Below are 230686 nucleotides of genomic sequence, written 5' to 3'. Positions count from 1 at the left end.
GCAGGACGCTTTCTGCCCCCTCGGCAGTTATGACCCGCTCGATACCCTGTTCAGCGGCGTATTGAGCCTGCAGCTGGGTTCTGCCTTTGATGAAGCCTCTCAGCTCATCTGCCAGCCCGATGCGCTTTATCACAACGATGTGGTGATTTTTCCGTCTGCCGATGCGGCAAGCTGGCCGCTGCGCCAGCGCCAGCGCTATCGGCTCAAACAGGGTGTGCGTTATGGAGACGAAACAGATGACGCTTGATGATGGCGCGGGTAAACCGCTGGCCAAATATGCGGCGTGGCGACGCGTCGGCGACTTTATTTTTCTCTCCGGCATTATTCCGGTGAACCCGCAAACCGCCACCATCGTGCGCGGTTACAGCGATATCCCTGACGCGGCGCAACGGCTGCTGGGACGCAGCGGTGAATTCTCTACCGATTTCAAAGAGGGCCCGATTCTGGCACAGAGCTGGTATGTGCTGGAGAGCATCCGCACCACCGTTGAACGCGCCGGTGGGCAGATGAGCGATGTGTTCAAACTGGTGCAGTATTTCCGCAATCTGGACCATTTCCCGCACTACAGCCGGGTGCGCAGGCAGTTCTTCCCGGATGAACCGCCGGTGTCAACGGTGGTGCAGGTCAGTGAAATGTTGCCCAGCCCGGACGTATTAATCGAAGTTGAAGCCACGGCGTGGTTGCCACAATAACGCGAGGAAACAGTATGTTGCATGGTTATATCCCGGCAAACCGCTTTTTGCCGTATCTGAGCTGGACCGACATTGCCACGCTGGATAATAAAGCCAACACGGTAATCGTTTTGCCGACCGGGGCGATTGAACAGCACGGCCCTCATCTGCCGTGCGCCGTGGACAGCGTGATTTCATCGGGCGTGGTCGGGCATGCGCTGGCACGTTTGCCCGCTGACATCCCCGCGTACGCCATTCCGCCGATCACCTACGGTAAATCCGATGAGCACCTGCATTTTCCCGGCACGTTAACGCTGACCGGCGAAACCTTATTACATACCATTCTGGAGATTGGTGAATCGCTGTATCGCGCCGGTTTTCGCAAGTTTCTCATGGTGAATGGCCATGGCGGCCAGCCGCAGCCGCTGCAAATGGCCGCACGCGAACTGCGTCTGCGCCACGGTGACATGATCATCATCATGCAAGACACCTTCAAAGTGCCTAACTGCGCCGAAAGCTTTATGGACGATAAAGAGCGCCAAATGGCGATGCACGCCGGTCACGCGGAAACCGCGCTGATGCTGGCGCTCGCCCCCGATACCGTGCAGATGAGCCAGGCCGTGGCGAATTATCCGCCTGAATTTCCCTGCCCGACGCTCTCCACCAGTAAACCGATGGCGGCATGGGCTTCCTATGATTTCGGCCCCAGCGGCGTGATTGGCGATCCACGGCCTTCCACGCCCGAACAAGGCGCGGCGATTCTGGATTCGCTGGCGGAAAGTTGGGCACAGGTCATCACCGAAGTGCATCAAATGAGCTGGGTGACGCGCGCTGAACCGGCATGGGGCACCGGTCACTGGCAGGGCAAAGTGTTAGACCACAACGACGCAGCATCACTCTTACCACCGCGCTAAACGGGGATCGACGATGAATAAAAAATTGAACATGATTGCGGCACTGTCGCTGGCGCTGTCGGCCCAGAGCATGGCGGCGGAGAAATTCACCTTCATGACCAACTGGTATGCGCAAGCCGAGCATGGCGGTTTTTATCAGGCACTGGCGCAGAATCTGTATAAAGATGCCGGGCTCGACGTCAGCCTGAAAATGGGTGGCCCACAGGTTCACACCATGCAGCTGATGGCGGCAGGCCAGGCGGACTGCATCATCAGCGACAACATGCAGGCACTGGAATCCTGGCAGCAAGGCGTGGAAGCCATGCCCGTTGCCACCACGTTCCAGCACTCGGCGATTGCTTTTCTCACCCATCCTGATGTGAAAGATAAAGCCGATCTGCAAGGCAAAACCTTCCTGCTGGCGGCGGAAGCTTACACCTCCTACTGGCCGTGGGCCCAAAGTGCGCTCGGCCTGAAAAATGCGCGCGTGCGCCCTTACACGTTCAGCATCCAGCCATTCCTGGCAGATAAGACGCTGGTGCAGCAGGGTTATATCACCTCGGAACCTTTTGCGGTGCAGAAAGCCCATGCGCAAGCCAATGTCTACCCGATCAGCGAATGGGGCTATCCGCCTTACGGCAACAGTATTGTGTGCATGAAATCGACCATTGAAAAACGTCCGCAAGCGGTGGCCGCGTTCGTCAAAGCCTCAATGCAGGGCTGGAAAAACTATCTGCAGGATCCGCGCGCTGGCAATGCGCTGATCCGCAAAGAGAATCCGCAGATGAGCGAGGAGCAGATCGCCTTCGGCATTGCCCAGATGAAGAAATACCAGATGCTGACGGGCGGTGATGCGCAAACGGCGGGTATCGGTATCATTACCGAGCCACGGCTCAAACAGACATGGCAACTGCTGGTGGACAACAAGCTGATCGATCCGGCCAAAGTGCCGTTTGCAGGTAGCTACACGCTGCAGTTCATCAAAGACGTTAAGGTCATGCCATGAACACCGCCAGCAACATAACGCCGATCAATCCGGATAGCCAGCCGCGGCCTGTAGCGCCGCCGGCGATTGAGGTGCTTTCTGCGGAGAAAATCTATCCCAACGGGACGCGGGCGCTGCTGCCGGTCGAACTGACGGTGCGTCAGGGCGAATTTGTCTCACTGCTCGGTCCCTCCGGCTGTGGCAAAAGTACGCTGCTGAAAATGATTGCCGGCTTAATTGAACCCAGCGATGGCAAACTGATGTTGTTCCGCCGCGATCGCCGGGAGAATCAACGTGACCTGCCGCTTTCCTTTGTGTTTCAGGAAGCGACACTGATGCCGTGGAGCAGCGTGCACAAGAATGTCCGCCTGCCGCTGGATCTGGCGGGCGTTCCGCGCGCCGAAGCCGATACCCGCGTGCGCGAGATTCTGGAACTGGTTGGCCTGGGCCAGTTTGGTCACGTATTACCGCGCGAGCTTTCCGGTGGCATGCAGATGCGGGTGTCGATTGCTCGCGGTTTAGTGACGCGTCCCAGGGTGCTGTTGATGGATGAACCGTTCGGCGCCCTGGACGAAATCACCCGCAACAAACTGGACAGCGACCTGCTGGAGCTGTGGCAGGAACAGAAGCTGACGGTCGTGTTTGTTACCCACTCCATTCAGGAAGCCGTATTCCTGTCGCAGCGGGTGATCATGATGGCCGCACGACCGGGCCGCGTGGTGGATGATATCCGCATTGACACCAGCCAGCCGCGTGATGATGCGTTTCGTGTCAGCCAGCCGTTTACCCATTATGCGCAGTTGCTGCAGCGCGGCCTGCTGGCAGCCAGTCAGGAGAGCCAGTCATGAAACCGCTCGCAGCAAACCGTAGATTTCAACAGTGGCTGTTTCCAGCGGTGGTGGCCGTCGCCATGCTGCTGTTGTGGCAGTTTCTGGTTACCGCGTTTAAGGTCCCGGCGTTTCTGGTGCCTTCGCCGGTGGTGGTGGCACAAAGCCTGGCGCAAAACTTTCCTGCCTTGTTTATGTCGCTGCTTTACACCCTGAAAATCACGCTGATCTCGTTTGCGCTGGCAACGGTGATCGGTTCCCTGATTGCCTTTTTGCTGGTGCAAAATCGGTTTATCGAGACGGCGTTATTTCCTTACATCGTCTTTCTGCAAGTCACGCCGATCGTGGCCATTGCACCGCTGATCATTATCTGGGTGAAAGACACCACCGCATCGCTGGTGGTGTGCGCCACCCTGATGGCGGTGTTCCCGATCATCTCCAGCACCACCCAGGGTTTACGCAGCGTGTCGCCGGGTCTGCTGAGCTACTTCAGGCTGAACCATGCCTCGCGGCTGCAAATTTTACTCCGCCTGCGCATTCCATCTGCATTGCCCTACTTCTTTGGCGCGCTGCGTATTTCCAGCGGTTTGTCACTGATTGGTGCCGTGGTGGCGGAGTTTGTGGCGGGCACCGGCGGCACGGATACCGGGCTGGCCTACCAGATTTTACAGGCTGGCTATCAACTCAATATCCCGCTGATGTTTGCCGCATTGTTACTGATTTCTCTGGCCGGCTTTCTGCTGTTTGCCCTGATGTCGTGGCTGACGCGCCGCGTATTAGCCGCCTGGCACGAGAGTGAGTTAAGCCCGAATTAATGCCAAACGGGCGGAAAACCTCCGCCCTGCGCCCCCTACGAACAGGAGCATTACATGTCTGAACCCGATCGCCAGTCTGCCCTGGCGGCGCTGGTCGCGGCGTTGCCGGAACTGGAGTGGATTAAAGAAGCGCCGAAAGTGAAACGTCTGTCACGCGACTTTCACTGGTTCAGCCCGGTGCTGAAATCCCAGCTGGAAGAGAAATTTGCCGAGCTGGCCGTGCGTCCTCGCGATGAAAACGAGCTGCTGGCGGTGGTGGCCGCCTGTGCAAAAGCCCGTGTGCCACTGAACCTTCGCGGTGGCGGTACCGGCAACTATGGCCAGCTGATTCCGCTCAATGGCGGTGTGATAGTCGACATGACACGCCTGAACAGCGTCACCGCGCTGGGCACCGGTACGGTGCGCGCGCAGGCGGGTATTCGATTAGGCGATCTCGAAGCCCACACGCGCCCGCACGGCTGGGAGTTACGTTGCATGCCCTCAACCCGGAAACTTGCCACACTTGGCGGGCTGTTTGGCGGCGGTTTTGGCGGGGTGGGATCGATTAACTACGGTCCACTGGCCGCGCCAGGCAACGTGCTGTCGATTCGGATGATGACCATGGAAGAGACGCCGCGCATCATCACTTTACAGGCACCGGATGCGCTGCTATTGCATCATGCCTATGGCAGCAATGGCATCGTGCTGGAGATCGAACTTGCGCTGGCGCCCTGCCATGACTGGATCGAACGTCTGGATACCTTTGCCGATTTTCCCTCCGCGATGGCTTATGCCGATGCGCTGGCGCGGTCGCCGGGCATCGTTAAACGCCAGATTGCCGTGTTTGCCGCACCGGTACTGGATTATTTCAGCGATTTAGCGGATGCGCAGGTTAAGGGGCAACACGGTGTCATTTCGGTAACAGGAAGCGAGAGTGATGGTCTGCTGCCCGCCCTTGTGGCGCAACACCATGGCCATAATGCATTGCACTTTGCCGAAGGTGAAAATAGCGGCCACTCCCTGATTGAATATTGCTGGAACCACACGACCTTGCAGGCATTGAAGATCGACAAGACCCTGACCTATCTGCAAACCGCGTATTCCCCGGATAATTATTATCAACAGGCACTGGCGATGGAAGCCGAATTATCGGATGAGGTGATGTCACATATTGAATTTCTGCGCGACATGAACGGTGCGCTCACCTGTAGCGGCCTGCCATTAATCCGTTACAGCAGCCCGGAACGGCTCAACGCCATTATGGATATTTATCGTAGCCATAATGTGAAAATAAATAATCCGCATGTCATTCATATTGAGGATGGCAAACAAGGTATGGTGCGGCCTGATGTGGTTGCCCTAAAATCCGCCTGCGATCCTTACAACTTATTAAACCCCGGCAAGCTACGTGGCTGGGAAGTACGTGAAACCTTGCCGGCGGTACATATTCCCGGCGTTAATTGATCATCACTTTTTATTTACGGCATAACTCACCGCCGGGTGATCCTCTCACCCGGCTGGCATCGTTACGCTTTCCTCATCGGGTGTGTTTATTCAGGGATCATGCAATGAGAGCACTAAAACGTGTCGGTTTACTTGCGCTGTTTTTCCCCTTCGCGCCAGCAACACTGGCTGCGACACAAAGTAATATCAGCGACTGTCATTACGATGCCAGCGGTGTAGACAGCTTCAGCGATATATTCACCTGCGGTACCGTTAGCGGCAGTTTACGTACGCTCTACTACTCCACGCACAATGCCTATTTTTCCAAAGGCTTTAATCAGGACACCACCAGTTACGGCGGCAGTGTGAAATATGAAACGGCTCCCGCGTATGGTTTTCGTGCTGGCGTGAGCGCCATCTTTTTGCGGGGGATTGATCACCCGGATGAAGCGCATACCATCAGCGACATTGGTGATAATCAGACCAATATCGGGGAAGCTTATTTAAGCTGGCAACAGGATGATTTTAAAATTACTGCCGGCGATCAACGCATTAACATTCCCTTCGTCGGTGACTATGACTGGCGTATTACACCGATACTCTTCAGGGGCGTTGATGCCAATTATGGCGACAGCACCCAGTATTTACATGCGACCAAAGTCTGGCGCTACAAGCCCTGGGGCGACGATCAGTTCCTGGATACCACGGCCTATTCGGATATCGATGAGCGCACTAACGGCATGTGGGCGATTGGTGGCGGACAGGGCACGCAGTGGGGTAACAAAAAACTTACCGGACAAGTGTGGTATCAGGAATATGCTGATTATTCCCGCGTTGTCTATGGCGAAAGTCATGTGCAGTGGCAGGATACATTGTTGCAGCCGGATGTGGCTCTGCAGTTTATTCGCGGTACCAGCTTAGGGAAAGCGCTGGCCGGAGAGGTCAATAGCACCTCTTACGGTGCTCAGCTCGCGCTGAGTTTCACTCCTGCACTGAACTGGAAATTGGGCTACGACCATATTGCTGCCAGCCCCAATAGCTGGGGTAACGGTTCACTGGTGGTGCCTTATGCCCACAACAGTTCATCGGGTCCCTATTTCGCCCAGCCGTTTTTCACCAGTACCCAGGATCTTGGCAGTGGCAATGCATATATGACCAACCTGAACTACGTGCTTAATGAGCATCTTTCTCTGGGTACACAATATTCGTTTATGGATTTAAAACCCTCGGCACAGTCTGCCAGCATTAATCAGTCGGAATATCTGGTGTATTTCACCTGGGCGTTCAGCGGTGTATTAAAAGGATTAAGCGTGACCGATTTTGCCGGCGTGCAGACATCGCCTCTGTACGATTCACATTTCTGGCAGAATCGTTTGAGTTTGCAATACGACTTTTAATCATTCATTCCATCAGAATTAACTGTCTTTACCTGCTGCCCAGGATGGATGAATTGCTGATTAACCCATAGGCCCCTTTAACAGGGGCCTGTTGAGTTTTTGTACAATATTCACCGCCAGCGCCTGATGCGAAGCATTTGTCTGCAGGAGAGCGTACTGGCGCAGACGTTTTTCTCAGTGCCGCCTGTCAATGCGCTGCACCAGCCGATCGCCGAGCCACTGGATACCGCACACCAGCACGATCAGTACGGCGATCACCGCCACCATCACCGCAGTGTCAAAACGCTGATAACCGTAGCGAATCGCCAGATCGCCCAGGCCGCCCGCCCCGATGGCACCCGCCATTGCCGAGGCGCCAATCAGCGCCACCAGCGTGACGACAAAACCGGAAAGAATGCCCGGCAGCGCTTCAGGAATCAGCACCTCCCAGACAATACGTAATTTGCTGGCGCCCATGGCACGCACCGCATCAATCAGCCCGCGATCGACATCGCGCAGTGAAACTTCCGCTACCCGGGCAAAATACGGCGTAGCGGTGATCGATAACGGCACAATTGCGGCCCAGGTGCCCAGGGAGGTGCCGACCAGCAGACGGGTAAAGGGAATCAGCGCCACCAGCAGAATAATGAACGGCAGCGAGCGAAAGCCATTGATCACCACACCCAGCAGGCGGTTGATGCTCCGGTTTTCAGCAATGCCGCCGGGGCTGGTGGTCACCAGAATCAGTCCCAGCGGTAATCCGGCCAGCAGCGAAAACAGGCCGGCCACCGCCGTCATCAGCAGCGTTTCACCCAACGCGTTGAGCAGTAAATCAATCATCACTGGCGACATAACCGACCAACTCCACCTGTGCCTGCTGCGCACGCAGCCAGCTGAGAACCTGATACTCATCGGCAGCGTTGGCGGCCGGGAGCGCAATAAAGAAACGCACTACCGCGTAGTGCTGAATGTGGTCGATGCCCCCCTGCAGCAGGCGAAACTTACCCGGCAGAGCGCTGGCAAACTGCGTCAGTAAATCCCCCTGCGCCGCCACGCCAGCAAAGTGAACGCTATAGATCGCCTCACCTTCACGCTGTTCGCTAAGCCGCGCTGCGAGATTCTCCGGCAGCTGCGGCAGCAGCCCGCGCAGCAGCGTGCGCGTCAGCGCAGATTGCGGATGGGCGAACACCTGCCACACCGGGCCCTGCTCGACAATCTCCCCGGCGTCGATGACGGCCACGCGATGCGCCACGGATTTGATCACCTCCATCTCATGCGTGATCAGCAGAATGGTGATACCAAGCTGCTGATTGAGCGATTTCAGCAGCGCGAGAATCGAGCGGGTGGTTTCCGGATCGAGCGCCGACGTGGCTTCGTCACACAGCAGCAGCGCCGGGCTGGCGGCCAGCGCGCGGGCAATGCCGACGCGCTGTTTTTGTCCGCCGGAGAGCGCCGCCGGATAGTGTCCGGCCTTGTCGCTCAACCCCACCAGCGCCAGCAGTTCCGCTACGCGCTGGTTGCGCTGTGCCTTTTCCATACCAGCTATTTTCAGCGGCAGCGCCACATTCTGCGCCACGGTTTTTGCCGACAGCAGATTGAAGTGCTGAAACACCATGCCAACGCGACTGCGCACCGCCTGCAGCTGCTGTTCCGACAGACCGGTAATACCCCGCCCTTCAATCTCGATTACGCCTTCGTCGGGCTGCTCCAGCCCGTTGAGACAGCGAATCAGCGTCGATTTTCCGGCGCCGCTGCGCCCAATCAGGCCAAGGATTTCGCCTTTTTGCACTGTCAGTGAGACATTGCGCAGCGCCTGTGTCTGGCCGAAACGGCGCGACACGCCCTGCAAACGCACCACGTTGCTGTGCTGCGCCACGCGATCGCGTACCTGAGCCTCTTCGATCACGCCGCGCGCCACGGCGGTCAGGGGCACGGTGGCCTCGGAAAATAGCGTCATGGATGGGTTCCTTACCAGGCGGTTTCGCCCGTGCCTTTGTAGACCTTGTCAAACACCGTTTTGACGGCATCGTTCTGGTACGATGCCACCAGGGTTTTCACCCACGGGGCGCTGGCGTTCTCTTTTTTCACCGCGATAAAGTTGTTGTATGGATTGTCTTTCACCGGCTCCTGCGCGATACGATCCGCCGCAGTCAGACCGCTTTTCAGCGCCCAGTCGGTATTGACCACTGCCGCATCGAGATCCGGTACCGAGCGACCAATGATGCCGGAATCCAGCTCTTTGATTTTCAGGTGATGGGGATTGTCAGTGATGTCGGCCGTGGTCGCGGCAATGCCGACGCCCGGTTTGAGTTTGATCAGCCCCTGTTGCTGCAGCAGCACCAGACCGCGCGCCTCGTTCGACGGATCGTTAGGCACGCCGATTACCGCTCCGTCTTTCAGAGCGGCGGCACTTTTCACTTTCTTCGAATAGAGACCGATCGGCCAGACGGCGGTATCGCCGACGCGCACGATATCGTAATGATTGACCTTGATTTGATTATTCAGGAACGGCTGATGCTGGAAGGCATTGGCATCCACTTCACCATTCTGTAACGCTTCGTTGGGCTGATTATAATCATTGAAAATCACGGTCTTCACCGTCAGCCCTTTCGCGGCGGCCTGCTTGATCACTTCACGCCAGACGTCTTCGTCCTCGCCGCTCATGATACCGACCTTCACCGCGGTTTTATCCGCTGCCTGCGCCACTGAAAACGGCGCGACCACGCTGCCGGCAACCAGTAACGCGCCGACAGTTAACAACAATTTATTTTTGGCTGATACAAAGCGTGTGTGCATAAATTATTTCCTGAGTGTTATTATTACGCGAGTCAAAATAAGCTGCCGTGATCGACAGATACGCGCAGTATACGCAGTTGCTTATTCCAGCATTATGATTTATCCAGGAATGCTATTCCTGAAATGAATAAAGCCATGCCGCCGCTCATCGCGCCAAAAGGCCCCGGGCGGCTGTGCTACCATGCCTGTTTGATTGACCGTTATTGAGCGCTATGTCGGATACCACACCCAAACGTAAAAATGACCCGGAAGGGTTGAAAAAACGCATCCTCGCGGGTGCGCTGCAAACCTTCGCCGAATACGGTATGCAGGGCGCGCGAATGGAGCAGATTGCTGAACTGGCACAGACCACCAAGCGCATGGTGGTGTATCACTTCATCAACAAAGAGAAGCTGTATATTGAGGTGCTGGAGCAGGTGTATCAGGCGATCCGCCAGCATGAAACCGGCCTGAATCTTACTACGCTGGAGCCGGAAGAGGCGATGATCAAACTGGTGGAAGCCAGTTTTGACTATCACGTCACGCATCCCGATTTTATGCGCCTGGTGTGTACAGAAAACCTGCTGCGCGGGCGTTACATCATGCAGTCTGAGCGCATCAAAGCGATGAACAAAAGTACCCTCGATTTGCTGGATGACATCCTGTCCCGCGGCCAGCGTCAGGGCATCTTTATCGACGGCCTGGATACCGTGGACGTACACCGCCTGCTCAGCAGTATTTGTGTGCATCACGTCTCCAACCGCTACACCTTCCACACGCTGTTTACCCCCCACGACAGTGAAGAGGACAGTATTCGCCGCAACCGTCAGCTGGCGGTGACGGCCACGCTGCGCTATATACGCAAAGCCCCGTAATCTGCGGGTTCGCTGTGATGGTCTACGCTTGATCAAATAAACGGGACCGTGACAGACCTCAGATTAAGGAACGCTGTAGTGAAGAAAGATGCTCTCCTCTATCCGTTACGCAACACGCAACATACCGATGACACGCCTGCGCTCTGGAACTGGGCGCAGAATTCGGTAGTTGGCCAGCGCCAGCAATTGCATCAGCCGCGTAGTGAAGCCGAGCTGCAACAGCTGTTGCGCGACTCGCACGGCAAAGTGCGCGTGCTCGGCAGCCGCCTGTCGCCCGGTCGCATGCTGTGCGTACAGCCGCAGGACGTACTGCTGGATCTCAGTGCGCTGCACGGCATCCTCGCTCAGGATGAAGAGAGCGTCACGTTTGCCGCGGGCACGCCGCTGCAGCAGGTGTATGACAGCCTGACAAAGATGGATCGCATGCTGGCCTCCTCGCCCGGCGTGATTGCGGTGCAGACGCTGGCAGGCGCGCTGGCAACCGGCACCCACGGTCAGGGCCTGGCACAGAGTTCGCTGGCGGACGAAGCGCTGCATATCCGCATGGTGCTGGCCGATGGCAGCGTGCGCGAGTTTCAGCGCGGTGACGCTGATTTCCCGGCGGCGATGGTGTCACTTGGCGCGCTCGGCATCGTCACCGCCATTACGTTGCGCACTCAGCCATTTCGCCTGTTTACCTGCCATAAATTCGCGGCGTCTGCCGATTCACTGGAGCAGGATTTGCTGACGTGGAATGAGCAGCACGAACTCAGCAAAGCCTGGTGGTTTGTCGATGACAACCTGATGCATGTCTGGAACGCCGATGTCGCCAGTGCGGAAAACAGCCAGGCGTGGCACGACCATCAGCGCGAAGTGATTGAGCACGGCGATCAGGCCGACAGCAGCCTGAACGACACCATTGATCAGACGCTGGAACACATGCATCGCGACACGCAGATTCACGGCAAAGGCGGCAAACAGTTCCGTACCGTCACCCGCTTCCGTGATTTCACTGACATCAGCGGCGATATCTACCAGCTGTTTTGTCGTGGCATCGCCGTACCGCAGATCAACGTTGAGATTGGCGTGCCGCTGGCCAAAACGCCGGAAATTATCAGCAAGATCAAAGCCTGGTACGCACAGAATCGTCCGCACATGCACTATCCCATTATCCTGCGCTGCACCGGCGCTTCACAGGCGTGGATGAGCCCGGCGCATCAGCAGCCGACCTGCTTTTTTGGTTTCGTGGTGTATTACGCGGATGACGGCTCGCTGTCGCAGGACGGACTGCATTTCCTCACCGAAGTGGAAAAACTGCTGGCGGCAGAAGGTGGACGTCCGCACTGGGGTAAATATTACGATCCGCAGCGCTATCAGTGGCGCGCCATCTATCCGCAGTGGGATGCGTTTCGTGCAGTGCGTGAACAGCTGGATCCGACGCACCGCTTTAGCAATGACTATGTCACGGCTTTGTTTGATTGAGTTTGATGGGGAGAATCTATGTACGCCTGGGTAACGCTGTTAACGCAGCCGGAATATTATGTCGGGGTGAAAGCGCTGCATCGCTCACTCAAACGCAGCGAAACGCGCTGGCCGCTGATTGTGATGGTCACCGATGCCATCGACCTGAACATGCGCGAAGCATTACAGGCGCTGGGCTGCGTGATCCATCCGGTCCAGCCGCTGATGCCGGACGCCGCGCTGGAGCAGCATTATGCCTCGGCACAGTTTGGTGAAGTGTGGAGCAAGCTGCGCGCCTGGGAGCTGACCGGCTGCAAGCGCGTGGTGTTTCTTGATGCCGATATGCTGGTGCTGCGCAACATGGATGAGCTGTTTACGCTTGACCTCGGCAAGCATGCGCTGGCGGCCTGTCACGCCTGCCGCTGCAACCCGAATCAAATCGCCAGCTATCCAGACAGCTGGCAGCCGGAGCATTGTCACTACACCTGGCAGGCGCGCGGTGAAACGCCGCCCGCCGATCTTGATAACTATCTCAACGGCGGCTTTCTGGTGCTGCAGCCGGATCAGGCGGTATTCGACTGGCTGCAGCAGAAAGTAGCTGAGATTGACGACCTGCGCCGTTATCCGTTCTCCGAACAGGATTTGCTCAATGAAGTGTTTGCCGGACGCTGGCTGCCGCTGCCATACATCTACAACGCGCTGAAAACCCTGCCGTTCCAGCATGCCGGCTTATGGCATGACGATGAGGTGAAAAATCTGCACTACATTCTCGCCAAACCGTGGAAGCGCGACCTGAACCAGCCAGAGGCGCAGCGCGACCGTTATTACGCGCTGGATAAGCTGTGGTGGGAGCTGGGCGCAGATTAATGGCTGTTAACGGCGCGATTTATCGGGCAATAGTTGGTCGCCATGAATGGCGACCCTACAGAATCTAAAACGGGTTAAAGCCTTTGCTGAATTTCCCAGGGTGCGCATTTATGCGCACCTGGTCGCGGCGCGATTTATCGCGCAATGGGTTGGTCGCCATAAATGGCGACCCTACAGGGTCGAATGCGGGTTACAAGGTCTGGGTGCGTTCGTGAAGGACGCATTGTCGCCATCAATGGCAACCCTGCAGAATCTGATACACGTCAAAAGACCTTGCCGCATTTCCCAGGGTGCGCATTTATGCGCACCTGGTAGCGGCGCGATTTATCGCGCAATAATTGTGCGCTTCCCTGCGCACTGTGGCTTAACGCCAGCCGAGCTCTGGCGCGACGTGGGTCAGAATGCTGTCGATCACGTGCGCACAATAATCCACGCCAAGCTGATTAGGGATGGTCAGCAACAGGGTATCGGCTTCCGCAATCGCTTCATCCTGTGCCAGCTGTTTAATCAGCTGCTCCGGCTCTGCGGCATAGCTACGCCCAAAGATGGCGCGGGTTTTCTCATCGAGGAACCCGACGGAATCCTGCTCCTGTCCGCCGCGACCGAAGTAAGCGCGATCGGTGTCGTTCATCAGGGCAAAAATACTGCGGCTGACCGACACGCGCGGTGCACGCTGATGCCCTGCCGCCTGCCAGGCTTCTTTATAGGCGCGAATCTGCTTCGCCTGCTGCACATGGAACGGTTCGCCGGTCTCGTCATCCTTCAGCGTCGAACTCTGCAAATTCATCCCCAGCTGGGCTGCCCAGATCGATGTGGCGTTCGAGCCAGAGCCCCACCAGATACGCTCGCGCAGGCCTTCGGAATATGGCTCCAGGCGCAGCAGCCCCGGTGGATTCGGGAACATCGGCTGCGGATTGGGTTTGGCAAACCCTTCGCCACGCAGCACTTCCAGCAGCTCTTCGGTGTGACGACGTCCCATATCCGCATCGGTTTCCCCTTCGCGCGGATTAAAGCCAAAGTAGCGGTAGCCTTCAATCACCTGCTCCGGCGAGCCACGGCTCAGGCCGAGCTGCAAACGGCCGTTGGCGATCAGGTCCGCTGCCCCGGCGTCTTCCGCCATATACAGCGGATTTTCGTAACGCATGTCGATCACACCGGTACCAATCTCGATGCGGCTGGTTTTGGCACCGACCGCCGCCAGCAGCGGAAACGGTGAACTCAGCTGGCGGGCAAAGTGGTGTACGCGGAAATAGGCACCGTCGGCACCCAGTTCTTCGGCGGCGACAGCCAGGTCAATCGACTGCAGCAGCACATCCTGCGCCGAACGGGTGGCCGAGTGTGGTGACGGGGTCCAGTGACCGAAAGATAAAAAGCCAATTTTTTTCATGCTAAATGCTCCTCGCGGGCCAGAACGGCGCCGGCGTCATCAATCAGAATTCGATGAGGTAAGGTTACGCCTGTGCGAAGAGGACTGATAGCCAATAGTTTTCGCGCGCTTCTTCAACTTTTTTGCATAACAAAGCAATTTTCCGTCTTTGTGTTTATCACGCGTATCGCGCATCGTGAGCGCATCTTTTCCCGTCTCGCTGACTGAACACATGAACATGGTCAAAGGAACCTCCGCCTACCTCAGTGCGCAACAGCGCGAAGTGGTGCACCAGCTGACGCGCAGCTGGCTCTGGCGCAGCGAATTGCCGACCTGGCTGTTAATCATTACCGTTTATAGCGGCTGGTTCGCCAGCGTGCTGTACTGGCAAACGCTGGGCCTGCCCCTCGCCACGCTGCTGCTGATCCTGTTCACCACCTGGTATTTGTCGCTGCAGCATGAGTTGATTCATGGCCATCCGACGCGCCTGCCGCGCCTTAATCAGCTGTTTGGCACGCTGCCGCTGGCGGTGTGGTATCCGTATGGTCTGTACCGGGATTCGCACCTGGCACATCACCGCAACCACACCCTGACCGATCCACATGATGATCCGGAAACCTATTATCTGTCGCCGGCGCACTGGGCACGGCTCAAACCCTGGCAACAGCGCATCATCCATCTGCGTAATACCTTTCCGGGACGTCTGCTGCTGGGACCGCTGCTGGATATCCTCGCCACGCTGGGCGCGCTGACGCAAAGCGTGGTGCAGCGCGACGTGCCGGCGATGATGATGTGGCTGGTGCACCTGCTACTGCTGGCCGGACTGTTTTACTGGCTCAGCCTGCACGGCTTTTCCCCGCTGTGGCTGGTGCTGGCGGTGAGCTATCCGGCGCTGATGCTGACCAAGGTGCGTTCATTTTACGAACATCGTGCCGATGAGGCGCCACTGGCGCGCTCGGTGAATAACGAAGCGGCCTGGCCATGGCGCCTGCTGTTCCTGAATCTCAACTATCATTCTGTACATCACGATCTGCCCGGTTTACCCTGGTACGGTCTGCGCAAAGTCTATTTGCTCTACCGCGACGGTTACTATCAGCGTAATCAGGGTTTTCGCGTTGCCGGTTACGGCGAATGGATGAAGCGCTTCTGGCGTCAGCCGATCGACGTTAACGCCCACCCGGGACACCACAAGGACGCACAGAATGCACATCATCTCTTTACCGATGTACGACATCGACCACCCGAGCACGCTGGCCATGACCTCAGTGCTGACGCGGCTGCTGGCGAAGCGCGGCGTGCAGGCTGAGGTGCAGTGGCACGACGACCTGCTGCCACACTGGCGTGATGACAATCTGCTGCTGAGTCAGACCTGTGGCTATCCGCTGGTCGCGCTATTGCCTGACGTGCAACTGGTCGGCACGTTTCAGTCCAATGCGCCTGGCTGCCATGATCTGCGCTATCGCAGCTGGCTGGTGGCACGGCAGGAAGATGAGAACCTGAGCCTCGCCGATTTCCGCGGCCGCCGCGCAGTGTGCAACAGCAATGACTCACACTCCGGATACAATTCGCTGCGCTATGTGGTCGCGCCGCTGGCCCAGAACGGCAAATTCTTCGCCACTACCCGGTTCAGCGGCAGCCACCGCCAGTCGCTGGCCGCGCTGCGCGCCGGACAGGCCGACCTCGCCGCGATTGATTGCATCACCTGGGCGCTGCTGCGCAAATACCGGCCGCAGGAGCTGCAGGGCTTAGCCATTATCGGTGAAACCCCGCTGTGTGCCGCGCTGCCGCTGATAACCTCGGCGAAAACCGACAGTCTGCTACTGGAAAAGCTGCGCAGCACGCTGTTTGAGCTGGCCAATGTGGAGGATTACAAGGATGTGATGAAGGCCAACCTGCTGGCGGGCTTTTCTGTGCCGCAGCGCGACTGGTTTGACGAGGTTAAACGCTGGGAAGATGACGCCGCCGCGCTGGGCGTGACGGCGCTGTAAATTAAGCACTAACCGGCGACATCCCTGCCGCCAGCAAGCTTACTGTGCACGAGCCGCGATAATCGCCTCCGCGACGTTACGCGGTGCTTCGGCGTAGTGGGCAAACTCCATGCTGTACGTGGCGCGGCCCTGCGACATCGAGCGTAGCGTGGTAGCGTAGCCAAACATCTCGGCCAGCGGCACTTCAGCACGGATAATGCGCGCGCCGAAACGCTCGTCCATGCCCTGCAGCGTGCCGCGCCGGGATGACAAATCGCCCATCACGCCGCCGGCATACTCTTCCGGCGTCTCCACTTCCACCTGCATCACCGGCTCAAGTATCACCGGATTAGCCTGTTTCGCTGCCGCTTTGAAGCCAAAGATCGCCGCCATGCGGAACGCCATCTCCGACGAGTCAACGTCGTGATAAGAGCCAAACGTCAGCCTGGCTTTGATGTCGACCACCGGATAACCGGCCAGCACGCCGCTGTTGAGCGCTTCGCGAATGCCCTTCTCCACCGAAGGAATGAATTCGCGTGGCACCACGCCGCCTTTGGTCGCGTCTTCAAAGGCGAAACCGCTTCCGGCCGCCTGCGGCTCGAGCGTCAGCACCACGTGACCATACTGGCCCTTACCGCCTGACTGACGCACGAATTTCCCTTCCACCTCGCGCACCGTTTTGCGGATGGTTTCGCGGTAGGTTACCTGCGGCCGGCCAATATTGGCTTCCACGCCGAACTCGCGTTTCAGACGGTCGACGATGATCTCCAGATGCAGTTCGCCCATGCCGGAGATGATGGTCTGACCGGACTCCTCATCGGTGTGCAGCCGGAACGACGGATCCTCTGCCGCCAGCCGCTGCAGCGCCAGCCCCATTTTTTCCTGATCGCCTTTGGTCTTTGGCTCAATCGACAGCGAAATCACCGGATCGGGAAATTCCATGCGCTCCAGCGTGATTACCGCATTAGGATCGCACAGCGTTTCGCCGGTGGTGACCTCTTTCAGCCCGACGCAGGCGGCAATATCGCCGGCGCGGATCTCATCAATTTCGATGCGATCGTTAGCCTGCATCTGCACGATGCGGCCGATGCGCTCTTTACGCCCTTTCACCGCGTTCCATACGCTGTCACCCTTGCGCAGCACGCCAGAATAGACGCGCACAAAGGTCAGCTGACCGACGTAAGGATCGCTCATCAGCTTGAACGCCAGCGCCGAGAAAGGTTCCTCATCGTCAGCATGGCGTTCGTCGTGTTCGCCGCGCTCGTTGATGCCGGCGACCGGTGGCACGTCGAGCGGGGAAGGCATCAGTTCGATGACCGCATCGAGCATGCGCTGCACCCCTTTGTTTTTAAACGCGCTGCCGCACAGCATCGGCTGGATTTCGCCCGCCAGCGTGCGCTGCCGCAGCCCGGCAATCACCTCGTCTTCACTGAGATCGCCCTGCTCCAGATAGCGATCCATCAGCGCTTCGCTGGCTTCTGCCGCTGCTGCCACCATGTTTTCCCGCCACTCCGCCGCCTGCGCCTGCAGCACGTCTGGAATCGGCGCATAGCTAAAGCTCATGCCCTGGCTGGCGTCGTCCCAGTAGATGGCGCGCATTTTGTTGAGATCGATGACCCCGCTGAACTGCTCTTCAGCGCCGATGGGAATGACAATCGGCACCGGATGCGCCTGCAGGCGATCTTTCATCATCTGCACCACGCGGAAAAAGTCCGCGCCCTGGCGGTCCATCTTGTTGACGAACGCAATGCGCGGCACGTGGTATTTATTCGCCTGCCGCCACACGGTTTCTGACTGCGGCTGAACGCCACCGACCGCGTCGTACACCATCACGGCACCATCCAGCACGCGCATTGAGCGCTCCACTTCAATGGTGAAGTCAACGTGTCCGGGAGTATCAATGATGTTGATACGGTGCGGCGTGAAGCTGCCGTCCATGCCCGGCCAGTAGCAGCTGACCGCCGCCGAGGTGATGGTAATGCCGCGCTCCTGCTCCTGCGCCATCCAGTCGGTGGTTGCCGCGCCATCGTGCACTTCACCCAGCTTGTGGCTCATTCCGGTGTAAAACAGGATGCGCTCAGTGGTGGTGGTTTTACCGGCATCGATGTGCGCGGAGATGCCGATGTTGCGATAACGTTCGATGGGGAGGGGTCGGGGCATGATGCGTCCTTAGTCTGTTGACGAAAAAAACCGGCAGGCACCATTGCCCGCCGCTGTGCCCCAGCATAAACCCATTGTACGAAAGAATACGAACAGTTTGAGCTTTTTTTGCTCATCGCTGAGATTGTCACGGTTTTCCGCATTTGCGGTGTGGCGCAGTGACGCGCAGCGCTTTAAGGTAAGGCTTTCATGCCTAACGGGAAAACAGTCCATGCGTATTCTGATTGTGGGAGCCGGTGCCACCGGCGGGTACTTTGGCGCGCGCCTGGCGCAGGCCGGCCGTGATGTGACCTTTCTGGTGCGCGAGCGCCGCCAGCAGCAGCTGCAACAGACTGGACTGGTGCTGCAAACGCCGGAGGGCAGCACGGTGCTGCAACCGCAGCTGGCGCTGGCCTCGACGCTGACCGGTGATTACGATCTGATTATCCTGACGGTGAAAAGCTTTGCGCTGGAACAGGCGATGGAAGATATCGCCCCGGCGGTTGGGCCGCAGACGCTGATCATGCCGATCCTCAATGGTATGCGTCACATTGATACGCTGCGCGCACGTTTCGGTGACAAGGTGATTGGCGGGCTGTGTAAGATTCACGCCACGCTGGGCGAGCACAGCGAAGTGATGCAGCTGTCGCCGCTGCACGTGCTTTACTACGGCGCGCTGGACGGCAACAACGATGCCCGTCTGGCGCGCGTGGATGCCGCGCTGCGTGATGCGCAGTTTGATAGCGTGTTCGCCGATAACATTATCAGTGAGCTGTGGGAAAAGTGGCTGCTGCTGAGCACGCTGGGTGCCGTGTGCTGTGTGGCGCGCGGCAATACGCAGCACATCCTGCGTTCAGCCGGTGGTGAAGCGCTGCTACAGGGCATTTTCGCCGAGGTGCTGGCGGTGATCACCGCCGATGGCTACCAACAGCGTCCGGCCGTGACGGCGAAGATTTATGAGACGCTGAACAATCCTGATGCGGCGATGACCTCATCCATGTACCGCGATTTAACCCAGGGCTATGATATCGAAGCCGATCAGATCATTGGCGATTTGCTGGTGCGCGGCGCGCGCCATGCGGTGGCGACGCCGCTGCTGAACGCGGTGTATGTGAATTTGCAGGTGTATTTGCAGACGCGGTGATCGGTCCGGTGCGTGGCGTGCCTGGTGCGCATGAATGCGCACCCTACGATACTGTAGGGTCGCCATTCATGGCGACCGATATCACGCCGGAACCACCGGATTCACCCTAATCCCGGGAACGGGTTCAACCCAACCGCGACTGTACGCCGGGCAGCTGCATCAGGCGCTGCCAGGCTGCTTCGACCGCGTCGGGTACATCAACGTGTCCGAAGAACCCCTTGCCGTTCGGGCCGTAGCCGCTGGCGTCGTCACGCAGGCGCTGCACCTCGCCCATCAGCAGCGACAGAAAACGCTCCACTGACCACAACCCCTGCGGCGGCGCGCCAACGATGCGCAGCATGCCCGCATCCATCATCACCTGCGGCACAAATACCGGCCAGCTGATGAACTCCGGCGCGTTTTCGCGATCGCGCCACTGCCAGCGGAAGGTCTCCCAGCTGCGACGCTGCATCAACGGATCCTGCACCAGCAGTACGCGCTGCGGCTGCCACTGCTGCTCATCCAGCAGGCGCTGGCTCAGGGCGGCATTTTCGCCACAGTTGCGTGAGGCGGTTTCCAGCAGCAGCTGATCGTCAGGCAGCTCCGCGAACACGCGCGCCATCTCGCCCAGCAGCTGCGCTTCGCCCTTGCCGGCGGTGTCGATCTGGCGATAGAGCGGATGGCTGGCAATCATCGCGGCCAGTAGCGCGGTTGAGTGACCGATGCCGCCGCTGATCAGCAAGGGCAGCTGATATTTCTTCGCCAGCGCAATTACCGCTTCGACGTTTGGCAGCACCGCATGTCCGGCAAGTATGGCTAAATCGACCTCCAGCGTACCGTCCTTTGGCAGCTGATCGAGCGCCAGCCAGGCGGCAATGGTGTTGATATCCTGAATTTGATGGTCATTGAGCTGCATCACTTTCTCCTTGCGTTATCACTGGCAGTGTAACGCCTTAATACCGCGACGGCAGGGAAAAATTTGCTACACTCGCCGCATTCTCATCAGGAGGGATCAATGACAGCGCGTTCCGTAACGCTTGACGATGTCGCCCGGCTGGCTGGCGTCTCCTATCAAACGGTTTCCCGGGTGCTGAACCATTCGGCGCAGGTGTCACCCCGTACCCGCGCGCGGGTGGAAGCCGCGATGCAGCAGCTCAGCTACGTGCCAAACCGGGTCGCGCAGCAGCTGGCCGGCAAGGCCACGCGCACGCTCGGGCTGGCGACCAGCGATCTGGCGCTGATGGCGCCGGCGCAGATTGCTTCGGCGATTCAGCAGCGCGCGGCGGCGCAGGGCTATCATCTGGTGATCGCCATGGCCAATGCCACCAGCCACGCGCAGGACACGGTGCATGAATTGCTGGCGCAGCGCGTCGATGCTCTGCTGATCAACCTGCCGCTGGATGCCGCGCAGGCGGCGCAGATTCAGCAGCAGTGCGGCAGCAAACCGACGCTGTTTCTGGATGTGGAGCGCAGCGCGGCCGTGGCACAGTGTCAGTACCGGAGCACCAGCGGTGCGCAGCAGGCGGTGGATCATCTGGTGGCGCTCGGCCACCGGCAGATTGGCGTGCTGAACGGGCCTGCCAGCTCCGCGTCAGCGCGGGCGCGATTTAGCGCCTGGCAACAGGCGCTGGCGCGTCATCGGCTGGTGCCGCACTGCGTACTGAGCGGCGACTGGAGCGCAGCGTCCGGCTACCAGGCGCTGCTGACACTGCTGCCCGACCAGCTGCCGCAGGCGCTGCTGGTGGCTAACGATCAAATGGCGCTGGGGGCGATGCGCGCGCTACATCAGCATGGCGTACGAATTCCGGCGGAGATGTCGATCATCGGTTACGACGATACGGCGGAGAGCGCGTGGTATCAGCCACCGCTGACCACGGTGCGCCAGGATTTACAGCAGTTAGGCACGGTGAGCGTCGATCGTCTGCTGGCGCAGCTGGAGGGAGAGATGCCGGACAGTCAGCCGCTGGAGACCGAACTGGTCCTGCGCGCCACCACGGCGGCACCGTTGCAGCAGCAGGTGGATGTGGCGGAGATTGCGCAGCAGTTACAGCAGCTGGCGCGGGCATTAAAAAGGTCGCCATAAATGGCGACCCTGGAGCAAAACGCGGCTATCAGGCCCGTGAAGCTTACTGCCCTTTTGGTTCGCCCATCGCTTTGAGCTTTTTCGACAGCTCGCGACGCTCTTTCGACAGATCGGCGTTTTTGATGATGTACTCATCTACGCGATCTTCATAATCCACGCGCATGCTGGCGATGATTTCCTGAATCGCTTCCACGCTCATACCAGGTTTGATGTACTCGCTCAGGTTGTCCAGCAGCAACACACGTTTCTGGTTATCACGGATTTTCTTTTCGTTGTCCGTAATTTCGCGCTGCAGTTTGTTTTTACGACGAAACATACGCACAAACTCCAGTACGTCCTGAAATGATTGCTTGGCATTTTCCATGTTGGCACCTTTCTTGTGGCCTGCCGCGGCAGGCAAAATAGTCATAAACCGGGAAGACATTTAGCTTAGCGGCTTATAAGCCGGGTTCGCAATTTTCACCGCTAAATTCGGACTGGCACTTATCTTAGCGCAAAGAAAGGGCAATTCGCACTAAGTCATTGCCTGAGAAAACTATTTGCGCAGCGCCAGACGCACCAGGTCTGTCATGCGCTCCAGCTGACGCGCCTGCTCCAGACTCAGCCAGACGTAACCGTAAATCGCGGTGGTTTCCAGCCGCGCGCTGCCGTTGGCAATCAGCGCTTCCAGCTCCTGGGTGATGGCTTCCAGCTCGTGGCTGTTGGCAATCACCTGTTCGGTCTCGCCTTTCACCATCAGCGCTGACAGCGCGTTCAGGGTGTTCTCGGTCATCTGCTGCGTGCGGCGCAGCGTCGGCGCGTTCAGCAAAATCAGATGGCTCTCACGCGACGCCCACCAGGCTTCAATCTGCATCTGCATGGTGTTAACCATATTACGGTTGATGGTCTGAATGGCTTCAAACACCGATTTAGGGATGCGCGTCTCTTTGCTCGCCGGCTCCAGCAGCGCGCGCATTTTGATCACGCTGGTGAGCAGCTTCTGGAAGCGCGGATTGAGGCGCGGCTTCTCCACCAGATTGGCAGAAAAGCCGGCGTGATGAATCTTCGCCATATTGATAAAGGCGTCCGACAGCTGGATGCGCCAGTGGGTATAGGCGCGCTGCGCCCAGATGGCGCTGAACAGCAGGGCCATCAGCGAGCCGAGAATCACATCGCCGCCGCGCCACAGCGCCACGGTGAAATCGCCGGCCGGCGCGCCGACCACCACGCCGAGCGTAATGCCGATCAGCAGTGCCATATACGGGTGTTTGCCCAGCGTCAGATAGCCGCAGACGATCATCACGATAAAGCACCACACCAGCATCAGCGGCAGTGACAGCAGCTCCAGCTTCAGCGCGATCAGCCCTGATATCAGCCCGGCAAAGGTACCGCTGATACGCTGCACCACGCGCGGCAAAACGTTGCCCCAGGTGGAGATCGGTCCCATCACCACTACCAGCGTAATCAGCGGCCAGGTGCCTTCCGGAATATCGGTCAGACGGACAAATAGGAAGCACAGCACAAAGGCGATAGCGATGCGTACGCCGTGCACGGCGCGGTAGTGGCGGTAAAACCAGAACTCAATCGGAGAGATGGGCTTGTCAGCGCGTAACATGGTGGTCCGGGTGCGATAAAAATTTGCGCGCTATGTTACCCTGGCACAGCACGAACATTGAGGGGCTGGCGCAACTTTTTGCGCAATAATACAACTGCGCTACATCTTGTTTTCTCAGTGCACACAAGGATGTAACGCAGCGGTTGCTTATTGCCCGACGGCTTACAGTTTCTGTTTCACGTAATCGCTGATGCGCGTGATGATGCCTGCTTCATCGACCGACTGCAGCGCGTACAGCGGATAGCTGGCCAGCTGCTTGTCTTTATCCAGCACCTGAATTTCGCCCACCTGCTCGCCGGCTTTGAGTGGCGCTTCGAGGTCTTTACGATTGATCACATACTTCGCCATCACGTTCGACACTTCGCTGCGCGGCAGTGACAGGTAAATATCTTCGGTGGTACCGACGTCCACTTTGTGCGGGTTGCCGTACCAGACGTTTTCGCTGCCGATCTTTTTCCCGGCGTGGAACAGCTGCACGGTGTCGAAGTTGTTCTGTCCCCACACCAGCAGTTTACGCGCCTGCTCTTCACGTCCCTTCGAACTTTTCCCGCCCATGATCACCGCAATCAGACGATGGCGACCAACGATGTTTGACGCGACGATGTTGAACCCGGCGCTCTCGGTGTGGCCGGTTTTCATGCCGTCGACGTGCAGATTCTGATCCCACAGCAGGCCGTTACGGTTGTTCTGGGTAATGCCGTTGAAGCTGAGGGTTTTCTCGCTGTACATGGCGTAGAAATCCTGCTCACCGTTGATGATGGCGCGCGACAGCACCGCCAGATCGCGCGCGGTGGTGTGCTGCCCCGGCGCATCAAGACCGTGCACGGTTTCGAAGTGGGTGTGCGTCAGACCGAGCTTCTGCACGTAGCTGTTCATCATGTTGACGAAGCTCTCCTGGCTGCCGGCCACATAATCGGCCAGCGCCACGCAGGCGTCGTTGCCGGAATCGATGATCACGCCGCGCATCAGGTCGCGCACGGTGACTTTATCGCCCGGCTTAAGAAACATCAGCGACGAGCCTTTAAACACCGGATTGCCGGCGGCCCACGCGTCTTTACCCACCGTGACCACATCGTCGCGGGTGATTTTCTTCTGATCGACCGCGCGGTCGACGACATAACCGGTCATCAGTTTGGTCAGGCTGGCCGGGTTGCGCTCCGCGTCCGGGTTGCCTGCGGTGAGGATCTGCCCGGTGGTGGCGTCCATCAGCACCCAGGACGCGGCATCAATGGCCGGCGGCGTCAGGGGAAACGGCATGCTGTCATCCGCGTGCGCCAGCGATGCCCAAACAATCATTCCAGATACAGTTACCAACAGACGCCTTTTCAACACTTCTTCCTCAACATCAAATAAATGAATTTACCGCCGCACGTTTTACGGCAAATAGCGCTTTGATATCTGAATAAATTGAAAAAAAGTATGAACCGCGGACAAATGCTGCGCGCCCGCTCGCAGCGATGGCGATCGAGGTTGTGCTGTACCGGGCTGACGACTATTCTGTGCGTTGATTTTCCATAGCCAGGATAACGCCGTGCCCGCCTCTGAGTTCACTTTTCTGTTCCACGATTATGAAACCTTCGGCAAAAGCCCGTCGCTGGATCGTCCGGCGCAATTTGCAGGCCTGCGTACCGACAAAGCCTTTAACGCCGTAGGCGAACCGCAGGTGTTTTACTGCCAGCTCGCGGACGATTACCTGCCGCAGCCGGAAGCGGTAATGATCACCGGTATCACGCCGCAGGTGGCCAACGCGCGCGGCGTGCCGGAAGTGGAGTTTGCTCAGCGCATTCACGCGCTGTTCAGCGAACCGCAGACCTGTGTGATCGGTTACAACAACGTGCGCTTCGATGACGAAGTGACGCGCAATATCTTCTACCGCAACTTTATCGACCCGTATGGCTGGAGCTGGCAGAACGGCAATTCGCGCTGGGATCTGCTCGACGTGATGCGCGCCTGCTATGCGCTGCGCCCGGAAGGCATCGTCTGGCCGGAGAACGACGACGGTTTCCCGAGCTTTAAGCTGGAGCATCTCACCCAGGCTAACGGCGTGGCACACGAACAGGCGCACGATGCGATGTCCGATGTGTACGCCACGCTGGCGATGGCAAAGCTGGTGCAGGAGAAGCAGCCGAAGCTATTTGAGTTTCTGTTTACCCATCGCAACAAGCAGAAACTGATGACGCTGATTGATATTCCGCAGATGAAGCCGCTGGTGCACGTTTCCGGCATGTTCGGCGCGGCGCGCGGCAATACCAGCTGGATTGTGCCGCTGGCGTGGCATCCGGATAACAAAAACGCGCTGATCGTGGCCGATCTGGCCGGCGACATGACGCCGCTGCTGACGCTGTCGCCGGATGAGTTGCGCGAGCGGCTGTATACGCGACACAGCGATCTGGGCGATTTGCCGGCGGTGCCGATCAAGCTGGTGCACATCAATAAGTGCCCGGTGCTGGCCCCGGCCAATACATTGCGCCCGGAAGATGCCGAACGACTGGGTATCGATCGTCAGCACTGTCTGGCGAATCTGGCCCTGCTGCGCCAGCATGCCGAAGTGCGGGAAAATGTGGTGACGCTGTTTGCCGAAGCGGAGCCGTTCACGCCGTCGGAGGATGTCGATGCGCAGCTGTATGACGGCTTCTTCAGCGACGCCGATCGCGCCGGTATGAACATCCTGCGCCAGACGCCGCCGCAGAACCTGCCGGCGCTCGATTTGACCTTTGAGGATAAACGTATCGCGAAGCTGCTGTTCCGCTATCGCGCCCGCAACTTCCCCGGCACGCTGGATGATAAAGAGCAGCAGCGCTGGCTGCAGCATCGCCGCGAGCAGCTTAATGCGGAGCGGGTACAGGCGTTTTTGCTGGAGCTGGAGTCGCTGGCCAGTTTGCATGAGGGCGATGCAGAGAAGATGGCGCAGCTGAAAGCGCTGTATTTGTATGCGCAGGAGCTGGTGTCGTAGCAGGGTTTCGTGCGGGCTGATGCCCTCACCCCGGCCCTCTCCCACGGGGAGAGGGGGAAGTATAGTGGGTTCTGGTGCCCTCACCCCGGTACTCTCCAACGGGGAGAGGGGGAAGTATAGTGCGTTCTGGAGCCCTCACCCCGGTACTCTACTACGGGAGAGGGAGAGGTATAGTGCGTTTTGGTGTAACTCCAGGGCTGATACCTGACACACGCTCGGGCGGTTCCCTCTCCCGCGGGCGGGAGAGGGTTAGGGTGAGGGAAAGCCTTACACCTCTTCGCTAAACTGCGGTACCGGATTGCGGAACGTGCGGGTCACAAACGCCAGGTAAACAATACCAATCGCCGCCCACACCAGGCCGAGCACCATCGAGGTCTCTTCCAGGTTGATCCACAGCGCGCCCACCGTCAGCGCACCCATGATGGGCAGCACCAGATAGTTGAGGTGATCTTTCAGCGTCTTGTTACGCTTCTCACGAATCCAGAACTGGGCAATCACCGACAGGTTCACAAAGGTGAACGCCACCAGCGCACCGAAGTTAATCAGCGCCGTTGCGGTGACCAGGTCGAAGTTGATCGCCAGCAGCGCTACCGCACCAACCAGCAGCACGTTCAGCGACGGCGTGCGGAATTTCGGATGCACGAAGCCAAAGAAACGCTGCGGGAATACGCCGTCACGGCCCATCACGTACATCAGACGCGAAACGCCGGCGTGTGCCGCCATGCCGCTGGCCAGCACCGTCACCACCGAGAAAATCAGAATGCCGATCTGCAGCGCTTTACCCGCCACGAACAGCATGATTTCCGGCTGTGAAGAGTCCGGATTCTGGAAACGCGAGATATCCGGGAAGTACAGCTGCAGGAAGTACGAGACGCCAATAAAGATCACCCCACCAATCAGCGCGGTCAGGAAAATCGCGCGTGGAATGGTGCGCTCGGCATCTTTGGTCTCTTCCGACAGCGAGCTGATACCGTCAAAGCCAAGGAACGAGAAGCACAGAATGGTCGCACCGGTAATCATCGGCACCACCTGCGCATTTTCAGACCAGAACGGCTTCGTACTGGTCAGCGTACCGGCGCCAATACCGTGTGCCACACCATACACCACCATACCGGTGATCACAGCCATCACCACTACCTGCAGCACCACAATGACGCTGTTGAAGTTGGCCACGGTTTTGATCCCACGCAGGTTGGAGATGGTCATAAACGCCACCAGCAGCACCACGAAAATCCACGACGGAATGCCCGGCACCAGCGACTCAAAGTAGCTTTTCGCCAGCAGGATGTTGATCATCGGCATGAACAGATAGTCCAGCAGTGATGACCAGCCCACCATAAAGCCGACGTGCGGACTGATAGCCTTCTGAGCATAGGTGTAAGCGGAGCCCGCAGATGGGAAGCGGCGTACCAGCTTGCCGTAGCTCACGGCAGTAAACAGTATCGCGATCAGCGCGAAAGCATAAGCGGTGGCGACGTGACCGTCGGTGAGGCCTGACACGATGCCGAAGGTATCAAACAGGGTCATTGGCTGCATATACGCCAGGCCCATCATGACGACCGGGATCAGAGTCAGAGATTTTTTCAGATGTGCACGCTGTGGTGCGGCAGAGGTATTAAGCGACATTGTTCAGGCCCCCTACAGCAACAACTGAGTTCAGTTGTACCACAGGGATACTGCGCAATGTGCTGCAGTGAGAAGTGATATTAGTGTTTGCGATTGTCGCCGCGCCATAATCATCACGGAAGCGAGAACCAGCCTGCGCTGGTGCAATTGTAAACAGTCCCATCTTTGTTCCTCAAATCTCACGCACAAGCGTGTTTCAGTGTCTATCTATCCGGATGCGTGTCCGGCCTCGTTCATGTAGTGAAAGCACCATGCAAAAAAATAACCGACGTAATAAGCGTCGGTTATGTTTTGTCTTTTGCAGGGCGCGTATTTTGCCCCAACTTAGGCCATCGACACAAGATGTTGGATCAATTCTTCTGTCGGTCAGGCGTTCTTTAACATCCAGTCAATTTCCGTGGCGGTGATCAGCCGTTCAAACTCGCGCAGTTCATACTGTTTGCAGCTGTGCCACACGCCGCTGAAACGCTCGCCAAGCAGCTTTTGCAGCGGATAGCTGTTTTCAAACTCATACAGCGCATCGCTCTGGCGAATCGGCAGTTCCAGTCCTTCCGCCTCGTGGCCATTGCCCTTCACCGGATGCGGTAAGGGTAGCTGATTATCCAGACCGTGCAAGATACCGGCAATAATTGCTGACACCACCAGATACGGATTGGCATCGGCGCCCGCCACACGGTACTCGACGCGATGGTTTTCTACATCGCCGCAGGGAATGCGCAGCGCCACCGTGCGGTTATTGTGTCCCCATGACGCCTGCAGCGGCACAAACGCCTCCGGCAGGAAGCGGCGAAACGCATTGACGTTAGGCGCCAGCAGCGCCATTGATGCCGGCATCAGATCGATCATGCCAGCCAGCGCGCGCTTCAGCAGCGGCGAATCGCTGCCATCATCCAGCGCAAAGGCGTTGTGGTCGGCGGCATCCAGCATACTGATGTGTACGTGCATGCCGCTGCCCGCATACTCCTCATACGGCTTGGCCATAAACGTGGCGGTCATGCCGTGGTTTTCTGCCACCTGACGCACCAGCCGCTTCAGCAGAATGGCGTCGTCGCAGGCTTTGAGGATATCGCGCGTATGGTGCAGGTTGATTTCGAACTGGCCCGGCGAGGCTTCCGCCAGCGCGCCGTCGGCGGGGATATTCTGCAGTTTCGCCAGCGCGTCAATATCGCGCAGTACGTCGGCGAAATGGTCGAGATTATCCAGCGAATACACCTGACTCTGCATGTTGCGCTCTTCGCTGCCTGGCGCGCATGGCGGCTGAATATAGCCTTCGGCATCGCGCTTTTTGTCCACCAGATAGAACTCCAGCTCTACCGCTACCACCGGAAACAGACCGCGATTGCGCAGCTGTTGCCACAGCCGGTTCAGCACGTTTCGGGGTTCAACGTCAAAGGGAGTGCCATCTTGGTCGCACATGGTCAGCAGCAGCTGGGCGATGCGTTGCGGGTCAGAGGCGGAAGGAATTAAGGTCCCGGGGACCGGTATGCAGAGGTTATCAGGTTCGCCGAGCGCCTGTCCGAGGCCGGCTTCCTCGACGGTGTTGCCGAGAATGTCCATGGCGAAAACCGAGGCCGGAAAGTAACACCCTTTTTCCAGCTTGGCTAACGCGGAGACGGGAATGCGTTTACCGCGAAATACCCCGTTGAGATCGTTTAACAGAATATCGACATACTGCGTTTCCGGATGGCGTTCCAGCCAGGTTTTCACCTCCAGCTGGAACGCGCTGGTTCGTTTTTCTTCACTGTGTCGCGTGAAGTCTTCTACTTCCACGAGGTTCGTCATCTTCCCACCCGCCCTATACCGTTTAAGATGGTTTGCACATGCTCAAAATAACAGCCACACCTCTAACATAGCTCTAACGCAAATGGTGTGCAAATGTAACAATTCTGTTTGAAGAACAACCAGACGGTTGCTAGATTGACAATATATTGCACACTTTTTCTACTTAGCGCGCAAAACCGGCGAAAATATTGAACAGCAGCGTGGAGACGTAATGGGCATTATTTTTGACAAGCCTTTGATTGGCGTAGTGATGTGCCAGAACCCCATCGGCAACCACGTTGGGCAGACCGTGCATAACAAATACCTCGACGCCGTGGTGCTCGCTGGTGGCGTGCCGCTGCCTTTACCGCATCAGCTGATGCACACGCCGCAGCTATTAGAAAACAGTATGACGCTGCTGGATGGCATTTTGCTCACCGGCAGTCCAAGCAATATTGAACCCTGGCATTATGGTGAAGAGGGCCATGAGGCGCATGCCGATCCGTCGCGTGACCGCTTGTCCTTTGCGCTTATCACCCACGCCAGCGGGAAAAAGATGCCAATGCTGGGCATCTGCCGCGGTTTGCAGGAGCTGGTGGTTGCCAACGGCGGCGCGCTGCATCGCCAGCTGCATCAGACGCATCTGTTTCAGGAGCACCGCGAAGATGACAGTCAGCCGCTGGAGCAGCAGTACGCGCCGGCGCATCTGGTGCAGCCCGAACCCGACGGCCTGCTGAGCCAGCTGCTGGGCAGTGCTGCTGCGTTCGCGGTCAATTCGCTGCACGGCCAGGGCATCCGCGAGCCTGGCCCGCAGTTACGCATTGAAGCGCGCGCGCCGGATGGCCTGATCGAAGCCGTCAGCCTGCGCCAGCATCCGTTTGCGCTGGCGGTGCAATGGCATCCGGAGTGGCAATCCGATCGCGATCCGGTCTCGCGCCGTTTATTCGAGGCCTTTATCCACGCCGCAGCACGTTATCACAAGGAAAAGCAGCCATGAATGATGCCACTCTGGCGCCCGGACGACGCTTATCGCAAATCCGGCAGGAGTTGGGATTGTCTCAGCGTCGCGTCGCTGAGTTGTCAGGTTTAACACACAGCGCTATCAGCACCATTGAGCAGGATAAAGTCAGCCCGGCAGTCAGCACGTTACAAAAGCTACTCAAAGTGTATGGACTGTCGCTGTCGGAGTTTTTCTCGGAGCCGAAAGTGAATGCCACGCCGCGCATCATCGTGCGCCCGGATGATTGCGTTGAGATCGGCAGCCTCGGTGTTTCTTTACAGCTGATTGATAACGGTGCGGCGAAGCGCGCGCTGGCGATGCTGCTGGAACGCTACGAGCCGGGGGCCAGCACCGGTGAAAAGCTGCGCCATCCGGGGGAAGAGACCGGCACGGTGCTGGAGGGGGAAATCACCCTGGTGGTGAACGGTCAGAGTTATCACCTTAACCGCGGCGAAAGCTACGTGATTGATACCGGTTTGCCGCACAGTTTTACCAATACGTCAGATCAGCCGTGTCGCATTGTCAGCGCGCATACGCCCGCCAATTTCTGAGTTCACGCGCTACAGGAGGTTATGATGCACCACGTGCAAAGTTATTACGCCGCGACCGCCAACGCGCACGCGCCGTGGCCGCAGCTGCAGGAGAGCATTCAGTGTGACGTCTGCATCATCGGCGGCGGGTTTACCGGGCTCTCTTCCGCGCTGTTTCTCACCGAAGCCGGTTACGATGTGGTGGTGCTGGAAGCGGCCCGCGTCGGCTTTGGCGCCAGCGGCCGCAACGGCGGCCAGGTGGTGAATTCCTACAGTCGCGATGTCGATGTGATTGAGCAGCGCTACGGCAAACAGACTGCGCAGATGCTGGGCAGCATGATGTTCGAAGGGGCGGAGATTATCCGCGACCGCATCGATCGTTACGCCATCGCCTGCGACTATCGTCCCGGCGGCATTTTCGCAGCCCTCAATCAGCGCCAGATGGGGCATCTGCGCAGCCAGCAGGCCAGCTGGGCGCGTTACGGCAACAGCGATCTGGAGCTGCTGGACGAGCGCGGCATCCGCCGTGAGGTGGCCACCGACCGTTACGTCGGCGGTCTGCTGGACCGGCGCGGCGGTCATCTGCATCCGCTCAATCTGGCGTTAGGTGAAGCCGAGGCAATTCGCCGGCACGGCGGCCGTATTTATGAGCAGTCGGCGGCGCTGGCAGTGACCTACGGCGCACCCAACCGGGTCAAAACCGCGCAGGGTGAAGTCAGCGCCACCTTTGTGATTTTTGCCGGCAACGCCTATCTGCCGTCACAGCTGGAACCGCGACTGGGGCGCAAAAGCATGCCGTGCGGCTCGCAGATCGTCACCACCGAGCCGCTGAGCCGCGATCAGGCGCTGGGGCTGATGCCCAATAACCACTGTGTGGAAGATTGTAACTATCTGCTGGATTACTTCCGCCTGACTGCCGACAACCGCCTGCTGTACGGCGGCGGCGTGGTGTATGGGGCGCGCGAACCGGAAGACATCGAGGCGTTGATCCGGCCCAAGCTGCTGCGCACCTTTCCGCAGCTGCGCGACGTGAAGATCAGCCATCGCTGGAGCGGTAACTTCCTGCTCACCCTGTCGCGCATGCCGCAGTTTGGTCAGCTGGAGAAGAATGTGTTCTTTATGCAGGGCGATAGCGGACATGGCGTGACCTGCACGCACCTCTCCGGCAAGCTGATTGCCGAAGTGCTGCGCGGCCATGCAGAGCGGTTTGATGCATTTGCGAAGCTGCCGCACCTGCCGTTTCCCGGCGGAAGACGCTTTAAGGTACCACTGACGGCGATGGGCGCGGCCTGGTACGCGTTAAGGGATCGGCTGGGGGTTTAGGTGGGTGCGGTTTGCTGCCCTCACCCCGGCCCTCTCCCACGGGGAGAGGGAGAATAACGGTGCGTTTATTTAAGCCGGGAGCAGTACCAGGAATGCGCGCTCGGGCGGTTCCCTCTCCCGCGGGCGGGAGAGGGTTAGGGTGAGGGAAACCCCGCACCGCCCCTACTCCAGCGGCATCTTCATCGGGTCATCGTAGCTGTACTCAAACCCCAGCTCGTGACAAATCTTCGAACCGTCAATCACCTTGCCGCTGGCGCGCACCGGCTCGGCAATAAACGTCGGTGGCACCAGGCCTAACTGCTTTGACACGCTCGGATAGAAGCTGTCGCGTGATGGATGTTTCGGGGCGCAGAGGTTGTAAACGTGCCCGCCTTTTGGCGTTTGCAGCAGCAGCACAATCGCGTCGACCACATCATCAAGATGCACCAGGTTCACCGCGTGCGCGCCGTTTTCCAGGTTGGTTTTACCGGCGAGGAAACGCCCCGGATGGCGGTTCGGGCCGACCAGGCCGGCGAGACGCACAATATCCACGCTGGTGCCCGGCAGGTCATGCAGCCAGTTTTCCAGCTCCACCAGCGTTTTGCCCGCTACCGTCTCGGGCTGCAGCGCGCTGCTCTCTTTTCTCACGCCGTCGCCGCTGCCGTATACCGAGGTAGAGCTGGTAAAGATGATGCGCGGCACTTTATTCGCCAGCGCGGTGTCGACCACGTTCTGCACCGCCTGCATGTAATCTTCGCCACCCTGCACGGTGCGGCTGGCGGGCAGCGTCACCACCAGCGCATCCACCGCCATCAGCGCGGCCAAATCGTCTGCTTCACACTCCAGCTCCGGTGACAGCACCAGCTGAAACGCATCAATACCACAGCGGCGCGCCGCATCGACGCCGTCCGGTGAGGTTTTGCTGCCGGTTACCTGCCAGCCGCGCGCTGACAGCGCCATCGCCAGCGGCATTCCCAGCCATCCCAGACCTACAATCGCCACCTTTTTCATATCGACTCCTGCTCTCCCGCGCTAAGACACCCCATCTTAGTGCCAGCGCGCCAGCCAGACCAGCGCAAACTGTTGCCGAAGGTTGCGAAAACTGACGTTAAAAAAGGGTTGCCAAGCGCCGCCATCTTCGTTAGGTTAATCAGCACGCAAATGAATACTCATTCAGCAACGGAATTTTTTATGACACGCGTTCAGTTCAACCACCATCATCACCATCACCCTGACTAGTCTTTCAGGCGATGTGTGCTGGAAGACGTTTAGGATCTTCCAGTGGTGCGAGCGCAAAGAGAGCCCCCGGAAGATCATCTTCCGGGGGTTTTTTTATGTGCGAACGCAACCCAAAACGCTTCAGACAGGATTGAATAAGAGGACAGGAACCATGTTAGATAACACCCGTTTACGCATAGCTATGCAGAAATCCGGCCGTTTAAGTGATGAATCACGCGAACTGCTGGCACGCTGCGGTATTAAAATTAACCTTCAGCAGCAGCGTCTGATTGCGTTTGCGGAGAACATGCCGATCGACATCCTGCGCGTGCGCGATGACGATATCCCTGGCCTGGTGATGGATGGCGTGGTCGACCTCGGTATCGTTGGCGAAAACGTGCTGGAAGAGGAGCTGCTGACGCGCCGCGCGCAGGGTGAAGACCCGCGCTACTTTACGCTGCGCCGCCTCGATTTCGGCGGTTGCCGCCTGTCACTGGCAATGCCAGTCGATGCCGAGTACACCGGTCCGCAATGCCTGAATAATGCCCGTATCGCCACCTCTTACCCGCACCTGCTAAAGAAATACCTTGATAAACAAGACATCGCGTTTAAATCCTGCCTGCTGAACGGCTCCGTTGAAGTGGCACCGCGCGCCGGTCTGGCCGATGCCATTTGCGACCTGGTGTCCACCGGCGCCACGCTGGAAGCCAACGGCCTGCGTGAAGTTGAGGTGATTTACCGCTCTAAAGCGGTGCTGATTCAGCGGGATGGCGAACTGCCAGCGGCGAAACAGCAGCTGGTGGACACGCTGATGACGCGTATTCAGGGCGTGATTAAAGCGCGTGAATCCAAATACATCATGCTGCACGCGCCTAGCGAGCGGCTGGAAGAAGTTATCGCCCTGCTGCCGGGTGCCGAGCGCCCTACCGTGCTGCCGCTGGCCGGTGAAGTGAGCCGCGTGGCGATGCACATGGTGAGCAGCGAAACGCTGTTCTGGGAAACCATGGAAAAACTGAAGGCGCTGGGCGCCAGTTCGATCCTCGTGCTGCCAATTGAAAAAATGCTGGAGTAACCGATGAGCGCAATCATGCAACCTATCGACTGGCAGGCGTGCAGTGCCGAACAGCAGCAGGCGCTGCTGCAGCGTCCGGCAATCTCGGCATCGGCCAGCATCAGCGCCACCGTGCAGGACGTGCTGGTGCAGGTAAAACAGCAGGGCGATGCGGCACTGCGGGCGTTCAGCGCGCGCTTCGACAAAGCTCAGGTGGAGAATTTGCGCGTGTCCGCCGCTGAGATGCAGGCGGCCGGCGAGCGGCTGAGCGACAATTTAAAGCAGGCGATGGCAGACGCCATGGCGAATATCGAAACCTTCCACAACGCGCAGATTCTGCCGCCGGTGGACGTGGAAACTCAGCCGGGCGTGCGCTGCCAGCAGATCACTCGTCCGGTGAAGTCGGTCGGCCTGTATATTCCTGGCGGCTCGGCGCCGCTGTTCTCTACCGTGCTGATGCTGGCAACGCCGGCGCGCATCGCTGGCTGTGGCCGCGTGGTGCTGTGCTCGCCGCCGCCAATTGCCGATGAAATTCTGTATGCGGCGCAGCTGTGCGGCGTGCAGGAAGTGTTTCAGGTCGGCGGCGCGCAGGCGATTGCCGCCCTCGCCTTCGGCACAGAAAGCGTACCGAAAGTAGACAAGATTTTTGGCCCGGGCAACGCGTACGTGACCGAAGCGAAACGTCAGGTCAGCCAGCGTCTCGACGGCGCAGCGATCGACATGCCTGCCGGTCCGTCTGAAGTGCTGGTGATTGCCGACGAAGGCGCGACGCCGGCATTTGTCGCTTCAGATTTGCTGTCGCAGGCCGAACACGGTCCGGATTCCCAGGTGATCCTGCTGACGCCTTCACTACAGCTGGCCGAAGGCGTGGCGCTGGCGGTTGAACAACAGCTGGCGCAGCTGCCGCGTGCCGCTACGGCACGTCAGGCGCTGGAGAGCAGCCGCCTGATCGTAGCGCAGGATCTGGCGCAGTGCGTGGAAATCTCCAATCAGTACGGCCCGGAGCACCTGATTATCCAGACGCGCCAGCCGCGCGCGCTGGTTGAGGAGATCACCAGCGCCGGTTCGGTGTTCCTCGGCGACTGGTCGCCGGAATCCGCCGGTGATTATGCCTCCGGCACTAACCACGTGCTGCCGACTTATGGCTACACCGCGACCTGCTCCAGCCTTGGGCTGGCCGATTTCCAGAAACGCATGACGGTACAGGAGCTGACGCCGCAGGGCTTCCTCAACCTCGCCGCCACCATTGAAACCCTCGCCGCCGCGGAACAGCTGGACGCGCACAAAAATGCCGTGACCCTGCGCGTCGCCGCCCTGAAGGAGCAAGCATGAGCAACAACGTTGAAGATTTAGCCCGCGCCAACGTGCGCGCGCTGACGCCCTATCAGTCTGCTCGTCGCCTCGGTGGCAACGGTGATGTATGGCTGAATGCGAACGAATTTCCGCTGCCGGTGCCGTTTGAGCTGTCGCAGCAGACGCTGAACCGCTATCCGGAGTGCCAGCCCAAATTAGTCATTTCGCGCTACGCCGCCTATGCCGGCGTCCAGCCGGAGCAGGTGCTGGTGAGCCGCGGGGCGGATGAAGGGATTGAGCTGTTGATGCGCGCCTTCTGCGAGCCGGGCAAAGACGCCATTCTGTTCTGCCCGCCGACCTACGGCATGTACAGCGTCAGCGCCGAAACCATCGGCATTGAGTACCGCACCGTGCCGGCACTGGACAACTGGCAGCTCAACCTGCCCGCCATCGCGGACCAGCTGGACGGCGTGAAAGTGGTTTACATGTGCAGCCCGAACAACCCGACCGGCAATCTGATTAATCAGGATGACATCCGCCAGCTGCTGGCGATGACCGCCGGCAAAGCGCTGGTGGTCGCCGACGAAGCCTACATCGAGTTCTGCCCGCAAGCAACGCTGGCCGGCTGGCTGCAGGAATTCCCGCACCTGGTGATTCTGCGCACGCTGTCGAAGGCCTTTGCGCTGGCTGGCCTGCGCTGCGGCTTTACGCTGGCCAACAAGCCGGTGATCGATCTGCTGCTGAAGGTGATTGCACCTTACCCGCTGGCGACGCCGGTGGCCGACGTGGCGGCGCAGGCGCTGAGCGAGCAAGGCATCGCGCTGATGCGTCAGCACGCGCAGCAGCTTAACGACAACCGCGCCTGGCTGTGCGAACAGCTGCCGCAGCTGAGTGTGGTGCAGCAGGTCTTCCCGAGCGAAACCAACTATATTCTGGCGCGCTTCACCGACTCGCCAAAAGTGTTTAAAACGCTGTGGGATCAGGGCATTATTCTGCGCGACCAAAACAAAAACCCTGGCCTGGCGGGATGTCTGCGCATCTCCATCGGCACCCGTGAAGAGTGCGAGCGCCTGATCGCCGCGCTGCAAGCCTTATCTGTGGAGCAAGCATGAGTCAGAAGATCCTTTTTATCGACCGCGATGGCACCCTCATCTCTGAGCCGCCGACGGATTTTCAGGTGGACCGTATGGAGAAGCTGGCGTTTGAGAAGAACGCCATCCCGGCCCTGCTGGCGCTGCAGGAGGCGGGTTATCAGCTGGTGATGATCACCAACCAGGACGGCCTGGGCACTGAGCGCTTCCCACAGGCCGATTTTGACGGCCCGCACAACCTGATGATGCAGATCCTGCGCTCACAGGGCGTGAACTTCAGCGATATCCTAATCTGCCCGCATCTGCCGGAAGAGAACTGCGACTGCCGCAAGCCAAAGACCAAAATGGTCGAAGCCTGGCTGGCCGACGGCGCGCTGGATACCGCCAACAGCTATGTGATTGGCGACCGTCTGACCGACATCCAGCTGGCGCAGAACATGGGCATTCAGGGCCTGCGCTACGGTGCGGAAGGCGAAGACTGGGACGCGATTCAGGCGCGCCTGACCAAACGCGATCGTCACGCGCTGGTTAACCGCAACACCAAAGAGACGCAGATTAAAGTGGAAGTGTGGCTGGATCGCGAAGGCGGCAGCAAAATTAACACTGGCGTCGGCTTCTTTGATCACATGCTGGATCAGATCGCCGTGCACGGCGGCTTCCGCATGAACATCGAGGTGAAAGGCGACCTGTATATTGACGATCACCACACGGTAGAAGACACCGGCCTGGCGCTGGGCGAAGCGCTGCTGAAGGCGCTGGGCGACAAGCGCGGCATCGGCCGCTTCGGCTTCGTGCTACCAATGGATGAGTGCCTGGCACGCTGCGCGCTGGATATCTCCGGCCGTCCGCACCTCGAATACAAAGCCGAGTTCAGCTACCAGCGCGTTGGCGACCTGAGCACCGAAATGGTCGAGCACTTCTTCCGCTCGCTGTCGTACGCCATGATGAGCACGCTGCACCTGAAAACCAAAGGCCGCAACGATCATCACCGCGTGGAAAGCCTGTTCAAAGCCTTTGGCCGCACACTGCGTCAGGCGATTCGCGTTGAGGGCAACACCCTGCCGAGCTCGAAAGGAGTGCTGTAATGAACGTGGTGATTCTTGATACCGGCTGCGCCAACCTCTCTTCAGTTAAGTGGGCGATTGAGCGCCTTGGCTACACGCCCGCGGTGAGCCGCGATCCGGACGTGGTGCTGCGCGCCGACAAACTGTTTCTGCCCGGCGTCGGTACCGCACGGGCGGCGATGGACCAGCTGCAGGAGCGCGATCTGATCGAGCTGGTGAAAGCCTGCACCCAGCCGGTGCTCGGCATCTGTCTCGGCATGCAGCTGCTCGGACGCGGCAGCGATGAGAACGGCGGCGTCAGCACGCTGGGCATCGTTGATGAGCCGGTATCGCTGATGGATACCCGGGGTTTACCGCTGCCACATATGGGCTGGAACCAGATCACCGCGCAGGCCGGCAATCACCTGTTCCGCAACATTCCGGACGGCAGCTACTTCTACTTTGTGCACAGCTACGCCATGCCGGTGAATGCCGCCACCATCGCCCAGTGCGACTATGGCCTGCCGTTCACGGCCGCCCTGCAGAAAGATAACTTCTTTGGCGTGCAGTTCCACCCGGAGCGCTCGGGTAAAGCTGGCGCGCAGCTGCTGAAAAACTTCCTGGAGATGTGATGATTATCCCCGCATTAGATTTGATCGACGGCAAAGTGGTACGCCTGCATCAGGGCGACTACGGCCAGCAGCGCGATTACGGCAACGATCCCCTGCCGCGCCTGCAGGATTATGAACGCCAGGGCGCGGAAGTGTTACATCTGGTGGATTTGACCGGGGCGAAAGATCCGGCAAAGCGCCAGATCCCGCTGCTAACCACGCTTTTACGCGGCGTCAGCGTGCCGGTGCAGGTTGGCGGCGGTATCCGTCATCGTGACGATGTGGCCGCCCTGCTGGCAGCCGGCGCTACGCGCGTGGTGGTTGGCTCCACCGCAGTCAAGCAGCCAGAAGAAGTGAAAAGCTGGTTTAGCGAATTCGGTGCCGACGCCATTGTGCTGGCACTTGACGTGCGCATTGACGCCAGCAATCGCAAAGAAGTGGCGATCAGCGGCTGGCAGGAAGCGGCAGGCGTGACGCTGGAAGAGGTGATTGGCTGGTATCAGCCGGTGGGCCTGAAACATGTACTGTGTACCGATATTTCGCGCGACGGCACGCTGAGCGGTTCCAACGTGGCGCTGTATCAGGAAGTGTCCCAGGCGTTTCCGGACATCGCGTTTCAGTCTTCCGGCGGCATCGGTTCACTGGACGATATCGCTGCCCTGCGCGGCAGCGGTGCGCAGGGGGTGATTGTCGGTCGCGCCCTGCTGGAAGATAAATTTACGGTAGCGGAGGCAATTGCATGCTGGCAAAACGGATAATCCCCTGTCTGGACGTGCGTGACGGGCAAGTAGTGAAAGGCGTGCAGTTCCGCAACCACGAAATCATTGGCGACATCGTCCCGCTGGCGCAGCGCTATGCCCAGGAAGGCGCTGACGAACTGGTGTTTTACGATATCACCGCCTCTTCCGACGGCCGCGTGGTGGATAAAAGCTGGGTATCGCGCGTGGCGGAAGTGATCGATATTCCGTTCTGCGTCGCCGGGGGCATCAAAACCCCGGAAGATGCGGCGCGCATTCTGCAGTTTGGCGCAGATAAGATCTCCATCAACTCACCCGCGCTGGCCGATCCGACGCTGATTACCCGGCTGGCGGACCGCTTCGGCGTGCAGTGCATCGTGGTCGGCATCGATACCTGGTTTGATGAAGCCAGCGGCAAGTATCACGTCAATCAGTATACCGGCGACGAAGCGCGCACCCGCGTTACCCAGTGGGAAACGCTGGACTGGGTAGAGGAAGTGCAGAAGCTGGGCGCTGGCGAGATCGTACTGAATATGATGAATCAGGACGGCGTGCGTAATGGCTACGACCTGGTGCAGCTGAAGAAGGTGCGCGATGTGTGTAAGGTGCCGCTGATCGCCTCCGGCGGCGCAGGAACCATGGCGCACTTCCTCGAAGCCTTTGAGCAGGCAAACGTCGACGGCGCGCTGGCGGCTTCGGTGTTTCACAAACAAATTATCAATATCGGCGAGTTGAAAAACTTCCTGATTGACAACGGTGTGGAGATTCGCGCGTGTTAACTGCAGAACAACTGGCCAGACTGGACTGGGCCAAAACCGCGGGCATGATGCCCGTCATCGTCCAGCACAACGTCTCCGGCGAAGTGCTGATGCACGGTTATATGAACGAGGACGCGCTGCACAAGACGCTGGCCGACGGCAACGTCACCTTCTTCTCCCGCACCAAAAACCGTTTATGGACCAAAGGCGAAACGTCGGGCCACTTCCTCAAAGTGGTCAGCATAACGCCGGATTGCGATAACGACACACTGCTGGTGCTGGCCAATCCGATTGGCCCCACCTGCCATCTCGGTACCTCAAGCTGCTTTTCGCCTGCTGCACCGGACTGGACGTTCCTGTATCAGCTGGAGCAACTGCTGGCCTCGCGTAAAAGCGCCGATCCGGCCAGCTCCTATACGGCGAAGCTGTACGCCAGCGGCACCAAGCGCATCGCACAGAAGGTGGGAGAAGAAGGTGTTGAAACCGCGCTGGCCGCTACCGTCAATGACCGCCACGAACTGACCAACGAAGCCTCCGACCTGCTGTACCATCTGCTGGTGCTGCTGCAGGATCAGGAGCTGGATCTCAGCACCATCATCAACAACCTGCGCGCACGCCATAAGTAACGATTGTGCGCCATGCTGCTCAAAACGGGCTTTCTGGCTCGATTTTGAGCAGCATACTTCGCAAAAGAGTGCGATCAATTGCGCTTCATCAGAATGGAAACCCTCATGACCACGCATGAAAAACTGCTCGCCCTGCTCGATCAGCATAACGCCCGTTACCGACTCATGGAGCATGAAGCGATCGGAAAGTGTGAAGCCGTGGCCGCGATTCGTGGCACGGAAGTGGGACAAGGCGCCAAAGCGCTGGTGTGTCACGTCAAGGGCAACGGCATCAAACAGCATGTGCTGGCGGTGCTACCGGCCGACCAGCAGGCCGACCTGAGTAAAGTGGCAGCCGCCGTGGGTGGCCGTCGCGCCTCGCTGGCCTCGCCGGCTGAGGTGGATGCGCTGACCGGCTGCGTGTTTGGCGCGATTCCGCCGTTTAGCTTTCATGCGGATTTACAGCTGGTGGTCGACCCGCTGCTGTTCGAGCGCTACGACGAAATTGCCTTTAACGCCGGGCTGCTGGAGAAGTCGGTGGTACTGCAGGTGGAGGATTACCGCGCACTGCATAATGGTAACGTGATGAAAATAATACTCTAATTGCCATACACCACGCTGAGCGGTACTCTCGATGACTTATCATCACGACAAAAGAAGACCGCAACTATGGCAAGTTCCCGTTTTACCGCCCGTCTGCGCCAGACGCTGGCACTGGCTGTGCTGGCAGGCTGCGCGTTCGGCGCTCAGGCAAAAATCGATCAGGTGCGTTTCGCCGTTGATCCTACCTATCCCCCTTTTGAATCCAAAACGCCGCAGGGCAAGCTGGTCGGGTTTGACATCGACCTTGGCAATGCGCTGTGCGCGCAGATGCAGGCCAAATGCGTGTGGGTCGAGAGCCAGTTCGACGGCATGATCCCGGCGCTGAAGGCGCGTAAGTTTGACGCCATTCTGTCGGATATGGGTATCACCGAAGAGCGTCTGAAGCAGATCGACTTCACCGTGCCGCTGTATGACACCCACACCCAGCTGATTGCGCGTAAAAGCTCCGGCCTGCTGCCCACTGCGGAATCGCTGAAAGGCAAAACCGTGGGCGTGGAACAGGGCACCGTGCAGGAGCGCTACGCGCTGGCAAAATGGCAGCCGCACGGCGTGAACGTGGTGCCATATGGCGATCAGGCACAGGTCGAGAGCGACCTGATTTCCGGACGCCTTGACGTGGTGTTCACCGATGCCGCACAGGCCGCAAACGGCTTCCTGAAACATCCGCAGGGCAAAGATTTCGAGCTGGCTGGCCCGATTGTGCAGGATCCGATTATCGGCCCTGGCACCGCCATCGGCCTGCGCAAAGGCGACACCGAATTAAAAACCGCGCTGGACAACGCCTTCGCGGAGATCAAAAAGAACGGTACCTTTGATACCTTGCAGAAGAAGTATTTTGCGACGGATATCTCTATTAAGCCGTGATCGATGGGGCGGCGCATTTGCCGCCCTTTTTCCAGCAGAACTATAATTCCCTTCATCAATTTCATGCGGCGCGGCCACGAGCGTGCCCCAGACACAGGACATCGACTGCGTTATGCAACAACAACATCATCCTTTGTTAAGCGCGACGCTTGGCACCCAGCGGGAAATTGTCAGCTTCCACTTCGGCACCGACTCACAGCAGCGGGTGTATATTCAGGCGGCGCTGCATGGCGATGAACTGCCGGGCATGGCAGTGGCGTGGTATCTCAAGCAGAAGCTGCTGGCGCTGGAGTCGGCGGGCAAGCTGAAAGCCAAAGTCACCTTGGTGCCGGTCGCGAATCCGCTCGCGCTGGGTCAGCACTGGCACGGCACTCACCTCGGACGTTTTCATACTCTTTCTGGTCAGGATTTTAACCGTCGCTTCCCGGCGCTGGGCGATACGCTGGCGGCAGAACTGGCGGGCTCGCTGACACAGAGTGAATATGAAAACAAACGACTGATTCGCGACGCCATCGATCGTCACTACCGCGACCGCATCGCCAAAACCGAACTGGAGGCCCAGCGATTCACCCTGATGCGCATGGCCAGCCAGGCAGACCTGATGATTGACCTGCACTGCGACTGGGATGCCTTGCCGCATCTTTACACCACACCGCACGCCTGGCCGGAGATTGAGCCGCTGGCGCGCTGGCTTGGCAGTGAAGTGCAGCTACTGGCGCAGATCTCCGGCGGAGAGCCGTTTGATGAGGCCTGCTGCGAACCCTGGCTGACACTGGCTGAGCGTTTTGGCAAGGACTACCCGATGCCGCGCGGGCTGCTGCCGGTGACGCTGGAACTGCGCGGCGTAGCCGATGTATCGCCGGAACAGGCGGAGAAGGATGCGGATGCGATTATCAATGCGCTGATTGAAGGGGGATATATTGCCGGAGAAACCGGAGACTCCCCTGCCCTGATCCATGCACCAACCCAGCTGGCGGGCTGTGAGTACATCCACGCACCTCACTCCGGACTGCTGCTGAACCGCAGAAAATTAGGTGAGTGGGTTAAAGCGGGCGAAGTGGTGGCGGAGGTTGTCGACCCGATCAATGACTACGTGACACCACTGGTCGCTGAGTTTGGCGGCGTGCTGTATGCACGAAACCTGACCAAGTTTGTCACGGCTGGGATGCTGGTGGTGAGGCTGGCGGGGGAGAATGCGGGACGCAGAGGGGATTTGCTGGTATAGGAAAAAAACGGCCTATTTAAAGGCCGTTAAAGATTAATGTTTTATAGATACTTCCTGTAAAGAAAGTCCTAACATTCTGTTATCCGTACCAAGACCTAACTCAGCTGGAGATTTAGCGTCCTTTACAAACAACTCTATCTTTTGGACCTTCTGAGAATGATCGATTGGAATTAAAACAATCGAAGCATCATTGGTTTTGGATGTAACTTCCTCTGTAACAATCTGATTATTTTGTGAAGTTTTAAACTCTATATCAACCGAATTTCTCACGTTTGATAATAAAACATTATATTTAAGCACATAAAAATTCGATGAGTCATTTGGCACTGGAAGTTGTAAAACTGCCTTATCTTTTGACCAAACATGACCCGGTTCTCTATAATACCATCCATCATCAAGTACAAAGTCAAGATTGAAATCTGTATCATTTATAACAAAAGGATAATGGATGTTTTCGGAGTTAAGATATTCGGTATATTTCTTTTCATCTAAACTAATAACAGCATAGTAATCTCTTTCTTTAACATTGAAGAATGGAATCTCATCTAATTTATAAATTAAAGACGAATAATTCTTTTTTATAACAGCGGGACACTTGAAATCCAGATCATTTTTAAGTGAAATCCGCTTTTCTGATGATAAAGGCAGTAGTGTATCCTCAGGGCATTCCCAATAATGGGCAGACCATAACATGTTAACAAAAGGAATTATGATATAATCAACGTCTTTATTTAATAACAACTGAGTTATATAAGGAATTTGAGCGTCAGAAACTGCTCCTTGTAGATTGAGCATAACCGGCGGCCAATGCAATTTAGCCACATCTAAATTCTTATCACCACCAATATTAAAGGTTTTGAAATTAGAATAAGGCGCTAAATAATTAGCAAAGAAATCATTATTCCATGGAATGAATGCCACTCGAGACGAACGATCGATATCAATTTTAAGATTGTCGACCATTTTCTTGTTAATATCCGCTACGGATAAAAAATTAGCTCTTCCATAGTTCCAGGCCTTAGATAAATGAGGAAGAAATAGAGCGACCAGTAGAATTGAAAATATATATTGCCTCTTTTTACTTACTCTTACCAACATACTTAAAGTTAGGACCCAAAAGCAAAAGGATGCTAAAGCGATCCACCTATATGAGGCTCGCATAACATTGAAGCCAGGAAGGTATTGCGATATAAAAGAATTACCAGTTGGAGCTAATGCATACTTCTCAGGCATTAGCATAGTATTAGCCATATCAGATGGCGCGATGTAATTATCAGGTTTAAATGAGAAAAGCTTTATCGATGGTCCTAGTGCCATATAAACAGAAAAAACACCCAAAATAAAAACACAATAAAACCAGATACTTTTTCTCTTGTTTTGATACCATCCAATTACACCTAACAATAAAAATGGCAAAATAAAGCTCGTATTCCATACTGAGGCATCACCAAAAAATTGTGATGCTGTTCGATGTTTCGACAAAGCTAATAGATCATAAAACCAAAACACACCTTGAGTAGGAATAAATAAAAAACTTAAATCTAACCCCCAACCTCTAAAAAAATCTAAAGACTCTGGTTGATATGAACTTTTCCCTATGAAACAGGAATAAAGAAGGTAAGCACAGCAAAAAGCCACTAAATAGCCAATTAATTTCTTGAGAAAGAATGATTTTTTATTGGCTGATTGAAGGAATGAGAATAAAGCTATTGCAGATGCTGCTACCGCAAACATGATAAAAGTATAGCCATCCATAAAAACGGATATAATTACAGAACTTAGAAAGGCTAAAAACTTTAATGAAAGCTGACTGAAATCATATTCAGATGCCTGAAAGAAAACATAGGTTATCCAACAATAAAATGGAATGAGAGCTATTCCAAGCATCAACATCGAATAGCCTGAGTGGCGTCCGATAACTGGTGTGATAAGCCAAAGTAATGAAAAAATAGATGCAATATTTTGGCTTGCATGAAATAACCTACTGATTTTATAGCATCCTAAGAATGCCAAGCCAATATATAAAGCAAAAACTAAGCTATAAGCAGCCTCGGGCAAAATGCCGAACTTAATTAACCAACTTAATGGTAAAACAGCGGATAATCCAAATGCGATAGCGGCAGGGTGTGGGAACCCTATATCATAAGCATATAAATTGAAAAAACCTTCGTTAGATAGAGATTTCGCATAACCCATAGCCCACAGTGCCTGTCCCATTGTAGGCAGTGATAAAAAAGGTATAACATTGTTGATTATTAATGCCAATAATAAGCATATGGCACAGAAAACAAAATTCCCAGAAGAGAATTTAACCTCACCAACCATCATCTTAGTTGATTCTCCGAATATAAAAAGAAATAGCATAAAAAAACACATCACCTAACACAGTGACTATCCTGGAGATCAATACTGTTAAAATTATAATATCCTTATCGTATAATTCGCCCAATAAGTAAATAAGCACAACCTCTCTAATCCCCATTCCTGCCGGAGCTCCAGGGGTGACCAATCCTATTAACCAGGCTGTAACAAAGGCTGCAGGCACGAAAAAGAGGGAATGCATTTTACTAAAATCAAGAAAACCCTGTTCACTTACAATGCAAATAAGGAAATAAAAGATAAATCCTGACAAGGTTAGAAATATAACTTGTTGTATAAAAGCTTTACCTAACAACTCATTAAAAAAAACAGATAAAAAGTAATAGAAAACGACTGTTGTTACTAAAAAAACAGGTAAAGATAATACTGTCGCTATTTCAGGAAGATTAAAATAAGCGGGGGCTGCAATTATCAGAAAAACTGCTCCACTTATTGCTAACAAACCAAGCTCCCAAACAGTGGACTTAGCAAGGGCTACTCCTGATACGCCATCTTTCAAACCTAATGCCTGACGGCCTGCCAAATGAAATATATTGCCAGGTATATATTTTCCAATTTGGGCTAGACCATAAGTTGAAACTGCCCACTTAAGCTTTTTCTCAGAACCAGACATTGCCAAAATATTTTTCCAGGCGCATCCTAACAATAGACTACCAAGTCCATAAAGAACAACCAGTATCAACACAATGAGAACATGCTTCAAATTAAAAAACGACAAGCTCTCACTTGTAAGATAGCTATTCAAACGCAATGCTACAAAGATAATGCTCAGTATTGCAATAAGGCCACCAATAAAATTCAACGCTTTTGCGTAATTTTTTTTATTAGCACTTACACTTTTGCTATTGTTTACAGGTATTTTACCGTTCATCTCATCCACACCCTAATAAAATACCGAATCACTCTTTTTCATCATGTAATATCTTATTTGTCTTAACACGAATATCTTCTAATAATTTTCGGTTGGCGGATAACAAATCAGCCAAAAATGAGACTAATATCGTTTGGAATCCCATCATGATTAAAATGGCGGAAAGAATTAGCGACTGAATATGCCCTTCACCATCACGAAAAAAGTAAAAATATAAATATCTTATACTAATCAAAACCCCGACTGACATTAATAAAGAACCAATTGTTAAAAAGAATCTGAATGGTCTATAGATGACAAATATTCTTATAATAGTAAATATACTTCTTTGAATATATGAGGGAATACTTTTTACTAGCCTTGATGGGCGAAGGTCGTCATTAACGTCAACAGGTACAGAGCAGATTGAAATATCTTTTTGTCCCGCCTGAATTATGGTTTCTAATGTGTAAGTATATTCGCTAAAAACGATCAATTTCTGTGCGGCGCTTCGGCTTATTGCTCGAAACCCACTAGGTGCGTCAGGAATATTTGTTTTACTTGCTCCTCTTACAACCCAACTACCCAATTTTTGCAGAAACTTTTTTGCAGGTGAAAAATGTTCAATGGTTGCTATTGGTCTGGCACCGATAACCATTTCAGCTTTTTTCTCAAGAATTGGAGTTACTAAATCAGGAATATTATCAGCATTGTATTGATTATCTGCATCAGTGTTAATTATTACATCAGCACCTAATTTTAGACAGTTATCTATACCCGTCATAAATGCTACTGCTAATCCTTTATTACCCATATGTTGAACAATATGATCAACACCGCATTCCTTAGCGACTTCAACAGTATTGTCCGTACTGCCATCATCAATTATAAGCCATTCGACTTTATCAAACCCCTTGACATGACGGGGTAACGCTGCCAAAGCAATTGCTAAAGTTCCAGCCTCATTGAAACATGGCATTTGAATAATAAGTTTCACTTTTTAAATCCCGAGATAATTTAATTGAATAATAAAAGAAAACAAAAAATCCCAGCAAGCTGGGATTTTTTACTAAAGATAAATGATCAAACTAGCCATTCAGTATGGAACACACCGTCTTTATCGATACGCTTATAAGTGTGCGCACCAAAGTAGTCGCGCTGCGCCTGAATCAGGTTGGCAGGCAGCACTTCTGAGCGATAGCTATCGTAGTATGCAATTGCCGCTGAGAAGGTTGGCGTTGGAATACCGTTCTGGATGGCATAAGAGACAACATCACGCAGCGCCTGCTGATATTCATCAGCGATGTTTTTGAAGTAGGGATCCAGCAGCAGGTTAGCGATGTTAGCATCAGTCGCATATGCATCAGTAATTTTCTGCAGGAACTGTGCACGGATGATGCAACCAGCACGGAAGATCTTCGCGATTTCACCGTAATGCAGATCCCAATTGTTCTCTTCTGAAGCCGCACGCAGCTGAGAGAAGCCCTGAGCATAAGAAACGATCTTACCCAGATACAGTGCTCGGCGCACTTTCTCAATGAACTCAGCTTTGTCACCGGTGAAGGCTTGCGCCTGAGGGCCGTTCAGCACTTTAGAAGCTGCAACACGCTGTGACTTGAGTGAGGAGAGGTAACGTGCGAACACAGACTCAGTGATCAGAGAAAGTGGCTCGCCAAGATCCAGGGAGCTCTGGCTGGTCCATTTACCGGTACCTTTGTTGGCTGCCTCATCCAGAATCACATCAACCAGGTATTTACCGTCTTCATCTTTCTTTGTGAAGATATCTTTGGTGATGTCGATCAGGTAGCTGCTCAGCTCACCGTTGTTCCAGTCAGTGAAGGTTTTCGCCAGCTCTTCGTTGTTCAGACCGAGTGCGCCTTTCAGTAACGCGTATGCTTCTGCAATCAGTTGCATATCGCCATACTCGATACCGTTGTGCACCATCTTAACGTAGTGGCCTGCACCGTCCGGACCGATGTAAGTAACGCAGGCTTCACCGTCTTCTGCACGCGCAGCAATTTTATCCAGAATTGGCGCTACCAGTTCATACGCTTCTTTCTGACCGCCAGGCATGATCGACGGGCCTTTCAGTGCGCCCTCTTCGCCGCCGGAGACACCGGTACCGATGAAGTTGAAGCCCTGATCAGACAGTTCTTTATTACGACGGATAGTGTCTTTATAGAAGGTGTTACCACCATCAATCAGAATGTCGCCCTTATCGAGGTGTGGCGTCAGTGAAGCGATGGTTTTATCTGTCGCTTCGCCTGCCTGTACCATCAGAAGGATGCGGCGGGGTTTTTCTAACGACTCGACAAATTCTTCCACGGAGTAATAAGGAGCAAGTTTTTTGCCCTGATTTTCAGCGATAACTTCATCAGTCTTTTCACGTGAACGGTTAAAGATTGAGACTGTGTAACCGCGGCTTTCGATGTTAAGAGCAAGGTTGCGCCCCATCACTGCCATACCTACAACGCCGATCTGTTGCTTGGACATTACATACTCCTGTCTGTGGTCTCGCTAGGTGTTACCAGTAACACCATTCAGTAAGTGACCAATATGTTAACTCATGAGAGGTGATAAGAGGTAATTATTGATGCTTTTTGAGAAATGCAGCGAGTGATAAAATTTACTTATTTAACAGAGACATATATAAACCTGCATAACTTTCAATCATCTTGTCCGCTGTAAAAAGTTTTTCGAATCGTTGTTGAGCAGCCTGGCCAAAGGTATGAGCCTTCTCTGGGTTGAACCAGATCTCATCCATAGCTTCGCGTAAAGCCCTGGGGTCTGAAGGCGGGACAACCAGACCGGTAAGACCGTCAATATTGATGAAAGTAGTACCGGTTCCAATTTCGCTTGAAATCAGTGGTTTTGAGTACAAAGCCCCTTCAAGCAAAGAAATACCAAAAGCTTCTGAACGAAGATGTGAAGGAAAAACTAAGCAAGTGCAAAGCTGTAATAACGCAGATTTATCGTCATCCTGTAATGCACCAAGGAAATGAATATTGTCGATACCCAACGACTGGGCTTGCGCTTTCAGTTCAGATTCGATGGGTCCCGCACCAACAATGACAACAGGATAATCACTACCAGCGACAGCATCGATGAGTATGTGAAGCCCTTTATAGTAACGAAAAGTCCCAATGAAAAGAAAAAAGCCGTTAGGGAATCGCTGGGACCACTTTTCTAATACCTGGGGATCATTGTTTTGATAAAAACTTTCATTCAGACCATAGGGAATGACCTTAACTTTATCTTTAAATTTTTGCAGAATCGGGCTACTTTCGACATAATTTGGTGATGCAGCAACAATGCAATCTACACTGGAAAGGAACCTATTCATCAATGGTGTATAAAGTTTTAGCAAAGCCTTTTGTTTAACAATATCGGAATGATAGCTTACGATCGATGGCTTTTTTGTAAAATTTGAGAAATGCAGGACATCCATAAACGGATAGGGAAAATGATAATGAATAATGTCTGCCTGTGTTGCTAGCTTTTTAAACTCAGCAATAGCAGTAAATGAAATTGGCGTAGAAGCATACTCAAATAATGTTTTAACACGATGAATAGTATGATGATCCAACATTGAAATAGCATCATCAAAATCAGGACTATGCGTAAAAACCGTTGATTGGATATTTTCTTTCACACCGCCTTCAGCGAGCTGATAAATAACTTGCTCAATCCCACCAAAAGTATCCGGGTAATATGTTTTATAGCAGTGAAGGACTTTTATCATATTAATTTAGAAACCTGATCATACGCTTCTATCGTTTTATCGGCACAGAATGACCACGAATAATTTTGGGCTTGACTAAGACCAACCTGGATCATTTTCTGTTTCAACTCCTCATCATTAATCATCATTTTCAGATAATGCGTGAGCAATTCTATGTCTTCCGGTTCATGCATTAGCGCGGCATCTCCAACAACTTCAGGTAATGACGTTGCATTTGAACAAATAACGGGAGTGCCAGATGACATAGCCTCCAAAACTGGTAATCCAAACCCTTCATAAATCGAAGGAAAGAGGAAACTGTTAGCAGCACTAAAGAGCATGGGTAAATCGTTACCTGGCACAAAGCCTAAATATTTCAACCAGCCTTCCCGCTCGCCTTTATCAAAAAGACGAAAGAGCTCTTCATTTTCCCAGCCTTTATATCCGCTAATAACGAGCGGGAAATTGTTCTTCTCTTGTAATGACAAGCGATCATATGCACGTAGAAGCGTTAAAATATTTTTTCTCGGTTCGATTGTACCAGTATAAAGAAAGAAGCGACGCCATTTTAAATGATACTTATCCAATACTGCGTGAACATCCTCTTGAGTTCGCGAATGAAATTGGTGATTACACGCCAATGGTGCAACTGAAATTTTCTTCTCATCCAGCGAAAAAAATTCCATCAACTCATTTTTTGTATAATACGAATCCGTAATCAATACCGAAGCACGTTTTACAGTGTTACGCAACTCTTTCTGCATGAGATGTACTCTCCCAGCAGGATGGAACTGTGGCCAATGAAATACTGACAGATCGTGAAAAGTCGCAACGCAATTTTTAACACGCGGAGGGAGATAATAATTAGGACTATGGTAAATGTATTCTTTGAATTTTTTAAGTGCCCGGGACTTTAAATGAGGAAAAACAAGGCGATAAACTTCACTAACTATTTTGCTTTTTTGTAACTCTCGCTTAAGCGACTGAACTGATTGCGAAGATTCACTTGCAACCGCCAATGAATCTCTTATTCTTGTTCCATGCAAAAAAGTAAGTGAAAGTTTATCTTCCCGTTGCTGAAGTTGTTTCGCCAGTTCAAAAGCATAACGCCCGATACCCGTTAAAGGGTATTTTATGCAATCCGTCGAGAAAACAACCTCTAGCTTTTTGTTTCCAGCATCCATTTCAGAGTTTCCCTAAGTGGTACTTTTTGCATTTCATGGCCAATCAGACTATTCAGCAACGAAATATCACCGCACAACTCTTTGATTTCATTTGGTCTAACAAATCCAGGATTTACCTCAATGGTTATGGAGTGACCGGTAATATCTTCACAAAGGCTAATAACATCTCTAAGTGAATGCATCTCTCCAGTAGCAACATTGACCACTTCCCCAAAAGCTTTACACTTTAGTAATTCAGCATAGCATTTTACTAAATCTCGTACATCTGAGAAGTCACGCCATACATCTATATTACCAAGTTCAATAACGTCTTTGCGTTCGCGGAAATGTTTGACAATTTTAGGAATTAAAAAATTCTCAGCTTGCCCTACTCCCGTATAGTTAAAAGGACGGGTAATAATTAATGGCAACTTATCTTTAAACAGGTTAGCCATGTATTCCATAGCAAGTTTGCTAACGGCATAATCATTGGCAGGATTCGGAAGCGTTGATTCATCAAGCTTACCAGCAATATTATTTCCATAAACGTTTGCGCTACTTGCCACTAATACGGCTTCGGGCTTTTTCTTTGTTTCTGTTAACGCAGATAGCAAGTTGCGCGTGCCGGAAAGGTTGACATCATAGAATGCGTTCGGATTTGAGTGACCAACAAAAGCAATTGCTGCCAAATGAACGACCACATCGGGACTTATACAATCTACTGCGTTTTTAACTTGAATATTATCTGTGAGATCTACTTGAAAATAGTTATCGATATTATCCGAGGAAGCTGAACCCAGGCCATAAACATCATATCCAGCAGCGGAAAGTTCCGCTGCCATATAATGGCCGGTAAAGCCCTTGATCCCGGTGATCAATGCTTTTTTGCCATTAGTCATATTAGAAAGAGAATCCTTGTTCGTTACGGCGAAGGTCTTCTTTAACCATCATAGCACATAACTCTTCAAGAGTAGTTTTAGGTTCCCATCCAAGAATATCCTTAGCACGCTGGGGATTACCGATCAGTAATTCAACTTCGGCTGGACGGTAGAATTTCGGATTCACTTTTACAACAACTTTATTTGTTGCCACGTCAATTGCCACTTCCTGTTCGTCTTTACCTTCGAAACGTAATTCAATACCAGCAGCTTTAAATGCCATCGATACGAAGTCACGTACAGTTTCTGTTCGGTTGGTAGCAAGTACAAAGGTATCCGGTTCATCTGCCTGAAGCATCAACCACATTCCTTCTACATACTCTTTAGCAAAGCCCCAGTCGCGTTTCGCATCAAGGTTGCCCAGTTCAAGTACATCAAGCTTACCCAGTTTGATTTTTGCAACTGAATCAGTGATTTTGCGAGTAACAAATTCCTGACCACGCAGCGGGGATTCATGGTTAAACAAAATTCCGCTTGAAGCAAAAATGTTATAGCTTTCACGGTAGTTAATCGTCATCCAGTGCGCATACAACTTAGCCACGCCATATGGGCTTCTTGGATAGAATGGTGTGTCTTCTTTTTGAGGGATAGCCTGAACTTTCCCAAACATTTCGGACGTAGAAGCCTGATAGAACCGAATTGATGGATTAACAATTCGGATGGCTTCAAGCAAATTTACAGGGCCTACACCTGTTATTTCGGCAGTCGTCAATGGTTGTTCGAATGAGACACCAACAAAGCTCTGAGCCGCTAAGTTGTAAACTTCAGTTGCACCGCTAGTTTGAAGAAGGCGAATACTTGCTGATAGATCAGTCAAATCATATTCGATCAGATGCAAGCTTGGGTTGTTTTTAATTCCCAACTCTTCAATACGCCAGAAGTTCACGGAGCTAGTACGACGATATGTGCCATAAACTGTATAATTTTTCTGTAAGAGAAGCTCTGCAAGATAAGCACCATCTTGTCCAGTGATACCAGTTACGATTGCAACCTTGTTACTCATAAGAAATTCCACTTTTTTGGTTAAACATAAATACAGTTTTACTTTACTAATATAGATTCAGCGGTATCAGACCATTTGGTCGAACTATATTCTTTACTGATTCTTAACTCTTTCTGCCTTATAACATCCGGATTTTCAATAAGATACTTAATATTATTTGACCATGCGGGCACATCCCAGGGATCCACATAATCGAGCAAATCCCCAGCGATTTCTGGGATAGATGCTGCTGAAGAAGCCAGGCAGTATTTTCCAAACGCTAAACTCTCAGCAACAGGCAATCCCCAACCTTCATATAATGACGGATAAACTGTAAACCAACAATTTTTATAGAGCAGTGTTAATTCTGGATCGGAAACATTATTCAATTGAATAATATTACCTTTCACCCTTGGATCCAGATTCAGATCGGTAATAAAATCATTCATACCCCAACCCGGCATGCCAACAAATACAAGTAATGGCAGATCATGGACCTTGCTATCCACTAGTCTTGTATAGGCTTTGTATAATACCTCATGATTCTTTCTTCTTTCAATCGTAGAAACAAATAATAAATATTTTTTGCCCAATAAAAATTGTACTTCATTAGAGATTTCTGGTTGCGTATCAACTTCACTAATTTCACAACCTAACTTAACGATAGTTAACTTTGGGATAGGCGTTCCAAGTTGCTCTAACAATTCTTTCAAATCATCCCTGGAGCATTTAGAAATACAAAATATTTCATCGGCACACCAGGCAACATCGGAAAAATAATGTGAAAATTTTCCAGCAACGTCCCCCACACAAAGATGAGGTAATTTTACAGGAATCACATCGTAACAGAAAAGCTTAACTTTAAGATTAAGTTCTTTTTTTAATCTATATAAATACTGAAAATCTTTTTGATCCCAATCCAGTCCCATTGATATGTATTCATCACCTTGGCTAAAAGGTGAATTCACATTATCAGAAGCCCTATGTCCAAGCTGCTGAACGTTTACGGGAGTTGCATTAGGTTTTAACAACTGCTGTAAAGCTAACTTTGCATATCTTAAGGAAGCTAACAAACTACTAGCCGCAATACGCCGTGGCAGAAGATAGTTTAAAACTCTTCTCTGTAAGCTCGTTGGTAACTTACGAATTAAATTAAGAATGAAACTTTTGAATTTTGCTTTATAATTAATCGTTGACGGTCCCGGCTGAGCAATTAAAGTTTCTTTCTTTTTAATATGTCCATTTATCCGCTTGATTGTTTCTTCGACAACTCCTTTCTCTACCTCATAATAACCTTTTGATGGATTATATGCGCAGAATTTAACAGAGGCTGATGAATTCATCTTTAAGGCATACGTGGCGCATTCAACTTCTGTTCTGACAATACCAACAGCAGATCTATGCCATCCTAAAATTGTTGTGACATCAATCCAAGTATTATGCATTTAGACTAGCCTCATATTCTTTTTCCACCTCGAGAATCAAACTATCCAATGTTTTGTCCCATGTTAACTTTTCTAAGCTGGAAAGCTCTTTGGAATCTAAAATTGGTGAAATTCTTGTCAAAACTTGCCTGGTTGCTGAAAAGAATTCTTCAGGATTATTAATAATATTGATACGAGAGCTATCACAAAATTCTTCGAAACCTCTAAAAGCTGATAGAGTGCCTATTACTGGCTTGCCTGAGTAAAGAGCTTCAGCGGTTTTGAGATTTGAACCACCACCATGTTCAATAGGTAAAAAATATGCATGTGCTCTATTCTTAACTTCCGCTAAGTCATCATCATCTAACACATACAAAAACTCTAGACGGCTGATATTAATGCTAGCCCATTTCGATTTTAAAACTTCTTTATAAATATTTTCACAAACACTACCAGCAATAACAAGCTTACTATCAGGCGGAATACAAGCTAAACTCTCCCCAATAATTTTATTAAAACTGGTAAAGTTAGGTGGATGAGCACTGGCAACATAGAGCATCCATGGGGATTTAGGTAATTTACTTTCCCATTTACTGGTCAAAGTATCCGTTTTCCATGGTTCAATACCATTTGCTGCTAACGTAATGGATTCACGGCCCCAACCTTGCATAGACTTAACATCATTTTTTGTCACCGCAGCTACTACATCTGCTTCATGTACGGCTCTCATTTCCAGATGCTTGATGTCTTCAATTACATCGTCTCGGTCTGCAATATTATATTGTTCTAATATATCATTCTTTAATAAAAACTCTATATTTTGAGAACCAAAAACTACGATCGCGTTTTTATATTTTGGAATGCTCTTTATTTTTTCGACCAGATTCCAGAGCCAACATTGTTCAACGTGAATTACGTCAATTTCTGTCGGGAGGTTAGCTAAAATTTTACTGAACCCCCCTTCATCTGAAGTAGCATATGCGCCAGTTAAAAGATCATTAATTAGTGGAACGTGTCGTCCCTTGTAAGATCTAAATAAGGAATCAACAGGAAATGGGATATCATAGGGACCAAGTTCGTCACCCAAAAAACTTTCTTCCTCATATACTGCGATGGACCTAGTCTTCCAACCATTTCGCTCGAACTTCTTGACTAACTGGCTAAGTCTGATCTGACCGCCATGTCTTGGTTTGGCAAATGGATAAGTGCTCAAAAAAAGGATGTTTTTCATTATATTTATTTCCTTCTTAAAAATGCTGAAACACGTCTAAAAGGAGATGTTAGCTTCCATGAGTGGCTGCTGTAAACTTCACTCAATTTATTTTTCAAGATCATATTTTCATCCAAAAAAATACGCAACTCTTCATTCTTGTCTACTAAAAGCTCATTCAGAGAGCTAACCTCGTCATTCATTACTTGAAGATTATCTTGAAGCTCCGCGATAACTTCTTTATTCAAATGTTCAGCATAAGTAATAAATTCGTCAAAAACATTAGGTGGGTTTTTAAAATTAGGAAGTAATTCCTCATGCTCTTTGCTAATATAAAATCTATTCAAACCATCAAAGTATGAAAATATATAATCGTTAGCAAGCAATATCTCTTCCCAACTAGTATGACTTTCATTTTGTGAGTTTGGTGCTGTCGATTCAATAACAAGAATCCAGGGTCGATACTTTGACCAATCGTTACTCATTACGACTTGCTCTTCAACTCCTTCAACATCAATTTTTAGAAAATGTATATCAGTAATATTAGCTGGCAACGATTCTTCGATTGTTTGTTTAAGAGTTTTTACTGGCGTTTTTCTCCAAACGCCCTTAAATCCATTTAACTCATGTTGCTCGACAACACTTTTATCCAGTGTCGCCCACCCTCTAATATCAGATTCCCAAATATCTAATTCGCTTGTGCAATTTGATATAGCACAGTTCAGATTTATATCTCGTTCTCTATTTTCAACTAATGCATCGTAATGTTTTTTGAGTGGTTCTATATTTATCCCACTCCATCCATTTAGGTAAAAAAGATTGGTAACAGAATCGATTAGCGGGTCATTAGCACCAATATCAATATAGAATCCATTAGTTATATCTTTTAAAGAACGCCACAACATCACGTCTTCAAAGTTTTGAGCGAAACTTACTATCGGCATTTCAATTTATCTCTATATCTGGATCAATCCATGCGCATCCGGCAAAGTGTGGTTTATTAATGTTAATGATGTTAAAAACCATCGCCAAGTCTCGCCACTCGTAATTGTTAACTAAGTGAGTATCCGTACTGACTAATGCTGTTTGAATTGAGTAGCTACCAGGACCTAAGTTAGCGTTAAATCTAATGTTAAACACATACTCTGACCCTTTTCTAGCCTCAATTATGGCTTGTTTTTTTAAGTCAGTATTGGTTCCGTATATTACTTGTCCCAGTCTGTCTTTAATACCGTAACCCAACACAAGTCTCGGCAGATTTTCATTAACAACCACTGTTATTTTGAGTGTAACAGCTTCACCTACATCGATAAATTCAATGCTGTCTCCTTTCTGATTTAATATCCGAATATCTTTGACGGTTGCTTCTCCACTGCCCGATACAGTTTGGATACTACCATCAGCAAGCTCAACTTGTTCTATTTTCTGATTCTGTTTATCAGCCAACAGAGCATTGTAGTAATCCATTACAGACTCAGGATCCCCTTCCATCTCCAGCTTGCCCCTGTTTAACAAGATGGCTTTATCACAAATACTCTGGATGGATTGTTTATCATGCGAAACTATAAGGAGAGTCGTGCCTGCACGACTGAATTCTCTGATTCTATTGAAGCTTTTATGCTGAAAATAAGCATCACCAACAGAGAGTGCTTCATCAACAATAAGAATATCTGGTCTAACAGCTGTAGCGACTGAAAAAGCTAGTCTCATTTGCATCCCGCTCGAATACACTCGAACAGGCTGATCTATATATGCTCCGATCTCTGCAAACTCCTCTATCCCCGGCATCAGCTGATAAATTTCTTCAAGACTAAATCCTAAAAGCTGTCCAGACATAATTACATTTTGTCTACCTGTAAAATCTGGATGGAATCCCATCCCTAATTCCAGCATAGCTGCAACCCTACCTTCTAAACTAATTTTTCCAGTAGTTGGTTGCGTGGTACCAGTAATCATTTTTAGAAGTGTGCTTTTACCTGCGCCGTTAATCCCTATAATACCCAGCGCTTCTCCAGGATGGACCTCGAAGGAAATATTTTCTAATACCCATTTTAGCTTATGGCGTTTTCTTTTACCTGGTAGAAACCATTCCGCTAAACGACTCCACCTTGTGGGATACTGCTTATATGCTTTTCCAACATTATTAACTGTTATCTTACCCATTACAATTCATCCACCATTTCACCGGAATGCTTGCGAAACAACTTCAAGCCAATTACGCATAGAATAATCCCGATAAATAACGTAGGTATTAACTGGTGCAGTTGAGGCGATTCGCTTTTGACTAGAATATTCTGCGCTGCAGTAATTACTCCATACATGGGATTGTATGATAGGTATTGCTGAGCCTTAGCCGGCAATATGTCTGCAGGATATATGATCGGAGTTAGCCAGAACCAAAACTGGAGAGCTATTCCGAAAAATTGCCCAACATCTCGAAAAAAAACATTCAATACACCTAATGTGATACCCAAGCCAATTGCAAAGACCATTAATACTAAAAGCACTGGAATTAAGTAAAAATAACTTAACCCCGGAAAGTTGCCAGAAACCAATAAAAATAGTGTAAATAAGCTAAAAACTATTGAGAAGTTTAATAAAGCATTACATATAATTGTCACTGGCAAACATAAGCGCGGAAAGCTAATTTTTTTAAGTAGATTAGCATATTCAAGGAATACATTCTGACCTCTACCAACGACTTCAGCGAAAAGCCCCCAAGTCAAAATACCGGAGCAAAGGTAAATGCTATAGCCAAAGCTATTAGTAACTCCAGGCATCCTCGAATGCATCACTTGAGAAAATATAACTGTGTAAACCACTATCATGGATAGTGGGTTAAGTATATTCCACAGCGCACCTAATAGTGAGTTTTGATATTTCGCTTGAAATTCTCGCTTAACATTACCTAAAACGAACCCACGATAACCCCATAAGGATTTAAAAAGAGATAGATTCATTCCTGCGCCTTAATTAAATAAGAGATAGCCTCAAGCTTTTCTTTCACTAAACCATTATTTGATCTTGATTCAACGTTCAATCTTAGTAATGGCTCAGTATTTGATGTTCTAACATTGAATCTCCAATCAGGAAATTCAAAGCTCAAGCCATCAATAGTATCTGATTTAAAAGCATCCAGTCCAAATTCACTTTTTAAATTTTCAAGGATTTTTTTTGCATCATTAACTTTATAGTTAATCTCGCCACTGCACGGAAATGCTTTCATACGTTCCGCAACCAGTTCAGACAGCGTCATTCCTTTCACCGCCAGCAACTCTGCTACCAGCAGCCACGGAATCATTCCGCTATCGCAATAAGCAAAATCACGGAAGTAATGATGTGCGCTCATTTCGCCGCCGTACACAGCATCTTCTTCACGCATGCGCTCTTTAATAAACGCATGACCTGTTTTAGACATAACAGGTATGCCACCCGCTTTAGTGACGACGTCGATGGTGTTCCAGGTCAAACGGGGATCGTGAATGATCTTCGCGCCAGGCTCTTTTTTGAGGAACGCTTCGGCCAGCAGGCCAACAATGTAATAACCTTCGATGAACTCTGCATTCTCGTCAAACAGGAAGCAGCGATCAAAGTCGCCATCAAATGCGATGCCCATGTCGGCTTTGTTCGCTTTCACCGCATCGGAGGTATCTTTCCGGCACTCTGGCAGTAAGGGATTAGGAATACCATTCGGGAAGTTGCCATTCGCTTCATGGTGAACTTTAACGAAGGTGACCGGTGCATTCGCCTGCCGGAAGCGCTTTTCGATCTCATCGATAACATGACCGGCAGCGCCATTACCCGAGTTGATGACCAGCGTCATGGCTTTGGTGAAATTTGCCAGATCAATGTAGCCCATCAGGTGATCGACATAGGCATCCAATACCGAAATCTGTTTATAGCTGCCACGCTTCGCTGCATCGACCGGCGCAAAATCGTTAGCTTCAGCCAGACGCTGAACATCACGTAAGCCTGTATCGCCACTGATAGGACGGGAACCTTCACGCACCAGCTTCATGCCGTTATAGTTCATCGGATTATGGCTTGCCGTCACTTCGATGCCACCATCAATGCCTAAATGGAAGGTGGCGAAATAAATCTCTTCCGTGCCGCTTAAGCCGATATCAAGTACATTGGTACCCGCATCCATTAAACCATTGGCCAGGGCCATTTTCAGGCTTTCGCTGGTCAGCCGAACATCGCCGCCCACAACAATCGTTTCCGGCTTTAAAAATTCGCCATAAGCGCGACCAATACGATATGCAATTTCTTCATTTAATTCCGCGCCAAGCTCACCGCGAATGTCATAAGCTTTAAAACAGGTCAATGCTGCCATGATTTCGTCTGTCCTTACTTACTTGCAAATTGTTCTTTAATCAGAATTAAATCGTCATCGCCCAGATAGGAGCCTGACTGAATTTCCAGCAGCTCTAACGGAATCTTGCCTGGATTTTCTAACGTGTGCTGATGGCCAATAGGAATAAAGGTCGATTGGTTTTCCGTCAGCAATAAGGTTTTATCCTGAATAGTCACTTTGGCAGTGCCGGATAAGATCACCCAGTGTTCAGTTCGGTGATAATGCATCTGTAATTCGAAACGTTCACCCGGTTTAACGGTGATACGATTTACATTAAAACGGCCGGTATTGACCACCAGATCGCAGCGTCCCCATGGCCAGTAAGTTTCACGATGACGACGATATTCCGTACGGCATTCGCTCTTCAGGAACTCCACCACGCGTTTGACGTCCTGAACCTGATCTTTGCGCGCCACCAGCACGGCATCTTTGGTGTTAACAATCACCAGATTTTCCACGCCGATAGCTGCCACTAACTGATCTTCGCTGTTGATGTAGCAATTTTTAGTGTTATGCAGGAAGGTATCGCCTTTCAGCGAGTTACCGGCTGCATCTTTTTCATTCACTTCCCACAGCGCGGACCAGGATCCGACATCGCTCCAGCCTGCATCCAGCGGCACCACGACGGCAGCGTCCGTTTGCTCCATCACGGCATAATCAACGGACTCATCCGGGCAGGCAATGAAATCGTCTTTATCAATGCTGATGAAGTCGTTACCTTCTGCCACATTCGCCATGGCACGGCGGCAGGCATCCAGAATATCAGGACGGAATTTTTCCAGTTCCTGCAGATAACGTTTGGCGCGGAACATAAACATCCCGCTGTTCCAGTAATATTCACCGGAAGCCAGATAATCCTGAGCCGTTTTCAGGTTAGGCTTTTCCACAAAACGCTGCACGCTAAACGGCGCATGTTCATCACCCGCCAGCTGCTCACCGCGATGAATATAGCCGTAACCGGTTTCAGGTCCGGTGGGCACGATGCCGAAGGTGACCAGATGCCCCTGCTTGGCATATTTCGTTGCGGTGGTGATGGCCTGGTGGAATGCCGCGCGGTTCTCAATGACATGGTCGGCGGCTAACACTAACAGTACCGGATCATCGCCTTGCTCAATCGCGTTAATCGCTGCCAGAGCAATCGCCGGCGCCGTGTTGCGACCAACCGGTTCAAGGATGATGTTATGGGAAAGTTTGTTGATCTGACGAAGCTGTTCAGCGACGAGGAAACGGTGCTCTTCGTTGCAGATGACCAGCGGAGCTCGCGCTTCGACACCGGTCAGGCGGTTGACAGTCTCCTGCAGCATCGAGTGCTGTCCGTGCAAGCTGATGAACTGTTTTGGATACAATTCACGTGAAAGGGGCCACAAACGACTGCCGGTTCCTCCGGCCATGATTACGGGAAGTAACATTCCACAACCTCTAATGTGTCTTTTAGACTGCTCTATCATTTCCAGCGGGACAATTTTTCAGCAAAACAAAAAATAGCCACGCTACCGCCCTTGGCTTGCAGCAACCAATATGCTGTGTAACAAGTCAATCCTGTGCTTTCCGTCTCGGCTAATTATGGTCAATATTGCAGCATCAACCGCTTTGTCTGAGACCATCGCAAATAATACATTTTGTGCTGCCGAATTAACATGGTTATTGTCTGATGCCGACGCGGCGAATCTTAATTTCTTTTCATCGTTGCGGTTAACTGCAAGCTACTGAGTCGGAAAGAATATAGCTGGCGATTCGCAGAATGAAAGGCTGCAGCGGGGTTTCACTAAATCAATATGATGAGTTGTGACGTTGATGCATTAGTCTGGCGCTGATTAGGATTTTTCTGCATCCCGCAAATGAATGCCTGACCAAAAAAACATCAAAGTAAATTATTTGCCCATAAAAAAACCCGGCATATGCCGGGTTTTTACTCATTACCTGCTTAATCACTCAAACCCATTCGGGTTCTTCGACTGCCAGTTCCAGGTATCGCGCATCATCGCATCGATACCGCGCGTGACGCGCCAGTCGAGCTCTTTGTTCGCCAGGCTGGCATCCGCCCAGAACGCCGGCAGATCACCGTCGCGGCGCGGTTTGAACTCGAACGGAATCTGTTTACCGGATGCCTGCTCAAACGCCTTGATCATCTCCAGCACCGAGAAGCCTTTGCCGCCGCCGAGGTTGTAAGCTTTGTAGCCTTCAACTTTTGGCAGGTGATCCAGCGCTTTCAGGTGCCCTTCCGCCAGGTCGAAAACGTGAATGTAGTCGCGCTGGCAGGTGCCATCTGGCGTCGCATAGTCATCGCCAAATACGCCCAGCTTCTCCAGACGCCCAATCGCCACCTGCGCAATGTACGGCAGCAGGTTGTTCGGAATACCGGTTGGGTCTTCGCCAATCTCTCCGGATTCATGCGCGCCGACCGGGTTGAAGTAGCGCAGCGCGATGGCTTTGAAGTTCGGCTCGGCTTTGGCGAAGTCGCGCATCACGAACTCAATCATCAGCTTGGAGGTGCCGTACGGACTGGTGGTGCCACCAATCGGCGTCGTTTCAACGTACGGAACGGGTGCGTCAGCGCCATATACGGTGGCGGATGAGCTGAAGATAAAGTTCCACACGCCAGCGGCGCGCATCTCTTCCAGCAGCACCACGGTCCCGGCGACATTGTTTTCGTAATATTCCAGCGGCATGCGCGTGGATTCGCCTACCGCTTTCAGCGCGGCGAAGTGGATGACGGCCGAGATGTCATTGCTGGCAAACAGATCGCGCAGGCAGGCGCGGTCGCGGATGTCGCCTTCAACGAAGACCGCTTTCTTACCGGCCAGCTTCTCAACGCGATTGATTGCTTCGCGCGAGGCATTGCAAAGGTTATCCAGGACTACAACGTCGTCGCCGCGCTCTAACAGCGCCAGCACCGTATGGGAGCCGATGTACCCTGCTCCGCCCGTTACCAAAATAGCCATGTGTACTCCTTTAAAACCGCGCAACCTGCGCGGCGGGGAAAGAGATTATTTTGCCAGAATTTTTTGGATTGCTTCGCGGAAATCGCGGCCCTGCGTGTTGTTGCGCAGACCGTAAGAGACGAATGCCTGCATGTAGCCGAGTTTACGGCCGCAGTCGAAGCTGGTGCCGGTTAGCAGCTGGGCATCAACCGGTTTTTTCTGGCTCAGAGAGGCGATGGCATCGGTCAGCTGGATACGGCCCCAGGCACCTGGCTCCGTGCGCTCCAGTTCACCCCAGATATCCGCAGAAAGCACGTAACGGCCCACGGCGGTCAGGTCTGAGTTCAGCTCGGACGGATGCTCAGGTTTTTCCACGAAGTTGGTGATGGTGCTGATATCGCCCGGATTATCCAGCGGCTGCTCGGTGGTCAGCACGCCATATTCGGACAGGTCTTCGCCCGGCATGTGTTTCGCCAGAACCTGGCTGCGGCCGGTCTCTTCGAAGCGTGCCACCATCGCGGCAAGGTTGTAACGCAGGTGGTCAGCGGTGGAGTCATCCAGCAGCACGTCTGGCAGTACCACCACAAATGGGTTGTCGCCAATCATCGGACGGGCACACAGTACCGAGTGGCCAAGACCCAGCGGGTTCGCCTGACGCACGTTCATGATAGTCACGCCCGGCGGACAGATTGACTGCACTTCGCTCAGCAATTGGCGTTTCACGCGCGCTTCAAGCAGCGCTTCCAGCTCGTAGGTGGTATCGAAGTGGTTTTCCACTGCATTTTTGGAAGCATGGGTGACCAGCACAATCTCCTTGATGCCCGCCGCCACGCACTCGTCGACAATGTACTGAATCATTGGTTTATCGACGATAGGCAGCATCTCTTTCGGAATGGCTTTAGTCGCAGGGAGCATATGCATACCGAGACCCGCAACCGGGATTACTGCTTTAAGCTTGGTCATATTTATTCCATTTCATGAAGTGAATACGTGGGGTCGATTATGCAGGATCGGCCGGTTGAGCAAGTATAATCTTTATCTGAAAAACCGGCACTAACTCTCTGTCAACACATAAAAAATCGTCAAAAAGTCCATCTGCCACCCGGTAATCAGGCGGGAAAAAAAAGTGGCTAAATGGCTGAAAAACAGTGGAAGGCAGAGTGCAAGGCGATGACCGGTGAGGCCAGGGATTGTTGAGCGTTCAGACCGGCGTTGCGGAAACATCATTAGGGCGAAGGTGTGGTATCGCAGCGGAAAAGGCTGGCGGCGATTAAAGATGTTGTTTTGACCGATGGCGTCAGGGTTTGGTCGCAAAATGGCGTAATGCCGTTCAGTAACAGCAAATACAAATCGCATAAAATTCGTAGCGGCGCGATTTATCGCGCAATAAATTGCGCCGCTACCAAATGTGCAACGGTTGCTGCACGGTTTCAGAGCTTTACTGACAAACGTGTTGTCATTGCCAACGACCGCCCCTGTCATCACCGCTTACAGCCAGCCCTCAAACCACTCGGGCATCACGAACAGGTTGAAATGATTCACCAGCAGCATCAGGCCGACAAACACCACCGACACCGACACCCACTGGCGCGCATACGGCATGAAGCGGATGCCAATCACCGGTTTGATGAAGAACGGATGCGCGAAGGCGGAGATCAGCACCTGTGAAATCGACAGCGTCAGCGCCACGTAAATCACATTCGGCCAGATCCACGTGGTCGCCAGCACCACCACCACCACCAGGCTGGCGAAGATATTCCAGTAGAACTCGACGTTGGTGCGTCCGTTCGCCTGGGAGATCGCGCCGGTCAGGCCGCCCATCGGGCGCAGCATACCGAACAGCAGCATCAGCGGGATCAGGTGATACACCTGCTCGTGCGAAGCGCCGTACAGCACACGCACAATCACCGGAGAGAGAATACCAATCGCCAGGTACATCGCACTGCTGAACAGCATGATGACGAAGGTGCCCTTGAGGAACAGTTTTTTCAGCTGCTCGGGATCGTGCTGCTTCTCGGCGAAGCGCGGCAGCGCCAGGCGGTTAATCACCGGCGACACCAGTTTCAGCGGCTGCAGAATCAGCTCTTTCGCCAGTGAGTAAACCCCCAGCATCTCGGCACCCATCACTTTACCGACGATCAGCGCATCGGCCTGAGTACGCAGCTGGTTAATGGTCTGTGAACCCAGCTGATAGATACCGTAACGCACCGCACTGACAAAGGTTTTGCCGTCGAACTCCCACGTTGGTCGCCACGACTTCTCGCCAAAGTAGATCATGCAGAGAATGCGCGTGAAGGCGTTGATGAACAGCCCGAGAATCGCTGCCGCTACCGTCAGGGAGGTGAAATAGAGCATCGCCACCGTACACAGGAATGCAAACAGCTTGGTGCCCATCTCAATCTTCGCCAGCGTCACCATGCGTTTGGTTTTCACATAGTGCGCCTGATACTGCGACAGGTGACCGAGCACGAGGAAGTTGAGGCTGGTGAGCATAATCAGCGCTGTCAGCTCCGGCAGATGGTAGAACCACGCCACCGGCCAGGCGATGGCCAGCATGATCAGACCGGTACAGAAGCTCAGCGAGACGTTAACCCAGTAAATGGTGCTCTGCTCACGACGTGTAATCTCCTGACGATGCACGATGTAGCTGCTCATGCCCATGTCCTGCAGCACGGTAGCCACCGCCAGAATGGCGTTGATGATCGCCAGCAAACCCAGCTCGTGCGCTTCAAGCTTGCGCGCCAGCACCGCCAGCTGCAGCACCTGCAGCAGCGCGGCAAAGCAGGTGCTGCCAAACAGCCACACCGCCTGTTTTTTTAATCCACTCACACCATGCGCTCCAGAATTTTCGCCAGCTCACCGTAAGCGATGTGCTGATTGAACTCGGTTTCCACTTTATGGCGCGCTGCGGCCACCACCGGTGCAACGTCAACGTCGCCGCGCGACAGGCGCAGCAGCGTGTCCGCTAGCTCGTCGGCATCATTTTCCGATACCAGCCAGCCGCTGACGTTATTCTGAATCAGCTCCGGGATGCCGCTGTGGTAGGTGGACACCACCGGCAGGCCGACCGCCATCGCTTCCATCAGCGCCACCGGAATGCCTTCCATATCGCCATCGGCGGCGGTTTTCGACGGCAGCAGGAAGATATCGGCCTCGCTCAGCGCCTGACGAATCTCCTCCTGCGGCTTGAAGCCTGGCATGGTCACCATGTCTTCCAGGCCAGCACGCGCGATGTGCTCGCGCATCATGCCGTCCTGCTCGCCGTTACCAATGATGGTGAACTGGAACTGACCGCCGTTATCGCGCAGGATTTCACTGGCTTTGACCGCCACATCCAGTCCTTTTTTCTCGGTCAGGCGCGCCACCGAAACGATGCGCAGCGGTTTGTGGAACGCGTCGCGCGGCTGGAAGTTAAACTTCTCCGGCTCGATGCCCATACGCGTGACGTGCACTTTCTCGCGCGGACAGCCCATCTCAATCAGCTTGTTCTCCCACAGATGGCTGATCGGCAGCATCAGTTCGCTCTGTCTGAACAGGTTGATGTAATCCTGTTTGTGCTCTTCGAGAATGTGGCGACGCGAGATGTCCGCACCGTGGAACACCGTCGCCTGCTTGCCCTTCAGTACCCCCAGCTCGCGCAGTTTATTCGCCAGCGCACCGGCATAGCCGAAGTGCACCAGGAACACATCGGCGGTAAAGGTCTGCCGGGCGTTTGCGACAATGGCTGGCAGCAGCAGCTTTTTCGCCTGCGCACCGTAGCGGCCAACATTGAGCGACTTCAGCAGCGCCGGTTTGGCGATTTTCGGCAGCATCAGCCCGATGCGCTGGGTCAGTTTGTCGAGGTTTGATACCTTCTCTTCCGGCAGCAGATAGTGGGTTTTCGCCGCCAGATTGTACTCATCGAACGCGGCATGACGGTTGATCATGTCGCCCGGAAACACCGAGATGATCTCGACGTCATAGCCGGCATCGATGAAATGCGTCACCTGATTGAGGACAAACGTCTCAGAGGCAACCGGAAAACGCATGGTGAAAAAGGTTAGCTTCATCACTTACCCCAGGACGTTGAGAATTTCTTCGGTGATGCGGTTGCCGATTTCACGCTCCTGCGCCACCGCGGTGTTCACTTTTTGCTTCACGTTGTCATAGTCCGCCAGCACCGTTTGCACTTTGTCGATCAGCGAGCCATCCATCAGGCTCTGCACATCGGTGGCCATCTGCGGCAGACCCAGCTGGTTCATCACGCCGAGCGATTTGTGCTCGTAGTTGATGGCCACGGCTGGCGTGCCGAAGTTCATGGAGATGATTGCTGAGTGCAGGCGCGTGCCGATGGTGAGATGACAGTGGCTGAGCAGGATGCCGAGCTCCAGGTCGTTGAACTCGTCCATGATCACATGGTAGTGCTCCGGCTGCTCAACGTGGTCGCGCAGCGTCAGCGCCACCATACGGTCATCTTTGGCATAGCTGTCGATGCCGGTACAGGTGGAGAACGCCACCACCTGATAGCCTTCGGCGATCATGGCGTTGATCACCCGGCCAAACGCGGCTTCATACTCTTTCTGCGTAACGCCAAGACGTTTGTCGAACGGTGCCAGCTCACGCACGGTGATGGCGATGGTTTTGCGCGACTGAATGATGTTCTGCCAGTGCAGCAGGTTGTGGCTCGGATTTTCCACCTCACGCGCCTGCACCAGGAACGCGGTGTCCACGCCCTTCTTCACCCGGCTGGTGGTCACGCCATCCTGCTTCAGGCGATCGAGGCTGACCTCTTCGCGTAGCACCAGGCTGTCGACGCGATCAAAAACAAAGTTTGCCAGCGCATTGACGCGCGGGTTTTCGAACGGGCCCACCGAGTGACCGATCATGTGCAGCGGCTTCTTCGCCATCAGCGCGCACAGCGCGTGATCGAACTGGGTGACGCCGTACAGATCGACGAAGAACGAGCCGCCGACCTGAATGATGGCGTCATATTTCGCCAGGCTGCGGGTGAATTCAGCCAGATGCGGCGGCACCGAAAAGGACTTATACACGCCACCTTTGCCGAGGTGTGCCATCATGATGTCCGGCATCAGACGGTTGGCGACTTTGCGCTTCAGGCTGCTGACCAGCCCTTTTGGCGCCTTACTGTTGTGCAGAAACAGCGAATCCTGCTGGATGTGCTGCTGCAGTAAATATCCGGAGCTGGTTGGATAGCGGCTGATGACATCGATATCCAGATCCCCACGCGCGGCCTGCAATGAATCAATCAGTCCACGTAAAATCGCGCCATCCCCACGATTTCCACAGGTATGGTTACCCACCAATAAAATCTTCATAAAAACTCCAGATAAATTTTTGTAATTTTTTACAAGCCGCCAGTTCCATACTGGCTAAGTGAACTCTGTAAGAAAAAACTGCTAATGGGCCAGCGGCCCGAAATTAACGACTGCCTGTTGTGACGTAATTGATACCTGCGACAGGTGTTACATGCGCGATAAATCGCGCCGCTACAGACTGTGCAAAGGGTCAGTGCAGAAATCTCCTCTGCACAAACCGTAGCGGCGCAATTTATTGCGCTTTGCCCGTCCTGGCTCGATGCCGTTGTGGCCTCCGTGATAAATTGCACCGTTACCTGCGTTAAATCCTCACGACTTCAGCGCAAAATACGGCAGCGCCACCTGCTCGCCGTTGATCACCACCGAAACAAACCCCTTCGGCTGGCGCGTATCCACCTCTTCGGGCTTCAGCGCGCGCGACGCCAGCAGCAAATCGCCCTGCTCGTTGCCGCCGATGCCGGCTTTACCGTTGTGCAGACTAAACCGCTGCGGGGCCGGCTGGCTGCCGCTGGTCGGACTGCCCTGCGCCATGGTGGCATCAACGCGCGCGCAGCGGCCGGTGAGGAACCGGTCTTTGGCGGTGCTCTTAATCAGCACCACCGCCGTCGGCGTCCAGCCCGCCAGTTTGACGAACACTTTGCTATCGGTATCGCTGCGCGCATCGACGCGCACCTCCAGCACCGGCGAACTGCCTTCCGCAGACCAGCTGGCTTCCGCCTTGCTGGTTTTGCGCTGCAGATGAATCACCGCGCGACCGCCGGTCTGTTTACCGCCCATCACGTCGAGCAGCGGCTGTTTATCGCTGCCGTTGCTGAACTGCGACTGACCAAACAGCTCGATCTCCCAGCTGTCACCCACGGTTGGCGAGTAAAAATTACCCAGCTCGAACCAGGTGGCCTGATTGGTGTTGTTGGTCAGACGGAAACGCGACGTGATGTAGTTGTATTTCAGGCTGCCGTCGATGGCCACGCCGTAAGACTCCACCCGCGTTGAGCCCATCTCCCAGATATTCAGCCAGCGCTCGCCTTCCAGCGAGTTATCGATCCAGCTGCCAGACTGCAGATTGGTCTGGCGCATGTTGAGGCGGGAATTGCGCGCGTTCAGCGGGTTTTTGCAATCTTCCAGGCTCAGCGCATCAATAATCCACTGGCCGTTCGAGATGTCGCCGGGGTGCTCGCTGTGCTCAATCCAGCCGTTATGAATGATCGACTGGCTGCAGCGCGGCAGGTTTAGCACCATGCCGCCGGTACAGCGCTGGGCATTAAAGTTCGACAGCTCAATCGCCGTACTGTGGTCCCACGCACCCTGCTTCTGTCCGGACCAGCTGGCTTTGATCACGTCACCGGTACAGGTATCGGCGTACCACTGGTCGATTTTGCAATCCAGCGTATCCAGCAGGCTAATTGAGGTGCCGCCGACGCGGTTGAAGCGCAGGCAGGCACCGCGGAAGAACTGGCCGCCCGGACAGGTGTTGCGGAACAGCCCCTGTTTGTTTGGCCGCTTGTCGTTCTGACCGTTGAAGATCAGGTTGGAGATTTCGGTCCAGCGCGCATTCACCTGGAACAGGAATTCGGAACGACCGTCAGATACCAGCGTGGTCGCCGGGAAATAGCCGAAGTTAACCATCGCGCCGGAAATGCGGAAGAAGCGCTGCTGTTGATCGCCAAAGTCACAGCCGGTCACGAAGAAGGTGCCTGCCGGAAACTGCACGCAGATCTGCTGGTTAGCCTTGAGCGACCACTGATACATGGCTTTGATCGCCGGTGCCGTATCGGTTTTGCCGTCGGCGATGGCGCCGAAGTCAAACAGCGTCAGGCGGTTGAAATCTTCCACCACGCGGCGCCAGTAGAACCCGTTGCCGCTGAAAATCACGCCGCCATCATCTTCGCCTTCGCCATAAACGCCGACAAACTCGCCGCCGCCCACTTCCAGCCCTTCGTGCCAGCTCTTCAGCTTGATTTTCGCCCCGGCAAACAGCGGTCGGGTTTTACGCAGCTCTTCCACCGACGGAATTTCGCCGATCAGCTGATAGCCGTTCGGCTGCGCCAGGCGCTGGCTGAAGTTGCTGGCGTTCGGGCGCGACACGTCGCTGATAGAAAACAGCGTATTGCCCTGGTTATCTTCCACCACCATCGAGTGCGCGGGATTGGCGATTAACGCAGCATTATCGTGAATAAACTGGGCAAAGTTGCCTTTATTGAGCGCAATTGGCTGGCTCACCTGGGAAACCTTACCGCTGGCGTCGCGCAGATATACCGGAATCTGGTTGCCGGCCTGACTGGCATCTTTGCCTGCTGCGCCAATCCACAGTTTGCCCTCAAAGTTCTGCCAGAACTGCGGTGGCATGGTATAGACGTTTTCCGGCGTCAGAATTGGCACATCGCCCGGCGGGACGCTGGAGGCATCAACCGCTTTCAGCGCCGGCTGACCACTTTTGGCGGCGTAACTGGAAAACGCGCTCACCGACAGCGCGGCAACAATGGAGGAGGCTGCAGTTTGCAAGACTTCTCTTCTTTTCATGCTAACAATCCCGTGGTCATGGGGCCGCATGGCGGCCGAAAAGGTATCCCCGAGGCACGATAAAAGTGATTACACCAGCGCCAGCCAGCTCTGTTTGATCTGATTACCGTCAAACTTCAGCGCCGTCTCTTTGGTCTTTTCGCTCATGGCAAAGAACAGGCGATCGTCGCTGGCCAGCTGCTCCATGCGCGCCAGGAAAGTGGCTTTGTCGTTCATTGGCACCAGGAAGCCATCTTCGCCGTGGTTGATGATCTCCTGCGGTCCGGTCGGACAGTCATAGGCCACCACCGGCAGCGACCAGGATTTGGCTTCCAGCAGTACCAGCGGCAGTCCTTCATAACGTGAAGTCATCAGCGCCATGTCGCTGTCGCGGTAGTAATCATTGATATTGCTGACTTTGCCGACAAAGTTAACGCTGCCGGTGATGCCCAGCGTAGCGGCCTGATCGTGCAGCTGCTGGCGCAGTTCGCCGTCACCGGCGATAACCAGCTTCCACTCCGGGTGTTTTTTGCTGAAGTCGGCCCAGATATCCAGCAGCAGGTCAAAGCCCTTCTGGTTATCAAGGCGGCCCACCGCCAGTGCCTGACGGCTGCGCGTCTCGCGCTTCCAGGATTTGTACACCACCGGATTAGGAATTTGCTGGCTGGGGATATGCCAGCGGGTGAAGACCTGATGGTCTTTGTCAGTCAGCACGATCACCTGGTCGTAGTAGCGCAGTAGCAGCCACTTCAGCAGTTTGATCGGCTTGCTGAACGAGTTGATGGCGATGTGCTCGCAGGCGTAGGCTTTGAAGGTTTTTTTCTTCATTGCCATCAGGTTCCAGAAGGCAAACATCACGCTCAGGCGCCCCATACTGATCAGGAATACGCTGTCGAAGCCCTCCTGATGGATGCGCGCCACGGCACTTTTAATCGGGTTGCTGTGGCCTTCAAAGCTGACAATCTCTTTCACCCGCTCAAACGGGTAAAAGGTTTTGCCGTGCCCTTCCAGCGAGTAAATGGTAACGGCATGCTCTTCACCGAGGCACTCCGACATGAAGTTGCAGATGTTCTCCGTGCCTGCGTAGGAGTAGGCATCCTTAATAACTAAAACAATCTTTTTCATGAAAATGCTTTTCACCTCAAACAAATGGCGATTTCAATAACCGAGTAGTTTGAGTTGCAGCAAGGCGGCAAGCGGGACCATCCGCAGGAGCTTACTCAGGTAAGTGACTGTGGTGGGCACGCGCAGCCAACGCCGCGGCAGCTCAAAGTAAGACGGTTATTAGCGATGCTTAAGGGTGAAAAGAACCCCATTCACCATATACCAGCCGTAATAGTAATAGATTTTTAAAGGATTGTTTTTATAGATAATTCTTAATAATTCGAGGTGCCATTTCGCCGCTTTATTTTTGTTACGCGACAGCGAATCGCCCAGCTCGTAGTAGTTGACCAGCTTCTTCTGGATCACCCGGGCTTGTTTGTAGCGGAGGAACAGCTCATAGAGGAACAGGAAGTCTTCATGGCCTTTACGCTGGAAGAAGATGCCCTGTGGCGGACGGCGGAAACACACCGACGAGAAGCAGACGCGATACTGCTTCTTCACGAAGTTTTCCTGCTGCAGATAAGGTTTGTTGTAATTGATGTCGTGATCGGCGGTTTTGGTTTTGTAGTGATAATGGGTGATCACGAAGTCGTCACCGGCGGCCAGCGCCGCGGCCTGTTCGGCCAGTTTCTCCGCGTGCCATTCGTCATCGCTGTCGAGAAACGCAATGATCTCCTCTTTGGCCGCGCGCAGGCCCACGTTGCGCGTTTCCGCCGCGCCGAGGTTGACCTCGTTGCTGAGGATAGTGATGCGCGCGTCCTGGCAGTGCTCACGCACAAAAGCGAGTGAATCATCAGTGGATTTATCATTGACCAGGTAGAGATGCCAGTCGCTGTAGGTCTGATTCACGATCGACTCAACCGCACGCAGCACGGTGTTGCGCGCGTTGTACATCGGCATCACGATACCGATGGTGCCAACATGATTTGTCATTTGTATACCCGGAGTGTCAGGAACCGAAAAAATGCTCCCGCTGCGGGAGCAAGTGAAAGTCATAAATCGATCAGGAAACCGCTCTTCGCCCCGTGAAGCGCGACTTCAGCTTATCGACCAGGCGATTGATGAAGTAGGCGCGGTTATCACGGTTGGTGAGGAAGAAGTAGCGCGCAAAACTGACGCTGGCCAGCAGCGAATTGCCATCCATTTTGTAGCGCAGCGGCAGCTTGAACGCTTTGTAGGTATGGATATCGCGCGCCGTCAGGTGCGGCTTCATGGTGTCGAGCCAGAAGAAGGAGTACTTCACCGACTCGCCTTTGTGTTTGGAACCAAATTTGGTCACCAGATGGTAGGTCGCCAGCGGTTTGGCGATCATCACAAATTCATAGCCCATGCGGTCGGCGCGGATGCAGAAGTCATAATCCTGATGGCGAATATAGCGCGCATCAAACTGGATTCTGGCGGCATCTTCACGTTTCAGCACGATGGTACTGGTCTGGATAAAGCCGTAACAGCCAAACAGGTACTCCGCCACGGTCTCATTTTTCCCCGGCGGCTGCATCGGCATCACTTTGAGGAAGCTGCCGTCCTGATGAATATTGACCTGGCTGAAGATGACATAGCGCGATTTACCCTGCGCTTCCAGCTTGCGGATGGTATCGCACACTTCCAGCAGCTTGTCCGCGTGCCACTCGTCGTCGGCGTCGAGGAAGCTGATGAAGTCGCCCTGCGCCAGTTCAATACCTTTGTTGCGCGCGCCGGCACCGTTGAGTTTGACCTCAGACAGCTCCAGTTTGATGTCCAGATCCTGATAGCGCTCGCCGCGCACCACCTGCGCCAGTTCCGCGGCATCAGCGGATTTGTCATCCACGATGATGACTTCAAAGTTGCGATAGGTTTGCGCTTTGACGCAATCCAGCGTCGTGACAATCGATTTCGACGCGTTATAAGCGGGAATTACAATTGAGAAGCGGATGTCCTGCATTGCCAGCACCTCTTAAACAGCTGTTCCAGATTCAACGGTAACGCGAGCGGCCTGTAGAAAGGAATCGGCTTTGTTCTGAAAAATCATGCCGTTAGTATTCTTTTTCAATAAGACTTTTCGTACCGTCACGGAAATACCTAAGATTGTGCTGTGTGTATGTTGGATGGTGCAAAACGCACCGAAAAATTTAGTCGCCATGTATGGCGTCATGTCCGGCCAGGCGGTTTGCCGGTCGCCATCAATGACGACCCTGCAGCCTCGGGCACGGTTCTGACCGGCAGTGCATTTATGCGCACCAGCAAAGAGGTCAATTCTCCTGCACCGTCCACGTAGGGTGCGCATTTATGCGCACCTCGCTAACGCTTTTTAGTCATAAAAAGGGGCGGAAAATCCGCCCCCGATGTTGCTTAGCTTTTGCTCTCTTTGCCGTATTCGTAGTTGTAATAGTCGTAGCCATAACCATAGGCATTCGACGCTTTACGGACCACGGCGTTGAGGATGACGCCTTTAATCTCGATACCGTTCTGGGCGAAGCGCTTGTAGCTGACATCCAGCTCTTTGGTGGTGTTGGTTTCGAAACGCGCCACCATCAGCGAGGTACCGGCCAGCTTACCGATGATGGAAGCGTCGGTCACAGCCAGAATCGGCGGCGTATCGATCAGCACCAGGTCATAGTTCTTGCTCGCCCAGTCCAGCAGCTCCTGCATGCGACGATGCATCAGCAGCTCAGACGGGTTCGGTGGCACCTGACCGCGCGGCAGGAAGTCAAAACCGTACACGCCCTTCTGAATCATCGCCGGCGAGAACTCGCTCTTGCCTGACAGTACGTTAGACAGGCCGGTCTTGTTGTCCGCACCCAGCAGCTCGTGGGTATAGCCGCGACGCATATCACCATCGATGAACAGTACGCGCTGACCTGCTTTGGATACCAGCGTCGCCAGGTTGGCACAGATAAAGGTTTTACCAATCCCCGGGCTGGCACCGGTGATCATCAGGATGTTGTTTTTCGCTTCCATCATGGCGAAGTGCAGGCTGGTGCGCAGGCTACGAATCGCTTCGATGGAGAGGTCAGTCGGGTTACCCAGCGCCAGCAGCGTGTTGTGCGGATCCGACTTCTCTTTGCTGCCGCGTCGCGCCAGCGCTTCGGTGTCTTTCTTACGCTGCCACTCGGAGAGCGGTACGCTGGCATAGACGTTCATGCCCAGCTCTTCCAGCTGCTCCGGATTGTCGATACCGTGGTGGAACAGCGCTTTCAGCAGCACCAGACCAACCGACAGCATCAGACCCACAATCAGGCCCGCGACAATAATCAGCAGTTTCTTCGGTGCCACCGGGCTGGTGCTGGTTTCGGCACGGTCGATGATGCGCACATCACCCACGGTGCTGGCCTTGCTGATGCCCAGTTCCTGCTGACGGTTCAGCAGCTGCATGTAGATTTCCTGACCGGCCTGCACGTCACGCGTCAGACGCAGAATCTCCTGCTGGGTCTGCGGCATGGCCGAGATTTTCTTGTTCAGCTGCGCCTGTTCCGCTTCCAGCGTTTTGCGTTTTTCCAGCAGCGCGCGGTACGTCGGGTGGTCTTTGGTGAACAGCTGGGAAACTTCGGCTTCACGGAAGGTCAGCTCGTTCAGCTGGCTCTGGACGCTAACGGAAGAGTCGAGCGCCGATTTGGCTTCCAGCGACATGTCGACCGACTCGTTCTGACGACGGAAAGTGTTCAGCTTGTCTTCCGCATCGTCCAGCTTGGCACGCACGTTAGGCAGCTGGGTGCGCAGGAATTCGAGGCTCTTTTCCGCCTGCTCAGACTTGCGCTCAACGTTCTGCAGCAGATAGTTGTTGACGATCTGGTTCAGCACGCGGCTCGCCTGCTCCTGATCTTCATCCTGGAACTCCAGGCCCAGCACGCCGGTGGTTTTGCCTTTATCGGCGACGGTCAGCGCGCCCAGTACGGTTTTAATCGCCTGCAGGTCGCTCAGCTTGGTGACGCTGAAGCTGGTGCCTTCGTCAGCCTGAATGCCGCTAACCAGCATGGTGACGTCGCCGTGCTGCTCCAGCTGACCGACGCGGCCTTTGAACAGCTCGTCGCCGTCTTTGCTCACGGTATAGGTTTGCGGACCGGTGACTTCCAGCTCAACGGTGCGTTTGTCGATGCTGCGCGGAATTTCCAGGCGTGAAATGGCAATCTGCGCTGGCTTGTTGCCCATCAGGCGCGACAGACCTTTACCGATCACCGGGAAGTAGTTTTGCTGAATGACCGTGTCCAGACCGAGGTCATTAACGGTTTTACCAATCACCATGCGGGATTCGATGATCTGAATCTCGGTGTCTGATGCTGGCGTGGTCGGAATCACATCCTGTAATTCGTTCAGCACCGAGGCGGTGTTTTTCTGCTCCACCTGCACCATAGCGTCCGCGCTATAGATTGGCGTAGCAAACAGTGTGTAGAGCGTTGCCATCAGCATAAAGAAAGCGGTGACCGCCACGATGATCCAGCGATGATCGATCAGCTGTCCCACAAGATGCGCCAGATCCCATCCATTCGAATCTTCTTTTGGCGCAGTCATAACCTTGTTTTTGATATTCATGGATATTCCCAACTATCGGCTTAGTACGTTAACCCATTTCTGGGTAGCGTTTTCCAGTAACCCGTAAACCTCTTCAAAGGCCTCACGGCTTTTTTTGTACGGATCCGCAATTTCCTGTTGGTTAAGCCAGTGGCCCAGCAGCATGGTCTTCCCCCGCGCCGCCGGATCGATGCGATTCACCTGCTCAACGTGGCGCTTCTCCATTACCAGAATCAGGTCAAAGTCACGGCACATGCTGGCCGTTAACTGCTGAGCCTCATGACCGTCCAGCGAGACGCCATGTTCAGCGGCGACGGCGCTGGCCGTCTTATCCGCCGGATGGCCCTTCAGGGCGCCAAGACCGGCAGAGGCGATACGGGTATGCGGAAGTGCGCGTTTAAACAGACGCTCCCCGGTGGGGGAGCGGCAAATGTTGCCGACGCAGACGACTAACACTGACTTAATCATGGTAAAACCTTAGTCCGACCAGTTGCGGAAACGCAGCGCTGCGGAGCTTGCATCGTCGATACCCACGATGGTCGGCAGCAGTCCGGAAATCACGCGGTTCCAGCGGGTGATTGGTGTTGCGGTGACGTAGACAATGTCGTACGGCTCCAGTTGGAATTCGGTGCCCATCACCATCGACGCCGCATCTTTGGTGTTCAGCTGATAGATGTTGGCGATCTTGGTGCGGTTAGCACCGCGAATCGGACGAATGACGAATACGCCGGTGGCGTCAGAGGTGGTTTGATCCATGCCCTGTGCGTTACCCAGCGCTTCAGCCAGCGTCATGCCGCTGCGGTCCATCTTCAGCGTGGTCTGCTGTTTCACTTCGCCCATTACGAAGATCTTCAGATCGTCGTTACGCGGTACGTAAAGGATATCGCCCGGATAGAGCAGATGGTTCTGGCTCAGGTCGCCGTTTTGCATCAGCGCCTGCAGCGAGATGCGCTGCTCGCGGCCGTTGTGCGTCAGCACCACGTTGCGCCAGTCGGCGTCAGCGGCAAGGCCACCCGCGGCGTTCACCGCATCCAGCACGGTCAGCGGCACGTTGGTGATCGGCTGCTGGCCGGAGGTGGTGACCGAACCGGTCACGTAGGCTTTCTGCGAACGGAACGCGGCCACATTGACATCCACCTGCGGACTTTCAATGAACTGCGCCAGACGACGCGCGATTTCACTGCGGATTTCCGTCACGGTGCGGCCTGCAACGCGTACTTTACCGATGTACGGATAGAAGATGGTACCGTCTGCCTGCACCCAGTTACCGGTGTCGCTGGCGCTACGGTACTGACCGGCCGGCGTGGTCAGCTCAGGGTGATCCCATACGGTGACGTTCAGTACGTCGCCGATGCCAACGCGGTATTGATAGCTCTGAATCTCGTTCTGCAGCAGCGGGTTAGCCTGAGCAACCAGCGGCTTCGGACGCATCTGTTCAACCAGACGCGGCGTCAGAGGGAAGACGTTAACGTATTTGTCGATGTCAAAATTGCTATCCTGTTGCTCAATGACATCTTTTCCGCTAGTGGAAAGGTGCGAACCTGGTTCGATGGTGCACCCGGAGAGGAAAGTCGCGGATACCAGTAACGGTATCAATTTAGTTTTCATTATCATCTGGTTCTTCGCTATCAGTTAATGATTGATAGAGGCGAAAACGCCGCTGTGTAAGCGTCTAACAAAAATAAAGGCAAGGAATTAAACACTGAAACTGAGGTTCATTATCATTAGCTCCCTGGTTTATGTTGTCATCCTGGTTGCAGACGACTTCAATTAAAGTGGGTTATCGTTAAGCGGCTTAATAACCCGCTCTGTTCGGGCTCGATAATGGCAGTTATCAGTTACAGACACTCCCAGCACCGGCAGTTATCAGGCGGGAACGTTATTTCGTCCCCTGCCCTTGCTGTCTATCAATAAGCGCCGTCGCGTTTGAGTACCACGCCGACCGTCTTAAACAGAATCGCGATGTCATTCCACAGCGACCAGTTTTTGACATACCACGAATCGAAATAGACGCGCGTCTCATAGTCAACGTCGTTACGACCGCTGACCTGCCACAATCCCGTCATGCCTGGCTTTGCCATCAGGTAATAATCAACATCACCGGCATAACGGCAGAGTTCATCTTCAATCACCGGGCGCGGGCCAACGAGGCTCATGTCACCGCGCACGACGTTCCACAGCTGCGGCAGCTCATCCAGGCTGGTTTTACGGATGAAATGACCGACTTTGGTAATACGTGGATCGTTTTTCAGTTTGAAATCTTTGTCCCACTCGGCGCGGGCTACCGGGTCGGTGCGCAGCACCTCTTCCAGCACCTCTTTCGAGTTAATCACCATCGAGCGGAACTTCAGGCACTTGAACTTGCGGCCATTGAGACCCACACGTTCGTGACCGTAAATCGGTGGTCCGCCATCACGGCCAACCATGAAGCCGAGTACCAGCAGCGCAGGTGACAGCGCGATGATGATGCTGAGCGCGCCGACGATATCGAATGCCCGCTTCAGGACGCGCGAGGTGCGTTTCGCCAGGTTGTTATTCACACGCAGAATCATCACTTCATGGCTGAAGATGTAAGCCATATCGGTGCCGTACAGCGGTACGCCGCGCAACGTCGGGATAACCGAGACCGAGCGACAGTTATGCATCGCCAGCATTTTCAGCCAGCGGTCGCGGTGCTGACTCTGCTCAAACTCAACCGCGACGATAAACTGGGTTTCGCTGTTGGTCAGCTGCCACAGCTCCTGCTCGTTATGCAGCACCGGTACACCGGAGATGCTGGCCTGCGGGCAGCTGCCATCGACGTCGAAGAAGGCGATCACATCAAAGCCCATCACCTCTTCGCTCTGCAGCGCCTGCCAGGCTTCCTGCGCGTTACGGTTGCTGCCAATAATAATGGTTTGCTTTTTCCACATACCGAAATGATTCAGTACGCGTTTGGAAATAGCGCGCGCCAGCGGAATCAGCACCAGCGCTAAAATCCACGTTAATACCCAGACAAAACGGGACATCTGCCATTGTGATAATGCTGAAATTGACAAATCGATGACAGAGAAAATGAGAATGGTACGAAAGATCTCTTTCAGCTCAAACCAGAAGGGTTTGCGATAGGTATAATGACGCAGGCGAACCCAGAACCAGCCTGTACAAATTAAGGACAGACAGACATGGGTGGCGATTTTTAAGTTGAGGTCTTTTTCAGAAATATCTGCCAGTGGAGAATCGGCGAACGAATTAATCAGCGCGAGTGCAATAAACAATGCCGCGTTGAAACAAATTAAATCCGAGCACGCCAGTAAAATTTTTGTCAGAAGACTTTTATATGTAAATTCATTATCGCGCATATTTGACTCTTTTATTTTATTTCCCTTAATCCCTAACGCCTAAGCCTGAGTAATTAATGAGCGATGCACTAACTAAACCAGCGAGACAAACTGCGGCGAATTCCCCGGCATTTAGGCCAATTCTCTTTCCAGTTAAGCAAGAAAATTGTGATAAATACCAACAGATTAGTCTGACTTCCTTTTGCCGCAAGGCCAGACAATTCTTAACCTGTGAAAACCACGTCAGGCACGCTACCGCCCTTGGCTGTCGCTGCCAATACCGCTTACAACACCCTATTTTTTGTCCGCGCTTTGTCGCCACGCCGGGAAATACCCGCCTTAACCCGTGCACGATCACAATTCACAACATTAAGAAGCTAAACAGCGCGCTATTAACAACATTGGCGCAGACATTTACTAACACGTTGCTATACTAGTTATTACTGGCTTGTTTACAAGTAGGCCCCGTCTTCCCTGCACTATTTTAGGAAAAAGACTACCAGCCATAAGTATTGATGCCAGCCCCGCCAGGCAATTTCACGCCAAAATTCAGAATAATTCGATACCCGCCTTCAGATTAGTCGCATTAAAAACGTACGCTTTTGCCGCTGGATAAGAATAAATAGTGGTCTTCATCCACACAGGATGTTTATCCATACTTTTCACTTATCGCCCGGCTGAACAAGGTAAGATTAATCCTAATAAGCGGCCAGCCCGCGACATCCGCGCGGCCGGGGCGTATTTGTACCCTGTCTGACGATTAACTATCATCAGACTAAGCTCATTTTTAGACATTATGGTGATGAAAGTATGTGGGAGTGGATCATCGATCCGTCGCTCTGGGCAGGATTAGTCACGCTAATCGTTCTTGAGCTGGTGCTGGGTATTGATAACCTGGTTTTCATTGCCATTTTGGTGGAAAAGCTGCCGCCGACGCTGCGCGACCGCGCGCGAGTGTTCGGTCTGCTGCTGGCGCTGGTATCACGGCTGGTGCTGCTGGCGTCGCTGTCGTGGCTGGTTACGCTGACCCAACCGCTGTTCACCCTCTTCCAGCACAGCTTCAGCGCACGCGACCTGCTGCTGCTGGGCGGCGGTATCTTCCTGTTGTTTAAAGCCACCACCGAACTGAACGCCCGGCTGGAGGGCAGCGACGAGGAATCGGGTCAAAATAACAGCGGTGCTAAATTCTGGCCGGTGGTGGCGCAAATCGTGGTGCTGGACGCCATCTTTTCACTTGATGCCGTCATTACCGCCGTCGGTATGGTCAACGACCTGCCGGTGATGATGATCGCCGTGACCATCGCCATCCTGTTAATGCTGCTGGCCAGCAAGCCGCTGACGCGCTTCGTTAACGGCCATCCTACCATTGTGATTCTCTGCCTGAGCTTTCTGCTGATGATCGGCTTTAGTCTGGTGGCAGAGGGTTTCGGCTTCGTCATCCCGAAAGGCTATCTGTACGCGGCCATTGGCTTCTCGATTGTGATTGAGATTTTTAATCAGCTGGCGCTGTTTAATCGCCGCCGTTTTCTTACCGCCGGACGGCCGCTGCGCCAGCGCACTGCCGAAGCCGTGCTGCGCATTCTGCGCGGTGAAGCGCAGCGCGCCGATCTGGATGCCGACACGGCATCGCTGCTGAGTGATAACCAGGGCGCAGCGCTGTTTAACCGTCAGGAGCGGCGCATGATCATGCGCGTGCTGGGTCTGGGTCAGCGCCAGATCAACAGCATCATGACGTCACGCCATGACGTCGAGCATATTGATTTGAGCGAAGACCCGCAGTCGATCATGGATAAACTCGACCGCAACCAGCATACGCGCCTGCTAATCACCGAACAGGGACGCGAGCCGCTGGGCGTGGTGCATGTGATCGATCTGCTGCATCAGTCGCTGCATAGTAAATCGCTGGATTTGCGTGCGCTGATCCGCCAGCCGCTGGTGTTTCCCGAGCGCGTCACCCTGCTGCAGGCGCTGGAGCAGTTTCGCCATGCGCGCACCCATTTTGCCTTTGTGGTGGATGAGTTTGGTTCGGTGGAAGGCGTGGTGACGCTGAGCGACGTGATGGAGACCATCGCCGGCAACCTGCCCAATGAAGGGGAAGAGATTGATGCCCGTTACGATATTCAGCCCGCAGAGCATGGCGGCTGGATCGCCAACGGCCATATGCCGCTGGAAGATTTAGCGCTGTACGTGGCGCTGCCGCTCGACGAGAGGCGCAATTACCATACACTGGCGGGATTGCTGATGGATAGCCTGCAGCACGTGCCGGCCGAAGGTGAGGAGTTGCGCGTCGGGGATTATCTGCTGCGCACCCTGCAGGTGGAGAACCATCGGGTGCAAAAAGTCGAGATTGTGCCGGTCGCGCCCGCACCGTCTATTTAACCCGGTGCCGGGGCGTGATTTATCGCGTGTTGCTTAGCTGGTCGCCATAAATGGCGACCCTACACGGAAAGCATCGGTTTTTTGTAGGGTGCGCATTCATGCGCACCGGCATCGGGTTTTATTGCCGCGGTGCAGACTTCTGGCTATCCAGCCACTGATTGAGGCGCGTTTTGGCTTCGCCCTGTAACTGCTGGCGCACCACGTCATCCACCGGCAGCGAATACTGCAGATTGCCCCAGCTGCCGTACATGCGCAGCGGAATCGGCTGGCCGTTGAGGACTTTCGCCAGCCGGTCGTCGCCCTGCCAGCCGCGCAGAATCATATTAATGGTGACATCCAGCTGCTGCTTCACCACATCCACGTTGCCGTGGGTTTGCAGCGCCAGCCGGCTACTGCCGCCCTGCAGATCCGGCAGCGTGACGTTGCCCTGCTTCAGGCTGATGCGACCGCTTAACTGTTCAATTCCCTGATCATCCGGCTGATCGTTACTGACGCGATTGCTGACGCGCGCCACGGCGCGGCGCACCATCTGCTGCAGATTCAGCTGCGCCAGCTGCAGATTAGTGGCTTCCAGTTCTGCATTGCCCTGCCAGTTCTGTTTCGCCTCCGCCACGCTCAGCCCGGCACCGCTGATGTCGCCCTTGAGCGAGACCGTGCCCTGCAGCGAAGCCGGCAGTTCCAGCGCTTTAAGCAGCGGCGCGATGGCAATGCTGCTCAGCTCCGGCTGAAACGCCACCTGCGTGACCGGCTGACGGATATCCACCGAGCCGGGAATGGAAAAGTGGCCGTCACCAAATTTGCCCTGCAGCTTGTTGAGCGTCAGCAGTCCGCGCTGATTGCGGGCGTCAATTTGCAGATTGCTGAGCGTCAGACCGCGCCACACGCTGCTGTCAGCGTCAAGCGTCAGCTGTAAATCCATACTGTTGAGCGGCGAGTCGGCGTTACTGTGCGCGCGCGGCTCAGCGATCACCGGCGTGCGCATCACGTTAGCCTGCTGTGTGGTGCTGTTATCGCTGGCGGGCGCGCTGGCCATCAGGTTATCCAGATTGAGCGAGGTCGCGTGCAGCGCGAGGTTGAGCTGCTGCGGCAGGGCCAGCCGGCCCTCAGCGCTGCCGTCGAGGGCGCTGTCGTTCGCGGTTAACTGCAGCTTGTTCAGCGCAAACTGCTGCTGGTCGCCATCCCACTGCGCCTGCCCGCTCAGCGTCCCTTTAATGCCCTGCGGCGGCAGGTTAGCGCCGTCCAGCGTGTACTCCAGTTCATCCAGCTGGCCGCTGATACGGTGCGGATAGTGCGCCACGTCCATCTGCCCTTTCAGGTTCAGGCTGAGATTGCGCTGATTGCGCGACACGCGTGTCGCCAGCTCAACGCTGGCCTGCCGGTTATCGTCCTGATTCAGATTGAGGTTGAGATCGCGGAAGTTGTACTCGTCACCGCCCGGCTGCTGCCAGATGAGCAGGCTATCGGCGATGCGCAGTTTACTGATGTTAAAGGTCCAGCCGTTGCTGGCGGCGATGGCCGGTTCACTGTCGCCCGGCTCAATCGGCGCGCCCTGCGGTTTCTGCACCGCGCTGTCCGGCGTAGCGCGAATAATCGCGTTTTTCAGCATCACCTGACTGACGCTCAGCTGATGCGACAGCAGCGGCCACAGATTGACGTCCAGACGCATATTATCGGCGGTCACCATCGGCTGGCTGGCGCCGGGCGCGGTCAGGCTCATGCGGCCCGCCAGAATGCTGAGCTGCGGCCAGACGTGCCAGCGCAGGTCGCCGCTCACTTCAAGCTGATAACCACTGCGCTGTTTTACCTGCTGTACCATATAGGTACGAAAGTCGTTGGGATTGACCAGCAACACCAGTGCCGTCATGCCCGCTACGACCACCACTAACAGGATGGCCAGCGTGGTTATCAGTCTTCTCATTGCATCCTCATCACCGTCAGATTTCAGGCCGCTGGCGCGAAATCACTCCAGGAGAAACGTTAGTCTTTATCAATACGGCTGGCGTCAGCGCCCTGCTGCCCGCGATATTTGGCGTCTTCGCGGCGATTGTAAGGACGCGCCGCCGGTCCGGACAGCGGTTCAAAGCTCAGTGCGCCAATCAGCATGCCGGGACGCAGCGCCAGCGGCAGCTTACCGGAGTTGTAAAACTCCAGCACGATACGGCCCTGCCAGCCCGGATCGATGCGGTGCGCGGTAACGTGCACCATCAGCCCGAGGCGCGCCAGCGACGAACGGCCATCCAGCCAACCCACCAGATCGTCGGGGATGGTGACGGATTCCAGCGTCACCGCCAGCGCCAGTTCACCCGGATGCAGAAAGAACGCTTCGCCTTCCGGCAGCACAATCTCATCGCTCATCACGCGATCCAGCGCCGCGCTCACTTCATGCTTTGGACCACTCAAATCTATAAACGGTGCGGTGTGGCCGCTAAAGGTACGGAACTGGTTACCGAGGCGCACATCCACGGTAGCACCGTTGATGCGCTCAACCGGCGGACGGGGATCGATGGCCAGCTTGCCGCTGTCCAGCCAGCTTTCAATATCGCGATCGCATAATCTCATCGCAGAAACTCCATGATTTAAGTGTAGCGAAAGGTGGTCAGGTTGTGACAAACCGTTCGCGTCACGTCCATCCGGACGCACGGTGTCCCGTTCCGGTCACGCTGAACCGGACGGGCGTCGTCAAAGATACTGGTTAATTTTGGCCTTGAGGATATCAATGGCGATGCGGTTTTTGCCACCGCGCGGCACAATGATGTCGGCATACTGCTTGGAAGGCTCAATAAACTGCAGGAACATCGGGCGCACGGTCTTTTGGTACTGGCTCATCACCGAGTCCATTGAGCGCCCGCGCTCGTTGACGTCGCGCTTCATACGGCGCATCAGGCAGATATCCAGCGGGGTATCAACGAAGATCGAGAAGTTAAGCTCCTGGCGCAGCCGTGCATCGGTCAGCAGCAGAATCCCTTCCAGAATAATCACTTTCTTCGGCTTCAGATGAATACACTCATCGGTGCGGGTGTGCTCAACGTAGCTGTAAACCGGCAGGTCGATATCTTCGCCGGCCTTCAGTGCGCGCAGATGCTGCAGCAGCAAATCGTGGTCCATCGCGCTCGGATGGTCGTAGTTGGTTTTCACCCTCTCTTCCATGGTGAGGTGGCTTTGATCTTTATAGTAGGCATCTTCGGGGATCACACCGATATGCTCGTCACCGACCTGGTCACGGATTTCACGATAGAGCGTGCTGGCAATAAGACTTTTTCCGGATGCGGATGCACCTGCAATGCCAACGATCACGCACTGATGAGACTTGTCAGTCATACTTTTTTAAGACCTGATAACTGGAGCCGGTTTCTGTCTGCACAAAAACAGGCCGATTGAGAGGGTTAGTTGGCGGCAATTATAGGGATTTCACCGGGTTGATGCCAGTGAAAACCGGCGCGCCGCCTTTTCAGACTATCCCGTTTTGCAGCCAGCGGCTTAATCGATACACTGTTTCTCTGCCCGCCGTATGACTGGCGGGAGCCCGATAGTCGTTGCAAGGAAAAGTATGAGCTGGAGAACCCTGACCTATTTCGGCGACAGTATGTTGCTGATCCCCACTGCGGTGATCATCGCACTGGTGCTGCCGTGGAAAAGCGACAACCGTCGCACCGTCTGGTACTGGCTGCTGGCGTTTGGCCTGGCGGGCCTGCTGGTCAGCATCTCGAAAATTATGTTTCTCGGCTTCGGCATTGGCAGCGCGCGCTACAACTTCACCGGGTTCAGCGGCCATAGCGCGATGTCAGCGACGCTGTGGCCGGTGATGATGTGGCTGATTTCCGGCCGCTGGCCCACATTCTGGCGTGCCCTGACCATCGGTATCGGCTATCTGATTCCGCTGATGGTGGGATTATCGCGCCTGGTGATCCATGCGCACTCGGTAAGTGAAGTGCTGGCCGGACTGATGCTGGGCTTTACCCTGAGCAGCGCGTTCCTGCTGAGCCAGCGCCGCACCGCGCTGAAGGGTTTTACCGTGGTGCAGGTGGCGGTGGCATTTTTGATTCCGCTGTTGCTGATGGGCCACGGCCGCGTCGCCACCACCCAGCAGTTCCTCGAGCGTTTTTCCGCTGACCTCGCCGGGCTGGAAAAGCCCTTCACCCGCGCCGATTTGTTCCGCTGAGTGCGTTGGGCGGTAAAGGGTGTAAGGTCTGTCCATTACGTTTTGAACACGTTCCACAAATGATTGCACATACGGTAGCGGCGCAATTTATTGCGCGATAAATCGCGCCGCTACAAAATTGTGCAATTTGTCGTGTCCTTACCTGAATCGCTGCAGATCCAGCAGGCGCGATACTGCCAGCAGATTTCAACGGTTTTGTCGGGTGCGCATTCATGCGCACCTGGATGCAGGCCGCAAAAAAACATTTCCGCACAAAGATATCTGACAGATGTGCTAGCATGGATTAAGAGATTGACTGGCGCATTTTTCTTCGAGTAATCAATGCGCGCTGCTGGATTCGTGCATGACTCTTGAGATAGTAACCTCGCAGGATAATCCGCAAAAAAAGTGGCTCAGCGCCCTGCTGCTTTGCGCGCTGGCATTTTTACTGACGCTGTTCTGTCTGGAACTGATTGTCGTCAGCGGCCGCATTTCCCCGCTCTGGTACTCCACCGCGTTAATGACCGTCGTGGTGTTCCGCGCGCCCTCGCGACAGGTACCGCTGCTGCTGGCCAGCTGCGTGCTCGGCACGGCGCTGGCCAATCTGCTGGTGATCGGCCCGGCCCTGAGCAATGTCAAATTCGCCATCCTTAATATGGTGCAGGCCATCCTCGGCGGGCTCATGCTTCGCGCGCTGCTCGACCGCAAAGCCCCGCTCAACTCACTGGCCGACTGGATACGCTTTGCGCTGGCTGCGGGCCTGATCGCGCCGCTGCTGGGCGGCGTGGTGGCGCTGTGGATGCTGCACGTCGATGGCCATGCCTCGTTGCCGTTTTTCTCCACCTGGGTGATCTCTGAAGTGATTGGCGTGCTGGCCTTCGGTCCGGTGCTGCTGCTGTGGCCTGATAAACCGCTGCGCCAGCTGATCACGCCGGAACGTCAGCTGGAGACGCTGCTCACGCTAATCGTCACGCTGCTGGCCAGCTATCTGGCGCTGCGCTTCCTGCCGTGGCCGTTTACCTTTATCGTGGTGATTCTGTTCTGGTGCGCGGTGCGCCTGCCCAAATTCGAAGCCTTTCTGCTGTTTTTCCTCAACGCCAGCTTTATCTCGCTGCTGCTGGCGCTCGAGTGGGTCAACCTGGCGCGCAACGATCTGCTGCTCGGCCAGGTCAGCACCTGGCTGCCGTTTCTGCTGGTGCTGCTGCCGAGCCACGTAATGTCGCTGGTGATGGATGCCTTCCAGCGTGAAAAGCACCACATCAGCGAAAGCGAAACCCGCTTCCGCAACGCCATGGAGTATTCCGCCATCGGCATGGCGCTGGTATCACCGGAAGGCGGCTGGCAGCAGGTCAACCAGTCGCTGTGCCGCACGCTGGGCTTCGCGGCGGAGGAGCTGAAAAAACTCACCTTCCAGCAGATCACCCATCCGGACGATCTCAACAGCGACCTGCAACAGCTGGAGCGGCTAATCGCCGGTGAGATCCTGACCTATACCCTGGAGAAACGCTATTTCCGCAAAGATGGCGAGATCGTCTGGGCGCGCCTCACGGTCTCGATGGTGCGTGATGCGCGGCTGCAACCGCTCTACTTTATCGCGCAGATTGTGGATATCTCCGAGCTGAAGCAGAGCGAGCAGATCAACCAGCGGCTGATGGAGCGCATCACGCTGGCCAATGAAGCGGGCGGCATCGGCGTGTGGGAGTGGAACCTGCTAAACGGCGAGATGTTATGGGACAAGCGCATGTACGAGTTATTTGCGCTGGAGCCGCACCGGGTGCCGAGCTACGACCTGTGGCTGCATCTGGTCGATGTTCAGGAACGCGAAGCGGCCGCGCTCACCATTCAGCAGGCGATTGAACGCCGCAGCGCCTTCCAGCTGGAGTACCGCATCAATCTGCCGCAGGGCTTGCGCTACGTGCGCTCCGAGGCCAATAGCATCATCAGCAAGGATGGGCAGATCGAACGCATGCTGGGCATTTGTCAGGACATCACCTCGCTGCGCACGCTGAATGAAGCGCTGTTCCAGGAGAAGGAACGCATGGCCATCACCCTCGACTCGATCGGTGAAGCGGTGATTTGTACTGACGATGAGATGCGGGTGACCTTCATGAATCCGGTGGCCGAGACGCTGAGCGGCTGGCCGCAGGCGAAAGCGGCTGGCGTGGCGCTGAGCGAACTGCTGACGATTACGCGTGGCGCGCAGGGGCCGCGCGTGGAGAATCTGTTGCTGTGCAGCCTGCCCGCCAGCAAAACCACACCGGACCTGGAAGAAGAGCTGGTGTTGCATACCCCGGATGGTGCCCAGGTCGAGATTCACTACAGCATCACGCCGCTGAAAACCCTGACCGGCAGCGACATTGGTGCCGTAATGGTCATTCATGACGTCAGCGAGTCGCGCCGCATGATGAAACGCCTGAGCTACAGCGCCTCTCACGATATGCTGACGCGTTTGCCGAACCGTCACAGCTTTGAACAGCAGCTGAAGCGACTGGTGAATGACGCCGCCGCGCATCACAGCGAGCACGTGCTGGTGTTTATCGATCTGGATAAGTTTAAAGCGGTCAACGATACCGCCGGCCATGCCGCTGGCGATGCGCTGCTGCGCGCACTGGCCGATCTCATGCAACAGCACCTGCGCAATAGCGATGTGCTGGCGCGCCTCGGCGGTGACGAATTTGGCCTGCTGCTGCCCTACAGCAATGTTGACCAGGTGCGCGAGGTGGTGCAGGGCATCGTCAGCGCGGTGCATGACTTTACCTTTATCTGGCAGGACCGGCCGTATCACGTCGGCGCCAGCGCCGGTATCACGCAAATCGATCAGCATAACTGCATCAGCAATGTGGTGATGTCGCAGGCCGATGTCGCCTGTTACAGCGCCAAACACGCCGGGCGCGGCCAGTATCAGGTTTACCAGGAAGTTCAGGGATAAACTGCGGCGCTGCCCATTGCCAGCCCGCGTTGGCTGCGCTAAAGTCGCCCCCTTTTTTCTGGCATGGGGGATACAATGTTTATCGGATTCGACTACGGCACGGCTAACTGTTCCATCGCAGTAACGGATAGCGGCACACCGCGGTTACTGACACTGGAAAACGGTCAGCGCCTGCTTCCCTCCATGATTTGCGCGCCCACGCGCGAAGCCATCAGTGAATGGCTGCACCGCCACCATCAGGTCCCCACGCCAGACAGCGAAAGCACCGCGCTGCTGCAGCGCGCGCTGCGTTATAACCGCGAAGAGGATATCGAGGTAACGCCTGCCAGCGTACAGTTTGGTCTGACCGCGCTGCAGCACTATATGGTTGATCCGGAAGAGGTGTGGTTCGTCAAATCGCCGAAGTCGTTCCTCGGCGCCAGCGGCCTGAAACCCCAGCAGATCGCCTTCTTTGAAGATCTGGTGTGCGCCATGATGCTGCACATTCGCCAGCAGGGTGAAACCCAGCTCGATCAACCGATTGATCAGGCGGTGATTGGCCGGCCAATCAACTTCCAGGGGCTGGGCGGTGAAGACGCCAACCAGCAGGCGCAGGGCATTCTGCTGCGTGCCGCACAGCGTGCCGGGTTCCGCGACGTCGAGTTTCAGTTCGAGCCGGTTGCCGCCGGTCTGGAGTTTGAAGCCACGCTGCAGCAGGAGACACGCGTGCTGGTGGTGGATATCGGTGGCGGGACCACCGACTGCTCCATGCTGCTGATGGGTCCGCAGTGGCGTAATCAGTCCGATCGCCGTGCCAGCCTGCTTGGCCACAGCGGCTGCCGCGTCGGCGGTAACGATCTCGATATTATGCTGGCGTTCAAAACGCTGATGCCGCTGCTCGGTCTGGGCGGTAACACGCTGAAGGGCACTGCCCTGCCCGCCCTGCCGTGGTGGAACGCGGTGGCGATTAACGATGTGCCGGCACAAAGCGACTTCTACTCGGCCGCCAGCGGTAAGCTGCTGCGCGATCTGGTGCGTGATGCCGAACAGGGCGATAAAGTCGCGCATCTGCTGAAAGTTTGGCAGCAGAAGCTGAGCTACCGGCTGGTGCGCGCGGCGGAAGAGAGCAAGATTGCGCTCTCCGATCAGCGCGAGACCGCGGCCTCGCTGGCGTTTATTGCGCAAACGCTGCAGGCGGAGATCAGCGCCGCGCAGCTGGAAGAAGCGATTAACCAGCCGCTGGCGCGCATTCTTGAGCAGGTGCAGCTGGCGCTGGCCAGTTGTGACACCCGTCCGGAGGTGATTTACCTCACCGGCGGCAGTGCCCGTTCGCCGATCCTGCGCGCCGCGCTGCAGCAGGCGCTGCCCGACACGCCCATCGCCAGCGGCGATGATTTCGGTTCGGTCACCGCCGGCCTGGCACGCTGGGCGGAAGTGATGTTCAGATAATTCCCTCTCCCGCTTGCGGGAGAGGGTTAGGGTGAGGGCCAGACAGCTCCGTGCGATTTTCCCCTCACCCTGCCCTCTCCCAAAGGGAGAGGGAAAAGTCACACATTCTGCCAGATTAGAAATTCACGTTCGCACTGATTCCACCCACAAACGCATCTTTCACTTCGCTCACCGCACCCGGTGCCACCACGTATTGCAGGTTTGGACGCAGCTGCAGCCATTTGGTCAGCTGCGCATTGTAATAAACCTCGTAGTTGTACTCGGAACCATCCTGAATCGGCAGATAAGTTGGGCTGTCGAAATCAGTTTCGCCGTTGGCATCATTCTGCTGACGCAGCGAACGGGTATACGCGCTGTTGACGTGAATACGCGCCGCGCCGACGCCAATCTCATCCTGCGGACGCGCATCAAACGGCCCTTTCCAGGTAAAGCTGATCGACTGATAGTTGTCGGTTTTCGAGGTTTTGTGATCGTTCATCACCGCCTGCACCGTTACGCCAAGACCCCGGCTGGCATCGCCGCCCTGCGCGGTCAGCTGCTGCTGTAACAGCACGTAGCCGCCGTAGGCGTGATCCTTGCTCTGATAAGCGCCATCGCGCCAGCTGCCGTAGTTATCGCCGTTGGCCGACGAGTAGTAGTAACCAATGCGGTAGTTACCCGGCAGGTTGGCCGGCCCGAAGGTCGGCTTCCAGCCCAGTTCCACCGGCACCAGGTTGCCTTCGGAGTTGCTGGTATCCAGACGGAAACCGTCACCGCGATCGTAGTTGGCACTGTTCTGGTTGTAGAAGCCCACCTGGAAGAACACTTCCGGCGTGAAGTTTACCTTCACGCGCCCGCCCCACTGGGAAACCGGCCAGTTAAACCAGCGGTCGCCGCGCCAGTTACCCGCCTGGCCGCTGCCGAATGCAAGGTTCTGGAACTTGCTGTCAAAGTTGTCGAAATCTTCCCCGACGGTAACGCGACCGGCTTTCAGGTTGACGGTGTTATCAAACAGCCCTTTGCTGAGCCAGAACTGCGTCAGACGCCAGGTCTGGCCACGTCCGTACACTTCCTGCACCGATGACAGCATGCCGGTACGGCGGTCTGCCACCTGATCGGAGATATTGCGACCGTTACGGTCGGTAATGGTCATCTGGAACTGCGCATCCTGCCAGTCGAGCAGTTTTTGCAGGTCAAGATTCAGGCCAAACGCCCACTGATCGCTGTAGCGCATCGAGGTGTTGGTATCGGCACCGCCGCCCAGGTTCGAGGCACTTTCCATGGTGTAGTTAACGTCGAACTTCACGCCGTCGTTTTCCAGCTGCGTTCGGTTACCGCCCCAGTCGCCAAACATATAGGGAGAATCGTAGCTGAACGCATCGGCTGCCACCGCCGACGCACTCAACATGGCAAACATCAGGGTGCCCGCTGCCAGGCGAGGCATATGCTGCACTGCTTTTTTTCTGTTCATGATGATTATTCTTCTGTGAATTTCCGGAGAGGAACGGGCAGAGAATAATGCTGAGGTTATGTCAGTTTTTGCAAATCTGTGCGCAGTGAGTGCAAAGGTGACAGTGACTTAACGCAATTGTGACAGCGATCGATGAATGGATATGTTCTGGAGGAAAAAGGCATTTTTTGCGTGGCGAAAAAATTATTACGTGACGGGACGCCGCAGCGTCCCGCTTCGCGTTACGGCTTGCTGGCGCTGGCCAGCTCTTCAATCTCCTGCTTGCTGAGCTCCAGCTCGGTGGCTTTCACCAGCTCATCCAGCTGCTGCAGCGAGGTGGCACTGACAATCGGTGCCGTGATGCTAGGTCGCGCAATCTGCCACGCCAGCGCCACCTGGGTAGCAGAGGCATCGTGCGAGGCCGCGACATCTTCCAGCGCTTCAATGATGCGCTTACCGCGATCGTTGAGGTATTTTTCTACAATGCCCTGGCCGCGCGCGCTTTTGCTGGCGTCTTCCGGCTTTTTGTATTTCCCGCTCAGGAAACCGCTGGCCAGCGAGTAGTAGTTAATCACGCCGAGACCGTTTTTCACCGCCACCTGCTCCAGTCCGCTTTCATACTCCTGGCGATCGTACAGGTTGTACTCCGGCTGCAGGGTTTCATAGCGCGCCAGTCCCTCCTGCTTACTGATGTCGAGCGCTTCCTGCAGGCGCTGCGCGCTGTAGTTGGACGCACCGATTGCCCGCACTTTCCCCTCTTTGATCAGCGAGTCGAAGGCTTTCAGCGTCTCCACCAGCGGCGTGCTGTCGTCATCACGGTGCGCCTGGTAGAGATCGATGACATCCGTCTGCAGGCGGCGCAGCGAATCTTCCACGGCCTGGCGGATATAGGCCGGTTTCAGCCCGGTTTTCTCCGGCGTCAGCTCCATGCCTACCTTGGTGGCGAGCACGATACTGTCGCGCTTACCGCTTTTTTTCAGCCATTTACCGATGATGGTTTCCGATTCACCGCCGGCGTTGCCCGGCGCCCAGCGTGAGTAAACGTCTGCGGTATCAATGAAGAACAGCCCCTTTTCCACCAGCGCGTCGAGCAGTGAAAACGAGGTTTTTTCATCGACGGTCCAGCCAAAAACGTTGCCGCCAAACGTCAGCAGCGGCACGCTGATACCGCTGTCGCCCAGCTGACGGGTTTTGTGTTGACGCATGTGATCCTCCTTAGTGAAACGAGACTGGTCTGTCATTCAGCTTAGCAAAGGAAAAAGTCACGCTTATGCGTATTGCTGCCAAAATATTTACTGAATATGAATACTTAGCGTGCCCGGGGCGATATTCTTAATTCCTTCAATTTTTGCCCGGCCCGGGCGACTACAATCATTTCGTTTGCGCCGCGGTTCGTTTGCGCGCGCATGTGGGGAAAACGAAACCGCCGGAGAGCACACAGAGCAATGAACAAACGATTAAAAACAGGCCTGATTAGCGTGGTGGTACTGGCTGCGCTGGCGGGCGCTTACTACTGGTGGCAGCATCCGGCCGAGCCAGCACAGGCTAACCAGGCTGATGGTCAGCCGCATCACGGACGCGGTGGCAACAACAGCGGCGGACGCCGTCCGCTGGCACCGGTGCAGGCCGCAACGGCGACCACCGAAAGCGTGCCCTATTACCTCAGCGGACTTGGCACCGTCACCGCGGCCAATACCGTTACGGTGCGCAGTCGGGTCGATGGCCAGCTGATGGCGCTGCACTTCACGGAAGGTCAGCAGGTGGAGGCCGGCGCGCTGCTGGCAGAAATCGATCCCCGCCCATGGCAGGTAGCGCTCACCCAGGCGCAGGGCCAGCTGGCCAAAGATCAGGCGACGCTGGCTAACGCGCGCCGCGACCTCAGCCGTTATGAAAAGCTGGCGAAAACCTCGCTGGTGTCGCAGCAGGAGCTGGATACCCAGCGCTCGCTGGTCAGTGAAACCCTCGGCACCATCAAAGCCGACGAAGGCAATGTGGCCAGCGCGCAGCTCAATCTGACCTACAGCCGCATCACCGCGCCGATTGCCGGACGCGTCGGGCTGAAGCAGGTGGATGTCGGCAACTACATTACCGCCGGCGATACCAATGGTCTGGTGGTGATCACCCAGACGCACCCGATTGACGTGGTGTTCAGCGTTGCCGAGAACAATATCAGCCAGATCCTGAAAGCCCAGAAAAGCGGCCAGCCGCTGCCGGTTGAAGCCTGGGATCGCAGCAATAAAACCCTGCTGACCACGGGTGCGCTGCTGAGCATTGATAACCAGATCGATGTCACCACCGGCACCATTAAACTCAAGGCGCGCTTCAGCAATCAGGACGACGCCCTGTTTCCCAATCAGTTTGTTAATGCCCGGCTGAAGGTGGATACGCTGCAAAACGCGGTGGTGATCCCGACTGCCGCGCTGCAAATGAGCAACGACGGCCACTTTGTCTGGGTGGTGAACAGCGATAACAAAGTGAGTAAGAAACGCGTCACCGCCGGGCTGCAGGATAGCCAGAAAGTGGTGATTGATGCCGGGCTGCAGGCCGGTCAGCGCGTGGTCACTGACGGTCTCGACCGCCTGACCGAAGGCGCCACGGTGGAGATTGTCGCCGCACAGAGTACCACCACGCACAGCACGCGCGCGGCGCAACCGGCTCGCGGAGAACGTCAATAATGCAGGTGATGCCTCCCGACGCCAGCGGCGGCCCGTCACGCCAGTTTATTCTGCGCCCGGTGGCCACCACGCTGCTGATGATCGCGATTTTGCTGGCCGGCGTGCTGGGCTATCGCTTCCTGCCAGTTTCCGCGCTGCCGGAAGTCGATTACCCGACCATTCAGGTCGTCACGCTCTATCCCGGCGCCAGCCCGGATGTGGTGACCTCGTCGATTACCGCGCCGCTCGAGCGCCAGTTCGGGCAGATGTCCGGCCTGAAGCAAATGGCGTCGCAAAGCTCCGGCGGTGCCTCGGTGATTACGCTGCAGTTCCAGCTGACGCTGGCGCTCGACGTTGCCGAACAGGAAGTGCAGGCGGCGATCAACTCTGCCACTAACCTGCTGCCTAACGATCTGCCGAATCCGCCGGTGTACAACAAAGTCAATCCGGCCGATCCGCCAATCATGACGCTGGCCGTTACCACCACCAGCATGCCGCTGACGCAGGTGCAGGACATGGTGGAAACGCGGGTGGCGCAGAAGATTTCCCAGGTCTCCGGCGTCGGTCTGGTCACGCTCTCCGGCGGCCAGCGTCCGGCAGTGCGGGTGAAGATGAACGCACAGGCGCTGGCGGCCCTCGGCCTCACCAGCGAGACGGTGCGCACCGCCATCAGCAACGCCAACGTCAATTCGGCGAAAGGCAGCCTTGATGGTCCAACGCGCTCCATCACGCTGTCGGCCAATGACCAGATGACCTCCGCGGAGGATTACCGCAAGCTGATCGTCAGCTACAGCAACGGCGCGCCGGTGCGGCTGGGCGACGTCGCCACGGTTGAACAGGGCGCAGAAAACAGCTGGCTGGGCGCCTGGGCCAACCGTCAGCCGGCGATTGTGCTGAACGTGCAGCGCCAGCCGGGCGCCAATATTATCGCTACCGCTGACAGCATCCGCGCGCTGCTGCCGTCGCTGACCGCCACGCTGCCGAAGTCGGTTGACGTCAAACTGCTCACCGATCGCACCACCAACATTCGCGCCTCGGTAGCGGATACCCAGCATGAGCTGATGCTGGCCATCGGGCTGGTGGTGATGATCATCTATCTGTTTCTGCGTAATGTCCCGGCCACCATTATTCCGGCGGTCGCGGTGCCGCTGTCGCTGGTCGGCACCTTTGCCGCCATGTATTTTCTCGGCTTTTCGATCAATAACCTGACGCTGATGGCGCTGACCATCGCCACCGGCTTTGTGGTCGATGACGCCATCGTGGTAATCGAGAACATCTCGCGCTACATCGAAAAAGGCGAAAAGCCGATGACCGCCGCGCTGAAAGGTGCCGGTGAGATTGGCTTCACCATTATCTCCCTCACCTTCTCGCTGATCGCGGTGCTGATTCCGCTGCTGTTCATGGGCGATGTGATTGGCCGTTTGTTCCGTGAGTTCGCCGTGACGCTGGCGGTGGCGATTCTGATCTCGGCGGTGGTCTCACTGACGCTGACGCCGATGATGTGCGCGCGCATGCTGAGCGCCGAATCGCTGCGCAGGCAGAACCGCTTCTCCCGCGCCAGCGAGGCGATGTTCGATAAGGTGATTGCCGGCTATGGCCGCTGGCTGACGCGCGTGCTGCGCCATCCGTGGCTGACGCTGTCGGTGGCGCTTGGCACGCTGCTGCTGACGGTGCTGCTGTGGGTGGTGATTCCGAAGGGCTTCTTCCCGCAGCAGGACAACGGCATCATTCAGGGCACGCTGCAGGCGCCGCAGTCGGTCTCTTACGCCAGTATGGCGCAGCGCACCCGCGACGTGGCGTCGATCATTATGAAAGATCCGGCGGTGCAGAGCCTGACCTCGTTCGTCGGCGTGGATGGCACCAACGCGGCGCTCAACAGCGCGCGGCTGCAAATCAACCTGAAACCGCTGGACCAGCGTGACGATCGTATTCCGGCAGTGCAGCAGCGGCTGCAGCAGGCGATCGATCGCCTGCCCGGCGTGTCGCTGTGGCTGCAGCCGGTACAGGATCTGACCATTGATACCCAGGCGAGCCGCACGCCATACCAGTTTACCCTGCAGTCGGGTTCGCTGGAGTCGCTGGGCAGCTGGGTGCCGAAACTGCTGGCACAGCTCAACACCTTGCCACAGCTGCGCAATGTCAGCAGCGACTGGCAGGATCAGGGGCTGGAAGCCTTTGTACGCGTCGATCGCGACAGCGCCAGCCGGCTCGGCATCAGCATGGCCGACATTGATAACGCGCTGTACAACGCCTTTGGTCAGCGCCTGATCTCAACGATTTACACTCAGGCCAATCAGTATCGCGTGGTGCTGGAGCAGGACAACACGCAAACCCCCGGTCTCGCCAGCCTCGACGCGATTCGCCTGAACAGCAGCGACGGCGGCAGCGTGCCGCTCAGCGCCATCGCGCAAGTCGAAGAGCGCCACGCTGCGCTGAGCATTAATCATCTCGACCAGTTCCCGTCGGCCACCTTCTCGTTTGACGTGGCGCACGGCTACTCGCTCGGCGATGCGCTGCAGGCGATCACCACGGCGGAAGATCAGGTCGGCATGCCGGCAGAGATGATGACGCAGTTCCAGGGCAGCACGCTGGCGTTTGAAGCGGCGCTGACCAGCACCATCTGGCTGATCGTCGCGGCGGTAGTGGCGATGTATATCGTGCTCGGCGTGCTGTATGAGAGCTTCATCCACCCGATTACCATTCTGTCGACGCTGCCCACCGCCGGCGTTGGCGCGCTGCTGGCGCTGATGCTGAGCGGCAACGAACTGGATATCATCGCCATCATCGGCATCATTTTGCTGATCGGTATCGTGAAGAAGAACGCCATCATGATGATCGACTTCGCGCTGGCCGCCGAGCGTGAACAGGGCATGGCGCCGCGTGAGGCGATCTATCAGGCCTGTCTGCTGCGCTTCCGGCCGATTCTGATGACCACGCTGGCGGCGCTGCTTGGCGCGCTGCCGCTGATGCTCAGCACCGGCGTCGGCGCGGAACTGCGTCGTCCGCTCGGCATCGCCATGGTCGGTGGCCTGGTATTGAGCCAGGTGCTGACGCTGTTTACCACTCCGGTGATCTATCTGCTGTTTGATCGCCTTGCCCACGCCACGCGCCGGCGTCTGAAAGGCACGGAGGCGCAGTCGTGAAGTTTTTCGCCCTGTTTATCCATCGGCCGGTTGCCACCACGCTGCTGACGCTGGCGATTGCGCTGGCGGGCATTCTTGGCTTCCGTATGCTGCCGGTGGCGCCGCTGCCGCAGCTGGATTTCCCGGTGATTCTGATTTCGGCCTCGCTGCCCGGCGCGTCGCCGGAAACCATGGCGGCCTCGGTCGCCACGCCGCTTGAGCGCTCGCTGGGGCGCATTGCCGGCGTCAGTGAAATGACCTCCACCAGCTCGCTGGGCAGCACGCGCATCATTCTGGTGTTTGATTTCGACCGCGACATCAACGGCGCGGCGCGCGACGTGCAGGCGGCGATCAATGCCGCCCAGAGCCTGCTACCGACCGGCATGCCTAATCGTCCAACCTACCGCAAAGCCAACCCGTCCGATGCGCCAATCATGATCCTCACCATGACCTCGGACATTTATAATCCCGGTCAGCTGTATGATTACGCGTCGACGCAACTGGCGCAGAAACTGTCGCAGATTGATGGCGTCGGTGATGTCACGGTAGGCGGCAGTTCGCTGCCGGCGGTGCGCGTCGACCTCAATCCGCAGGCGCTGTTTAATCAGGGCGTGTCGCTGGATGCGGTGCGCACCGCCATCAGCAACGCCAACCAGCGCCGTCCGCAGGGCGCCATCGACGATACCCAGCAGCGCTGGCAGGTACGGACCAACGATGAGCTGCAAACCGCCAGCGTCTACCAGCCGCTGGTGGTGCACTACAACAACGGCGCGGCGGTACGGCTGAGCGATGTGGCGAACGTGCAGGATTCGGTGCAGGATGTGCGCAACGCCGGGATGACCAACGGCAAACCGGCGGTGCTGCTGGTGGTGCGCAAGTCGCCGGACGCCAACATCATTGATACCGTCGACCGCATCCGGGCGGAAATGCCGGAGCTGCATGAGGTGATCCCGGCGGCTATCGACCTGCAAATCGCCCAGGACCGCTCGCCCACTATCCGCGCCTCGCTGCACGAAGTGGAGCAGTCGCTGGTGATCGCCGTGGCGCTGGTAATTCTGGTGGTGTTTTTCTTCCTGCGCGACGGCCGCGCCACGCTAATTCCGGCGGCGGCGGTACCGGTATCGCTGATTGGTACCTTCGCCGCCATGTACCTGTGCGGCTTCAGCCTGAATAACCTATCGCTGATGGCGCTGACCATCGCCACCGGCTTTGTGGTGGATGACGCCATTGTGGTGCTGGAGAACATCGCGCGCCACGTCGAAGCCGGCATGAAGCCGCTGCAGGCGGCACTCACTGGGGTGCGCGAGGTGGGCTTTACCGTGCTGTCGATGAGCCTGTCGCTGATTGCGGTGTTCCTGCCGCTGCTGATGATTGGCGGCATTATTGGTCGCTTCTTCTCGGAGTTTGCCATCACGCTGTCGGTGGCGATTCTCATCTCGCTGTTTATCTCCATTACCCTGACGCCGATGATGTGCGCGTATCTGCTGAAACCGCAGGCGAAGCGCAGCCAGCCGCGCACGCGTGGTTTTGGCCGCGTGCTGCTGGCAGTGCAGCAGGGCTATGCGCGCTCGCTCGGCTGGGTGCTGAACCACGCGATCTGGGTGCTGTTGCTGTTGCTCGGCACCGTCGGGCTGACCATCTGGCTGTTTATCACCATCCCCAAAACCTTTATGCCCGAGCAGGATACCGGCCGTCTCAACGGCTTTATCTCCGCCGATCAGAGCATTTCGTTCCAGGCGATGCGCGGTAAGCTGCAGGATTTCATGAACATCATCAAGGCTGACCCGGCGGTCGATAACGTCACCGGCTTCACCGGCGGCTCGCGCACCAACAGCGGCTCGATGTTTGTGTCACTCAAGCCGCTGTCAGAACGCAGCGAAAGCGCGCAGGAAGTGATCGCCCGCCTGCGCGTGAAGCTGGCGAAAGAACCGGGTGCCAACCTGTACCTCAATGCGGTGCAGGATATTCGCGTCGGCGGACGCGAATCGAACGCCAGCTATCAGTACAGCCTGCTGTCGGATAACCTCGCCGATTTACGTGAGTGGGAGCCGAAAATCCGCCAGGCGTTCGCCGCGCTGCCAGAGCTGGCCGATGTGAACTCGGATCAGCAGGACAACGGCAGCGAAATGGCGCTGACTTACGATCGCGAAAGCATGGCGCGCCTCGGCATCGACGTGTCGGCGGCCAATGCGCTGCTGAATAACGCCTTCGGCCAGCGGCAAATCTCCACCATCTACCAGCCACTGAATCAGTACAAAGTGGTGATGGAAGTGGATCCGCGCTATACCCAGGATGTCAGCGCGCTGGATCAGATGTTCGTGATCAACAGCGACGGCAAAGCGATTCCGCTGAGCTGGTTTGCCAAATGGCAGCCGGCCAACGCGCCGCTGTCGGTCAACCATCAGGGGCTGTCGGCGGCCTCGACCATCTCGTTTAACCTGCCGGAAGGGGTCTCGCTGTCGCAGGCGTCAGAGGCCATTGACCGCACCATTACGGCGATTGGCGTGCCGTCCAGCGTGCGCGGCAGCTTCGCCGGCACCGCGCAGGTATTTCAGGATTCGCAATCGAACCAGCTGTGGCTGATGCTGGCGGCGATTGCCGCGGTGTATATCGTGCTCGGCATTCTGTATGAGAGCTACGTGCATCCCCTGACGATTCTCTCTACCCTGCCCTCGGCGGGCGTCGGCGCGCTGCTGGCGCTGCAGCTGTTTAATACGCCGTTCAGCCTGATTGCGCTAATCGGCATCCTGCTGCTGATCGGTATCGTGAAAAAGAACGCCATCATGATGGTGGATTTCGCGCTGGAGGCGGAGCGCAACGGCAACCTGTCGGCGCGCGACGCCATTTTCCAGGCGTGCCAGCTGCGTTTCCGCCCGATTCTGATGACCACGCTGGCGGCGCTGTTTGGTGCGCTGCCGCTGGTGCTGACCAGCGGGGACGGCGCGGAGCTGCGCCAGCCGCTGGGCATCACCATTGCCGGTGGGCTGGTGATGAGCCAGCTGCTGACGCTGTACACCACACCGGTGGTGTACCTGATGATGGATAAACTGCGCCGGCGGAAAAAGCAGCCGCGGTTGATAACGGAGCCATAACGTCATACCTGCACTAAGCGTAGCGGCGCAATTTAACGCGCGATAAATCGCGCCGCTACGCGACCTGCGGTTGATGAAACTGTTAACACGGGATGACCATGAACGCACAAACCGCCACTGTCCGCTGGCAACTGTGGATTGTGGCCTTCGGCTTTTTTATGCAGACGCTGGATACCACGATTGTGAACACCGCGATACCGGCGATGGCCCACGATCTCAACGTCAGCCCGCTGCATATGCACTCGGTGATTGTCTCCTACGTGCTCACCGTGGCGGTTACGCTACCGCTCAGCGGCTGGCTGGCGGACCGCTTTGGCGTGCGCAACATCTTCTTCTGCGCCATCGTGCTGTTTAGCCTCGGTTCGCTGCTGTGTGCCTTCGCCACGTCACTTGACCAGCTGGTGATGGCGCGCGTGGTCCAGGGGATCGGCGGCGCGATGATGGTGCCGGTAGGCCGGCTGACGGTGATGAAAATCGTGCCGCGTGAGCAGTACATGTCGGCCATGACCTTTGTCACCCTGCCCGGCCAGATTGGCCCGCTGCTCGGCCCGGCGCTGGGCGGCATTCTGGTGGAGTATGCCAGCTGGCACTGGATCTTCCTGATCAACATTCCGGTCGGCATCATCGGTGCCATTGCCACGCTGCTGCTGATGCCGAACTACACCATGCAGACGCGACGCTTTGACTTCCTTGGTTTTGTGCTGCTGGCGGTGGGCATGGCTACGCTGACGCTGGCGCTCGACGGCCAGCGCAGCGCCGGCGGCTCACCGCTGCTGCTGTGCCTGCTGATTCTGCTGGGGGTGTTTTCCCTGCTGTTCTACCTGATGCACGGCCGCAACAACGATAACGCGCTGTTTAGCCTGAAGCTGTTTGATAACCGCATTTACGCCATCGGCCTGCTCGGCAGCTTCACCGGCCGCATCGGCAGCGGCATGCTGCCGTTCATGACGCCGATTTTTCTGCAGGTGGGTCTCGGCTTTAGCCCGTTCCACGCCGGGCTGATGATGATCCCGATGGTGCTGGGCAACATGGGCATCAAACGTGTGGTGGTGCGCATCGTGAACCTGTTTGGCTATCGTAACGCGCTGGTGGGCGGCACGCTGGCGCTGGCGCTGGTGGTGCTGCTGTTTCCCGTGGTGGCGCTGCTCGGCTGGATCTGGCTGCTGCCCGTGGTGCTGCTGTTGCAGGGCATGGTCAATGCCATCCGCTTTTCGTCCATGAATACCCTGACGCTGAAAGAGCTGCCGGACGAGCTGGCCTCGAGCGGCAACAGCCTGCTGTCGATGATCATGCAGCTGTCGATGAGTATCGGCGTCACCGTGGCCGGTCTGCTGCTCGGCGCTTTCGGCCATGGCGCGGTGAGCGACAGCGCCGCGACCCATCAAACCTTTATGTACACCTATTTGTGCATGGCGCTGGTGATTGCGCTGCCGGCACTGGTGTTCTGGCGCGTACCCGCCGATGTGAGTAAAAACGTGGACCTGAGAGGCAGGAGAAAAGGATGAAGCAGCCGGTAAAACTCGGCATCAGCGCCAAACTGTTCATGGCGATTTTTTCCACCTGCATGCTGGTGATCATCACCATGCACTGGGGCGTGCGCCTCAGCTTTGAGCATGGCTTTGTCGATTACATCAAAAAGGGCAACGAGCAGCGCCTGACGCTGCTGAGCGATGCGCTGGCCGATCAATACGAACAGCACGGTAGCTGGGATTTTTTGCGTAACAACGACCGGCTGATTTTCACCATTCTGCGCTCGCTGGAACAGAACCCCGGCAGCGGCACGCAGCTGCCGCCGCACGGCTGGCGCACCCAGTTCTGGATTATCGATCAGCAGTACAAAATACTGTCCGGCCCGCGCTCGCCGGTGCCGCCGGAAGGCTCGCGCCGCAATATCACCACCAGCAACGGCAAGATTGTTGGCTGGGTGATTGCGTCGCCCGCCGAGCGACTGACGCGCAGCACCGATATCAACTTTGACCATCAGCAGCGCCAGACCAGCTGGCTGATTGTCGGCCTCACCACGCTGCTGGCCGCGCTGGTCACCTGGCTGCTGGCGCGCGGTCTGCTGGCGCCGGTGAAACGGCTGGTGGACGGCACCCATCAGCTGGCGGCGGGCAAATTTACCACCCGGGTAGAGGTCGGCAGCAGCGACGAAATTGGTCAGCTGGCACGCGACTTCAACCAGCTGGCGCGCTCGCTGGAGAAAAATGAGAGCAACCGGCGCGCCTTTATGGCCGATATTTCCCATGAGCTGCGTACGCCGCTGGCGATTTTGCGCGGTGAGCTGGAGGCGATGCAGGATGGCGTACGCAAGCTGACGCCCGACGCCATCAGTTCGCTGCAGAGTGAAGTCGCGCTGCTGACCCAACTGGTGGAAGACCTGCACCAGCTGTCGCTCTCCGACGCGGGCGCCCTCGCCTACCGCAAACAGCCGGTGGATCTGGTCAGTCTGCTGGAGGTGGTGGCGGGCAGTTTTGGCGAACGCTATCGCAGCCGGGGGTTGACGCTCAGCCTGATGTTGCCGGCGCAGGCCAGCAGCTTTGGCGATCCGGACCGGCTGATGCAGCTGTTTACTAACCTGCTGGAAAACAGCCTGCGCTACACCGATGCCGGCGGCACGGTGCAGCTCAGTATGCAGCTCAGCGGCGAGCAGTGGCAGCTGCAGTTTGCCGACAGCGCACCGGGCGTCGAGCGCCAGCAGCAGGCACAGCTGTTTGAGCGCTTCTTCCGCGCCGAAAGCTCGCGCAATCGCGCCAGCGGCGGCTCCGGGCTCGGTCTGGCGATCTGCAAGAATATTGTTGAGGCGCATGACGGCAGCATTAATGCGGCCGACTCTGATTTAGGTGGGCTGAAAATCACGCTAAACTTGCCGTATGTTCCTTACTAGACACCCTTTATGAGCACGGAAAATAGCGATCCCCTGATTCTTGTTGTGGAAGACGAACCCAAACTGGCGCAGCTGATGATTGATTATCTGCAGGCGTCAAACTACCGCACGCATCACCTCGCCGATGGCAACGCGGTACTGAGTTATGTGCAACAAACGCCGCCAGACCTGATGCTGCTGGATTTGATGCTGCCGGGCCGTGACGGCCTGACGCTGTGTCGGGAAATCCGCCGCTTCTCTGAACTGCCGATTATCATGGTGACCGCACGCACGGAAGAGATCGATCGCCTGCTCGGGCTGGAGATTGGCGCTGACGACTATATCTGCAAACCCTTCAGCCCGCGTGAAGTGGTGGCACGGGTGAAAACCATTCTGCGCCGGGTGAAACGTTCGCCAGAAGAGGCGCAGCTGGCCTCGCATCTGCTGATCGACGAAGGGCGTTTTCAGGCCAGCTGGCGCGAACAGCCGCTGGAGCTGACGCCCGCCGAGTTCCGCCTGCTGAAAACGCTGGCGCTGGAGCCGGGCAAAGTGTTCTCGCGCGAGCAACTGCTGAACCATCTGTATGACGACTATCGCGTGGTCACCGATCGCACCATCGACAGCCACATCAAGAACCTGCGGCGCAAGCTGGAGAACCTTGATGCCGAACAGCCGTTTATTCGCGCCGTGTACGGCATGGGATATCGCTGGGAAGCGGATGTTGGCCGCCTGCTGTAACCGCTTAGATTGATCCAGGTCAATTTACATCGGGAGTCGCCCTGCCTACAATTCCCCACCTTTTGCAGGGCCGCCTGACGCGGCCGCTGCACGTGCCATCCGTGATGGCATGCTGACCTGACATCAGTGAGAACTTCCCATGCTTAAACCCGAACTGCTTTCGCCGGCAGGCACGCTGAAAAATATGCGTTACGCCTTTGCCTACGGCGCCGATGCGGTGTATGCCGGCCAGCCGCGCTACAGCCTGCGCGTGCGCAATAACGAATTCACCCATGAAAACCTCGCCAAAGGCATCAGCGAGGCGCACGCGCTCGGCAAGAAGTTTTACGTTGTGGTGAACATTGCCCCGCACAACGCCAAGCTGAAAACCTTTATCCGCGATCTGACGCCGGTTATCGAGATGCAGCCGGATGCGCTGATCATGTCCGATCCCGGCCTGATCATGCTGGTGCGCGAAGCCTTCCCGCAGATGCCGATTCACCTGTCGGTGCAGGCTAACGCGGTGAACTGGGCCACGGTGAAGTTCTGGCAGCAGATGGGGCTGACGCGCGTGATTCTGTCGCGCGAGCTGTCGCTGGAGGAGATCGCCGAAATTCGCCAGCAGGTGCCGGAGATGGAGATTGAAATCTTTGTCCACGGCGCGCTGTGCATGGCCTACTCCGGCCGCTGCCTGCTCTCTGGCTATCTGAATAAGCGCGATCCCAATCAGGGCACCTGTACCAACGCCTGCCGCTGGGAATATAACGTGGCCGAAGGCCAGCAGGATGAGGTCGGCAACATTGTTGGCTTTCATCAGCCGGTTGCGGTGCAGCCCGCGACGCTCGGCGTCGGTCAGCCCACCGACCGGGTATTCCTGCTGGAAGAGAAGATGAAGCCAGGCGAGGTGATGAGCGCGTTCGAAGATGAGCACGGCACCTACATCATGAACTCGAAAGATCTGCGCGCGGTGGCGCACGTCGAACGCCTGAGCCAGATGGGCGTGCATTCGCTGAAAATTGAGGGCCGCACCAAATCGTTCTACTACTGCGCGCGTACCGCGCAGGTGTACCGCCGCGCAATCGACGACGCGGCCGCCGGCAAACCTTTCGATCCGGCACTGCTGGAGACGCTGGAAGGGCTGGCGCATCGCGGCTATACCGAAGGTTTTTTGCGTCGCCATACCCATGACAGCTATCAAAACTACGAGCAGGGTTTTTCCATTTCGGAGCGTCAGCAGTTTGTTGGTGAATTTACCGGTGAACGGCGCGGTACGTGGGCGCAGGTGGCGGTGAAGAACAAATTCATGCTGGGCGATAGCGTGGAGATCATGACGCCGGACGGCAATCTCAACTGCACGCTGCAGGCGATGCAGAATGACAAGGGTGCCGCGGTTGAGGTGGCGCCGGGTGATGGTCATCGCGTCTGGATCAGCGTGCCGGAGGGGGTCGATCTGGCCTATGCGCTGCTGCTGCGCAATTTTACCGACGGTAATAGCACTTACGATCCACACGGTAAAAATCGCACTAAATGAAAAGAAAACGGCGAAGTTAGAACAGGATCACAGACCGCCGCTTCGCCGCGCTTTAGAATCGCGCCTGCTGCTAACGAGTAACAACAAACAGCAGGTAGTACCAGGAACCACCTCATTCACCCGCCCGGCTCCCCCGTGCGGGTTTTCTTTTTTTCATCGTTCGCCGATAAAGTTCCCGCCGCAGCTATGCTATAACCACAGCTCTGTCTTACTCATCAGGGAAGCGATAATGCAAAATAAACCCCTCACTTTGCTGATTCTGAATGGAAAAGGCGCAGGCAATGAAGAGTTGCGTGCCGCCGTGAATACCCTGCGCGACGAAGGCTTTAACCTGGCGGTGCGCGTGACCTGGGAAAAAGGCGACGGTGACCGCTACGTGCAGGAAGCGCTGCAGCTGCAGGCGGAAACCGTGGTGGCTGGCGGCGGCGATGGCACCATCAATGAGATTGCCACCGCGCTGGCCGCCCTGCCGCCCGCGCAGCGGCCGGTGCTGGGGATTTTACCGCTTGGCACTGCCAACGATTTTGCTACCAGCGCCGGTATCCCGGCAGAAATGGAAGCGGCACTGCGGCTGGCGGTACTGGGCAAAGCCACGGCCATCGATCTGGCGCGGGTGAACGGCGACCGTTACTTCATCAACATGGCGACCGGCGGTTTTGGCACGCGCATCACCACCGAAACGCCGGAGAAACTGAAATCGGCGCTGGGCGGCGTCTCCTATTTTATTCATGGCCTGATGCGCGTTGATGCGCTGAAGCCGGACAGCTGCGAAATCAGCGGACCGGGCTTTCACTGGCAGGGTGACGCGCTGGTGATTGGCATTGGCAATGGCCGTCAGGCCGGTGGCGGGCAGCGGTTGTGCCCGGAAGCGCTGATCAACGACGGACAGCTCAATCTCAGCATCGTAACCGCCCAAGAGCTGCTGCCAACGCTGCTGCACTCGCTGACGCGCGACGATGAAAACCCGAACATTGTCGCGGCACAGCTGACGTCACTGACCATCCGTTCACCGCATGAGATGACCTTTAACCTCGACGGCGAGCCGCTGTCCGGCAGCGAGTTTGAGATTGAGGTGCAGCCCGGCGCGTTGAGCTGCCGCCTGCCGCCGCAGTGTCCGTTGCTGGCGTAATCTTTGGAAAATTTCTGCATTATCCCGGTGCGCATAAATGCGCACCCTGTGAGGATCGCCATCCCTGCACGCACAGTGTAGGGTCGCCATTGATGGCGACCGGTTACGTGCGTCTGCGGCTGACGCTCTGCATCACACCTTCATCCAGCGGCGCTCCACGGCGGAAATCGCCACCGCTTCCAGCACCTTCTGCACCTGCAGCCCTTCGGCAAAATCCGGCCACATGCGATCGCCGGCGGCGATGCCGTTAATCAGATCGCGAATCTCGACCGTTTTCTGATCGTTAAAACCGATGCCGTGGCCGGCCGAGACGCAGAAGCTGGCGTAATCCGGGTGCGCCGGACCGGTGAGAATGGTTTTAAAGCCCTGGCGACCGGCCGGATCGTCGTGCAGATACAGTTCCAGTTCAGCCATGCGCTCCTGCGTGTAGCGCAGCGTGCCTTTGGTGCCGGTCACCACATAAGTCAGCCCCATCTTGCTGCCGCAGGCGATACGCGAGGTTTCAATCACGCCGTGCGCGCCATTTTTAAAGCGCAGCAGCGCGCTGGCCTGATCTTCATTTTCCACCGGCAGCAGACGTGACGGCGCCTTCGGATCCGGTCGCTGTTTGATCACCGTCATCATGTCACCGCTCACCTCATCAATATCACCGACCAGATAGTGCGCCATGTTGACGATATGCGCCGCCAGATCGCCAAGCGCGCCGAGACCGGCCAGCGCTTTCTGGCAGTGCCAGTCGAGCGGCGTCTCCGCGCGCGCCAGATAATCTTCGTTATGGGTGCCGTAAAAGTGCACCACCTCGCCGATCTCACCGCACGCAATAATCTCCCGTGCTAGCTGACTGGTGGGGTTTTTCATGTAGTTGAAGCCTACCAGGGTTTTCACCCCCGCCTGCTCTGCCGCCTGCACCATCTCTTCGGCATCGGCCACCGAGAGCGACAGCGGCTTTTCGGAGTAAACGTGCTTGCCGTGGCGAATCGCCTCCAGCGCCATCTCTTTGTGCAGGAAATTGGGCGCGCAGATATCGACCACGTCGATGTGCGGATCGCGCACCAGCTCGCGCCAGTCGCCCGTCGAACGGGCAAAGCCAAACGTCGCCGCCTGCTGCGCCGCCAGCGCCGGATTCACCTCTGCCAGCATCTCGCGCACAATCTCGCCCTTCAGGGCGAACACCGTGGGTGCCTGCGCATAGGCAATCGCGTGACAACGCCCAATATATCCACTGCCAATCATACCGATTCTGACTTTGTTCATGCTGCACCTGCGGTTCACGGGGATGAGTTTCCCGGAATATATGTTTCGTTTTGGGCGGCGACAACGGCGAAATGAAATATCTGTGATCATACATGCGAGGTATCTGACAGAAGCGACAAATCAGAATGTAATTTTGCATAGCATTGGTGACATCTCTCACAATCAGGCGCAGTGCTGGCGCTAATTCGCGCCATCGCGCGGGCCCGCGTCGGGCAATTGACGCTTTATTCAGCAGTCAGAAAAAATTGTGAAAAAGAGCTTTGACAAGCCACAGCCTGCCCGATAATATGCGCCCCGTTCCAAACGATTCCTCTGTAGTTCAGTCGGTAGAACGGCGGACTGTTAATCCGTATGTCACTGGTTCGAGTCCAGTCAGAGGAGCCAGATTTAGAAAAGCCTGCTTTTAAAGCAGGCTTTTTGCTTTTCGGCGTTCTGAACTTCAGATCCCGCCATACCACTCGTAACCGCGATCTTCCCAGTAGCCGCCGCGTCCGCCCCACAGCTGGGCAAACGAATCCACCACTTTAATTTCCATCAGATACTTGGCGTGCTTGTAACCGAGCTGGCGCTCGACCCGGAGACGCAGCGGCGCGCCGTGCGCCACCGGTAACGGCTGGTCGTTCATGCGGTAAGCCAGCAGCGTTTGCGGATGCCACGCATCCTGCAGATCGATGCTTTCATAGTAGCGTCCGCTGCCGTCCAGCGTCTGCTCCAGCTCATCGGCACACAGGAACACCACGTAGCGGGCACCTGGCCGCAGGCGCGCTGCATCCAGCACCAGTCCGAGCGGTACGCCCTGCCATTTGCCAATCGCGCTCCAGCCCTCCACGCAGTCGTGACGGGTGATTTGTGTGCGACTGGGAAAACGCTGCAGATCGCTGAGCGATAAACTCAGCGGCTGTTGCACCAGCCCGGTGACGCGCAGCCGCCAGTCGGCAAACCCGTTCGCCAGCAAACGCGCATACTCGTCGGAGTCGGGCATTTGCGTGCCGTTGGCGCGGAACAGCGGTGAAATATCGGCCTCGCTGAACTCCGGTGCCAGCCGCTGGCCGCCCAGCAGGCGCTGGCTGGCACGCGTCAGCCGCTCGGTCTGATTGAGCCAGCCGCTGACCGTGTCGTTTTGCGTCAGTTGATCGCAACCGCTCAGCAGCGCCGCGCCGGCGCCGGACAGCGCGCCCAGCAGCAGGCGGCGACGCGACAGCTCGATTTTCATGATGGGGTATCCTCTTTGTCGATCGCGTAACGGCCGGTGATCATCGAACGCAGGTTATTGAACACGCCTGATACCAGCACCATCACCACATGCACCAGCACAAACAGCACCAGCAGCGTGGCGGTGATAAAGTGCACCGTGCGCGCCGTGGGACGGCCGCCAAACAGATCGGGTAAAAACGGCAGTGCCGCATCCAGCGCTGGCGACAGGGTTAATCCACTGAGCAGCATCAGCGGCAGCAGTATGAAGATCACCAGCAGATAGCTGAGTTTCTGCAACGCGTTATAGCGCCGCGCCGCTTCACCGCGGGCGAAGCGCAGCCGGGCGTGGTCGCAAATCTCCTGCCACAAATGACGCGCGCCCAGTTGCTGACGGTCGGGCAACAGATCGCGGCGGAAATGCCGATGCCAGAAACCGTGCAGCAGATAAATCACGCCGTTGAACAGCAGCAGCCAGGCAAAAAAGAAGTGCCAGTGGCGACCGGCTCCCAAATCCTGCCACGACGGCAGCGTCATCCAGCCGGGGAACGCGCGCGCTGTGAGCGTGCCCTCCAGCTTCGAGACACCGAGCACGCCGGTGGTATTCAGTTGCAGCGAGCCGAGCCGGACAAATCCCTGCTGCTGACGATTGCCGATTTCAAACACCGGCTGCTCATGGTCCGCGCCATACAGGCCGACATACAGACGCGGATGTGCATTAAAGATTTGCAGTCCGCTCATCAGCAGTACGGCAAAACACAGGGCGTTGACCCAGTGCGTCACGCGCACCAGCAGCGAATGACGACGGATTAGGGTTTTACTGCGGGAAGGTGAAGGCTGTTGCATCATCAAGCCCCTTACCAGCCAGGCGAGGCCTGGCTGGAGCCGGATTACATCGGCGGCACTACGCCGTTTTTGCCGACAATGATATTGCCTGCGGTGAGCTTACCGTCGGCGCCCTTCTCGGCCGGAACAAACACCGTGGTGCCGGGTTTCAGGTCATCCGGGGTGGCCGCCGCCAGCGTCACCACCGGCGTACCGGCCGGAATGGCAATTTTTTTCTGATGGCCGTGATAGCTCACCGTCACTTCGCTGTTATCCACCGAGGTGACGCTATTGGCGACCGTGGCGTTGGTCATTGAGCTGCCCGGCTTCAGATCCCAGCTGAAGTTGCCCTCGCCTGCGCCTTTCAGCTGCGCCGGGAAAATCAGCACTTCGAGCGCGCCATCTCCGCCGCCCGCTTTCGGCAGCGAGGCAATGCCCACGTAATCGCCCTTTTTAATGTCGCTGATGCTGGCCTTCGCCACCGCAGACACCATCGCGCCTGGCTTCATGGCCACGCTGACCTCCGATCCTTCGCGTGACTTGATAGTGAGCTGCTGCCCGTTTACCGATTCAACAACGCCACGTACCTGCACTTTTTGCCCTGCCATCTCTGCCGCCATCGCCGGCGACAGCGTGGCGCCGGCCAGCAGTGAACCGGCAATCAGCAGTGAAAGGCGTTTGTGATGTGATAAGACCGTCATGGAGTGTTCCTTTTGATGATAAGCGCTGCCTCAGCGGCAGCCCTGTGCCAGAAATCATTCAACCCAAAGCGCAATAACATTGCGGCAAAAGGCGCTGGAAAACAAACCTACTAGTTGGTAGATTAAAAAACAAGATAATTTTTCACCCTGTACTTTGTCATGTCATTATTTTGTCTTAGCCTGAGCCTCGCGCAGATCCAGCGCCTGGGTTGAACATTGGGAGCATCAGTATGGAAATGCAGTTACGATCGGCCACGTTAGCGCTGCTGATTTGCAGCTGTTCCGCCGCCGCGGCAGAACTCAGCAGTCCTTCGCCGGGCCAGCTTATTAACACGCGCTTGTCTTACATGAAGGATGTGGCGGGTTATAAAGCGCAGCATCATCAGCCGATTGAAGATTTGGGTCAGGAGCGCAAGGTGCTGGACAAAGCCCTGGCGGAAGCGCGTCAGCTGGGCCTGGACGATGCCACGGTGCAGCCGTTTATTCAGGCACAGATGGATGTGGCGAAAGCGGTGCAGTATCGCTATCGCGCCGACTGGCTGGCAACGCCGGAGCCGCACTGGCAGCCGCGTCCGCTGGATGAGGTGCGCAAAAGCATTGGTCATTACAGCGACGCGATTCTGACGCAGCTTGCCGCGCAGTTGAAACAGGGCACGACGCTGCAGGCACCACAGAAGGCCGAATTTATGCGCGACATTCAGCAGCGTAATGTGTCACCGCAGGATAAAGAGTTATTGTGGCGCACGCTCAGCGCGGTGACGCTACGGCAGCCGTGATGTTACGCGGCGAGCGAGCCGTCGATCGCCGCAGGCCTGTCATTTTGCTGCGTTTATTCCGGTCGCCCTGAATGCCGACCCTGTAATCCGGGTAACGACTTTACAGGGTGCGCAGTGATGCGCACCGCAACGCCATTTTTAAACCTCTCTTTACAACTACCCCATCCGCTCTGTGATTGCGTTCACAACTCTGCAACAGCAACTTGTATGGTAGTATTATTGCGCGTATTTTTTCGTCATTACTGTCGCGTTATTACTGGTGTGCCGCGCCTTCAGGCCACCAGCCAGGAGTGAATGATGAAAAGTGTGGTGATTGAACAACCGGGCAAACTGCTGCTGGCCGAGCGCGCGCTGCCGCAGCCCGCCGCTGATGAAGTACGGGTAAAAGTGAAATTTGCCAGCATCTGTGGCTCTGACGTGCACATCTGGCACGGTCACAATCCATTTGCCCGCTATCCGCGCGTCATCGGCCATGAGTTCTTCGGCGTGATTGACGCGGTCGGACAGGACGTTGATGCCAGCCGGCTGGGCGAGCGCGTGGCGGTCGATCCGGTGGTGAGCTGCGGCCACTGCTATCCCTGCTCCGTTGGCCGTCCTAATGTCTGTCAGTCACTGCAGGTGATTGGCGTCCACCGCGACGGCGGCTTCAGTGAGTATGCGGTGGCACCAGCCAAAAATGCCCATCGCCTGCCGGCGAGCATTCCCGACCAACTCGCCAGCCTGGTTGAGCCCTTCACCATTGCCGCGAATATCACGGCGTTCCTCAAACCGCAGCCACAGGATGTGGCGCTGATTTACGGTGCCGGTCCGATGGGGCTGACCGCCATTCAGGTGCTGAAAGGCGTGTACGGCGTACAGCAGGTGCTGGTGGTGGACCGCCTGCCAGAGCGGCTGGCGCTGGCGCAGCAAAACGGTGCCGATCGCCTGTATAACAACAGCGAGATCCCACTGGCGGCGCAGCTGGAAGGCGTTCAGCCGACGCTGATTATTGACGCCGCCTGCCATCCGGCGATCCTCGCCGAAGCGGCGGCGCTGGCCTCGCCGGCGGCGCGCATCGGCCTGCTCGGGTTTTCTGCTGAGCCGTGCAGCCTGACGCAGCAGGCGTTGACCAGCAAAGAGCTGTCGCTGTTTACCTCGCGCCTGAACAGCAACCGCTTCCCGCAGGTGATTGCGTGGCTGGAACAGGGGCTGATCCAGCCGGAGAAACTGGTCACCCACTATTTCCCGCTGGCGCAGATCGAGCGCGCCATGACGCTGTTTGAACAAGACCCGCGCACCTGCTGCAAAGTGATCCTGCAAATGGATTGAGTGAGGCGCCACACCAGATGTCCCTGATGCCGGTGCGTACCCGCCGGCCACAACAATAATCCCCTGCATAAATCAGGCGCAGCGCCGCGGTCATCAAGGTCATCTCCCCGTGATGCTGCAGCCTGAAGAAGAACAGGGAAACGGAGTTTCTATGCTGAAGAATCTACGCTGGACCCTCGTACTGCTGCTGTTCCTGGTGTATATGATCAACTACCTCGATCGTATTGCCCTGTCGCTCACCGTGCCGCTGGTGGAAAAAGATCTGATGATCAATGCCGAGCAGTTCGGCCTGATCTTCGGCAGCTTCTTCTTCGGCTACGCGCTGTTCAACTTTATTGGCGGTTTAGCCACCGATAAATTTGGTCCGACAATTGTGCTCGGCACCGCCGTCGGCATGTGGTCGCTGTTCTGCGGTATGACCGCGCTGGCGACCGGTTTCTGGTCGATGATGATTCTGCGCGTTCTGTTTGGCATGGCGGAAGGTCCGATTTGCGCCTCGGCTAACAAAGCCATCAACGGCTGGTTCCCGAAAAAGCAGGCCGCCACCGCCATGGGCCTGCTGAGTGCCGGTTCCCCGCTCGGCGGCGCGGTCGCCGGGCCGATTGTCGGCTACCTGGCGCTCTCCTTCGGCTGGCGTCCGGCGTTTGTGGTGATCTGCCTGATTGGTCTGGTGTGGATGGCGCTGTGGTTCTTCTTCGCCGCCGACAATCCGGCGCGCAGTAAGCGCGTCTCAGCGCAGGAGCGCGCGCTGGTAGAGAAACTGAAAGCGGAAGAGCCGGCGGATATCATCGACGCGGACGGCAAAGCGCACGGCATGGGCTACTATCTGCGTCAGCCGATTATCCTCGTCACCGCCTTCGCCTTCTTCTGCTACAACTACATTCTGTTCTTCTTCCTGAGCTGGTTCCCGGCCTATCTGGTGCAGGCGCACGGGCTGGATATCAAAGCCATGAGCATCACTACCATGATCCCGTGGATTGTCGGCTTCGTTGGCCTGGCGCTGGGCGGCTGGATTTCCGATAAAATCTTTAATATCACCGGTAAGCTGCTGCTATCGCGCAAGATTGTGTTAGTAGTGTCGCTGCTGGCGGCAGCGATATGTGTGGCGCTGGCGGGCACCATCAAAGAGGTGAATTCGGCGGTGATCATGATGTCGGTCTCCATCTTCTTCCTCTACATCACCGGTGCCATTTACTGGGCGATTATTCAGGATGTGGTGCACAAGAGCCGCGTCGGCAGCATCAGCGGCTTTATCCACCTGATTGGCAGCCTGTCCGGCATTATCGGCCCGATCGTTACCGGCTTCATCGTGCAGCACACCGGCAAATTTGACAGCGCCTTTGTGCTGGCGGGTGTGGTGGCGGCCCTTGGTGCGCTGCTGGTGCTGTTTGTGATTCGCAGCCCGAAAGCCAGCGACAAACCGGTTTCCGTTTAATCGAATGACTCTGCCGGGGCGCCGCGCGCCCCGTTTGCCACAAGGATTATGCATGTTACAACCCGATCGCCTTCCCGCTGACGTACAGCGCCCCCGTTACGACCGCAGCCAGCTGAAAACCCGCATGGTGCACATCGGTTTTGGTGCCTTTCACCGCGCGCATCAGGCGCTGGCCACTGACCAACTGGCGCAGCACGGCAGCGACTGGGGCTACTGCGAAGTGAATCTCAACAGCGGCGCGCTGATCGCCGCTCTGCGCCAGCAGGATTTGCTGTACAGCGTGACCGAAATGGCCGACGACAGCCTGCACACGCGCATTGTTGGCGTAATTACCCAGGCGCTGCACGCGAAAAGTGACGGTATTGAGGCGGTGATTGAAGCGATGAGCCAGCCGGAAATCGCCATCGTGTCGATGACGGTCACGGAAAAAGGCTACTGTTCGCTGCCGTCGAGCGGCCAGCTCGACCTGACGCATCCGGACATCGTGCACGATGTGGCGCATCCTGACGCGCCGCGCTCGCTGCCCGGCGTGATCCTGGCGGCGATTGAACGCCGTCGCCAGCGCGATCTGCCGTCGTTTAGCGTGATGTCGTGTGACAACATGCCTGAGAACGGCCACGTTACGCGCAATGTGATTACCCAGCTGGCGCAGCGTCGCAGCCCGGCGCTGGCGGATTACATTCAGACCCACCTCACCTTTCCCTCAACCATGGTGGATCGCATCGTACCGGCGATGACCGATGAGGCTTTCGCGACGCTGGAAGCGCGGCTGGGCAGTCGCGATCCGGTGGCGGTGGAAGCCGAACCTTTTTTCCAGTGGGTGATTGAAGATAACTTCGTCAGCGGCCGCCCGGCGTGGGAACAGGCCGGTGCAGAGCTGGTGCGTGATGTGCTGCCGTACGAAGAGATGAAGCTGCGCATGCTCAACGGCAGCCACTCGTTCCTGGCTTATCTCGGCTACCTGGCCGGGTATCAGCACATCAGCGATTGCATGGCCAACGCCAATTTTCGTCAGGCGGCGCGCGCGCTGATGCTGCAGGATCAGGCACCCACGCTGCGCACGCAGGATGTTGATTTGGTCGCCTATGCCGACTCGCTGATCGCCCGTTACGAAAACCGGGCGATTAAACATCGCACTTATCAAATCGCCACCGACGGCACGCAGAAGCTGCCACAGCGCCTGCTGGATAGCGTGCGCTGGCATCTGCGTAACGGGACGGCCTGTGATTATCTGCTGCTGGGCGTGGCAGGCTGGATGCGCTATATCAGCGGCGTCGATGAGCAGGGCGCGGCGATTGAGATTCGCGATCCGCTCAGCGCGCAGCTGGCCAGCATTGTTGCCAATAGCGAGGATGGCCCGCAGCGCGTTGAGGCCTTACTGCGCCTGCAGGCGGTGTTCGGCGACGACTTACGTTATCACACGGTGTTTGTTACGCGGCTTACTGAGCTGTATCAGCAGCTGCGGCTTACCGGTGCACGCGCCACGGTGCAGGCGCTGGTCACAGAAGGCTAAGCCGCCTGCACAAATGTGTAGCGCAGACGCAGCGTGCTGATTAGACTGACGCTTTCTCATCGGGCTGGCGGCGGCCAGCCGTAATACGGATATTGCTGCATGTCGATTGCCTATACCATAACCACCAGCGAACCGGTAAATCAGCAAATTTATCGCTATCTGCGGAAGGATATCGTGACCTGCGTGATCCATCCGGGCTCGTTGCTGTCGGAGAAAGAAGTGTCGGCGCGCTTCAACGTGTCGCGGCAGCCGGTGCGGGAAGCCTTTATCAAACTGGCGGAAGCCGGCCTGGTGCAGGTTCTGCCGCAGCGCGGCACCTTCGTGCGCAAAATCTCCGCCCAGCGCGTCGCCGACGGCCGTTTCATCCGTGAAGCGGTGGAGATCGCCGTGGTTCGTCGCGCCGCGCTGGAGATCGCTGCCACCGGACTGATGGCGCTGGAACACAATCTGCAGCTGCAGCGTCTGGCAGCGGAACGCCACGACAGCCAGGCGTTTCTGGCGCTCGACGATGAGTTTCACCGGTTGATTGCCGAAGGCATTGACTGCCTGCTGGCGTGGGAGACGGTGGAGAACATTAAAGCGACGATGGACCGCGTGCGCTTTCTGACGCTGAGCGAAGTGTCGCCGCCGGAGAGCCTGATTCAGCAGCACGAAGAGATTTTTGCCGCGCTGAAAGCGCAAGATGCCGATGCGGCGGAGAAGGCGATGCGGCGACATCTGCAGGAGATGATTCTGACCATCACGCCGATTGCCGAGCGCAACAGCGAATGGTTTGAAGGGCCGTAGTGTTTTGGGGTGCTTTGAGCTTGAGGTGTGGTGCGGTGCGATACGGTGCGGTGTGATGCCCTCACCCCGGCCCTCTCCCACCGGGAGAGGGAGCTGTTCCAGTAAGCTGTCAGAGAATTAACGCATTAAAAAACCGCACAAAACAGTCCCCTCTCCCGCTCGCGGGAGAGGGTTAGGGTGAGGGTAAGGGTGAAGGTGAAAAAACGCCCCTCACACCATCAGGCAATCGTCACATCCTTCGCCAGATACACATCCTGCACCGCATTAATCAGCGCCACGCCCTCTTTCAGCGACTTCTTAAACGCCTTGCGCCCGAGAATCAGCCCCATGCCGCCGGCGCGTTTATTGATCACCGCCGTACGCACCGACTCCGCCACATCGGTCGCACCGGCTGAAGCACCGCCGGAGTTAATCAGCCCGGCGCGGCCCATGTAGCAGTTGGCCAGCTGGTAGCGCACCAGATCGATCGGATTCTCACTGGTCAGCTTGCTGTACACGCGTTCATCGGTGTGGCCAAACTTCACCGCGTTATAGCCGCCGTTATTCTCCGCCATTTTCTGCTTCACAATGTCGGCACCAATGGTGGCCGCCAGGTGGTTAGCCTGACCGGTTAAATCGGCGCTGGCGTGATAATCCACCCCATCCTTCTTGAAATCGTTGTTGCGCAGATAAGCCCACAGCACCGTCACCATGCCCAGCTCGTGCGCGCGCTCGAAGGCCGCTGCAATTTCCTCGATCTGCCGGCGTGACTGCTCAGAACCAAAATAGATGGTGGCGCCGACCGCAACCGCGCCCATGTTGAACGCCTGCTCGACGCTGGCGTAGAGCGTCTGGTCATACTGCGTGGGATAGCTCAGGGTTTCGTTATGGTTCAGCTTGACCATAAACGGGATGCGGTGCGCGTAGCGACGTGACACGGAGGCCAGCACGCCATAGGTTGATGCCACACAGTTACAGCCGGCTTCAATCGCCAGCTCGACGATATTCTTCGGGTCGAAATAGGCCGGATTGGCAGCGAACGAGGCGCCAGCAGAGTGTTCCACGCCCTGATCCACCGGCAGAATCGACAGATAGCCGGTACCCGCCAGACGGCCGGTGTTGTAGAGCGTCTGCATATTGCGCAGTACCGCAGGAGAACGATTGTTATCAATCATCACGCGATCGACATAATCCGCGCCCGGCAAATAAAGGCTGTCCGCTGGAATGGTCATGCAGCGATGTTGAAGAAGCGTATCCGCCTCTTTACCCAATAACTGTACGATGTCCGTCATGTTCGCTCCTGATAAATGGCTGGAAAAGAACCGGCACCTGCCGATTCGCCCCCACAGCCTGGACCGAAACGCGCCAGGCTGGCAAATTGCTGACTCCATTTTTCAGACGGATACGCAGTGAAAAAGCGGCAATCTGGCGTTACGCCCTACCACCACTGATGGAAATGATGCACCGGCCCAATGCCGTGGCCGACCTCCAGCGAATCGGCGTGTAGCAGCGCCTGCTGCAGCCAGGCCTTGGCCTCCGCTACGGTGCCCGCCCAGTCCGCATGGCGCGGTCGCAATGCCGCCAGCGCCGCCGACAGCGTACAGCCAGTGCCGTGCGTATGACGGGTGTTAACGCGCGGTGCGGTAAAGCGCTGGCGGCCGGCGTGGGTGATCAGCCAGTCCGGGCTTTCCGCATCGCTGAGATGACCGCCCTTCATCAGCACCGCTTCGCAGCCCAGTTCCAGCAGCGCATCGCCCTGCTGCAGCATACTCGCCTCGTCCTGCGCCATGCGGCAACCCAGCAGCGCCGCGGCTTCCGGCAGATTGGGCGTGATCAGCGATACCTGCGGCAGCAGCAGTTCACGAATGCTGGCTACCGCATCGTGCGACAGCAGCGCATCGCCGCTTTTGGCAATCATCACCGTATCCAGCACCACAAACGGCAGGCTGGCGCGTTTCAGCTTCTCTGCCACCACCTCAACGATCGCCGTCTCCGCCAGCATACCGATTTTGGCGGCGTCAATGCGCACGTCGTTCAGCACCGAGTCGAGTTGCGCCGCGACAAATGCCGGTTCGATGCGATACACCGACTGCACGCCGCGGGTGTTCTGTGCCACCAGCGCGGTAATCACGCTGGTGCCGTACGCGCCGAGCGCGGAAAACGCTTTCAGATCCGCCTGGATACCCGCGCCACCGCTGGGATCGGTGCCGGCAATGGTCAATGCATTGATGCGTTTCATGCCGCCACCTCCAGCGTCCACAGCGCATCGAGAAAAGCGGCGACGAAGCTGCCCGGCCCTGCCACGCTGCGCGCGGCCTGCTCTCCCGCCAGTGACATTACGCGGCAGGCCGCTGCCACGTGCTGGATGCGCTCGCCCGGCAGGCTGCTGCACGCCGCGACTACGGCGGATAGCGCACAACCGGTGCCGACCACGCGCGTCATTAGCGGGCTGCCGCCGGGTATTGCCAGCGTCTGGCGGCCATCGGTGACGTAATCGACTTCGCCGGTTACCGCGACGATAGTGGTGCAGCGTTGCGCCAGCTGCTGCGCAGCGTTCAGTGCGGCATCGGCCTGATGCGCGCTATCCACACCGCGTCCACCTGTGCCCTGGTGGGCTAAGGCGAGAATTTCTGAAGCGTTGCCGCGAATGGCCGCCGGTCGCAGGCTCAGCAGCTGCTGACAGAATTCCGTACGCAGGGTTAGCGCGCCTACCGCCACCGGATCGAGCGTCCACGGTGTGCCGGCCTGGTTAGCGGCCTGTACCGCCGCCAGCATCGCATCGCGGCGCTCACGGGTTAACGTACCGACGTTGATCAGCAGCGCATCGGCAAAACCGGCAAACTGCGCCGCTTCATCGCCATCAATCACCATCGCGGGCGAAGCCTGCAGTGCCAGCAGCACGTTGGCGGTAAAGGTTTGCACCACGTCGTTGGTCATACAGTGCACCAGCGGTGCCTGCTGCCGCAGCAGTTGCAGAGAGTGCGCGAGTTGCGCCGGGGAAAGAGGGTCAGGCTGTGTCATAAGGCTCCCAACCGGCAATCAGGAAGGCGAATGCGGTCAGGCATCTGACTTCCCTACGCTGGCATTATCCAGATCAGGTATTACGGGTATTTCTCAGCCTTCACAAAGAAGGGCACCCCGAGTCATGCACGTCCGTGTCAGACGTGCCTTCACAGCATAAAGGGTCAGCTTAAAGTTGTAAATCCTGCGGCGGGTGCGCTTTATTTGCCGGACAACGATGAGCAAAAATACGTGCGCCATCAATTTTCATGATTTTTTGATCATCAGGAAAATACAAACAAATCGATGGAGATCAATTTCCCCAAAATACCGAAAATTCATAAGGATAGTTAATTTAATCTGCCGGGGCAGTAGGCGGGAAATAAAGAGGAGAAAGCGCGCAACTTGATTAATATCAAACCGGCCGGCGGCGTAACACGGCCTAATTCCCTTCCGGATTTGAAGACCGCTGTTTCACCTTCACCCGGAATCGCTAATGACTTTATTCAGTTTTCTTCCGCACGCGCACCACTGGCACAATATCACCATTTCCCGTCAAGGCGCCGTTGCCCCCGGCGGCCGTTACCGGTACTCCACGTACCTCGAAGCCGAATGCAAACGCTGCGGCGAGCGCATCCATAAAATTTATTATCGCGATATCAGCGATGAACAGGCGCGTCGCTGGCTGGGATAAAAAAAAGCCCCGCAACACAGGTTGCAGGGCGCTTGCGTGGCTATCGCAAAACTTATTCAGCCGGTTTGGTGCGGATCAGGTAATCAAACGCGCTCAGTGACGCTTTGGCCCCTTCCCCGCTGGCAATGATGATCTGCTTGTACGGCACCGTGGTGCAGTCGCCGGCGGCAAATACGCCTTTCAGGCTGGTTTCGCCTTTGGCGTCGATCAGGATCTCGCCCATGCGGTTGCGCTCTACCGCGCCTTCCAGCCAGTTGGTGTTAGGCAGCAGACCAATCTGGACGAAGATACCGCTCAGCGCCAGTTCGTGGCTGGTCTGGTTATTGCGGTCGATGTAGGTCAGACCGGTAACTTTACTGCCGTCGCCTTTCACTTCGGTGGTCTGCGCGTTGAGGATCACATCGACGTTTTTCAGGCTGCGCAGTTTATCCTGCAGCACTTTATCGGCGCGCATTTCGCTGGCGAACTCCAGCAGCGTGACGTGCTCGACAATACCGGCCAGATCGATGGCCGCTTCAACGCCGGAGTTACCGCCGCCGATCACCGCCGTGCGTTTGCCTTTAAACAGCGGGCCGTCACAGTGCGGGCAGTAGGTTACACCTTTGGTGCGATACTGCTCTTCGCCCGGAACGCCCATGTTGCGCCAGCGTGCGCCGGTAGCAATGATGATGCTGCGTGATTTCAGCACTGCGCCGGAAGCGGTTTCGATGGCGTGCAGGCCACCCTCTTTGGCTGCCGGAATCAGCTTGATGGCGCTCTGGGTGTCGATCACGTCCACGTCATAGTCATCAACGTGCGCACGCAGGGAACCGGCGAGCTTGGCCCCTTCGGTTTTCGGCACGGAGATGTAGTTTTCAATGTCAACGGTGTCCAGCACCTGGCCGCCAAAGCGCTCGCCCATCAGGCCGGTACGGATGCCTTTACGCGCCGAGTAGATGGCCGCCGCAGCGCCCGCCGGGCCGCTGCCGACGATCAGCACTTCATAGGCATCACGCTTGTTCAGCTCTTCAGCCGCACGCTTATCCGCGTTGGTGTCTACCTTACCGACGATTTCTGCCAGGCTCATGCGACCCTGACCGAACTCTTTGCCGTTGAGGTAAACCGCCGGCACGCCCATGACGTTGCGTTCGGTGATCTCGTTCTGGAACATGCCACCGTCGATGGCGGTATGACGGATGCGTGGATTGAGCACCGCCATCAGGTTCAGCGCCTGTACCACGTCAGGACAGTTGTGGCACGACAGAGAATAATAGGTTTCGAAATGCAGGTCGCTGTCCAGCGCAACAACCTGATCCAGCAGGCTCTGCGCCTCTTTCGACGGATGTCCACCGGTCTGCAGCAGTGCCAGCACCAGTGAGGTAAATTCGTGGCCCATTGGCGAACCGGCAAAGCGCGGACCGCTGTGGCTGCCTGGGTTAGTAATCAGGAATGATGGCTTACGTACCGGTTGATCGTTCTCTTCACGGAAGCTGACTTTATCAGACAGACTCGCGATATCGGTCAGCAGAGTACGGATCTCTGCGGATTTTGCGCCATCGTCCAGTGTGGCAATCAACTCAACCGGTTTCGTTAGTTTCTCAAGGTAGGCCTTGAGCTGGATTTTTAAATTGGTGTCGAGCATAGTGAGTTCCTGTGAAGAAAATCGGGTGCCGCAGCACCCGATGGAAGAAAGATCAAAGGGCGTAGGTGACTTAGATTTTGCCAACCAGGTCCAGTGATGGAGCCAGCGTTGCGTCGCCTTCTTTCCATTTAGCCGGGCAAACTTCACCTGGGTGAGAAGCCACGTACTGAGCCGCTTTCACTTTACGCAGCAGGTCAGATGCGTCACGGCCGATGCCTTCTGCAGTGATTTCGATGGCCTGGATGATGCCTTCCGGGTCAACGATGAAGGTACCGCGGTCAGCCAGACCTTCTGCTTCACGCATGATTTCGAAGTTACGGGTCAGAGCACCGGTCGGGTCGCCGATCATCGCATACTGAATTTTCGCGATGGTGTCTGAAGAACCGTGCCAGGCTTTGTGGGTAAAGTGCGTGTCAGTTGAAACGGAGTAGATGTCTACGCCCAGTTTCTGGAACTCTTCGTAGTGGTCTGCCACGTCACCCAGTTCAGTCGGGCATACAAAGGTGAAGTCAGCCGGGTAGAAGAAGAAAACACTCCATTTACCTTCAACGTCTTTCTCGGTTACGTCGATGAATTCGCCATTTTTGAATGCAGCGTTTTTGAACGGTTTGATTTTGGTATTGATGATAGACATGGGTGACCTCCGTTAAAAAGATGTGATGCAGGCTACATAATTTTCGGGCCAACTTCTAATATGCAGACGTTATCAATCAGATAATCAAAAGCTATCAAAGTGCCGACGCCAGATTTGATGCGGCTTGCCGCGGCATTCTACACAGAAAAGCCGCAGAGTTAACAGGCTTTATCTTTGCGCACGGCAACTGCTATTTTTTTATAAACATTCAATCATCTTTGCTGCACGATTTTACTGCGTGCACAACGCCGCTACAAAACGTGCCCGCTTACTCGTTATGGAGTCTGGAAGTGAAAATTCGTCTTTTTGAAGAAGCCGACCGCCCTTTTCTACGCACGCTGTATCTCGCGGCGCGCCGTCATAACTGGACATGGCTGGCCGGCGACGACTGGCAGCTTGAAGATTTCGACGCGATTATTCCCGGTGAAACGGTACTGGTGGCGGAGATCGATGGCCACCGCGCAGGCTTTGCTGGCGTAATGGACAACGATAATTTTTTGCACAGTTTGTATGTTGATCCGGCCTTTCAGGGCCAGGGCGTCGGCAGTGCACTGCTGAACGCGGTGCAGCAGCGTTTTACCTCCACCGGCGCGCTGAAATGTCTGCTACAGAACGAAGCGGCGCTGCAGTTTTATCAGCAGCACGGCTGGCAGCGCGAAGCGCTGGGAGAGAGTGAACAGGGCCAGTACGTGTTGATGCACCTGCCGCTGGCGTCACGCACCAGCGGCAGCTAAGGCTTAAACCGCGCGGAAGGCGATGTCGCCCGGAATCACCTCACCCTGCCAGTAAAGCTGGGCGGCAACCCGGCCCGCAAGTTCACGATACAGCGCGGTGAATTCACTCTCCGGACGGCGAATCACGGTCGGTTCACCATCGTCGAGATCTTCGCGCAGATTAATGTGCAGCGGCAGCTGAGCCAGCAGGCGGGTGTGATAATCCTCAGCCAGCTTCTGCGCACCGCCAGTACCAAAAATCGGCTCGTGATGGCCGCATTCGCTGCAGATGTGCATGCTCATGTTTTCCACCACGCCCAGCACCGGCACGCTGACTTTTTCGAACATCACCATGCCCTTGCGCGCATCAATCAGCGCAATGTCCTGCGGCGTGGTCACCACCAGCGCGCCGGTCACCGGCACGTTCTGCGCCAGCGTCAGCTGAATGTCACCGGTGCCCGGCGGCATATCCAGAATCAGGTAATCGAGATCCGGCCACAGCGTTTCATTCAGCAGCTGCATCAGCGCCTTGCTGGCCATCGGTCCGCGCCACACCATGGCGTTATCGTCGGTCACCAGATAGCCGATAGAGTTGGTTGCCAGGCCGTGCGCCATGATCGGCGCCATGTGCGTGCCATCCGGCGAGGTGGGACGCTGCTTTTCGGTGCCGAGCATGTCCGGGATCGACGGACCGTAAATATCCGCATCAAGAATACCGACGCGCGCTCCTTCGGCCGCCAGCGCCAGCGCCATATTCACGGCAGTGCTGGATTTGCCCACGCCACCTTTACCGGAGCTGACGGCGACGATGTTTTTCACGCCGTTGACGCCCGGCTGATTTTTCACGCGTTTCAGGGTGGCGATGTCATGACGCAGCCGCCAGTCGATGGCGCGCGTGTTGGTCAGGCGCAGCAGTTCCGCGCTGGTCTGGGCTTTCAGCGCTTCAAACGCGCTGGCCCAGACAAATGGCATCACCAGTTCAATGTGCAGCTTGTCGTCGAGCAGCGCCACGTGGCGCAGCGCTTTGAGGGTAGTCAGATTGTGTTGCAACGTCGGATGCTCAAACTCGCTCAGCACGCCGATAACCACGGCGCGCAACGCTTCAGGTGAATGATGGTCCCGGGATTGTGCGGTCATCCCAACTCCTTATTTAGTCATGACGCCAGACGATGGCGGTGTGCCATCAATCATATCAGATAGGCGCTAAAAGTGACGTGGCCGAGCTGCTGTGTTTACGCCAGAGGGTGCTTCGGTTAACATCTAAGCCCGATTTTTTATTCACGGAATGCTACGCAAATTATGACTCAAGTCGCTAAAAAACTACTGGTAACGTGCGCCCTGCCGTACGCAAACGGCTCTATCCACTTAGGTCACATGCTTGAACACATTCAGGCTGACGTGTGGGTCCGTTACCAGCGAATGCGTGGCAATCAGGTGTTCTTCATCTGTGCGGACGACGCCCACGGCACGCCGATCATGCTGAAAGCCCAGCAGCTGGGTATCGCGCCGGAGCAGATGATTGCGGAAATGAAGCAGGAGCATGAGACCGATTTCGCGGGTTTCAACATCAGCTATGACAATTATCACTCCACGCACGGCGACGAAAACCGCCAGCTGTCTGAGCTGATTTACACGCGCCTGAAAGAGAACGGTTTCATTAAAAACCGCACCATTTCGCAGCTGTACGATCCGGAAAAAGGCATGTTCCTGCCTGACCGCTTCGTCAAAGGCACCTGTCCGAAATGTAAATCGCCCGATCAGTACGGCGATAACTGCGAAGTGTGCGGCGCGACTTACAGCCCGACCGAGCTGATTGAGCCGAAATCGGTGGTGTCAGGTGCGACGCCGGTGATGCGCGATTCTGAACACTTCTTCTTCGATCTGCCGTCCTTCAGCGCGATGCTGCAGGCGTGGACGCGCTCCGGCGCGCTGCAGGAGCAGGTGGCGAACAAGATGCAGGAATGGTTTGAAGCCGGTTTGCAACAGTGGGATATCTCCCGCGATGCGCCGTACTTCGGCTTCGAGATCCCTGGCGCGCCGGGCAAATACTTCTACGTCTGGCTGGATGCGCCAATCGGCTATATGGGGTCGTTCAAGAACCTGTGCGACAAACGCGGCGACATCGATTTCGACGAGTTCTGGAAGAAAGATTCCAGCACCGAGCTGTATCACTTCATCGGCAAAGACATCGTCTATTTCCACAGCCTGTTCTGGCCAGCGATGCTGGAAGGCAGCAATTTCCGCAAGCCAACCAACCTGTTTGTGCATGGTTATGTCACGGTGAACGGCGCGAAGATGTCGAAATCGCGCGGCACCTTCATCAAAGCCAGCACATGGCTGCAGCACCTTGATGCCGACAGCCTGCGTTACTATTACGCGGCCAAGCTCTCTTCGCGCATCGACGATATTGACCTTAATCTGGAAGATTTCGTCCAGCGCGTGAACGCTGACATCGTTAATAAAGTGGTGAACCTCGCCTCACGCAACGCCGGCTTTATCACCAAACGCTTCAACGGCCAGCTGGCAAGCGAACTGGCGGATCCGGCGCTGTATCAGACCTTTGTTGATGCGTCAGAGAAGATTGGTGAAGCCTGGGCCAGCCGCGAATACAACCGTGCGATCCGCGAGATCATGGCGCTGGCCGACCTGGCCAACCGCTACGTTGACGAGCAGGCACCGTGGGTGGTGGCGAAACAGGAAGGCCGCGATGCCGACCTGCAGGCGATTTGCTCTATGGGTATCAACCTGTTCCGCGTGCTGATGACCTGGCTGAAGCCGGTGCTGCCGTCGCTGAGCGAGCGCACTGAAGCCTTCCTGCAAAGCGAACTGAGCTGGGATGGCATTGCGCAGCCGCTGCTCAACCACAGCGTAGCGCCGTTTAAAGCGCTGTATGGTCGTATTGAGATGGCAAAAGTGGAGGCGCTGATTGCGGCTTCGAAAGAGGACGCAGCAGCGGCGAACCAGCCGGCGGCAAGCGGTCCGCTGGCCGATGCACCAATTGGCGAGACCATCACCATTGATGACTTCGCCAAAGTCGACATGCGCGTAGCGCTGATCGAGCAGGCTGAGCTGGTAGAAGGTTCCGATAAGCTACTGCGTCTGCAGCTGGATCTGGGTGGCGAGAAGCGCCAGATTTTCTCCGGCATTCGCGCCGCTTATCCGGATCCGTCGGTGCTGGTGGGCAAGATGACCATCATCGTCGCTAACCTGGCGCCGCGCAAAATGCGTTTTGGCGTGTCCGAAGGCATGGTGCTGTCTGCCGGCCCTGGCGGCAAAGATCTGTTTGTGCTGTCAGTGGATAGCGGTGCCCAGCCGGGTATGCCGGTGAAGTAAAGGTCAGTGCGCGCTGGCCCTCACCCTAACCCTCTCCCGCTTACGGGAGAGGGAACCGTTAAGTGCGGGGTTTGGGTTCAGAGCCAGTCCTGCACATAGCAAAACACCGCACAAGTCTACCTCCTCTCCCGCTTACGGGAGAGGGAACTGCTGAGTGCGGGGTTTGGGTTCAGAGCCAGGCCTGCACCTCGCTCGATTGTCTCCCTCATCCGCTTTTGCCAGTGGGGCCGAACAGCGCACGTCGTTACCCATGTATCAAACCTGCACATAGCAAAACCCCGCGCAAGACTACCCCCTCTCCCGCCTGCGGGAGAGGGCTGGGGTGAGGGGAAAACCGCACCGCGCTCATCGCGCCAGCATCAGACAGCGATAGATCTCCGCCATCACCGCCTCGAACTCATTAAACACCTGATGATTCCAGAAGCGAATTACGCGCCAGCCGCAGCGCTGTAAATATGCCGTGCGCCGGGCATCGTAAGCCTGATCTTCAGGCGCATTGTGCTGTCCACCATCCAGTTCCACGATCAGCGATTGCTCAACACAAGCAAAATCAACGATGTACCCTCCTATTGGATGCTGGCGGCGAAACTTCGCGCCACATACATTTCGGTTGCGTAAATAGCGCCATAGTTTTTGCTCCGCTTGCGGCATCGCCTTTCGCAGCGCGCGCTGCGGTTGCACGGTGTGGTTCATCGCTGCTCCTTCGCTCTGCCCACCAGCTTACGCCGCTTTGCGCATCTTCAAAGCAAAGGTGTTGAAATCCTGAATCTGCATTCCAGTGTGATCGCTAGCACGCTAAGCGCTTAATGCGTATGATGAAGCGCCACGAAAACAGGAGCCTGACATGCCCACCGTGCTATCTGCCTGCTGGCGCTATCTGCGCGCCTTTGCCATCGTCTATGCCGCGCTGTATGCCGGCAACGGCCTTACCGCCCTGCTGCCATTCACCATTCCCGGCAGCATCCTTGGCATGCTGTTGCTGTTTGCCCTGCTGGCGCTGCAGATTATCCCGGTAACGTGGGTGAAACCCGGCTGTCAGCTGTTGATCCGCTACATGGCGCTGCTGTTTGTACCGATCAGCGTTGGCGTGATGGGCTACACCGATATCCTCAGCGCACAGTTTGGCCCGATTGTCGTCTCCTGCATGGTCAGCACCCTGCTGGTATTACTGATTGTCGGCCTGAGCGCCGAGCGCCTGCAGCGTCCGAAGGAGTCTGGCCATGAGTGACGCCTGGTGGTCACTGCCGCTTACTGTGGTGGCGTATCTGCTGGCACGCCGTCTGGCAGCCAGAATCAACCTCTCCATCGTCAACCCGCTGCTGGTAGCCATGGCGATCATTATTCCACTGCTGCTGCTGACGCACCTGCCCTACGCGCGCTATTTCGCCGGCAGCGCGCTGCTTAATCAGCTGCTGCAGCCCGCCGTGGTGGCGCTGGCGCTGCCGCTGTATGAGCAGATGCACCAGATTCGCGCGCGCTGGAAAACCATCATCAGCGTCTGTTTTATCGGCAGCATTACCGCCATGGTGTCCGGCACGGCGATCGCGCTGTGGATGGGAGCGACGCCGGAAATCGCGGCCACCATCCTGCCGAAGTCGGTGACCACGCCCATCGCCATGGCAGTGTCTGGCTCGCTACACGGTATTCCGGCCATCAGCGCCATTTGCGTGTTGATTGCTGGCGTACTGGGTGCGGTGTTTGGTCACATGCTGCTGAATCTGTTTAAAGTGCGCAGCAAGTCCTCACGCGGACTGGCGATTGGCAACGCGTCACATGCGCTCGGCACCGCGCGCGCCGCGGAGATTGACTATCAGGAAGGCGCTTTCAGCTCACTGGCGCTGGTAATCTGCGGCATCATCACTTCGTTACTGGCGCCCTTCATTTTTCCTTTGCTGATGCGCTGGCTGGGGTAAAACTTGCGAGAGATCTCGCAAAGTTGAAACAAGCCAATCAGCTTGCATTGTCATAGCGACATGGATCACATATAAACCTTGAGGCGGCGCTTCGCCGCTCACGAGTAAATGAGGCCATAACATCATGCATGCACGATTCACTTCCGCTTTCTCTGCCCTGCCCGCTGCGCTGCAGAGCGCGCTCCAGCCGCTGCTGGACGCCGCTGATTTTCACGGCGTGCTGCGACCGCAGGAGGTGACTCAGCTGCAACAGGCAACCGGTCTGGATGATGATGCGCTGGCACTCGCACTGCTGCCGATTGCCGCCTGTTGTGCCGTGGCACCGGTTTCGCACTTTAACGTGGGCGCTATTGCGCGCGGCATCAGTGGCCACTGGTATTTCGGTGCCAACATGGAGTTTTTACATGCGCCGCTGCAGCAAACGGTCCACGCCGAGCAGAGCGCAGTCACGCATGCCTGGCTGCGGGGCGAAGCGCAGCTGGCGACCATCACCGTCAACTACACGCCGTGCGGACACTGCCGCCAGTTTATGAATGAACTCAATAGCGGTACGGCGATTCGCATCAGCCTGCCGGGCCGCGCGGTCAGCACGCTGGCCGACTATTTACCCGATGCCTTTGGCCCGGCCGATCTCAATATCAGCGAACGGCTGCTGACCCCCGTCGACCACGGTTTCCTGCCGCAGGGCGATGTGCTGCAGCAGGCCGCGATTGATGCCGCCAGCCGCAGCCACGCACCCTACAGCCAGAGTTATAGCGGCGTGGCGTTGCAGAGCCGCAGCGGCCAGATTTACACCGGGCGCTATGCCGAAAATGCCGCCTTTAATCCGAGCCTGCCGCCATTACAGGCCGCGCTGATTCTGATGAATATGCACAACGAAGCGATGGAGGAGATTCAGCAGGCGGTGCTGGCAGAAAGCGCCGACGCCACGCTGAGCCAGTTTGATGCCACCCGCACCACCCTCGCCGCGCTCGGCTGCAGCAATTTCTCAGTTACTTTAGTTTCGAAACCAACAGTTTAGTGATCCTTTTACCGCTTTTGTGACCTTCTATTAACAAAAGCTGTACATCTGCAGGAATTTTCATAGGATCGGGCGCCAGAACTTCACAATAAACGGGTCTGGCGTTACCTTCTTGCTGGCGACACGTCAGAAAACACTGCAACCGGAGCAAACACTGCATGGAACTCGAGTACGAAAGTAAACGTCCGCTGTATATTCCTTACGCGGGTCCGATCCTGCTGGAATTTCCGCTGTTGAACAAAGGCAGCGCCTTCTCGCTGGAAGAACGTAACGAATTTAACCTCAATGGCCTGCTGCCAGACGCCGTAGAAACCATCGAAGAGCAGGCCGAGCGCGCCTGGCGTCAGTTCCTGGACTTCAAAAACAATAACGACAAGCACGTCTACCTGCGCAACATCCAGGACACCAACGAAACGCTATTCTATCGCCTGCTGGACAACCACCTGGAAGAGATGATGCCGATCATCTACACCCCAACGGTTGGCGCGGCCTGCGAGCACTTCTCAGAAATTTACCGTCGCGCGCGCGGGGTGTTTATCTCCTACAACAACCGCGACCGCATTGAAGACATGCTGCAAAACGCCACCAAGCAGAATGTCAAAGTCATCGTGGTCACCGACGGCGAGCGTATTCTCGGCCTCGGCGACCTGGGCATTGGCGGCATGGGCATTCCTATCGGTAAGCTGTCGCTGTACACCGCGTGTGGTGGCATCAGCCCGGCCTACACCCTGCCGGTGGTGCTGGATGTCGGCACCAATAATCAGCAACTGCTCAACGATCCGCTCTACATGGGCTGGCGTCATCCGCGCATCACTGGCGAAGAGTACGAAGCCTTCGTTGATGAATTCATTCAGGCGGTGAAGCGCCGCTGGCCAAACGTGCTGCTGCAGTTTGAAGATTTCGCGCAGAAAAACGCCATGCCGCTGCTGGAGCGTTACCGCGATGAGATCTGCTGCTTCAATGATGATATTCAGGGCACGGCCGCTGTCACGGTGGGCACGCTGATCGCCGCCAGCCGCGCTGCAGGCAGCCGTCTGTGCGAGCAGAAAGTGGTGTTCCTCGGTGCCGGTTCCGCCGGCTGCGGTATCGCCGAGCAGATCGTCGCACAGATGAAATCTGAAGGCCTGAGCGATGATGAAGCGCGCGCGCGCGTGATGATGGTAGACCGTTTCGGCCTGCTCACTGACAAATTGCCTAACCTGCTCGATTTCCAGAGCAAGCTGGTGCAGAAGAGCGACAATCTGAAAGACTGGGACGTCACCAGCGATTCGATTTCACTGCTCGACGTGGTGCGCAATGCCCGGCCGGATATCCTGATCGGCGTTTCCGGCCAGCCGGGACTGTTCACCGAAGAGATCATTCGCGAGATGCACAAGCACTGCAAACGCCCGATCGTGATGCCGCTCTCGAACCCGACCTCACGCGTGGAAGCGACCCCGGCTGATATCATCGCCTGGACCGACGGTGACGCGCTGGTCGCCACCGGCAGCCCGTTTGCACCGGTCACCTGGAAAGGCAAAACCTACCCGATTGCCCAGTGCAACAACTCCTATATCTTCCCGGGTATCGGTCTCGGCGTTATCGCTGCCGGTGCCACCCGCGTAACGGATTCGATGCTGATGACCGCCAGCCGCGCGCTGGCTGACTGCTCACCGCTGGTTAACGACGGTGAAGGTCCGGTGCTGCCAGAGATTAAGGACATCCAGGGCGTCTCCAAAGTGATCGCCATGGAAGTGGGCAAAGCGGCGCAGCTGGCGGGCGTAGCGGTGGTCACCTCCGAGGACGTGCTGTCGAAAGCCATCAACAACAACTTCTGGCTGCCGCAGTATCGTCACTACCGCCGTACCTCGATTTAATTGCCAACCGACGCTGCCGCACGCTTCAGGTGCGGCAGCGCTTAAAAAAACGCCAGCCGACCGGCGCGAACTTGCTTAGCCGTGCCGCCTCAAGTAGCCTTGACCCATCTGAATTTTCGTCAACCGAGTGCCCGTGCGCATACTTAAACGCGTTTTCTTTGGTCTGTTTATCATCATCTTACTGGTGATGGCGACCGCGCTCGGCCTCGATCGCTGGATTAGCTGGCGAACCGCGCCGTTTATTTATGAAGATGTCGCTTCGCTGCCGCATCGCCAGGTCGGCGTGGTGCTGGGCACCGCCAAGTATTACCGCACCGGCGTCATCAATCAGTATTACCTGTATCGCATTCAGGGCGCGCTCAACGCTTACAACAGCGGCAAGGTGAATTATCTGCTGCTGAGCGGCGATAATGCGCTGCAGAGCTACAACGAGCCGATGACCATGCGACGCGATTTAATCAAAGCCGGCGTCGATCCCTCGGACATCGTGCTGGATTATGCCGGTTTCCGTACGCTGGATTCGATTGTGCGCACGCGCAAAGTCTTCGACACCAACGACTTCATCATCATTACCCAGCGCTTCCACTGTGAACGCGCACTGTATATCGCCCAGCATCTGGGCATTCAGGCGCAGTGCTACGCCGTGCCGTCGCCCAAGAATATGCTGTCGGTGCGGTTCCGCGAGGTGGGTGCGCGTCTCGGTGCGCTGGCGGATCTCTATCTGATGAAGCGCGAGCCGCGTTTCCTTGGCCCGCTGGTGCCGATTCCGGCGGTGCATGAAGTGCCGGAAGATGCCCAGAGCTACCCGGCGGTCACACCGGAGCAGTTGCTCGAGCTGGAAGAGAAGCTGCGGAAATAATCGGCGAGAGGCCAGCAGCCGGATCTGACGTTGGCGAGTTAAGCAGGATCGCGGCGATGCTGCCGGTGCGCATCAAGGTACAAACCGGCCACATGGGTAACACTTTAGACCGGGCACATGGGTAACAGTTATAAACGGCATAGCAGAGGAGACTCACTATGCCCTGGACTGAGACTGTTACCATGCAACGCCTTGAATTCATCCTCGCCTGCCAGGCAGGCGGGGAATCCATGACGCAGCTGTGTCACCGCCACGGCATCAGCCGCAAAACCGGCTACAAGTGGCTCAGCCGCTTTAACCCCGGCGAGCTCTCCTCGCTTGAAAATCTCTCCCGCGCCCGCCATCTCCAGCCCGATAAAATCGCCCCCGACATCGCCGCGCGCCTTGTTCAGTTCCGCCAGCAGCACCCCGACTGGGGGCCAAAAAAAATCCGCCACTGGTTCCTCAGCAACGGCGCTGACTTCATCGTGCCCGCCGCCAGCACCATCGGCGACCTGCTGAAGGCGGCGGGAATGGTGCAGCCGCGGACGCCGCGTAAGCGAACGCCGGGCAACCTGCGCAGTCTCACGACACCCGTGAGGAATAACCACGTCTGGAGCGCTGATTTTAAAGGGCGCTTCCGCCTGAAAGACGGCAGCTGGTGCCGCCCCTTCACGCTCACCGATAACCACAGCCGCTACCTGCTGTCCTGCGAGCCGGGCACGTCGGAGACCACGGTGTTCGTGCGCGGCTGCATGGAAAAGGCCTTCCTGGAAGGCGGGCTGCCCGACGTTATCCGCACCGACAACGGCTCGCCCTTCGTTGCGCCGGGCATCCTCGCGCTGACGCAGCTGAGCGTGTGGCTGATAAAACTGGGGATACAGCCGGAAAGAACCGCACCGGGCTGTCCGGGGCAGAACGCCCGCCACGAGCGGATGCACCGGTCGCTGAAGGTCGCCATGAGCCATCACGACGTCTTTGGCTCGCTGCCAGAGCAGCAGGCGTGGTGCAGCGGATGGCGGAACGAGTTCAATCAGGAAAAGCCGCATGAGGCACACGGGCAGCAGCCGCCCGCAAAAATATGGACGCCTTCAGCGCGGAAATGGAACGGAAAAGTGCCGGAGGTGGGTTATCCGGAGGGGGCGAAGCTGTACAAAGTCGGTGAAAAAGGCGACCTGAGGCTGAACGGGCGGACCTTCCTGAGCGCAGCGTTACGGGGCGAGTACGTGCGGTTCCTGGAAGTGGACGACGGCATTGACGTCATCCTCTTCGACAGGCTCATCCTTGCGTATTATGACCGGGCAGAAAAGCGTATTATCCGGATCGACTGACCACAAAAAGTGTTACCTGTGTGCCCGGTCTGATCTGTTACCCATGTGCCCGGTCGTACCTCAATGCGCACCCTACAAAATACCGGCCATCCCCTGCAAGTCTCACCGCTATTCTCAATGTGCAAAAAAACAACGAGGGCCGCGTTGCCGCAGCCCTGATGGTTGACCTTGTTCTCTGCTATTTCTTACGCGCGTATTTCAGCGAATCAAGCGCCACGGCGAAGATGATGATGCCGCCCTTGATGATGTACTGCCAGTACGGGTTCACGCCGATGTAGGTCAGACCGTAGTTGATGACAGTGAAGATGATCACACCGGTCACCACACCCGCGACGGTACCTACCCCGCCAGCGAACGACACGCCACCCACCACGCAGGCCGCAATCGCATCCAGCTCATACATAAAGCCGAGGTTGTTAGTGGCGCTGCCGATACGGCCCGCTTCCAGCATCCCGCCGAAGGCATAGAACACGCCGGACAGCGCATATACCAGGATCAGGTTAAGCGGAACGTTAACACCGGAGACTTTCGCCGCTTCCGGGTTACCGCCGATAGCAAAAATGTTTTTGCCGAAGCGGGTTTTATTCCACAGGATCCAGACGAACACGATAGCGATAATCGCGTAGAAGGTGATAAACGACAGCTTGAAGTCGCCGAAGCGCAGGAAGCCCTGGGCAAACTTCGAGAAGCCAGCGTCAAATCCGGCAATCGGTGAAGCGCCCACGAAGTCGTAGTACAGCGAGTTGATGCCGTAAACGATGATCATGGTGCCCAGCGTGGTGATAAACGGCGTCACCTTCAGGTAAGCGATGATCACGCCGTTAACCAGACCAATCACGCCACCGATGATGCACACGGTCAGAATCACCAGCGGAATCGGCACGGTTTCCAGATGCGGGAACACCTTGTTGGCGTTATCCATCGACTGCAGCAGCGTTGCCGCCACCACCGCCGCCAGACCCACCTGGCGCCCCGCCGACAGGTCGGTGCCCTGGGTCACGATCAGACCGGCTACGCCGAGGGCGATAATAATACGGACCGATGACTGAGTCAGAATGTTACTCAGGTTCATCAGGCTTAAAAAGGTCGGATCCTGGAAAATAATAATCGCCAGCAGTACCAACAGGACAACATAAATGCCGCCCTCTTTTAACCAGGTTAGCGCATTCTTTTTAGTAGTCGCTTTCATGTTAAAGCCCTTGCTTCATTAAAGGTGTAATGACGCTAAACGCAGGATTTCATTCTGCGAGGTCGTTTTAGTATCGACAATGCCCGCTACCTGACCATTACTCATTACCAAAATACGGTCGGTAATGCCCAGCAGCTCTGGCATTTCAGAAGAGATAATAATGATGCCCTTTTCTTTTTTCGCCAGCTCCGAGATCAGCTGATAAATCTCGAATTTAGCGCCGACGTCAATACCGCGCGTCGGTTCATCAAGCATCAGTATTTCCGGCTGCGTCAATAACCAGCGACCAATAATGACTTTTTGCTGGTTACCGCCGGAGAGCGATCCAATTTGGGTATGATGGCCGGGTGTTTTCACCCGCATGGCATCAATGACCCACTGGGTATCGCTTTTCATGCGTTTATTATCCAGCAGACCCATACTGGATTTATATTTCTTGATATTAGAAATGAGCGAGTTAAAACCAATATCCAGGTAGGCATAAATCCCGGTGGAACGCCGCTCTTCCGTTACCAGCGCAAAACCATGGTTGATGGCTTCGTTGGCGCTGTGGTTATTAATCGCTTTACCGTGCAGCTTAATGGTGCCGCCCGACTTCTCACGGATACCAAATAAGGTTTCCACAATGTCAGTACGCTTGGCGCCCACCAGGCCGGCAATCCCGAGAATCTCGCCTTTGTGCAGGTCAAACGAGATATCACGGATCGATGGCTGGCGCAGCGAGGTCAGGTTGCGCACCTCCAGAATCACTTCACCCGGCACGTTAGTTTTGTCCGGGAAGCGCTGGTTGAGCGAACGGCCGACCATCATGGCGATGATCTTGTCCATGTCCAGCCCTTCCAGCGGCTGAGTGGCAATCCACTGGCCGTCACGCAGAATGGTGATCTCATCGCACAGCTGGAAAATCTCTTCCATTTTATGCGAAATATAAACAATACCGCAGCCGCGATCTTTCAGCTTACGGATAATGGTGAACAGGTGGTTAACTTCTTTTTCGGTCAGCGATGACGTGGGCTCATCCATAATGACGATTTTCGCGTCATAGGAAAACGCCTTGGCGATTTCAATCATCTGCATTTGCGATACCGAAAGCGTCGCGACTTTATCACGCGGATCGATATCAATATCTAATTCATCAAAGATCGCTTTGGTATCACGATACATTTTATCCTGATCGACAAACGGACCTTTGCGCGGATAGCGCCCCAGCCACATGTTGTCCATCACGTTGCGCTGCAGCACCAGGTTTAATTCCTGATGCACCATTGAAACGCCATTTTCCAGCGCCTCTTTGGAGGATTTGTAATCTATTTCCTCACCCTGAAACAGGATGCTCCCCGTATCCTTTTTATAAATCCCAAACAGGCATTTTAATAAAGTGGATTTTCCGGCGCCGTTTTCACCCATTAAGGCATGGACGGAGTGCGGCCGCACTTTTAAATTCACATTATCTAAGGCTTTCACCCCTGGAAATGATTTCGAGACATTCGTCATCTCCAGCAGATATTCTCGCTGTGTGGTCGGATTCTCACTGGCCATAATTTACCTGGCTAAAAAAAGCGTTGGTCAGATGCAATAAGGCGCGGCAGAAAAGCCGCGCCCGGGACGAATTACTTCACAAACTGCGACAGGTTTTCTTTATCAACCGGTACGTACGGTACACGTACTACTTTGCCATCCATCTTGAAGTTGGTACCTGCGGTTGGCTCTTTGCCATTGGCCAGGTTGTTAGCAATGTCCAGCGTAGCTTTCGCCTGGTTTTCCGCATCGTTCAGCACGGTACCGGCCATCGCACCGGATTTCACCAGCGCCAGCGCTTCTGGCAGGGCGTCAACACCAAACACCGGAATGCTGGTTTTGTTGTGCGCCTTCAGCGCTTCAACCGCACCCATCGCCATCGCATCGTTGTTCGCGATGATTACTTCAATTTTGTTGGCGTTCGGGCCAGACAGCCAGGCGTCGACTTTGTCTTTCGCCTGCGCGGTATCCCACATTGCGGTATCCATCGCCAGCTGCTGGGTTTTGATGCCGTCTTTATTCAGGGTTTCGATAACGTATTTGGTACGCGCTTCGGCATCCGGATGGCCCGGTTCACCTTTCAGCAGCACGAACTGAATCTGACCGTCTTTGTTCAGATCCCAGGCTGGCGTGGCTTTCCAGTGTTTCTCGATCAGCTCACCCTGCTTGATGCCGGACTCTTTGGAGTCGGTACCGACATAGTAAGCTTTGTCGTAGCTGGCCAGCACTTTCGCGTTAGGCTCTTTGTTGAAGAACACCACCGGCACGTCGTTCGAGCGCGCTTTGTCGATCACCACTGCCGCAGCAGCCGGATCCACCAGGTTGATGGCCAGCGCTTTCACGCCTTTTGCCATCAGCACGTCAATCTGGTCGTTCTGTTTGGATTGGTCGTTCTGTGAGTCGTTCATCAGCAGCTGAATGCCGCCAACGGCTTTCGCCTCTTTTTCGATGTCCTTGCGCACCATCGACATGAAGTTGTCGTCATATTTATAAATTGTCACGCCAATGCGGGTATCGGCGGCGTGCGCAGTTGCACCAAACATCATGCTGGCAACCAGTGCTGTGAGCGTGAAAACCTTCTTATTCATGGTATCTCCGGTTTTTTTATGCAGGGTATTTCATCGCGCCGTATTGCCTGCGGGCAGACAGCGCAGTCGGTTGAAACGCTATTTTTTATGGGGCAGGCGCTGCTACCAAGCCGGACCACCATCGCTATCCTGACTTCCCTGTAGGTAAACGCTTCCTGAAGTGTGTTGTGAACCATTTCAATCGGCTACTGAAACCAGACCGGGGAAGGAAAGCCCGGCGTTACATAATGTTTCAGTCCGGTAAGACGCTGCCATCATAGTGAGCGCCATGTTAATTAACTGTGAATACAATCACAGATTGGAAACGGTTACACGGCGCTATCGCCTGAATTAGTGACCGACTCCACAATTTGCCGCTGCGCCACTGAATGGCGCCGCACCAGCGTAGGCATGAAGCAGTGCGCGGCGTGCGGATCGAGCGTGCCTGCTGCGCCCTGCAGGGCCAGCTCAGTCGCCAGTTTCGCCATAGAAACAATGGGATAGCGCACTGTGGTCAATTGCGGGTCGGTATAACGGGAAATGGGGATGTCATCGAAGCCGATGACAGAGAAATGCTGCGGTACCTGAATACCATTATCTTTCAGCGCGGTGAGCGCACCGGCCGCCATGCCATCGTTATAGGAGAACACCGCAGTGAGGTGCAGATTGCGCCCCAGCAGTTCCACCATCGCGGCTTCACCGCCCTGCATGTCCGGTTCGGCATGCGCAATCCAGCCCTCCGGCGGGCGGATGCCCTGCTCTGCCAGTGCCTGCAGCCAGCCGTCGCGGCGCTGCGCCACGTCCTCAATCGGATGGCTGGAGCTGAGGTAACCAATGCGCTGATGGCCCTGCTGTAACAGCATGCGCGTCGCTACCTGCGCCCCGGTAACATTGTCGAGGCAGACGCAGCGGTGCTCGTAACCGGGAATAGTACGATTAATCAGTACCATACCGGGAACCTGATCCATAAACTGCGCCAGCTCCGCGTCTGTAAGCGTTTTCGCGTGCACCACTAGCGCGTTGCAGCGCTGGCGGATCAGCACCTCAATGGCATGGCGTTCTTTCTCTTCCTGATGCCACGAATTGCTGATGAGCACATGCTTGTGCATGCGCTGCGCCACGGTATCCACCGCTTTAACCAGCGCACCAAAGAAGGGATCGGAAACGTCCATGACCACCACGCCGATGGTATCGCTCACCTGGGTAGCCAGCGCCTGCGCGTTAGCATTCGGCCGGTAGCCGAGCGATTCAACCGCCTGCAGCACGGCTTCGCGGGTATCAGAGGTGACTGCACTGCTGTTATTGAGCACCCGCGACACGGTGGCAACGGAAACCCCGGCCTGACGGGCGACATCACGAATCGTTATCATGCAGTTGTTCCACAGAGGAGAAAATGCGCGACTGGCGCGTAACGGCGCTATTCTGTCAGGGCATCGGAAACAGCTGCGTGAATTACGTCACACGGATGAAAACGGTTACATACAATTATGCAACCTTTGTGATGAACATCATTATCTGCCAGCGGACGCGTTGTCCGCTTTTCCGGCGGCGAGCTGCGTCAGCCGGCGCCAGAGCCACTCCATCGGTCCCTGCGGGAAGACGCGCAGCCACAGCACGGAGAACAGAATATTGATCAGCCAGATGGCCGGTACAAAAGCCAGTAGTTGCAGGCGGTCAAATTTGAGGAACAGATCGAAGCGGTAGAACAGCGTGGTGCAGATCAGCGTCTGCAGCAGATAATTGCTCAGCGCCATGCGCCCGACGCACTGAATGGCGTAACTGAACCGCGTGGCGGCGATGGCCGGCCAGTAACCAAGACAGAGTGCAGCGTAGCCAAGGCTGATAAACGGACTGGCGAGATCGCGTGGCACCTGCAGGAAAAAGCCGCTCCAGCGAAATTCCCACTGTAGCAGCCATTGCGCCAGCACGCCGGGTATGGCAATCAGCCAGCCGATAGTCAGTAACAGCGCCGCCGCGCGTCGGTAGTGTTGCAGACTAAACTGGCCGCTCAGCCAGCCGCTGCGCATCAGCGCGGCACCGATCAGCATCAGCCCGGCCAGCTGCCAGCCATACTGCGAAGCCAGCGCCATCAGGCCAGATGACAGGTGTTCGAGGCGGTTCTGCACCGCTTCCCAGCCACCGACCAGTTTCCAGTAGCTCTCATACTCCAGATCTGCCGCGCCCGGCAGCCATGAGCGCGTCGGCTGCGGACTGGAGATGACGCCAAACACCAGCAGCACGGCACAGCCCACCAGATAGAGCAGCACCCCGGTATGTAATAGCGCCCGCTCCGACGGCACGTCACGCAGCATGCGCCAGACAATCAACCCAATCAGGCCATAATCCAGCAGGATGTCGCCTTCCCACAGGAACACCGCATGGATGAACCCGATGAAGACCAGCAGCGTTAAGCGCGAGGAGATCCAGCGGCTACCGCGCGGCACCTGCAGTGCCAGTCCGGCACCAAACAGCAGCGCAAACAGCGTCAGAAATTTTAGCTGCGCCAGGCCATCCATGATTGCCCAGGTCCAGGCATCAGAAACGGAGGCTTCACCCTGCCAGGCCGGATTGAGATAGGCCGCCGAGGGCAGACCAAAGCCGACAATATTCAGCAGCAATATGCCGAGAATGGCGCAACCACGAATGAAATCCAGCGCGAGATAGCGTTGCATCGAGTGCCCTGACGGTGAGAGGAACACGGGCGACAACGACGCCGCCCGCGCTGCTTAGCTGTGGCGTACCGCGCGCAGGAACTCCTGACGCGTGTTCTGGCTCGATTTGAACAATCCGCCGAGTGAAGTGGTGGTGGTCGCGCTGGTCGCATCTTTGACGCCGCGCGCTTTCACGCAGTAGTGCACCGCATCGATCGACACCGCCACGTTATTGGTGCCCAGCAGGGTTTGCAGCGCCACCAGCACCTGCTGGGTCAAACGCTCCTGCACCTGCGGACGCTGGGCGAAGAACTGTACGATACGGTTGATCTTCGACAGGCCAATTACCTTGTCTTTAGGGATATAGGCCACGGTGGCTTTGCCGTCGATGATCACGAAGTGGTGTTCACAGGTGCTGGTCAGGGTGATATCACGCACGGTAACCATTTCGTCCACCTTCATCTTGTTTTCGATGACGGTGATTTTCGGGAAGTTGGCGTAATCCAGACCTGAAAAGATTTCGTCGACGTACATCTTGGCGATGCGGTGCGGCGTCTCCATCAGGCTGTCGTCTTCCAGGTCCAGATTCAGCAGCTGCATAATCTGGGTCATGTGGCCGGCGATCTCACGCTTGCGTGACGCGTCGTCCATGTCGCGCACCGGGGCGCGTAATGGCGTTTCCAGGCCACGCGCCAGCAGTGCTTCGTGAACCAGGGCGGCTTCCTGACTTAAGGTGCTCATCGTACTCTTCTCCGGCAGGTGATGCGCCCGCAGGTCTGCGCCTGCGGGGGGAATTCTGAGCGCGTATTGTGAAACACAACGCGCGCTTAATCCAGCAATCAATCCGATTGGAAATGAAAGCGTTTCAGGTGGACGATCGCCGCATCACCAGCGCCCCCGCCAGCAGCAAACCGCCGCCGGCCACCCACAGCGCCGGATCGAGCCTGTGCCATAGCAGGCTGGAAATCCAGGACAGCAGCGGCCCACCGAGCTGTCCGATGGCATAACCGGTCGTGAGCAGGCCGGCGAGATAGCGCGCGTGGTGCGGCGCCAGCTCCCGGCTGTACTGCAGCGACAGCTGCACCACGCAGAGAAAGCCGCCGCCAATCAGCAGCGCTGCCAGCAGCAGACCGTTGATGCCCGGCAGTACGATGGCGGCGATCACGCCCAGCGCCTGCGCCCACAGCACCAGCGCCAGCCGCCGATGGCTGCTGCCCCAGTGGCGCGTCACGATCCCCAGCACGATGCCGATCACCGCCGCCCCGCCAAACACCGGCCAGACAAACTGCGCAAAAGCGCTATCAGGGAAGCGCGCCGCCGCCATTTGCGACAGGAAGGTGGCGGGCAGAATATAGCCAAAGCCGGCGAGGCTGTAGCTGAGGATCAGGCGCTTCAGGTCACGCGTCAGCAGCAGCGGTGCGGCGGCCTGTTGCGGACGATGCAGCTGTCCGCTGCGCGGCAGGAAGCGCGCAATTGCGGCAATCAGCAGCAGCGCCAGCACACCGTACGCCGCCCAGGCAAACGCCGCGCTCACGCCGCTGGCGTGCAGCAGTACCGCCAGCATGCCGCTGATGAAGATGCCGGTGCCGGGACCGGCAAACACCGCTGCCGACAGGCCCGGCCGGCCGTGATGCAGCAGTTGCTCATTGCTCCATGCTGCCACCAGCACCATTGCCCAGCCGCTGGCGACGCCGATCAGGAAACGCACCACCGCATGCAGCCACGGCCCGCTGATACAGGCGGACAGCAACGTCAGCGCGACGGCACCCCAGACGCCCAGCTGCAGCCGCCACTCCACGCGCCGCTGCGCGCGCATCGCGTCAAACGATCCGGCCAGATAACCGAGATAGTTCAGCGCCGCGACCAGGCTGGCGCTGGCGAGCGTGAGCTGACCGTCGTGAATCATCAGTGGCACCTGCGGGGTAAACGCAAATCGCCCAATCCCCATTGCAACCACTAAACTTAAAAACGCGCTAAGCGCGACTCGCCACGCCATTCTGACTCCGGATCGATTGGATTATCACTTGTCAGCAGCATGCATGACGTTTAGACTCACGAAAAGTGAATAATATTAACCAAGTTGTTTACGAGAAGAGAATATGGATTTAGTACAGCTCCGCATGTTCTGTTCCGTGGCCGAAACCGGCTCACTGGCGCGCGCCGCCGAAATGCTGCATCGCGTGCCGTCTAATCTCACCACGCGACTGCGACAGCTGGAAGAAGAAATCGGCGTCGATCTGTTTATTCGTGAGAAGCAGCGCATTCGTTTGTCGCCGATGGGCCACAATTTCCTCAATTATGCGCAGCGTATTCTGGCGTTGAGCGACGAGGCGCTGAACATGGCGCGCGCCGGTGAACCCGGTGGTAACTTTGCCTTCGGTTCGATGGAGAGCACCGCCGCCACCCGCCTGCCGGGATTGCTGGCCGCCTATCATCAGCGCTTCCCCAACGTCGCGCTGTCGCTGGTGACCGGCACCTCAGGCGATATCATCGATAAAGTGCGCGCCGGCACGCTGGCGGCGGCGCTGGTGGACGGTCCGGCCAGTCATGATGACCTGAATGGCTGCATCGCCTTTCGTGAAGAGATGGTGCTGATCACCAGCCTCGAACACGCGCCGATTCTCAGCGCCCGCGATACGCAGGGCGATACGCTGTTTGCCTTTGGCAACAGCTGCTCGTACCGCACCCGGCTGGAGTCCTGGTATCGCGACAGCCAGAGCGCACCGCACAGCGTTATGGAGATTCAGTCTTATCACGCCATGGTCGCCTGCGTAGCCGGCGGCGGCGGCGTGGCGATGATTCCCGCCTCGGTGCTGGCGCAGATGCCGGCCCGCGCGCGCGTGCAGCAGCACAGCCTGCCGCCGACCTGGCGCGACACGGCCACCTGGCTGATGTGGCGCCGCGACGCCTTTACGCCCAACGTTGAGGCGCTGAAGTATCTGATTATTGAAATGTTTGATGACCGCCCGCTCAACGATGAACTGCTGCATCCGCTGCAGGCCGCTGAGTAAGCGTTATTTTTTATCCAATCACGACATCACAGGAAGAGGGATTGCATGAACATGATTAAAACCCGCGCGGCCGTGGCCTGGGCTGCTGGCGAACCGCTGAAGATTGAAGAAGTGGATCTGATGCCGCCACAGAAAGGGGAAGTGCTGGTGCGCATCGTGGCCACCGGCGTGTGCCATACCGATGCTTACACCCTGTCAGGTAAAGATCCGGAAGGCGTATTCCCGGCGATCCTCGGTCACGAAGGTGGCGGCGTGGTTGAAGCGGTGGGCGAAGGCGTTACCAGCGTGGCGGTCGGCGATCACGTGATCCCGCTGTACACGCCAGAGTGCGGCAAGTGTAAATTCTGTCTCTCCGGCAAAACCAACCTGTGTCAGGCAATCCGCACCACGCAGGGCAAAGGGCTGATGCCCGACGGCACCACCCGCTTCTTTAAAGACGGCAAGCCGATCTTCCATTACATGGGCACCTCGACCTTCTCTGAGTACACCGTTGTACCGGAAATCTCCCTGGCGAAAATCAGCAAAGAAGCGCCGCTGGAAGAAGTGTGCCTGCTCGGCTGTGGCGTGACCACCGGCATGGGCGCGGTGATGAATACCGCCAAAGTGAAAGAAGGCGACACCGTGGCGATTTTCGGCCTCGGCGGTATTGGCCTGTCGGCGATCATTGGGGCGAAAATGGCCAAGGCCGGTCGCATCATCGGTATTGATATCAACACCAGCAAGTTTGACCTGGCGCGCAAACTGGGCGCAACCGACCTGGTTAATCCGAAAGATTTTGCTAAGCCAATTCAGGAGGTTATCGTTGAGATGACCGACGGCGGCGTGGACTTCTCGTTTGAGTGTATCGGTAACGTCAACGTGATGCGTTCCGCGCTGGAGTGCTGCCATAAAGGCTGGGGCGAATCAGTGATTATCGGCGTTGCCGGTGCCGGCGAAGAGATTTCTACCCGGCCGTTCCAGCTGGTTACCGGTCGCGTATGGCGCGGGTCGGCGTTTGGCGGCGTGAAAGGACGCACCCAGCTGCCGGGCATCGTGCAGGATTACCTCGACGGTAAGTTTGCGCTGAATGATTTCATCACCCACACCATGCCGCTGGAAGAGATCAACGAGGCATTTGAGCTGATGCATGAAGGCAAATCGATCCGTTCCGTGGTGCATTTTAATAAGTAAGCAGGAGGCGATATGGCATCCACTCTGGAGCTGCTGGAAGAACACCGTATTTTTGGCGGCTGGCAGCAGCGCTGGCGTCATCAGTCCGCCGTGCTCAACTGCCCGATGACGTTCAGCATTTTTCTGCCACCGCCGCGCGACGACGCGCCACCGCCGGTGGTGTGGTTTCTCGCCGGGCTGACCTGCAACGATGAGAACTTCACCACCAAAGCCGGTGCGCAGCGCGTGGCGGCCGAACTCGGTCTGGTGCTGATTATGCCGGACACCAGCCCGCGCGGCGATGCAGTGGCCAATGACAGCGGGTACGATCTGGGCCAGGGTGCCGGGTTTTATCTCAATGCCACGCAGCAACCGTGGGCGGCACATTATCGCATGTTCGATTATCTCAGCGAGGAGCTGCCGGCACTGGTGGCGGATAACTTCAAGCTGAGCGATCGCCAGTCGGTAATGGGGCATTCGATGGGCGGCCACGGCGCGCTGGTGCTGGCGCTGCGCCTCGGCGGGCGCTTTGCGTCGACGTCCGCGTTTGCACCAATCGTCAACCCGAGCGAAGTGCCGTGGGGACAGAAAGCCTTTGCCGCCTATCTGGGCGACGATCGCCAGACGTGGCGCGAGTGGGATAGCTGCCTGCTGATGCAGAACGCTGAACATCGCCTGCCGGTGCTGATCGATCAGGGCGATAGCGATCAGTTCCTCGCCGATCAGCTACGCCCGGAGCGGCTGGAAGCAGTGGCGCGCGAGCAGAACTTCCCGCTGGAGCTGCGTATCCAGCCGGGTTATGACCACAGCTACTTCTTTATCGCCAGCTTTGTGGAGGACCATCTGCGGTTCCACGCGCAGCATTTACTGGCGTAGTGCACTTCTCTGCCCCTCTGATGCTGAGGGGCAGAACGTGTCTGGCGTCAGGCCAGTGATTCCGCCACCAGCCCATCAATCATTACCTGCGGCATGCCCTGTGAGCAGTGCTCAATGCGGCCGCGCAAGCCATACACCTGTGCCAGCGTCTCCGGCGTAATCACCTGCGACGGCACGCCGTCGGCCAGCAGTTGCCCCTGCTTCAGCATCAGCGCATGATCGGCATGACGCAGCGCGATATTGATATCATGCACCACCACCACCGTCACCATGTTGCGCAGCCGGGTTTCGCGCCGCACCAAATCCATTACGTGGAACTGATAATTCAAATCCAGCGCGCTGAGCGGTTCATCCAGCAGCAGCAGTTCCGGACGGCGAATCAGCGACTGCGCCAGCCCGACCAGCTGCTTCTGGCCGCCGGACAGCTGATCGAGATAACGCATCGCCAGATGGGCAATGCCCAGCTGCTCCAGCAGGTGCATGATCTCCGCTTCACTGGCGGCGCTGTGTAATCCACCGGAGGCACGCTGCGCCACGATGATCGACTCCAGCACGTGCAGATGCACACCGGCTGGCAGCGTCTGCGGCAGATAGACCACGCGCTGCGCGCGCCGGGCAAACGGCTGGCTCATCAGCTCTTCGCCATTGAGCCACAGCTCGCCCTGCCCTTTGCTCAGACCGGCCAGCGCGCGCAGCAGCGTCGATTTGCCGCAGCCGTTGGGCCCCAGCAGCACGGTGATTTTGCCGCGTGGCAGCTGCGTGACATTGAGATCGTCGATAACGTTCCGCTTCGGGTAACCGGCGTAAAAGTGGCTGACGCGTAAGCCCTGCTCCATCACACTGTCCCCCGATGCCGCAGAATAATGCTGAGAAAGAACGGCACGCCCACCAGCGAGGTGACGATGCCGACCGGAATGATGACGCCGGGAATGAGGTTTTTCGAGGCCACCGACGCCAGCGATAGCACCAGCGCGCCGGTCAGCGCACTGGCCGGCAGATAGTAGCGGTGATCTTCACCAAACATCATGCGCGCAATGTGCGGCGCGACCAGGCCGATAAAGCCGATCGGGCCGACGAATGCCACCGCCAGCGCCGAGAGAATGCTGATGCGCAACAGCGTCGCCAGCCGCAGACGCCGCACATCAATGCCGAAGCTCACCGCGCGATCTTCACCAAGGCGCAACGCCGTGAGTTTCCAGCTGCTGAGCATCGAGAACGGCAGCAGGATGGCAAAGGCGGCACTCAGCACGCCCAGTTTTTCCCATGAGGCACGCGCCAGACTGCCCATGGTCCAGAACACCAGGCCCTGCAGCGTATCTTCGCTGGCGATGAACTGCATCATCGAAACCAGGGCGTTAAAGGTGAACACCAGCGCGATGCCAAACAGCACCACGCCGGAGGTTGAGACTTTGGTCCAGCGCGTGATGCCATCCAGCATCAGCGCGGCAAACAAGGCGAAGACAAAGGCATTGGCGGAGATCAGCCACTGGTCCGGCACGCCGGGAATACCAATGCCGAGAATGATCGCCAGCGCGGCACCAAACGCCGCTGCCGACGAGACGCCGAGCGTAAACGGGCTGGCCAGCGGGTTATTGAGGATGGTCTGCATTTCTGCACCGGCGAGGCCGAGTGAGAAGCCGACCACCACCGCCATCAGCGCATACGGCAGACGGATGTCCCAGACGATCACGCGCGTGCCAGCGTCCACCGCTGCGGGATGGAGCAGCGTTTGCCACAGCGTGTCGAGCGTCAGGCCGGCCGGGCCAAGGGTGAAATCGAGGATAACTGAAGCGAGGATCGCCAGCACCAGCACACCAATCAGCAGCAGTCGCTGACGCAGAACCTGACGATAACGGGTCAGGGTATCGGCTTCGGTGCCATGTTCCGCCACCAGCGCGGAGTCCGTACTACGCATTGTTCTACCTGTTTCCTGTCGCCTTATAACGGCTGCCACAATAGAGCAGGTGATAATAATTATCAATGCTGTCTCTGTAACAAAGCCCGAATGGTTTGCGCCAGGTTTGCATAGCGTAATAAATCGCAAAAAAACGCGGCCGCGGCCGCGTTGTCATGCAATGCTGCCTGTTTGCCAGCGCAATAAATTGCGCCGCTACAGAGGGTTGCACCGATTTGTAGCGGCACGATGCATCGCGAAAAAACGCCACCAGGCCGCGTTGTCAGGCATTACTGCCTGTTTACCAGCGCAATAAATTGCGCCGCTACAGAGGGTTGCACCGATTTGTAGCGGCGCGATTCATCGCGCAAAACGCCCCAAGGCAGCGTTGTCAGGCATTACTGCCTGTTTGCCAGCGCAATAAATTGCGCCGCTACAGAGGGTTACACCGATTTGTAGCGGCGCGATTCATCGCGCAAAAACGCCTCCAGGCCGCGTTGTCGGGCACTACTGCCTGTTTGCCAGCGCAATAAATTGCGCCGCAACAGAGGGTTGCACCGATTTGTAGCGGCGCGATTCATCGCGCAAAAACGCGTCAAGGCCGCGTTGTCAGGCATTACTGCTTAAAGGAAGGGAATTCCATCTCGCTGTATTTCACGAAGCGGGTGCCGCGCGTCAGCTTATAGCCCAGCCAGATCACCAGGAACAGCGGAATGCCGATATAGGTTGCGGCTACGCCGTACCAGTCGATGCGATCGGCGAGAAATGCCTGATAATTCTGCCCCAGCGTAATGATCAGACACAGCGCGAACGCAAACATCGGACCCAGCGGGAAGAAGCCGGAGCGGTAAGGCAGATCGGCCAGATTCAGCCCCTGTGCCACATAGCCGCGGCGGAAGCGATAATGGCTGATAGCAATGCCGAGCCAGGCGATAAAGCCGGTCATCCCTGAGGTATTCAGCAGCCACAGGTACACTTCCTGATTGCCAAATTTCGAGGTCAGGAAGCACAGCGCTGCCACCACCGTGGTCGCCAGCAGGGCATTGCGCGGTACGCCGCCTTTCGACAGTTTCGCAAAAATGCGCGGTGCCTTGCCTTCCTGCGCCAGGTTAAACAGCATACGCGTTGAGGCGTACATGCCGGAGTTACCCGCCGACAGCACCGCCGTCAGGATCACCGCGTTCATCACCGCCGCCGCGGACAGCAGACCGGCATTCTGGAACACCAGCGTGAACGGGCTGACGCTGATATCGGTGACATCGTTATGCAACAGCTGCGGATCGGTATACGGCAGAATCAGGCTGATGATCAGGATCGCGAACACATAGAACAGCAGAATACGCCAGAACACCTGGCGCACCGCGCGCGGGATATTCTTCGCCGGGTCTTCTGATTCACCGGCGGCAATCCCGATCAGTTCGGTGCCCTGGAAAGAGAAGCCGACAATCATCGCCACGCCAATCATCGCCGCAAACCCGCCGGCAAACGGCGCATCTCCCACCGTCCAGTTGTGCCAGCCTGCATTTTCTGCGCCACGCAGGATGCCGGTAATCATCAGCACACCGACCACAATAAAAATGATAACGGTGGCGACTTTGATCAGTGAGAACCAGTATTCCGCCTCACCGAAGCCTTTGACCGAAATATAGTTGAGCAGGAACATCAGACCGAGGAACAGCGCGCTCCAGATCCAGCCCGGCGTGTCCGGGAACCAGTAGTTCATCACCAGCTGTGAGGCGACGAGGTCAACGGCGATGGTCACCGCCCAGTTGTACCAGTAGTTCCAGCCCAGCGCGAAGCCAAAGCCCTCTTCGACATATTTGGCGCCGTAGGTGGCAAAGGAACCGGAGACCGGCATAAACGCCGCAAGTTCGCCGAGGCTGGTCATCAGGAAGTAGACCATCAGGCCGATCAGCGCGTAGGAGAGTAACGCACCGCCAGGACCCGCCTGAGAGATAGTGGCACCCGAGGCGACAAACAGGCCGGTGCCGATAGAACCGCCAATGGCGATCATGGTGAGATGGCGCGCTTTTAATTCACGGCGCAGCCCAGGTTGTTGTGTTGTTTTTGAGTCATTATGCATGTGTAAACGCTATGCTGGATAAAAATAAGGCGCGATTGTAGCAGCAAAGCCTGCACTGTATAGCATTCGCCTCGGGTTATTAGTTACCTTCATAATCGGCCGGGAATTATTAGCCACAGCACAGGGCACACCGCAGCTATTCCCGGCAATAGGCGAGGAAGCGGCTCAGCGCTTTCGACAGATGTTTCTGCCGGTGATGGATGCGATACAGGGTGCGCGTCAGGCGCGGCAGGGGCACCGGCACTTCCGTCAGCGTGCCCGCCTCCAGCAAATCGGCAATCACCCGGCGCGATAAGCAGCTGATGCCCATGCCGTGGCGCACCGCGTGTTTAATCGCCTCCGAGTTGCCCAACTCCATCCCCAGCTGAAACTGCGGCAGGTGCGACAGCAGCAGGTAATCGACAATCTCACGCGTACCGGAACCACGCTCGCGCAGGATCCACGGCGCAGCGGCCAGCGTCTCCAGCGTCACCGGCTGCTGTAACAGCGGCGCATCCGGCGCGGCGAACACCACCAGTTCATCTTCCAGCCACGGTTCGCTGATGATATCCGGCTCATGGCACGGCCCTTCAATCAGGCCGATATCGACGCGAAAATCAGCCACCGCATTGATGGCGTCCTGGCTGTTGCCGACGCTCAGCTCCAGCGGCAGCGTGGGAAAATCACGGCGATACGCGGCGATCATCCCCGGCAGCAGATAGTTGCCGATGGTGCTGCTGGCAAACAGGCGAATCGCTCCGTTGTCCTCTTTAAACAGCTGTTCGATCTCAATCGCCTGCTCCAGCAGCCCGACCGCACGCGGATAGAGCAGCCGGCCGTGCTCGTTGAGCACCAGCCGTTTGCCGACGCGGTCAAACAGCTGCACGCCGAGCTGACTTTCCAGATCGGCCAGGGCCGCGCTGACCGCCGACTGCGAAAGCGCCAGCACCTGTGAGGCCTGCGTGGTGGAGCCGCTTTTCAGCACCTCGGTAAACACTTCAATCTGACGCAGCGTAATGTGCATGCGTGCTCCTTACATGGCGTACCGCTTCACCAGATAGATCACCACCGCCAGCCAGATCAGCAGCATCAGAATCAGGCCGCTCCAGCTGACGATCTTTTTGCCGCGCGCCCGTTGCACCTCGGCGCGTTCGGCGCTGCTGATGCGCACGTCGCGCGGCAGCAGACGCAGCAGGACCATCACGCCAAGCGGGATGATAATCGCGTCATCCAGCAGGCCAATAATCGGGATGAAGTCCGGAATCAGATCGATGGGGCTGAGCGCATAAGCGACGATGCCAAACGCCAGCAGCTTAAACCACCACGGCGTACGCGGATCGCGACAGGCAAACCACAGCGTCAGCACGTCCCGTTTGATGAGCTTCGCCCAGCGGCGCAAGCGCATGAACATTGTTGCCCTTCCTTATCACTTATTCCGGTTGATTATAAATATATTATCAATTTCACTTTTAAGCCAGCCAGGCGCACGCTAAAGCCTCACTGAGGAGAAGCGTATTATGGCTGAACTAAGCGTCAACAAAACCCCTTTTCATGTTCATCGCTGGCTGCCGGGACTGCTGCTGACCGCCGCCATCGCCGCAGGTGCCGCGTGGCTGGCCAGTCAGCCGTGGCTGGCGGGCGCGGGATTCGGCGCGCTGACGCTGGCCATCATTATCGGCATCGTGCTGGGTAATAGCCTGTATCCCCGCGTTGCGACCCCGTGCGACAGTGGGGTGCTGCTGGCCAAACAGCGACTGCTGCGACTCGGCATCATTCTTTACGGCTTCCGCATCACCGTGCAGCAGATCGCCGATGTCGGCGTCAGCGGCGTGCTGATTGATGTGCTGGTGCTAAGCTCAACCTTTCTGATCACCTGCCTGATCGGCATCCGTGTACTGAAAATGGATCGCGAAACCGTGTGGCTGATTGGTGCCGGCAGCAGCATTTGCGGTGCGGCAGCGGTGCTGGCAAGTGAACCGGTGATAAAAGCCGCACCTTCGAAAGTGGCGGTCGCGGTGGCCACCGTGGTGCTGTTTGGCACCGTCGGCATTGTGCTGTACCCGTTTCTCTGGACGCTGTTGCCGCAGGTCAGCGCGCAGCACTTTGGCGTCTTTACCGGCTCGACGCTGCACGAAGTGGCGCAGGTAGTGGCGGCCGGCCATGCAATGGGCGCGGAAACGGAGAACACGGCAGTCATCGCCAAGATGCTGCGGGTGATGATGCTGGCACCGTTTCTGCTGATCCTAGGCAGCTGGCTGCAGCGCCAGCGCAGCCACCAGCGTCAGGCACAGCAGCCGATCCGCTTTCCGTGGTTTGCCCTGTTGTTTATTGTGGTGGCGCTGTTTAACTCGCTGCATCTGCTGCCACCGCCGGTGGTAGCGGGACTGAATCAGCTGGCGAATCTGCTGCTGGCGATGGCGATGGCGGCGCTGGGCTTAACCACCCGTTTCGGCGCGCTGAAGCAGGCGGGCGTCAAACCGCTGCTGCTTGGTCTGCTGATGTTTATCTGGCTGATTCTCGGCGGCGGCGCACTGAATGTGCTGGTGCAACATTTCATGGCGTAAGCGCATCCGCTATCATGGGCGTTTTGCATCAGCAATCGCCCATTCAGGAGAGCGGCATGAAATATATCGGCGCACACGTAAGCGCATCCGGCGGCGTAGACCAGGCAGTGATCCGTGCCCATGAAATCGAAGCCACAGCCTTTGCGCTGTTCACTAAAAATCAGCGCCAGTGGAAAGCCGCGCCGCTCTCTGCGCAGGTGATCGACGCTTTTAAAACCGCCTGCGATCAGTACAACTTCAGCGCCGCGCAAATCCTGCCGCACGACAGCTATCTGATTAACCTCGGCCACCCGGTGATGGACGCGCTGGAGAAATCACGCGAGGCGTTTATCGATGAGATGCAGCGCGCCGAACAGCTTGGTCTGACGCTGCTCAACTTCCATCCCGGCAGCCACCTGCAGCAGATTGATGAAGATGCCTGCCTGAAGCGCATCGCCGAGTCGATCAACATTGCGCTGGATAAAACCCACAACGTGGTAGCGGTGATTGAGAATACCGCCGGTCAGGGCAGCAACCTCGGTTTCCGCTTTGAACACCTCGCGGCGATTATTGACCACGTCGAGGATAAATCGCGCGTCGGCGTATGCATCGACACCTGCCACGCCTTCGCTGGCGGATATGATTTACGCAGCGAAGCTGCCTGTGAAGCCACCTTTGCCGAGTTTGAGCGCGTGGTGGGCTTTCAGTATCTGCGCGGTATGCACCTCAACGATGCTAAAAGTACGCTCGGCAGCCGCGTGGATCGCCATCACAGCCTCGGCGAGGGCAACATTGGCAAGACCGCGTTTAGCTGGCTAATGAAGGATGCGCGTTTTGACGGTATCCCGATGATTCTTGAAACCATCAATCCGGATATCTGGAAGGATGAAATTGCCTGGCTGAAGGCCGAGCAGCAGGCGTAACGGGTTTCACCGGGGCCTGTCGCCAATAAAAAAAGGGAGCCGCGGCTCCCTTTGTTGTTCCTGGCTGCCGTTACGCGGCTTTGGCCAGTTCCTCTTCCGGACGTTTCAGAATCGCATAGCCCAGACCCGCAATCAGCGTACCAATCACAATCGCCAGCAGGTAACCCAGCACCGGCGTAATGGCGCCTGGAATCAGCAGGACGAACAGTCCGCCGTGCGGCGCCATCAGTTTGGCACCCATCGCCATGGAGATAGCCCCGGTCACTGCGCCACCCACGATACAGCATGGCAGCACGCGCATCGGATCACGCGCCGCAAACGGAATGGCACCTTCGGAGATAAAGCACAGGCCGAGTACCAGCGCGGCTTTACCGCCTTCCTGCTGACCTTTATTGAACTTACGACGCGCTACCAGCGTTGCCAGCCCCATCGCCAGCGGTGGCACCATACCGGCCGCCATGATCGCGGCCATCGGCGCGTAGGTTTGCGAACTCAACAGACCGACACCAAACGCGTAAGCCACTTTGTTCACCGGACCGCCCATGTCGGTACACATCATGCCGCCCAGAATCGCGCCCAGCAGGACCGCGTTAGCAGTGCCCATGTTCGCCAGCCAGCTGGTCAGGCCGCTCATGATGCCGGCAACCGGTTTGCCTACCACGTAAATCATCAGCAGGCCGGTAATCAGACTGGCCACCAGCGGAATGATCAGAATCGGCTTCAACGCTTCCATACTTTGCGGCAGCTTCACTTTGCTGCTCAGTAGTTTCGCGGCGTAACCGGCGATGAAACCGGCGATGATGCCGCCAAGGAAACCAGCGTTGATGCTGGTGGCGATCATGCCGCCAATCAGACCCGGCGTCAGACCCGGACGGTCAGCAATCGAGAAGGCGATAAAGCCCGCCAGCACCGGCACCATCAGCGCAAAGGCGCTGCCGCCACCGATCTGCATCAGCGCCGCGGCTAAGGTGCCCTGCTCTTTAAACGCGGTAATCCCAAAGGCGAATGACAGCGCAATGCTCAGACCGCCGGCGACCACCATCGGCAGCATATAAGATACGCCGGTCAGCAGATGCCGATAGGCACCGGCTTTCTCTTTGCTGTCGCTCTGGCTGGCTGCCGCCTGGTTGCCGGAAGGCTGCCAGACTTTGGCTTCCGCCTGCGCTTTATCCAGCTCCTGTGCGGTTTTCTTCAGCGCCAGACTGGTGGAGGTGCGGTACATCGGCTTGCCGGCAAATTTCGCCAGGTCAACGTCGATATCCGCCGCAACGATCACCAGATCGGCCGCCGCCACTTCTTCCGGGGTGATCGGGTTGCCGGCGCCGACTGAGCCGCGGGTTTCCACTTTTACCCACCAGCCGCGCTTGCTGGCTTCCGCCTCAATCGCCTCGGCTGCCATGAAGGTGTGCGCCACGCCGGTCGGACAGGCAGTGACGGCCACAATACGTTTCTGCCCGGTGCTCTGCGCCGGTGCGCTTGCCGCCGGGGTTGCCGCAGCCGGCTGCCACGGTTGCGCCGCATCTTTAGCCAGCGCCAGTGCCGCCTGCGGATCGCGCAGCGCCTGCTGCACATCCACGAGGGCAACGGACTTGCCGGCCAGCTGCGCGTTGTTGGTAACCTGCTGGCCAATCACCAGCACCAGTTCGGCGTCCGCGGCGCTGTCGACCAGTGTCAGTCCCGCCTGCCCTGCCGCCGCCTGCAGACGTTCCGAGGCTAAATGGCCTGATGCCAGGCCGAGTGAAGAATCTTTTATCAGCAGCGTTTTCATTATCGCTCTCCTGCTGTTAGTTAACGGGTTGTAAGTCGACGCGCGCCATCATCGCGGCCAACTGGGTACGATCGGTCACGCCGACGTTGCTCTGGCTGACGGCCATGGCCGCCACCGCCGTCGCCAGACGCAGCGTGTGTTCACTGGATTCCCGCATCAGCAGGCCATAAATCAGGCCGCCAACCATCGAATCTCCGGCGCCTACGGTGCTGACCACTTCACACGCAGGCGGTTTGGCGATCCATTCGCCAGAGGCATTGACCCACAGCGCGCCTTCCGCACCGAGGGAGATCACCACGTGGGCAATGCCCTGCTCGCGCAGCTGGTGCGCGGCGTCAATCACATCCTGCAGCGTCGGCAGCTTGCGTCCAGCCCAGATCTCCAGCTCGCGGCGATTGGGTTTTACCAGCCACGGTGCCGCTTTCAGACCGGCCACCAGCGCTTCACGGCTGCTGTCAAAAATGATGCATGGGCAGTGGGTGCGCAGATCGCTCATCCATTTGGTGAAGGCGTCCGGCGCAACGCCGGCTGGCAGGCTGCCGCTGACACACACCATATCGAACTGGCCCAGCCAGGTCAGCGAGTCGGCGGTGAAGCGGTCCCAGTCCTGGGGCGTGACGTCAAAGCCCGAGAAGTTGAGGTCGGTGACGTCGCCGTCTTTTTCCGTCAGCTTAACGTTAATGCGGGTACGGCCCTGCACCACCTGAAAACGGTTAGCGATACCGAGTTCACTGAACAGCTGCTGAAAGCCGTCCTGATTCTCTTTGCCGAGGAAGCCGCCGACGGTGACGTCGATACCGAGATCTTTCAGCACTTTGGCGACATTGATGCCTTTACCCGCAGCGTGCAGCCCGGTGGTTTTGACCAGGTTAACTTCGCCGCGCTCGATCTCCGGCGTGTAGCCGACCAGATCGTACGCCGGGTTCAGGGTGATAGTGGCAACGCGACGACTCATGCTGCCCCCTCGCCCAGACCGCTATTAATGGCTTCTTCGATAGCGTGCAGTGCCTGCTGCGCATCGTCACCGCTGGCGGTGAAACGCAGACGATGGCCTTTCTTCACGCCGAGCGCGACCACCTTCATCAGGCTGCGCCCGTTAGCCGGCTTACCGCTGCCGTCGAGATTGGTGACGGTGATATCGCTGTTGAACTGCTTGATCACACTCACCAGCGCGGTGCCCGGACGCGCATGCAGACCGTGCTCGTTGCGGATGGTGAATTCCGCGGTTAAGACGTCCGCAGCTTCATCCACTTCGCTGGTCAGCAGCGCGAGAATGCCTGCCGCGTCCGCCTTCAGCAGGCGTTCAGCCTGCTTGTTCAGCAGCAGATTGCTGAGGTAGCCCAGCACCTCAAGCGGGCGCTGATCGGTGGCGGCGACCGTCAGCAGCAGCGCTACCGGTTCGCCCTGATGCGTCAGCGGCGTCGCGCTGCGGCTCACTGCCACCGCGCTGTTGAGGTTGCCGTGCGTACTGTCGCTCAGCCAGATGCCCTGACCGAGGCTGAGCGGTGCGTGCGAGACAACGTCCGCGACAAAGCTGGCGTCGACGGCACCGGCCGCCTGCAGACGACCAGCGTTCAGCGCCTGCAGCGTCATCAGATCGCTGGCGGCCACGTCGGTGGTGATCAGCGACGTATCGAACTGGAATTCAGCGGCCTGCTTTTCACCCATCAGCAGCGCGCGCAGCTCTTCAGCAGAGGCAGATTTCAGCTGCTCCGCGATGCTGTCATCGCTTAATACGTGAGTCAGCTGGCGCAGCAGCGCGAGGTGCTCGTCAGATTTAGCGGCAATGCCGATGGCAACGTACGCCGTCTGGCCATCACCCCAGTCCACGCCCTGCGGAAACTGATAAACCTGCACGCCGGTTTTCAGCACCAGATCGCGGGTATCGGTGGTGCCGTGCGGAATGGCGATGCCGTTGCCGAGAAAGGTGGTGGTTTGCTGTTCGCGCGCCAGCATGCCGTCGACGTAGCCTTCGGCCACATTTCCGGCCGCGGTAAGCGCAGCGGCAACCTGACGAATGGCCTGTTCTTTATCGGACGCGCTGGCGCCGGTGTGAATGGCCTGAACTTCGAGCTGGAACATATTTCTCCTCGCTTGCTGAAAGTGAATCGTTTCAGCCTGATGGCGAAAAAATACGCTGTGCGACACGGACTTAGCCGGGAGGACAACGCTGAAACGTTTCAGGGAATATGGTACAGCACCCGATTACAGGCAAGAAAATGCGCAATCGGCGTAGCAGATTTTTGATGCTCCGCACACTTCGCGGCGGATTTAGGATTTTTCACAGCGGGCGCGCTGACGCGTTGCTGTAACGCGGCACCTGCGACGAGCGTGCTGTTCAGCTCGCGTCAGCTTAAACTCAGGGCGCGGTATCGGCTTCCAGCTGCAACAGGTAGATCATGGCGTCGGCGCGGCTGCTGCCGCACATCTCCGCCTGTGGCTGTAAACCGGCACACACCGCCGGACGCAGCGGCGAGCCAAAGATTTTGCAGCGCTGCTGTTCGTCGAGCTGAACGCAACGGGTATTGGCCGGTTTGCCGTCAGGCATACCGGGAATGGGGGAAGAGATGGAGGGGGCTGTGCAGCAGGCACCGCACTGGTCTCGACATAACATCATGCGCTCCTGCAAAGATTAGCGGCCGACAATAGCAGTCTGCACCGCGGAATTCCATGCGCGACCAACAATTTTCACCGGCCTCACTTGCCTGTTTTTCACCGCGCGAGTAAGTTGGCGCGCATCTACCTGGTTATAGCGAGTCAAGCATTATGCCAAAGGCAAACGAAATCAAAAAAGGAATGGCCGTCACCTGGAACGGTAAACTGTTGCTGGTGAAGGATATCGATGTCCAGAGCCCAAGCGCGCGCGGTGCCGCCACGCTGTACAAGATGCGTTTCACCGATGTGCGCACCGGCCTGAAAGTTGAAGAGCGCTTCAAGGGCGACGACATTATTGATGCCATCCAGCTCAGCCGCCGCGCGGTGACCTTCTCATACATCGACGGCGACGAATACGTGTTTATGGATGACGAAGATTACACGCCGTACAGCTTTAAAAAAGATCAGATCGAAGAAGAGCTGCTGTTTATTCCGGAAGGCGGCATTCCCGGTATCCAGGTGCTTACCATGGATGGTCAGGTGCTGGCGCTGGAACTGCCGCAGACGGTAGACATGGAGATCGTTGATACCTCACCTGGCATCAAAGGGGCATCCGCCAGCGCGCGCACCAAACCGGCGGGCATGAGCACCGGGCTGTCGATTCAGGTGCCGGAGTACCTGAGCAATGGCGATCGCATCCGTATCCATATTGCCGAGCGTCGTTATATGGGACGCGCCGATTAAGCGCACGATTTTCTCCGGCGGCGGTTGATTGTTATAGTATAACAACAGCCTGCGCGCCGGATGCGGTTGTCCGGCGCGGCTATTTTAACGGAGTAAATTATGACGCGCGTGAACCTGATTACCGGTTTTCTCGGTAGCGGTAAAACCACCACCCTGTTACATCTGCTGGCGCACAAACCGGCCAATGAGAAGTGGGCCATTCTGGTCAACGAGTTTGGCGAGATCGGCATTGACGGCGCCCTGCTCGCCGACCGCGGCGCCACGCTGAAAGAGATCCCCGGCGGCTGCATGTGCTGTGTTAACGGCCTGCCGCTGCAGGTCGGGCTGAATATGCTGCTGAAGCAGACTCAGCCCGACCGCCTGATTATCGAACCCACCGGCCTTGGCCATCCCAAACAGTTACTGAATATGCTGCGCGCAGCGGTCTATCAGCCGTGGATCCGCGTGGACGCCACGCTGACGCTGCTCGATCCGCGTCAGTTAGCCGATACGCGCGTCACGGAGAATGAAAACTTTTGCGACCAGCTGATCGCCGCAGACATCATCATCGCCAACAAAAGCGACAAGTGGGATGCGGAAGATCGTCAGCGGCTGGCGAGCTGGCAGCAGCAGCATTTGGGCGACCGTCAACTGGTGGAAGCCAGCTGGGGCAACATTGATCCGGCGTTGCTGAGTCAGCCGGCATTGGCGGATCGTGCGGTACCCGATGCCGCGCATCATCATCATTCGCCACGCCCGCAGGGGCTGGCGGCGCTGAAACTGGAAGGTGAAGCGCGCTGGCGTCGTGCGTTAAATGAAGGTCAGGGCTATGCTTCCTGTGGCTGGATTTTCGATGGTGACACGGTGTTCGATACTATTCCGGCTTTAGAGTGGGCGCGGCTTGCGCCGGTGGATCGCGTGAAAGGCGTGCTGCGTACCGCTGACGGTCTGGTCAGCATTAACCGTCAGGGTGAAGACCTGTTCATCGAAACGCGCCCGGTCACGCCGCCGGATAGCCGTATCGAATTGATCCACCATCAGGCCACCGACTGGAACGCCTTGCAGACTGCCCTGTTGAAGATTCGTTTAAATTAGCTGCGGTAGGTTTGCCCGTTATTTTTTTCCTTTTGAGTTACTTTTATGCGCACTTCTCGTTTGATTACCATCCTGCTGCTGAATGCGCTGGGTGTGATGCTATTTATGTCGTGGTATCTGCCGCCGGAGCACGGGTTCTGGTTCGCTCTCGACAAAGGCATCTTTTTTGGCTTTAACGACCAGATGGTCGACCATCACGGCTTTGCGCTGCTGGTGGCGATCACCAATTTCCGCGGTTTTGATGCGGTGTCGCTGCTGGCGATGGGCCTGCTCTATCTGTGGTTCTGGCGCCGCGAAACGCCGCAGGGCCGACGTCGTATGCTGGCGATTGGTATCACCATGCTGCTGACGGCGGTGATTCTTAACCAGCTGGGCCATCTGCTGCCGGTTAAGCATGCCAGCCCGACGCTGTTCTTTGATAACGTGCATCGCGTCAGCGAACTGACCGGCATTCCGGCAAAAGATGCGTCCCGAGACAGCTTCCCCGGCGACCACGGCATGATGCTGATTATCTTCGCCTGCTTTATGTGGCGCTATTTCGGCTTCCGCGCCTTCCTGATGGGCCTGCTGATTGTGGTGCTCTTTTCCCTGCCGCGCGTAATGGCAGGCGCACACTGGTTTACCGATATCGCGGTCGGTTCGCTGTCGGTGGTGCTGGTGGGCCTGAGCTGGTGGTTATTAACACCGGCCAGCGACAAACTGGTGAACTGGCTCTATCGTTCGCTGCCCGGAAAATATAAACCCCAGGCGTAATTGTTTAGCGCGGGCGATTATTTCTTGTTTTTAAGATCGCCTGCGCTTATTTAATCCTGCAATAAATTATTAGCGGACTAAGCGTTTTCTGATAAAAGAAAAACCTATGCGTCAAATCGTCTGACAATGGCGTTATTCCTGGCCTGTCCAGTCAGAACCCTCTTAAAATCTCCCTGAGCGCCAGAATTAGCCGCTGTTCCTGCCGTTAATTGACGCTTAAATCGCTACCAGTTGTTGATAAAGTAACCGTTGTGTTACAGATTGATTTCACATCAAAAAAACCTATAAAAATTTATATAAAAGCACTCGCCACGCGGTCTGTAATCGGTTAACCTCAACTCCGATTACTACCGTGCAGCATAAAATTCGGTACCTTAAGCAACAAAAATGTGTGCATTAACACATTTTAGTAATTAAGGAATTGTCTTAGAGGGTCGCACTTATTAATCTCAACCCGTTTTGTCATCTGGCTGGCGACATTCTGTCGTAAGGACATCGAAGGAAAACACGTACAATGGTCAAGTCTCAACCAATTCTGAGATACCTCAGGCGGATTATTCCCGCAGTAGCATTAGCAACCCTCTTATCGGCATGTAGCAGTACCCATAACGGTCAGAACGCGAATAACGAGAATCATGAAGTTAACAACCAGAATGGTTTTTTACTTCAGGCGTCTCAGGACGAATTTGAACAAATGGTGCAGAACGTGGACGTTAAGTCCCGCATCATGGAGCAGTACAGTGACTGGAAAGGTGTGCGTTATCGCTTAGGCGGCGACACCAAACGTGGCATTGACTGTTCTGCTTTTGTTCAGCGCACCTTTCGCGAACAGTTTGGTTTAGAGCTGCCGCGTTCCACATCGGAACAGCAGGACAGCGGTAAAGAGATTTCACGCAGTAAACTGCGTCCGGGTGATTTAGTGCTGTTCCGCGCCGGCTCCACCGGTCGTCATGTCGGCATCTATCTCGGCAACGACAATTTTGTACACGCGTCTACCAGCAGCGGCGTGATGATTTCCAGCCTTAACGACAGTTACTGGAAAAACCGCTACCGCGAAGCGCGTCGGGTACTGGCAAAAAATCCCAGTTAATCCCCTTCCTTCCTGATGTTCTCAGCCAGAGAATCTGAAAACGCTGCCCCGGCAGCGTTTTTTTTCGTCTGCGGTTGCTTAAGCCAAATCCATGACGGAAAAAGTAATTGTGAATCAAAAATATAACGAGACTTTTCGCGCAGCCTCGTTATATTCTCGTTGCCTTGAACCAGCACAGTTGTATGCGTTTTTATAATAAAAAGGGCAAGATCAGGGGAACCAACTCCATGCCACTGTCGGGGACGTTAAATCGTCATGCCAGCTACTCGCGGCGCATCGCCTGGAGTAGCGTAATTATTGGGGTCGCGTTTTTTATCCTGTTTGTCACCGTCCTGCTCACGCTGACCTGGCAAAAACGCGTCCAGCAACACCAGCAGCTGCTGGCTCACAGCCGTGACGATCTGCAACAGGTGATGTCAACCCTGGTCGAGAGCCTTTATCCACTGCAGCAATACACTCAACTCAGCTGCAACAGCGTCAACCGTGAGCTGACCTCTCGCGCCGCCTTTGCCGGCAACATTCGCGCAATATTACTGGTACGCGACGGCAACGCTTACTGCTCCTCGGCCACCGGCGCATTTCTGCTGGCCGCCAGCGCCATTTCACCCGATTCAGAGCTGGAGCGCGACCGTGACGTCCGCCTGCTGCCCGGCACGCCGCTGCAGCCTGCCAAGCCAGCGCTGGCGCTGTGGCTGAAAAGTCCGGGAGCGAACGAAACCGGCATCCTCGCCACCATGAACCTCAGCATGACGCCTTACCAGCTGCTGGCCTCTTACCATCCCGAAATCACGCGCATGGCGCTGGTGGCAGGCGACAGCGCACTGCTCAGCGGCACCAGCCAGGTAGTGCGCAGCCGCGATCTGCCGCCTGCTCTTACCGACCTGACGCTTGATGACGGCAGCATGCGCTTTGTGCTTTACGGCAGCACGCTGGCCTCACGCGATTACACGCTGGCGTTGCTGACCGGCCTGCTGCTGGCGCTGCTGGTTGCCGCAATCAGCTGGCTGCTGCTGTCGCTGCATCAGCGACCGGGACGTGAAATCCTGCTCGGCATCCGGCGCGGTCAGTTTCACGTTGAGTATCAGCCGCTGGTAACGGCACACAACGGCAAACCCTATGGCGTTGAAGCGCTGCTGCGCTGGACTCACCCGGTTGAAGGCATGATCCCGCCCGATGTATTTATCAGCCACGCCGAAGCGCAAAACCTGATTATTCCTCTGACCCAACATCTGTTCAGCCTGGTAGCGCGCGACGCGCGTTTTCTCTGTCAGCAACTGCCGCGCGGCACCCGTCTCAGTCTGAATATGTCTCCGCAGCATCTGGCATCGGCCAGTTTTCGCCGCGACGTGCAAGCGTGGATCGCCAGTATGCCCGCCGATCATTTTAACTATGTATTTGAAATCACCGAGCGCACCATGGTGCGGGAGAAAAACGCCGGCGAAATCTTCGCCTGGCTGCATGAACACAATTTCAAGATTGCCATCGATGATTTCGGCACTGGCCATAGCGCGCTGATCTACCTGGAAAAATATCCGTTCGACTACCTGAAAATCGATCGCGGCTTTGTGCAGAGTATCGGCACCGAAACCGTAACCTCGCCGGTGCTTGACACCGTGTTGCTGCTGGCAAAAAAACTCAACCTGAAAACCGTGGCGGAAGGGGTGGAAACTGGCGACCAGGCGGCCTGGCTGGTTAACCGGGGCGTCACGCATCTGCAGGGGTATCTGTTTAGCCGCCCGCTGCGCCCGGAAAAGCTGATTAGCTACTATCAGAACCAGGCCAGTTTGGGTTAACGTCACGTACCGCGCATGAAACTGCTACCATACAGTGCGGATTACCACAGGAGAGCGCCCCACTTATGCTGCTTCGTCTTGCCACAGCACTACTGATGTGCAGCGCCATTGCGCCGGTGCACGCGGTTACTATTCATGAAAGCTATGCCTTTGCGAAGCTGGGCGAACCGAAATACGCGGTCAACTTCAGCCATTATGATTACGCCAATCCGGCGGCGCCAAAAGGCGGCAAGATCACCCTCGCCGTGGTAGGCACTTACGACAACTTCAACCGCTATGCGTCGCGCGGCAATCCCGGTATCGGCACTGACACGCTGTACGACGGCCTGTTTACCACCTCAGACGATGAGCCCGGCAGCTACTATCCGCTGATCGCCGAATCAGCACGCTATCCCAGCGATTATCACTGGATGGAGGTGTCAATCAATCCGCACGCGCAGTTTCAGGACGGTACGCCGATCACCGCGCAGGATGTCGCCTTCACCTTCAGCAAATTCATGACCGAAGGCGTGCCGCAGTTTCGCGTGGCGTTTCGTGGCGTGCAGGTGAAAGCGCTGAACCGGCTGACGGTGCGCATTGAGATGCCCAAACCAGATAAAGACCTGGTGCTGAGCTGGATCACGCTGCCGGTACTGCCGGAAAAATTCTGGCAGAACAAAAAATTCAATGAGCCGATTGGCTATCCGCCGCTCGCCAGCGGGCCTTACCGCGTCACCTCGTACAAATCCGGCCAGTTCATCCAGTATGGCCGGGTGAAGAACTACTGGGCGGCCGATCTGCCGGTGAACCGCGGTCGCTTTAATTTTGATACCCTGCGCTACGACTACTATCTCGATGACAACGTGGCTTTTGAAGCGTTTAAGGCCGGTGCCTATGACCTGCGCGAGGAGAGTTCGGCGAAGAAATGGGCCACACAATATCGCGGGCGCAATTTCACCAGCCACGCCATTGTGAAAGCCACCACGCCGAATGACGTCGCCACCGACACGCGCTGGCTGGCGTTCAATAACGAGAAAGCATTGTTTGCCGACCGCCGCGTGCGCGAGGCGCTGACGCTGGCGTTTGATTTTGAGTGGATGAACAAAGCGCTGTTCTACGGCGCTTACAAGCGAACCGACAGCTACTTCCAGAACACCGCTTACGCCGCCAAAGGCTATCCTGACGCCGATCAGCTGGTTCTGCTCGCGCCCTACAAGGCGCAGCTGCCTGCCGAAGTCTTTAACAACGCCTACGCGCCGCCGCACTCTGACGGCAGCGGCTTTGACCGCAACAATTTGCTGCGGGCGATGGCGCTGCTGAAGCAGGCCGGCTGGCAGATCAAAAATCAGCAGCTGGTGAACGTGAAAACCGGCCAGCCGTTTCAGTTTGAACTGTTGCTGCGCAGCGGTTCTCTGAACGACTGGGCGCTGCCGTTCCAGCACAGCCTGGCACGGCTTGGCATTACGATGACGCTACGCCAGGTGGACAGTTCGCAATATCTGCGCCGGCTGCGCGAAGGCGATTACGACATGATTCCGTCGCTTTATCAGGCGATGCCGTGGCCCTCCACCAGCCTGCAGTATGTCTGGCAGTCGGATTACATCAGCTCCTCGTGGAACACCGCGCGGGTAAAAGATCCGCTGGTCGACCATTTCGTGCAGCAGATCGTGGCGCATCAGGGCGATGAAAAAGCGCTGCTGCCGCTCGGTCAGGCGCTGGATCGCCTGCTGCTGTGGAACGCCTACATGATTCCGATGTGGTACAACGCCGAGCAGCGGCTGGCCTGGTGGGACAAGTTTTCCCATCCGCAGATAAAACCGGCGTTTGCCACCGGGCTGGAAAACTGGTGGTACGATGTGAATAAAGCCGGTCGTTTACCGGCCGATCGACGCTGAGGAGAGCGGTTTGGGTGCTTATTTCCTGCGCAGGCTGTTGCTGATTATTCCCACGCTGTGGGCCATCATCACCCTGAATTTCTTTATCGTACAGATTGCGCCGGGCGGTCCGGTCGATCAGGCGCTGGCCAACATCCAGTTTGGTCATAGTACCGGTCTGCCTGGCAGCGGCGGCAGTGATAGCGGTGCGCTGGTGCGCGACAATCCCGGCGACAGCCAGTACCGCGGCGCGCGCGGGCTGGATCCGGAAGTGGTGGCAGAAATAACTCATCGCTACGGCTTCGATAAGCCACTGCTGCAGCGCTATGGCGAAATGCTGTGGAATTACCTGCGTTTTGACTTTGGCGACAGCCTGTTTCGTAACGCCTCGGTGCTGCAGCTGATTAAAGAGAGCCTGCCGGTGTCGATCAGCCTCGGGTTGTGGAGCACGCTGATCATCTATCTGGTGTCGATTCCGCTGGGCATCAAAAAAGCGGTGCGCAACGGCAGTGCGTTTGATATCTGGAGCAGCATCTTTATTATCATCGGCTACTCTATTCCGGCGTTTTTGTTTGCCATCATGCTGATTGTGCTGTTTGCCGGCGGCAGCTATCTCGACTGGTTTCCGCTCCGCGGCCTCACTTCGCCGCAGTTTGACACGCTGCCGTGGTACAGCAAAATCAGCGATTACCTGTGGCATATCACCCTGCCGGTGCTGGCTACGGTAATTGGCGGCTTTGCCACCCTGACCATGCTGACGAAAAATTCGTTCCTTGATGAGGTGCGCAAACAGTACGTCGTCACGGCGCGCGCCAAGGGTCTGGATGAGAAGCGCATCCTGTACGGCCACGTGTTTCGCAACGCCATGCTGCTGGTGATCGCCGGGTTTCCCGCCACCTTTATCAGTATGTTTTTCACCAGCTCGGTGCTGATTGAGGTGATGTTCTCACTTAACGGCATGGGGCTGCTCGGCTATGATGCCACCATTCAGCGCGACTATCCGGTGATGTTCGGCACGCTGTATATCTTTACGCTGATTGGCCTGCTGATGAATATTCTCAGCGATCTGACCTATACGCTGGTCGATCCACGCATTGATTTTGAGGGCCGCTGATGCGTTTATCTCCCGTTAACCAGCAGCGCTGGCAGCGCTTTCGTCACAACCGGCGCGGCTACTGGTCGCTGTGGCTGTTTCTGCTCATCTTTATGCTGTCGCTGGGCGCGGAATTATTAGCCAATGACAAACCGTTGCTGGTGCACTATCAGCAGCGCTGGTACGCACCGCTGCTGTTTAATTACAGCGAGAGCGATTTTGGCGGCCAGTTTGCCACGGCGGCGGATTATCAGGATCCGTGGCTGAAACAACGTATTGATCAGCAGGGCTGGGCGCTATGGGATCCCATCCGCTTCAGCGACAGCACCATTCATTTCGCCACCGACGTGCCCTTCCCGTCACCGCCGTCCGCGCAAAACTGGCTGGGTACCGATGCTAACGGTGGCGATGTACTGGCGCGTCTGCTGTACGGCACGCGCATCTCGCTGCTGTTCGGTTTGCTGTTAACGCTGTTCTCCAGCGTGATTGGCATTGTGGTGGGTGCCCTGCAGGGCTACTTTGGCGGCCGCGTTGACCTGATCGGCCAGCGATTGATTGAAGTGTGGTCCGGCATGCCGACGCTGTTCATGCTGATTCTGCTCTCCAGCGTGATTCAGCCCAATTTCTGGTGGCTGTTACTGCTGACGGTGATTTTCGGCTGGATGAGCCTGGTGAGCGTCGTGCGCGCTGAGTTCCTGCGTACGCGTAACTTTGACTATATCCGCGCCGCACGCGCGCTGGGCGTGAGCGATAGCCGCATCATGCTGCGCCACATGTTGCCCAACGCCATGGTTGCCACGCTCACCTTTCTGCCGTTTATCCTGTGCGGTTCGATCACTACGTTAACCTCGCTGGATTTTCTCGGCTTCGGCCTGCCGGTGGGCTCGCCGTCGCTGGGCGAACTGCTGCTGCAGGGAAAAAACAATTTACAGGCACCGTGGCTTGGCCTTTCCGGCTTCTTCGCCCTCGCCCTGCTGCTGTCGCTGCTGATTTTTATCGGCGAAGCGGTACGCGATGCCTTTGATCCGAGCCGGGGGCGCTAAATGAGTTTGTTAACGGTGAATCATCTGGCGGTGGCGTTCGGGCCGCGCCGCGTGGTGGAAGATATCTCGCTGCGCATCGACGCCGGCGAAACGCTGGCGCTGGTGGGCGAATCGGGATCGGGCAAGAGCGTGACGGCGCTGTCGATTATGCGTCTGCTGCCGCAGCCGCCGGTGAGTTATCCGCAGGGCGAGATCCTGTTTGACGGGCGCGATGTGTTACAGGCCAGCGAACGTGAGATGCGCGGGCTGCGCGGCAACCAGATGGCGATGATTTTTCAGGAGCCGATGGTGTCACTCAATCCGCTGCACAGCGTGGAAAAGCAGCTGTATGAAGTGCTGTCGCTGCACCGTGGCATGCGGCGTGAAGCGGCGCGCGCTGAAATTCTCAGCTGCCTCGATCGCGTAGGCATTCGCCAGGCCGCGACGCGCCTGCAGGATTTTCCGCACCAGCTGTCCGGCGGCGAGCGCCAGCGCGTGATGATCGCCATGGCCTTGCTGACGCAGCCCAAACTGCTGATTGCCGATGAGCCCACCACGGCGCTGGATGTCACGGTACAGGCACAGATTTTACAGCTGCTGCGCGAACTGCAGCGCGAACTGAACATGGGCATGCTGTTCATTACCCATAACCTGAACATTGTGCGTCAGCTGGCCCACAGCGTGACGGTGATGCGCAACGGGCGCGAGGTGGAACACAACCGCTGTGACGCACTGTTTCGCCAGCCACAGCAGCCTTATACCCGTGAGCTGCTGGCCGCCGAGCCGGACGGCGCACCGGTGCCGCTGAACGACGCGCCGCCGCTGTTGCAGGTGAATAATTTGCAGGTGGGTTTCCCGATTCGCCGTGGACTGCTGAAGCGCACCGTGGCGGAAAAAACCGCGCTACACAATCTCAGTTTTACCCTGCGGCGCGGCGAAAGCCTCGGGTTAGTCGGCGAATCCGGGTCAGGCAAAAGCACCACCGGCCTGACGCTGCTGCGCCTGATTGCTGCGCGCGGCGAGATCTGGTTCGACGGCCAGCCGCTGCATCGGCTGAGCGCGAAGCAGCTACTGCCGCTGCGCCAGCGCATTCAGGTGGTGTTTCAGGATCCCAACTCTTCACTCAATCCGCGCATGACGGTACAGCAGGTGATTGCCGAAGGGCTGGCGGTGCACCAGCCGCAGCTCAGCGCTGCCGAACAGGAAGCCAGAGTCATTGCGGTGATGGAAGAGGTTGGCCTGGAGGCAGCGAGCCGCAGCCGCTACCCGGCGGAATTCTCTGGCGGTCAGCGCCAGCGCATCGCCATTGCCCGCGCGCTGATCCTGCAGCCGCAGCTGATCGTGCTGGATGAACCCACCTCGTCGCTGGACCGCTCGGTGCAAAAGCAGATCCTCACCCTGCTGCGCCGTTTACAGCAGCAGCATCAACTGGCGTATCTGTTTATCAGTCACGATTTGCAGGTGGTGCGCGCGCTGTGTCATCAGTTGGTGGTGTTGCGCCAGGGTGAAGTGGTGGAACAGGGTGAATGCGAAGCGCTGTTCAACGCGCCCGCAGCAGAGTATACGCGTCAGCTGCTGGCCTCCGCGCAGGGCGAGATCGGGCCTCAGTGACCGTCAAAGGTTTCGGCGATCGCCACGCCCTGATTTTTCAGACAGCAGTTAGTGGCGCTCTCGTCGCCGCGCTGAATCAGTAAACACGGCTGCCCTTCACATTCGGCAATTTTGCACTCGACCTGAATCTGCGCCAGCGTTTCCTGTAGCTGCTGCAGGATCTCCAGCGCAGGATGGCCATCATGGCTCAGCAGGCGCAGCGCGACCAGATCCCCGTCATGCGCGCCGTTCGCTGCTTCCTGGCGTTCAATGGCGCCGGCATGTTCCAGCGACCAGCGGTATAGTTGTGGTAAACGATGCACAACCGAGAGTTGCAGCATAGTGTTTCGGTTCCCAGAGACAGTAACGTTATTCACAACGGACGGCTTCATCGCGGTGAATCCCCACCTGGCAAGCTCAGCATACGGACGTCAAGGATAGCCTTCTCGTTTTAAGCACAAAGCGTGATGCAACTTTATTATTTGCGAGCTTTCTCGCATTTATGCCTATGTTTACCGCGTTACGCGGCGCTTAACAATCATTTTAGACGCAATGCCGTTACTTTTTTATCAATTAATTTTCACAATATGGAAACATTAAGCAGAGCGAGAGCGCGGAGAGGGGCAAATCAGTAGGTGAAATAACAGCGGGCTAAGGATCGACCCGCCGCCATCACGCGGTGTGGCGCGGACGGGCGGCGTAGCTGAACAGTACGATTGAGACGGTAGCGCACAGCGCGATGGTGGCGACCATCGGCCAGGCGCTGTTGACGCTGACCAGCGACAGTAGCGCGCCAACCAGCGCACCGACGCCAAAGCGCAGCGTACCGGCCAGCGAGGATGCGGTGCCGGCCATATGGGGAAATTCGTCAAGGATCACCGCCATCGCATTGGAGGAGACGGTCGATACGCAGCCAATAAACATTGCCACGCCAAACACCAGCGGCAGGAAACCGAGGTTAAGCGCGCTGACAATCAGCAGCCAGATGCCCATGGCAAACTGAATCAGCAGACCGAGGCGGAACATCGCCAGCGGTCCGAAACGGCGCACCGCGCGGCTGTTAATCAGCGTCATGACAAACAGAAACACCACGTTGAGGCCAAAGTAGTAGCCGAAATTCTGCGGCGACACATGGTTCACTTCAATGTAAACAAACGGCCCGGCGTTAAGAAAGGTAAACAGCCCGGCAAACGAGAAGCCGCTTGCCAGCATATAGCTGAAGGCGCGTTTGTGCCGCACCAGCGCGACAAAATTGCTCAGCGTGGTGCGCAGGTGAAAACGCTGCCGCTGCTCGGGCTTAAGCGTTTCGCGGATCTGCGTTACCACCAGCACGGTGGTAATCAGTGCGGCCAATGCCAGCGTCCAGAAGATGGCGTGCCAGTTCCACAGCAGCAGCAGCCAGCCGCCGATGATCGGGGCCAGCAGCGGCGCAATGGTGGTGATCAGCATGACAAACGACATCATGCGCGAGAAATCTTCTTTCGAATAACTGTCGCGCATCAGGGCGTTAATCACCACGCTGGCCGCGGCGGCGGAGAGCCCGTGCAGGAAACGCATCAGAATCAGCTGGTCAATGGATTGCGACAGCGCACAGGCTGCCGCCGCGCAGGCGAAAATCAGCGTGCCAAGCACAATCACCGGTTTACGTCCGTAGCTGTCGGCCAGCGGGCCATACACCAGCTGACCAATGGCGAAGCCGAGGATGTAGAGATTCAGCGTCATCTGTACGCTGCCGGCCGACACCGCGAATTCACGGGCGATTTGCGGCATTGCCGGCAGATACATATCAATGGAGAGCGGCATCAGCATCGCCAGCAATCCCAGAATCACCACTAATCCCACCGGTGAATTTTTTTCCTTACGCACCACTGTCTCCCGCTATTTGCGCTGTTTCAGTTCGTCCGGCAGGCCGATGCTGTTGATTTCCGCCTCGGTCAGTTCACGGTATTCGCCTTCACCGAGCTCGTCATCCAGCACAATCTCACCGATGCTTTCGCGATGCAGCGCCGTGACGTGGTTGCCCATCGCCGCAAACATACGTTTCACCTGGTGATAGCGCCCTTCACTGAGGGTGAGGCGCGCGGCTTTCTCATCGAGGATTTCCAGCTGCGCCGGTTTGGTCAGATCTTTCTCGTTGTGCAGCTGAATGCCGGCAGCAAATTTTTCGATCAGCCCCGCATCAAGCGGCTGCTCCAGTTCCACCAGGTAGGTTTTCTCCAGGTGATGGCGCGGAGAGGTAATGCGATGCGACCACTGACCATCATCGGTCAGCAGCACCAGCCCGGTGGTATCAATATCCAGCCGCCCTGCCGCGTGCAGTTTGAACGCCGCCGGCTCCTCAATGAAATAGAGAATGGTGGGATGATCCGGATCGTCGGTGGAGCAGACATAGCCCTGCGGTTTATTCAGCATGAAATAGCGCGGGCCCTGCTGCACCGTCAGCGGATTGCCGTCGTACTCTACGGCATCGTCCGGCAGGACTTTATACGCGGTGTCGCGCACCACTTCGCCATTGATGGTGATCTTTCTGCCACGTATTTCACGGCCGGCGATGGCACGGCTAACTTCCAGTTGCTGAGATATGAATTTGTCGAGTCGCATGAATTCGCTTTTTTGCCTGTTACTGCGGAGGGGAACTGAAACGGCGTTTGCCCGGTAAATCATTTACAGCGTAGCGCGGCGGCCACGGCATAATTGAGCGCAGGGTTAACCGTTGAAAAAGTGTGGGCAGTATAGCCTGAACCTTCGCCTGCTAATAGTGCCGATCCTGCGTTTCAGCCACTTTCATGGCATAATGCGCGTCCGTTCCAGAAAAAGCCGGTTCCCATGTCGTTTACCCTGCGCCCCTATCAGCAAGAAGCCGTTGATGCCACCGTTGCCCATTTTCGCCGCCACGCCACGCCAGCGGTGATTGTGCTGCCGACCGGCGCCGGCAAAAGCCTGGTGATCGCCGAACTGGCGCGGCTGGCGCGCGGTCGCGTGCTGGTGCTGGCTCACGTCAAAGAACTGGTGGAGCAGAACCACAGTAAATATCAGGCGTATGGCCTGCAGGCGGACATCTTCGCCGCGGGCCTGCAGCGCAAGCAGAGCGACGGTAAAGTGGTATTCGGCAGCGTGCAATCGGTGGCGCGCAATCTGGCCAGTTTTGACAGCGCCTTTTCGCTGGTGATCGTCGATGAGTGCCATCGCATCAGCGACAACGAGGAGAGCCAGTATCAGCAGCTGTTTGCCCATCTGCGCCAGTACAATCCGCAGCTGCGTCTGCTGGGGCTGACCGCCACGCCATTCCGCCTGGGCAAAGGCTGGATTTACCAGTACCACTATCACGGCATGGTGCGCGGCGATGATAATGCGCTGTTCCGCGACTGCATCTACGAATTGCCGCTGCGCTATATGATCAAACATGGCTTTCTGGTGCCACCTGAGCGGCTGGATATGCCGGTGGTGCAGTACGATTTCAGTCGGCTGATCCCGCAGAATAATGGCCTGTTCAGTGAGGCCGATCTTAACCGTGAACTGAAACAGCAGCAGCGCGTCACGCCGCAGATCATGCGACAGATCATCGAGTTCGCTGAGACGCGCCGCGGCGTGATGGTGTTTGCCGCAACCGTTGAACACGCGCGGGAAATTCTCAGCCTGCTGCCGGAAAACAGTGCGCTGGTGTCGGCGGAAACCCCGGTGAAAGAGCGTGACCGGCTGATTCAGCAGTTCAAAGCGCAGCAGCTTAAGTTTCTGGTTAACGTAGCGGTGCTGACCACCGGCTTCGACGCGCCGCACGTCGATTTGATCGCCATTCTGCGCCCGACCGAATCGGTCAGCCTGTATCAGCAAATTGTCGGTCGCGGGTTGCGGCTGGCACCGGGCAAAACCGACTGCCTGATCCTTGATTACGCCGGAAACCCGCACGATCTCTTTACGCCCGAAGTCGGCGCACCGAAAGGTGCCAGCGATAACCAGCCGGTGCAGGTGTTTTGTCCGGCCTGCGGCTTTGCGAATACCTTCTGGGGCAAGGCGACCGAAGATGGCCACGTCATCGAGCACTTTGGCCGCCGCTGTCAGGGCGTGATCGACGATGACGAGGGCAATCGCGCGCAGTGCGACTACCGTTTCCGCTTTAAAAGCTGCCCGGACTGCGGTGCAGAAAATGATATCGCCGCACGCCGCTGCCAGCAGTGCGACAAGGTGCTGGTCGACCCCGATGATATGCTGAAAGCGGCGCTGAAGCTGAAAGACGCGCGCGTACTGCGCTGCAGTGGTATGACGCTGGCGCACGGACGCGATGATAAAGGCGAGTGGCTGCAAGCCACCTATTTTGATGAGGATGGCACCAGCGTCAGCGAGCGCTTTCGCCTGCGCACCCCGGCGCAGCGCACCGCCTTTGAGCAGCTGTTTATGCGGCCACATCAGCGTGCGCCCGGCGTGGAGCTCGGTTGGCAGACCGCCGCCGATGTGGTGGCGCTGCAGCCGCTGCTGCGCCATCCCGATTTTGTGGTGGCGCGCGCCAAAGGCCACTTCTGGCAGGTGCGGGAAAAAATGTTCGATTATCAGGGACGCTATCGCCGCGCCAACGAGCTGCGCTAAGCGGCGGAATCATTTGCCCCGCTGTGGCAATCCGGCTATAATGCCGCCCGCTTTTGCATCCGTAAAAGCGTATTGAATAACCGTCCTGTTGCTGGGTCGCCTGTAGCAGGAACTAAAGAAGAGATCTTAAGATGTTCACTATTAATGCAGAAGTACGTAAAGAGCAGGGTAAGGGTGCGAGCCGCCGCCTGCGCGCAGCGAACAAATTCCCGGCCATCATCTATGGCGGTAAAGACGCTGCGGTTTCTATCGAACTGGACCACGACTCTGTGATGAACATGCAGGCTAAGCCTGAGTTCTACAGCGACGTGCTGACTCTGGTTGTTGACGGTAAAGAAACCAAAGTTAAAGTTCAGGCTGTTCAGCGTCACCCGTTCAAGCCAAAACTGCACCACATCGACTTCGTTCGCGCTTAATCGCTAACGGGTTGACGAAAAAACGCCGCATCTGCGGCGTTTTTTTATGGCGCAAATCGGGCGATCACTGACCGCCGGTACGACGCTGCAGCTGATCGCGCAGATTCGGCGGCGTGCCTTTGATGGTCAGCGTATCGGTGGCCGGATCCCAGAAAATGCGCTCGCCCAGCAGCATGGCATCAAATTTAAGCGTTAATCCCCCGCCGCTACCGGCAAATTTCGTCAGCTGACGCAGGGTGCTGCGGTCGGCCGGGAAATGCTCTTCCAGCTCATAACCCTGCTCCTGAGTAAACGCCTGAAAGGTTTTTTCGCCCAGTGGCGGCAGCTCGCTGGAGAGATCTTCCAGCGCAATCTCCTCGCCCGCCTGCAGCTGTTCATTGCAGTAGCTGTAGACCTGTTGGCGATAGTTCTGGCGCTCATTTTTATCCAGGCTGGACTCGGCACAGTAATCATCTATCGCCTGCAGCAGCCCGCGGTTCTGTGCTTTGGTGTCCAGACCGACGCTGGCGCCGAGGAAATCCATGAAGAAATCGGCCACTTTACGCCCCACGCGTCCGCGCAGGAAGGTCAGGTAGCGCGTGGATTCCGGGTTGGTTTCCCACTCGGTGAGATCGATACGCGCCACGATATCGGCATGGTTGATGTCCAGATAGTGCGTGCTGCTGATGTCGAGCTGCTCGTTAACGCGCATGCTCGACTGGCTGTTCAGCACCGCCACCAGCAGATACTCCACCGCCAGATAGCGATAGTGCAGAAACAGCACCACGCCGCCTTCGGCGAACGGGTATTTGCTCAGCTCGTCGCGCAGGCGTCCGGTAGCCGCACGGCTGAACGCCAGGAAGTCATCCTGCCCTTTGCGGCAGTTGCGCAGCGCTTCCGCCAGCTCGCTGTCTTCATTAAACAGGCCGTAAGCCTTGCTTTTGGCGCTATAGACGCGGTGTAACTCTTCCGCCATCTCCTCCACCGCCTGCGTGGCAGGTAACAGGGTATCGCGCAGCACCAGTTCCAGCTGGTTTTCATCACGTTTGACTAACTGATGCAGGGCAATCTGGTCGATATCCAGACTCATGGTAGACTCTCCTTTTGGCTCAGGCGCGTATTCAAACACCGCCCGCAGCCGCTTTCAACTGCGCGCACAAACTGATCGTTCTGCTTGCGATAAAATTGCGGAAAAAAGTGCGTTGTTACGGTAATATACCGCGTTTTCACACTTGATTAGTCGACGATATGCCACAATCATCCCGTTACAGCGACGCGCGCGTCGAACAGCTTCTCGCGCAGCTGGCGCAGGTTCTTGAAAAAGACAAAGCGCCAACCGATCTTTCCCTGATGGTGTTGGGGAACATGGTGACCAATTTGATCAACACCGACATCGCACCGGCCCAGCGCCGCAGCCTCGCCCGCTCGTTTGCGGAAGCGCTGCAGTCTTCCGTGCGCGATGACAACGCCCACTAAATTGCAGATTTGACCTCATAAATATGGTAACCAACCGGCAGCGCTACCGTGAAAAAGTCTCCCAGATGATCAGCTGGGGGCACTGGTTTGCCCTGTTTAATATTCTGTTTGCGCTTATTTTAGGCAGCCGCTACCTGTTGGTCGCCGACTGGCCCTCTTCCCTCGCCGGCCGTATTTATGCGTTTACCAGCTGGATTGGCCATTTCAGCTTTATCGTGTTTGCCGCTTATCTGCTGATTATCTTCCCGCTGACCTTTGTCGCCATGTCGCAGCGGTTGCTGCGCGTGCTCTCCGCCGTGGTCGCCACGGCCGGGCTGACGCTGATTATGGTCGACAGCGCGGTGTTCAACCGTTTCCATCTGCACCTCAATCCGGTGGTGTGGGAACTGGTGGTCAACCCCGATCAAAGCGAGATGGCGCGCGACTGGCAGCTGATGTTTATCAGCGTACCGCTGATTTTCCTCGTTGAGATGCTGTTTGCCACCTGGAGCTGGCAAAAGCTGCGCAGCCTGAACCGGCGTTCGTTTGGCAAGCCGCTGGCCGCGCTGTTTATCAGCGCCTTCTTTGCCAGTCATCTGCTGTATATCTGGGCGGACGCCAACTTCTACCGGCCGATCACCATGCAGCGTGCCAACCTGCCGCTCTCCTATCCGATGACCGCACGGCGCTTTCTGGAGCGACACGGCCTGCTGGATGCGCAGGAGTATCAGCGCCGTCTGGTGCAACAGGGCGATCCGGAAGCGCTGTCGGTGCAGTATCCGCTCAGCGATATTACGTTCCGCGATGGCGGAACGCGCCACAACCTGCTGATTCTGACGGTGGACGGTCTGAACAATGCCACGGTGGATAAAGCGCTGCCGTCGCTTAATCAGTTCGCCAGTGAAAACGTGCGCTTTACCCAGCATTACAGCGCCGGACTGCAACCGGAAAAAGGCCTGTTCGGCCTGTTCTACGGTATCTCCTCCAGCTACATGGACGGCGTGCTGGCGGCGCGCATGCCCTCTGCCCTGCTCGGCGCGCTGAACAGCCAGGGTTATCAGTTCGGCCTGTTCTCTTCCGATGGCTTTAGCCAGCCGCTGTACCGTCAGGCGCTGCTGGCGGATTACAGCCTGCCGCAGGCTGATACCCAGCCTAACAGCACCACGGTGACGCAGTGGCAGAACTGGCTCAATGGTCAGAAAGGCGGCGCGCCCTGGTTCTCATGGATTGCGCTCAACGGCGTGACGGTAACCGGCGACAGCACCAAAGCGCGCCAGCGCAGCTATATGCGCCAGGCGACAGGCGTGGATGAACAAATCGCGACGGTGCTGCATACGCTGCAGCAGAATGATGCGCTGAAGAATACCGTGGTGGTGATCACGGCGCAGCGCGCCATCACCTTCGACAACAGCGATAATCCGGGCAACCGCGCGACGCTGCAGGTACCGCTGGTGGTGCACTGGCCGAATACCCCGGCGCAGAGCATCGATCGCCTGACCGATCAGCAGGATGTGATGACCACGCTGATGCAGCGCCTGCTGCACGTGCGCACCAGTCCGGTTAACTATTCACAGGGTGAAGATCTGTTTGCCGCGCAGCGCAGCCATAACTGGGTCGCCAGCAGTGAAGATGGCAAACTGGTGGTGACCACGCCAACGGTGACGCTGGTGCTCAGCAACAACGGTAACTACAGCGCGTACGATGCCCAGGGCAAAGAGCTGAAAGATCATAAACCTCAGCTGGCCCTGCTGTTGCAGGTGCTGACGGAAGAGAAACGGTTCACGGCAAACTGATTAATTATGAGGCAGTTAAGCTGCCGGCATATTGCAATCGCCAACGGAACCAGTAGTATAACCCTCCACGTTCGGCACGTAGCGCAGCCTGGTAGCGCACTGTCATGGGGTGTCAGGGGTCGGAGGTTCAAATCCTCTCGTGCCGACCAAAATCCCAAAGAAAAGCAGCCTTTTACGGCTGCTTTTTTATTGTCTGCATTTTGCGAGGGTAAAACCCGGCGCGCCCCGAGCGCGGTGGTTTTCAGCGCGCGGACTGCCACGCGTCTACGGGTTAAACGTTAGCGGAACTTCCGTCTCGCAGGGTTGCACCAGAATCAGCGGGCATTTCTTCACCTTACACGCCTGCGAATAAGCCAGCTCGCACACTTCACAGATATCGCGCACTTCCGACTCATACTCATACTCCATGAAGTAGCGAAACGTACCGCTGCGCGTGTCGCTGCGCCAGAAGCGTTGCGGTTCCAGGATTTCATCCAGCTGCCTGAAGGTCAGGGCTGAGGGGTTGTGAAAACCCACTCTTACACGATATTTAGTCATGCCCTGATAATTATCGAGATTTGGCCGCGTTGCCAGCCGGAAACAATTCTCGCTGGGATAGGGAAAATCTTTGCTAACGCTGGCACATCGGGCGCCGCAACCCGATCCGTAGCGGTTGCGGCGCCGAGGGAAGGCTTTAACCGTCAGCGCTGGATTTTCAATTCATCATCCCAGCGGTCTGCCGCCGCGTTTGCGGGATCGTGATCCTGCAGTAAAAACTCGCCGTTTTGCTGGGCGATCTGCTCACCGGTATCGGTAATCGCGTTTTGAATAAACACCTTTGCCTGCGCGCCATTCACAAAGGTGAGCTGATGGAAGGCGGTTTTGTTACCCCAGTCTTTTGACGGCGTTGAAATATAGCGGATGGTGTAACTCTGGTCCTCAACGCTGCCCTGCATCACGTAGAGGCCATAATGATTTTCGCCCTGCGACAGGATTTTATACACCCCGTTGCTGTAGTAATAAATCACCGCATCCGGGAACGGCTTTTCATCATAGAGTTTGCGGTAGTGCAGTTTATGCACAAAGGTGGGTTTGCCGGGCACCACTTCAATATTGCCCTGCGCATTCTGGAAGCTGAGATCTGCTGCCTGTGCAGCGCCTACGCTCATGCAACCCAGTAATATTATGCCAGCCAGTTTTTGCATCGTTCGCTCCTTAGCCTCTTCGTCAGCCACCAGCATGTTACGCCCACGCTTTACCCCGGTTAAACGAAGCGGCTATCGATGTGTGATGGGCTTCATAATACAGCCACCACAGGAAGGATAGAGATGGAAAATGACCGCGTCATTACCGCGCCAGACGCGGCTATTCGTCACCACTGCGACAGGCCCTCACCTTACTGTTCAGGGTACAAAATTCTGCAGCATAATCTCTCCTCAGGCTTCATTCATTCTGCGAATCAGGTACTTAACTGAAGTCAGCAAAGCCGAGCGGGATCACGTTTTTACTGATTTGTGACAGCAATTCATTAAAGTGAAACAAAAATGTCACAGATTTCCCCTACCCTAAAGCTCCCGTTTATTTGATGGAATCTCGTTATGGTCATCAAAGCAAAAAACCTGCAGGATGCGGAAGAACTCCTGCACTCAGGCATCAGCAAAGTGGAGCTGGCGTATGATATTGGCAGCGATGATTTCTTCCGCCTGGCGAGCCACTGGTGTGACCGTGGTGCACGCATAACCAAAGGCCACCACCATTTTGTGGTGCAGATGAAGAGCTTCGCTATCCCGCCAAATCGCTAACCCGCAGCAGCCTTTTCGGCTTGCTCTGCCCGCGGCTGACTGGTAAAACACGCTTTTCCATCAGCCGTTACTCGTTATGTTCTCAGCCGAAACGCCCCTGCCGCTGCCCGCTTGTGGTTTTATCACCGCCGCTGGCCACACCGCTGAATCGCTATCGCTGGCGTGGTGCCGCTTTGATCGGCAACAGTGGCACGCCGCTTTACCTGCGCAGTGGCAACTGCCGCTGCCGTCCGCGCTACAGCAGGCAGCCAGCAAACGCAAAATTGAATATCTCGCCAGCCGCTGGCTGGTGCGGCAACAGCTGGCGCAGCTGGGAATCACTGATTTTGTGCTGCACAACGCGCCGGATCGCTCACCGTGCTGGCCGGCAGGCATCCGTGCTTCACTGTCGCACAGCCATGACTGCGTGGTGCTGGCCGCGACGCGTGAGGCATTGTATGTGGGCATTGATGTTGAGCAGGTGATGGCAGAGGAAACCGCGCAGGACACGGCGGAACTGCTGATGAACGCGCAGGAGCGCGCGCTGCTTGAGAGCCAGCCGCTGCCCTTTGCGCAGACGGCAACGCTGCTGTTTTCGCTGAAAGAGAGTCTTTATAAGGCGTTATGGCCGCGGCTGCATCAGCCCATGGCGTTTCATCAGGCTGAGCTGATCGAGCTCGACCTGCCGCAGCAGCGCGCCAGGCTGCAGCTGTGTCAGGATTTCAGCGCGGAATTTACCCGCAGCACCGTGCTGGACGCACGCTTCTGGCTGCAACCGGCGCGCGTGGTCACACTGCTCACTCACCCGGCCTGCACGCAATAAAAAACCGGCGCGGAATGAGCCCGGGCCGGTGACAACACAAGACGACAGAAGTGTTCCAGGGAGGCAGAGACGAGGATCTCTGCTGCCATTCACTGTATCCCGCTGACAACGTCTTGCCCAATAAGGGTTTTTGCTAAGCTTTGCCGCCAGCCGTCAATGGCCGGTATCGGTGCGTTTGACGGCGTCCAGCGTGGCCATTTCGCGCTCGCGGCCGGTCAGCTCGCTTAACTGCCCATCGCGCATTTCCAGCAGCCGATCGGCATGAATAAAGTAGTGATCGTCATGGCTGATGGCGAACACGGTTTTGCCGGATGCCTGGAGCCACGGCAGCAGCTCGCGGTAGAAGATGCGGCGAAAGTGCGGGTCCTGATCGGCCGCCCACTCATCGAGCAGCAGGATATCGCGCTCCTCTGCCGCCGCCAGCAGCAGAGCAAGCCGCTTGCTCTGCCCTTTCGACAGCTGCAGGTTGAGTACCCGGTTGCCTTCCAGCTTCAGCTTGTCCTGCATTTTCAGCCGTTCCAGCCACTGCTGCACCAGCGCCGGATTAGCCGGCTCACCACCGCGACGAATCAGGCGGTCAAACAGATGCACGTCAGTGAACACCGCCGAGAAGTGCTGGCGATAAGCATCAAGGTTATGCCAGTCCACCTCGTTACCGTCCAGCAGCAGGCGGCCCGAATGCGGCTGATACAGGCCGGTCAGCAGCATCGCCAGCGTGGATTTACCGCTGCCGTTACCGCCAATCAGAAACACCAGTTCACCGCGGCGCAGCGTCAGGTTGATCGGCCCGACGGCAAAACCGTGCTCGCCATAATGGAAACAGACGTCGCGCAGCTCCAGCGTCTGCCAGTCGTTCACCGTCGGCAGCGCGTTGAAACCGGCGCTGTAGGGAGCCAGATCGAAGGTATTAATTTTCCGCAACGCCACCTGTGCGCTGAGCAGCGTCGGCAGCGCGCCTACTGCCGCCAGCAGCGGCGTGCGCAGGAACAGCAGCGTCAGCGAATAGGTCGCGGCGACAGCGGTATTGGCCCAGCCCAGACCGTTGGCCATGAAGAACACAATACCAATCGCGCCGAGCATCATAATGTTCGACCAGTTCACCGCGCTGAGATGGAAGGTATCGGCGCGCACAATGTGACGACGATAATCCGTGGCATTTTCCTGATACACGGTGTCGTAAATCAGCCGGGCGCGCTCGCGGTTAAGCTGCAGCTCTTTGCGCCCTTCAATGATGGTCTGAAAATCGCGGTACAGCTCGTCCTCGATGTCGCGCAGCTTCGCCATGTGCTGATAGACGCGCGACACCAGCAGCCAGCCGCCGATCAGCGTCACCACCAGCCATAGCGTGGTGATCAACAGCATTTGCGGTGACAGCCATGCCAGATAGATCGCGGAACCCAGCGTAATAATGATGCCCTGAATCAGCTCCGGCAGGCGCACAAACGCGATAGTGATGGCACGCACGTCGCTGGTCAGGCCGGCCAGCAGCTGAGCGTTACCAATCTGCTCAATGCGTTCAACCCGGGTATCCAGAATACGCTTGATAAACTCACCGCGCAGCCGCCAGACAAAATGGTGGCCGAGCTGAGTCAGCGCCAGCTGCGATGCCAGCGTCACCGCCATCAGCAGAAACAGCTGGGCGAGAAAGCCCGGCAGCACGGTGAGCGAGGTATTAACTGCCACGATCAGTTCATTATTGATGTAGGCGATCAGCCCGATACCCAGCGCGGCGCTGAGCAGCGTCAGCACAATCACGCCAATAAACGGCCAGCGGTACTGGCGAAAAACAACCTGTAGCAATGCCATTAAAAATTATCCAGAGGTCAACCAGGCAGCCTGCAGTTTAATGGCGCCTCGGGTGAAGGCAAGAATAATTCTCATCCGTTTTACGGTTACTGGGCGCGGCGGAATGTCAGGTTGTAACGGAACGCGCCAGCCTGCGGATGGATGCCCGCTTTTAGCGGCAAAATGCCGTGATAGCGCAGGCGCGACGGACCGCCCCACACCACGATATCGCCGTGCTCCAGCAGCACGCGCTGCGTCGCATCGCCGCGCTCGAAACCGCCAAACTGAAAAACGGCCGGCAGGCCAAGCGATACCGAGACAATCGGCTGGCGTAAGTCTTTCTCATCCTTATCCTGATGCAGCGTCAGTTTGGCACCGGGCTCATAGCGGTTAATCAGGCAGGCATCCGGATTGAAACCGACAAAGCCGGCCTCCTGCGCGGTCTGCTGCGCCAGTGTGCGGAACAGCGCGGGCATCGGCGGCCATTTACGACCGCTGCTGACATCCTGTTCGGTGTACTGGTAACCGCGCGAATCGGTCGACCAGCCGTAATCGCCGCAGTTGGTCATGGCGACCGACATGCGATGTCCACCCGGCGTGATGCGATGGGCAAACGGGTTAAGGGCCGCGACGTCATGAATCGCCGCCAGCAGCGCATCGGCCTGCTCGCGCGCCCGGCGACGCAGAATCACCGCGCCCTCGGCCAGCGGCTCCTGCCATGGCGCGTCTTCACTAAATAGATCCAGCACAGTTACCTCCTGTCAGGTCAGGGCTGATCGATAAGAAACGATTTGAACTGTGGCGACATCCAGTGACTGAAGCCGTCGCCCTGCTTCGTAATCAGATACACCGCCAGATGCTGTTTCAGCGCCAGCGCTTTGGCACGCTCGGTGCCGAGCACCATCAGCCCGGTGTCCCAGCCGTCGGCTTCCAGCGCAGTGGTGGCAATCACCGTGGCTGAGACCAGCCGGTGATCGATGGGCCGGCCGCTGGCCGGGTCGATCACGTGCGAGATGCGTTTGCCATCCAGTTCATAATAGTTGCGATAGCTGCCGGAGGTGCTGATTCCGTGCCCCTGCAGATCGACGCGTGCCTCCACCGCGTTCTCGCGATCGGTCGGTTTCTGGATGGCGACCCGCCACGGCTGCTGGCTGGCATTCAGGCCGCGACTCAGCACCGCCCCGCCCACCGACACCAGATAATTAGTGATGCCCTGCTGCTCCATCAGCCGCGCCAGGTGATCGGTGGCGTAGCCTTCGCCCATGGTGGAGAGATCAACATACAGGCCAGGCAGATCTTTCTGCAGCCACTGGCCGTTCACCGTTTCAATCACGCGCAGGTGCTGCAGGCCGGTCTGCGCTTTGGCGGCGGCGATGGCGGCATCCGATGGCGTATGCGCCGGCTGCTGCGCCGGGCCAAAGCCCCACAGATTCACCAGCGGTCCGACGGTAATGTCCATCGCGCCGCCGGTCAGCTGGCCGATGCGCAGCGCGCGGGTGACGATATCGGCCATATCAGCACTGACCGGCTGGGGATCCTGTCCCTGATACTGGTTGAAGCGCGACAGCACTGAGTCCTTTTTCCAGGTGGAGAGTTCGCCATCGTCGCGATCGAGCTGCTGCTGAATCGCCTGCTGCAGCGCGGCCTTACGCTGAGTATCTACGCCCGCCAGACTCACGCGCCACACCGTTCCCATGGTTTTGCCTTCCAGCACCAGCGCCTGCTGCGCCGGTTTTTGCTCGCACCCGCTCAGCAGCAGTGCTACCATGCCTGTCAGCAGAATGTTCTGAAAATTCATCAATTCCTCGTCTGTAACTCATTACTACAGCCTATTACAAAGCATAACTCGCTTGTAAAACCGTCTAAAGCTGCTTGAAGTTGATCGCTGGCTGGCACAGCATACTGCGTTCCTGCACGAGAATCCTTACAGGAGCGACAGATGATTTATATGATTCTTGCTATTACCGCCGGGTTATTTGCTTACGGAAGCTTCCGCTGCTGGCAGCACTATCGCCACCGCCTGATTCAGCACTATCCGTCGCGCCGACGTTAAGGCATTGCACCAGCGTCGTGCATCCTGCACCGCATCAGAGCTGGCGCAGTGTAACAAAGCGGCCACGGGGCACGTGGCGCTGAGAGCGGTGGCATGGCATGAATTGTGCAGCGTTGATGCTGGGTTGAACATCAGCGAGGTGCAATATGAGTAAGGCAACAGAACAACAGGATAAATGGCAGCGCTGGCTGAGCTTTTCCGCCTTTACGCTGGCGGGCGTGGCGCTGGAAGGCAGCCTGCCGCCTGCCACCACATCCCCGCAGCAGGCGGCAAAGGCCAGACGCTGGCGCAACGCGCCGTAAATTACAGACCCAGCTCGCTCAGGCCCGGATGATCGTCCGGGCGTCTGCCAGCCGGCCAGTGAAACAGCCGCGCTTCAGCGCTAATCGGCAAATCGTTGATGCAGGCGAAGCGCTGAATCATCAGACCATCGGCACCAAAGTGCCAGTTTTCATTGCCGTAGCTGCGGAACCAGTTGCCGCTGTCATCGCGCCACTCATAGGCAAAACGCACCGCCAGCTTGTCGTGGTGCCACGCCCACAACTCCTTAATCAACCGATAATCCAGCTCGCGGGCCCATTTGCGCTGCAGAAAGGTCACGACGTCCGCGCGACCGTTAACGAATTCGCTGCGATTGCGCCAGCGGGTATCTTCACTGTAAACCTGCGACACGCGCTGCGGATCGCAGCTGTTCCAGGCATCTTCCGCCATACGCACTTTTTCTAAGGCACTTTGATGATCGAACGGGGGGATGAGCATTTTTTATCTCCTGATGATGTAGACAGGTCTGTCTACTTGATTCATCCTGCCGTATGTAGACAATTCTGTCTACCCCCGAAAACAGGAATTTTTTCTTATGCTCGCACCCCTGCTGTTTGATGCCAGCGCCAGCGCGCGTGACCGCATCCTGCTCAGCGCGCAACAGCTGTTTTATACGCAAGGCATCCGTGCTACCGGCATCGATAAAGTGATTGCCGCCGCTGGCGTGACCAAAGTGACCTTCTACCGCCACTTCCCGGCTAAAAATGACTTAATTCTGGCGTTTCTGCAGCAGCGTCATCAGCGCTGGATGAGCGGCTTTCGCAGCGCGCTGGCGCAGCAGCCTGCCATCAACGTGGCGCTGCCGGCGGCGTTACTGAGCTGGTTTCAGGAGGAGGATTTTCGCGGCTGTGCGTTTATTAATAGCGCGGCAGAACTGGCTGATACCCTGCCGGAAGCGAGCACACTGATTCGCCAGCACAAGCGTGAGATGGCGGCCGCCATTGCCGAAAAACTCAGCACAGCGCAGCAGGATAAAACCGGGCAGATCGTGTTGCTGGTGGATGGTGCAATCGTACAGGTTCAGATGGGGGAAGCGGCGCAGCAGGTGACGGCAACGCTACAGGCGGCGCTGAACGCGCTGCTAGAGAGCAGAGCGTGACCCGCAGGCCACGCTCTCCGGCTTAGAACTGGTAAACCAGGCCCAGCGCAACGATGTCGTCGGTGTTGATACCGGTCGCATCGGTGAAGTTGTTGTCGTCCAGCAGGTTGATCTGGTAATCAACATAGGTCGACATGTTTTTGTTGAAGTAATAGGTCGCACCCACGTCGACATATTTTTTCAGGTTCTGGCTGCCGTAACCTTCGATATCGCTGCCGCGTGAAGAGACGAAGGCCAGAGATGGACGCAGACCGAAGTCAAACTGATACTGTGCCACCAGTTCCCAGTTGTCGGCTTTGTTGGCATAGCCGTACGCAGCGGAATCCACCGCGCCGAAGCGGGTTGCGTTGTAAGAACGGGTGTACATCGCCGCAAGATACACGTTGTTAGCGTCATATTTCAGACCGCCGGTGTAGGCTTCGGCTTTATCACCGCGACCGAGAATGCCTGGCGCGTTGCCGTTCTGATTGTTGGTACGGTCAGACTGGAACATCGCCGCACCCAGACCGAAGCCGGAGCCCAGATCGTAGGTGGTGCTCAGGCCCCAGCCATCGCCATTCTCACCCAGGACATCACGACCGGAAGAGGATTCGGTTGGGTTGTCGTTTTTGCCCTGATACTGCACGGCAAAGTTCCAGCCATCCACCAGGCCGAAGAAGTTGCTGTTGCGGTAAGTCGCCAGGCCGTTGCTGCGCTGGAACATGAAGTTGTCCGCGCCGTAGGTGTCACCACCAAACTCCGGCAGCACGTCAGTCCAGGCGCCGATGTCATACAGTACGCCGTAGTTACGGCCGTAGTCGAACGATCCCGCATCACCGAATTTCAGACCGGCGAAGCCGACACGGGTGTAGCTGTTGGCGGTGCCCTGCGATTCTGCGGTGTTCAGCGCAGCCTGGTACTCCCACTGACCGTAGCCGGTCAGCTGGTCGGTCACCTGAGTTTCACCTTTAAAACCAAAACGCAGGTAAGACTGGTCACCGTCCTGGCCATCGTTGTCCGAGAAATAGTGCAGGCCGTCTACTTTGCCGTAGAGGTCTAATTTATTGCCATCTTTGTTATAAATTTCAGCTGCGCTTGCTGAGCCTGCCACCAGCAATGCAGGAATCATCAGGGAGAGAACGCGACGTTTCATTTTATTACCCTCTGTAATGTGCCTTTTATATGTGCCACTGCTAACTGAATGCTTAAAAAATCAGCCGGCAAGCCATTGTTATTTTATGGAGAGCAATAATCTATCACGAAAATGATACTAAATTTCCGAAAGTGTTTCATTGTATTAAATAGTTATTTCTAAATGTAAATTTCGCGGAACTAATAATCAGCACACATCGGCAAAAAATATCGCACTAATTGATAAACCGAATTTTATTCATTTAAATACATAGAGATAAGATGAGATAAGCTGCCGCACTGAATGATAAAACTTAACGCCACTCAGCGCATACAATTACTCCCGCTATCATCATTTATTTCATTATTACCTTCATTCACCCCGAATGAGAGATTTACCCTAATTCCCGCCGGACATGATTGTCCGGCATTTTTTTGCCTGCCATTTTTCTTCCGCTGTGTAATTTTATGTAAACCTGTTTACTGAGGTTAAATTAACCGCCACTCAGGACGCCATTATTTGTTCGTTTTCGCACTTTTTGTTCATTACTTAGCCATGATTGCACAATGTTAATTTCCGGGCGTAATAAAGTTGAACAGGAATATAGCCGATGCGTTTCCCCAACCGTTTGCGGAATATTCTTTACCACTATTCAGTCAGTTAGCGTTGCCGCAGTAATCGATTTTCACCCCAACTTAAGCCAAATTTTCACTGAATCTATCGGTTTACTAAGAGCCAGAGAGCTTATGAAGTCCAGGAAATGTCTGGAAAAGCGCAGCGCCTGGCAAAAGATAGGTAATATGCTCGTTTCTGGCGACCATTTTTGCCCTGCTCTTCGCCTTCATTGAGCGGTGCCGCGCCAGCTTTAATGCTAAACTTCGTCGCTCGAACGACTTATGACAACGACACCTTTATGACAGCACTGGACGCCGCACAGCCCAACAAATTGCATCAGCGTGTCAATCTGGGAACACGCCTCGTTTTTCTCATCGCCGGTTTAAGCATGTCTGCGTGGGCACCGCTGGTGCCGTTTGCCAGCCAGCGTCTCCAGCTGACGGGCGCGTCGCTGGGCGGCCTGCTGCTGTGTCTCGGCATTGGTTCACTGGCGGCAATGCCGGTGACCGGTGCGCTGGTGGCACGCTTTGGCTGCCGCCGCGTTATGCTGTGCTCCACGCTGGTGGTGCTGGCAGTACTGCCGCTGCTGGCGACGCTGGATGTGATGTGGCTGATGGCCGCTACGCTGATGGTGTTCGGTGCCGGGCTCGGCATGCTGGATGTGGCCATGAATGTGCAGGCGGTTGAGGTTGAGAAAGCGGCGGCGAAGCCGATGATGTCCGGTTTCCACGGTTTCTTCAGCCTTGGCGGTATTCTCGGCGCCGGCGCGGTCAGCCTGTTACTTGGCGCGGGTCTGACACCGCTGCAGGCAGTCGGCGTTATCATGCTGCTGATGGTGCTGCTGTTGCTGTGCAGCCTGCCGACGCTGATGACAGAGCGCCTGCATCAGCCCGATCAACCCTGGCTGGTGATCCCGCGCGGCTGGGTCGCCTTCCTCGGTTGCCTGTGCTTTATTCTGTTCCTTGCGGAAGGCGCGGTACTCGACTGGAGCGCCCTGCTGCTGCTGCAGAGCCCGGTCATGAGCGTGGCGCACGCCGGTCTGGGGTACGCCATCTTCTCCATCGCCATGACCATAGGTCGTCTGACGGGCGATAAAGTGATTCAGCGCTTTGGCCGCTATCCGGTGATGCTGACCGGTGCGCTGGCGGCGGCAGCCGGCATGACGCTGGCGGTGCTGCTGCCATGGCCGCAGGCGGCGCTGCTGGCCTTTTTGCTGGTGGGCTTTGGCCTGGCCAATACCGTGCCGATGCTGTTTAATGCCGCCGGTAATCAACAGGATATGCCGGCCAATCTGGCGATTTCCGCCATGACAACGCTCGGCTATGCGGGTATTCTTTCAGGCCCGGCTTTAATCGGCTTTATTTCCCAGTGGCTCAGCCTGAGCGGCGCGTTTTTACTTATCGCCCTGCTGCTGCTGGCGGTTGCCGCCAGCGCCCGGCTGGTCGCGCGTTAATTGCAGGATCCTGAGACACCTATGCTGCCTTATAAATTTCCGCTGACCTCCGGCAACGTAACGCGCTTTTTCGTGGTGTTTAACCTGGTGCTGTTTCTCGCGCTCGGTGCCATGGTGCATAACAGTGTGAATGCGTGGATCATGGAAAAGCGCTACGCCATGACCGACCTGGCGCGCGCGATGCAAAAACGCATTGATGCTTACCGCTTTGCCACCTGGCAAATCTATGAAAATCTCGCCACCAGCGCCGCGGGCTCGACGCCGAGCAGTAGCCTGCAGGAGACGCGCCTGCGCCCGGATGTTTACTATCTGGAGAAAACCCGCCGCAAGACCGAAGCGCTGATTTTTGGCTCGCACGACAGCAGCACGCTGGATATGACGCTGCGCATGTCCAATTATCTCGATACGCTGTGGGGCGCTGAAAATCCGGCGTGGTCGATGTACTTCCTCAATGGTCAGGACAACAGCCTGATCATGATCTCGACCCTGCCGCTCAAGGATATGGCGACGCGCTATAAAGAGAGCGCCATCAATACGCTGGTGGACAGCCGCCGCGCCGAAATGCTGCAGCAGGCCAATGCGCTCGACGAACGCGAAAGCTTCTCGCCGCTGCGCCACTTTGCCTGGCAGAACGATCACTACTTCACGCTGCGCACCACGTTTAACCAGCCAGGTCATTTAGCCACGGTGGTGGCGTTCGATCTGCCGGTTAACGATTTGATTCCACGCAGTATGCCGCTGGAGAATTTCCAGCTGCGCCAGGATGCCAGCCAGCCCGGCAGCGCCACCAGCGATGACGCCAGCAGCGAAAGCACCGCGGTGACGCTGGTTAACCCGAATCTGGAGATTGCCGCCACGCTGCCCAGCACCTCGCTCCAGCTGGTGTACCGGGTGCCGCTCGCCAGCCTGGCGATGGATACCCTGCACAACCTGATGTGGCCGCTGCTGATCAACCTGTTGCTGTTCCTGCTGTCTATTGCCGGCATTACGCTGCTGCGCCAGCAGTCGCTGCGACCAAATGAGAACCAGAGCGCTGAGCTTGATTCGCTGCGTATGCTGAATGAGGAGATCGTCGCCAGCCTGCCGGTCGGGCTGCTGGTGTATGACTTTGGTACCAATCGCACCCTGCTGAGCAACAAAATCGCTGAGCATCTGCTGCCGCATCTCAATCTGCAGAAGATCATCAATATGTCCGATCAGCATCAGGGCGTGCTGCAGGCTACCATCAATAACGAAGTGTATGAGATTCGCCACGCGCGCAGCATGCTGTCGCCGCACACCCAGCTGTTTATGATGCGCGATCAGGATCGCGAGCTGCTGGTGAATAAGAAGTTGCAAAAAGCGCAGCAGGTGCTGGATCGCAACCATCAGATGCGCCAGCAGCTGATGCAGAATCTTGGCCATGCGCTTAATCGTCCGCTGCAGAGCATGGTGACGCAGCTGGTGCAACTCAGCCAGCGCGATGACGACGAGAGCGTGCTGGATCTGCTGGATGAGAGCCAGGGTCTGGCGCGGCTGGTGGACGATATCGTCCTGCTCAACCGGCTGGAAGCCCACGACTGGTCGCCGGATGCGGGCGTGTTTAACCTGCAGGACCTGCTGGATGAGATTGCGCTGGAGAGCCTGCCGCTGCTGCGCCGCAAAGGGCTGACGCTGGTGGTCAACAATCAGCTGGCCAACGACGAGATGCGCTTTGGCGATCGCCGCGCGCTGCGTAAAGTCCTGACCACGCTGATGCACTACGCGCTCACCACCACGCAGTGGGGCAAGATTTCCCTCGATATCAAAGCCAGCGACAGCAAAGCCAACAGCGTGCTGTTCCAGCTGGTGGATACCGGTTCAGGCCTGACCGGCGACGAGCTGGCCAACGTCGATTTCCCTTACCTCGGCGAAACCACGCAGGACCGTTACGGTCAGGCGTCCGGCATGGCGTTTTTCCTGTGTAAGCAGCTGTGCAAACAGATGGGCGGCCAGCTGGAGATTATCGCCAAACCGGATATCGGCACGCGCTACAACATTCAGCTGCCGCTGGCGCTGGAGCAGCAGAGCGAGCAGGAAGAGAAACTGCTGGAAGGCGTGACGGCGCTGGTGGATATCGCGGTCGAGGACGTACACAAAATTGTCTGCCGCCACCTCGAGAACTGGGGGGCAAATTGCCTGACCTCGGACGAACGCTTGTCCGGGCAGGAGCATGATGTGCTGGTGACGGACGACCCGGCACGCCTGCACGGCTGGGCGCTGTTGCTGGCGGGCGACGAAATGGGGCATAACGCCCTCAACGACCAGCAATTCCGGGTCAATTTCAATCTCAGCAATGCGCTGCTTGATGCGCTGCTGGCCCTGATTGAGAAGCAACTGGCTCACGATTCGATAGAGGAGAGCGACGACGATGAGGCTGCCACGCCGCTGCTGAGCGGCGGCTATTTCCAGCTGTTTACGGAGACAGTACCGCCAGATGTGAAGAGACTGTATACTGAGTCGGCGGAGAAGGACTATCCCTCGCTTGCTCAGACAGCGCATCGCCTGAAAGGCGTGTTTGCCATGCTCAATTTACTGCCGGGTAAACAGCTTTGTGAAGAGTTAGAACAGCACATTAAACTGTGCGACGATTTAACCATTAAAAATACCACCAGTGAAATTGACGCGTACGTCAACCAACTGCTGCAGCAAGGTAACCAATAAGATGAATAACCTGAATGTAATTATTGCCGATGACCATCCAATCGTTCTGTTCGGTATCCGTAAATCTCTGGAACAGATCGAATGGGTGAATGTGGTAGGTGAGTTTGAAGACTCAACAGCACTGATCAATAGCTTGTCCAAACTGGATGCCAATGTCCTGATTACCGATCTGTCGATGCCGGGCGAAAAATACGGCGACGGCATCACGCTGATCAAGTACATCAAGCGTCACTACCCGGATCTCTCCATTATTGTTTTGACCATGAACAATAACCCGGCGATCCTGAGCGCGGTACTGGATCTGGATATCGAAGGCATCGTGCTGAAGCAGGGTGCACCAACTGACCTGCCAAAAGCGCTGGCAGCCCTGCAGAAAGGCAAAAAGTACACGCCGGAAAGCGTGGCCAAACTGCTGGAGAAAATCAGCGCCGGCGGCTACGGCGACAAACGTCTGTCACCGAAAGAGAGCGAAGTGCTGCGCCTGTTCGCCGAAGGCTTCCTCGTCACCGAGATCGCCAAGAAGCTGAACCGCAGTATCAAAACCATCAGTAGCCAGAAGAAATCAGCAATGATGAAGCTGGGCGTGGATAACGATATCGCGCTGCTGAACTACCTCTCTTCCGTCAGCGCCACTCAGGTCGACAAAGAGTAATCCCTGCGGCGGTGCTTCGGCACCGCCTCTCCTCTGCCCTGCTTATCCTTCCCGGCTTTTGCGAACACGTTCGGCATACAGCGCCAGCGTGGTTTTCAGCACATCCAGCGTCACCGGTTTTGACAGGCAGTTATCCATGCCGGCATCCATACAGCGCTGTTTCTCTTCCGCCAGTGCGTTAGCGGTCACTCCAATCACCGGGAAAGCATGCCCCAGCTGGCGCAGACGCTGCGTCAGCCGGTAGCCGTCCATGTTTGGCATGTTGACATCGCTCAGTACGATATCGATATGGTTACGGCTGAGCACGCTGAGCGCATCCACGCCGTCCTGTGCCGTTTTGGTCTGATAGCCCAGCGTGCCAAGCTGTTCAGACAGCAGCATGCGGTTAATCGGATGGTCATCAACGATCAGCACCATGATGTCTTCATAGCTGGAGGCCTGCTGCGGCACCGGCAGTTCCAGCGTGGTCGCCGTTTCGCTGTCGATGGCAATGCGATAAATCCGGCCCAGCAGAAGCGGCAGATCGTGCAGCGTCGCGCTGCTGTGCACCCACTGTCCCGGCGTCGTTTCCTGCGGCATATCAATGTGTTCACCGCAGATACGGATGCGCGCGCGTACCGTCTGCGCTGGCGCGTCGTGGTGATCGCAGATCATCACATCGTCCGCCCCAGCCCGCCCCTGATAGTGCGCAACCTGGATGCCCTGCTGCTGGAGCAGACGCAGCAGGAAGGCCGCCAGATAGTCGTTGCGCAGGTCGAGCCAGATGGCTTTTTCCTGCAGACCATCCAGCAGCGGCGGCGCGGGTTGCTGTCCGGCGTAGATCGGAATACGCACCACGAACTGGCTGCCCATGCCCGGTTCAGAGTCGACTTCGATGTCGCCATCCATCATGTTGATGAGCTTTTCACAGATCGCCAGTCCCAGCCCGGTGCCCTGGAAATTACGCTGCACGCCGGAGCCGACCTGGAAGAACGGGTCGAACAGGCGCGTGATCTCTTTTGCCGGGATTCCCACGCCGGTGTCGCGCACGCGAAACGCCAGATATCCCTCTTTGACATAGGCGTGCAGGATAATGCAGCCGGTGTGGGTGAACTTGATGGCGTTGTTCAGCAGGTTGGAGATCACCTGCTGCAGGCGCAGCGGATCGCCATCCAGCGCCAGCGGCACATCGTTCTCGATGAACACATACAGCGTCAGGCGCTTGCGCACCACCAGCGACAGATAGTTGCTGGCTATATGGTTGACCACCTCACGCGGCGAGAAGGGACGCGGCTCAATCTTCAGCTGCTCGGACTCGATCTTCGAGAAGTCGAGAATATCGCTGATGATTTTCAGCAACAGGCTGGATGAGTTGTTCATCGCCGTGACCAGCGAATCCACGCCCTTCGGCAGCGATTTGGTCTGCAGCAGATCGAGGTTACCGATAATGCCGTACAGCGGCGTACGCAGTTCGTGACTGACGGTAGCAAGGAACATCGACTTGGACTGGCTGGCCTGCTCGGCGGCATGCGCCATCTCCTGCAGCGACTGCTCCATGCGCACGCGCGCCGAGACGTCGACCAGCACGCAAATCGCCACGTTCTCGTTGCGGTAGCGCGAATGCACAAAGCTGATTTGCAGGTTAGTGTTACTGCCGGTCAGCATATCGACAAAATTAACCTGCTGGCCGCCGATGATTTCATTCAGCCGCAGGCGATCTTCCTGCGTCAGCAGCGTCAGATAGTTATGCGCCAGTTCATTACTGAGGATGTTGGTGCCATCGCTGGTACGCAAAATACAGATGCCAACCGGCGCTGACGCGACAATCTTGCGGTTGAACTGCTCGTGCTCCTCCAGCCGGTGGGCGTTGTCTTCCGCCGGCAGGAACATGCGGCGTTCGAACACCCATGCCAGGGTAAACAGAATCAGCGCGCTGAGGATATTGAGCAGCAGCGCGTTAATCAGCATCAGCTTGAGCTGATCCATCAGCACATCGGTCGACAGCGACCACACCACATTGAGGCTGGACGGCGGCAGCGGCTTTTTCAGCACCAGCTGACGATAGCCGTCAAGATAACCAAACCAGGTGCTGTTATCCGGCAGATCGTCCAGCGAATAACCGGGTCCGCCGCGTCGTGAGCTGATCAGCGGGCGATAGTTTTCGTCGGTGATGGTGGCCACCAGCGGCAGCCCGCCGGGCTGAATAAATTCATCCAGGCGAATGTTCTGCTCCACGCCGAGCAGCGCCTGCAGTTTGTTGGCGACATAGACCGGCACCACCATGTAGAAGTTGCCGATGCCTGGCTGGCTGCTGTTGGTAATCCAGTACATTGGATTACGCCGCTCTTCCTCGTTGCCGCTGCGGTAGTGCAGCACGTTTTCGCGCAGCGCCTTCAGGCTGCGTTCGCGATCGACCGGATTATTGTTACCGATGGTGAAGTCTGCCAGGCACTGATTTTCGCCGCCGATAAAGAACACCCGATTGAGTTCATAGGCTGAGGCAAAATTGCTTTTCCAGTAGTTAATGAAATAGCTAAGGGAATCGAGCGAGTTACGCCAGGTGTTGCTCATTGACGTGCAGTCACCGTCGGTAAACAGCGGCGTAAACTGCGGCAGCGTGCTTTTGCCGCCCGGCATGCCGTTGAGCATATCCAGCCCGTTGACGCTGCTGCTCAGGCGATTCTCAGTGATGTATTTCAGCTCGCGCATCACATCCGCGGAGTGGCGCACATACCATTCGGCCTGACCATAATTAGTGGCAAACTCCTGGCGCACCGCGTTCTCTTTCTCGTGCAGCACATTGATGATGTAGAAAGTGGTCAACAGCGCACCCAGCGACCAGAGCAGCAGTGCCAGCGCACGAAACAGGTAGCGCGAGATGCGAAGCGTGGTGCGAAAGGAGACGAGATATTTCAAAAGAGACTCACTGGCGGCAAGGGTTATCGGGACGTTGAAAAGTTCTCATACACTAGCTTTATCAGGGCGAAAAAGCCAGTTGGCACGCGACTTTGGGAGTGAAAGTCAGACAAAAAAAACGGCAGGTCGGTTGCCCTGACCTGCCGCTTGTGACAGACAACGAACGGTTACTCTTCGTCGTCTGTTTCCGGTGCGTCGTCGTCGCTGTCGACTTCCGGCGCGATATCGTCTTCGCCTTCTGCCACGCTGCCGTCGATGGCGTCGAGTTCTTCCTCTTCCACCGGTTCAGCGACGCGCTGCAGGCCGACCACGTTTTCATCTTCCGCGGTACGAATCAGGATCACGCCCTGCGTATTACGGCCCACCACGCTGACTTCCGACACGCGGGTACGCACCAGCGTACCGGCATCGGTGATCATCATGATCTGATCGCTGTCCACCACCTGTACCGCGCCCACCACTGGCCCGTTACGCTCGGTGACTTTAATCGAGATCACGCCCTGCGTGGCGCGCGATTTGGTCGGATACTCGCTGTTAGCAGTACGCTTGCCGTAGCCGTTCTGCGTCACGGTGAGAATCGCGCCCTCTTCACGTGGCACAATCAGCGACACCACTTTGTCGCCTTCGGCCAGCCTGATGCCGCGTACGCCTGAGGCTGAACGGCCCATGGCGCGCACCGCACTCTCCGCAAAGCGCACCACTTTACCGGCGGCAGAGAACAGCATCGCTTCGTCGTTACCGTTGGTCAGCGCCACGCCAATCAGCTCATCGTCTTCACGCAGGTTGATGGCAATGATGCCGGCACTGCGCGGACGGCTGAACTCCTGCAGCGCCGTTTTCTTCACGGTACCGTCTGCGGTCGCCATGAAGATGTTGAAGCCTTCGGTGTATTCACGCACTGGCAGAATCGCGGTGATACGCTCGTTGGCTTCCAGCGGCAGCAGGTTGACGATTGGACGACCGCGCGCGCCACGGCTGGCTTCCGGCAGCTGATAGACCTTCATCCAGTAGAGGCGGCCACGGCTGGAGAAGCACAGAATGGTGTCGTGGGTGTTGGCCACCAGCAGACGATCAATAAAGTCTTCTTCTTTAATGCGCGCCGCCGATTTGCCCTTACCGCCGCGACGCTGGGCTTCATAGTCTGACAGCGGCTGGTATTTGACGTAGCCCTGATGCGACAGGGTGACCACCACATCTTCCTGGTTGATCAGGTCTTCGATGTTGATGTCAGCGCTGTTAGCGGTGATTTCCGTGCGGCGTGCATCGCCAAACTGATCGCGCATCGCCACCAGCTCTTCACGGATCACTTCCATCAGGCGCTCAGCGCTCTGCAGGATGTGAATCAGCTCGGCGATCTGGTCCAGCAGCTCTTTGTACTCGTCGAGCAGTTTTTCATGCTCAAGGCCGGTCAGTTTCTGCAGACGCAGATCAAGAATAGCCTGTGCCTGCTGCTCGGTCAGGTAGTAGCGACCGTCGCGAATACCGAACTCCGCTTCCAGCCACTCCGGACGCGCGGCGTCGTCACCGGCACGTTCCAGCATGGCGGCGACGTTGCCGAGATCCCACGACTGCGCCAGCAGGCCGCTTTTCGCTTCGGCTGGCGTCGGAGCCCGACGAATCAGCTCGATAATCGGATCGATGTTGGCCAGCGCAATCGCCAGACCTTCAAGGATGTGCGCACGATCGCGCGCTTTACGCAGTTCGAAGATGGTACGACGCGTCACCACTTCACGGCGGTGGCGAACGAAGGCTTCAATGATCTCCTTCAGCGTCATGATCTTCGGCTGGCCCTGATGCAGGGCAACCATGTTGATGCCGAAAGAGACCTGCAGCTGCGTCAGAGAGTAGAGGTTGTTGAGCACCACTTCGCCGACCGCATCGCGTTTCACTTCAATGACGATACGCATGCCGTCTTTGTCAGATTCGTCACGCAGGCCGCTGATGCCCTCAACGCGCTTCTCTTTCACCAGCTCGGCAATTTTCTCGATCAGGCGCGCTTTGTTCACCTGATACGGGATTTCATTGACGATGATGGTTTCACGACCGGTTTTGGCGTCGGTTTCGATCTCGCCGCGCGCGCGGATGTAAATTTTACCACGCCCGGTGCGGTAGGCTTCTTCAATGCCACGACGACCGTTGATAAAGGCGGCGGTCGGGAAATCCGGCCCGGTAATGTGCTCCATCAGCCCTTCGACGCTGATGTTTTCATCTTCGATGAACGCCAGGCAGCCGTTGATCACTTCCGTCAGGTTGTGAGGCGGAATGTTGGTCGCCATGCCGACGGCAATACCGGAGGAGCCGTTGATCAGCAGGTTAGGAATTTTGGTCGGCAGGACTTCTGGGATCTGCTCGGTGCCGTCATAGTTCGGCACAAAGTCGACCGTCTCTTTTTCCAGGTCAGCCAGCAGTTCAGAGGAGATCTTCGCCATGCGCACTTCGGTATAACGCATCGCTGCGGCGGAGTCGCCGTCGACCGAACCGAAGTTACCCTGACCGTCGACCAGCATGTAGCGCAGGGAGAACGGCTGGGCCATGCGCACGATACTTTCGTACACAGCGGAGTCACCGTGTGGGTGATATTTACCGATAACGTCACCGACCACACGGGCAGATTTTTTATAGGGTTTGTTCCAGTCGTTACCCAGTTCGCTCATGGCAAAAAGCACACGGCGATGCACCGGCTTCAGGCCATCACGTACATCGGGTAAGGCTCGGCCAACGATGACCGACATGGCGTAATCGAGGTAGGAGTTTTTCAACTCTTCTTCGATATTGACCGGTGTAATTTCTCTCGCAAGGTCGCTCATGGAGCCGCTATCCCTCTACATAATCCCGGATTTTAAAGGTGCGAAAGTATATCACATCGCTTGCGTGCGGTGAACGTAAAGCAGGGTTTTGTGGCGCTTTTCCTTTGCGCTGAGAGATGCCTCGCAGGGTTTATGTGTTTATACTGGTGGCATATTTTGTCAGGAGTCATGATTCAATGAATGAACAACCGCAGGAAAGCCGCCAGAACGTTGACCACGCCGAAATTGCCAAGTTTGAGGCGGTTGCATCACGCTGGTGGGATTTAGAGGGTGAATTTAAGCCGTTGCACCGCATTAATCCCCTGCGTCTTGGCTGGATTGCTCAGCACAGCCATGGGCTGTTCGGTAAGAAAGTGCTGGATGTCGGCTGCGGCGGCGGCATTCTCGCCGAGAGCATGGCGCGTGAAGGGGCGGAGGTCACCGGTCTGGATATGGGCGCCGAGCCGCTGGAGATCGCGCGCCTGCACGCGCTGGAGAGCGGCGTGAGCGTCAATTACGTGCAGCAGACGGTTGAAGCCCATGCGGCCAGCCATGCCGGTCAGTACGACGTGGTGACCTGTATGGAGATGCTGGAACACGTGCCGGATCCGCGTTCCGTGGTGCTGGCCTGCGCGCAGCTGGTGAAACCGGGCGGCGAGGTGTTTTTCTCCACCATCAACCGTAACCCTAAAGCCTGGCTGCTGGCGGTGTTTGGTGCTGAATACGTGCTGCGCATGGTGCCGCGCGGTACCCATGACGTGAAAAAGTTTATTCGTCCCGCCGAGCTGCTGAACTGGGTGGACGAAACCGCCCTGCGTGAACGCAATATGACTGGCCTGCACTACAATCCGCTGACCAATCAGTTCCGCCTTGGCCGCGGGGTGGACGTCAATTATATGGTGCATACCCACCGTCAGGCGTAAACGACCTGTTTCGCCTGCCCGCCCGTGGGCAGCGCTGTTGTAGCGGCGCGATGTATTACGCGAAAAATCGCGCCGCTATGGAATCTACGACCAGCAATTTACCCAACTGAACGGCATAACGCTCTACAAACTGCCAGTCCTCCTTTCACTTCCGACCGCACCCGGTTTATCACGCGCTGGCCCTATCCAGATCAATTTCCTTTTAGACGCTGCGATGCGCTTTTTGTAAGGTGAAAAGGTCATAAAAAATTCATAAGCAAACGCAGATAAGTTCGCTGCTGACGGAGCGGCGCGGGCTTTTTTCGCCTGGGAAATTTCCCGAATCGCAGCGGTTGAGCAATAAACACGCGCTCGATCAAAAATTGAAAAAAAACCTGTTATCCGTTGACACCAGGTGCAGGCCTTGTGGCGTGGGGATCCAGGATTTTCCCCACCCCCCAGGGCGTAAAATTTTGTGAAAATCAACTCTTGTGATGAACCGATTGCTGACTAGAATACTCACCATATTGTTGTTCAAACTTTCCGCACCCCCTATATATAGTGTTTATCCACAGGCTTACTCACAATGAGCCGCCTGTGAATAGACGGGGGATAATTTTGTATTTCATGGACAGGTAAACACGCGACATGAACCAAAGTCTGCTCGTTACGAAACGCGATGGCCGCCAGGAGCGCATCGACCTCGATAAGATTCACCGGGTGCTGGACTGGGCAGCTGAAGGGCTGAACAATGTCTCCGTCTCGCAGGTTGAGTTGCGTTCGCACATCCAGTTTTACGATGGCATCAAAACCTCGGACATTCACGAGACCATCATCAAAGCGGCTGCCGATTTGATCTCCCGTGACGCGCCTGATTACCAGTACCTGGCCGCGCGTCTGGCTATCTTCCACCTGCGTAAAAAAGCGTACGGCCAGTTTGAGCCACCGAAGCTGTACGACCAGGTAGTGAAAATGGTCGAGATGGGCAAATACGATCGCCATCTGCTGGAAGACTACAGCACCGAAGAGTTTGAGCAGATGGACGGCTTCATCGACCACTGGCGCGACATGAACTTCTCCTACGCGGCGGTGAAGCAGCTGGAAGGCAAATATCTGGTGCAGAACCGCGTCAGCGGTGAAATCTACGAGAGTGCCCAGTTCCTGTATATTCTGGTCGCCGCCTGCCTGTTCTCCGGCTATCCGCGCGATACGCGCATGGATTACATCAAGCGTTTCTACGATGCGATCTCCACGTTCAAGATCTCGCTGCCTACGCCTATCATGTCCGGCGTGCGCACCCCGACCCGTCAGTTCAGCTCCTGCGTACTGATTGAGTGCGGCGACAGCCTGGATTCCATCAACGCCACCTCCAGCGCTATCGTGAAATATGTTTCACAGCGTGCCGGCATCGGCATCAACGCGGGTCGCATTCGTGCGCTCGGCAGCCCGATCCGCGGCGGTGAAGCGTTCCACACCGGCTGTATCCCGTTCTATAAGCACTTCCAGACGGCGGTAAAATCCTGCTCGCAGGGCGGCGTGCGCGGCGGTGCGGCAACGCTGTTCTACCCGATGTGGCATCTGGAAGTGGAAAGCCTGCTGGTGTTGAAAAACAACCGCGGTGTTGAAGGCAACCGCGTGCGTCATATGGATTACGGCGTGCAGATCAACAAGCTGATGTACACCCGCCTGCTGAAAGGCGAAGACATCACCCTGTTCAGCCCGTCCGACGTGCCAGGCCTGTATGACGCGTTCTTCGCCGATCAGGATGAGTTTGAGCGTCTGTATACCAAATATGAGAAGGACGACAGCATCCGCAAGCAGCGCGTGAAAGCCGTCGACCTGTTCTCGCTGATGATGCAGGAACGTGCTTCAACCGGCCGTATCTACGTGCAGAACGTTGACCACTGCAACACCCACAGCCCGTTCGATCCGGCCATTGCGCCAGTGCGTCAGTCTAACCTGTGCCTGGAAATTGCACTGCCGACCAAACCGCTGGAAGACGTCAACGACGAAAGCGGCGAGATTGCGCTGTGCACCCTGTCCGCCTTTAACCTCGGTGCGATTGAAAGCCTGGACGATCTGGAAGAGCTGGCGACGCTGGCAGTACGCGCGCTGGATGCCCTGCTCGATTACCAGGATTACCCGATCCCGGCGGCAAAACGCGGTGCGATGGGCCGTCGTACCCTGGGTATTGGCGTGATCAACTATGCCTATTACCTGGCGAAACACGGTGTGCGCTACTCCGACGGCAGCGCCAACAACCTGACGCACAAAACCTTTGAAGCCATTCAGTACTGGCTGCTGAAAGCCTCCAACGAGCTGGCGAAAGAGCAAGGTGCCTGCCCGTGGTTTAAAGAGACCACTTATTCGCAGGGCATTCTGCCGATCGATACCTATAAAAAGGATCTCGACAGCGTATGTAATGAGCCGCTGCACCTTGACTGGGAAGCGCTGCGTGAGTCGATCAAAACCCACGGCCTGCGCAACTCCACGCTGTCTGCACTGATGCCGTCTGAGACCTCTTCGCAGATTTCGAACGCCACCAACGGTATCGAGCCGCCGCGCGGTCACATCAGTATCAAAGCGTCGAAAGACGGGATTCTGCGCCAGGTAGTACCGGAGTATGAGCGTCTGAAAGATCAGTACGAACTGCTGTGGGAGATGCCATCAAACGACGGCTATCTGCAGCTGGTGGGCGTGATGCAGAAGTTTATCGATCAGGCGATTTCATCGAACACCAACTACGATCCAGGCCGTTTCGCCAATGGCAAAGTGCCGATGAAACAGCTGCTGAAAGATCTGCTGACCGCGTACAAATTTGGCGTGAAGACCCTGTACTACCAAAACACCCGTGACGGTGCCGAGGATGCGCAGGACGATCTGGCGCCGTCTATTCAGGACGATGGCTGCGAAAGCGGCGCCTGTAAAATTTGATCGAAAGGCGCCTGCGGGCGCCTTATCGTGTCTGGGCCAGCAGCGGCTGGCCCGTTTCACTTTTGGACTTAGTCATGGCTTACACTACTTTCTCACAGAACAAAAATGACCAGCTGAAAGAGCCGATGTTCTTCGGCCAGTCAGTGAACGTTGCCCGTTTCGACCAGCAGAAATACGACATCTTTGAAAAGCTGATCGAGAAGCAGCTCTCTTTCTTCTGGCGTCCGGAAGAAGTTGACGTCTCGCGCGATCGCATCGACTATCAGGCGCTGCCGGAGCACGAGAAGCACATCTTCATCAGTAACCTGAAGTATCAGACGCTGCTGGATTCCATTCAGGGCCGCAGCCCGAACGTGGCGCTGCTGCCGCTGATCTCGATTCCCGAGCTGGAAACCTGGGTAGAAACCTGGGCGTTCTCCGAGACCATCCATTCACGCTCGTACACTCACATCATCCGTAATATCGTCAACGATCCGTCACTGGTGTTTGATGACATCGTGACTAACGAGCAGATTCTGGCGCGCGCGCAGGATATCTCGAAGTATTACGACGATCTGATCGAGATGACCAACTACTGGCATCTGCTGGGTGAAGGCACGCATCAGGTGGCGGGCAAGAGCGTGACCGTGAATCTGCGTGCGCTGAAGAAGCAGCTGTATATCTGTCTGATGAGCGTTAACGCGCTGGAAGCGATTCGCTTCTACGTCAGCTTTGCCTGCTCGTTCGCCTTCGCCGAGCGCGAACTGATGGAAGGTAACGCCAAGATTATTCGTCTGATCGCCCGTGACGAAGCGCTGCACCTGACCGGCACCCAGCATATGCTGAATCTGATGCGTACCGGTGAAGACGATCCTGAAATGAAAGAGATCGCCGCCGAGTGCCGCGACGAGTGCTTCGACCTGTTTAAGAAAGCGGCCGAGCAGGAAAAAGAGTGGGCTGAGTATCTGTTCAGCGGCGGCTCAATGATTGGTCTGAACAAAGACATTCTGTGCCAGTACATTGAGTACATCACCAATATCCGCATGCAGGCGGTGGGCCTTGATCTGCCGTTCCAGACGCGTTCTAACCCGATTCCATGGATTAACTCGTGGCTGGTGTCAGATAACGTGCAGGTGGCGCCGCAGGAAGTTGAAGTGAGCTCTTATCTGGTGGGTCAGATCGACTCCGAAGTGGGCGAAGACGACTTCAACGATTTCCAGCTGTAAGCATGAGCCGTTCCGTGGTCATTCTGCGCAGCTCCGGCTCCCGGCTGGAGTGCGCAGACGAACACCCTAATCTGCTGACGACGCTGGAAGCACACAATGTGTGCGTCGAGTTTCAGTGTCGCGAAGGCTACTGCGGCTCCTGCCGCATGCGTCTGCTGAAAGGCGAAGTGGATTATGCGGAAACCCCACTGGCGTTTATTCAGCAGGGCGAGATTCTGCCCTGCTGTTGTAAGGCCAGAGGGGAGATTGAGATCGAGCTGTAACCTGCCGGCCGTACTGCTGAATCTCCTTTTATCGCGTTAAGATCCCGCATGGTCAGAGGGGGAACTGAGCACGCCGGAACGGCAAAACCCGCTCCCTGCGGGCCTCGACACGCGGCATCCCTGCCGCGTGACGTCCGGCTAAGCCCAGCTTCCCCCTCTTCCCTTTCAATTCTGGTGCTGCTGTAACAGGCACCCGACAACAGCGACCACCGAATCCAGCAGGGCGTGGGAGGCATAGCCGCTTGCAGCAGCCTCCGCGCCATGGATGGCGCGGCGGCAGGCCCCAGGGAAGGGTTCATGCCGGTGCGGCAAGCAGCTATGCCTCTCACGACGCGGCACCCAACACAAAGCGATGCTGATCCCATGGCATCAGCAATCACAAGCCTGGAAAGCGTTAGCTCTTCACCGTCTCCAGAACATCAATCCAGCCGTGACCGGTACTGACTTCACTGCCGTGCAGCCAGCGGCGCAGCATATTCATCGCCATCATCGCTACCACTTTCTGCCGGGTTTCCAGATTATGCCGCCCGTGGGTAAATTTCACCCGCTGGCCCCGGCTGGCTTCCGGTGTGTGCAGCGCAATCGACACTTCCCCTTCCTGCAGATCGCCAACCGACAAGGCCAGCACTGTGCCCTGCTGAGCGGCCAACTGACGCGTGCGCGTAACCTGCGCTTCCAGCGACTCCTCACGAGCCGGCAGCAGCTCAGCGGCGCTAAGCGGCACCTGCGCGGCGGCCAGCTGCCAGTGCAGCAACCCGGCTGTGTATTGTTCGCTCAGAGCAAGGCGGAAGCCGCGATCGTGCAGTTCCCGCGCCAGCACGGCCGGCAATCCTTCAAAGCCTTCAAAAATGGTGCACTCGGCCAGCAGTAACTTAACCTGCTGCCACACCTGCTCCATCGCCACGCGCTGGCTGGCCGGGCCGGTCAGTTTGATCTCAATAATGGGCATCGACGAACGGTAGCCCATCACTACGCCTTCCGGCAGCGGCAGCGGTTCAAGCTCCGCGGCGATATCGCTCTCGCCGCGACCAAAGGTGGTCAGACGCAGGCACAGCGGGGGTTCTGGCAACCTAAAACGCGCCTTAAGACGCGGAATAATCTGCTGCTCAACCATCACTTTGAATTCTGACGGCACGCCGGGGGTAAAGAATATCCAGCAGCGATTAAGCTGCAGGGCAAACCCACAGGCGGTGCCGACCGGGTTATCGATCAACTCGGCATTGGCCGGAATCTCCGCCTGCTTGCGATTACTGGGTGCCATGAGCCGCCCGCGGCTGGCAAACCAGGCTTCCATCTTCTCCAGCCACGCCTGCTGCAGCACCAGTTCGCTGCCGCTGGCGGTGGCCGCTGCCTGGGCGCTGAGATCGTCGCTGGTCGGCCCGAGACCGCCGTTCACAATCAGCACGTCGGCAATCTGACTGCGACTCTGTAGCGCTTCAACCAGCGAGCTCATCGCATCGCCGACCGTACTGCGACTGGTCATCGGCAGGCCGTGCTGAAACAGCACATCGGCCAGCCACGCGGCGTTGGTATCGACAATCTGCCCATGTAACACTTCATCGCCCGTTGAGAGCATTTCGACACGTATCACGATCTTTTCTCCTTATCCCTGTGGCTTTCACTGTAGGGAGCGCGCAGGCGAAACACAATCGCCGCCGGTGCGAAATAGCGGGTTAATCGCGATGCGGAAAGGAAACAGCGGGAAAGCAGGAATCGGGCGCGACGGACATCGCGCCCACGGGGATTAACGGCGCGCCAGCAGCAGGCCAACAAACAGACCGGCAGCCGCACCGATACCAATGCCCTGCCACGGTTTTTCATGCACGTAATCGTCGGCACGATACGCTGCCTGTTTGGCACGATAGTAATAGCTGTCGGACGCCTGGCTCACGCGATTCTTCACGTCTTCCAGCGCCTGCTCGGCTTTCTGCTTCAGTTCGATATATTTCTGGTCCGCCGGATCGCCCGAGGAGCGCAGCACTTCTTCCAGCGTTTCCGTCAGCAGCGCCAGATCGTCATCAAGACGGGTTTCAAATTGATCGGTAGATGACATGTTCACAATCCTCCATGTTTAAATGCGGTGTCGATTAACTATAGTCATAAATCGCGTTTTTGCGCCGCGCCGTCATCCGCTGACTGCGCTTTTTGCCGCGCTGAACGCAAAGTTATGTCATCCGGGGCGTTGCACGCGGAATTGTGCTTCGTTTATTTGATTAATCTGATAAATTTTCAGCGGACTGAATTTTTTATTTTCGCCACTGTCGTAACCCCCTGTAGCCTGACGCTAAATGTCTTGCGACAGCCTCAATACACCCGAGCAGCTAAGGAAAAGATTTCCGGCATGAATCGTAGAAAATTTATGAAAGCGTCCATGGCCCTCTCTGCCGTTAGCGGCATGACCGGGCTCTCCTCGCTGTTTGCGCAGTCCGCCTGGGCCGATGATGGCATCGCCGACGGAACCGCCGTGCGCTTCGATTTCGATGTGCTGAAAAAGAAAGCCGCGGCGCTGGCCAAACAGCCCTGGGGCGGCGCGCCCGGCCCCCTGCCCGCGACCCTGGCCAATCTGACACCGCAGGCGTACAACGAAATTCAGTACGACGCTAACCACTCACTGTGGAACAACATCGCCGACCGCGAGCTGGATGTGCAGTTCTTCCACGTTGGCATGGGCTTTAAGCGCCGCATTCGCATGTTCTCCGTTGACGCCGCCAGCCGCGAGGCGCGGGAAATCCACTTCCGTCCGGAACTGTTTAATTATCACAACGCCAACGTGGATACCCAGCAGCTGGTGGGTAAAACCGACCTCGGCTTTGCCGGTTTCCGCGCCTTTAAAAAACCGGAGCTGGCGCGACGCGACATCGTTTCTTTCCTCGGTGCCAGCTACTTCCGCGCGGTAGATGAAACCTACCAATATGGCCTGTCAGCCCGTGGCGTCGCGGTTAACACCTTCAGCAATGGCCAGGAAGAGTTTCCCGACTTCACCGCCTTCTGGTTCGAGACGCCAAAAGCTGAAGACACCACCTTTGTGGTGTATGCACTGCTGGACGGGGCCAGCGTCACCGGTGCCTACAAGTTCACCATTCACTGCGAAGAAAAACGCGTGGTGATGGAGGTGGAAAACCACCTGTTTGCGCGCAACGAGATTCGTCAGCTCGGTATTGCGCCCATGACCAGCATGTTCAGCTGCGGCACCAACGAACGCCGCATGTGCAATACCTATCATCCGCAGATTCATGACTCCGATCGCCTGGCGATGTGGAGCGGCAGCGGCGAGTGGATTGCCCGTCCGCTGAATAACCCGCAGCGCCTGCAGTTTAATGCCTATCAGGATGAAAACCCGCGCGGCTTCGGTCTGCTGCAGCTGAATCATGATTTCAAAGATTATCAGGACGTGATTGGCTGGTATGACAAACGACCCAGCCTGTGGGTGGAGCCGATCGGTAAATGGGGTAAAGGCGCCATCAACCTGATGGAGATCCCGACGACCGGGGAAACGCTGGATAACATTGTTTGCTTCTGGCAGCCGGCCGAGCCGGTCAAAGCTGGCAGCCAGTTTAATTTCCAGTACAAACTCTACTGGAGCCAGCTGCCGCCGGTCCGCAGCGGTCTGGCCCGTGTTGATGCCACGCGCACCGGTATTGGTGGCTTCCCGGAAGGCTGGGCACCGGGCGAACACTTCCCGGACCAGTGGTGCCGCCGCTTTGCTATCGATTTCATTGGCGGCGACCTGCAGGCGGCCGCGCCGAAAGGTATCGAACCGGTGATCACCGTGTCGTCCGGCACCTTCAAACAGGTAGAGATTCTCTACGTCGAACCGCTGAAAGGTTACCGTATCCTGTTTGACTGGTATCCGAATAGCGACTCAACCAAACCGGTGGATATGCGCCTGTTCCTGCGCACCAAAGATGAGACGCTGAGCGAAACCTGGCTGTATCAGTATTTCCCGCCACCGCCCGATCAGCGCAAGTACACCGACGACCGGCAGATGACGCCGGGCTAACCTGCACGGCGAGGCCAACACCTCGCCGTTAGTTTTTCTGCATACCAACGTGCGGAATATTATCTTCCAGATAAACGTCCGTGACCGCCCGGAAGCCCAGGCGACCATAAAAGCCTTCCAGATGCGCCTGCGCGGACAGATACACCGCCCGCTGCGGCCAGTGCTGTTCGCAGCTGTTCAGCGCCTGCTCCATCAGCCGATAGCCCAGTTTCAGGCCGCGCGCCTCTTCCGACACAATCACCCGACCAATGGTCACCGGCGAAGAAGCCAGCGCGGGCGTCAGCAGACGCGCATACACCAGCAGTTTGCCATCAAGAAAGCCCAGCAGATGGCGGTTATCAGCTGTCAAATCCTGGCCATCTATATCCTGATACGGACAGGCCTGTTCGACGATAAACACCTGATTGCGCAGCGCCAGCACGGTATACAGCTGCTGCGCGGTCAGTTCACTGTGGTGGCAATCAAGCCATTGCATATCCATCGTGCTTCCTTGTCTGAGCGAAAAAAGTGATCTTCACAGCCTATCACAGCGCATGCGCTAAACGCAGTTGGCTGCACGTAACAGGGGCGGACACGCGGAGCAATGTGATCAAACTCTCAAATTGCAGGCAAAAAAAATCAGGCCCGCAGGCCTGATTGTGAAGATGACGCGCTGTTTACATCAGCGGCTGGGCCAGCTGCACCAGCGTGATGAGCGGCTGCGGATAAACACCGAGCAGCAATACGAGGATGGCGGAGATCAGCACCACCACACCACCGGCGGTGAACGCCCAGTTGGCTGGAGTATCACGAGTGTGCAGTTCCGGCGGGCTGAGGTACAGGCTCACCGTAACGCGCAGGTAGTAATACAGACCAATGGCGCTACCGGCGACAACCGCCGCGGTCAGCCACCACAGATGCGCGTTAACACCGGACGCGATGACGTAAAACTTACCGATAAAGCCCAGCGTCATTGGGATACCGGCCAGCGACAGCATCATCACCGTCATCACGGCGGAGAGAATCGGACGATGCCAGAACAGACCGCGATACGAGTAAAGCGTATCGGCATCCGGACCACGGTACGGGCTCGACATCAGGCTGACCACACCGAAGGCGCCCAGGCTGCTGAACAGGTAACCGGCCAGATAGACACCGGCGGTTTCCAGCGACAGCTGATGGGTTTTCACCGCAATCAGCGCCACCAGCAGATAGCCAAGATGCGCGATAGATGAATAGCCGAGCAGACGCTTGATGTTGCTCTGCGAAATCGCCATCAGGTTACCGAACAGGATCGAGACGAAGGCAATCACACCCAGCACGGTGCGCACCGCTTCACTGTCGGTTACCGGTGCGTACATGAACAGACGCATGATGACCGCAAAGATAGCGATTTTGCTGGCGGTGGCGAGGAAGGTCGAGACCGGAGCCGGCGCGCCCTGATAAACGTCTGGCGTCCACAGATGGAACGGCACCAGCGACAGCTTAAAGCCAAGACCGATGATCATCATGCCCAGCCCGACCAGCAGCAGCGGCTGCTGAATCATGCTGTCATTCAGGCTTTTGCCGAGCTGCACAAAGCTCAGGCTGCCGGAATCGGCGTAGACCAGCGCAATACCGAAGATCAGGAATGAGGAAGCCGCAGCCGACAGAATCATGTACTTCAGCGCCGCTTCCAGCGAGCGCTTCTGACGGAAGGCGTAGCCGATGAGACCAAACAGCGGCAGCGACAGCAGTTCGATACCGATGAACAGCGCCGCCAGATGGTTGGCGCTGGCCAGCACAATCCCGCCCAGCGCCGCGATCAGCACCAGCAGATAGAACTCATCTTTGTTGTCCGGGAAACCGGCCAGCCACGGATAAGCAAAGGTGCAGGTTGCCAGACTCGCCAGCATCACCAGCGCGGTATAGAACATCGAATAGCCATCCACGCGCAGCAGCGGCGTGACATCCATGGCGCCCACGTGGCCCACAAACCACAGCGACAGCAGCGCGAGGTTAAGACCGATGACCGTCAGCGTGGCATTAACAAAGTGGTTGCGTCGCCACGCAATGGACAGCATCACAACCACCACCGTCAATCCGACGATTAACAGCGGTAGCAACGCGATCAATTGTTGAGGAGTTATTGTCATGGCGAATTACGGCCTTGTAGTTGAAATTGAAGCGGTAAACCACTGCTGAATATTGCTCATCGCAGCATGGGACGTGTCGAGGATTGGCTGCGGATAAACGCCCAGCAGCACCAGCAGCACGACCAGTACACCGATGGTCAGGAATTCGCGCGGCGACATTCCAGCCAGCGGCTCTTTTGATTTGGCTTCGCCGTAGTAAGCGCGCTGCATCATGATCAGCGAGTACACTGAGGCAAATACCAGGCCGAAGGTGGCAATCACGATAATCAACGGCACCACCTGATAACTGCCGGTCAGAATCATGAACTCACCCACAAAGTTACCGGTGCCCGGCATACCGAGGTTAGCCACGGCAAAGAACAGCGACAGGCCCGGAATCCACTTGATGCGCGACCACAGGCCGCCCATCTGGCGCATGTCACGGGTATGCAGACGTTCATACAGCTGACCGCACAGGATGAACAGCGCCGCGGCCGACAGGCCGTGCGCAATCATCTGCACCACCGCGCCCTGGAACGCCAGCTGGCTGCCGGTGTAGATGGCAATCAGCACGAAGCCCATGTGCGAAATCGAGGTGTAGGCGATCAGGCGTTTGATATCGGTCTGCGAGAACGCCATCCACGCGCCGTAGAAGATACCGATGATGCCGAGCCACATGGCGATCGGCGCGAACTCCGCCGACGCATTCGGGAACAGCGGCAGGCTAAAACGCAGCAGGCCGTAAGCCGCAGTTTTCAGCAGGATACCGGCAAGGTCAACCGAACCAGCGGTCGGTGCCTGGCTGTGGGCATCCGGCAGCCAGCCGTGCAGCGGCACCACCGGCATTTTCACCGCAAAGGCGATGAAGAAGCCGAGCATCAGCAGATACTCAACGGTGTGTGACATTGGCGTTTTCAGCAGCTCTTCATAGCTGAACGTCCAGACGCCAGTGGCGTTGTAGTGCACAAACACCAGCGCCAGAATGGCAATCAGCATCACCAGACCTGACGCCTGGGTATAGATGAAGAATTTGGTTGCCGCGCTGATACGGGTTTTCCCGTCAGACGCTTTGTGACCCCAGAGCGCGATGAGGAAGTACATCGGCACCAGCATCATTTCCCAGAAGAAGAAGAACAGGAACATGTCGATGGCGAGGAACACGCCGATCACGCCGCCGAGAATCCACATCAGGTTGAGGTGGAAGAAGCCCTGATACTTTTCGATTTCATTCCACGAGCAGAGAACCGCCATCAGACCCAGCAGGCCGGTCAGCACCACCATCAGCAGCGACAGGCCATCCAGCGCCAGATGGAAATTAATGCCAAAGCGTGGGATCCACGACACCAGGAAAGTCGACTGCCACTGCGGCAGGCCCGCAGCCTGCGTCAGCGAATAGCCGCCCTGCAGCCACAGCTGCAGGCCCAGCGCCAGCGTCAGCCCCATGGTGATCAGGGCAATCCAGCGCGGCACCTTCGCGCCAAGGCGCTCAGCCAGCCAGCAAAGCAAGCCCCCAACAAAGGGTATAATTATTAGCCAAGGTAATAACACGGCGTACATTCCCTATTTTCGTCTTCGTTCAGGCTATCGGACGCGCCTGTTTCGCCTCGCCCGCGCGGGCAACGTTCACGTATTACTACGCGCCGGTTGCTGCGCTAACGAACACCAAACTGACTGCGTTGATCTCACCCGTGCATCAGACAATTTTGAACATTCTTACGTGGGGCGCTAAACCATCGCGCGCCCCGCTCATCAATCGTTAAATCACCAGCATCAGCGCCAGTACCACCACGGCACCGACGCTCATCGACGCGATATACCAGCGCAGATAGCCGTTCTCACTCACCACCAGACCTTTATTACCGATGCGCGACAGCAGCGCCGGCAGGTTCATCAGTGAATTGAGCGGATCGCGCTGCAGCAGCCAGGCAATGCCAAGGTACGGTTTAACAAATACCTTGTCGTACAGCCAGTCGAAGCCCCAAGCCGCAAACCACCAGGTGCCGAAGAAACGGCCCGGCGCGCTGTTGGCGATGCGGGTGACCAGCTGACGTTTGCCCAGCCACAGCGCGGCGGCAATCAGGATTCCGATAATCGCCACGGCACCCGAGGTGATTTCCAGCGCCACTTTGCCGGTTTCACCAAACTCGTTCTGTGGCAGCACGCCCGCCAGCGGAGGCGTAATCAGCGCGCCAACGAAGGTCGAGAGTACCAGCAGCACAATCAGCGGCAGGTGATGCGTAATGCCTTTACCGGCATGCGCATGAATTTTCTCTTCGCCGTGGAACACGATGAAGATCATGCGGAAGGTGTAGATTGAGGTAAGAAATGCACCCACCAGACCGGCGACCATCAGATTGATGTGACCGTTTGCCAGCGCACCGAACAGAATCTCGTCCTTACTGTAGAAGCCGGCGGTAATCAGTGGCAGCGCAGCCAGCGCGGCACCGCCCACCAGGAAGCAGACATACACCAGCGGGATGCTCTTACGCAGACCGCCCATTTTGAAAATGTTCTGCTCGTGATGACAGGCCAGAATCACGGAACCGGAAGAGAGGAACAGCAGCGCCTTGAAAAACGCATGGGTCATCAGGTGGAAAATCGCGGCGTCCCACGCCTGTACGCCCAGCGCCAGGAACATGTAGCCGATCTGACTCATGGTGGAGTAAGCCAGCACGCGTTTGATGTCGGTCTGCACCAGCGCGGCGAAGCCCGCCAGCACCAGCGTAATCGCACCAACGATACCCACCAGATGCAGCACTTCCGGCGTCAGCAGGAACAGACCGTGGGTGCGGGCAATCAGATAGACGCCTGCGGTTACCATGGTGGCAGCGTGGATCAGCGCGGAGACCGGCGTCGGACCGGCCATCGCATCGGCCAGCCACGTCTGCAGCGGCAGCTGTGCCGATTTACCCACGGCACCGCCCAGCAGCATCAGCGTCGCCCACTGCAGCATGTGGTTGTCCGCCGCGAAGTGCGCCGGGGCCAGCTCCATCAGCTCACGGAAGTTCAGCGTACCCAGTTCGTTGTAGAGAATGAACAGCGCAAAGGCGAGGAACACGTCACCGACACGGGTGATGATGAAGGCTTTCATCGCCGCTTTGCCGTTTTCCGGATTGCTGTAGTAGAAGCCAATCAGCAGGTAGGAACACAGCCCTACCCCTTCCCAGCCCAGGTACATCAGCATCAGGTTATCGGCCAGCACCAGCACCACCATGCTCGCGATGAACAGGTTAGTGTAAGCGAAGAAGCGTGAATAACCCTCTTCACCGCGCATGTACCACGAAGCGAACATGTGGATGAAGAAGCCGACGCCGGTGACCACCGACAGCATGGTCAGCGACAGACCATCCAGCACCAGGTTCACTTTGATGTCAAAGTTACCGACGTGCATCCAGGTCCACAGCGCCTGGGTAAATGGCTGCTGGCCGTGGCTGAAGAAGTCCACACCCACAAATACGGTGGTCAGCGCCGCAAGGCCTACTGAACCCATCCCCACCGCAGCCGACAGGTTCTCCGACCAGCGACCACGGGAAAACGCCAATAGCAGGAAGCCAATCAGCGGAAATAATACGGTTAAATAGAGAAGATTCATCCGCGCATCTCGCTCACTGTGTCAATGTTCAGCGTCTGACGACGACGATAGAGCTGGAGCAGCAGCGCCAGACCAATACTGGCTTCCGCCGCCGCGAGGCTGATTGCCAGGATGTACATCACCTGGCCGTCGGCTTGTCCCCAGTAGCTGCCTGCCACCACCAGCGCCAGCGCTGCGGCGTTGATCATGATCTCCAGACCGATCAGCATAAACAGCAGGTTGCGGCGCAGTACCAGCGAGGTCAGGCCGAGAACAAACAGCACAGCAGCCAGAATCAGGCCGTGTTGTAACGGGATCATGCGTGCTCCTCCTTATTGGCCGCCGCGTCTGACACGCGGTTGCTCAGCACTTCGCCCTGACGATCTTCACGTCCGATATGGAACGCCACCACCAGACCGGCCAGCAGCAGCATTGACGCCAGCTCAACCGCCAGAACATACGGGCCAAACAGACTGATGCCCACCGCTTTGGCATCGATGACGGTGCCATCAATACCCTGGTCGGTCGCGGTCAGGATGGCGTAGATCATCACCACCAGCAGTAGCAGCGAGACAATGCCCGGACCGATCCACAGCGACGGCTTCAGCCATTCGCGCTCCTGATCCTGCTGGGTTTTACCCAGGTTGAGCATCATTACTACGAACACAAACAGCACCATGATGGCACCGGCATAGACGATGATCTCCAGCGCACCGGCAAAATAGGCACCCATGGAGAAGAACACGCCGGCAATCGACAGCAGCGAAACAATCAGGTACAGCAGCGCATGTACCGGATTGGTGTGGGTGATGACGCGCAATGTCGTCAGCACCGCCACCAGTCCGCAAAGATAAAACGCAAATTCCATACCTGGCTCCTTAAGGTAATAAGCCTTTAACGTCGATCGGTTTGGCTTCGTTTTCCGCGTCGCCTTTGTCTTTACCGTCGATCGCCATACCTGCCATGCGGTAGAAGTTGTACTCCGGATATTTACCCGGGCCGGAAATCAGCAGGTCTTCCTTCTCATACACCAGATCCTGACGCTTGAACTCACCGAGTTCGAAGTCCGGCGTCAGCTGAATCGCGGTGGTCGGGCAGGCTTCTTCACATAAACCACAGAAGATGCAGCGCGAGAAGTTGATGCGGAAAAATTCCGGATACCAGCGGCCATCCTGCATCTCCGCTTTCTGCAGCGAAATACAGCCGACCGGGCAGGCAACGGCGCACAGGTTACAGGCCACGCAGCGCTCTTCGCCGTCCGGATCGCGCGTCAGCACGATACGGCCACGGTAGCGCGGCGGCAGATAAACCGGCTCTTCCGGATACATCTGGGTTTCGCGTTTGGCGAAGGCATGCATGCCAATCATCCAGATACTGCGCACTGTCGTGCCGAAGCCAACGACAATATCTTTTAAAGTCATTTCAAAACCCCTTACTGCGCGTTGTACAGAATCACTGCGGCAGTGGCCAGCAGGTTCAATAACGTCAACGGCAGACATACTTTCCAGCCGAACGACAGCACCTGGTCATAGCGTGGACGCGGCAGCGCAGCACGAATCAGGATAAACATCACCATAAAGAACGCCGTTTTCAGGGCGAACCAGATGAACGGCGGCAGGAACGGACCGTGCCAGCCACCGAAGAACAGGGTGACGATCAGCGCCGAAACGGTAGTAATGGCCACGTACTCACCGACAAAGAACAGGCCGAACTTCATCCCGGCATATTCGATGTGGTAACCGTCGGCCAGCTCCTGTTCCGCTTCCGGCTGGTCAAACGGATGACGGTGGCACACCGCGACGCCAGCAATACAGAAGGTCACGAAGCCAAAGAACTGCGGGATGATATTCCACAGGTGCGTCTGGCTCTCAACGATGGCGTTCAGGTTAAAGGAACCCGCCTGCGCCACCACGCCCATCAGCGACAGGCCGAGGAACACTTCATAGCTCAGGGTCTGCGCGGAGGCACGCATTGCACCGAGCAGCGAGTATTTGTTGTTACTCGACCAGCCCGCGAACAGTACGGCGTATACCGCCAGACCCGCCATCATCAGGAAGAACAGCAGACCGATGTTCAGGTCGGTGACCATCCAGCTCGGCGAAACCGGCACAATCGCAAACGCCAGCAGCAGCGAAACGAAGGCGATGACCGGTGCCAGGGTAAAGATAAAGCGATCGGTAAATGGCGGAACCCAGTCCTCTTTAAAGAACATTTTGATCATGTCCGCCGCCAGCTGCAGCGAGCCGCCCCAGCCTACACGGTTCGGTCCATAACGGTTCTGCCACAGGCCGAGCAGACGACGCTCGGCAAAGCTCATGAAGGCACCACAGGCCACCACCACCAGCAGGATGACAATGGCTTTAACCACCTGCAGGATGATGTCAATAACGTCCGGTGTCAGCCAGCTCATTGCGCTGCCTCCTGCAGTTTGTCAATTTGCGCACCCGCGAGGAACGGCGGTACACCCGGCATGCCGAGCGGCAGACCCACCTGCCCCGCCTGCAGTGCCGCAGAGAAGCGCACCGGCAGACGCAGCGTTTCACCGGCGCAAACCAGTTCCACGGACGCACCGTTGTTAACGCCCAGCTTCTCAGCATCTGCCGGGTTGATCACCAGCGCGGCCGGTGCCATGCGTTTCTGGAAGGTTGGCGAGCGCTGAGTCATCTCTTCACTACCAAACAGCTGATAGTAAGGTGCCACGCGATACTGGCTGCCGCCCACGAAGCGTGCCGGAACCTGGCTGAACCAGTCCAGTGCACTTTCGCTGGCTTCGAACAGCCGCACGCCCGGATCGCCATGACGCAGTTTACCGCCCACTTCCGCCTGGAACTTGTTCCACGCCTGCGGTGAGTTCCAGCCTGGTGCCCAGGCAAAAGGAATCTGCGAACGCGGTGCCGACGGCTGGTTGTTACCTTCCATGGAGAAGGCAAACATGGTGTCTTTATCCTGCGGCTGACGCGGTTCGTGCACGCTGATGTTGGCGCGCGCAGCGGTACGGCCACTGGCACGATGCGGTGAACGCGCCAGTTTCTGGCCACGAATACGGAAGCTGGCGTCCGGCGCCGCGTCCTTAATCCCTTTCAGCTGCGGCAGCGCCACAATCGCGGCATCAATCACGTGATCGAGTTGCGTCCAGTCAATCTGGCGGCTCTCGACGGCGCTGTGCAGCGAATGCAGCCAGCGCCAGCTCTCCAGCATCACCACGCTATCGTCGTAGTAGGCCGGATCGTAAACCTGGAAGAAGCGCTGGGCGCGACCTTCATGGTTGATGGAGGTACCGTCGCTCTCAGCAAAGCTGGCGGTGGAGAGCACCAGACCGGCTTTCTCCAGCGTGGCCGTGCGTTGATGATCAACCACAATCACGTGCGCGGTGTTGTGCAGTGCCGCATCGACGGTGGCTTTCGGCGCGTGACGGTAGAGATCGTTCTCCAGCACCACCAGCGCTTCCGCTTCGCCTTTATCCAGCTGCTCCAGCGCGCTGTCCAGCGACTGACCGCCCATCAGGCCAAGACCAAAGCTGTTGGCGGCACCGGCGAGGAAGGTAATACCGACGTCGGCACCGCGCGCTTTCAGCGCTTTAGCCACGTTGGCTGCCGCTTCAATCATTGCCGTGCTGCCTGAGTGGGTGCCGGAAATGATCAGCGGTTTTTTCGCGCCGGCCAGCGCCTGTACCACCACGTCCAGCTTGCCGTTCAGGCTGCTGTCAAAGTCGCTAACCGCCGGTGCGCTGTCATCCAGCGCGTGCGCGATGGCGAAGCCCAGGCGTGCCTGATCTTCCACCGGTGCGCGATAGCTCCACGCGGCGATATCATCGAGACGGGTTTCATCAACGTTAGTGACAAACAGCGGATGTTTGGCATGCTGACCAATGTTGAGGATGGCGGCGATCTGCCAGTCCGCGACTTTCTGAGCGGCGGCCATTTCGCGTGCTTTGCCTTTAACGGCCTGACGCACCGACAGCGCCACGCGGGCACCAACCTGAGTCAGGTCTTCACCCAGCACCAGCACGGCGTCATAGCTTTCAATTTCACGCAGCGATGGCGTGTAGATGCCGCCCTGCTGCAACACTTTCAGCATCAGCTCAACCCGCGCCTGCTCAGCTGCCGGCATACCGGTTGAGAAGTTTTCTGCGCCCACCAGTTCGCGCAGCGCGAAGTTGCTTTCGATACTGGCGCGTGGCGAACCGATACCGATCACCTTCTTCGCCTGACGCAGGATATCCGCGGCGGCATTAACCGCCTGCTCTGCGTTCAGCGTGATGCGGTCGCTACCGCGCAGCTGTTCCGGATGACGCGGACGATCTTTACGGTTTACGTAGCCATAGCCGAAACGGCCACGGTCGCACAGGAAGTAGTGGTTCACCGATCCGTTGTAGCGGTTTTCGATACGACGCAGCTCGCCATAGCGCTCGCCCGGGCTGGTGTTACAACCCACGCTGCACTGCTGGCAGATGCTGGGCGCAAACTGCATATCCCACTTACGGTTATAGCGTTCAGAGTGGGTTTTATCGGTGAACACGCCGGTCGGGCAGATTTCTACCAGGTTACCGGAGAATTCGCTCTCCAGCGTGCCATCTTCCGGACGGCCAAAGTAGACGTTGTCATGCGCGCCGTACACGCCAAGATCTTTGCCATCGGCGTAATCTTTGTAGTAGCGCACGCAGCGGTAACAGGCGATACAGCGGTTCATCTCATGCGAGATAAACGGCCCGAGATCCTGATTCTGATGGGTACGCTTGGTAAAACGGTAGCGACGGAAGCTGTGTCCCGTCATTACCGTCATATCCTGCAGGTGACAGTTACCGCCCTCTTCGCACACCGGACAGTCGTGCGGGTGGTTGGTCATCAGCCACTCCACCACGCTTTCACGAAACTCTTTCGCTTCGCCATCGTCGATGGAGATAAAGGTGCCGTCAGACGCAGGCGTCATGCAGGACATGACGAGGCGACCACGGGTATCTTCGGCATTCTGGAATTGCTTCACCGCGCACTGGCGGCAGGCTCCCACGCTTCCCAGCGCCGGATGCCAGCAAAAATAAGGAATATCAAGGCCCAGAGACAGACACGCCTGCAGCAGGTTGTCCGCTCCGTTCACATCATATTCTTTACCGTCTACATGGATTGTAGCCATAGTGAACATGCTTCCGTAAGGCTCGTCCGCAGACGAGCGTTAAACATCTAATTCCTGCCCCGCAGCCTCAGGCCCGGGCGATTCCGTGTACGACGGCGGCTTACCAGCGCGCTTTCAGCAGGTTAGGCTGAATCCCGCCAATGGCGCGGGTATTGCCAAACACCTGCGGCGCAATGCCGGCTTCAAACTCGTCACGGAAATATTTAATCGCGCTCTGCAGTGGCTCAACGGCACCCGGTGCGTGGGCGCAGAACGTCTTGCCCGGACCGAGCTGGCGGCAAAGCTGCAGCAGGGTTTCGATATCCCCCGGCTGGCCTTTTTTCTGCTCCAGCGCACGCAGGATCTTCACGCTCCACGGCAGACCGTCACGGCACGGCGTACACCAGCCGCACGACTCGCGCGCAAAGAACTCTTCGAGGTTGCGTACCAGCGACACCATATTGATTTCGTGGTCGACCGCCATCGCCAGCGCGGTACCCAGACGGCTGCCGGCTTTGCCGATGCTGGCAAATTCCATCGGCAGGTCGAGGTGCTGCTCGGTCAGGAAGTCGGTACCGGCTCCGCCCGGCTGCCAGGCTTTGAACTTCAGGCCATCGCGCATTCCGCCGGCATAATCCTCGAGGATTTCACGCGCGGTGGTACCAAACGGCAGCTCCCACACGCCCGGATTTTTCACCCGGCCGGAGAAGCCCATCATCTTGGTGCCAGTGTCTTCGCTGCTGGAGATGTTTTTGTACCACTCCACGCCATTCAGGAAGATCGCCGGCACGTTGGACAGCGTCTCAACGTTGTTGACGCAGGTCGGTTTGCCCCAGACGCCGGCACTGGCCGGGAACGGCGGCTTGGAACGCGGGTTAGCGCGGCGCCCTTCCAGCGAGTTGATCAGCGCGGTCTCTTCGCCGCAGATATAGCGGCCGGCACCGGTGTGAACAAACAGCTCGAAATCGAAGCCGGTACCAAGAATGTTTTTACCGAGATAGCCCGCGGCAGTGGCTTCGGCGATGGCACGACGCAGATTTTCCGCGGCTTCGATGTATTCACCGCGCAGGAAGATGTAGCCACGGTAGGCTTTCAGCGCAAACGCACTGATCAGCATGCCTTCCACCAGCTGGTGCGGCAACTGCTCCATCAGCAGGCGGTCTTTATAAGTGCCAGGTTCCATCTCATCGGCGTTACACAGCAGGTAACGGATGTTCATGGATTCATCTTTGGGCATCAGGCTCCATTTCAGGCCGGTGCTGAAGCCCGCACCGCCGCGCCCTTTCAGGCCGGAATCCTTCACCGCGGCGACGATCTCGTCCTGGCTCATGCCCTTCAGCGCTTTATCGGCGCCAACGTAGCCGTTTTTACTGCGGTATTCATCGAACCATACCGGCTGTTTGTCGTCACGCAGACGCCAGGTCAGCGGATGGGTTTCCGCAGTACGAATGATCTGTTTAATGGTCATTGATACTGCTCCAGCAGGTTGGCGATGCCTTCCGGCGTCAGGTGAACGTGGGTATCTTCATCCACCATCATGGTCGGGCCTTTGTCACAGTTGCCGAGGCAGCAGGTTGGCAGCAGCGTAAAGCGGCCATCCGGCGTGGTTTGTCCTGGCTTAATGTTCAGGTTCTGCTCCAGCGCCGCCTGAATGCCCTGGTAACCGGTGATGTGGCACACCACGCTGTCGCAGTAGCGAATCACGTGGCGGCCAACCGGCGTACGGTAGATCTGGCTATAAAACGTCGCCACACCTTCTACGTCGCTGGCCGGAATGCCCAGTACCTCAGCAATCGCGTTGATGGCACCGTCTGGCACCCAGCCGCGCTGCTTCTGCACGATCTTCAGCGCTTCAATCGACGCCGCGCGCGCATCTTCGTAGTGATGTTTTTCATGCTCAATAGCGTGGTGCTCGGCCTCGCTCAGCACAAAGACCTCAGTCGGGTCGATGGTTTGAATGGCAATTTTTTGATCGTGCATAATTAGCGGTCCACGTCTGACATAACAAAATCGATACTACCGAGGTACACGATCAGGTCGGATACCAGGCTGCCGCGGATCACCGAAGGAATCTGCTGCAGATGCGGGAAGCTCGGCGTACGCACGCGGGTGCGGTAGCTCATGGTGCTGCCATCGCTGGTCAGGTAGTAGCTGTTGATCCCTTTCGTCGCTTCAATCATCTGGAACGATTCGTTGGCCGGCATTACCGGGCCCCACGAAACCTGCAGGAAGTGCGTAATCAGGGTTTCAATGTGCTGCAGCGTGCGCTCTTTCGGTGGCGGCGTGGTCAGCGGATGATCGGCTTTAAACGGCCCTTCCGGCATGTTTTTCAGGCACTGCTCAAGGATACGCAGCGACTGCCACATCTCTTCCATCTTCAACTGCACACGGGTGTAAGCGTCGCTGATACCGGCGCCGACCGGCACCTCGAAGTCGAAGTTTTCATAGCCGGAATAGGGACGCCATTTACGCACGTCGAAGTCCAGACCGGTGGCGCGCAGACCGGCACCGGTGGTGCCCCACGCCAGCGCTTCGTCCATGTTATAGGCGGCCACGCCCTGCGAACGGCCCATCAGCACGGTGTTGCGCAGCGCAGCTTTGTCGTACTCTTTCAGACGCTTCGGCATCCAGTCTAGGAACTCGCGCAGCAGACGCTCCCAGCCTTTCGGCAGATCGTGCGCCACACCGCCGATGCGGAACCACGCCGGGTGCATACGGAAACCGGTGATCGCTTCCACTACGTCATAGATTTTCTGACGGTCGGTAAAGGCAAAGAACACCGGTGTCATGGCACCGACGTCCTGAATAAAGGTGGAGATGTACAGCAGGTGGCTGTTGATACGGAACAGCTCTGACAGCATCACGCGAATCACATTCACGCGATCCGGCACGGTGATGCCCGCCAGCTTTTCCACCGCCAGTACGTACGGCATTTCGTTTACGCAACCACCGAGGTACTCGATACGGTCGGTATACGGAATATAGCTGTGCCAGGACTGACGCTCGCCCATCTTCTCCGCGCCGCGATGGTGGTAACCCACGTCCGGAACGCAGTCGACGATCTCTTCGCCATCCAGCTGCAGAATGATGCGGAACGCACCGTGCGCTGAAGGGTGGTTCGGACCGAGGTTGAGGAACATGAAGTCCTCATTGGTGGTGCCACGCTTCATGCCCCAGTCTTCCGGCTTGAAGGTTAGTGACTCCATCTCCAGATCTTCTTTCTGCTTAGTCAGCGTGAAAGGATCGAACTCGGTGGCGCGCGCCGGGTAGTCTTTACGCAGCGGGTGCCCTTCCCAGGTCTGCGGCATCATGATGCGCGTCAGGTGCGGGTGGCCGTTGAAGGTGATACCAAACATCTCCCAGGTTTCGCGCTCGTACCAGTTGGCGTTGGCGAAAATTTTGGTGATGGTGGGCACATTCAGATCGTTTTCAGACAGCGCCACCTTGAGCATGATGTCGCGGTTGCGTTCAATCGACAGCAGGTGATAGAAAACGGAAAAATCCGCGGCGGGCAGACCGGCGCGGTGGGTACGTAAACGCTCATCGAAACCGTGCAGGTCATAGAGCATGACGTACGGCTTCGGCAGCTTACGCAGGAATTCAATAATTTCCAGTAGCTGTTCACGCTTCACCCAGACGACCGGAATGCCGGTGCGGGTGGCCTGAACGGTAAAGGCATCCGGCCCAAAACGGTTACGCAGCTCGCCGATCACCGGATCATCCAGGTGATCCCGGGTTTGCCATGCAGGCTGAGCGAGATCTTGCGTGGTTAAATCTGTCATACGTTACTCACCATTCCGGCCTGTAATCAGGCACTCAAAAGAAGGCGTCAGGATGGCGGCACACACTACGTTGTCATTATCTGCTGCGGCCGTGGCTCCATCCGTGTACGGGGTGCTTAAACTTCGTCTGGGGTTCTCAGGTTGGTGACGGCAATACGCTCACCGCGCTTTCTTTCACGCTCAGACTGCATATTGGCGCGATACACGCCCTGATCGCCAACCACCCACGAGAGTGGACGACGTTCTTTGCCGATGGACTCACGCAGCAGCAGCAGCGCCTGCATGTAAGCTTCCGGACGTGGCGGACAACCCGGGATATACACATCAACCGGCAGGAATTTATCCACACCCTGCACCACCGAATAGATGTCATACATGCCGCCGGAATTGGCGCAGGCCCCCATCGAAATCACCCATTTTGGTTCCAGCATCTGATCATACAAACGCTGAATCACCGGCGCCATTTTGGTAAACGGCGTACCGGCGATCACCATAAAGTCAGCCTGACGTGGCGAGGCGCGCATTACTTCCGCACCGAAACGCGCCACATCATGTACTGCGGTGAATGACGTGGTCATTTCCACGTAGCAACAGGAAAGGCCGAAGTTATACGGCCAGAGAGAGTTTTTACGACCCCAGTTCACCATGTCATGCAGGGCGTGCTCGAGCTTGCCCATATAGACGCTGCGATGAACGTGCTGCTCCAGAGGATCGGTAACAATCTCCTGTTTCTGCAGGGGATAACGGTCGTTATCGCCCCCGTTCGGGTCTACGCGTGTCAGCGTGTAGTCCATCTTATTGCCTCGCTTTTACTGCTTATGAGGGTTGGTGTGACTGTGGCTGACCGGGCTCGATTTGACGACTACGCGACGACGCGCAGGCGCCCAATCCAGCGCACCGATGCGCACCAGATAAACCAGGCCTGCCAGGAGCACCAAAATGAAAATTGCGGCTTCGACAAAGCCGACCCAGCCGCTTTCGCGAATGGAGGTCGACCATGCGTATAGATAGAGGGCTTCGACGTCGAAAATGACGAAAAACATCGCAACCAGATAGAATTTTGCCGAGAGGCGGATATGGGTATCACCGACGGATTCGATACCGGATTCAAACGGCGTGTTTTTATGGCGCGCGCGTGCACGTCCACCTAACAACCAGCCACCGGTTAACATAAAGGCACACAGGCCAAACGCGATAACAATGAAAACAATAAACGCCCAGTGATGAGCGATGACTTCTGTGGTTGTTGACATACTCTTTGCTTACTCATCAAAAGTGGCGATGGCATCCTGCACTGTCGCAGCAAACACACCACATCGATTCAAGGGAAGGATAAAAAACCTTATAAACTTTGCTGTCTTTATCAATTAAGCAGCAATTTTATGGGGTTTTTTACTCCTTTCTATAACCTTTTGTCAACTTTGACAAAAGTATCCAAACATTAATTTACACCCGCATCATATTATTAACATATGCACCCCTGAGCGCCAGCTAAATCGCTTCAGTTTGTACGGTTAATTTCAGTGTAGCGGGTATTCACATGCATGGATCGTGCGTTTAACAATCATAGTTTGACAGGTCTTGCGCGGATTTCCCCCCCCTTATCGGGGGTATTTTTTTGATCCAGAACACATATTGACGTTTTTTGCTGGAAAAACCGGCAGGCGGTCTGACGAAAGACGGAGATAAAGTTGGCACGAAATGATAAATAAATTCCGCGCAGGATGAAAATGAAACACATTTCACTTTTCAGGAAGTTAGTGAAATTATCAGGTGCTAATCGTGCTAAAAAAGCGGAAATAACCGCCATAAAAAAAGCCTTAGCTGATTTTCATCAGGCTAAGGCTCTTTTCTCTAACTTTTAACAATTATCTGGCATGCCGGTTGTGACGGATTACCAGTAACGGTCAACCTTACTCTTCATCATCCAGCAGCAGCGTACCGTCCGGATTCGCGCTCAGATTGTAAGGATCGTTAGTGGACTGCATCGCGTTGAAGATGGCCAGTGCCAGCTCATTATCGCTGTCCGGATTACGGCACAGCAGATATTGCGTATCCGGCAGCACCGGCAGGCCTTCTGCCGCCCCCATCACGCGCAGCTCCGGGCTCATCATTTCAACCGGACGCGCGGTGACACCCAGCCCCGCTTTTACCGCCGCACGTACCGCCGCCAGCGTGGAAGCCACGTAGGAGATACGCCACGGGATACCCGCTTCGTTGAGATGATCGATCGCCATGTCACGGTACGGGCTTGGCTCATCCAGCAGCACCAGCGGAATGGCTTCACCGCGCTGGAAAATATAGTCTGCCGCGCAGTACCACAACGTTGGCGAGGTGCGCAGCACCTGGTAGGTGAAGTTACCCGGACTGGAGGTGGTGACCACCAGATCCACTTCGCCCTGATTCAGCATTTCCATCATAAACGGATTACGCTTCACGCGGACGTCGATTGCCAGTTTCGGATACACTGACGTTACGCGGTTAAGCAGAAACGGCAGAATGGTATCAGAGGTATCGTCAGACGCGCCAATCGTCAGCACGCCCTGGATATTGCTGTACATTAAAGAAGTGCAGGCTTCATCGTTGAAACGCAGGATCTTCCTGGCGTAGCCAAGCAGCTGAATGCCATGCTCAGTCAGCAATTTGTTACGTCCATGTCTGGCAAACAGCTCTTTACCTACCAATTGTTCCAGACGTTGCATCTGCTGGCTTACGGCTGATTGCGTTCTGCATACTGCTGCAGCGGCGGCTGCAAAGGTATTCAGGTCAGCAACGGCGACAAAAGTACGCAGCAGATCGAGGTCGAGATTCAGTATCGGACGATTTGCATTAGTCATGTTATTTCTTCACTTATAAGATTTTTTGAAACTACTACCCTGGTGTATTACCATGTTTATCAAAGAGATAAGTGGTAATGGTGCTTAATGATCGCCCTGTGTGAAGGCGCTCATGAAAAAATCGAGTCAGGCGGATGCCGACGAACACATCACCGCAAAACAGGCAATGGCGTCGTAAAAGTCAGAACAACTTCCTGGGCCAGGGACGTCAGTAGAACGTTGCTGGAAGCTGTGTAGTTGCCTGGTTTCCCGCCAAACTGTCCTGCGGGGCAAAAAGGAATAACATCTTGTTATGCTGATGCGAAGCGATAAAGTGCATCAAATAATAAATTATACTTAATCATTTTTACGCTATAAATGGAAATGTTTTTGTTCAAAACATCGTAATTTTTGACCAAAAGCCATTTCCGGCACATCCTGCCACAACGCTGCTGATTTTTTAACCCGCCTGGTTCTTAAACTGAATGATAAGCGTTAAAGTGACAGCGTAAATGCTATTTAAGCCGCTGCCACGCGATTTTATCCCCGGCTGACGGGGCCTGGTTTCAACCGCCTGGCAAAGCAAATAACCGTCGTCATCGCCTCATGCCAGATAGTGCTTAATCATTGCTGCACATTTTTTCGGCATCTAACAAGATTCCTTTAACTATTTCATCAAGTCGCTAACCATTCCTCAGACCGCAGTTAAATGAAAAATTGCTGAATGGCGCGGCGCGCGGCTGGATATCCCGGTTTACAGGCGACCCGATCAGCGCAAGCATTTAATGTTGATTCCTGCCATTTTAATAGATAATTAAACCAGTTTTAATAGTTAAAAATGCGTTTCGCGCCACTGAATCCGGCAAAGCCTGGCTATCGCGCCAAAACCCAGCGCTGCCCTTCTTTTGTTACGGTGAGAGGAGTAAATTGAGCAGGTTTGATTTTAGTGGCAGGTTAAAAGGACTCTGCCCATTAAGGCGGTAACGATGAATTTTCAAATTGATAAATCCGGCAAGCTGGAAAATGTCTGTTACGACATTCGTGGCCCGGTACTGAAAGAAGCTAAACGTCTCGAAGAAGAAGGCAACAAAGTTCTCAAACTCAACATCGGCAACCCTGCCCCGTTTGGTTTTGAAGCCCCTGATGAAATCCTGGTAGACGTGATTCGTAACCTGCCGAGCGCGCAAGGCTATTGCGACTCGAAAGGTCTCTATTCAGCACGTAAAGCCATCATGCAGCACTACCAGGCGCGCGACATGCGCGACGTTACGGTAGAAGATATCTATATTGGCAACGGTGTGTCTGAACTGATCGTGCAGGCGATGCAGGCGCTGCTCAATAGCGGCGATGAGATGCTGGTGCCCGCGCCAGATTATCCGCTGTGGACGGCGGCGGTTTCGCTGTCGAGCGGCAAAGCGGTGCACTATCTGTGCGACGAATCCGCGGGCTGGTTCCCGGATCTGGATGATATCCGCAGCAAAATCACGCCGCGTACCCGCGGGATCGTGATCATCAACCCCAACAACCCGACCGGTGCGGTGTACAGCAAAGAGCTGCTGCTGGAGATTGTGGAGATCGCCCGCCAGCATAACCTGATCATCTTCGCCGACGAGATCTACGACAAGATTCTGTATGACGAAGCCCAGCATCATTCGATTGCCGCGCTGGCACCGGATCTGCTGACCGTGACCTTCAACGGGCTGTCCAAAACCTACCGCGTGGCCGGTTTCCGCCAGGGCTGGATGGTACTGAACGGACCGAAGAAGCACGCCAAAGGCTATATCGAAGGTCTGGAGATGCTGGCCTCGATGCGTCTGTGCGCTAACGTGCCGGCGCAGCATGCCATTCAGACTGCGCTGGGCGGCTATCAAAGTATCAGCGAGTTTATCGCGCCGGGTGGACGGCTGTTCGAGCAGCGCCAGCGCGCCTGGGAACTGATCAACGATATTCCCGGCGTCAGCTGCGTGAAGCCGCAGGGCGCGCTGTATATGTTCCCGCGCATCGATGCGAAGAAATTCAACATCATGGACGACCAGAAAATGGTGCTGGATTTCCTGCTGCAGGAAAAAGTGCTGCTGGTGCAGGGCACCGCCTTTAACTGGCCGTGGCCGGATCACGTGCGCATCGTTACCCTGCCGCGCGTGGACGACCTTGAGATGGCCATCAACAAGTTTGGTCGCTTCCTGCAAGGCTATCGTCAGTAATCTGTGACGCGTATACTGTTTGACTTTCGGGGAGCCGCACAAGCTCCCCGCCGTGCAACAGGAACCGTCCATGACCCGTAGCCACTTTTTCGCCCACCTCTCCCGCCTGAAACTCATCAACCGCTGGCCGCTGATGCGCAATGTGCGCACGGAAAATGTCTCCGAGCACAGTCTGCAGGTCGCCATGGTGGCGCACGCGCTGGCCATCATTAAAAACAAAAAATTTAACGGCAATCTGAATGCCGATCGCATCGCCATGCTGGCGCTGTATCACGATGCCAGCGAAGTGCTGACCGGCGATCTGCCCACGCCGGTGAAGTACTACAACGCGCAGATTGCCCATGAATACAAGAAGATCGAAAAGATTGCGCAGCACAAGCTGATTGAGATGCTGCCACCTGAGTTGCAGGACGCGTATCGTCCGCTGCTGGATGAGCACCTGCATAGCGAGAGCGAGCAGGCGGTGGTGAAACAGGCTGATGCGCTGTGCGCCTACCTTAAGTGCCTTGAAGAACTGTCGGCCGGCAACAACGAGTTTCTGCTGGCCAAAGCCCGTCTGGAGAAGACGCTGGCGCAGCGGCGATCGCCGGAGATGGATTACTTCGTTGAAGTCTTCATCCCCAGCTTCAGCCTGTCGCTGGATGAAATTTCCCAGGATACGCCGCTGTAATCTGCGCCGCTCAGCGTGGGCTGTTTCAGGCGCGGAGCGTCACGCTGAAATAACCGTCCGGCTGTTTACTGATGTGCAGCGGCTGCAGATTTTCCACCTGCAGCGCCACTTCACTCAGGCGTGGCGCATCGGCTGGTGGATTGACCGCCACCACCGCGCTGCCTGCTTCCAGCCCGGCGATAATGCCCGCCGGTGCATCTTCCACCACCACGCATTCTGGCGCAGAAAGCCCGAGCCGCTCAGCGCCCAGCAAATAAGGTTCAGGATTGGGCTTACCGAATTTAATGTCCTCGGCGGTAATAAACACCTCCGGCAGCGGTAAACCGGCCGCTTTGTGACGGGCATGCGCCACCGGGATCGATCCCGAAGTCACAATCGCCCAGGGAATGTCGAGTGCGTTCAGGGTGGTCAGCAACGCGTGTGCACCGGCAATCGCCTGCACGCCTGCCGTGTCTTCTGCTTCCAGCTGCTCCAGCCAGCGAAATTCGGCCTGGATCGCTGCTTCAGACTGGCCCGCCATAAAGTGGCGCAGCGAGTTGATCGCCGGTTTGCCGTGAATGTAGTCCAGCACCTGCTGCGCAGCAAGGCCGTGGCGTGCGCCCCAGCGTGACCAGGCGCGATTCACGGCCGGCAGTGAATCCACCAGCGTCCCGTCTAAATCAAACAGAAACCCCCTGTACTTCACACGTTGCTCCTTATTCAGGCATTGAGGATTTGCGCGATCTCATTCTCGCTGAGGTGATACTGACGCGGACAAGTGTGCCACACCGCCAGCATGCGTTGGTATTTTTCCCACATCGGGGTTTGCGCATTGAAGCCGTGGGTGCCGGAATCGAAATGGGTATAGCGCCCTTCCACGTTAACCATAAAGCGTACGTAGCCGAGGTAACGCGCTTCGGTGGCCGCGTCGAAGCCGAGAAACGCCAGGCGACGCTCTTCAATGTTGCACGGCGCCTTGTGATTGGACCAGGAAACATGCAGCGCATGATGCATTTCCATAATGTCGATCAGCGTACGGCAGGTCGCCTCGCTCAGCTCGCCGAACTCTTTGTCCAGCTCGCGCAATTGCAGTCCATAGCCGCGTTCAATAATGGTCTGATAGCGGCGATAGCGCTCGGCGTTATCCGGCTCAAGCATCGCCATCATCTGGTATTGATTAGAAAGAATCAGTCGCTGTGCATGGGTCATTTCCATGGTTTACTCCCGGGCCGCAGGGCCGCTTAAGTTTTAAACAATGCAGAAATGATTACACAACGAAAGCGATGCGTGTATGTCCGCATCACTATTCTTTGATTTGAACCGGGATTGGGCGCAAATTCTCTGGCAGAGAAAAGCGCCAATTGATCAAAGATCGTCGAGGAAAGTACGGTCGAGCTGCTTAAAAGCACGCTTGAGCACATCCGCCAGCGCCTGGTAAGTCGGCTTGCCGTCGACGGGGGCGATGGCCTGTCCGGCCTCTTCCAGTTTGGCGCGCACTTCGTGGAACCAGTGCAGCAGCGTTGGCGGCAGCGGCGTGACGGAACGTTTACCCAGCCACCATAATCCCTGCATCGGCAGGCTACAGGCAAACAGCGCGGTGGCAATGGCTGGACCGAGCTGCCCGCCGAGCGCGATTTGCCACGTCAGCGTAAAAATGGCCAGCGGTGGCATAAAGCGAATCGCAAAGCGGGTTGCCGTCACCACACGGTTCTCAGGAAACACCGGCGCCAGACGTTTGTCGGCGGGCCAGGTTTTCATGTAGTGCTGGCCGCGCTGAAATAAGCCGAACCAGCCTGGATTGCCTGCGTCATTCGCCATGGTAGACCTCAACTATTACTACAACATTTAAAAAAATTTTATAACTACACAACTTTACGTGACATCCTTCAAAAGATTTTGTCTTTGCGGGTCACAGTGGGTATTCTGACGCCGTTTTTGCAACATTACCGGAAGCCGCAGCTCAATAAAAGAGCGCGCTGGAGCCATGTTTCGCTTCGTGGATTTCAAAAATCTGCGTAAAATTACCGAAATTTTTTGCGTGTCGTTTCTTTTTTGACTAGCGCATGATGTTAATCATTAATCTACCAGCTTTCATAGGCTACGCTGTTAGTCTGATTGCGTTATTTTTAGCCACTATTTAACAAAATAGGTACTTCCATGTCGACGAAGTTAGTACTGGTCCTCAACTGCGGCAGCTCCTCTCTTAAGTTTGCCATTCTCAATCCAGCCAGCGGTGACGAATACCTTTCCGGTCTGGCGGAGTGTTTCCACCTGCCGGAAGCGCGCATCAAGTGGAAACTGGACGGCAGCAAACAGGAAGCCCCGCTCGGCGCGGGCGCAGCGCACAGCGAAGCGCTGAACTTCATCGTTAAAACTATTCTGGCACAAAAACCAGAGCTTTCGGCACAAATCGCTGCAATCGGCCATCGTATCGTTCACGGCGGCGAGCAGCTGACGCAATCGGTGGTGATTGACGAGTCCGTCATTCAGGGCATCAAAGACGCGTCGTCCTTCGCGCCACTGCACAATCCGGCGCACCTGATCGGTATCGACGAAGCCATGAAAAACTTCCCGCACCTGTCGGATAAAAATGTCGCCGTTTTCGACACCGCCTTCCATCAGACTATGCCGGAAGAGTCCTATCTCTATGCCCTGCCGTACAACCTGTATAAAGAGCACGGCGTACGTCGTTACGGCGCGCATGGCACCAGTCACTACTATGTGACGCAGGAAGCCGCCAAAATGCTGAATAAGCCGGTCAGCGAGCTGAACATCATCACCTGCCATCTCGGCAACGGCGGTTCTGTTGCGGCCATCCGTAACGGCCAGTGCGTGGATACCTCAATGGGTCTGACGCCGCTGGAAGGCCTGGTGATGGGCACCCGCAGCGGTGACATCGATCCGGCTATCGTCTTCTTCCTGCACGATACGCTGGGCATGAGCGTGGATGCGATCAACAAACTGCTGACCAAAGAGTCCGGCCTGCTCGGCCTGACCGAAGTCACCAGCGACTGCCGTTACGTAGAAGATAACTATGCCACCAAAGACGATGCCAAACGCGCGATGGATGTGTTCTGTCACCGCCTGGCGAAGTACATCGGCAGCTACACCGCGCTGATGGAAGGCCGTCTGGATGCGGTAGTGTTTACCGGCGGTATCGGTGAAAACGCGGCGATGGTACGTGAGCTGGCGCTGGACAAACTGGGTCTGCTTGGCTTCGAGGTTGACCACGAGCGCAACCTGGCTGCACGCTTCGGCAAGTCCGGCTTCATCAATAAAGAAGGTACCCGCCCGGCGGTGGTGATTCCTACCAATGAAGAGTGGGTTATCGCCCAGGACGCCGCGCGCCTCACCGCGTAATGTTTCTCTCCGTCAGCTTCGGCTGACGGTGTTGTTTTTGACACCCTGTAACACCGCGAGGTTTCTATAGTGTCACGTACAATTATGCTTATTCCTACCGGCACCAGCGTCGGCCTGACCAGCGTCAGCCTTGGCGTGATTCGTGCCATGGAGCGCAAAGGCGTGCGCCTGAGCGTGTTCAAACCGATCGCCCAGCCGCGCGCTGGCGGCGATGCGCCAGACCAGACCACCACCATCATTCGCAAAAACTCCGCTATTCCGGCCGCGGTTCCGCTGCCAATGTCCCGCGTTGAGTCGCTGCTGGGTTCTAACCAGCAGGATGTGCTGATGGAAGAGATCATCGCCAACTACCACGCCAACGCCAAAGATGCGGAAGTGGTGCTGGTGGAAGGCCTGGTTCCGACGCGCAAACATCAGTTTGCCTCGGCGCTGAACTATGAAATTGCCAAAACGCTGAACGCAGAGATCGTCTTCGTTATGTCGCTGGGTAACGACTCACCGGCACAGCTGAAAGAGCGCATCGAACTGACGCAGAGCAGCTTCGGCGGCAGCAAAAACAAAAACATCACCGGCGTCATCATCAACAAACTCAACGCGCCAGTGGATGAGCAGGGCCGTACCCGTCCGGATCTGTCAGAAATTTTCGACGACTCCTCGAAAGCCAGCATCGCCAACATCGATCCTAAGCAACTGTTCGCCAACAGCCCGCTGCCGGTGCTGGGCTGCGTGCCGTGGAGCTTTGATCTGATCGCGACGCGCGCCATTGATATGTGCCGCCATCTCAACGCGGAGATCATTAACGAAGGTGAAATCCACACGCGTCGCGTCAAATCCGTCACCTTCTGCGCGCGCAGCATCCCGCATATGCTGGAGCACTTCCGTCCGGGCTCGCTGCTGGTGACCTCAGCCGACCGTCCTGACGTGCTGGTGGCGGCCTGTCTGGCGGCGATGAACGGCATCGAAATTGGTGCGGTGCTGCTGACCGGTG

General features: G+C 56.6%; 197 protein-coding genes, 2 tRNA genes, 1 pseudogene, 1 riboswitch and 1 other annotated feature (2 of these 202 cut by a window edge). Of the genes and pseudogenes, 94 read left to right on the top strand and 106 right to left on the bottom strand.

Annotated features, from left to right (window positions below; all coding sequences use genetic code 11):
• From E7738_RS02735 to E7738_RS02700, 8 genes are all read left to right on the top strand, one after another.
• Positions 1 to 247 carry the final stretch of an amidohydrolase family protein gene (locus tag E7738_RS02735; protein ID WP_394516076.1) on the top strand. It extends 950 nt beyond the left edge of the window, so only the last 247 of its 1197 coding nucleotides appear in the window; its start codon lies off the left edge, out of view; its stop codon occupies positions 245 to 247.
• Entirely contained in the window at positions 237 to 692 is a 456-nt protein-coding gene (locus E7738_RS02730; RefSeq protein WP_021509778.1) for a RidA family protein, read from the top strand. Before E7738_RS02735 ends, E7738_RS02730 begins: the two co-directional genes overlap by 11 nt.
• Positions 693 to 706: 14 nt before the next feature.
• Entirely contained in the window at positions 707 to 1585 is an 879-nt protein-coding gene (locus E7738_RS02725; RefSeq protein ID WP_021509777.1) for a creatininase family protein, read from the top strand.
• Between the two features lie 13 nt (positions 1586 to 1598).
• Entirely contained in the window at positions 1599 to 2570 is a 972-nt protein-coding gene (locus tag E7738_RS02720) for an ABC transporter substrate-binding protein (protein ID WP_021509776.1), read from the top strand.
• Positions 2567 to 3397 (top strand): ABC transporter ATP-binding protein, encoded by an 831-nt coding sequence (locus E7738_RS02715; protein ID WP_021509775.1) that lies wholly within the window; start codon positions 2567 to 2569, stop codon positions 3395 to 3397. Before E7738_RS02720 ends, E7738_RS02715 begins: the two co-directional genes overlap by 4 nt.
• Complete coding sequence (locus E7738_RS02710; protein WP_021509774.1) at positions 3394 to 4191, top strand: ABC transporter permease; 798 nt, start codon at positions 3394 to 3396, stop codon at positions 4189 to 4191. The genes E7738_RS02715 and E7738_RS02710 overlap by 4 nt, the downstream gene beginning before the upstream one ends.
• A 54-nt stretch (positions 4192 to 4245) precedes the next feature.
• Entirely contained in the window at positions 4246 to 5634 is a 1389-nt protein-coding gene (locus E7738_RS02705; RefSeq protein ID WP_394516075.1) for an FAD-binding oxidoreductase, read from the top strand.
• Between the two features lie 104 nt (positions 5635 to 5738).
• Positions 5739 to 7010: a TonB-dependent receptor gene (locus tag E7738_RS02700; RefSeq protein WP_021509772.1), complete on the top strand. Its 1272-nt coding sequence runs from the start codon at positions 5739 to 5741 to the stop codon at positions 7008 to 7010.
• 174 nt (positions 7011 to 7184) lie between these two features.
• Here E7738_RS02700 and E7738_RS02695 read toward each other — a convergent pair whose 3' ends face one another.
• From E7738_RS02695 to E7738_RS02685, 3 genes are read right to left on the bottom strand one after another with little or no spacing between them, the layout of a single operon-like run.
• Positions 7185 to 7841 carry a methionine ABC transporter permease gene (locus E7738_RS02695; RefSeq protein WP_088518053.1) on the bottom strand — a complete coding sequence of 219 codons (657 nt, stop codon included), beginning with the start codon at positions 7839 to 7841 and terminating at the stop codon, positions 7185 to 7187.
• On the bottom strand, positions 7822 to 8946 hold the full coding sequence (locus E7738_RS02690) for a methionine ABC transporter ATP-binding protein (RefSeq protein WP_159378482.1): 1125 nt from the start codon (positions 8944 to 8946) through the stop codon (positions 7822 to 7824). Before E7738_RS02690 ends, E7738_RS02695 begins: the two co-directional genes overlap by 20 nt.
• Positions 8947 to 8957: 11 nt before the next feature.
• The gene (locus E7738_RS02685; RefSeq protein ID WP_088518052.1) at positions 8958 to 9785 is read right to left on the bottom strand and encodes a MetQ/NlpA family ABC transporter substrate-binding protein; all 828 of its coding nucleotides are present in this window, start codon (positions 9783 to 9785) and stop codon (positions 8958 to 8960) included.
• Positions 9786 to 9997: 212 nt separating this feature from the next.
• Between E7738_RS02685 and E7738_RS02680 the strand changes: the two genes are divergently transcribed.
• The 3 genes from E7738_RS02680 to E7738_RS02670 all read left to right on the top strand — a co-directional run bounded on the left by E7738_RS02680 (position 9998) and on the right by E7738_RS02670 (position 12946).
• On the top strand, positions 9998 to 10639 hold the full coding sequence (locus E7738_RS02680) for a TetR family transcriptional regulator (RefSeq protein ID WP_021509768.1): 642 nt from the start codon (positions 9998 to 10000) through the stop codon (positions 10637 to 10639).
• Between the two features lie 78 nt (positions 10640 to 10717).
• Positions 10718 to 12100, top strand: a complete 1383-nt coding sequence (locus E7738_RS02675; protein ID WP_104189720.1) for a D-arabinono-1,4-lactone oxidase — start codon at positions 10718 to 10720, stop codon at positions 12098 to 12100.
• 18 nt (positions 12101 to 12118) lie between these two features.
• The gene (locus tag E7738_RS02670) at positions 12119 to 12946 is read left to right on the top strand and encodes a glycosyltransferase family 8 protein (RefSeq protein ID WP_394516074.1); all 828 of its coding nucleotides are present in this window, start codon (positions 12119 to 12121) and stop codon (positions 12944 to 12946) included.
• Between the two features lie 364 nt (positions 12947 to 13310).
• On the opposite strand, the gene E7738_RS02665 is transcribed toward E7738_RS02670, so the two are convergent.
• Entirely contained in the window at positions 13311 to 14333 is a 1023-nt protein-coding gene (locus tag E7738_RS02665) for an LLM class flavin-dependent oxidoreductase (protein ID WP_021509376.1), read from the bottom strand.
• Positions 14334 to 14550: 217 nt separating this feature from the next.
• On the opposite strand from E7738_RS02665, the gene E7738_RS02660 reads away from it, so the two are divergent.
• A complete protein-coding gene (locus E7738_RS02660; protein ID WP_394516325.1) occupies positions 14551 to 15618 on the top strand; it encodes a fatty acid desaturase in 1068 nt (355 codons plus the stop codon).
• Positions 15515 to 16300 carry a phosphate/phosphite/phosphonate ABC transporter substrate-binding protein gene (locus E7738_RS02655; protein WP_394516073.1) on the top strand — a complete coding sequence of 262 codons (786 nt, stop codon included), beginning with the start codon at positions 15515 to 15517 and terminating at the stop codon, positions 16298 to 16300. Before E7738_RS02660 ends, E7738_RS02655 begins: the two co-directional genes overlap by 104 nt.
• A gap of 39 nt (positions 16301 to 16339) precedes the next feature.
• Here E7738_RS02655 and fusA read toward each other — a convergent pair whose 3' ends face one another.
• Complete coding sequence (fusA, locus tag E7738_RS02650) at positions 16340 to 18439, bottom strand: elongation factor G (protein WP_394516072.1); 2100 nt, start codon at positions 18437 to 18439, stop codon at positions 16340 to 16342.
• 211 nt (positions 18440 to 18650) lie between these two features.
• Between fusA and E7738_RS02645 the strand changes: the two genes are divergently transcribed.
• Positions 18651 to 19562 (top strand): ketopantoate reductase family protein, encoded by a 912-nt coding sequence (locus tag E7738_RS02645; protein WP_394516071.1) that lies wholly within the window; start codon positions 18651 to 18653, stop codon positions 19560 to 19562.
• A gap of 124 nt (positions 19563 to 19686) precedes the next feature.
• On the opposite strand, the gene E7738_RS02640 is transcribed toward E7738_RS02645, so the two are convergent.
• Positions 19687 to 20457 (bottom strand): YdcF family protein, encoded by a 771-nt coding sequence (locus E7738_RS02640; RefSeq protein WP_152390679.1) that lies wholly within the window; start codon positions 20455 to 20457, stop codon positions 19687 to 19689.
• Positions 20458 to 20556: 99 nt separating this feature from the next.
• Here E7738_RS02640 and E7738_RS02635 point away from each other — a divergent pair, with 99 nt between their 5' ends.
• Positions 20557 to 21624, top strand: a complete 1068-nt coding sequence (locus tag E7738_RS02635) for a LacI family DNA-binding transcriptional regulator (RefSeq protein WP_394516070.1) — start codon at positions 20557 to 20559, stop codon at positions 21622 to 21624.
• Positions 21625 to 21667: 43 nt separating this feature from the next.
• Here the strand turns inward: E7738_RS02635 and tmaR are convergent, their stop codons facing one another.
• The 3 genes from tmaR to dacD all read right to left on the bottom strand — a co-directional run bounded on the left by tmaR (position 21668) and on the right by dacD (position 24547).
• Positions 21668 to 21988 (bottom strand): PTS system regulator TmaR, encoded by a 321-nt coding sequence (gene tmaR, locus E7738_RS02630; protein ID WP_021509369.1) that lies wholly within the window; start codon positions 21986 to 21988, stop codon positions 21668 to 21670.
• Positions 21989 to 22159: 171 nt separating this feature from the next.
• Positions 22160 to 23218, bottom strand: coding sequence for an FUSC family protein (locus tag E7738_RS02625; protein WP_058757324.1), 1059 nt, complete (start codon positions 23216 to 23218; stop codon positions 22160 to 22162).
• 162 nt (positions 23219 to 23380) lie between these two features.
• Positions 23381 to 24547 carry a serine-type D-Ala-D-Ala carboxypeptidase DacD gene (gene dacD, locus E7738_RS02620; protein WP_031280074.1) on the bottom strand — a complete coding sequence of 389 codons (1167 nt, stop codon included), beginning with the start codon at positions 24545 to 24547 and terminating at the stop codon, positions 23381 to 23383.
• Positions 24548 to 24749: 202 nt separating this feature from the next.
• Here dacD and sbcB point away from each other — a divergent pair, with 202 nt between their 5' ends.
• Positions 24750 to 26171, top strand: coding sequence for an exodeoxyribonuclease I (sbcB, locus tag E7738_RS02615; RefSeq protein ID WP_058757323.1), 1422 nt, complete (start codon positions 24750 to 24752; stop codon positions 26169 to 26171).
• A 267-nt stretch (positions 26172 to 26438) separates the two neighbouring features.
• On the opposite strand, the gene E7738_RS02610 is transcribed toward sbcB, so the two are convergent.
• Positions 26439 to 27797: an APC family permease gene (locus E7738_RS02610; protein WP_058757322.1), complete on the bottom strand. Its 1359-nt coding sequence runs from the start codon at positions 27795 to 27797 to the stop codon at positions 26439 to 26441.
• Between the two features lie 366 nt (positions 27798 to 28163).
• Complete coding sequence (locus E7738_RS02605; protein WP_021509364.1) at positions 28164 to 29579, bottom strand: glutamine synthetase family protein; 1416 nt, start codon at positions 29577 to 29579, stop codon at positions 28164 to 28166.
• A 211-nt stretch (positions 29580 to 29790) separates the two neighbouring features.
• On the opposite strand from E7738_RS02605, the gene puuD reads away from it, so the two are divergent.
• The 3 genes from puuD to E7738_RS02590 are packed head-to-tail and all read left to right on the top strand — an operon-like array spanning position 29791 to position 32411.
• Entirely contained in the window at positions 29791 to 30555 is a 765-nt protein-coding gene (gene puuD / locus E7738_RS02600) for a gamma-glutamyl-gamma-aminobutyrate hydrolase (protein WP_336698262.1), read from the top strand.
• Positions 30552 to 31109 carry an HTH-type transcriptional regulator PuuR gene (gene puuR / locus E7738_RS02595; protein WP_031280073.1) on the top strand — a complete coding sequence of 186 codons (558 nt, stop codon included), beginning with the start codon at positions 30552 to 30554 and terminating at the stop codon, positions 31107 to 31109. Before puuD ends, puuR begins: the two co-directional genes overlap by 4 nt.
• Before the next feature lie 21 nt (positions 31110 to 31130).
• Positions 31131 to 32411: an NAD(P)/FAD-dependent oxidoreductase gene (locus tag E7738_RS02590; protein ID WP_058771096.1), complete on the top strand. Its 1281-nt coding sequence runs from the start codon at positions 31131 to 31133 to the stop codon at positions 32409 to 32411.
• Positions 32412 to 32573: 162 nt separating this feature from the next.
• On the opposite strand, the gene E7738_RS02585 is transcribed toward E7738_RS02590, so the two are convergent.
• On the bottom strand, positions 32574 to 33401 hold the full coding sequence (locus E7738_RS02585; RefSeq protein ID WP_394516069.1) for an SDR family oxidoreductase: 828 nt from the start codon (positions 33399 to 33401) through the stop codon (positions 32574 to 32576).
• Positions 33402 to 33581: 180 nt separating this feature from the next.
• Here E7738_RS02585 and hisL point away from each other — a divergent pair, with 180 nt between their 5' ends.
• From hisL to E7738_RS02525, 12 genes are all read left to right on the top strand, one after another.
• Positions 33582 to 33629 carry a his operon leader peptide gene (gene hisL / locus E7738_RS02580; protein WP_100396937.1) on the top strand — a complete coding sequence of 16 codons (48 nt, stop codon included), beginning with the start codon at positions 33582 to 33584 and terminating at the stop codon, positions 33627 to 33629.
• Positions 33605 to 33726 (top strand) — a sequence feature (His leader region). It overlaps the preceding gene by 25 nt.
• A 54-nt stretch (positions 33727 to 33780) precedes the next feature.
• A complete protein-coding gene (hisG, locus tag E7738_RS02575; RefSeq protein ID WP_394516068.1) occupies positions 33781 to 34680 on the top strand; it encodes an ATP phosphoribosyltransferase in 900 nt (299 codons plus the stop codon).
• Between the two features lie 3 nt (positions 34681 to 34683).
• Entirely contained in the window at positions 34684 to 35991 is a 1308-nt protein-coding gene (hisD, locus tag E7738_RS02570) for a histidinol dehydrogenase (RefSeq protein WP_058757315.1), read from the top strand.
• Positions 35988 to 37064 (top strand): histidinol-phosphate transaminase, encoded by a 1077-nt coding sequence (gene hisC / locus E7738_RS02565; RefSeq protein WP_021509355.1) that lies wholly within the window; start codon positions 35988 to 35990, stop codon positions 37062 to 37064. Before hisD ends, hisC begins: the two co-directional genes overlap by 4 nt.
• A complete protein-coding gene (gene hisB / locus E7738_RS02560) occupies positions 37061 to 38128 on the top strand; it encodes a bifunctional histidinol-phosphatase/imidazoleglycerol-phosphate dehydratase HisB (protein ID WP_021509354.1) in 1068 nt (355 codons plus the stop codon). Before hisC ends, hisB begins: the two co-directional genes overlap by 4 nt.
• Positions 38128 to 38718 (top strand): imidazole glycerol phosphate synthase subunit HisH, encoded by a 591-nt coding sequence (hisH, locus tag E7738_RS02555; protein ID WP_088518040.1) that lies wholly within the window; start codon positions 38128 to 38130, stop codon positions 38716 to 38718. The genes hisB and hisH overlap by 1 nt, the downstream gene beginning before the upstream one ends.
• Positions 38718 to 39455 carry a 1-(5-phosphoribosyl)-5-[(5-phosphoribosylamino)methylideneamino]imidazole-4-carboxamide isomerase gene (gene hisA / locus E7738_RS02550; RefSeq protein WP_059011594.1) on the top strand — a complete coding sequence of 246 codons (738 nt, stop codon included), beginning with the start codon at positions 38718 to 38720 and terminating at the stop codon, positions 39453 to 39455. Before hisH ends, hisA begins: the two co-directional genes overlap by 1 nt.
• Positions 39437 to 40213 (top strand): imidazole glycerol phosphate synthase subunit HisF, encoded by a 777-nt coding sequence (gene hisF / locus E7738_RS02545; RefSeq protein WP_021509351.1) that lies wholly within the window; start codon positions 39437 to 39439, stop codon positions 40211 to 40213. The genes hisA and hisF overlap by 19 nt, the downstream gene beginning before the upstream one ends.
• Positions 40207 to 40818: a bifunctional phosphoribosyl-AMP cyclohydrolase/phosphoribosyl-ATP diphosphatase HisIE gene (gene hisIE, locus E7738_RS02540; protein WP_021509350.1), complete on the top strand. Its 612-nt coding sequence runs from the start codon at positions 40207 to 40209 to the stop codon at positions 40816 to 40818. Before hisF ends, hisIE begins: the two co-directional genes overlap by 7 nt.
• A gap of 105 nt (positions 40819 to 40923) precedes the next feature.
• The gene (locus E7738_RS02535; protein WP_125311272.1) at positions 40924 to 41400 is read left to right on the top strand and encodes a YbaK/prolyl-tRNA synthetase associated domain-containing protein; all 477 of its coding nucleotides are present in this window, start codon (positions 40924 to 40926) and stop codon (positions 41398 to 41400) included.
• Between the two features lie 66 nt (positions 41401 to 41466).
• Positions 41467 to 42264 carry an ABC transporter substrate-binding protein gene (locus E7738_RS02530; protein ID WP_394516067.1) on the top strand — a complete coding sequence of 266 codons (798 nt, stop codon included), beginning with the start codon at positions 41467 to 41469 and terminating at the stop codon, positions 42262 to 42264.
• Positions 42265 to 42376: 112 nt separating this feature from the next.
• On the top strand, positions 42377 to 43489 hold the full coding sequence (locus tag E7738_RS02525; RefSeq protein WP_394516066.1) for a succinylglutamate desuccinylase/aspartoacylase family protein: 1113 nt from the start codon (positions 42377 to 42379) through the stop codon (positions 43487 to 43489).
• Between the two features lie 33 nt (positions 43490 to 43522).
• On the opposite strand, the gene E7738_RS02520 is transcribed toward E7738_RS02525, so the two are convergent.
• From E7738_RS02520 to wbaP, 29 genes are all read right to left on the bottom strand, one after another.
• The gene (locus tag E7738_RS02520; RefSeq protein WP_394516065.1) at positions 43523 to 45817 is read right to left on the bottom strand and encodes a hypothetical protein; all 2295 of its coding nucleotides are present in this window, start codon (positions 45815 to 45817) and stop codon (positions 43523 to 43525) included.
• Position 45818: 1 nt separating this feature from the next.
• Positions 45819 to 46739 carry a hypothetical protein gene (locus E7738_RS02515; protein WP_394516064.1) on the bottom strand — a complete coding sequence of 307 codons (921 nt, stop codon included), beginning with the start codon at positions 46737 to 46739 and terminating at the stop codon, positions 45819 to 45821.
• A 28-nt stretch (positions 46740 to 46767) separates the two neighbouring features.
• Positions 46768 to 47715, bottom strand: coding sequence for a glycosyltransferase family 2 protein (locus E7738_RS02510; RefSeq protein ID WP_088516586.1), 948 nt, complete (start codon positions 47713 to 47715; stop codon positions 46768 to 46770).
• Positions 47716 to 47801: 86 nt separating this feature from the next.
• Positions 47802 to 49211, bottom strand: coding sequence for an NADP-dependent phosphogluconate dehydrogenase (gene gndA, locus E7738_RS02505; protein WP_394516063.1), 1410 nt, complete (start codon positions 49209 to 49211; stop codon positions 47802 to 47804).
• A 133-nt stretch (positions 49212 to 49344) separates the two neighbouring features.
• Positions 49345 to 50460, bottom strand: coding sequence for a glycosyltransferase family 4 protein (locus E7738_RS02500; RefSeq protein ID WP_168715151.1), 1116 nt, complete (start codon positions 50458 to 50460; stop codon positions 49345 to 49347).
• On the bottom strand, positions 50457 to 51623 hold the full coding sequence (locus E7738_RS02495) for a glycosyltransferase family 4 protein (RefSeq protein WP_088516589.1): 1167 nt from the start codon (positions 51621 to 51623) through the stop codon (positions 50457 to 50459). The genes E7738_RS02500 and E7738_RS02495 overlap by 4 nt, the downstream gene beginning before the upstream one ends.
• The gene (locus tag E7738_RS02490; protein WP_058757305.1) at positions 51599 to 52501 is read right to left on the bottom strand and encodes a GDP-mannose 4,6-dehydratase; all 903 of its coding nucleotides are present in this window, start codon (positions 52499 to 52501) and stop codon (positions 51599 to 51601) included. Before E7738_RS02490 ends, E7738_RS02495 begins: the two co-directional genes overlap by 25 nt.
• A gap of 1 nt (position 52502) precedes the next feature.
• Complete coding sequence (gene gmd, locus E7738_RS02485) at positions 52503 to 53543, bottom strand: GDP-mannose 4,6-dehydratase (RefSeq protein WP_058757304.1); 1041 nt, start codon at positions 53541 to 53543, stop codon at positions 52503 to 52505.
• A 38-nt stretch (positions 53544 to 53581) separates the two neighbouring features.
• The gene (locus E7738_RS02480; protein ID WP_104189692.1) at positions 53582 to 54967 is read right to left on the bottom strand and encodes a glycosyltransferase family 4 protein; all 1386 of its coding nucleotides are present in this window, start codon (positions 54965 to 54967) and stop codon (positions 53582 to 53584) included.
• Positions 54960 to 56177 (bottom strand): glycosyltransferase, encoded by a 1218-nt coding sequence (locus tag E7738_RS02475; protein ID WP_394516062.1) that lies wholly within the window; start codon positions 56175 to 56177, stop codon positions 54960 to 54962. The genes E7738_RS02480 and E7738_RS02475 overlap by 8 nt, the downstream gene beginning before the upstream one ends.
• Before the next feature lie 5 nt (positions 56178 to 56182).
• Positions 56183 to 57100 (bottom strand): FkbM family methyltransferase, encoded by a 918-nt coding sequence (locus E7738_RS02470; RefSeq protein WP_088516593.1) that lies wholly within the window; start codon positions 57098 to 57100, stop codon positions 56183 to 56185.
• A 1-nt stretch (position 57101) separates the two neighbouring features.
• Positions 57102 to 58319, bottom strand: a complete 1218-nt coding sequence (locus E7738_RS02465; RefSeq protein WP_058757301.1) for an ABC transporter ATP-binding protein — start codon at positions 58317 to 58319, stop codon at positions 57102 to 57104.
• Positions 58319 to 59116 (bottom strand): ABC transporter permease, encoded by a 798-nt coding sequence (locus tag E7738_RS02460; protein WP_058757300.1) that lies wholly within the window; start codon positions 59114 to 59116, stop codon positions 58319 to 58321. Before E7738_RS02460 ends, E7738_RS02465 begins: the two co-directional genes overlap by 1 nt.
• A complete protein-coding gene (gene cpsG / locus E7738_RS02455) occupies positions 59113 to 60492 on the bottom strand; it encodes a phosphomannomutase CpsG (RefSeq protein WP_394516061.1) in 1380 nt (459 codons plus the stop codon). The genes E7738_RS02460 and cpsG overlap by 4 nt, the downstream gene beginning before the upstream one ends.
• A 14-nt stretch (positions 60493 to 60506) precedes the next feature.
• Positions 60507 to 61922 carry a mannose-1-phosphate guanylyltransferase/mannose-6-phosphate isomerase gene (locus tag E7738_RS02450; RefSeq protein WP_058757298.1) on the bottom strand — a complete coding sequence of 472 codons (1416 nt, stop codon included), beginning with the start codon at positions 61920 to 61922 and terminating at the stop codon, positions 60507 to 60509.
• Between the two features lie 519 nt (positions 61923 to 62441).
• A complete protein-coding gene (gene galE / locus E7738_RS02445; protein WP_394516060.1) occupies positions 62442 to 63455 on the bottom strand; it encodes a UDP-glucose 4-epimerase GalE in 1014 nt (337 codons plus the stop codon).
• 45 nt (positions 63456 to 63500) lie between these two features.
• Positions 63501 to 64397, bottom strand: a complete 897-nt coding sequence (galF, locus tag E7738_RS02440) for a UTP--glucose-1-phosphate uridylyltransferase GalF (RefSeq protein ID WP_021509335.1) — start codon at positions 64395 to 64397, stop codon at positions 63501 to 63503.
• A gap of 525 nt (positions 64398 to 64922) precedes the next feature.
• On the bottom strand, positions 64923 to 66263 hold the full coding sequence (locus tag E7738_RS02435; RefSeq protein WP_394516059.1) for an MOP flippase family protein: 1341 nt from the start codon (positions 66261 to 66263) through the stop codon (positions 64923 to 64925).
• Positions 66260 to 67483: a glycosyltransferase gene (locus E7738_RS02430; RefSeq protein WP_058775759.1), complete on the bottom strand. Its 1224-nt coding sequence runs from the start codon at positions 67481 to 67483 to the stop codon at positions 66260 to 66262. Before E7738_RS02430 ends, E7738_RS02435 begins: the two co-directional genes overlap by 4 nt.
• A 3-nt stretch (positions 67484 to 67486) precedes the next feature.
• On the bottom strand, positions 67487 to 68749 hold the full coding sequence (gene wcaK, locus E7738_RS02425; RefSeq protein ID WP_058757295.1) for a colanic acid biosynthesis pyruvyl transferase WcaK: 1263 nt from the start codon (positions 68747 to 68749) through the stop codon (positions 67487 to 67489).
• A 309-nt stretch (positions 68750 to 69058) separates the two neighbouring features.
• Positions 69059 to 71269, bottom strand: coding sequence for a phage tailspike protein (locus E7738_RS02420; RefSeq protein WP_031280062.1), 2211 nt, complete (start codon positions 71267 to 71269; stop codon positions 69059 to 69061).
• A gap of 69 nt (positions 71270 to 71338) precedes the next feature.
• A complete protein-coding gene (locus E7738_RS02415; RefSeq protein WP_394516058.1) occupies positions 71339 to 72373 on the bottom strand; it encodes a glycosyltransferase in 1035 nt (344 codons plus the stop codon).
• 159 nt (positions 72374 to 72532) lie between these two features.
• Entirely contained in the window at positions 72533 to 73285 is a 753-nt protein-coding gene (locus E7738_RS02410; protein ID WP_394516057.1) for a glycosyltransferase family 2 protein, read from the bottom strand.
• A 70-nt stretch (positions 73286 to 73355) separates the two neighbouring features.
• A complete protein-coding gene (locus tag E7738_RS02405; protein WP_058757292.1) occupies positions 73356 to 74273 on the bottom strand; it encodes a glycosyltransferase family 2 protein in 918 nt (305 codons plus the stop codon).
• 12 nt (positions 74274 to 74285) lie between these two features.
• Entirely contained in the window at positions 74286 to 74615 is a 330-nt protein-coding gene (locus E7738_RS02400) for a hypothetical protein (protein ID WP_394516056.1), read from the bottom strand.
• 65 nt (positions 74616 to 74680) lie between these two features.
• A complete protein-coding gene (gene wzc / locus E7738_RS02395) occupies positions 74681 to 76858 on the bottom strand; it encodes a tyrosine-protein kinase Wzc (protein ID WP_021509327.1) in 2178 nt (725 codons plus the stop codon).
• Between the two features lie 12 nt (positions 76859 to 76870).
• On the bottom strand, positions 76871 to 77305 hold the full coding sequence (locus E7738_RS02390) for an arsenate reductase/protein-tyrosine-phosphatase family protein (protein ID WP_021509326.1): 435 nt from the start codon (positions 77303 to 77305) through the stop codon (positions 76871 to 76873).
• 9 nt (positions 77306 to 77314) lie between these two features.
• Positions 77315 to 78445, bottom strand: a complete 1131-nt coding sequence (locus tag E7738_RS02385) for a polysaccharide export protein (protein WP_031280061.1) — start codon at positions 78443 to 78445, stop codon at positions 77315 to 77317.
• Between the two features lie 299 nt (positions 78446 to 78744).
• Positions 78745 to 80178 (bottom strand): undecaprenyl-phosphate galactose phosphotransferase WbaP, encoded by a 1434-nt coding sequence (wbaP, locus tag E7738_RS02380; RefSeq protein ID WP_058757291.1) that lies wholly within the window; start codon positions 80176 to 80178, stop codon positions 78745 to 78747.
• A gap of 789 nt (positions 80179 to 80967) precedes the next feature.
• On the opposite strand from wbaP, the gene E7738_RS02375 reads away from it, so the two are divergent.
• The gene (locus tag E7738_RS02375) at positions 80968 to 82536 is read left to right on the top strand and encodes a TerC family protein (RefSeq protein ID WP_264442787.1); all 1569 of its coding nucleotides are present in this window, start codon (positions 80968 to 80970) and stop codon (positions 82534 to 82536) included.
• 118 nt (positions 82537 to 82654) lie between these two features.
• Here E7738_RS02375 and asmA read toward each other — a convergent pair whose 3' ends face one another.
• The 3 genes from asmA to udk all read right to left on the bottom strand — a co-directional run bounded on the left by asmA (position 82655) and on the right by udk (position 85854).
• Positions 82655 to 84454 (bottom strand): outer membrane assembly protein AsmA, encoded by a 1800-nt coding sequence (gene asmA, locus E7738_RS02370; RefSeq protein ID WP_394516055.1) that lies wholly within the window; start codon positions 84452 to 84454, stop codon positions 82655 to 82657.
• A 59-nt stretch (positions 84455 to 84513) separates the two neighbouring features.
• Positions 84514 to 85095 carry a dCTP deaminase gene (gene dcd, locus E7738_RS02365; protein ID WP_021509321.1) on the bottom strand — a complete coding sequence of 194 codons (582 nt, stop codon included), beginning with the start codon at positions 85093 to 85095 and terminating at the stop codon, positions 84514 to 84516.
• A 120-nt stretch (positions 85096 to 85215) separates the two neighbouring features.
• The gene (udk, locus tag E7738_RS02360; RefSeq protein WP_010615887.1) at positions 85216 to 85854 is read right to left on the bottom strand and encodes a uridine kinase; all 639 of its coding nucleotides are present in this window, start codon (positions 85852 to 85854) and stop codon (positions 85216 to 85218) included.
• A gap of 229 nt (positions 85855 to 86083) precedes the next feature.
• Between udk and E7738_RS02355 the strand changes: the two genes are divergently transcribed.
• From E7738_RS02355 to yegD, 3 genes are all read left to right on the top strand, one after another.
• Positions 86084 to 86695, top strand: coding sequence for a phosphatase PAP2 family protein (locus E7738_RS02355; protein ID WP_125309714.1), 612 nt, complete (start codon positions 86084 to 86086; stop codon positions 86693 to 86695).
• A gap of 343 nt (positions 86696 to 87038) precedes the next feature.
• Positions 87039 to 89603, top strand: a complete 2565-nt coding sequence (locus E7738_RS02350) for a diguanylate cyclase (protein WP_394516054.1) — start codon at positions 87039 to 87041, stop codon at positions 89601 to 89603.
• A gap of 75 nt (positions 89604 to 89678) precedes the next feature.
• Positions 89679 to 91031: a molecular chaperone gene (gene yegD / locus E7738_RS02345; protein WP_021509318.1), complete on the top strand. Its 1353-nt coding sequence runs from the start codon at positions 89679 to 89681 to the stop codon at positions 91029 to 91031.
• Between the two features lie 115 nt (positions 91032 to 91146).
• Here yegD and E7738_RS02340 read toward each other — a convergent pair whose 3' ends face one another.
• On the bottom strand, positions 91147 to 92481 hold the full coding sequence (locus tag E7738_RS02340) for a carbohydrate porin (protein WP_021509317.1): 1335 nt from the start codon (positions 92479 to 92481) through the stop codon (positions 91147 to 91149).
• Positions 92482 to 92702: 221 nt separating this feature from the next.
• A complete protein-coding gene (locus E7738_RS02335; protein WP_021509316.1) occupies positions 92703 to 93665 on the bottom strand; it encodes an aldo/keto reductase in 963 nt (320 codons plus the stop codon).
• A 240-nt stretch (positions 93666 to 93905) separates the two neighbouring features.
• Between E7738_RS02335 and E7738_RS02330 the strand changes: the two genes are divergently transcribed.
• From E7738_RS02330 to yegS, 8 genes are all read left to right on the top strand, one after another.
• Positions 93906 to 95135, top strand: a complete 1230-nt coding sequence (locus tag E7738_RS02330; protein WP_394516053.1) for an MdtA/MuxA family multidrug efflux RND transporter periplasmic adaptor subunit — start codon at positions 93906 to 93908, stop codon at positions 95133 to 95135.
• Positions 95135 to 98257 (top strand): MdtB/MuxB family multidrug efflux RND transporter permease subunit, encoded by a 3123-nt coding sequence (locus tag E7738_RS02325; RefSeq protein ID WP_267412197.1) that lies wholly within the window; start codon positions 95135 to 95137, stop codon positions 98255 to 98257. The genes E7738_RS02330 and E7738_RS02325 overlap by 1 nt, the downstream gene beginning before the upstream one ends.
• On the top strand, positions 98254 to 101328 hold the full coding sequence (mdtC, locus tag E7738_RS02320; protein WP_241798297.1) for a multidrug efflux RND transporter permease subunit MdtC: 3075 nt from the start codon (positions 98254 to 98256) through the stop codon (positions 101326 to 101328). Before E7738_RS02325 ends, mdtC begins: the two co-directional genes overlap by 4 nt.
• 98 nt (positions 101329 to 101426) lie before the next feature.
• On the top strand, positions 101427 to 102833 hold the full coding sequence (mdtD, locus tag E7738_RS02315; RefSeq protein WP_031280060.1) for a multidrug transporter subunit MdtD: 1407 nt from the start codon (positions 101427 to 101429) through the stop codon (positions 102831 to 102833).
• A complete protein-coding gene (gene baeS, locus E7738_RS02310) occupies positions 102830 to 104215 on the top strand; it encodes an envelope stress sensor histidine kinase BaeS (protein ID WP_021509311.1) in 1386 nt (461 codons plus the stop codon). Before mdtD ends, baeS begins: the two co-directional genes overlap by 4 nt.
• A gap of 9 nt (positions 104216 to 104224) precedes the next feature.
• The gene (baeR, locus tag E7738_RS02305) at positions 104225 to 104932 is read left to right on the top strand and encodes an envelope stress response regulator BaeR (protein ID WP_031280058.1); all 708 of its coding nucleotides are present in this window, start codon (positions 104225 to 104227) and stop codon (positions 104930 to 104932) included.
• 139 nt (positions 104933 to 105071) lie between these two features.
• Positions 105072 to 106442 (top strand): prephenate-dependent tRNA uridine(34) hydroxylase TrhP, encoded by a 1371-nt coding sequence (gene yegQ / locus E7738_RS02300; protein WP_021509309.1) that lies wholly within the window; start codon positions 105072 to 105074, stop codon positions 106440 to 106442.
• A 229-nt stretch (positions 106443 to 106671) separates the two neighbouring features.
• Positions 106672 to 107571, top strand: coding sequence for a lipid kinase YegS (yegS, locus tag E7738_RS02295; protein WP_021509308.1), 900 nt, complete (start codon positions 106672 to 106674; stop codon positions 107569 to 107571).
• A 132-nt stretch (positions 107572 to 107703) separates the two neighbouring features.
• Here yegS and E7738_RS02290 read toward each other — a convergent pair whose 3' ends face one another.
• A complete protein-coding gene (locus E7738_RS02290) occupies positions 107704 to 108825 on the bottom strand; it encodes a Gfo/Idh/MocA family protein (protein WP_021509307.1) in 1122 nt (373 codons plus the stop codon).
• A gap of 308 nt (positions 108826 to 109133) precedes the next feature.
• On the opposite strand from E7738_RS02290, the gene E7738_RS02285 reads away from it, so the two are divergent.
• Positions 109134 to 109209, top strand: a tRNA-Asn gene (locus E7738_RS02285).
• 55 nt (positions 109210 to 109264) lie between these two features.
• On the opposite strand, the gene E7738_RS02280 is transcribed toward E7738_RS02285, so the two are convergent.
• Genes E7738_RS02280 through E7738_RS02270 form a run of 3 tightly spaced genes read right to left on the bottom strand, consistent with a single transcriptional unit; the run spans position 109265 to position 111542 of the window.
• On the bottom strand, positions 109265 to 110038 hold the full coding sequence (locus E7738_RS02280; RefSeq protein ID WP_021509306.1) for a molybdopterin-binding protein: 774 nt from the start codon (positions 110036 to 110038) through the stop codon (positions 109265 to 109267).
• A complete protein-coding gene (locus E7738_RS02275) occupies positions 110035 to 110865 on the bottom strand; it encodes a cytochrome b/b6 domain-containing protein (protein ID WP_031280057.1) in 831 nt (276 codons plus the stop codon). The genes E7738_RS02280 and E7738_RS02275 overlap by 4 nt, the downstream gene beginning before the upstream one ends.
• A gap of 41 nt (positions 110866 to 110906) precedes the next feature.
• Positions 110907 to 111542: a hypothetical protein gene (locus tag E7738_RS02270; protein ID WP_021509304.1), complete on the bottom strand. Its 636-nt coding sequence runs from the start codon at positions 111540 to 111542 to the stop codon at positions 110907 to 110909.
• 230 nt (positions 111543 to 111772) lie between these two features.
• Here E7738_RS02270 and E7738_RS02265 point away from each other — a divergent pair, with 230 nt between their 5' ends.
• The 5 genes from E7738_RS02265 to E7738_RS02245 all read left to right on the top strand — a co-directional run bounded on the left by E7738_RS02265 (position 111773) and on the right by E7738_RS02245 (position 117360).
• Positions 111773 to 112318 (top strand): chorismate mutase, encoded by a 546-nt coding sequence (locus E7738_RS02265; protein WP_021509303.1) that lies wholly within the window; start codon positions 111773 to 111775, stop codon positions 112316 to 112318.
• A 297-nt stretch (positions 112319 to 112615) separates the two neighbouring features.
• Positions 112616 to 113626, top strand: coding sequence for a Zn-dependent oxidoreductase (locus E7738_RS02260; RefSeq protein ID WP_136545888.1), 1011 nt, complete (start codon positions 112616 to 112618; stop codon positions 113624 to 113626).
• 151 nt (positions 113627 to 113777) lie between these two features.
• Positions 113778 to 115061: an MFS transporter gene (locus E7738_RS02255; protein ID WP_282954591.1), complete on the top strand. Its 1284-nt coding sequence runs from the start codon at positions 113778 to 113780 to the stop codon at positions 115059 to 115061.
• 52 nt (positions 115062 to 115113) lie between these two features.
• Positions 115114 to 116574: a mannitol dehydrogenase family protein gene (locus E7738_RS02250; protein ID WP_282954592.1), complete on the top strand. Its 1461-nt coding sequence runs from the start codon at positions 115114 to 115116 to the stop codon at positions 116572 to 116574.
• A 99-nt stretch (positions 116575 to 116673) separates the two neighbouring features.
• The gene (locus E7738_RS02245) at positions 116674 to 117360 is read left to right on the top strand and encodes a GntR family transcriptional regulator (RefSeq protein ID WP_021509299.1); all 687 of its coding nucleotides are present in this window, start codon (positions 116674 to 116676) and stop codon (positions 117358 to 117360) included.
• A 218-nt stretch (positions 117361 to 117578) separates the two neighbouring features.
• Here the strand turns inward: E7738_RS02245 and fbaB are convergent, their stop codons facing one another.
• The 3 genes from fbaB to thiM form a co-directional block, all read right to left on the bottom strand.
• The gene (gene fbaB, locus E7738_RS02240) at positions 117579 to 118631 is read right to left on the bottom strand and encodes a class I fructose-bisphosphate aldolase (RefSeq protein WP_058757271.1); all 1053 of its coding nucleotides are present in this window, start codon (positions 118629 to 118631) and stop codon (positions 117579 to 117581) included.
• 146 nt (positions 118632 to 118777) lie between these two features.
• Entirely contained in the window at positions 118778 to 119578 is an 801-nt protein-coding gene (gene thiD / locus E7738_RS02235) for a bifunctional hydroxymethylpyrimidine kinase/phosphomethylpyrimidine kinase (RefSeq protein WP_394516052.1), read from the bottom strand.
• Entirely contained in the window at positions 119575 to 120360 is a 786-nt protein-coding gene (gene thiM / locus E7738_RS02230) for a hydroxyethylthiazole kinase (protein ID WP_159378519.1), read from the bottom strand. Before thiM ends, thiD begins: the two co-directional genes overlap by 4 nt.
• A 33-nt stretch (positions 120361 to 120393) precedes the next feature.
• Positions 120394 to 120490, bottom strand: a riboswitch (TPP riboswitch).
• A gap of 345 nt (positions 120491 to 120835) precedes the next feature.
• On the opposite strand from thiM, the gene E7738_RS02225 reads away from it, so the two are divergent.
• A complete protein-coding gene (locus E7738_RS02225; protein ID WP_021509295.1) occupies positions 120836 to 121033 on the top strand; it encodes a hypothetical protein in 198 nt (65 codons plus the stop codon).
• A gap of 52 nt (positions 121034 to 121085) precedes the next feature.
• Here E7738_RS02225 and ahpF read toward each other — a convergent pair whose 3' ends face one another.
• Positions 121086 to 122654, bottom strand: coding sequence for an alkyl hydroperoxide reductase subunit F (gene ahpF, locus E7738_RS02220; protein WP_104188488.1), 1569 nt, complete (start codon positions 122652 to 122654; stop codon positions 121086 to 121088).
• A gap of 70 nt (positions 122655 to 122724) precedes the next feature.
• Entirely contained in the window at positions 122725 to 123288 is a 564-nt protein-coding gene (gene ahpC / locus E7738_RS02215; protein ID WP_010617942.1) for an alkyl hydroperoxide reductase subunit C, read from the bottom strand.
• A gap of 290 nt (positions 123289 to 123578) precedes the next feature.
• Here ahpC and E7738_RS02210 point away from each other — a divergent pair, with 290 nt between their 5' ends.
• Complete coding sequence (locus E7738_RS02210; RefSeq protein WP_058757267.1) at positions 123579 to 124022, top strand: GNAT family N-acetyltransferase; 444 nt, start codon at positions 123579 to 123581, stop codon at positions 124020 to 124022.
• A 3-nt stretch (positions 124023 to 124025) separates the two neighbouring features.
• Here E7738_RS02210 and apbC read toward each other — a convergent pair whose 3' ends face one another.
• Positions 124026 to 125138, bottom strand: coding sequence for an iron-sulfur cluster carrier protein ApbC (gene apbC, locus E7738_RS02205; RefSeq protein WP_394516051.1), 1113 nt, complete (start codon positions 125136 to 125138; stop codon positions 124026 to 124028).
• A 162-nt stretch (positions 125139 to 125300) separates the two neighbouring features.
• Here apbC and metG point away from each other — a divergent pair, with 162 nt between their 5' ends.
• Positions 125301 to 127334, top strand: a complete 2034-nt coding sequence (metG, locus tag E7738_RS02200; RefSeq protein WP_031280054.1) for a methionine--tRNA ligase — start codon at positions 125301 to 125303, stop codon at positions 127332 to 127334.
• A 345-nt stretch (positions 127335 to 127679) separates the two neighbouring features.
• Here metG and E7738_RS02195 read toward each other — a convergent pair whose 3' ends face one another.
• Entirely contained in the window at positions 127680 to 128027 is a 348-nt protein-coding gene (locus tag E7738_RS02195; RefSeq protein WP_394516050.1) for an endonuclease domain-containing protein, read from the bottom strand.
• A gap of 151 nt (positions 128028 to 128178) precedes the next feature.
• Between E7738_RS02195 and E7738_RS02190 the strand changes: the two genes are divergently transcribed.
• The 6 genes from E7738_RS02190 (at position 128179) to E7738_RS02165 (ending at position 134293) form a co-directional block, all read left to right on the top strand.
• Complete coding sequence (locus tag E7738_RS02190; RefSeq protein WP_278706839.1) at positions 128179 to 128562, top strand: CidA/LrgA family protein; 384 nt, start codon at positions 128179 to 128181, stop codon at positions 128560 to 128562.
• Entirely contained in the window at positions 128555 to 129247 is a 693-nt protein-coding gene (locus E7738_RS02185) for a CidB/LrgB family autolysis modulator (protein ID WP_150058670.1), read from the top strand. Before E7738_RS02190 ends, E7738_RS02185 begins: the two co-directional genes overlap by 8 nt.
• A gap of 124 nt (positions 129248 to 129371) precedes the next feature.
• Positions 129372 to 130268 carry a cytidine deaminase gene (gene cdd / locus E7738_RS02180; protein ID WP_394516049.1) on the top strand — a complete coding sequence of 299 codons (897 nt, stop codon included), beginning with the start codon at positions 129372 to 129374 and terminating at the stop codon, positions 130266 to 130268.
• A 158-nt stretch (positions 130269 to 130426) separates the two neighbouring features.
• A complete protein-coding gene (locus tag E7738_RS02175) occupies positions 130427 to 132124 on the top strand; it encodes an NAD-dependent malic enzyme (RefSeq protein WP_021509286.1) in 1698 nt (565 codons plus the stop codon).
• 139 nt (positions 132125 to 132263) lie between these two features.
• On the top strand, positions 132264 to 132983 hold the full coding sequence (gene sanA / locus E7738_RS02170) for an outer membrane permeability protein SanA (protein ID WP_104093252.1): 720 nt from the start codon (positions 132264 to 132266) through the stop codon (positions 132981 to 132983).
• A 182-nt stretch (positions 132984 to 133165) separates the two neighbouring features.
• Positions 133166 to 134293: a DDE-type integrase/transposase/recombinase gene (locus E7738_RS02165; RefSeq protein ID WP_394515596.1), complete on the top strand. Its 1128-nt coding sequence runs from the start codon at positions 133166 to 133168 to the stop codon at positions 134291 to 134293.
• Between the two features lie 178 nt (positions 134294 to 134471).
• On the opposite strand, the gene mglC is transcribed toward E7738_RS02165, so the two are convergent.
• From mglC to E7738_RS02130, 7 genes are all read right to left on the bottom strand, one after another.
• Positions 134472 to 135482, bottom strand: coding sequence for a galactose/methyl galactoside ABC transporter permease MglC (gene mglC, locus E7738_RS02160; protein WP_021509284.1), 1011 nt, complete (start codon positions 135480 to 135482; stop codon positions 134472 to 134474).
• 18 nt (positions 135483 to 135500) lie between these two features.
• Positions 135501 to 137021 carry a galactose/methyl galactoside ABC transporter ATP-binding protein MglA gene (gene mglA, locus E7738_RS02155; protein WP_021509283.1) on the bottom strand — a complete coding sequence of 507 codons (1521 nt, stop codon included), beginning with the start codon at positions 137019 to 137021 and terminating at the stop codon, positions 135501 to 135503.
• 71 nt (positions 137022 to 137092) lie between these two features.
• Positions 137093 to 138088 carry a galactose/glucose ABC transporter substrate-binding protein MglB gene (gene mglB / locus E7738_RS02150; protein WP_021509282.1) on the bottom strand — a complete coding sequence of 332 codons (996 nt, stop codon included), beginning with the start codon at positions 138086 to 138088 and terminating at the stop codon, positions 137093 to 137095.
• A gap of 308 nt (positions 138089 to 138396) precedes the next feature.
• Positions 138397 to 139437, bottom strand: coding sequence for an HTH-type transcriptional regulator GalS (gene galS, locus E7738_RS02145; protein ID WP_058757261.1), 1041 nt, complete (start codon positions 139435 to 139437; stop codon positions 138397 to 138399).
• A 141-nt stretch (positions 139438 to 139578) separates the two neighbouring features.
• On the bottom strand, positions 139579 to 140739 hold the full coding sequence (gene yeiB / locus E7738_RS02140) for a DUF418 domain-containing protein YeiB (RefSeq protein ID WP_394516048.1): 1161 nt from the start codon (positions 140737 to 140739) through the stop codon (positions 139579 to 139581).
• A gap of 54 nt (positions 140740 to 140793) precedes the next feature.
• Positions 140794 to 141459, bottom strand: a complete 666-nt coding sequence (gene folE, locus E7738_RS02135) for a GTP cyclohydrolase I FolE (protein WP_021509279.1) — start codon at positions 141457 to 141459, stop codon at positions 140794 to 140796.
• 124 nt (positions 141460 to 141583) lie between these two features.
• Positions 141584 to 142714 carry a YbfB/YjiJ family MFS transporter gene (locus E7738_RS02130; protein ID WP_394516047.1) on the bottom strand — a complete coding sequence of 377 codons (1131 nt, stop codon included), beginning with the start codon at positions 142712 to 142714 and terminating at the stop codon, positions 141584 to 141586.
• Between the two features lie 103 nt (positions 142715 to 142817).
• Here E7738_RS02130 and E7738_RS02125 point away from each other — a divergent pair, with 103 nt between their 5' ends.
• Genes E7738_RS02125 through fghA form a run of 3 tightly spaced genes read left to right on the top strand, consistent with a single transcriptional unit; the run spans position 142818 to position 145754 of the window.
• Positions 142818 to 143729 (top strand): putrescine utilization regulator PtrR, encoded by a 912-nt coding sequence (locus E7738_RS02125; RefSeq protein WP_021509277.1) that lies wholly within the window; start codon positions 142818 to 142820, stop codon positions 143727 to 143729.
• A gap of 45 nt (positions 143730 to 143774) precedes the next feature.
• The gene (locus tag E7738_RS02120; RefSeq protein WP_021509276.1) at positions 143775 to 144899 is read left to right on the top strand and encodes an S-(hydroxymethyl)glutathione dehydrogenase/class III alcohol dehydrogenase; all 1125 of its coding nucleotides are present in this window, start codon (positions 143775 to 143777) and stop codon (positions 144897 to 144899) included.
• Between the two features lie 12 nt (positions 144900 to 144911).
• Positions 144912 to 145754 (top strand): S-formylglutathione hydrolase, encoded by an 843-nt coding sequence (gene fghA / locus E7738_RS02115; protein ID WP_058775783.1) that lies wholly within the window; start codon positions 144912 to 144914, stop codon positions 145752 to 145754.
• Positions 145755 to 145801: 47 nt separating this feature from the next.
• On the opposite strand, the gene E7738_RS02110 is transcribed toward fghA, so the two are convergent.
• The 5 genes from E7738_RS02110 to E7738_RS02090 form a co-directional block, all read right to left on the bottom strand.
• Positions 145802 to 146590, bottom strand: coding sequence for an ABC transporter ATP-binding protein (locus tag E7738_RS02110; RefSeq protein WP_394516046.1), 789 nt, complete (start codon positions 146588 to 146590; stop codon positions 145802 to 145804).
• Entirely contained in the window at positions 146590 to 147669 is a 1080-nt protein-coding gene (locus E7738_RS02105) for a FecCD family ABC transporter permease (protein ID WP_058757255.1), read from the bottom strand. Before E7738_RS02105 ends, E7738_RS02110 begins: the two co-directional genes overlap by 1 nt.
• A 595-nt stretch (positions 147670 to 148264) precedes the next feature.
• Positions 148265 to 149731 carry an amino acid permease gene (locus tag E7738_RS02100; RefSeq protein ID WP_021509272.1) on the bottom strand — a complete coding sequence of 489 codons (1467 nt, stop codon included), beginning with the start codon at positions 149729 to 149731 and terminating at the stop codon, positions 148265 to 148267.
• A gap of 136 nt (positions 149732 to 149867) precedes the next feature.
• Positions 149868 to 150734: a DNA-binding transcriptional regulator YeiE gene (gene yieE / locus E7738_RS02095; RefSeq protein WP_010617962.1), complete on the bottom strand. Its 867-nt coding sequence runs from the start codon at positions 150732 to 150734 to the stop codon at positions 149868 to 149870.
• Positions 150735 to 150743: 9 nt separating this feature from the next.
• Positions 150744 to 151121 (bottom strand): YkvA family protein, encoded by a 378-nt coding sequence (locus E7738_RS02090; protein WP_021509270.1) that lies wholly within the window; start codon positions 151119 to 151121, stop codon positions 150744 to 150746.
• A 106-nt stretch (positions 151122 to 151227) separates the two neighbouring features.
• On the opposite strand from E7738_RS02090, the gene E7738_RS02085 reads away from it, so the two are divergent.
• Both E7738_RS02085 and nfo read left to right on the top strand, forming a co-directional pair.
• Entirely contained in the window at positions 151228 to 152274 is a 1047-nt protein-coding gene (locus E7738_RS02085) for a YeiH family putative sulfate export transporter (protein ID WP_125309752.1), read from the top strand.
• Positions 152275 to 152330: 56 nt separating this feature from the next.
• Positions 152331 to 153176 carry a deoxyribonuclease IV gene (gene nfo, locus E7738_RS02080; protein ID WP_058775787.1) on the top strand — a complete coding sequence of 282 codons (846 nt, stop codon included), beginning with the start codon at positions 152331 to 152333 and terminating at the stop codon, positions 153174 to 153176.
• A 70-nt stretch (positions 153177 to 153246) separates the two neighbouring features.
• Here nfo and fruA read toward each other — a convergent pair whose 3' ends face one another.
• The 4 genes from fruA to E7738_RS02060 form a co-directional block, all read right to left on the bottom strand.
• The gene (gene fruA, locus E7738_RS02075) at positions 153247 to 154944 is read right to left on the bottom strand and encodes a PTS fructose transporter subunit IIBC (protein WP_394516045.1); all 1698 of its coding nucleotides are present in this window, start codon (positions 154942 to 154944) and stop codon (positions 153247 to 153249) included.
• A gap of 16 nt (positions 154945 to 154960) precedes the next feature.
• Entirely contained in the window at positions 154961 to 155899 is a 939-nt protein-coding gene (gene fruK / locus E7738_RS02070; protein WP_021509266.1) for a 1-phosphofructokinase, read from the bottom strand.
• Positions 155896 to 157026: a fused PTS fructose transporter subunit IIA/HPr protein gene (gene fruB, locus E7738_RS02065; protein ID WP_372772209.1), complete on the bottom strand. Its 1131-nt coding sequence runs from the start codon at positions 157024 to 157026 to the stop codon at positions 155896 to 155898. The genes fruK and fruB overlap by 4 nt, the downstream gene beginning before the upstream one ends.
• Before the next feature lie 277 nt (positions 157027 to 157303).
• A complete protein-coding gene (locus E7738_RS02060) occupies positions 157304 to 157558 on the bottom strand; it encodes a YkgJ family cysteine cluster protein (protein WP_058775788.1) in 255 nt (84 codons plus the stop codon).
• 152 nt (positions 157559 to 157710) lie between these two features.
• Here E7738_RS02060 and yeiP point away from each other — a divergent pair, with 152 nt between their 5' ends.
• From yeiP to yejF, 9 genes are all read left to right on the top strand, one after another.
• Positions 157711 to 158283, top strand: coding sequence for an elongation factor P-like protein YeiP (gene yeiP / locus E7738_RS02055; protein ID WP_031280049.1), 573 nt, complete (start codon positions 157711 to 157713; stop codon positions 158281 to 158283).
• A gap of 99 nt (positions 158284 to 158382) precedes the next feature.
• On the top strand, positions 158383 to 159357 hold the full coding sequence (locus tag E7738_RS02050) for a CobW family GTP-binding protein (RefSeq protein WP_394516044.1): 975 nt from the start codon (positions 158383 to 158385) through the stop codon (positions 159355 to 159357).
• A 45-nt stretch (positions 159358 to 159402) separates the two neighbouring features.
• Complete coding sequence (locus E7738_RS02045; RefSeq protein WP_031280048.1) at positions 159403 to 160110, top strand: phosphatase PAP2 family protein; 708 nt, start codon at positions 159403 to 159405, stop codon at positions 160108 to 160110.
• A 514-nt stretch (positions 160111 to 160624) separates the two neighbouring features.
• Positions 160625 to 161200: a bifunctional murein DD-endopeptidase/murein LD-carboxypeptidase gene (mepS, locus tag E7738_RS02040; protein WP_031280047.1), complete on the top strand. Its 576-nt coding sequence runs from the start codon at positions 160625 to 160627 to the stop codon at positions 161198 to 161200.
• Positions 161201 to 161427: 227 nt separating this feature from the next.
• Positions 161428 to 162993 carry a cyclic di-GMP phosphodiesterase gene (locus E7738_RS02035; protein WP_058780320.1) on the top strand — a complete coding sequence of 522 codons (1566 nt, stop codon included), beginning with the start codon at positions 161428 to 161430 and terminating at the stop codon, positions 162991 to 162993.
• A gap of 65 nt (positions 162994 to 163058) precedes the next feature.
• Complete coding sequence (locus E7738_RS02030; protein ID WP_394516043.1) at positions 163059 to 164867, top strand: extracellular solute-binding protein; 1809 nt, start codon at positions 163059 to 163061, stop codon at positions 164865 to 164867.
• A 10-nt stretch (positions 164868 to 164877) separates the two neighbouring features.
• Complete coding sequence (locus E7738_RS02025; protein WP_394516042.1) at positions 164878 to 165960, top strand: microcin C ABC transporter permease YejB; 1083 nt, start codon at positions 164878 to 164880, stop codon at positions 165958 to 165960.
• Entirely contained in the window at positions 165960 to 166982 is a 1023-nt protein-coding gene (locus E7738_RS02020; protein ID WP_394516041.1) for an ABC transporter permease, read from the top strand. Before E7738_RS02025 ends, E7738_RS02020 begins: the two co-directional genes overlap by 1 nt.
• Positions 166983 to 168572, top strand: coding sequence for a microcin C ABC transporter ATP-binding protein YejF (gene yejF / locus E7738_RS02015; protein WP_394516040.1), 1590 nt, complete (start codon positions 166983 to 166985; stop codon positions 168570 to 168572).
• Here the strand turns inward: yejF and E7738_RS02010 are convergent.
• From E7738_RS02010 to rsuA, 3 genes are all read right to left on the bottom strand, one after another.
• A complete protein-coding gene (locus E7738_RS02010) occupies positions 168566 to 168892 on the bottom strand; it encodes a YejG family protein (protein ID WP_021509254.1) in 327 nt (108 codons plus the stop codon). The genes yejF and E7738_RS02010 overlap by 7 nt on opposite strands.
• 331 nt (positions 168893 to 169223) lie before the next feature.
• Complete coding sequence (locus E7738_RS02005) at positions 169224 to 170417, bottom strand: Bcr/CflA family multidrug efflux MFS transporter (protein ID WP_021509253.1); 1194 nt, start codon at positions 170415 to 170417, stop codon at positions 169224 to 169226.
• A gap of 12 nt (positions 170418 to 170429) precedes the next feature.
• Positions 170430 to 171152, bottom strand: coding sequence for a 16S rRNA pseudouridine(516) synthase RsuA (gene rsuA, locus E7738_RS02000; protein ID WP_088517030.1), 723 nt, complete (start codon positions 171150 to 171152; stop codon positions 170430 to 170432).
• A gap of 225 nt (positions 171153 to 171377) precedes the next feature.
• Between rsuA and E7738_RS01995 the strand changes: the two genes are divergently transcribed.
• Complete coding sequence (locus tag E7738_RS01995) at positions 171378 to 173132, top strand: DEAD/DEAH box helicase (protein ID WP_394516039.1); 1755 nt, start codon at positions 171378 to 171380, stop codon at positions 173130 to 173132.
• Positions 173133 to 173263: 131 nt separating this feature from the next.
• A complete protein-coding gene (gene rplY / locus E7738_RS01990) occupies positions 173264 to 173548 on the top strand; it encodes a 50S ribosomal protein L25 (RefSeq protein WP_058775794.1) in 285 nt (94 codons plus the stop codon).
• 64 nt (positions 173549 to 173612) lie between these two features.
• Here rplY and yejK read toward each other — a convergent pair whose 3' ends face one another.
• The gene (gene yejK / locus E7738_RS01985; protein WP_394516038.1) at positions 173613 to 174617 is read right to left on the bottom strand and encodes a nucleoid-associated protein YejK; all 1005 of its coding nucleotides are present in this window, start codon (positions 174615 to 174617) and stop codon (positions 173613 to 173615) included.
• A gap of 158 nt (positions 174618 to 174775) precedes the next feature.
• Between yejK and E7738_RS01980 the strand changes: the two genes are divergently transcribed.
• From E7738_RS01980 to E7738_RS01970, 3 genes are all read left to right on the top strand, one after another.
• On the top strand, positions 174776 to 175003 hold the full coding sequence (locus tag E7738_RS01980) for a YejL family protein (RefSeq protein WP_021509249.1): 228 nt from the start codon (positions 174776 to 174778) through the stop codon (positions 175001 to 175003).
• Between the two features lie 23 nt (positions 175004 to 175026).
• Complete coding sequence (gene yejM / locus E7738_RS01975; protein WP_150361319.1) at positions 175027 to 176775, top strand: LPS biosynthesis-modulating metalloenzyme YejM; 1749 nt, start codon at positions 175027 to 175029, stop codon at positions 176773 to 176775.
• Between the two features lie 72 nt (positions 176776 to 176847).
• Positions 176848 to 176924: transfer RNA gene (locus E7738_RS01970), tRNA-Pro, on the top strand.
• 115 nt (positions 176925 to 177039) lie between these two features.
• Here E7738_RS01970 and E7738_RS01965 read toward each other — a convergent pair.
• On the bottom strand, positions 177040 to 177312 hold the full coding sequence (locus tag E7738_RS01965; RefSeq protein ID WP_058780313.1) for a hypothetical protein: 273 nt from the start codon (positions 177310 to 177312) through the stop codon (positions 177040 to 177042).
• Between the two features lie 143 nt (positions 177313 to 177455).
• A complete protein-coding gene (locus tag E7738_RS01960; protein ID WP_394516037.1) occupies positions 177456 to 177959 on the bottom strand; it encodes a hypothetical protein in 504 nt (167 codons plus the stop codon).
• Between the two features lie 393 nt (positions 177960 to 178352).
• Between E7738_RS01960 and E7738_RS01955 the strand changes: the two genes are divergently transcribed.
• Positions 178353 to 178556 carry a hypothetical protein gene (locus tag E7738_RS01955; RefSeq protein ID WP_010618078.1) on the top strand — a complete coding sequence of 68 codons (204 nt, stop codon included), beginning with the start codon at positions 178353 to 178355 and terminating at the stop codon, positions 178554 to 178556.
• Positions 178557 to 178632: 76 nt separating this feature from the next.
• Positions 178633 to 179358: a 4'-phosphopantetheinyl transferase family protein gene (locus E7738_RS01950; protein WP_336698115.1), complete on the top strand. Its 726-nt coding sequence runs from the start codon at positions 178633 to 178635 to the stop codon at positions 179356 to 179358.
• A gap of 153 nt (positions 179359 to 179511) precedes the next feature.
• On the opposite strand, the gene E7738_RS01945 is transcribed toward E7738_RS01950, so the two are convergent.
• The 3 genes from E7738_RS01945 to apbE form a co-directional block, all read right to left on the bottom strand.
• Complete coding sequence (locus E7738_RS01945) at positions 179512 to 181164, bottom strand: multidrug ABC transporter permease/ATP-binding protein (RefSeq protein WP_394516036.1); 1653 nt, start codon at positions 181162 to 181164, stop codon at positions 179512 to 179514.
• 86 nt (positions 181165 to 181250) lie between these two features.
• Positions 181251 to 181892 carry a DNA oxidative demethylase AlkB gene (gene alkB / locus E7738_RS01940; protein WP_159378543.1) on the bottom strand — a complete coding sequence of 214 codons (642 nt, stop codon included), beginning with the start codon at positions 181890 to 181892 and terminating at the stop codon, positions 181251 to 181253.
• Positions 181893 to 181909: 17 nt separating this feature from the next.
• Positions 181910 to 182941, bottom strand: coding sequence for an FAD:protein FMN transferase ApbE (gene apbE, locus E7738_RS01935; RefSeq protein WP_394516035.1), 1032 nt, complete (start codon positions 182939 to 182941; stop codon positions 181910 to 181912).
• 401 nt (positions 182942 to 183342) lie between these two features.
• On the opposite strand from apbE, the gene E7738_RS01930 reads away from it, so the two are divergent.
• Positions 183343 to 183498: a hypothetical protein gene (locus tag E7738_RS01930; RefSeq protein ID WP_164861051.1), complete on the top strand. Its 156-nt coding sequence runs from the start codon at positions 183343 to 183345 to the stop codon at positions 183496 to 183498.
• Position 183499: 1 nt separating this feature from the next.
• On the opposite strand, the gene E7738_RS01925 is transcribed toward E7738_RS01930, so the two are convergent.
• Positions 183500 to 183955 carry a nuclear transport factor 2 family protein gene (locus tag E7738_RS01925; protein WP_058758444.1) on the bottom strand — a complete coding sequence of 152 codons (456 nt, stop codon included), beginning with the start codon at positions 183953 to 183955 and terminating at the stop codon, positions 183500 to 183502.
• A 97-nt stretch (positions 183956 to 184052) separates the two neighbouring features.
• On the opposite strand from E7738_RS01925, the gene E7738_RS01920 reads away from it, so the two are divergent.
• Positions 184053 to 184616, top strand: a complete 564-nt coding sequence (locus tag E7738_RS01920) for a TetR/AcrR family transcriptional regulator (protein WP_241798283.1) — start codon at positions 184053 to 184055, stop codon at positions 184614 to 184616.
• 22 nt (positions 184617 to 184638) lie between these two features.
• On the opposite strand, the gene ompC is transcribed toward E7738_RS01920, so the two are convergent.
• Positions 184639 to 185748: a porin OmpC gene (ompC, locus tag E7738_RS01915; protein WP_150361324.1), complete on the bottom strand. Its 1110-nt coding sequence runs from the start codon at positions 185746 to 185748 to the stop codon at positions 184639 to 184641.
• 892 nt (positions 185749 to 186640) lie between these two features.
• Between ompC and E7738_RS01910 the strand changes: the two genes are divergently transcribed.
• The 3 genes from E7738_RS01910 to rcsB are packed head-to-tail and all read left to right on the top strand — an operon-like array spanning position 186641 to position 191129.
• Positions 186641 to 187795, top strand: a complete 1155-nt coding sequence (locus E7738_RS01910; protein ID WP_394516034.1) for an MFS transporter — start codon at positions 186641 to 186643, stop codon at positions 187793 to 187795.
• A gap of 24 nt (positions 187796 to 187819) precedes the next feature.
• On the top strand, positions 187820 to 190477 hold the full coding sequence (rcsD, locus tag E7738_RS01905) for a phosphotransferase RcsD (RefSeq protein ID WP_394516324.1): 2658 nt from the start codon (positions 187820 to 187822) through the stop codon (positions 190475 to 190477).
• Between the two features lies 1 nt (position 190478).
• Entirely contained in the window at positions 190479 to 191129 is a 651-nt protein-coding gene (gene rcsB / locus E7738_RS01900; RefSeq protein ID WP_013509853.1) for a response regulator transcription factor RcsB, read from the top strand.
• A gap of 42 nt (positions 191130 to 191171) precedes the next feature.
• Here the strand turns inward: rcsB and rcsC are convergent, their stop codons facing one another.
• Positions 191172 to 194024: a two-component system sensor histidine kinase RcsC gene (rcsC, locus tag E7738_RS01895; RefSeq protein WP_394516033.1), complete on the bottom strand. Its 2853-nt coding sequence runs from the start codon at positions 194022 to 194024 to the stop codon at positions 191172 to 191174.
• A gap of 167 nt (positions 194025 to 194191) precedes the next feature.
• On the bottom strand, positions 194192 to 196831 hold the full coding sequence (gene gyrA / locus E7738_RS01890; protein ID WP_021509233.1) for a DNA topoisomerase (ATP-hydrolyzing) subunit A: 2640 nt from the start codon (positions 196829 to 196831) through the stop codon (positions 194192 to 194194).
• 176 nt (positions 196832 to 197007) lie between these two features.
• Between gyrA and ubiG the strand changes: the two genes are divergently transcribed.
• The 4 genes from ubiG to yfaE all read left to right on the top strand — a co-directional run bounded on the left by ubiG (position 197008) and on the right by yfaE (position 202114).
• Positions 197008 to 197733, top strand: coding sequence for a bifunctional 2-polyprenyl-6-hydroxyphenol methylase/3-demethylubiquinol 3-O-methyltransferase UbiG (gene ubiG / locus E7738_RS01885; protein ID WP_021509232.1), 726 nt, complete (start codon positions 197008 to 197010; stop codon positions 197731 to 197733).
• Positions 197734 to 198360: 627 nt separating this feature from the next.
• The gene (nrdA, locus tag E7738_RS01880) at positions 198361 to 200646 is read left to right on the top strand and encodes a class 1a ribonucleoside-diphosphate reductase subunit alpha (protein ID WP_021509231.1); all 2286 of its coding nucleotides are present in this window, start codon (positions 198361 to 198363) and stop codon (positions 200644 to 200646) included.
• A 74-nt stretch (positions 200647 to 200720) separates the two neighbouring features.
• Positions 200721 to 201851 carry a class Ia ribonucleoside-diphosphate reductase subunit beta gene (gene nrdB, locus E7738_RS01875; RefSeq protein WP_021509230.1) on the top strand — a complete coding sequence of 377 codons (1131 nt, stop codon included), beginning with the start codon at positions 200721 to 200723 and terminating at the stop codon, positions 201849 to 201851.
• Positions 201852 to 201853: 2 nt separating this feature from the next.
• Positions 201854 to 202114, top strand: coding sequence for a class I ribonucleotide reductase maintenance protein YfaE (yfaE, locus tag E7738_RS01870; protein ID WP_021509229.1), 261 nt, complete (start codon positions 201854 to 201856; stop codon positions 202112 to 202114).
• Positions 202115 to 202508: 394 nt separating this feature from the next.
• Here the strand turns inward: yfaE and E7738_RS01865 are convergent, their stop codons facing one another.
• Positions 202509 to 203705, bottom strand: coding sequence for a nicotinamide mononucleotide deamidase-related protein YfaY (locus tag E7738_RS01865; RefSeq protein ID WP_278427119.1), 1197 nt, complete (start codon positions 203703 to 203705; stop codon positions 202509 to 202511).
• Between the two features lie 153 nt (positions 203706 to 203858).
• Positions 203859 to 204167, bottom strand: a complete 309-nt coding sequence (gene elaB, locus E7738_RS01860; RefSeq protein WP_021509227.1) for a stress response protein ElaB — start codon at positions 204165 to 204167, stop codon at positions 203859 to 203861.
• Positions 204168 to 204455: 288 nt separating this feature from the next.
• Here elaB and E7738_RS01855 point away from each other — a divergent pair, with 288 nt between their 5' ends.
• On the top strand, positions 204456 to 206114 hold the full coding sequence (locus tag E7738_RS01855) for a glucan biosynthesis protein D (protein WP_394516032.1): 1659 nt from the start codon (positions 204456 to 204458) through the stop codon (positions 206112 to 206114).
• A gap of 28 nt (positions 206115 to 206142) precedes the next feature.
• Here the strand turns inward: E7738_RS01855 and E7738_RS01850 are convergent, their stop codons facing one another.
• The 14 genes and pseudogenes from E7738_RS01850 to E7738_RS01785 all read right to left on the bottom strand — a co-directional run bounded on the left by E7738_RS01850 (position 206143) and on the right by E7738_RS01785 (position 221922).
• The gene (locus tag E7738_RS01850) at positions 206143 to 206595 is read right to left on the bottom strand and encodes a GNAT family N-acetyltransferase (protein ID WP_275028288.1); all 453 of its coding nucleotides are present in this window, start codon (positions 206593 to 206595) and stop codon (positions 206143 to 206145) included.
• 175 nt (positions 206596 to 206770) lie between these two features.
• Positions 206771 to 208228, bottom strand: a complete 1458-nt coding sequence (nuoN, locus tag E7738_RS01845) for an NADH-quinone oxidoreductase subunit NuoN (protein ID WP_031280039.1) — start codon at positions 208226 to 208228, stop codon at positions 206771 to 206773.
• A gap of 6 nt (positions 208229 to 208234) precedes the next feature.
• Positions 208235 to 209755 carry an NADH-quinone oxidoreductase subunit M gene (gene nuoM / locus E7738_RS01840; protein ID WP_031280038.1) on the bottom strand — a complete coding sequence of 507 codons (1521 nt, stop codon included), beginning with the start codon at positions 209753 to 209755 and terminating at the stop codon, positions 208235 to 208237.
• A gap of 208 nt (positions 209756 to 209963) precedes the next feature.
• A complete protein-coding gene (nuoL, locus tag E7738_RS01835) occupies positions 209964 to 211799 on the bottom strand; it encodes an NADH-quinone oxidoreductase subunit L (protein WP_058775806.1) in 1836 nt (611 codons plus the stop codon).
• On the bottom strand, positions 211796 to 212098 hold the full coding sequence (nuoK, locus tag E7738_RS01830; protein WP_013509877.1) for an NADH-quinone oxidoreductase subunit NuoK: 303 nt from the start codon (positions 212096 to 212098) through the stop codon (positions 211796 to 211798). Before nuoK ends, nuoL begins: the two co-directional genes overlap by 4 nt.
• A complete protein-coding gene (gene nuoJ / locus E7738_RS01825) occupies positions 212095 to 212646 on the bottom strand; it encodes an NADH-quinone oxidoreductase subunit J (protein ID WP_021509221.1) in 552 nt (183 codons plus the stop codon). Before nuoJ ends, nuoK begins: the two co-directional genes overlap by 4 nt.
• A gap of 10 nt (positions 212647 to 212656) precedes the next feature.
• On the bottom strand, positions 212657 to 213199 hold the full coding sequence (gene nuoI / locus E7738_RS01820; RefSeq protein WP_021509220.1) for an NADH-quinone oxidoreductase subunit NuoI: 543 nt from the start codon (positions 213197 to 213199) through the stop codon (positions 212657 to 212659).
• A gap of 11 nt (positions 213200 to 213210) precedes the next feature.
• Positions 213211 to 214188, bottom strand: a complete 978-nt coding sequence (gene nuoH / locus E7738_RS01815) for an NADH-quinone oxidoreductase subunit NuoH (protein WP_021509219.1) — start codon at positions 214186 to 214188, stop codon at positions 213211 to 213213.
• Positions 214185 to 216908, bottom strand: coding sequence for an NADH-quinone oxidoreductase subunit NuoG (nuoG, locus tag E7738_RS01810; RefSeq protein ID WP_325923912.1), 2724 nt, complete (start codon positions 216906 to 216908; stop codon positions 214185 to 214187). The genes nuoH and nuoG overlap by 4 nt, the downstream gene beginning before the upstream one ends.
• Positions 216909 to 217008: 100 nt before the next feature.
• The gene (nuoF, locus tag E7738_RS01805; protein WP_031280037.1) at positions 217009 to 218349 is read right to left on the bottom strand and encodes an NADH-quinone oxidoreductase subunit NuoF; all 1341 of its coding nucleotides are present in this window, start codon (positions 218347 to 218349) and stop codon (positions 217009 to 217011) included.
• A 2-nt stretch (positions 218350 to 218351) separates the two neighbouring features.
• Positions 218352 to 218895, bottom strand: a pseudogene (gene nuoE / locus E7738_RS01800) (NADH-quinone oxidoreductase subunit NuoE).
• Complete coding sequence (gene nuoC / locus E7738_RS01795; protein ID WP_031280036.1) at positions 218870 to 220669, bottom strand: NADH-quinone oxidoreductase subunit C/D; 1800 nt, start codon at positions 220667 to 220669, stop codon at positions 218870 to 218872. The pseudogene nuoE and the gene nuoC overlap by 26 nt, the downstream one beginning before the upstream one ends.
• Positions 220670 to 220785: 116 nt before the next feature.
• Positions 220786 to 221463: a NuoB/complex I 20 kDa subunit family protein gene (locus tag E7738_RS01790; protein WP_021509214.1), complete on the bottom strand. Its 678-nt coding sequence runs from the start codon at positions 221461 to 221463 to the stop codon at positions 220786 to 220788.
• A gap of 15 nt (positions 221464 to 221478) precedes the next feature.
• Entirely contained in the window at positions 221479 to 221922 is a 444-nt protein-coding gene (locus tag E7738_RS01785; protein WP_348879195.1) for an NADH-quinone oxidoreductase subunit A, read from the bottom strand.
• 477 nt (positions 221923 to 222399) lie between these two features.
• Between E7738_RS01785 and E7738_RS01780 the strand changes: the two genes are divergently transcribed.
• Positions 222400 to 222534 (top strand): hypothetical protein, encoded by a 135-nt coding sequence (locus E7738_RS01780; protein ID WP_021509212.1) that lies wholly within the window; start codon positions 222400 to 222402, stop codon positions 222532 to 222534.
• A 48-nt stretch (positions 222535 to 222582) separates the two neighbouring features.
• On the opposite strand, the gene lrhA is transcribed toward E7738_RS01780, so the two are convergent.
• Positions 222583 to 223506: a transcriptional regulator LrhA gene (gene lrhA, locus E7738_RS01775; protein WP_021509211.1), complete on the bottom strand. Its 924-nt coding sequence runs from the start codon at positions 223504 to 223506 to the stop codon at positions 222583 to 222585.
• Between the two features lie 965 nt (positions 223507 to 224471).
• Here lrhA and E7738_RS01770 point away from each other — a divergent pair.
• On the top strand, positions 224472 to 225689 hold the full coding sequence (locus E7738_RS01770; protein ID WP_021509208.1) for a pyridoxal phosphate-dependent aminotransferase: 1218 nt from the start codon (positions 224472 to 224474) through the stop codon (positions 225687 to 225689).
• A gap of 70 nt (positions 225690 to 225759) precedes the next feature.
• Positions 225760 to 226359 (top strand): 5'-deoxynucleotidase, encoded by a 600-nt coding sequence (gene yfbR / locus E7738_RS01765; RefSeq protein WP_021509207.1) that lies wholly within the window; start codon positions 225760 to 225762, stop codon positions 226357 to 226359.
• A gap of 25 nt (positions 226360 to 226384) precedes the next feature.
• Here the strand turns inward: yfbR and E7738_RS01760 are convergent, their stop codons facing one another.
• The 3 genes from E7738_RS01760 to yfbV form a co-directional block, all read right to left on the bottom strand.
• Positions 226385 to 227044, bottom strand: coding sequence for a sugar phosphatase (locus E7738_RS01760; RefSeq protein WP_152390633.1), 660 nt, complete (start codon positions 227042 to 227044; stop codon positions 226385 to 226387).
• Positions 227045 to 227058: 14 nt separating this feature from the next.
• The gene (locus E7738_RS01755) at positions 227059 to 227553 is read right to left on the bottom strand and encodes a YfbU family protein (RefSeq protein WP_021509205.1); all 495 of its coding nucleotides are present in this window, start codon (positions 227551 to 227553) and stop codon (positions 227059 to 227061) included.
• Between the two features lie 150 nt (positions 227554 to 227703).
• On the bottom strand, positions 227704 to 228156 hold the full coding sequence (gene yfbV, locus E7738_RS01750; protein WP_021509204.1) for a terminus macrodomain insulation protein YfbV: 453 nt from the start codon (positions 228154 to 228156) through the stop codon (positions 227704 to 227706).
• 339 nt (positions 228157 to 228495) lie between these two features.
• Here yfbV and ackA point away from each other — a divergent pair, with 339 nt between their 5' ends.
• Both ackA and pta read left to right on the top strand, forming a co-directional pair.
• Positions 228496 to 229698, top strand: a complete 1203-nt coding sequence (gene ackA, locus E7738_RS01745) for an acetate kinase (RefSeq protein WP_021509203.1) — start codon at positions 228496 to 228498, stop codon at positions 229696 to 229698.
• Between the two features lie 69 nt (positions 229699 to 229767).
• Positions 229768 to 230686, top strand: partial view of a phosphate acetyltransferase gene (gene pta / locus E7738_RS01740; protein WP_176428128.1) — the beginning only. The gene runs 1226 nt beyond the window's last position; only the first 919 of its 2145 coding nucleotides appear in the window; the start codon lies at positions 229768 to 229770; its stop codon lies off the right edge, out of view.

It is taken from the genome of Pantoea sp. SGAir0430 (assembly GCF_043549295.1).
This window is presented reverse-complemented; position numbering and strand designations above follow the sequence as displayed.

Coding starts and splice junctions, on each gene's coding strand:
- ahpF (WP_104188488.1), bottom strand. CDS start 122,654: ATGCTCGACACCAATTTAAAAATCCAGCTCAAGGCCTACCTTGAGAAA.
- puuD (WP_336698262.1), top strand. CDS start 29,791: ATGGGCATTATTTTTGACAAGCCTTTGATTGGCGTAGTGATGTGCCAG.
- hisD (WP_058757315.1), top strand. CDS start 34,684: ATGAGCGCAATCATGCAACCTATCGACTGGCAGGCGTGCAGTGCCGAA.
- fghA (WP_058775783.1), top strand. CDS start 144,912: ATGGCATCCACTCTGGAGCTGCTGGAAGAACACCGTATTTTTGGCGGC.
- E7738_RS02290 (WP_021509307.1), bottom strand. CDS start 108,825: ATGAACAAAGTCAGAATCGGTATGATTGGCAGTGGATATATTGGGCGT.
- E7738_RS02260 (WP_136545888.1), top strand. CDS start 112,616: ATGAAAAGTGTGGTGATTGAACAACCGGGCAAACTGCTGCTGGCCGAG.
- apbC (WP_394516051.1), bottom strand. CDS start 125,138: ATGACCGCACAATCCCGGGACCATCATTCACCTGAAGCGTTGCGCGCC.
- E7738_RS01925 (WP_058758444.1), bottom strand. CDS start 183,955: ATGCTCATCCCCCCGTTCGATCATCAAAGTGCCTTAGAAAAAGTGCGT.
- E7738_RS02500 (WP_168715151.1), bottom strand. CDS start 50,460: ATGATAAAAGTCCTTCACTGCTATAAAACATATTACCCGGATACTTTT.
- thiM (WP_159378519.1), bottom strand. CDS start 120,360: ATGACACAGCCTGACCCTCTTTCCCCGGCGCAACTCGCGCACTCTCTG.
- nuoI (WP_021509220.1), bottom strand. CDS start 213,199: ATGACTTTAAAAGATATTGTCGTTGGCTTCGGCACGACAGTGCGCAGT.
- dcd (WP_021509321.1), bottom strand. CDS start 85,095: ATGAGATTATGCGATCGCGATATTGAAAGCTGGCTGGACAGCGGCAAG.
- E7738_RS02090 (WP_021509270.1), bottom strand. CDS start 151,121: ATGTTCATGCGCTTGCGCCGCTGGGCGAAGCTCATCAAACGGGACGTG.
- E7738_RS02195 (WP_394516050.1), bottom strand. CDS start 128,027: ATGAACCACACCGTGCAACCGCAGCGCGCGCTGCGAAAGGCGATGCCG.
- E7738_RS02430 (WP_058775759.1), bottom strand. CDS start 67,483: ATGAAGCTAACCTTTTTCACCATGCGTTTTCCGGTTGCCTCTGAGACG.
- folE (WP_021509279.1), bottom strand. CDS start 141,459: ATGAGCACCTTAAGTCAGGAAGCCGCCCTGGTTCACGAAGCACTGCTG.
- E7738_RS02680 (WP_021509768.1), top strand. CDS start 9,998: ATGTCGGATACCACACCCAAACGTAAAAATGACCCGGAAGGGTTGAAA.
- E7738_RS02420 (WP_031280062.1), bottom strand. CDS start 71,269: ATGAAAAGAAGAGAAGTCTTGCAAACTGCAGCCTCCTCCATTGTTGCC.
- E7738_RS02715 (WP_021509775.1), top strand. CDS start 2,567: ATGAACACCGCCAGCAACATAACGCCGATCAATCCGGATAGCCAGCCG.
- E7738_RS02665 (WP_021509376.1), bottom strand. CDS start 14,333: ATGAAAAAAATTGGCTTTTTATCTTTCGGTCACTGGACCCCGTCACCA.
- galE (WP_394516060.1), bottom strand. CDS start 63,455: ATGGCTATTTTGGTAACGGGCGGAGCAGGGTACATCGGCTCCCATACG.
- E7738_RS02590 (WP_058771096.1), top strand. CDS start 31,131: ATGATGCACCACGTGCAAAGTTATTACGCCGCGACCGCCAACGCGCAC.
- nuoK (WP_013509877.1), bottom strand. CDS start 212,098: ATGATCCCGTTACAACACGGCCTGATTCTGGCTGCTGTGCTGTTTGTT.
- E7738_RS02165 (WP_394515596.1), top strand. CDS start 133,166: ATGCAACGCCTTGAATTCATCCTCGCCTGCCAGGCAGGCGGGGAATCC.
- tmaR (WP_021509369.1), bottom strand. CDS start 21,988: ATGGAAAATGCCAAGCAATCATTTCAGGACGTACTGGAGTTTGTGCGT.
- E7738_RS02725 (WP_021509777.1), top strand. CDS start 707: ATGTTGCATGGTTATATCCCGGCAAACCGCTTTTTGCCGTATCTGAGC.
- E7738_RS02710 (WP_021509774.1), top strand. CDS start 3,394: ATGAAACCGCTCGCAGCAAACCGTAGATTTCAACAGTGGCTGTTTCCA.
- E7738_RS02325 (WP_267412197.1), top strand. CDS start 95,135: ATGCAGGTGATGCCTCCCGACGCCAGCGGCGGCCCGTCACGCCAGTTT.
- E7738_RS02275 (WP_031280057.1), bottom strand. CDS start 110,865: ATGATGCAACAGCCTTCACCTTCCCGCAGTAAAACCCTAATCCGTCGT.
- hisC (WP_021509355.1), top strand. CDS start 35,988: ATGAGCAACAACGTTGAAGATTTAGCCCGCGCCAACGTGCGCGCGCTG.
- nuoN (WP_031280039.1), bottom strand. CDS start 208,228: ATGACAATAACTCCTCAACAATTGATCGCGTTGCTACCGCTGTTAATC.
- E7738_RS02400 (WP_394516056.1), bottom strand. CDS start 74,615: ATGCGCACCCTACGTGGACGGTGCAGGAGAATTGACCTCTTTGCTGGT.
- E7738_RS02225 (WP_021509295.1), top strand. CDS start 120,836: ATGACTTTATTCAGTTTTCTTCCGCACGCGCACCACTGGCACAATATC.
- E7738_RS02605 (WP_021509364.1), bottom strand. CDS start 29,579: ATGACGAACCTCGTGGAAGTAGAAGACTTCACGCGACACAGTGAAGAA.
- hisG (WP_394516068.1), top strand. CDS start 33,781: ATGTTAGATAACACCCGTTTACGCATAGCTATGCAGAAATCCGGCCGT.
- ubiG (WP_021509232.1), top strand. CDS start 197,008: ATGAATGAACAACCGCAGGAAAGCCGCCAGAACGTTGACCACGCCGAA.
- E7738_RS01850 (WP_275028288.1), bottom strand. CDS start 206,595: ATGGATATGCAATGGCTTGATTGCCACCACAGTGAACTGACCGCGCAG.
- nrdA (WP_021509231.1), top strand. CDS start 198,361: ATGAACCAAAGTCTGCTCGTTACGAAACGCGATGGCCGCCAGGAGCGC.
- E7738_RS02105 (WP_058757255.1), bottom strand. CDS start 147,669: ATGCGTAGTACGGACTCCGCGCTGGTGGCGGAACATGGCACCGAAGCC.
- baeS (WP_021509311.1), top strand. CDS start 102,830: ATGAAGCAGCCGGTAAAACTCGGCATCAGCGCCAAACTGTTCATGGCG.
- E7738_RS02085 (WP_125309752.1), top strand. CDS start 151,228: ATGGCTGAACTAAGCGTCAACAAAACCCCTTTTCATGTTCATCGCTGG.
- yfbR (WP_021509207.1), top strand. CDS start 225,760: ATGACCCGTAGCCACTTTTTCGCCCACCTCTCCCGCCTGAAACTCATC.
- yegS (WP_021509308.1), top strand. CDS start 106,672: ATGCAAAATAAACCCCTCACTTTGCTGATTCTGAATGGAAAAGGCGCA.
- mglB (WP_021509282.1), bottom strand. CDS start 138,088: ATGAATAAGAAGGTTTTCACGCTCACAGCACTGGTTGCCAGCATGATG.
- E7738_RS02120 (WP_021509276.1), top strand. CDS start 143,775: ATGAACATGATTAAAACCCGCGCGGCCGTGGCCTGGGCTGCTGGCGAA.
- E7738_RS02695 (WP_088518053.1), bottom strand. CDS start 7,841: ATGTCGCCAGTGATGATTGATTTACTGCTCAACGCGTTGGGTGAAACG.
- nuoC (WP_031280036.1), bottom strand. CDS start 220,669: ATGACAGATTTAACCACGCAAGATCTCGCTCAGCCTGCATGGCAAACC.
- E7738_RS02245 (WP_021509299.1), top strand. CDS start 116,674: ATGTCGATTGCCTATACCATAACCACCAGCGAACCGGTAAATCAGCAA.
- E7738_RS02185 (WP_150058670.1), top strand. CDS start 128,555: ATGAGTGACGCCTGGTGGTCACTGCCGCTTACTGTGGTGGCGTATCTG.
- E7738_RS02480 (WP_104189692.1), bottom strand. CDS start 54,967: ATGCATAATACTTGGATTGATGTCACAACAATTTTAGGATGGCATAGA.
- hisH (WP_088518040.1), top strand. CDS start 38,128: ATGAACGTGGTGATTCTTGATACCGGCTGCGCCAACCTCTCTTCAGTT.
- E7738_RS02175 (WP_021509286.1), top strand. CDS start 130,427: ATGGAACTCGAGTACGAAAGTAAACGTCCGCTGTATATTCCTTACGCG.
- metG (WP_031280054.1), top strand. CDS start 125,301: ATGACTCAAGTCGCTAAAAAACTACTGGTAACGTGCGCCCTGCCGTAC.
- E7738_RS01920 (WP_241798283.1), top strand. CDS start 184,053: ATGCTCGCACCCCTGCTGTTTGATGCCAGCGCCAGCGCGCGTGACCGC.
- E7738_RS02270 (WP_021509304.1), bottom strand. CDS start 111,542: ATGACGGTCTTATCACATCACAAACGCCTTTCACTGCTGATTGCCGGT.
- E7738_RS01950 (WP_336698115.1), top strand. CDS start 178,633: ATGTTCTCAGCCGAAACGCCCCTGCCGCTGCCCGCTTGTGGTTTTATC.
- yegD (WP_021509318.1), top strand. CDS start 89,679: ATGTTTATCGGATTCGACTACGGCACGGCTAACTGTTCCATCGCAGTA.
- E7738_RS02635 (WP_394516070.1), top strand. CDS start 20,557: ATGACAGCGCGTTCCGTAACGCTTGACGATGTCGCCCGGCTGGCTGGC.
- E7738_RS02610 (WP_058757322.1), bottom strand. CDS start 27,797: ATGTCGCTTAATACCTCTGCCGCACCACAGCGTGCACATCTGAAAAAA.
- E7738_RS02265 (WP_021509303.1), top strand. CDS start 111,773: ATGGAAATGCAGTTACGATCGGCCACGTTAGCGCTGCTGATTTGCAGC.
- E7738_RS02625 (WP_058757324.1), bottom strand. CDS start 23,218: ATGTTACGCGCTGACAAGCCCATCTCTCCGATTGAGTTCTGGTTTTAC.
- baeR (WP_031280058.1), top strand. CDS start 104,225: ATGAGCACGGAAAATAGCGATCCCCTGATTCTTGTTGTGGAAGACGAA.
- thiD (WP_394516052.1), bottom strand. CDS start 119,578: ATGAAACGCATCAATGCATTGACCATTGCCGGCACCGATCCCAGCGGT.
- fbaB (WP_058757271.1), bottom strand. CDS start 118,631: ATGACGGACATCGTACAGTTATTGGGTAAAGAGGCGGATACGCTTCTT.
- E7738_RS02045 (WP_031280048.1), top strand. CDS start 159,403: ATGCGCACTTCTCGTTTGATTACCATCCTGCTGCTGAATGCGCTGGGT.
- mglC (WP_021509284.1), bottom strand. CDS start 135,482: ATGAAAGCGACTACTAAAAAGAATGCGCTAACCTGGTTAAAAGAGGGC.
- E7738_RS01790 (WP_021509214.1), bottom strand. CDS start 221,463: ATGGACTACACGCTGACACGCGTAGACCCGAACGGGGGCGATAACGAC.
- E7738_RS02690 (WP_159378482.1), bottom strand. CDS start 8,946: ATGACGCTATTTTCCGAGGCCACCGTGCCCCTGACCGCCGTGGCGCGC.
- galS (WP_058757261.1), bottom strand. CDS start 139,437: ATGATAACGATTCGTGATGTCGCCCGTCAGGCCGGGGTTTCCGTTGCC.
- E7738_RS02490 (WP_058757305.1), bottom strand. CDS start 52,501: ATGACTAATGGCAAAAAAGCATTGATCACCGGGATCAAGGGCTTTACC.
- wcaK (WP_058757295.1), bottom strand. CDS start 68,749: ATGAAGATTTTATTGGTGGGTAACCATACCTGTGGAAATCGTGGGGAT.
- gyrA (WP_021509233.1), bottom strand. CDS start 196,831: ATGAGCGACCTTGCGAGAGAAATTACACCGGTCAATATCGAAGAAGAG.
- E7738_RS02415 (WP_394516058.1), bottom strand. CDS start 72,373: ATGAAAAAGATTGTTTTAGTTATTAAGGATGCCTACTCCTACGCAGGC.
- hisB (WP_021509354.1), top strand. CDS start 37,061: ATGAGTCAGAAGATCCTTTTTATCGACCGCGATGGCACCCTCATCTCT.
- E7738_RS02250 (WP_282954592.1), top strand. CDS start 115,114: ATGTTACAACCCGATCGCCTTCCCGCTGACGTACAGCGCCCCCGTTAC.
- asmA (WP_394516055.1), bottom strand. CDS start 84,454: ATGAGAAGACTGATAACCACGCTGGCCATCCTGTTAGTGGTGGTCGTA.
- E7738_RS02255 (WP_282954591.1), top strand. CDS start 113,778: ATGCTGAAGAATCTACGCTGGACCCTCGTACTGCTGCTGTTCCTGGTG.
- E7738_RS02375 (WP_264442787.1), top strand. CDS start 80,968: ATGTGGGAGTGGATCATCGATCCGTCGCTCTGGGCAGGATTAGTCACG.
- fruA (WP_394516045.1), bottom strand. CDS start 154,944: ATGAAAACGCTGCTGATAAAAGATTCTTCACTCGGCCTGGCATCAGGC.
- E7738_RS02010 (WP_021509254.1), bottom strand. CDS start 168,892: ATGCTGCAACTCTCGGTTGTGCATCGTTTACCACAACTATACCGCTGG.
- E7738_RS02385 (WP_031280061.1), bottom strand. CDS start 78,445: ATGAAAACTAAATTGATACCGTTACTGGTATCCGCGACTTTCCTCTCC.
- nuoJ (WP_021509221.1), bottom strand. CDS start 212,646: ATGGAATTTGCGTTTTATCTTTGCGGACTGGTGGCGGTGCTGACGACA.
- rplY (WP_058775794.1), top strand. CDS start 173,264: ATGTTCACTATTAATGCAGAAGTACGTAAAGAGCAGGGTAAGGGTGCG.
- E7738_RS02655 (WP_394516073.1), top strand. CDS start 15,515: ATGCACATCATCTCTTTACCGATGTACGACATCGACCACCCGAGCACG.
- E7738_RS01980 (WP_021509249.1), top strand. CDS start 174,776: ATGCCACAATCATCCCGTTACAGCGACGCGCGCGTCGAACAGCTTCTC.
- E7738_RS02495 (WP_088516589.1), bottom strand. CDS start 51,623: ATGGATGCTGGAAACAAAAAGCTAGAGGTTGTTTTCTCGACGGATTGC.
- nuoG (WP_325923912.1), bottom strand. CDS start 216,908: ATGGCTACAATCCATGTAGACGGTAAAGAATATGATGTGAACGGAGCG.
- E7738_RS02340 (WP_021509317.1), bottom strand. CDS start 92,481: ATGAACAGAAAAAAAGCAGTGCAGCATATGCCTCGCCTGGCAGCGGGC.
- apbE (WP_394516035.1), bottom strand. CDS start 182,941: ATGAATTTTCAGAACATTCTGCTGACAGGCATGGTAGCACTGCTGCTG.
- E7738_RS02585 (WP_394516069.1), bottom strand. CDS start 33,401: ATGAAAAAGGTGGCGATTGTAGGTCTGGGATGGCTGGGAATGCCGCTG.
- E7738_RS02405 (WP_058757292.1), bottom strand. CDS start 74,273: ATGCAGGACATCCGCTTCTCAATTGTAATTCCCGCTTATAACGCGTCG.
- E7738_RS02535 (WP_125311272.1), top strand. CDS start 40,924: ATGACCACGCATGAAAAACTGCTCGCCCTGCTCGATCAGCATAACGCC.
- E7738_RS01855 (WP_394516032.1), top strand. CDS start 204,456: ATGAATCGTAGAAAATTTATGAAAGCGTCCATGGCCCTCTCTGCCGTT.
- wbaP (WP_058757291.1), bottom strand. CDS start 80,178: ATGCGCGATAATGAATTTACATATAAAAGTCTTCTGACAAAAATTTTA.
- nuoH (WP_021509219.1), bottom strand. CDS start 214,188: ATGAGCTGGCTGACACCGGACGTTATTGACATCATCCTGCAGGTGGTT.
- ahpC (WP_010617942.1), bottom strand. CDS start 123,288: ATGTCTATCATCAATACCAAAATCAAACCGTTCAAAAACGCTGCATTC.
- E7738_RS02520 (WP_394516065.1), bottom strand. CDS start 45,817: ATGATGGTTGGTGAGGTTAAATTCTCTTCTGGGAATTTTGTTTTCTGT.
- E7738_RS02060 (WP_058775788.1), bottom strand. CDS start 157,558: ATGTTATGTCGAGACCAGTGCGGTGCCTGCTGCACAGCCCCCTCCATC.
- rcsB (WP_013509853.1), top strand. CDS start 190,479: ATGAATAACCTGAATGTAATTATTGCCGATGACCATCCAATCGTTCTG.
- E7738_RS02460 (WP_058757300.1), bottom strand. CDS start 59,116: ATGAATCTATCTCTTTTTAAATCCTTATGGGGTTATCGTGGGTTCGTT.
- E7738_RS01955 (WP_010618078.1), top strand. CDS start 178,353: ATGGTCATCAAAGCAAAAAACCTGCAGGATGCGGAAGAACTCCTGCAC.
- yfaE (WP_021509229.1), top strand. CDS start 201,854: ATGAGCCGTTCCGTGGTCATTCTGCGCAGCTCCGGCTCCCGGCTGGAG.
- E7738_RS02470 (WP_088516593.1), bottom strand. CDS start 57,100: ATGCCGATAGTAAGTTTCGCTCAAAACTTTGAAGACGTGATGTTGTGG.
- yeiB (WP_394516048.1), bottom strand. CDS start 140,739: ATGCAACGCTATCTCGCGCTGGATTTCATTCGTGGTTGCGCCATTCTC.
- cdd (WP_394516049.1), top strand. CDS start 129,372: ATGCATGCACGATTCACTTCCGCTTTCTCTGCCCTGCCCGCTGCGCTG.
- wzc (WP_021509327.1), bottom strand. CDS start 76,858: ATGAATATCAAAAACAAGGTTATGACTGCGCCAAAAGAAGATTCGAAT.
- fruK (WP_021509266.1), bottom strand. CDS start 155,899: ATGAGTCGTCGCGTTGCCACTATCACCCTGAACCCGGCGTACGATCTG.
- E7738_RS02030 (WP_394516043.1), top strand. CDS start 163,059: ATGCTGCTTCGTCTTGCCACAGCACTACTGATGTGCAGCGCCATTGCG.
- E7738_RS01785 (WP_348879195.1), bottom strand. CDS start 221,922: ATGTCAACAACCACAGAAGTCATCGCTCATCACTGGGCGTTTATTGTT.
- yfbV (WP_021509204.1), bottom strand. CDS start 228,156: ATGGCGAATGACGCAGGCAATCCAGGCTGGTTCGGCTTATTTCAGCGC.
- mdtD (WP_031280060.1), top strand. CDS start 101,427: ATGAACGCACAAACCGCCACTGTCCGCTGGCAACTGTGGATTGTGGCC.
- E7738_RS01930 (WP_164861051.1), top strand. CDS start 183,343: ATGAGTAAGGCAACAGAACAACAGGATAAATGGCAGCGCTGGCTGAGC.
- yejF (WP_394516040.1), top strand. CDS start 166,983: ATGAGTTTGTTAACGGTGAATCATCTGGCGGTGGCGTTCGGGCCGCGC.
- E7738_RS02660 (WP_394516325.1), top strand. CDS start 14,551: ATGGTCAAAGGAACCTCCGCCTACCTCAGTGCGCAACAGCGCGAAGTG.
- E7738_RS01910 (WP_394516034.1), top strand. CDS start 186,641: ATGACAGCACTGGACGCCGCACAGCCCAACAAATTGCATCAGCGTGTC.
- E7738_RS02110 (WP_394516046.1), bottom strand. CDS start 146,590: ATGGAGCAGGGCTTACGCGTCAGCCACTTTTACGCCGGTTACCCGAAG.
- nrdB (WP_021509230.1), top strand. CDS start 200,721: ATGGCTTACACTACTTTCTCACAGAACAAAAATGACCAGCTGAAAGAG.
- E7738_RS02450 (WP_058757298.1), bottom strand. CDS start 61,922: ATGTTACTTCCCGTAATCATGGCCGGAGGAACCGGCAGTCGTTTGTGG.
- E7738_RS01960 (WP_394516037.1), bottom strand. CDS start 177,959: ATGCAAAAACTGGCTGGCATAATATTACTGGGTTGCATGAGCGTAGGC.
- E7738_RS02355 (WP_125309714.1), top strand. CDS start 86,084: ATGAGCTGGAGAACCCTGACCTATTTCGGCGACAGTATGTTGCTGATC.
- puuR (WP_031280073.1), top strand. CDS start 30,552: ATGAATGATGCCACTCTGGCGCCCGGACGACGCTTATCGCAAATCCGG.
- E7738_RS02685 (WP_088518052.1), bottom strand. CDS start 9,785: ATGCACACACGCTTTGTATCAGCCAAAAATAAATTGTTGTTAACTGTC.
- E7738_RS02130 (WP_394516047.1), bottom strand. CDS start 142,714: ATGGCGTGGCGAGTCGCGCTTAGCGCGTTTTTAAGTTTAGTGGTTGCA.
- E7738_RS01780 (WP_021509212.1), top strand. CDS start 222,400: ATGAAACACATTTCACTTTTCAGGAAGTTAGTGAAATTATCAGGTGCT.
- udk (WP_010615887.1), bottom strand. CDS start 85,854: ATGACTGACAAGTCTCATCAGTGCGTGATCGTTGGCATTGCAGGTGCA.
- fusA (WP_394516072.1), bottom strand. CDS start 18,439: ATGCCCCGACCCCTCCCCATCGAACGTTATCGCAACATCGGCATCTCC.
- E7738_RS02020 (WP_394516041.1), top strand. CDS start 165,960: ATGCGTTTATCTCCCGTTAACCAGCAGCGCTGGCAGCGCTTTCGTCAC.
- mglA (WP_021509283.1), bottom strand. CDS start 137,021: ATGGCCAGTGAGAATCCGACCACACAGCGAGAATATCTGCTGGAGATG.
- E7738_RS02645 (WP_394516071.1), top strand. CDS start 18,651: ATGCGTATTCTGATTGTGGGAGCCGGTGCCACCGGCGGGTACTTTGGC.
- hisF (WP_021509351.1), top strand. CDS start 39,437: ATGCTGGCAAAACGGATAATCCCCTGTCTGGACGTGCGTGACGGGCAA.
- E7738_RS01770 (WP_021509208.1), top strand. CDS start 224,472: ATGAATTTTCAAATTGATAAATCCGGCAAGCTGGAAAATGTCTGTTAC.
- E7738_RS02465 (WP_058757301.1), bottom strand. CDS start 58,319: ATGGGTAAGATAACAGTTAATAATGTTGGAAAAGCATATAAGCAGTAT.
- yegQ (WP_021509309.1), top strand. CDS start 105,072: ATGCTTAAACCCGAACTGCTTTCGCCGGCAGGCACGCTGAAAAATATG.
- mepS (WP_031280047.1), top strand. CDS start 160,625: ATGGTCAAGTCTCAACCAATTCTGAGATACCTCAGGCGGATTATTCCC.
- yeiP (WP_031280049.1), top strand. CDS start 157,711: ATGCCAAAGGCAAACGAAATCAAAAAAGGAATGGCCGTCACCTGGAAC.
- E7738_RS02720 (WP_021509776.1), top strand. CDS start 1,599: ATGAATAAAAAATTGAACATGATTGCGGCACTGTCGCTGGCGCTGTCG.
- elaB (WP_021509227.1), bottom strand. CDS start 204,167: ATGTCATCTACCGATCAATTTGAAACCCGTCTTGATGACGATCTGGCG.
- E7738_RS01965 (WP_058780313.1), bottom strand. CDS start 177,312: ATGACTAAATATCGTGTAAGAGTGGGTTTTCACAACCCCTCAGCCCTG.
- E7738_RS02100 (WP_021509272.1), bottom strand. CDS start 149,731: ATGCATAATGACTCAAAAACAACACAACAACCTGGGCTGCGCCGTGAA.
- lrhA (WP_021509211.1), bottom strand. CDS start 223,506: ATGACTAATGCAAATCGTCCGATACTGAATCTCGACCTCGATCTGCTG.
- E7738_RS02705 (WP_394516075.1), top strand. CDS start 4,246: ATGTCTGAACCCGATCGCCAGTCTGCCCTGGCGGCGCTGGTCGCGGCG.
- E7738_RS01945 (WP_394516036.1), bottom strand. CDS start 181,164: ATGGCATTGCTACAGGTTGTTTTTCGCCAGTACCGCTGGCCGTTTATT.
- E7738_RS02410 (WP_394516057.1), bottom strand. CDS start 73,285: ATGACAAATCATGTTGGCACCATCGGTATCGTGATGCCGATGTACAAC.
- E7738_RS01755 (WP_021509205.1), bottom strand. CDS start 227,553: ATGGAAATGACCCATGCACAGCGACTGATTCTTTCTAATCAATACCAG.
- E7738_RS02125 (WP_021509277.1), top strand. CDS start 142,818: ATGGATTTAGTACAGCTCCGCATGTTCTGTTCCGTGGCCGAAACCGGC.
- E7738_RS02515 (WP_394516064.1), bottom strand. CDS start 46,739: ATGAACGGTAAAATACCTGTAAACAATAGCAAAAGTGTAAGTGCTAAT.
- fruB (WP_372772209.1), bottom strand. CDS start 157,026: ATGTTCCAGCTCGAAGTTCAGGCCATTCACACCGGCGCCAGCGCGTCC.
- E7738_RS02035 (WP_058780320.1), top strand. CDS start 161,428: ATGCCACTGTCGGGGACGTTAAATCGTCATGCCAGCTACTCGCGGCGC.
- cpsG (WP_394516061.1), bottom strand. CDS start 60,492: ATGGCAGCATTGACCTGTTTTAAAGCTTATGACATTCGCGGTGAGCTT.
- nuoL (WP_058775806.1), bottom strand. CDS start 211,799: ATGAATCTTCTCTATTTAACCGTATTATTTCCGCTGATTGGCTTCCTG.
- E7738_RS02390 (WP_021509326.1), bottom strand. CDS start 77,305: ATGATTAAGTCAGTGTTAGTCGTCTGCGTCGGCAACATTTGCCGCTCC.
- gndA (WP_394516063.1), bottom strand. CDS start 49,211: ATGTCCAAGCAACAGATCGGCGTTGTAGGTATGGCAGTGATGGGGCGC.
- E7738_RS02670 (WP_394516074.1), top strand. CDS start 12,119: ATGTACGCCTGGGTAACGCTGTTAACGCAGCCGGAATATTATGTCGGG.
- yejM (WP_150361319.1), top strand. CDS start 175,027: ATGGTAACCAACCGGCAGCGCTACCGTGAAAAAGTCTCCCAGATGATC.
- ompC (WP_150361324.1), bottom strand. CDS start 185,748: ATGAAACGTCGCGTTCTCTCCCTGATGATTCCTGCATTGCTGGTGGCA.
- E7738_RS02335 (WP_021509316.1), bottom strand. CDS start 93,665: ATGCGTCAACACAAAACCCGTCAGCTGGGCGACAGCGGTATCAGCGTG.
- E7738_RS02280 (WP_021509306.1), bottom strand. CDS start 110,038: ATGAAAATCGAGCTGTCGCGTCGCCGCCTGCTGCTGGGCGCGCTGTCC.
- E7738_RS02475 (WP_394516062.1), bottom strand. CDS start 56,177: ATGAAAAACATCCTTTTTTTGAGCACTTATCCATTTGCCAAACCAAGA.
- ackA (WP_021509203.1), top strand. CDS start 228,496: ATGTCGACGAAGTTAGTACTGGTCCTCAACTGCGGCAGCTCCTCTCTT.
- E7738_RS02640 (WP_152390679.1), bottom strand. CDS start 20,457: ATGCAGCTCAATGACCATCAAATTCAGGATATCAACACCATTGCCGCC.
- yieE (WP_010617962.1), bottom strand. CDS start 150,734: ATGCACATTACGCTGCGTCAGATTGAAGTGTTTACCGAGGTGCTGAAA.
- E7738_RS02530 (WP_394516067.1), top strand. CDS start 41,467: ATGGCAAGTTCCCGTTTTACCGCCCGTCTGCGCCAGACGCTGGCACTG.
- E7738_RS02700 (WP_021509772.1), top strand. CDS start 5,739: ATGAGAGCACTAAAACGTGTCGGTTTACTTGCGCTGTTTTTCCCCTTC.
- gmd (WP_058757304.1), bottom strand. CDS start 53,543: ATGAGTAACAAGGTTGCAATCGTAACTGGTATCACTGGACAAGATGGT.
- E7738_RS02190 (WP_278706839.1), top strand. CDS start 128,179: ATGCCCACCGTGCTATCTGCCTGCTGGCGCTATCTGCGCGCCTTTGCC.
- E7738_RS02330 (WP_394516053.1), top strand. CDS start 93,906: ATGAACAAACGATTAAAAACAGGCCTGATTAGCGTGGTGGTACTGGCT.
- galF (WP_021509335.1), bottom strand. CDS start 64,397: ATGACCAAGCTTAAAGCAGTAATCCCGGTTGCGGGTCTCGGTATGCAT.
- E7738_RS02050 (WP_394516044.1), top strand. CDS start 158,383: ATGACGCGCGTGAACCTGATTACCGGTTTTCTCGGTAGCGGTAAAACC.
- E7738_RS02350 (WP_394516054.1), top strand. CDS start 87,039: ATGACTCTTGAGATAGTAACCTCGCAGGATAATCCGCAAAAAAAGTGG.
- E7738_RS02525 (WP_394516066.1), top strand. CDS start 42,377: ATGCAACAACAACATCATCCTTTGTTAAGCGCGACGCTTGGCACCCAG.
- E7738_RS01995 (WP_394516039.1), top strand. CDS start 171,378: ATGTCGTTTACCCTGCGCCCCTATCAGCAAGAAGCCGTTGATGCCACC.
- E7738_RS02730 (WP_021509778.1), top strand. CDS start 237: ATGACGCTTGATGATGGCGCGGGTAAACCGCTGGCCAAATATGCGGCG.
- yejK (WP_394516038.1), bottom strand. CDS start 174,617: ATGAGTCTGGATATCGACCAGATTGCCCTGCATCAGTTAGTCAAACGT.
- hisA (WP_059011594.1), top strand. CDS start 38,718: ATGATTATCCCCGCATTAGATTTGATCGACGGCAAAGTGGTACGCCTG.
- nfo (WP_058775787.1), top strand. CDS start 152,331: ATGAAATATATCGGCGCACACGTAAGCGCATCCGGCGGCGTAGACCAG.
- rsuA (WP_088517030.1), bottom strand. CDS start 171,152: ATGCGACTCGACAAATTCATATCTCAGCAACTGGAAGTTAGCCGTGCC.